Here is a 230,686-nt window from a genome sequence, read left to right as displayed (position 1 = left end):
ATTTTTCAACTTGGCCTATCTGGAACGATGAAGTTTAAAAAGATGATTGAGGCACTACGTGATGCCAACTACCCCGAAGCAATTAAACAAGCGAAAGATAGTTTATGGTATCGTCAGACACCAAATAGAGTTAATGCGATGATCGCACAATTAACCAACAAATAAGAAAAAGGGATAGTACCGTAATTGATACTATCCCTTTTTTTTGTTACTGCTTTGATTGTTCAAGAATAGTAATAATCCTTTCAAGTTTGATATCCAATTCGTGAATTTGAATTTCAAGATTTCGCAAGGTTTCTTTCATCTTGTCTTGTTCGTCGCTTAGACGTGTAATGTTACTATCTTGTACCGCAATGGTAGTTTCAATATCAGATACACGACTTAGTAAGTCATTAGTATCTTTTGTATTGTCACGGAAAATAGTATATATCAGCACTAAACCACTAATAACCAAAGCAAGAATTGTTCCCATACCCATTTAGTACTTCCCTATTTTATATTTTGGTAATAGTATTTATTACGCATTATATAAAGGCTGATCACCAGCACGATATAAGAATGATGACCAGTTAGCAGGAACATTAAGTGAAGCAATACCACTACGTGAAGTTGTACACATCACATAGATATAATTCCAGTTTCCACGACCTACAGGCGGAACATATATAGAATTCAATCTGAAAGATGTAGAACTACCACCGTTACCAGCATCATAATAATAGAGATTAGTTAAACCGATTCCATCACCACCCATACGAATATAGAAGTATTGACGTTCATATGAGGTTAAACCAATTGATAAATCACTATCAAAATAACGTGGAAAATCTTCACCACGTATACGCAATGCTATATAGTGTTGGTTAGCTACTGGATTTAATGCGGCCTGCCCACCTGATACAGTCTTAGAGCCAAAGATAAACGGTACAGGGTTGATACCAGTTGATTGTGGACGGCAAATATCACCAACGATACGTGCGGCACTTAGAGTACCAAGAATGTTACAGTTTTCATGATAGTAACGTTATTCAGTACACCAGATGTTGCCTGTATATTTCCACGTACAGATACGTTACCAAACCAGGCATTACCATTTTTATTGATAGCCCAACCATTCACACCATCCCAATTACTGGATTGTATCTGCTGGCTAATCTTCGCTGAGTCGATCACGCCGTCCATAATGTGGGCGTTACGGATTGCGGCATTGGCGATTTTCGTATTGTCTATTGCGGCATCCTGAATTTTCGCACGGGAAACGGAAAGGTTATTTATCATAGCCTCATTGATGCTCGCTGATGCTATCACCGCTGAGTTGATATAAGTCTTACCACCCTGAACCACAAACGGATATACCCTGTCTGATAGCTTGGCACTGTCTGTACTGATGATGCTAAAGCGATCCGCCATGACGGTAAACACCGATGTTTTTTCATCTGCTGCTAAGGCAATGCCCGTTACGTTACCGTTGTTTGATACCTGTAGCTGCCAGCGTGAACCAAGTTCGTCTACGATCTGTTTCTCAACAATGCCAGTAGCCGTATCACTGTTAAGTAGGCTATCAATAACGTCTTCGTTCAATTTACTGTACGGTACTTTCGTGTTTTGGTTAAAACCGATAGTAGGCGTCCATACCAATTCATCCTGTCCGAACACGTCATAGGCTGCCACACGTGCGAACCATGAGCCATCTTCAATACCAAACGATGCTGAATAGCGGTTAGCACTGCTAAAGTACTTAGAACCTGAGCTAAAGCCCTCATCAAGTGCGATTTGAAGAACTACCCCCGCATAATCAGGTACGTTTGATTCTGTCCAGTCAATGAACACGGAATCATAACCACTCTTCAAATTGATACCAAACAACTGTGGATGCTGTGGGTTACTAACTTCAATCTGAACTTCTTCACTATAGATACCAGTACCCCAACCATGAGCGATGATCCCAAACACACGGTAACGGCTTAGGCCATCACTGGTATTCATTGAATATGAGTACGTCCAATTGCTTGTAGTGGTGTAATATGACGTGATGTAATTACGATAGCGGTCATATACACGGATTTCATAGTATTTGAAGAAATCGGCAAAGGTTTTACCATTTACGGCTAAGTTAGCCTGATCATCCCAACGGAAAATAAAATCTTGAGCATAAGTCTGGTTTAAACCCACATCATCATTCACCATATCAAGGTTAGTAATCTTCGGCAATGCGAAAATAACTTGTGGTGTTTGATTATAGATAGCTACTAAATCTGATGAATAACCTAATGTGTTATAAGCCTCAATAGCAAAATCGTACTGTACACCATATAGAAGATTTAATATCTCAAAACTCGTAGAGTACTGCCCTACGTTACCAATGCTGATCCAAACACTGGAATCACTGCGTTTATAACGAATCTTATAACCACGTACAGTTGTATCCTGTGATAAATCCCATGTTAACAGTACTGTATTACCTGATGCGGTTGCCCCTAAGCGTTGAGCCTGTAGATTCGTTGGCGGTTGTACATATGTTGGGTTAGGTAGATTGGTCAATCCATCCTGTGGGAATTGCCCCGGATCTTTTCCTTGATAGATACCATCATCATACGAAATTGCTGTAATCTGAATAATACCCGCTTTATCAACAGTCATTGGTACAGTACGTTGAATTACGCGATATTTGTTATTACTAAAACCTGCTTCAGAAAAATCAATTGTAAACACATCATATACTTTCAAATCTGTTACATAGGTATTGAAAGTAATCGTGTTCGTAATGTACTTAGATTTAAGCAATTCAATGTTACTAAGAATAGCAAGCTGATCTTTATCCTGTACCCATAGATAGTTTAAATCTTTCTTGATAATATAACCATCTTTAGCAATGGATGCGTTACTAATAGCATCACTTGGATAACGGATAATATCTTGTGAATAGTCATTACCTGGGTTTGTATAAGTACTGTCCATTGTATTAAAATAATCAGACTTAGAACCCGTTGTGATATTCACACTACCAAGAATATTCGTTTCATCAAAATGTACACTTGGAATATCTGGAGCATCTACCGTTAGATAGTACATACCATTTGATTCATATAGTACACCACCAAATGTCTGTAGAATATTTTCAATGTTTTCCTTAAATGATTTATCGTACTGAATATTTCCATTTGAATAAAAATGGTTATTAGCACAATAGTTAGCCATATTACGGAAACTTGTCATATCAATATCATTCGGATTCAAACCAAAACCAAATTCTGTATTAGTTATAAAGTCATATAATTGGCTTGGTGGATTACTTGAAGGTTTACGCACATTATCAGTTAAGTCATAGATCATACGTCCACGCATTTCTACCGATAGTGTATAGTTCTGGTTCGTTAGAATCCCATCAATCAATGAGTCGTTGGTTTTCTTGATTACAGTACAGATCTGTACAAGACCATCACCACGCATATTATCATTCCATTGACTGCCGCCATATTGACGGGCAAGCGTCATAGAACCACCGTATGACGGTTTACCAAAACGTACTTCAATCTGTAGGTATTTGCGGTACTTCTCTATCATCATTGATGTAGGTACTTGGCCTTCTGTGGTGATATACGCACCATCAAGCAGTACCGGAGCATTATCAAAATAGATTTGCTTAATTACGCCTTGTGATTGTTCTCCTGGAACCTGACCAATTTCACCAATACTAATAGCGTGAATAGTACATAACTGATTTGATGTACCATTGTAAACATTCTGCCAAACCACAATAGAACCTAATTTGTTATAGGCTACTTCTGTTGCGTTACGGTTAGAACCACCGTATGAAATTGGAATACCAGTACTTGGTGATGTTGATCGGGCATTGTTACTACCCGTACTCGGATACGTTACCCCCATTTGGCCTACATTCATCATCTGTGATGAACTAATGTAAGATAGTGCTGCTGTACCAATACCTATAGCTACTACTGCTGCTAAAGCTAAACCTGCTGCGTATGCTGCTGCCGCCGCTGATGCCCCTGCGATAATAGCTACGGCAACTGCTGCTACTGCCATAGTTATTCCCCTTTAAATCTGTATATTTTGTCTTTTTCATTTGGGATATATTGAGAAACGATATAGTTAGATTTATCTTCTGATAAAATTACTACTTTCCCACGCCAATAAACTGTACTGTGACCTGACGAAATGATGATATCCCCATCAAGTGGTTCAGTTACTAATTCGCCGTTTTCTTTACACAATAGATGTAGAGTAGAATAACTACAGTTTGCTTTTGCGTATTTTCTACCTGCTGTTGGTGTTGTGTATTTCTGGTAGATTTCATCACGGTAATTACTACCTGTGATCATATCTATTACTGTTAGCACCATGATATGACAATCATTAGTACCGTACACTAAAGGTTCACCAACTAAACCACTTAGGTACTCTGTTATAAATCCGTTTTTCATTATTTCTTGCTACTCTTCCAGAATTGCTCTGAACTATTTAGTATTCCGATTAGGTCAAAAAACTTATCACCAGTGTGTAATGATTGGTGTACTGATGTACTGGATAACAGGCGTTGTGTTTGGTCTAACTTCTTCCACAATGAATTTAGATTTACTGTTGTTTCATTTGTGGTATTACCTGCTGTGTTGTTAAAGTCAGAACTAAAGTAATCAATGTAACCACTAAACATACGATAGGCATATAGAATACCCCCTGTAGCTGGGTTAACAATTCCCATCCAGATATTAACTTTGGCATCATTCCACAATCCACGTAACGCCATAGATAGATAATCCTGGCTTACATTACTTACTTTCAAAGAAGTACCGTTATTATTAATTTGGTTCTTTTCTACATAGTTAGAAAAAGATGAATCAAGAAAATCAGGTACGGACTTATAACTAATTCCATTATAGTTCTGATCGGCTATAGCATCAGTTAGATATATGTTACTTCCAGTTGCTGGAAGAATATCAATCAACTTAACCATAACCCCACATTGATAGAGTTCTTTTTCTGTTAGAACGGTTTTATTATCACCACGTGTAAGATTCCAGTACGCGATAAGATCCGCATTAGTTAATACATTACTTGGAATTGACATAAATTAACCTCTGATGTTTTCGGTTGCGTTTATTGTCACTTCCATAATGTTTGTACTTGGCATCTGGTATGCTGCGTTTTGTGGTGTAAGAATAAATGAACCTTGAATATTGTCATATTTCATTACTTCCCCAAGTTGGATGTTTTTGATTAATCTAGGGAAGATAGTAATCACGTTACCTGTGTTGGCTATGATTCGATATAGTTTCTTGTGTCCGGTAAACTGAACTACAGTACCAACTTCAAGTGTATTAGCATTAACGGCAACTGATGTTGCCCCTGCTGCCCTTGCTGCGGTTGCCTGTACTTGTGATGCCTGAGTACCGTTATAATCTGACCACCAACCAAGAGATATATCAAACGGTCTACCTTGACCATAAAGAGCATAGAAGTTAGCAAGTTCAGTACGGTTCATCTTGTTTAGAGTTACTTTAAAACTAAGGGTGAAGTACTGCGAACCTACAACACGTGTAATAGTTTCACCTGTCCATGTCTGGTTTTGATATTGCGGTATATTGTCCGTTAACATGAACTCACTGATAAGAGCGTTATTTAACATATTATTATTCCTTTAAAAGTTAGCCCACAATCCATGTGGGCTATATGATATTTATACGTTATTCTTCTGAGATTTACGTGTTGCCTGTACAATAGTATCGGCGTGTTTATCACACATCTTTTGAAAATCAGCATCGGAAATCTGACCATTACTATTAATAATTAACGGTGCGTCAATTTTAATATCACCAGTACCACCGCTATCTTGATTGCTTAGATACTTAGTTAGATCCTGGTTCAATGATTTACCTACTACACGTTCACCTTTTTCAAGATTGTAAGTACCAGTACTTGGTAGTGAATCCCAACCATCATGGGCTTGACCCTGAATAGTTGTACCTTTGATAGTACTGACCAGTTGAGCACCCTGTGCGGCTACCTGTAGACCTGCGGCGATCCCCATAGGCCAACCAAGTTTGATAGCCTCGGATATGCCCTGTTGGATGTTGATCACTGCCTGAGCAATGGCAATACCTTTACTTACGGCAAAAGCTGCCTTAGCCGCTGCCGAGGACTCTCCGAACACGCCAGCCATGATAGTTCCTACATCACCCGCACCAGTAGCCCACATACCTAAAGTGTTTGATAGTGCGTCTGCGGTTAATCGCCCACGTTTGATATCGGCGTTGGCCTGAATCGCTGTTAGCTGATCCTGGTACTCCTGGAATCCAATTACTTTGGCATCGTATAGAGCTTTAGCCCCATCCTGGTTCTCTTGCTGTTCAGTACTTACTTGCTGTACCTGTGTTGGATCTGGTGAGAAGTCCAACGGGTTCTTGTACCCTAATCCCTGACTTGCTGTGTCACCTGTCCACGTCTTACCCGCTGCTGCTGCTTTGGCCTTAGCCTCTGGTGTGGCATTCGGATCACTGGCAATTGCGGCAATATTTTGTGCTTGTTTTAAACGGTCTGTTTCAGCAAGCATTTCATCAACCATAGTTTTGTACTTAGTCGCACGGCTTTTATATTGCTGATCTAACATTGCTGTAATTTCAGTTTCATTCTTACCAGCTAATTTACCTGCTGTACTGATACGTTTTTCAATTTCATCTTGTTCATAGTTAAAACGAATAATACGTATCTGTGCTTCGTTAGTACCGATCTGTGATAAGGTTTGTTCTAATAGTGCTTTTGCTCTTTTAGTTTGTTCATTAATCTTATCTTGTGCGGCTTGTGCTTTCTTGGCTGCTGCTTCATCTTTCTTTGCTTTATCTTCACGTGCTTTATCTTCATCGGCTGTTAGGCTTTTTACTAACTTCTCACGGTTAGCTTTATAACCTTCATCAAGTTTAGCTAAATCGGCATTCATTGCCGCTTCATCACCTTTGTAAGCACGTGCTAAAGACTCTTTAATCGTTGCTCGTAGTTGTTGGTGAGTAGCATCAAGAGTATCAATCTGTGCTTGTGTCTTTTGCTTCGCTGATAGATAAGGTTTCAACGCTGAATCAATAACACTCTTATCTGAACCCTTGTTATATTGCTCTTGTTGTTTGGCTAAAAGATTATGTGCGGCATCAATATTTGCTAAAAGATTTTCAAAAGTCTTATTATTAGCTTCTTGTTGCTTCTGCTGTTCTTCTACCACCTGAGCACCATAGATAGACGAGTTTTTCTGAATCTGTTGTTGGTACTGTTGTTGGTATTCCTGTACTGCCTGTATCCCCTGCTTACTCGTAGCTGCTGCGGCTGCTGCCACTGGCTTACTGTTGAGTATCTTAGTCATTAGATCAAGAATATCAGCAAGACTTTTAGCAACAGGGGCAAGTGTTGAATTTCGCCACGTATCCCATGCTCTTGATAGATTATTCGTTGCCGTTCTATATTCTTCAAATTGTCGTGATTGCTCTGCCGTTAACTGAATATTTTCATTAGCAAGGCTATTTTGGTACTCTTGTTCAGTACTGAATTCTCTATATACAGTCATGCGTTTAGTAGCATCGTTAGCTACAGTTTCCATCATCTGTACAATCTGAGCCTGACTAAAGCCCATTTGTTTAGCTTGATAGTAAATCTTAGCAATAATATCTTCACCACTTTCTGCTGCTTTCTGTAACTCAAACATATTTAACTTCAATGGTTGAATTACATCGGTTAGCATAGAACCAGCGTTATTAGTGATAGCATCGCCTAACTTATCCTTAGCATCTTTCATCTGGTCGGCTACTTGATCCATAGTCAGACCTACGGACGCAAACATATTAGCTGCCTGTTGGATCTGTACTATGCCAGTTTGTGATAGTGATGCTGCCTGAAAGACTTCAAACGCCTTTTCTGATTGTTCTTGTACGTTAGCTAAAGTGGCGGCAATGGCGATACCTGCGACCCCTACCGCACCAGCGAAACCAGACATAGCTTTAGCCGTGGTTGATAGTCCGGTATTGAAACCACCAAACACCCCGCCAGCACGATCACCAAAATCACCTATATCATTTGCTGCGTTTTTTAATGATTTTTGTAATCCAGATTCATCACCTGTGATTTCAAATATCATTGATTGTTTATTATTGTTTGCCATTTGGCTTTACTCCCATCCAATTAAGCATGTTTGCTTTTTGTTGATCTGCGATCTTCTTCTCCCTTTCTGCGTGTTGTTCAGCTAAGGTTTTATTTGAAATGATGTTCAATGAATCGAGTTCATAGATACTAAATTTCGGTATATCTTCTTTCTTGATATTGCCAGTACTTAACCATATTGCCTGTAATAGTTCTGTATGCCTGATTTGTTCAATTTGTGATGAATCAGGATCAACCGATTCTTTGAAAACTAATAGGTAGAAGAAAAGCAAAACGGGCATAGTGTAGAGATCATCCACACTACACCCGCTGTTATACAATAAAGATAGTGATAGTCTGAGAATCGGATCGCGTCTTACTTTGCCTCAACATCCTCAACATTAAAGGATTTGGCAAACACTTTACCGATCTCGGCATTTAGTTTTAATTGTACTGTTAAATCAACATTCTGTTCAACTTGTTCAGGTGAATCAAAAATCTGTTTACCACTTTCATCAACCACACAATAGAAGATCGCTTTATATGGATCTGAAACTTCTGCGTGTTGGGTAATTGATGGTAGTTTGATGTATACAGTACATTCTGGTGTTAGTTCTACTGGTGTTAACTTCACACCAATAGCTGTCATAAGATTAGTAAAATCCATTTCGCTTTATCCTTGTTAGTTGGCTTGTAGTATTTAGTACTTAACGATATTAAGAACCAGTAACTTCACCAACCGCAATTGGAGCACCAGTAACAGAAACTACGAAATCACGAGTTACCACACCATCAAAATCACCGTTAACTACATCTGAACTTACATAACCGTTTACGATGCTGTAATAAGCCGCACCATCTTGATCATCAATCTTCTGGAAATAAGTTACTTTAACTTGAATTAGGGTTTGTGCTGCTGCGGCTGCGGCAAGCATTTCTTGACCTACAGCACCTGGTTTCCAGTTAACAGTTAGAGTTAGATCCGGTACTGAACGAGAACCAAGCAATTTCTTAGCGTACTGTTGACCGAAAGTGTTTACACTCACAACGTTAGATTCAGCACCTGCCGCTGATGGAAAAGCACCAACTTCTTCAACAACAGTAAAGGTAGTTGCCTGACCACCACCAGTAGGAGCAGTTGCGATTTCCACTTTGACATTATTGCCTACAAAAATAGAATTAAAAGCCATGTTTAATATTCCTTTATATATTTTGGGCATCATTCCTTGATACCCCTTCTGTTTATTTATATATGTTGGTTGTAGTACTTCATGTAAAGTGCTAAACCTCTTAGTAGTTCACCTGTATAGAATCCAAAGAACATTGAATTGTTCTGTGGTGTTGTAGGTGTTCCACTTCTGATAGCTGATGACCAGCCACCATTCATTACGTGATTAGCTGAAACTACGTTATAGTTCTGTTGAATTTCCGCGAATAGTAAATCAAGTAATTCGTGATCTGGATAACCTGCTATTGCCATCATTGAAGCACCAGCAAGCCATAAACCAGACATATGACCCGTAAAGCCATCATAGATAACTTCACCATCATCTTTAAATCGTGTTGGTGCGTGACCATCATTATTTTTCATGAACCACTTCAAGTAATTCATCCAGTTTTGACAGTACGTAATAATGTTCTGCGGAATAGCATAATCACCACGTTGATATAGTTCATGGACTACATCACAACCACCAAAGAACGCACGAGGTTCATAACCTGACCATGCTTCTTCATACCAGTGCTGCATAATAAATTGATCTGGTTGTCCATCAGGTGAATATGCTAATGCGTCCTGACGGTTCCATACATAAGCCTGAGCACATGGACCAGGTAAAGTAGGATGGAATTTATTAGTAAACCAATCTTGAGCATCACATAAGAACTTAATACTATTATTTAGTCTGGTTTGATCAATTGTAGTACCTTTGAAACACCATATAGCGGGTAGTTGATAACCTGGATATGGTAGACCACGCCAACCGGAATACAGTTGAGCATATGGATCTGTGATGTTACTAAATGGTATTAGTCCGGGTGTATATGACAAACTATCAAGCATGTAATTACGAATTACACAATCACCTAAACGTGCTGTATATCCACTACTGGTACTATCGTTGAAAGTTAGAGAAACCAGTACTGAATAATCACCTGTACCACCATCATTATAAAGTGCTGGCAAATCGTTAACACAATACCAGTCAATACGACCTGAGACACCATCAACCGGATCGGTATCAAGTAATAGTGTAAACTCTTCACGTCCTGTTAGTGTTGGTTGTCCTGGCTGTTCATCACCTTCTTCATGATCCGGTTGATAAGAACTCAATTTAAAATCCAGTACATTAAACGTTTGTGTTACCCATGCCCCGTTGCTTGCTGGTAGCATAGCCCACCAACGCCAACCGAGATCATCAATAATACGAATGTTAAAATCATCAGCATATGTTCTATATGTGAAGGTGTTTAAGTCCTGTGTTTCATCATCAAAGATCCAGAAACCAACTGTAGAACTACCGTCAGAATCCATAGTAGTAGAAATCACGTTGTCATAGTACGTTCCAGCGATACCGGAAACATATTGAAGTGAAGTTACTGTATTATCCCCATAATCGGAAACCATTCGCATATCTGCTGTTAAGTACTGTCCACCATCAGGTTTAGCAATTCTGGTAAAATGGTTCATTGGGATATCCATAGATATAATACTGTTGTCAGTATTGGTAATGGGTAAACCGCAACGGTATCTAATAGCACCATCTTCTGTTTTAGTTTTATTAACTGTCATTGCTACAGCAAGGCTTAGCGGTTTACCAGTTGTATCAACACCACTATATTCAACATGGAATGATGAACTATTATTAAACTTGAACCATATAGATTGTTGTTCAAGTGTTGTTTGTGCTGAGGCACTTTGATTAATGACAATATAGCCATCTGAATCACGTGAATATGATGCTACTTGATCACTTGGATAGAAATAATCGTATGAGATACCATCTGTAAAAGGCGTTAAAGCAATAGCACTCTTACGAAAGAACATATCAAATTTATCAATATCAGAATAACCAGTACAAGTAATTAGTGAATTCTGCCATGCTAAGTAATAGATACGTTCGCCTGTAATATCCCATAGTAATTTACATGCCTTACAGAACCACAATTCAGCATCTGAGGCGTTATCAGAAAAGTCGAGCGTACCATAGTTATCAATAGGTACGTTTACTGGCCTGTTGTGCCAACGCTCATTACGCCCCATGAGATAGCCACCCTCTGATACAGGATTCTTCGTGGCGTAGTTGAATCGGTAATTGCCGTTTATAGACGTGTCTTTAAGCTGGACTGTACCGATCTGGCTTGTTAGCCCTTCTGCCAGTACATCACCATTGCTATCTACCTTTCGGCCTGTACGGTCAACAATCCAATCAACATCATAGGTAGGGGCTTTAGTATCCCAATCAATGCTATCTTCACTGGCTAACCATGCGTAGGCAGTTGCGTTAACCTGGTTCCAACCAAGACCCGCCCTTTCTGGAAAGGCAAACCATACCGCATCGAGGTATTCACCGTAGTTAGGTGAACCATGAGGTATCTGTGTTTGTCCGTTCGTCCATGTGAACAAGACGCCCTTGAACCCGCCATGAGTTGGATACTCTGGATCTAATGGGTAATGTGCCAGTACTGGAGCTTTGCCATTACAGATCCAATTACAACGTAATGAACCATTAGGTGGATCGGGAAACGCTACCCCACGAAAGAACGCCAAATGATAGGCGTTGAAAAAGTCTTTAGCACGTTGTAGATAGTACGGTTCTTTGGTTGCCTGATACGCATAGATAGCACCAAGAATTGCTAAGGATTGTCCTTCTGTGGTTGCGTCACCGTCCGGTTGTGCCTCCCAGCCTGTTTCCGCTATAAAGTGCCTGTTGTTTGCTAAAACGTTTTGTGGGTTTAGTACAAAATGATCTGTTTTATTGTCATTAACTAAACCCGTATTACGTTCTAAAAATTTCCAATGCCCTTCAATCATCTGTTGGGCATTGCTGATATTTTGTTTTCTTATCATTCTTGTAGATCCGCCATTAGTAAGGAGCCGTACCAGGTACTCCCCCCATCGACAGTTAAGAATTGAATCACATCAATTGAGTTCTGAGTAAAGGTTAATACTGGTTCACGACCATAAGACCAAATAACATTAGAAGGCCATGAAATTTTATTTGCCCCTGTTCCCTGTGTTAAACACATAGTAATAGTTTGGCTATTTAAGTTGCTTCCACTGCCATTGATTACACTTAGTTGTGTTACTGCTGCGGTTAGTGTTGCTTTGAATACACGTTTACCATCAGACATATCAAGTTCTAAAGTATCTTCTACGTTATTTATTGTTAGAAGGTCTTGAGTGATAGTTACTTTGGTATCAATGTTCGCTTGTAGTGCGGCATCTTTAGCATCAATTTGTGCTTTTGAATACGTTCCCACATCGTTATAGTTCAAGGTTACGTTACTGTTAAGAGCATAACCGTTAATTGTAGTGATACGTAACGCAAACAATCCGTTACTTTCAGTACGGGAATATACATCACTAATATCTGCTGCTACCAATTGAATGTTAGTACCAGATAATGGCTTGTTATTGATTAAGAACGTCTTAGGCACATAAGTACTATTACTAAATGCCAATGATGCCATATCAGTAAGTTGTGTTGCCGTTAATGTAATATTAGAACTTAATGATAATCCATTAACAGTAACCGTTTTAGCAACAAAGGTATTATTAACCTGAGTCTGTGAATACACATCAAGAATATCTGCGGCTACTAAGTTCAACGCCGTTCCTGATAATGCGTGTCCGTTTAACTGGAATACTTTCGGAACTATGTTTGAATCAATGTAGGTCTTAGAGTAAACATCACTAATATCTGCTGCCACTAAAGTAATGTTGGCTGTAAGTGCTTTACCATTGACAGTACGTGTGATTGGTACGTAGTTACTGAGATCTGTAGCGGCTGCCGCACCAAGTTCTGTTAACGTTGGTTTATCGGCACTGGTGTAGACCTTGTACCATGCCCCGTTACTTGCTGTTGAGAAGTTACGAATGTTCAGTACTGGCGTACCGGTTTTGTTCATTACTAATTGGGTACCGTTAGAACCATCAAGGTTAGTGATACCCAACATATCAACACCTGTTGGTGCGTTGGCTGCTGCGATCTTAACGAATGAGTTACCATCACGGCCTTGATAGCTTGGGAACTCGTTACCGTTCGAACCAACGCCCCAATCACCACGATAAAGTTCAACTACAGATTCATCAAGAATACCTGCTGATACCTGGTTTTCTGGTGTGAATACGTATGAGCGGGTAACAACCTGATCCATATCTGACGTATCTGATACGCTGGATAAGTACCCGTTATAAAGCACATAGTTTACGGTTGTATCGTTTGAACCTTCATCAAGCATTTCTACTTTGACTTGTACTAACTGCTGAGAATCAACAGCAGAATCAAATACGGCGTTTTCACCTGGAACGTAGTTAACTTGAATAGTCATATCACCATATGAACTATCACCCGCTACTTTAGAGGTGTAAGTACTATCATATGTTTCTACAGTTGAAACAGAAGTTGATTCACTAAAACTTGGAAACGCTGAAAGGTTTTCAACTTGAACAAAAGTACGGGCATTTGGATCAACGTTGGTTGTATCGGTATTAATCCATACTGTAGTTAGATTCCCTAAAAATGTTTGAGCCATAATTATTCCCCATAGTGAATCGCCACGCGTTTAACAGACACCTCAGAGTCATTTAAGATGACTTAAAGAGAGGTGCCCATGAGCGGTAAGCGTTATCCTGAAGAGTTTAAAACTGAAGCAGTCAAACAGGTTGTTGATCGCGGTTATTCTGTTGCCAGCGTTGCAACACGTCTCGATATCACCACCCACAGCCTTTATGCCTGGATAAAGAAGTACGGTCCGGATTCTTCCACTAATAAAGAACAGTCAGATGCTCAGGCCGAGATCCGCCGTCTCCAGAAAGAGCTGAAACGGGTTACCGACGAACGGGACATATTAAAAAAAGCCGCGGCGTACTTCGCAAAGCTGTCCGACTGAGGTACGCCTTTATCCGTGACAACTCCTGTTGCTGGCCTGTTCGCCTGCTCTGTCGGGTGCTGGATGTTCATCCCAGTGGTTTTTACGCCTGGCTTCAGCAGCCGCATTCACAACGCCATCAGGCAGACCTGAGACTGACAGGACAGATTAAACAGTTCTGGCTGGAATCGGGATGCGTCTATGGTTATCGCAAAATCCATCTGGATCTGCGTGACAGCGGGCAACAGTGCGGAGTAAACAGAGTCTGGAGACTGATGAAACGTGTCGGAATAAAGGCTCAGGTCGGATACCGAAGCCCGCGGGCACGTAAAGGCGAGGCCAGTATCGTGTCACCCAACAGGCTCCAGCGACAGTTCAATCCGGATGCTCCTGATGAGCGTTGGGTAACGGACATAACCTACATCAGGACCCACGAAGGCTGGCTGTATCTTGCCGTTGTTGTTGATCTGTTCTCACGCAAAATTATCGGCTGGTCCATGCAATCCCGGATGACAAAGGACATTGTCCTGAACGCACTGCTGATGGCTGTATGGCGGCGTAATCCCGAAAAACAGGTGCTGGTTCATTCGGATCAGGGCAGTCAGTACACAAGCCATGAGTGGCAGTCGTTCCTGAAATCACACGGCCTGGAGGGTAGCATGAGCCGTCGCGGTAACTGCCATGATAATGCGGTTGCAGAAAGTTTTTTCCAGTTGTTGAAACGTGAACGGATAAAGAAAAAGATCTACGGAACGCGGGAAGAAGCCCGCAGTGATATTTTTGATTACATCGAAATGTTTTATAACAGTAAGCGTCGGCATGGTTCTAGCGAACAGATGTCACCGACAGAATATGAAAACCAGTATTATCAACGGCTCGGAAGTGTCTAGATTATCCGTGGCGATTCACAATCGCCAAACACAATAGCACCAGCGGCAACTTGAGTAGATTCAATAATACGTACTGAATCAGCTAGAATACCGTCACCCATATAGCCTTGTAGCAAGTACTTAGCAGCGGTGTTAGAACCATCTAGAGTAGTACGCAATACAGCAGCGGTAGTAGGATGTACAATAGCAACTACATTCTCAACACGGACATTAGCAGCAGCTAGAGTAGCTAGAGCACTAATAACATCGGTTTTGGTTAGAGCAGCAGTTAGGGTTACTTCTGGAGCCTTAGCAACAACATCAGCAAGAATTAGACGTTCTAGTTTTAGAGCAGCACCCTTAACCATCGCATCTTGAATATACTGTTCAGCAGTACTAGCAGATTTGATTAGAGTACGAGTTAGTTCAACAGAACCGGTAAAGATTTCTGGCTTTAGAGTGACCTTCTCAAAAGCGGCGTTATAAGATGGTGATGGAGCACCTTCAGTAACATAACCGAAGTTATCAGTGAAATCAGCAGATAGTTTAGGTAGAACTAGATTACCTTCACCTTCGAGATTTGCGAATACTTGTACAGGTAGAGTAGCAAATACTGACTGAGCACGTAGCACATCAATATAAGAATCTGCGTATACTTCTTTAACTAGAGCAGCACCGCCAACAGTAGTAGAAGTACGGACGAAATCACCCGCAGGGATTTCAGTTTTACCAGCAAAATTACCTTCACTTAGTGAACGAATTAGGCCATTTAATACGGATTTTTCCATTTTGATTTCCTTATCATGATTTGGATTTGTTTTTGTATTTAGTGTGCGTTTGAAGTCCTCAACTGAAATTCCATTTTCAATTGCTTCAGACACATCAATATTTAGAACTACGCCGATTGATTCCAATTCACGTTTACGTTCCACTTCTTCTGTAGAATCTTCTACTTCAGAATCATCAGTACTTTCTTGTACATCTTCGCGTTGTTCTTCAACGTCGGTTTTATTTATCATTTGTTCAAGCAAGTCTGGACGATTAGCCATTAGTGCTAATAGTTCTTCATCGCTCATACGTACTTCTTCAGATTCTTCTACTTCTTCTTGTTCAGTAATTTCTTCTTCAGATTCAACTTCAGTACTAACTACTTCTGATTCATCTTTGATTTCAGGTTCAGTACTTTCGATTTCGTTTTTATCTTCCATGATCATATCCTTCTGGTTGTCATCATTGTTATTTATCAATGAGCGACCAACTCCGGCGGATACATCGGCTGGCACTGTTACTAGTGATATTTCATATGGGGTAAAATGAGTTACATAGATAATGTTTCCTTCAATACGGTAATCATTAACTGTGTAACCAAAACTAATATGTGTTAATACACCTTCATTGATTTGTTCCCATTCTTTTTCCGAAGCATTGGAAATCTGTAATACAGCACGGCCTACCTTGTCTGAATCAATACGTGCCGCTAGTACTTTGCCAATCAAATGATCTCGGTCATGATTGAAAAGTACTGCCCCTGAATTGTTCAAACGCGATAGGTCTACATTTTCTGGATTACATAGAAGTACTTCGTTATATAACTTCCCTTCTATTTCACGTGCTACAGGAGTTTCAGAACAAAAAGCAACTTCAACGGTACGATTATCAGAATTAATCGCCGTTGGTAGGGTTAATTCCCTCGTCTGTTTTTTGATTTTCATCTAGAACTTCCTTGTTCATATTTTTCTCATTCTCTATTTCTTGAAGTACAACACGTGGATCACCACCCATTTCACTAATTACCTGTGTACGGGATTTCAAACCAGCATCAATAGCAGCTACTTCACATTGAATATCCTTCAATGGATCAAGTGAAATAGGTTTAGTAGGGATATAACGAGCACATACAAGATCATCGAAATCAGAAAAACTTAATTTCAACTTACTATTATTTAGCATTTCATTCTTTAACCAAGCTGTATAAATTGGCTTGAGTACTTTATTTATGAGTACATTAGTTCGAGTACTGAAAGTTGTAGCTTGTAGGCGTTCGGCAAGTTTCGCAGCACTAAATGACGCATCAGCAGTACTTCCCATTAGGGATTGCTTAGTGACATTTAAGCCCATTGAAATATTATCAAATAGTACATCTGTGAATTCTGCTATACCGTCAACACCATTACGGGGCTCAACCGATTTAACATCTTGATTAGCATTTAATTCAAAGATAGCACCAGGTTCTAAGTACTCGTTATAAATCGCTGTATCTTGTTCACCTTCATCTAGTGCTAATTCATTGTTACCGCCATTATTAGTAATGAATGTGGTTACACTGGCTGAGATTCGTTTAGCAAGTAATGCCGCTTCCTGGAAGTTCTTTAAGTCTGCTAAAACTTTAGTACTGGCAATTAGATCCGGTATACCGCGTTCCTGTGTGGCATCATCCATAACAAAGTAATGTAGGATTTCATTTGCTGGTACAACTTCATAACTAGTAGCATCATATGTATATGTTACTGGATTATATTTAGCGAAATAGTAGTTTACAGGTTGACGGTACTTGTTATATTCAATCCCATTACTGATATATCCATCTGCCAGTACTGCGTTATTCAACTGAGTCAAACGGGCAGAATCAATAATTTCAATCTTGATAGAACGGTTGAAATTATGAATACGTACAAACGCTTCACCATCGCGGCAGCGGTGTTTCTCTAGTACTTGTGCGAATAGATCAAAAGTCATTGAGCCATCAATAGAGAATTTACTAGCATCGTAAGCCCAACGATCAAATAGTTTTTCTAGTTGTTGGTTAATGGTATGTTTTGTTTCTTCATCAACATCAATATCTACTGATGGTTTTACATAGATACCATTACTGCCTACTACACCATCTACAGAAAGCATCATGTACTTACGTGCGATTGGGTTTACTAGTGTTGCGTCACGTGATTGATTACGCCATTCTGATAGATGCCATTTAATGATGTTATTAATACTTACTGAGTTAGTACCGACACCAAAGCCGAAAGCATTCACACCATTACTAGTTGTACGAATCTGGTTTAAATCACGTTGTAATGTTTTACCAACATGTTCACGGACTTCATTAGTTTTCTGTACTGGTTTTGGTTGTTCTGGTTGTTTTTTCTTAAACCACATTAGCGAGTACCCCAACGATCTGGATAGTTAGGATCTCGGAATACAGTCATACTCTTAAATGGTCTACTAGAACCAGATGTAGGTTGACCATTCATTTTAACCCATAGAGAATTAGCACGTTCAATATAACGAGCACGGATTGTTTCTAAGTTTGCTAATGACTCACTAACTAGAGTTTTATTATTAATTGTAATGCTGTAGTTAGCACCACCTTGTATTTTTGCTTCAATTACCGCTTCGATCTCTTCAATCATCTTACGAATACGTGCGTATTCTTCAGTATGTTTTGTTGGATCGATTACTTCACATTGGGAAGTACTGGCAATACCATTAGTAATAGTTGTACAGAATAGCTTTTCTGAAGCAACGTTAGTTTCAAAGGTAATAGTAAATGGTTGTTCACTATCACTATTACTGTTATCTAATGTAATTGAATTACCAGTACTGACATATGAAATAACGAAAAGTGTTTTAGCAGGAATTGTTACAAGATAATCATATGGGTTTGAAACCATATAAATCTTTTCTGGTAAAATTGCCATTGGATATCCTTATCATTTTACGTTTTTCCAAACCAGTTTGAACCCACACCAGTACGCCTAGAACGTCTGGTACTTTGGGTAGGTTGTGATTCTTCTGGTTTATTTATCTTTTGTGGTAATGATTTGGCTTTATGTTCGCGTAGTTTTCTAAACGGTTGCGTACCTAATTGTGATTGGGAATATACGATTGCGATCATTCCATAGACCAGACAATCTAGAGCCTCGTTTCTCTTCTGCCCTTTCTTTAGTCGCCATACTAATTTACCACCAGCAGGTTTTAACTCTTCGGCTGATAGTTGTTCAAAGTAATCTGATGGTAGAGTACTGGAAAAGCGTAATTGAATTGGTGCGTTCTCTGCTTCAGTACTGAGCATCAAGTTTAAAAGTTTACGAATAGTATTCTTTTGTTCATGAACATTTAGGATCTGTAGTTTATATCCGGCTTGTGTACTCTGTTTGAATAGGTCACTTGTAGTACTGCTAGAACCCTTAATAGGATGATACTTAGCCCAACGTGCGGTAAACTTCTTAACTGTATCTGTAGCGTTACCGTTCGAACTATCCACGAATACAGCAAGTGTAGGTACTATGCGACCGTCAACACTTCGGAAAGAGTCTGTACATAAATTTGTGTAATTGCCTGATTTTGATATGTTCAATCCAACATCAAAAGCAGGTTAATTTATGGACGAAAAACAGTTGCAGGCTCTGGCTAACGAACTGGCCAAAAATCTCAAAACCCCTGACGATCTCAACCAGTTCGATCGCCTGCTGAAGAAAATCAGCGTTGAGGCGGCTCTCAACGCCGAAATGTCCCACCATCTGGGCTACGATAAAAATCAGCCCAAACTGGGGGCTAATTCCCGTAACGGCTATTCCACAAAGACCGTTACCACCGGCGATGGCCCTCTGGAACTACGTACCCCACGCGATCGTGATGGCTCCTTCGAACCCCAACTGGTGAAGAAAAACCAGACCCGCATTACCGGCATGGATAACCAGATTTTATCGTTGTATGCCAAAGGGATGACCACACGCGAGATCGCCGCCGCGTTCAAAGAGTTGTATGACGCGGATGTCTCACCCGCGCTGGTCTCAAAGGTCACCGATGCGGTCATGGAGCAGGTTGTCGAATGGCAAAATCGTCCGCTGGATGCAGTCTATCCCATTGTTTATCTTGACTGTATCGTCCTGAAAGTCCGACAGGATAGTCGTGTCATCAATAAATCAGTGTTCCTGGCGCTGGGCATTAATATCGAAGGCCAGAAAGAGTTGCTGGGGATGTGGCTGGCCGAAAATGAAGGGGCGAAGTTCTGGCTGAATGTGCTGACAGAATTGAAGAATCGTGGCCTGAACGATATCCTCATTGCCTGCGTTGACGGCCTGAAAGGTTTCCCGGACGCCATCAACGCGGTGTATCCGGAGGCCCGCATCCAGCTGTGCATCGTGCATATGGTGCGCAACAGCCTGCGGTTCGTCTCCTGGAAGGACTACAAAGCCGTCACCCGCGACCTGAAAGCGATTTACCAGGCACCGACGGAAGAAGCAGGCCAGCAGGCGCTGGAAGCGTTCGCCGCAGCCTGGGACAGCCGCTATCCGCAGATAAGCCGAAGCTGGCAGGCAAACTGGGCCAACCTGGCGACGTTCTTCGCTTACCCGGCAGACATCCGCAAAGTCATCTACACCACCAACGCCATAGAATCACTGAACAGCGTGATCCGGCATGCTATCAAAAAGCGTAAGGTGTTCCCGACGGACGACGCGGTGAAAAAGGTGGTGTGGCTGGCAATCCAGGCGGCCTCACAGAAATGGACGATGCCGCTGAGGGACTGGCGTATGGCAATGAGCCGCTTTATTATCGAGTTCGGTGACCGCCTGGACGGTCACTTCTGAGAAAAGGCATTTACACAGAATCGTGTACAGGGTCTTCGGAAATCTTGACGGCAAAACTGATCTAAATCCTTCCATGCCTGTGATTCGATTTTAGTACAATCATGTCCATAGAAAAATTCATGACCAAGTACATAAATGTTCTTTTCATCAAATCCTAAAATACTGGCCTCGCACCTATCTAATTGTTGATCGACGCTTATACAAATTCCGAGTGTTGATTCTGGTATTCTATGTATATTAAATTCATCTTCACGTAATGATTCCAATCGAAGTATATCTAGTTCTTTTGCGTATTCATCTTCATAGGGTAATCCCAATTCATTATTATAAAATGTTTGAAGATTGAAATTATAAAGAGCATCGGCAAACTTACTAACCATTTCTGAAATAGTATTCAATGGGGAATACATACGCGAAATCTGATAGCCAACTACACCCGGATCACCATCAGTACTAGTAGCTATCCATCGACCGTTATCGATCATTTGGTGGCGTGTATGCTCGTCTATCTCTTCCTGACAATGAGGACAAATTAAACGGGTAGTTGTACTGTCTGGTATTGCTCTACCATTCTCAAGTTGTTTGAATTCAAATGCTACTTGCTCCCATTCAAAAGTATATTCATGACCGCAAGTGTGAGTAACAAACCAACGGCGTTTATCAGAGAGGTTATATTCACTGTTAATTAGATCATCTTTATATAATGGTGTACTTGAAATAACAACCAGAGCATCATCACCGAAAGTACTAGTACGTGCTTCTGCTAGTTTTATTGGTGAACCTTCTTCTGTAATAGAAACATTACTCACCTCATCCAATAGAACTACACGACATGTAATACCGCGTAGGTTTCCTGGTGTATTGAGGTTTAGCCAGTACACAAAAGTACCGTTTATCATTTGTGTTTGCTTCGCGTTGTTCGCGGCGTTCTTATCATTCTTGTCTGTTACTAATGGGCTTAGTACTTCACTAGTTTCAATAGCTGGTAGAAATTTACCATCCTTGAATTTCTTCACTTCAGATTCAGAAGAACTACCAAAAGCAAAATTACATGGATCATTTGCCATTAGGTTAAATGCTATGGATTGTAAAACAGTGGTTTTTAAAAGCTGACTACATGACTGTAGAATGATCTTTTTAGTACTTCTATGTTGTGCTATATCCATTGGTTCACGTTGAAAGGAAAACGGAACCCAATCAAGCCCCATATTCGGCCCGTCAACAAACTTAACTACACCATTACTGATCCATTGGCTCGTTTTCTGTATCTTCGGTGGCTGTATCGTCGGCAGTACTTTCATCAGTACTTGCGTTAATTTCTTCTTGTTCGTTTCCATCTTCTAATATTTCTTCATCCGTGGGTAACTCAAATTCCATACTTCCTAGCTGGAATAAAGTACTATCAATATGTTGTTTTAATATATCTCGTAAATCTTTCGCGTCTGTCTGTGCGAATAACTCTAGGTATGTTTTACTAGGGATAGCTCTCATTGCTGTTTTAACTTGAAATAGGTATTCAGTTAGTACTTGTTCAAGATATTCAGTGCTAACTACCGTTCCATGTTTCACCTGTAATTCAAGTTCAGATAATGCCGCTTCTGCTTTTAGTTTACGTAGGCGTTCTTGATCTATTTGTTCGCGTGTATCGGTATTACGTAATGGTAGAATTACATTCTGTACTATCCATGCTCGTGTATCAGCTTCTTCAGTACCTTGACCAATTGGCATACCCTGTGCTTTCCATTCTCGTACTGTTGATTCGTTGTACCCGTACTGCTTCGCAAGCTGATTCATGCTAATGTTCTTATTCATCTGTATAACGTTTCGCCTCTTTATTATTTTTTCACATATATTTAAAACAAAGTGCGTCGAAATCTACGCGGTGTTTTAAGGTTCAAAGAGAACCTAAATGAAAAAGGTTCTCATATTGTCGAGTTATTTTTGTTCTCTGAATTGATTGATCAATAGAGCAATTCGATAGTTATCTATAGGTCTACTGTTCAGTGATTCATCTTGTATTAATTCCTGAGTCAAGCACTGGAGATAGTCGAGGTGTACACGCTCTGAGCCTTTGTAATTTTCTATTGTGTTCCAGTCATAAACCCATCTACCGATTGTGTAGCTGTGTTGGTGATTCACTGTGATGTATTTATAGCTGAGTACTAAACGGTGTTGGTTGATGAATAGCTTGTATGATTCATCAAACGTGATATGAGCGTTAATTAGCTTATCTGAACGGGAATACTCATAACCTGTATAAGTACCGTCTATGATGCTTGTAGAGCCTTGAGGGAAGTGTAATGTGATGTTCATAGGTATACCCCATAGTTATTGTCTATAGGGTATTTACTATGGTGTTAGATAAGGTTGTTATCTTGTCGAACGGTACTGAACGGTATAGATAGCCTTGAACCGCAGTTACTCCAGCATCGCGTAGTACTGGTAGCTCTTGCCGCTGCTCTACTCCCTCTACGATTACATAGGGGCAATAGTTCATGATGTTCTTCATCAGTACGTTGAATGTTGGTTTCTGTACTTCCTCACGGTAGAACGCCCTATCGATTTTTACCGCTTCATAGCATCCAGTAGTTAACGCCGCAACGTTAGCCCGACCGGAACCAAGATCATCAAGGAACAAGCGATAGCCTACGTTTAACATTGTTCGTAACACCGGATGATCTATACCCAATTCCAACCCTTCAAAGTCTTCTGAGATCTCCAACCTGACAAACTCCAGCTTATCCAGTAAGTGAGTTATACCACTGTCATATACACATAGCCGTGCCTGTAAGGTATCAACATTAACGGTACAGAAAAGCCGGTGATCCCTGAACCATGAAGCACGTAATTCTATGGCCTGTAGTTGTCGTGTGAGTAGTTCCCTCTTCCTTTCATTATCCATAGCCATGATGAAGTACTTACTGTTCAGTACAGGCAAGTCCTGGCAATGGAAACGGGTTAACAATTCACAACCAACCAGTTGGCCTGAAGTTGTCATGATCGGCTCTGCTATAAAGCTAGTTATTATCATCACATTGATCTCTTTAATCGATTTATACTCTATTATTGATCGCTCAAATCTATTAGTATAGAAACTATTCGCCTAAAGAAAATCATTTAACTTATTGAATATGATCGTTTTTATTGAATTTTTAGCGTTTCGTCTTGTTCTTCAGTATTACACTGTATAAATTTACAGTATCTAACGGTTAGTGGAGGGCTTAGAAATGGGCAATAAGAACGGTTACGATCCATCCATACGTAGAGGTGTTCATCAGTTCTCACACGCTGGGGTTTGGTTCACGGTCTGTTATCGGGGAAGTATTCTTGAACAATTCGAGTTGGTGATCGGGTGATATTTGAAGGTTCTGTAGGTGGGGTGTTCTGGCTGGGAACGGTTGAAAGGGATTGTTTTGTACTGATTAGCGAGACACCCTTTAACAAGGTGTTGGATGCTCTAGTTTATCTACATGCTGAACGCCGAGTGGTTGAACAACATGCTGATGATTGGTCCTGTGGGCAAGAAGAACTGCCATTCTAAAAAATGCCCCTACACATTGACGGCCCCATTGAGTAGGACAGTTCATGTTATTGGGGCATATTCAATTACTTAATAAGTATTGTGTAAAATCTTCTTGTTTGTACTACTGCGACAATAAAGCACCCAATAGCAAAGCATATTTTCATACCATCTTCTATTGGGTGTACATTTAATACATTTCTAATTATAAAGTTGAACACTGAAAGCGTTACAAACCAATACAGTAGGAAATACAAAAATGAAAACAGGCGGCAAAGTATATTGCTACTTTTAATATCAAAAATCTTTGCTGTCAGTTTTGTTAATGGTGAGAAAAGCATCGCGATAAAACCAGGTATTATAGTAATTAGAAATATCGCAACAAACATCAAAGGCACTTTTACATATTCATTGCCATTTGGACCAATTATAATAATCAAACCAGTGACAGCCGTGATCAGCCCACCAGTCAATAGTTCTTTCGTTCCCTCGAACATCTCAGAGATATTTTCAACAGTAATTTTCATTTTACCACTCTTCACTATAGGCAAGTTCTGAATGATAATATCATTTACAAATTGAAAAAGCCCTGTAGATTCACATCATAAAGGGCTTAGTACTGAAATTTTCAGATTACTTCGCTACTACCTGCCAGCGTCCACCAGGCTTTGTAATCTCATACTGGTATTGATCATCACACCATACATCTATACGGCCTGAGAAGTTCGCATTGCTAAACCTAGTGACTTTATCGCATGTGTAATCACGCTGGATAAGAGCCTGAGCGAAATCCTTAGCGTCCTGTAACTCTTGATTGGTGAGCTGGGTAGACGGTTCTTCGTGCTGTGCTTCATGCTTAACATCTCCACCTGAGATTTTGAAATACAAAGCGATGAGCACCAATAAAACTACAATAATTTTCCCCATTAGTAACCCTTGTGAACTATCTGGAATACAAGAGGTTGTTTCAACATCCTCTAAGTCACAATGGGTAGTATCGGCCTTATGTAGAATTTCTTTACTTACATGTAAACTGAAGGGGGAGTAACAGTACTGAGGGCTGTTGTATGGTAGCTTCACGCCACACCCACACCTTCAACAAACCTACCCATAGTGGGGGGCGTGAGGTTATGAGTGTACTTTAGGTATGATATAGAAGTAAAGCCATATAAGATTATCGATAAGTTTTTTTAAAGTTAATCCAAAAGCTCAATGCCCTTACCAAGTAGTAAAGGCATTGAGAAAATTAATAGCTAAGCTGTTTTATCTCTGTTGGTGAGATTGGATACTGATATTCAGGAATAATCATTCTACAAAACATATCAAATCTTGTAAGATGTTCCTTAACCTGGTCGATTGGAACGCCAATATTGCGTAATGAATTGATAAGAATATCATTGTCAAAGTCGGGTCTTCCATAATACGCACATTTATTATCAATGATGTGATTATAGAACTGTAGTACATCATTATAAGTTTGAATTTCAGTATCAGTTTTATAATCAAATGATTTTATTGACATGTTTCCATCAATGCTTTCAATGCTGACTCGTAAACTATCGAAATATAAAAAAGCACTACGGAATTCACTCTGAGGCATTTCTATATTTTGGTCTGTGATATGAATGAAACTCTCCGCTCTCAGCTCAAGTAGATTAGAAAAAAGATCACCCTTATCTATTGTTACTAAACCATCAGTACGTGTATAGACGCCATCCTCAAAATGATAATAGTAATATTTTTCATTATCAACTAACTTATAAAAACCAGTAATATCATCTTTCATGCGAAAGATTACACCATCCACTAATTCTATAGCAGAATAGTCACATTTATTATAATTCATTTTTCTTCCTTAACTAGGGTACGTAGAACATAATATAGTCTATATATGAAATGTCGGGATACACCTGTGGATTCGTTAGTAAAACCTCATGTGAACTAAGGATAGTCCGGGCTAACTGAGTAAAAGAATCATCGCTGCTTTCACTCAAGCGATATATCTCATATATACCATTATCAAGGGGCAGAATTTTATAGCACATAACGATTCTAGATATTAATTTGTCAGCCTTATATAGTCATATATTAGTCATAGCGAAGTGCCAGACTTTCAATATCGATTAATTTACAAGAGTTAAACAAGTAACCTTGTACACCCCATACCTCTAAACGTCTAGCTAGTTCAAGTTGTTCATCTGTCTCTACGCCCTCAAAGACGATTTTATTACATTTATTTTTATAGAGTATCAAACCTTTGAATGGCTGTTCTTTCTTGGCTTCCCGCCAGAAGTATTCACGATCAATCTTAATCAATTCATACTGAGAAGCATCAACCATGCTTATATCACAATATCCTGCTCCCAAATCATCCAGCCATACCTTACCAAATCTAGTACATAGTGCTTCTATTAGTTTAGTACGGGTGTGTAGTTCACATGTTGCTAGACTCTCTGAAATTTCAAGCCGCACATAATTCATACCCTTTAATAGGCAATCTTCTTCAGGTGTGCGATTGATACATTCAATCATATCCCTGTTAACATTAAGACTACACAACAGATTGTTCTTTGTGAAGAAATCATTTTTTTCTTTGATAGCAGTGACTTGCTCTCTGAGTAACAAACATCTTTCTTCATTGCTCATGCTCTGAATGACAGTATCCGGCGGGTAAAACTTACCATACTGATCTTGGAAGCGAGTTAATATTTCAACCCCTCTTAACCTCATTGAAACTGGGTCTACTAATGGCTCCACTATGAAAAACTGCTTCATATCAATCACTTCCCCGTCTTGAAGTATTGTAAGTAATCTAAATGAGAATAAGTTAATAAATTTTATTAGTTAGCGAGCTATACCTATAAACATACCTGTTATCTACATGTTTTCAAGGTTTCGAATGTAAATTGTGTACTTGTCTCCAATATCCGGTTTTCAGAGGGTTTAATATTTTATTTCAATCATTTACGTAAGTATCATCTTTCCTAATGATTTCTTAATGTTAATCGGTGCTAATAAAGTCACAAATAGACCATAAAGGTTATATGGGATTATCTGGTGATTCTACCTTTAGATGATCAGATAAGATATTAATTACTCGGATTATTGTACCTAACTCTTAGTTAACTAATGATTGTTGGAAGTATACTGCCTCATCATCTGATAAGTCCATAGTTCTGGTAGTACTGTACCAGTAGTAGATTAATTAATAGTAATGGCTTAAACAGCCCGATAACCCGACAAGGGCAAAGCCCGCGTAGTTACTCCAAAAGACGGCTGACCCCAAACAGTATAGGTTTTCACTTCCTTCAGTAGTCGATAGACAAAAACAAAAGACGTGGCGTTCTTCGAGTGACTAGCGAGAAAACGCAAGTTTACGATCTTATCTTTTTGGTTTTACAGAGACTAACGAGCAAAGCGAGTTAGGCTCTATGATACTGAATAGACAAGTAAGTCATTTACTTTAAAGTGTATATTATATTAAGTTACGGGAATCAATATGTGGTATGTAACCCATTGATTTAACTACTATATGTTGTGGCATCAACCGTATTTTACTCATAATAACCGTATTTTCGACGTATACAATACGGTTATAGTTACGGTTATTATTTACATATAAATCAATTACTTATTCATTGCTACTAGTCGTTCAATTAAGGTAATAAGATCCGCACCTTCATCTTTTAGCAGTTCAACTAGTGCTACATGTTCTTCTGTTACGGTTTTCTTTGGTTTGTATTGCTTCATTCTATTAAGGGATTTCCCTTCCTTTACTAGTACTTCAAACGCCTGTGATACTAGGGTTGCTATGCGTTTGTACTTTTCACGCGATGATTTACTATCTGGATAGTTTTGATTTTTATTCTGTCTGAATAGTTTTAGATGTTCAAATACCATAACTTCACTGAATTCAGGAGCATTCTTTACTATCGCAAATACATCTTCTTCCGGTACACGGTTTTTACCTAGAAAAGTACTTTCCTGGATTATTCCACGCATTACTTCTTTTGCTTCACTAGATAGTGAATTAAAGCTAATGAAACGTAGTTCATTCTGGATCATTTGATTATTGTGTATTGTTTCTTTTCTCGCCATTATAATTCCCCCTTAATATGGGGCTGTCACTCCTACATGATAGCCCCTAAGTTATTATGCTTGTTTGATAATTCTTGTGTAACTATGTCGTGTAGTATTTCGGTTCCATAGTTGATTGAAGTAGGATGTAATCCCAATGTATGAGTACTTTCCAGTATTCCACGCATCAATAATTTGTACTTTCTCTTCTTCGGTGAATCTATTCCAGCTACGTTTATTTTTCGCTTTTGCCATATTCTCTTTTTGTGTAATCCATTGTAGGTTATCCACGTGATTGTTTAGAGGATTACCATCAATATGATCAACAACTAATTTCAATGATTCATCACGTTCAATAAAAGTTTCTGCGATTAGTCGATGAACTTCTACAGTTCTACTATCACCACCTTTGACAGATAGTGTTACTTTGTAGTACCCATTAGATTTTGAAGGGGTTAGCTTTAGTAGTGTTTCTGTCTTAGTATTGAATACATCACCTTCATTACTTACTACATAATATTCATATTTCGTTTCTTTCCATATTTTCATATATAACTTCCATATTACCCGCGTTACTTCCTGTAATCGCGTTTCTACTTATTGTGTGGTTAGTAGACAACCAATTAATTACTTACTGTTTAGTACAATGTACTGATCAATTAAGTAACCTACAGCAGAAGATAGAGTACCTTTTGATACCTTACCTTCATCAATCAATTTTTTTAGTACTTCAACCTGTGAATTAGATAAACGTGCGGTTATTACGTTATCTTTTCTATCCTTAGATTTATTATTCTTCATTTAATTAACTCATGTGATTTGTATACGTATACGTTATTTATCCCAAGCAAAAAAGATAGCCCTTTTAGGGGGCTATACTTTAGCAATATAGGAGAATTATAATGTTACCATCTATTTAGTCTCTGATGGCTGGAGAAATGGAATTATGCTTCGCAGTTCGGCTAGGTGAACATTTTCGATCACTCAGAAAGCCACATCAATATTATAGGACATTTTTTGCGTCTGTCCCAAATATTTTATAGATACCTACATTATACCGTGAAAAAATCACCCGTTCCAAAATTCTTAGGACTTTTTCTTTCGTAATTTATCAGTACTTTTATTTATGTGTTGTCTTACGTGACGTTCTACAAATGGTATCTTTAGTGGAAGTGCTAGTACTGTGAGAATCATAAACATCAATACTAGTATTGTGTAGATTGGGAAAAGAAAGATTTCAATTAATGGCTTTAGCATGTATACGCCTCCTGTATTGTATACATTTATTTATATAAAGAGGCGTAATCATGTGAGTTATTGTAATAGAAGTACTGATATGAACATACCAGGTTGGAACATTTCAATACTATAGCCCCTGAATCTTTTCAGGGGCTATAAGAAGGTAATGTACCTTCAACCGTCGGCAAACGGTAGAGGCGGCAACCTCTACCTTTCACCAACAGGAGTTTTGGCTTGATTGGTATTATATCAAATAGAAGGTTTTTTCACCAAGAAAAATCTCACATCGCCTAATATCAGTCACCCTCACGAATCACTTAACGCAAATCTTTGCTGTGACGCGTTTTGAGAGGCTCTATTACAAACCCACACCAACGCATTACCATATACGAAAAAGCCCCGCATACGAACGTACACGAGGCCAAAATTAAACTTAAAACGTAAAATCTTGTTTTTAAAATAATCAAATACTTATCGGAAAGTTAGATAGTCTGCCTTGCGATTTATGATGGCTTGACTATTCAACGTTATAAATAGTTAGCTTTACTAGTGTTGTTCAAACATAAATACACCCTGCTAATACCATCAAATACTAGCAGGGCAAAAAAATGTATCGTATTTCGCTTACGTCCCATGACAACTATCATCAAAGTACTGCTAACTACTCAACTGATACTACATTATTATTATTGTCAATTTAACTATAGACTACTTTCAAGTGCATCACTATGTACTTTGGAAGTAACGTTAGATTTATCACAAAAATACATGTAACGATTGTTAGTTACATTTTTAAAAGAGAAATACTATCATTACTCAACTTTGTATTTTTCAAAAAATCTTCACGGCTGAAGCAAGATTCTAAAATCGCATTTTTGATGGCTCTGCTGACGTTACAAGTCAATTAAGAGGTTTCTTTCGTTTTATGTTTAGGATACTCGTTACTTAGTGAATAAGAAACTCATATTGTTTCGCATCCAAACACCTACGGCATCACATCGATCTACAGCATCTACATAGTTCAGCAATAGCGAATAATCAATGATTGTAAGATCTTCTTTAGTCTGCTGAAAACGGATCTCACCATCTTTAACACTAATTACGAAAGATGGTGTGTAATAGAATTTAGCACCATCAACATTTTCAATGATCACCTCACTGATTAACTTTTGTTCTTTCTTCTTATTCTCTATAAAAAGGACATGCCTTTTCAGCTCGTTCTGCTTGTAGATAATGTCAATTGTGTAAAAATTGCCGTTACGCTTTAGACGAATATTAGAAACAATCTTGTTAAGTTCATTCTCATAACGTGTGCGTATGTCGACGTTATTCACATTATATAATTCAGTAACGTTAACATCCTGTAGTACTGGTAAATCTACTTGTACTGTAGCTAATGAAGCCTGACGTGCTAATAACTGTTCTAATTCTAACTTGGCATCATCCAATTCTTCCCGCATTTCAAAAGAGACAGCTTTACCAGCACTTTTACGCCGTTCAATACCATTTTCATAGTTAGTGATCTGATCCTTAACTTGATCAATTTGAATACGTATCACTTCAATTTCAGGATTGAATTCTTGTTCTTTAATCACAGTGTTTAGATCCATGCCTAATAAATGCTCTACTACAAAACGCTCTACTGTTTCATAGGTCATAGCTTTATTTTCGCAAAGTCCATCACGTTCATTGAGGCAACGAATGTATCTATATTCCTCGATTTTTGGATCGCCTTTCTTTGGTGTACGTTTAGCACGAACCACATTATGATACATTGGCCCGCCGCATTCAGTACAACGAGCGATACCACTAAACAAATTACTTTTAATCAGTACTTCTTCCTGTCCGTCTTTCTTCACGGTAACACGTCCAGCATTAGGACGACGAGACTTTAGCAATTCCTGTACTAATTCAAATTCTTCTTCATTAATCACTACAGGGTACACGTCCATATCGTACTTTTTCTGAGTTACTGGATTTTCAATATCATCATGGTTACGGATGATTTCTGAAATGAAAATCTTACCAGTTACACGGCGATTAGTAAGAATCTTATGAACAAGTTCACCAGTCCACGGACGATTAAATTTATATTGCTCACCTTCTTTCGTTTGAAGTTGTTTAGCAATCGTGGGGCATCCCATGCCAGTTTGATAAAGAGCAAATATCTCTTTAACTACTGCCGCTTTATGATTAAGCACATACTTATCATTTTCTACTTCGATCCATTGAGGACGTTTATTAGTTACTATAGTACCTTTGTTGAATGCTTGTTCGCGTTTCTTCGCCCACCCTTTACGAATACGATCACTTTTATACTTAGATTCATCATATGCCCGTTGAGCATTCATCATTACAAAAGGTAGATCTTTAGAATTACTACGGCTGATAACTATGTTAGCCATTACATCATGAATAGCTACGTTATGTGCCATTAGAGCATTGATGTAACCCATCACATCAAACGGGTTCTGGCGGCTAAAGCGGTCTATAGATTCCACTACCAATATAGAACTATCCCACATACCATTACGTACTTGTTCCATCCATGCCCCTAACTCACCCTCAGAGATGTTTAAACCCTTAAAGGCTGAGACACCTTGATCCGATAGTACTACTGGGGCTGGATCATCCATTTCCGCACAAATGCCAGTACGCTCTAAGTAGCCTTCTAATAGTTCAGCTTGGCGTGCGATACCTGACCCGTCGAGCTGCTGATCCGAGCTAACACGATGATACACAAATACTTTTTTCATGTTAAACCTTCTAATTTTTGTTTGTATAAGCATAACACATTTGTATGATTATCAGGCAAAAAAGGTTTTAGAATCCGACCCGCTGCCGGTTCCCCAGGCGCTGCAGCTGATCGATCTGCTGGATGAGCATGCCGTTCACGGCCTGATGTATGTGGATAACGCAATGGTCTACGAGCGCCCTACCGGCCACGTGGTGCGCACCAGCAACTGGGCGTTGTCCCTGCCTGAAGCGCAGCGTCCGGTCTTTACCCAGGTTTCCTCCCTGCGTCAGGCCGCCCAGGACGTTGAGGCAATCTGGAAATTCGCCCTGACCGATGAAGACACCACCAAACTGAATACCTTCGCAAAACACGTGGAACAAACGCTGGGTCTGGAGTGCGAATGGTCCTGGCATGACCAGGTGGACATTGCCCGCAAAGGCAACAGCAAAGGCAAGCGCCTGACGCAGTATGTAGAATCTCAGGGCGGGTCGATGCGTGACGTGATCGCCTTCGGCGACAACTACAACGACATCAGCATGCTGGAAGCCGCCGGTACCGGCGTGGCGATGGGCAATGCCGACGACGCGGTGAAAGCCCGCGCCAACGTGGTGATTGGTGACAACACCACCGACAGCATCGCACAGTACATTTACACCCACCTGCTGTAATCAGGCGGTGATCGAGACGCTCTTAATTTGCGCGTAAAGCCACAGGCCGGGTTTGATCCCTAACTCATCCCTCGCCCACGGGCTGATGCGCGCCCAGAGCGTCCTGCTGCCGACTTCAAGCTTCACTTCCACCTGCCCGTTATCATCAAAACACTCCGCGACTTTGGCGCGCAGAATATTTCGAATACTGGTTTGCAGCGGCGGCTGCAGCACCAGCGAGACGTCCGACGCCTGGATGCGAATTCTCAGCGCGGACTGTAGCGGTTTGTCGATCTTATTGACCCAAAGATGCTGGTCGCCCAGCGCCAGGGCGGTCATCGCGTAGTGCGGATGGTGTTCCAGAACGCTCACTTTAAGAATGCTGCTCTGCTGTTCCCTGGGTAACCACGGGTGCATTACGCTGCTGCCCCACACCTCTTCCAGGTTGCCGAACGCCTTCACGCTGCCCTCTTCCAGCACCAGCACCCTGTCGGCGAGATGCAGGATCTCATCCAGCGAATGACTAACGTAGAGCATCGGAATATTAATTTCCCGGGTCAGGCGCTGTAGATAAGGCAGAAGTTCCCGTTTACGCGGAATATCGAGCGAGGCCAGCGGTTCGTCGAGCAGCAGCAGCTCGGGGGCGGTCAGCAACGCGCGGCCAATGGCCACGCGCTGTTTTTCTCCGCCGGAGAGCGACGATGGCAGCCTGTCGAGCAGAGGCTCAATGCCTAAAAGCGTCACCAGCTTATCAAACTGTCCGGCCATGCTTTTCGCCATGCCGTAACGCAGGTTGCCGCGCACGCTATAGTGCGGGAATAAGCGCGCGTCCTGGAAAACATAGCCAATGCGGCGTTTATCCGGCGTGAGATAAACCTTGTTTTCCACGTCGTTTAAGACGCGGTTATTCAATACAATCCGTCCTGACTGCGGCCGCGTCAGACCACTGATAGCATTTATCAGCGACGTTTTTCCCGCTCCCGAGACGCCGAAGATGGCAGTGATACCGCTTGCCGGCAGCGTATCGTTAAGCGTCAGGGTATGGTTTCCCAGCGTCTGGGTGAAATGGAGTTCCAGCATGCTTATTTCCCCATCCGCTGACGGCTGAGCCGCGCCAGCCATTCAGACACCATTAGCGATGCCAGCGCCAGCACAATTGAAATAATACACAGCCGCGCCGCCGCGCCTTCACCGCCCGGCGTTTGAATCAGAGTATACATTGCCGACGGGATGGTTCGCGTCTCGCCGGGGATGTTCGACACAAACGTGATGGTCGCGCCAAACTCGCCCAGCGAGCGGGCGAAGGCCAGCACCGTCCCGACAATAATGCCCGGTAGCGTAAGCGGGAGCGTGATGGTGAAAAAGACGCGCCAGCGCCCTGCGCCCAGCGTGCGGGCCGCCTGTTCGAGCTTCATGTCCACGCCTTCCAGCGCGAGGCGGATCGCCCTCACCATCAGCGGGAATGACATCACCGCCGCCGCCAGTACCGCACCGTGCCAGCTAAACGCAAACGTCAGCCCAAACCAGTCGTAGAGCTTCTCGCCGATAAAACCGCGTCGCCCCATCGAAATCAGCAGCAGGTAACCGACCACCACGGGCGGCAAAACGAGCGGAAGATGCAGCACGCTGTCGAGCAGCGTTTTGCCGGGAAACTGACAGCGAACCAGTAGCCAGGCAAAGAAGATCCCAAAGGGCAAGCTCAGCGCAACCGCCAGGGAAGAGACTTTAAGGCTCAGCAGAACAGCCTGCCATTCAGGATCGGTCAATATCATCAGTGAGTCGTAAATCCATAGCGTTTAAAGATTGCGGACGCCTCCGGCCCTTTAAGGTAATCGCGGAAGGCCGTCACGGCCGCATTTTTATGTCCATCAACAATCGCAACAGGATATTCCACTTTCTTATGGGAGTCTTCCGGGAACGTTGCCACCACTTTCACACCCTTACTGGCAACGGCATCAGAGCCATACACAATGCCCAGCGGAGCTTCATTGCGCTCTACCAGCGCCAGCGCGCCGCGCACATCTTCCGCCGGGGCCAGCTTCGGTGACAATGTCTCCCATGCACCCAGCTTTTGCAGCGCTTCTTTGGCATAAATCCCGGCCGGAACGTGCTCCGGGTCGCCCACCGCCAGACGGCCACCGTTCAGCAGTCTCGTCCAGTTGGTCTGTTTGTTGATGGTGAAGTCTGCCTGCACGCTGGCTTTTGGCGCCACGACAACCAGGCTATTGCCCAGCAGCGTTTCGCGGGTTGTCGCATCAATCGCTTTTTTCTCCGCCGCGTAATCCATCCACTTCTGGTCAGCCGAGATGAACAGATCCGCCGGTGCGCCCGCTTCTATCTGGCGCGCCAGCGTAGAGGAAGAGGCAAACGAGGAGACCACCTCGACGTTTTTCTCTTTTTTATACGCCGCCGCGATGTCCTGCAGCGCGTTGGTCAGCGACGCCGCCGCAAAGACCGTAATTTTACCTTCGTCCGCCAGCGCGTGTCCGGTAAGTGAAAGCGTCAGCGTTGCCCCTGCGAAAAGGCGTACCCATGAACGTGCCATTTGTAACTCCTGTGAGTAGCGTTATATACATATTAATATAACGGTAACGTCAGGGAGATCCCAGCGTTTAATCGTACCGCTGAAGGGGTAAATCGGGGTGATGCGTTAAATAATATCGGCGTAGACGGGAAAATCTTGAGAGCAAAACGCCCGGACTCGCCGGGCGTTTTGTAGGGAATCAATGCTGCTTTTTAGCCTGGTCTTTGTGACCAATGTTCGAAAAGACGTTGAACACTTCACCCAGGCCGTAGATGGCACCGAGGATGATGGCCATCACTACTGGTACCATGATCACGGCGAATACCAGACTTTTCAACAACTCTAACATGGTTTTCTCCAGATATTGTGAATAGCTCATTCTACCTTTTCAAGTGAGAAAAACATCCCCTTTTGTGCGGTACCCTTTGCGCCCTGCACCATTTAGGCCACAATACTCTTTTTGCCAGGACACTGTTATGCAGGCCGAAATTCTTCTCACACTCCGACTTCAGCAAAAGCTTTTCGCCGATCCGCGACGTATCGCCCTGCTTAAACAAATAGAACAAACGGGCTCGATTAGCCAGGGGGCGAAAAACGCGGGCATCAGCTACAAAAGTGCCTGGGACGCCATCAACGAAATGAACACCCTGAGCGAACACCCGCTGGTGGACAGAGCCACGGGCGGCAAAGGCGGCGGCGGTGCGATCGTGACGCGCTATGGCCAGCGCCTTATTCAGCTTTACGATCTGCTGGCCCAGATCCAGCAAAAGGCGTTCGATGTGTTGAGCGACGACGATAACGTTCCGCTGGACAGTCTGCTGGCCGCCATTTCCCGCTTCTCGCTACAAACCAGCGCCCGCAACCAGTGGTTTGGAACGGTGACGGCGCGCGACAATCTCCAGGTACAGCAGCATATTGAGATCCTGCTTGCCGATGGCACCACTCGTCTGAAGGCCGCCATAACGGCGCAAAGCGCGGAACGTCTTGAGCTGGATGAAGGTAAAGAGGTGCTGGTTCTGCTGAAAGCGCCGTGGGTCAATATTACGCGCGATCCCGACGCCGCAAAGGCGGCCGATAACCAGCTCCAGGGCGCAATTAGCCATATCAAACGCGGCCAGGCGCAGTGCGAAGTGCTAATGACCCTGGCAGATGGGCAGCCGCTTTGCGCGACCATACCGCTCAGCGAGTCGGACGGTTTAGAAGAAGGTGCTGCCGTCACCGCGTATTTCAACGCGGACCGGGTGATTATCGCCACTTTGTGCTGAGCGCATTGACAATCGTACCGACAGTGCGTATCCCTGATATCTGATGCTGCAAAAACAGGGATAAACCATGTTATCATTGCATATTTCGCAAGGCACGTTTCGTCTTAGCGATACCCGAACGCTGACGATTGCTGATTTGACGATACGCGCGGGTGAAAGCTGGGCGTTTGTCGGCACTAACGGCAGCGGTAAATCCGCGCTGGCCCGCGCGCTGGCCGGCGAGCTCCCCCTCCTCAAGGGCGAATACCAGAGCGACTTTACGCGCCTGACGCGCCTGTCATTTGAACAACTGCAAAAGCTGGTAAGCGAGGAGTGGCAGCGCAATAACACTGATTTACTCAGCCCAGGCGAAGAAGATACCGGCCGTACGACGGCGGAAATTATTCAGGATGAGGTGAAAGATCCCGCCCGCTGTCAGCGCCTGGCAGAACGGTTCGGTATCACCGCCCTGCTCAACCGACGCTTCAAATACCTTTCTACCGGCGAGACGCGAAAAACGCTGCTTTGCCAGGCGCTGATGAGCGAGCCCGAGCTGCTTATCCTCGACGAACCGTTTGACGGCCTTGACGTGCAGTCCCGCGCGCAGCTGGCGTCCCTGCTGGAGTCGCTTAATCAGCAGGGATATACCCTGGTTTTGGTGCTTAACCGCTTCGATGAAATTCCGGACTTTATTCAGCACGCGGGCGTACTGGCCGACTGTAACCTGACCGAGACCGGTGAAAAAACAGCGCTGCTCAAGCAGGCGCTGATTGCCCAGCTCGCGCACAGCGAACAGCTCGACGGAATTACCCTTCCGGAACCTGACGCCCCTTCGGCCCGCCATGCGCTCGATCCCCACCAGCCGCGCATCGTACTGCGAGATGGGATTGTCTCTTATGACGATCGCCCGATCCTCAACCGTCTTAGCTGGACGGTCAATCCCGGCGAACACTGGCAGATTGTCGGCCCTAACGGCGCGGGGAAATCCACGCTGCTGAGCCTGATCACCGGCGATCACCCGCAGGGCTATAGCAACGATCTGACGCTGTTTGGTCGGCGTCGCGGCAGCGGCGAAACCATCTGGGATATAAAAAAACATATCGGCTATGTCAGCAGCAGCCTGCATCTGGATTACCGGGTCAGTACCACGGTACGCAACGTGATCCTTTCCGGATATTTTGATTCCATCGGTATTTATCAGGCGGTATCGGACAAACAGCACAAGCTGGCCCAGCAGTGGCTGGACATTCTGGGCATGGACAACCGGGTCGCTGACGCGGCGTTTCATAGTCTGTCGTGGGGGCAGCAGCGTCTGGCGCTGATCGTTCGCGCGCTGGTGAAACACCCTACGCTGCTGATCCTCGACGAACCGCTGCAGGGACTCGATCCGCTGAATCGACAGCTTATCCGCCGCTTTGTGGACGTGCTGATTAGCGAAGGTGATACGCAGCTGCTGTTCGTTTCACATCACGCCGAAGATGCCCCCTCCTGCATCACCCATCGCCTGGAGTTTGTGCCGGACGGTGAGGGTTATCGCTACCTTCTCAGCAACGTCGATTAACCGTGGAGGGCTCTGCCCTCCTCTTTTTCAGATAACTTGCATCAATACATCGCTATCTCTTTGATCTAGAATGCTCGGAGTCATTGTTAAAGCGAGTGTAAAAACGAGTGTAAACGATTCCACTATTTTATCCCATGTCACACTTTTCGCGTCTCTGTTATGCTATGGTTATTACATACCATAAGCCCAATGGAGCGAAATATGCGAGTTCTGGTAACAGGTGGTAGCGGTTACATAGGTAGTCATACCTGCGTGCAACTGCTGCAAAACGGTCACGACGTCATCATCCTCGACAACCTGTGCAACAGTAAGCGCAGCGTGCTGCCGGTGATTGAACGCCTTGGCAGTAAACAACCGACTTTCGTGGAAGGCGACATCCGCAACGAAGCGCTGATGACCGAGATCCTTCACGACCACGCCATCGAAGCGGTGATCCACTTCGCGGGTCTGAAAGCGGTCGGTGAATCCGTTGCGAAGCCGCTCGAGTATTACGACAACAACGTCAACGGTACCCTGCGTCTCATCTCCGCTATGCGCGCGGCCAACGTCAAAAACTTCATTTTTAGCTCCTCCGCCACCGTCTACGGCGATCAGCCCAAAATCCCTTACGTTGAAAGCTTCCCGACCGGTACCCCGCAAAGCCCGTACGGCAAAAGCAAGCTGATGGTGGAGCAGATCCTGACCGACCTGCAAAAAGCGCAGCCGGAGTGGAGCATCGCGCTGCTGCGCTACTTCAACCCGGTCGGCGCGCATCCGTCCGGCGACATGGGTGAAGATCCGCAGGGCATCCCGAACAACCTGATGCCGTATATCGCCCAGGTTGCCGTGGGTCGCCGCGACTCGCTGGCGATTTTTGGCAATGACTATCCGACCGAAGACGGCACCGGCGTGCGCGACTACATCCACGTGATGGATTTGGCCGACGGTCACGTTGCGGCTATGCAGCAGCTGGCCAACAAACCGGGCGTGCATATTTACAACCTCGGCGCCGGGGTCGGCAGCAGCGTGCTGGACGTGGTTAACGCCTTCAGCAAAGCCTGTGGTAAGCCGGTTAACTACCACTTCGCTCCGCGTCGTGATGGCGACCTGCCTGCTTACTGGGCCGATGCCACCAAAGCCGACAAAGAGCTCAACTGGCGTGTGACGCGCACGCTTGATGAAATGGCACAGGATACCTGGCACTGGCAGTCACGCCACCCGCAAGGCTATCCGGACTAAGGATCCGTCATGACGCAATTTAATCCCGTCGATCATCCGCATCGTCGTTTTAACCCGTTAAGCGGGCAATGGATTTTGGTCTCCCCGCATCGCGCCAAGCGCCCATGGCAGGGGGCTCAGGAGACGCCTGCAAAACAGACGCTGCCACAGCATGACCCGGACTGCTTCCTCTGTCCGGGCAACACGCGCGTCACCGGGGACAAAAACCCTGACTACAAAGGCACCTTCGTGTTCACCAACGATTTTGCCGCCCTGATGACCGACACGCCGGACGCGCCGGAAAGCCACGATCCGCTGATGCGCTGCGAAAGCGCGCGCGGAACCAGTCGCGTGATCTGCTTCTCGCCGGATCACAGCAAAACGCTGCCCGAGCTGAGCGTGGACGCGCTGAAAGAGGTCGTCAGCACCTGGCAGGCGCAAACCGCAGAGCTGGGGCAGAGCTATCCGTGGGTGCAGGTGTTCGAAAACAAAGGCGCGGCCATGGGCTGCTCAAACCCGCACCCGCACGGACAGATCTGGGCGAACAGCTTCCTGCCTAACGAAGCCGAGCGTGAAGACCGTCTGCAGAAAGCGTATTTCGCGGAAAACGGTTCGCCGATGCTGGTGGACTATACCCGGCGTGAGCTGGCCGACGGCAGCCGCACCGTGGTGGAAACCGAACACTGGCTGGCCGTCGTCCCTTACTGGGCCGCCTGGCCGTTTGAAACGCTGCTGCTGCCGAAAGCACACGTGCAGCGCATCACCGATCTCAGCGACGCGCAGCGCGACGACCTTGCCCTGGCGCTGAAAAAGCTCACCAGCCGTTACGACAACCTGTTCCAGTGCTCCTTCCCGTACTCCATGGGCTGGCACGGCGCCCCGTTTAACGGGGAAGAGAATCAACACTGGCAGCTGCACGCCCATTTCTATCCGCCGCTGCTGCGCTCTGCGACGGTACGTAAATTTATGGTGGGCTATGAAATGCTGGCGGAAACCCAGCGTGACCTGACGGCGGAACAGGCGGCAGAACGTCTGCGTGCCGTTAGCGACGTCCACTATCGCGAATCAGGAGTCTAAAAAAAATGAGTCTGAAAGATAAAACCCAATCCCTGTTTGCTGAGAAATTTGGCTACCCTGCCACCCACGTTATCCAGGCGCCAGGCCGCGTTAACCTGATCGGTGAACACACCGACTATAACGACGGTTTCGTGCTGCCGTGCGCCATCGATTACCAGACCGTTATCAGCTGCGCGAAGCGTGACGACCGCCAGGTTCGCGTGATTGCGGCGGATTACGGTAATGAGACGGACGCGTTTTCCCTCGATGCCCCGATTGTGACGCACGACAGCCAGCAGTGGTCTAACTACGTGCGCGGCGTGGTGAAACACCTTCAGAAGCGCAACAAGAACTTTGGCGGCGCCGATTTAGTTATCAGCGGCAACGTGCCGCAGGGTGCGGGCTTAAGCTCCTCTGCGTCTCTGGAAGTCGCCGTGGGCACCGTATTCCAGCAGCTTTATCATCTGCCGCTGGACGGCGCGCAAATCGCCCTGAATGGTCAGGAAGCAGAAAACCAGTTCGTGGGCTGTAACTGCGGCATTATGGACCAGCTGATCTCCGCGCTGGGCAAAAAAGAGCATGCCCTGTTAATTGATTGCCGCTCGCTGGGTACCAAAGCCGTTCCCCTGCCAAAAGGCGCGGCTGTCGTCATCATTAACAGCAACTTTAAGCGCACGCTGGTGGGCAGCGAATACAATACCCGCCGCGAGCAATGCGAAACCGGCGCCCGCTTCTTCCAGCAGCCTGCCCTGCGCGACGTGACGCTCAATGAATTTAACAAAGTGGCACACGAGCTGGATCCGGTCGTCGCCAAACGCGTTCGTCACGTGCTGACGGAAAATGCCCGTACCGTTGAAGCCGCGTCCGCGCTGGCGAAAGGCGATCTGAAACGCATGGGTGAGCTGATGGCGGAATCTCACACCTCCATGCGCGATGATTTTGAAATCACCGTGCCGCAGATCGACACCCTGGTGGACATCGTTAAAGCCACCATCGGCGACAAAGGCGGCGTGCGCATGACGGGCGGCGGTTTTGGCGGCTGCATCGTTGCGCTGGTGCCAGAAGAGCTGGTCCCTGCCGTACAGGATGCCGTGGCGAAGCAGTACGAAGCAAAAACGGGCATCAAAGAAACCTTCTATGTTTGCAAAGCATCACAAGGAGCCGGACAGTGCTAAACGAAACACCTACCCTTGCACCGGATGGTCTGCCGTATCGCCTGTTAACCCTGCGCAATCGCGCGGGGATGGTCGTTACGGTGATGGACTGGGGGGCAACCCTTCTTTCTGCCCGCGTACCGATGCCGGACGGCTGCGTGCGCGAGACTCTGCTCGGCTGCGCCTCGCCTGAGCAGTACGTCAATCAGTCCGCCTATCTGGGCGCGTCCGTTGGTCGCTATGCTAACCGCATCGCGAAAAGCCGCTTTGAACTCGACGGCGTGCAGTACACCCTGCTTCCAAGCCAGGGTGAGAACCAGCTGCACGGCGGACCGGACGGGTTTGATAAACGCCGCTGGAAGATTGTTCGTCAAAACGATGGCGAAGTGCTGTTCTCGCTGGATTCGCCTGATGGCGATCAGGGCTTTCCGGGGAACCTTGTCGCGTCCGCGCGCTTTACGCTGACCGACGACAACCGTATCGCCATCGAATACCGTGCGATGGTCGACAGGCCGTGTCCGGTCAACCTGACCAATCACGCGTATTTCAACCTGGACGGTAGCCAGTGCGACGTGCGTAACCATAAGCTGCAGATCCAGGCGGATGCGTATCTGCCGGTTGACGAGATGGGCATTCCGTATCAGGGCCTCAAAGACGTGAGCGGCACCAGCTTTGACTTCCGCAGCGCGAAGTCCATCGCCCAGGATTTCATGAGCGATGACGATCAGCGCAAGGTGAAAGGCTACGATCACGCTTTCCTGCTGCAGGCCAAAGGCGATGTGAAACAGCCTGCCGCGCAGGTCTGGTCTGCGGATGAGAAACTGCAGATGACGGTTTATACCACCGCCCCCGCCCTGCAGTTTTACTCAGGCAACTACCTCGGAGGCACGACGGCGCGCGAACACGATGAGTACAGCGACTGGCAAGGCCTGGCGCTGGAGAGCGAGTTCCTGCCGGACAGCCCGAACCATCCTGAATGGCCACAGCCGGACTGCGTGTTGCGCCCGAGTGAAGAGTACGTGAGCGTGACGGAATATCATTTTATTCCACATTAATATCCAGCCCTCCCTCCGGAGGGCTTTTTTCTGCGCGCCTTGCTGAAAATAGCGCCGATCGCAGACAAAATCATAACCCTGGATTCACAAGCATCTTACACTCAGAGACTATTTTCGCTATGGTTAGGGTTAAGCGTTGCTGGTGGCACGGCCACGGCAATATAATGAGAATTGTTATCATTCTAAAAATGCTTGAGGAGTAAGAGATGGCTATTACTAAGCTGGTTCTGGTGCGTCACGGCGAAAGCCAGTGGAACAACGAAAACCGCTTTACCGGTTGGTACGACGTTGATCTGTCTGAGAAAGGCGTAAGCGAAGCAAAAGCAGCAGGTAAACTGCTGAAGGAAGAAGGCTTCAGCTTTGATTTTGCTTACACCTCTGTGCTGAAACGTGCCATCCACACCCTGTGGAACGTGCTGGACGAACTGGATCAGGCCTGGCTGCCGGTTGAGAAGTCCTGGAAACTGAACGAACGTCACTACGGTGCGCTGCAGGGCCTGAACAAAGCGGAAACCGCTGAGAAATATGGCGACGAGCAGGTTAAACAGTGGCGTCGCGGCTTCGCAATCACCCCACCAGAGCTGACCAAAGATGACGAGCGCTACCCGGGCCACGATCCGCGTTACGCGAAGCTGACCGACGCTGAGCTGCCAACCACCGAAAGCCTGGCGCTGACCATCGACCGCGTTGTGCCTTACTGGAACGAAACCATTCTGCCACGCCTGAAAAGCGGCGAGCGCGTGATCATCGCGGCTCACGGTAACTCCCTGCGTGCGCTGGTGAAATACCTGGACAACATGGGTGAAGACGAAATCCTCGAACTGAACATCCCAACTGGCGTACCGCTGGTGTATGAGTTCGACGAAAACTTCAAGCCAATCAAACACTACTATCTGGGTAACGCAGAAGAGATCGCGGCGAAAGCAGCGGCTGTCGCGAACCAGGGTAAAGCGAAGTAATTTTCGCCAGATATAAAAAAAGCGCGGAGCCTTCCGCGCTTTTTATTTGTGACTGAGAATTCAGCCGCGACGCGCTTTTACCGCATTCGCCAGCTGACGTAGGATAGCATCGGTATCGTCCCAGCCAATGCAGGCATCGGTGACGCTTTTGCCATACACCAGCGGCTCGCTGCCTTCCAGGTTCTGGTTACCTTCAACCAGATGGCTTTCGATCATCACCCCAATCACCGCCCTCTCACCGCCGGCAATCTGCTGGCAGACGTCTGCACCCACTTCCATCTGCTTTTTAAACTGCTTGCTGGAGTTGGCATGGCTGAAATCGATCATCACCTGCGGTGGCAGCCCGGCTTTTTCCAGCCCGACCTTCACTTCTGCCACGTGTTTCGCGCTGTAGTTCGGCTCTTTGCCGCCGCGCAGAATGATATGGCAGTCGCCGTTCCCGCTGGTGTTAACGATGGCGGAATGGCCCCATTTGGTTACGGACAGGAAGCAGTGCGGCGCACCCGCTGCGTTGATGGCGTCGATAGCCACCTTAATGGTGCCGTCAGTGCCGTTTTTGAAACCCACCGGGCAAGAGAGACCGGACGCCAGCTCGCGGTGAACCTGAGATTCAGTCGTGCGCGCACCAATTGCGCCCCAGCTCATCAGGTCTGCCAGGTATTGTGGCGTAATCATGTCCAGGAATTCACCGGCAGCAGGCAGGCCGCTGTCGTTGATCTCCAGCAGCAGCTTGCGCGCAATGCGCAGACCGTCGTTGATCTGGAAGCTGTTATCCATATGCGGATCGTTAATCAGCCCTTTCCAGCCCACGGTGGTGCGCGGTTTTTCAAAATAGACGCGCATTACGATTTCAAGCTCGTCCTTCAGCTCTTCACGCAGAGTGAGCAGACGGGCTGCGTACTCTTTCGCAGCTGCAGGATCGTGAATGGAGCACGGGCCAATCACCACCAGAAGACGATCGTCATTACCTTTCAGGATCTTATGGATCGCTTTACGAGCATGAGAAACCGTGTTTGCGGCATTTTCAGTGGCGGGGAATTTCTCAAGGAGCGCTACAGGAGGTAATAACTCATTGATCTCTTTAATGCGTAAATCGTCGTTCTGATAATTCATCTTCGTTCCAGCTCTGCCATATCTTTAGTAATGAAAGCAATCCTTTCAATCTATCTTGTCGACCAGGAAGTGTAAACACGGTTTTACACTTCACGCAGATAATTCCTGGAATTCGCCTAAAAATCGCCACAAAATAGCGAAAAACGAGATCTAACCTAAGCTTTTTAACTGTAACAACCAATTTTAAACGCTTAAACGCGATTCCCTACTGACGTAAGTCCGTGAGGCGGAATCTTTCGCCTCTGAAACAGATGCACTGTTGGAGAAAGTTATCCAGCGTAACGACAAGAACAGGAGCACCATGATGAAAATGACTAAACTGGCAACCCTCTTCCTGACCGCCACACTCACTCTGGCAAGCGGCAGCGTCCTGGCCGCGGAAACGGGCACATCCGATAGCAACGGGGATGCCAATGCCGCTGCGGCAGCAGGCCAGCCCGCCCCTGATGCGAAACAGAACATCGCCCCGAATAATGTCGACAACAGCCAGATCAATACCGGTAACACCAACACCGGCGGCACTATGCTGCATCCCAACAGCAGCGGTGCCGGCACCATGAATCATGACAATATGAGTTCGGATGAGGTTCATAAGAACTCAATGTGTAAGGACGGCAAATGCCCCGATCCTAATGATAAAGTAGGGAACGACGCGAATACCAAAACCGATGGCACAACCCAGTAAGGGGTGGTAACCGGTAAGAAAAAGGAGAGCTCAGGCTCTCCTTTCTTTTTGGAGTAACCTATTAAAAACGCTACACTAAAAACAATAACACATCAGGAAAGCAGATATGGCGCACTCCCATTCCCACTCACACTCTCCCGGCAACGATAACGCTAAACGACTGATGCTGGCCTTTGGCGTCACGGCAACGTTTATGGTTATCGAGGTCATTGGCGGCCTGATTTCCGGCTCTCTGGCGCTACTGGCTGATGCCGGACACATGCTGACCGATGCCGCAGCGCTGCTCTTCGCCCTCCTGGCGGTACAGTTTGCGCGTCGTCCTCCCAATGCGCGCCATACCTTCGGCTGGCTGAGGCTGACAACCCTTGCCGCGTTTGTGAACGCTATTGCGCTGGTGGTCATCACCGTTCTTATCGTCTGGGAGGCCGTACAGCGCTTCAGACACCCGCAGCCAATCGCCGGGACAACAATGATGGTGATTGCCGTGGCGGGACTGCTCGCAAATATCCTGGCCTTCTGGATTCTGCACCGCGGCAGCGGAGAAAAGAACCTCAACGTGCGCGCTGCGGCTCTGCATGTCCTGGGTGATTTGCTCGGCTCAGTCGGGGCGATCGTCGCCGCGCTGGTGATCCTCTATACCGGCTGGACGCCTGTCGATCCGATTCTGTCCGTGCTGGTGTCATGTCTGGTCTTGCGCAGCGCCTGGCGACTGCTGAAGGAGAGCGTGAATGAACTGCTTGAAGGGGCACCGACATCTATGGATATTGAAGAGCTGAAGCGCAACCTGCGCCGTTCAGTTCCGGAAGTACGCAACGTTCATCACGTGCACGTCTGGCTGGTGGGGGAAAAACCGGTCATGACGCTGCACGTCCAGGTGATCCCGCCTCACGACCACGATGCGCTGCTTGAGCGCATCCAGCATTTTCTTGAACATCACTACGAAATTGGCCACGCCACCATCCAGATGGAATATCAGCCCTGTAACGGGCCAGACTGCCACCTTAACGAGGCGCAGTCCGGACATTCACATCAGCATCACCACTAGCTGGAAAGCGCGCGAGAACCTCGCTCACGCGCGCTGTTAATCCACATCCGGCTGCCGTTCAGCGCGATGAAGGTCAACAGCAGATATTCCAGCGACATCGCATAGACGCCCTGCAGAGCGAAGATCGCTACGCTAATAACGTTGATGATGACCCACAGCAGCCAGTTCTCAACGTATTTTCGCGTCATCAGGATCATCGCCGCAATCGACAGTACCATCATGCAGGAATCCCAGAACGGGAAGGCATCCGGCTGGAGCTCGGGCATCGTCACGTTCAGGCCGAAACCGGACATGACCGACACGGCAACGCGGGTCAGGAACGCAAACACCGGGTTGATGTAGACGGTCATTAAGCCAATGGCCACCACGCAAGCGACGAACCAGGCGATAGCTTTAGGCAGGGGCAGCCAGCGGATCTGCAGCTCTGCCTCCTGCTGGCTGTTCTGACGCGACCACGCGTACCAGCCGTAAATATTGGCCGCAAAGAAGAACAGCTGCAAAAGCAGGCTGGCGTACAGCTGGATCTGGAAGAAGATAATTGCAAACAGCGTAACGTTAATCAGCCCGAACGCGTAGTTGCTGATCTTCTCCAGGCTTGCCAGCCAGATGCAGAGTAATCCCGCCAGCGTGCCAACGGCCTCAATCCATGACAGGTCATAGCCACCTGCACCAATCGGTATATGAACCAGAATGTTCTGCGTGCTAAAAAAATCCATCTTTTCCCCGGGACGTTTTGAATTAAGTACGTAGTGTAGCCGCAAAATCCAGCATGCGGTTAAGCGGAATTAACGCACCTTCACGCAGGGCGGCATCCACATGGATTTCATGTGCCGCACCGCCTGTCTCGAGCCCTTCGGCAATGGCCTTCAGGCCGTTCATAGCCATCCACGGGCAGTGCGCACAGCTGCGACACGTTGCGCCCTCACCCGCCGTTGGCGCTTCAAGGAGCTCTTTCTCCGGCACGGCCTGCTGCATCTTATAGAAAATACCGCGATCGGTCGCCACGATGAGCTGCCTGTTAGGCAACGTCCTGGCCGCGTTGATAAGCTGGCTGGTTGAGCCCACAGCATCCGCCATGTCGACAATAGACTGCGGTGATTCAGGGTGAACAAGAATAGCGGCGTCAGGATAAAGTGCCTTCATGCGCGCCAGCGCCTGGGTTTTGAATTCGTCGTGCACAATGCAGGCACCCTGCCAGCAGAGAACGTCTGCCCCCGTCTGCTTCTGAACGTAATTTCCAAGATGGCGGTCAGGCGCCCAGATAATTTTCTCGCCAAGGCTGTCCAGATGTTCAATCAGCTCAACGGCGATGCTGGAGGTGACAACCCAGTCTGCACGCGCTTTTACCGCCGCAGAGGTGTTGGCGTAAACCACCACGGTCCGGTCAGGGTGAGCGTCGCAGAAGGCCGTGAACTCGTCAATCGGGCAGCCGAGATCCAGGGAACACTCCGCATTAAGCGTCGGCATCAGAATGGTTTTTTCAGGGCTCAGGATCTTTGCCGTTTCGCCCATAAAACGCACGCCAGCAACCAGCAGCGTGGAAGCGGGATGTTTTGCACCGAAGCGTGCCATCTCCAGTGAGTCAGAAATACAGCCCCCGGTCTCTTCCGCCAGCTGCTGAATTTCCGGGTCGGTGTAGTAATGGGCCACCATCACCGCATCTCGTTCTTTAAGAAGACGTTTGATCTTCTCACGGTAGAATTGCTTTTCGTCCTGGCTTAGCGGGACAGGCTTTGGCGGAAACGGATAGATTGCGGCTTCAGGATCAAACATCACACTCATTATGGCTTCTCGTTTTACGGGCTTAACAATATTGCCTTTCTTTTGCATGACATAGCAAAACGCATGGCAATTGTGTTTTGTATACTAAACAAGATAGCGAATATGAGAGGAAAAGTCACCGGAAATAGGTGCGGATAGCATTTGTCGGCCGGCGGCTTCGCCTTGCCCGACCTGCACAGACGGCAGATAGCAAAAAGGCGCCTTTAGGGCGCCTTTCTACACTGGTGGGTCGTGCAGGATTCGAACCTGCGACCAATTGATTAAAAGTCAACTGCTCTACCAACTGAGCTAACGACCCCTTGCGGGATGTACTTCAAATTTATTCAGGCTGGTGGGTCGTGCAGGATTCGAACCTGCGACCAATTGATTAAAAGTCAACTGCTCTACCAACTGAGCTAACGACCCTTTTGGGTGTTGCCTGAATTATCACTCGGAACCAATAAAATTGGTGGGTCGTGCAGGATGACTCGGCTTCGCCTCGCCCTTCGGGCCGTTGCTAAAGCAACGTTATCCTTCACGTTTAATATCTGAGTAAGACATTAAAATTGGTGGGTCGTGCAGGATTCGAACCTGCGACCAATTGATTAAAAGTCAACTGCTCTACCAACTGAGCTAACGACCCGAGTGGTGGGTGATGACGGGCTCGAACCGCCGACCCCCTCCGTGTAAAGGAGATGCTCTACCAACTGAGCTAATCACCCACTCTGTACTGCCGATATGCGTTAAGCGGTGGGTCGTGCAGGATGACTCGGCTTCGCCTCGCCCTACGGGCCGTTGCTGACGCAACGTTATCCTTCACGTTTTACTACTACTTCCACCTGACTTAGTGGTGGGTCGTGCAGGATTCGAACCTGCGACCAATTGATTAAAAGTCAACTGCTCTACCAACTGAGCTAACGACCCACTTTTACGCTGTTTTCACGTTGTTTGATATCCCGTGGCAACGGCGGCATATATTACTGATTTAAGAATTCAGCGCAACAAAAATTTCGATGAAGATCACTTAACTGCTTACGAATCATGCTGCACGACCAGAAATAACGCGATTTCTGGTCATGCGATAATCATCCCATCGAATTCAGACGTTTTTGCGCCTGCTTAGCACCTTCGGTACCCGGGAATTTTGAGACTACCTGCTGGTAAACCGCTTTGGCTTTCGCAGTGTCGCCTTTGTCCTGCATGATGACGCCCACTTTGTACATCGCATCAGGCGCTTTTGGCGATTTCGGGTAGTTTTTTACCACGGAGGCAAAATAAAACGCCGCATCGTCCTTTTTACCCTTGTTGTAATTCAACTGACCGAGCCAGTAATTCGCATTTGGCTGATAAGTGGAATCAGGGTATTTCTTAACAAAGTTCTGAAACGCAGCAAGCGCGTCATCCTGACGAGATTGATCCTGCACCAGGGCAATGGCCGCGTTGTAGTCCGTATTCGCGTCACCGCTCTGTACAGGCGCCCCTGTTGAAGCAGAAGCATCCGCAGCCGGAGCTGATGTCGCCGCACCGGTCTGATCGCCCGCGGCTGGCTGTGCTTGTGCTGCTGCACCACCGCTATTCAGGCTATCTATCTGCAGCAAAATCTGCTTCTGACGTTCCACAACCTGGTTCAACTGATACTGGCTTTCCTGAATCTGGCCGCGGAGAGAGTCAATATCGTTTTGGTTATCGGAAAGTTGTTGCTGGAGTTGGGTTAAAAGCTGGCTGTGAGCGTTAGAAATACGCTCGAGTTGAGTGACCCGGTCTTCTACCGAGCCTGAGCCGACACTACTGATTGGTGCCTGAGCAAAAGCGGCCCAGGGGGCCGCTATTCCAACCAGTAACGACAGACTCAACAGATGATGTCTGAAGTTACTGCTCATGCAATTCTCTTAGTAAACCAGTACGGCACGACGGTTTTTGGAGTAAGCCGCTTCGTCGTGACCCAGTACTGCAGGTTTTTCTTTACCGTAAGAAACGATGGAGATCTGGTCAGCAGAAACGCCTTTACCCTGCAGGTACATTTTAACAGCGTTAGCACGACGTTCACCCAGGGAGATGTTGTACTCTGGAGTACCACGTTCGTCCGCGTGACCTTCTACGGTGACTTTGTAAGATGGGTTGCTACGCAGGAAGTTAGCGTGAGCATCCAGCATCGCAGCGAAGTCAGAACGGATGTCGTATTTATCCAGATCGAAGTAAACGATGTTGTTCTGCTGCAGCTGCTGCATCTGAAGACGCGCCTGCTCTTCAGAAGACATGTTGCCATTGCCGTTCGCGTCCATACCGGTGCCGGCACCCATCATGCCTTCGCCGCTCTGGTCATTGCTGGCGTTCTTGTTAGAAGAACACGCTGCGATTGCCATTACAGGCAGAGCGATCATCAGCCCCTTCAGCACTTTGTTCAGTTGCATTTCTATGATTCCTTTAGTAATCAATTAATTATTATTTACAGATACGGCGACCAGGCAGGTGATTTTACCTGTCCATCAGTTGCCGGAATACGCGCTTTGAAACGCCCATCTGTAGAAACCAGATTCAGCACAGATCCCATCCCCTGAGAAGAGCTGTAGATTACCATCGTGCCGTTAGGTGCCAGACTTGGCGTTTCATCCAGGAACGTTGACGACAGAACTTGAACGCCACCCGCTACCAGATCTTGTTTGGCAATGTGCTGCTGCCCACCGTTGGAGCTCACCATTACCATAAATTTACCGTCGCTGCTCACGTCTGCGTTCTGGTTCTGCGAACCTTCCCAGGTAATACGCTGCGGAGCACCGCCGTTGATGTTGACTTTGTAAATTTGTGGACGGCCAGCCTGGTCAGAGGTAAACGCCAGGTTTTGACTGTCCGGGAACCATGAAGGTTCGGTGTTGTTGCTGCGACCGTCGGTCACCTGACGAATCTGGCCAGAGCCAATGTCCATCACGTACAGGTTCAGGCTACCGGTTTTTGACAGCGCAAACGCCAGTTTAGACCCGTCCGGAGAGAAGGAAGGCGCACCGTTGTGACGTGGGAAAGAGGCCACCTGACGAACAGCACCGTTTGCCAGCGTCTGGATAACCAGCGCTGAACGGCCGCTTTCGAAGGTTACATAGGCCAGTTTAGAACCGTCCGGAGACCAGGCTGGAGACATCAGCGGCTGTGAAGAACGTTTCACCAGGAACTGGTTGTAGCCGTCGTAGTCAGATACGCGCAGCTCATACGGGAACTGACCACCGTTGGTCTGTACCACATAAGCAATACGGGTACGGAACGCCCCTTTAATGCCGGTCAGTTTTTCAAATACCGCATCGCTGGCAGCGTGTGCCGCGTAGCGCAGGTACTGCTTAGTGACCTTGTAAGAGTTCTGTGCCAGAACGGTACCCGGTGCACCGCCGGTATCCACCAGCTGCCAGGCCACGTTGTAAGAGCCGTCCGGGTTAGGCGTAACCTGACCCACAACCACGGCATCAATACCCAGCGCAGACCATGCTGCAGGCTGTACTTCCTGCGCGCTGCCCGGCTGCTGCGGCAGACGAGAACGATCTAACGGGTTGAATTTACCGCTGTTACGCAGGTCAGCCGCCACGATGCCACCGGCATCTTCAGGTGCAGCGCCAGGACCGGCCCACTGGAACGGAACAACACCGATTGGGCGTGCCGAGTCCACCCCCTGGGTGATCTCGATACGTACTTCTGCGTGCAGTACTGCTGCCCACAGCATTAAAAAACTAAATGCTACACGTAATGCCTGCTTCATCATATCTCCCTTATCCGGGTAACCTTACCCACGATAATTTAGCAGAATGTTAACAAACTCAAATAGACAAAACTACCAGAACCCTGTGACTAAACCTGGTCTATTTTTCCCCGTTTGCACGGGGAAAATGTAACTTAAGGTTTGAAGTCCAGCGGCGCATTTTTGAAGACTTCGTAAACTGCCTGAGACGGCGGTTTAGGCATCTTCGCCTGACGCGCTGCAGCCAGGGCCGCAGTACATAAAGCCGGGTCGCCACCTTCAGACTTAATATCCAGCAGCATGCCGTCCGGAGCCAGTTTTATACGCAACGTACACGTTTTACCGGTATAGGAAGACGCATCATAGAATCGGCTTTCAATAGCGGATTTAATCTGCGCGGCATAACCGTTGATTTCAGCCCCTGTCGCACCGTTACTCTTAGTGTTACCACTTCCCGTCGGCGCTGCGTTGTTTCCTTTCGCCCCACCGCCCGTTTTCGGTGCATTCTTACCGGAGCTCAAATCGCCCAGCAGATCGTCAACCCCTGCGGCAGCAGCAGCTTTTTCAGCAGCAGCGGCCTTTTTGGCAGCCGCTTTATCAGCAGCAGCTTTCTTATCGGCAGCGGCCTTCTCAGCTGCAGCTTTCTTATCGGCGGCAGCCTTCTCAGCTGCAGCTTTTTTATCGGCGGCGGCTTTTTCAGCGGCGGCAGCTTTTTCTGCAGCCGCTTTCTCAGCCGCAGCCGCTTTCTTCGCGGCCTCGGCAGCAGCTTTCTTCTCTGCTTCCTGAGCGGCTTTTTTCGCGGCTTCCGCTTCGGCTTTCTTCTGAGCATCAGCGGCGGCTTTCTTCGCGGCTTCCGCTTCGGCTTTCTTCTGAGCATCAGCTGCGGCTTTCTTCGCGGCTTCCGCTTCAGCTTTCTTCTGAGCATCAGCAGCGGCTTTCTTCGCCGCTTCTGCCGCTAATTTTGCCTGGGCATCAGCCTGTGCTTTCGCGTCCGCTGCGGCTTTTGCTGCCGCCTCTTCCGCCTGCTTTTGCTGTTCCTGGGCTTTTTTCGCGGCCTCTTCGGCTTGCTTCTGCTGTTCCGCCTGCTCTTTCGCGGCTTCCTGCGCCTGCAAACGCTCCTTCTCAAGCTGCTTCAGACGCTCCTGCTCTGCGGCCTGCTTTTCACGCAGTTCTTCCGCCTGCTGTTGCGACTGTTTTTCACGCTGCTCTTCAGCCCGTTTGGCACTCGCCTTCTGCTGTTGTTCGCGATTATAGTTCTGTACTACCGCACCGGGATCCACCATCACGGCGTCAATGGAAGACCCTCCACCGCCGCCGGCTGATGCATCAATATGCTCGTCGAACGAACTCCAGATCAGCGCTGCAAAGAGAATCACGTGCAGCACTGCGGAGACGATTATCGCTCGCTTAAGCTTGTCGTTCTGTTCGGTTGCCTTTGACACTATCGGTTCCCAAAAACTACGCGGATGATCAAATAGGTTGGGTCATTAAGCCAACTGACTTAACACCCGCACTATGTAGCAAGTTCAGCGCTTTAATAATTTCATCGTAGGGTACGTCTTTCGCGCCACCGATTAAGAAGACCGTTTTCGGATTTGACTCGAGGCGACGCTGCGCTTCAGCAATAACCTGCTCAGGCGGCAGCTGATCCATACGATCTTTCTCTACCACGACGCTGTATTGCCCTACGCCGGAAACCTCAATGATAACCGGAGGATCGTCATTGGTGCTCACCGCCTGTGATTCTGTCGCATCTGGCAGATCCACTTCCACACTCTGGGTAATGATTGGCGCTGTCGCCATGAAGATCAGCAGCAGTACCAGCAGGACGTCCAGCAGTGGAACGATATTGATTTCGGACTTGAGCTCGCGACGACCTCGTCCACGCGATCTGGCCATGGTTTACCCCTTGTTGCTCTCGGTGCTGGTAAACGCCTGACGGTGCAGAATCGCAGTGAACTCTTCCATAAAGTTGTCGTAGTTCAGTTCCAGTTTGTTCACGCGCTGGTTCAGACGGTTGTATGCCATAACCGCAGGAATTGCCGCAAACAGACCGATAGCGGTCGCAATCAGTGCTTCAGCGATACCCGGTGCAACCATCTGCAACGTCGCCTGCTTCACCGCGCCCAGCGCGATAAAGGCGTGCATGATCCCCCACACGGTACCAAACAGGCCGATATACGGGCTGATGGAACCGACAGTGCCGAGGAATGGAATATGCGTTTCGAGATTTTCCAGCTCGCGGTTCATAGAGATGCGCATCGCACGCGAGGCACCTTCCACCACCGCTTCTGGCGCATGATTGTTTGCACGATGCAGACGAGCAAACTCTTTGAAACCGCTATAAAAAATTTGCTCGGAGCCTGTAAGGTTCTCACGGCGCCCCTGGCTTTCCTGATACAGACGAGAAAGCTCAATACCCGACCAGAACTTATCTTCAAACGCTTCAGCTTCACGGCCAGCGGCATTGAGGATACGCGTTCTCTGGATGATGATGGCCCAGGATGCGATTGAAAAACCAATCAAAATCAACATGATAAGTTTAACCAGAAGGCTTGCCTTCAGGAACAAATCAAGGATATTCATGTCAGTCACTGCTTAAACTCCGCGACAATAGACTTAGGAAGCGCACGAGGCTTCATTATGGTTGGATCAACACAAACAATCAGCACTTCAGCTGAGTTCAGTACGGTATTCTCTGCGTTGACTATCCACTGCGTGAAAACCAGTGAGGTCCCGCGCATTGATGTAATTTCAGTTTGGACTTCGAGCATATCGTCGAGTCTGGCAGGCGCAAAATACTCAAGCGTCATCTTGCGTACCACGAAGGCAACTCGCTCAGCCAACAGCACCTGTTGACTAAAGTGATGATGGCGCAGCATCTCTGTGCGTGCCCGTTCATAAAAAGCAACGTAGCTGGCGTGGTAAACCACACCACCGGCATCGGTATCTTCGTAATAGACACGAACCGGCCATCGAAACAGCGTTGTATTCACTTTACATCCCGGTAATGCAACAAAAGTTAATGCTTTTAAACTTCGCTACTATACGCGCGGGAAAGAGGGTTGGGAATGGGAGAAAGTAAACGGAGAGTAAATTTTTATGGGCTCGGGTAAGCCCATAACGTTAACGGACATTTCTTATTCAGAAGAAGAAGAAAATCAAACCGGCGAGAAGCACCAGATCGGCAATCAGAGGGCAAAAAATTCCCTGCCAGTGAATGGCTTTCGGACGAAAGCCCACGCCGTGGATCACACCTGCACACACCGCCCACATAATGAGGAAGCCGTGCCAGATTTCAAGCTCGCTGGTTTTCGCTGCAAAGCGCGAAGGGTCCCAGAAGATACAACCTGCCAGCAGTAATGCCATCACTAAAGAAAGCGCCCGTAACGGGCGCTTGTCCATTACCGCGTAAAGCGTCGCGATAATATTCATCAGTGTTTTTCTTCACCCGCTTTGGTCGCTTCGACGTGCTCAAGCGCCAGGGCAGTGATGACACCAAATGCACAGGCAAGAAGCGTCCCTAAAATCCATGCGAAATACCACATATTCAGCTCCTTACTTAGTACATAGAGTGGGTGTTGCTTTCGATATGTTCTTTAGTGATACGACCGAACATTTTCCAGTAACACCAGATGGTGTAAGCCAGAACAATCGGAACGAACACGCAAGCAACATACGTCATCAGGTTCAGCGTCATATGGCTGGACGTTGCGTCCCACATGGTCAGGCTAGCATTCAGCATGGTGCTGGATGGCATGACGAATGGGAACATCGCGATACCCGATGTCAGGATGATGCACGCCAGGGTCAGTGATGAGAACACGAACGCCAGAGCGCCTTTCTCCAGACGAGACGTCAACACGGTCAGCAGCGGCAGCAATACGCCCAGAGCCGGGATAGCCCACAGCGCAGGGGTATTGTTAAAGTTCACCAGCCATGCACCTGCCTGACGCGCCACTTCTTTGGTCAGCGGATTAGACGGCGCAGTATGGTTGATTGCAGACGTCACTACGTAGCCATCAATGCCGTACACCACCCACACACCGGCCAGTGCAAAGCAGACCAGCGTGACCAGCGCAGCGACCTGAGCCGTCGCGCGAGAACGCAGGTGCAGTTCACCAACCGTACGCATTTGCAGATAGGTTGCGCCCTGAGTGATGATCATCGCCACGCTCACCACGCCGGCCAGCAGACCAAACGGATTCAGCAGCTGGAAGAAGTTACCGGTGTAGTAAAGACGCATGTATTCGTCCAGGTGGAACGGTACGCCCTGCAGCAGGTTACCGAACGCCACGCCGATCACCAGCGGTGGAACGAAGCTACCGATGAAGATGCCCCAGTCCCACATGTTGCGCCAGCGGGTGTCTTCAATCTTGGAACGGTAGTCGAAACCGACCGGACGGAAGAATAAAGAGGCCAGCACCAGAATCATCGCCACGTAGAAGCCGGAGAACGCAGCCGCGTAGACCATCGGCCAGGCAGCGAACAGCGCGCCGCCAGCGGTGATCAGCCACACCTGGTTACCGTCCCAGTGAGGGGCGATGGAGTTGATCATGATTCGACGCTCAGTGTCATTACGACCGAGGAAACGGGTGAGCATCCCCACCCCCATGTCGAAACCATCCGTGACGGCGAAACCGATCAGCAGAACGCCGATCAACAGCCACCAGATAAAACGCAATACTTCATAATCGATCATTTGATGACTCCTGTCTTAGCGTGCCGGCTGAGTAGTCGCGGTGGACTGCTCGTAGTGATAGCGACCGGTTTTCAGGCTGCTTGGGCCAAGGCGCGCGAACTTGAACATCAGGAACAGTTCAGCCACCAGGAACAGGGTGTACAGACCACAGATCAGCAGCATGGAGAAGATCAGGTCGCCCGCTGTCAGGGACGAGTTCGCTACCGCCGTTGGCAGTACCTCACCAATCGCCCATGGCTGACGGCCGTACTCCGCAACAAACCAGCCGGATTCGATAGCGATCCACGGCAGTGGAATACCGTACAGCGCGGTACGCAGCAGCCATTTTTTCTCGCCGATGCGGTTGCGAATCACGGACCAGAAGGACGCCGCAATGATCAGCAGCATGATGATGCCGCAGCCCACCATGATACGGAATGCGAAGTACAGTGGCGCAACGCGTGGAATCGAGTCTTTGGTTGCCATCTGGATCTGCGCTTCTGTCGCATCAGAAACGTTCGGGGTATAACGCTTCAGCAGCAAACCGTAACCCAGATCTTTCTTCACGTTGTTGAACTGGTCGCGAACGGCCTGGTCGGTAGAACCGGCACGCAGCTGTTCCAGCAGCGAGTAGGCTTTCATACCGTTACGGATACGCTCTTCGTGCTGAACCATCAGCTCTTTCAGACCGGTCACCTGCTTATCAACAGAACGGGTGGCGATGATACCCAGCGCATAAGGGATCTGAATGGCGAAGCGGTTTTCCTGCGCGTCCTGATCGGGAATGCCGAACAGCGTAAAGGCAGCAGGCGCCGGTTGGGTTTCCCATTCGGCTTCGATGGCAGCCAGTTTGGTTTTCTGCACGTCACCCATTTCGTAACCGGATTCATCACCCAGAACGATAACAGAGAGGATTGCTGCCATACCGAAGCTTGCAGCGATAGCAAAGGAGCGCTTAGCAAACGCGAAGTCACGACCGCGCAGCATGTAGTAAGAGCTGATGCCCAGTACAAACATCGCACCGCACACGTAGCCAGAGGCGACGGTGTGAACGAATTTAACCTGTGCCACCGGGTTCAGGACCAGCTCGGCAAAGCTGACCATCTCCATACGCATGGTTTCGAAGTTGAAATCAGACGCGATAGGGTTCTGCATCCAGCCATTCGCCACCAGGATCCACAGCGCGGACAGGTTCGAACCTAATGCCACCAGCCAGGTTACCGCCATATGCTGGACTTTACCCAGACGGTCCCAACCGAAGAAGAACAGACCTACAAAGGTGGATTCGAGGAAGAATGCCATCAGACCTTCAATGGCCAGCGGCGCACCGAAGATATCCCCTACATAGTGGGAATAGTAAGACCAGTTAGTCCCGAACTGGAACTCCATGGTCAAACCGGTTGCCACGCCCAGCGCGAAGTTGATACCAAACAACTTGCCCCAGAACTTGGTCATATCTTTATAAATCTGTTTGCCGGAGAGAACGTATACCGTTTCCATAATGGCCAGCAGGAACGCCATACCGAGCGTCAGCGGCACAAACAGGAAGTGGTACATCGCGGTCAAGGCAAACTGTAAGCGCGACAGTTCGACTATATCTAACATCATGACTCCTTGCTCATCGCATGAAGACTCCGAGAGTGAACCCCGTCAGAGAGAGAGATCCACACGCATGCCCCAATACAAATTATTCGCATCCTTGTCGTCGTTATTACCCTGAAGGAGGATAAAAACGATGACGTGAGGTTACAAATACGTTAATAAAAAACTCAAATTGATACCGCAAATATAATACGCTGCAAAACCCTTACAATAAACAGGTTTTTATTGAATCACATTTACGTTTTTCGACGGCGATCAATTTATAGCAAAATTACCACTTTTCGGCCATTTTGATCGGGGACAATTTAGCGCTTTTCGACACCTTTTTCCAAGGATTAAACTTTGATTTAAATCAAAAACAAACCTTGATGTTAACTATGTTTAATCGTGGTAAGAATGGTAAAAACCATGTTAATGATATGTGCATGTAAAGATGTGATTGGTTATCGAAGACGAAAAAAAATATAAACAGAAGTGATTTTAATTAACGCGAAACAAAAGCCTCATTTCGATGCGCGGCAAACAATAAAGCATAGTCAGGCCGGGTTATTTTTCCATGGCATTTATGCAACCCTTCGTAATTACATTTATTTTACTTTTATCCCCCCCTAACTTAACACCGCGGAGTGACTATTAATGAAAAAGGCCGCAAACAGTGCAGCCTTTTAATGATATCAGCGGTTCTCAGGCAAGAAGAAGGCTAAAGGTTCGCGACTGTCCCGGTTTGAACGCCCCGACAATGCCTTCGTCTTCACCGTGGTCCTTCAGCCGTTCATTCATGTCCGTTTCGCAGCACCGCTTCACCCCCGGATTGACGGCTAGCGTCGCGTCACATGCTCTGGACTGCGAAGGGTTGAACAGACGAAGAATGAGCTCATCGCGATCTTCCGCTTTTTTGATCGCACTGAGTACGCATCCCGTTGGCGAAAGCGCTAACAGGCTGTAACTTTCCGGCGTGGTCAACGACGCGCGATTCAGCTTCATTGCATCCCAGGGGATCTTGTTATAACACTGCACCGGCGTTAACCACGATTGAGCCTGCTGCGCGACACCCGCGTTTTCCGGCGAGCCGCTGAAGCTGAAGAGGCTAAAGCGACAGCTTAGCGAACCACGCACCTGAGAGTCCGGGACCGGCATTTTGATACCGGATGGTCTGCCGGGGCGCAGGAGCAGATCTTCTTTGCCGAGTACCCCCACGCCGCGCAGCAAGGTCAGAGCAAATGCTTTTTGTTCATCGCCCACGACTTCAAATTCACGCAGCCCCTCGGTAAATAGCGCAAGCCCGTTTCGTTTTTCCTGCAATACGGCGTAGTTAAGTAAATTCCAGACGGGAACCGGCGCTTCTTTCCACCCCTCCTCCCGCCAGTTTTCCATCGCCGCGTCCTGCACCGGGCGAGTGATCGAGCTAAACTGCGTATCCGCTAACACTTCCTCTGTCATAAACGGCGTTGGGATCAGCACGCGAACGCGGTGGTCGTTGGCCTGATTATCCAGGCACACTGCCACGTCAATGCGTCTGCTGTTATGGCTTAGCGTAATCTCAAATTCAGCGTCGAGATAGCCGTTTCGCTGGCGCGCCGCGCGTTCGGCCAGGTTCGCCGGAACGGCTATTCGATGGCGGATAACAGCCCTGCTCTGCCAGCCTTCATGCGTAATCTCAAATTCATGCTCGCCCTGCGTGGAAGTGAGTCTCCACTCTTCCCGCGAAGGTGAGTAGTCGTATTCATCGCCATCATCCGAGCTCTCTTCGATTTCCAGCACGCGGTCATAAACAAGCCCGGTTTCTTTGTCGCGCAGGCGCAGCGTACCGTCGTCATTTAAGTCAATCTGCCAGAAGGCGTTTTCAAGTAAGGATGCGGTATTTACCCCCGGAGAGAGCACCTTCCCGGCCACGTTAGGTTCGATAAACAGCGTACGGTAGCCCATCGCCGGCAGTATCTGGCTGAGCTGAATATCAAACTCCATAAACGGTTCGTAATTGCCGTAGTGAACAATCTGCCGGTCAATGAGGCCCGGGTCTAGCTCGCGCGCGCTGCGAATGAAATACGGGATCTCATTGCCTTTGTCATCCCGCAGACGGAACTGGCTGGCGCGCAGTCGAATCGTGGTGTTCATCACCTCTTCACGCGGCCAGGGCATCAGGTTGAACATCACCAGCTTATCGGCGTCGCTTTGCGGCATGTTGTCGACAATCTTGCGCATAAAGAAACGCGCCAGGTTATCTGCCATGTCCTCAGCCAGTTCAAAGCGGGAGACAATCTCGCGATGCACCTTGTCGCTGCAGCAGCAGCCGATGCTGTCGTGAGCGTGGTTTTTGAGGATCTCTTTCCACATCTTCTCCAGCAGGCCGTGGTGGTAGTCGAAGCCCAGCGTCCAGGCAAGCGTCGCCAGCGGCTCAAGGATATTGACAATTTTGTTCTCAATACGCGCATGGGCGATTTTGATATCCATGCGCGTGGAGCCGATGGTCCGGTGAACGCGCATGTATCTCCCGTCGATAAACTCCCCTTTTAGCGTCGCCAGTTCATCGCGGTGCGCGTCGATATATTCAAAGACCTCTTCGAACCGACTCATCACGAATTGACGCTGGGGATAGATTTCACGAAGCTTATCCATCACCGCGAAAATGTTCTGCTGCAGCGGCATCTGGTCGTGGCCGTTGGGCAGCAAAATCGCTTTGGTGACGGACGCCTTTTCCAGAACCTCAAAATAGCTGTCGAGCCGTTTTCGCAGCCCCGCTTCGTCCTCCGGTAAGTACTTACCAATCGCGTAGCCCAGCGGCAGCACCTGTGCCGTGACCTCACTGCCGTCCTGGCTCTGCCAGAGAAATTCGGTTTTATCGGTCCCGTGGCGTTCAGAACAGCCGCGCCAGAACATCGTGCGGGTAATGCCAAACCCGTTATAGATATGCGGAAGCTGGCAGGACATGCCAAACGAATCCGGGAGATAACCGATTTTCATCGGCTCGCCGAAGGCCATACAATCCCGGATGCCGTACATCAGGTTGCGGACAATCGACTCGCCGCTCACAATCGTGGTATCGGTCTGGGTATACCAGGGGCCGATAATCAGTTTTCCACGTTCGACAAGCGCCTTCACGCGAGAGCGGTTTTCGGGCACAACGGCAAAATAATCCTCCAGCACCGCCGTCTGTCCATCGAGGACGTAGTATTTGTACTCATCATCCTGCTCCAGACGGGTCAGGATCTCTTCCATATTATTGACCAGAAGAATACGCGACTCTTCAGTGGTGAAGTACCACTCACGGTCCCAGTGCATATGCGGCGTGATATGAACGCGAGATACAGCTTTCATCTTCGTTTCCTGTTTTGTGAGGTTTTACGGTATGGCGTCTTCAATGACGTAGTTGCCATTTTTAACCGCCTGGCGTCGCCAGAGCAGCAGAACAAAGGTGGAGATAGCGGTCCCCACCAGCGCCGCGCCAAACCAGCCCGCCGCCGCAACTACACCGCCCAACCCGGCATCGTGAAGTAAAAAGAGAGAGAAAATCCCGGCCCCCGGCGTAGACAACCCGATTCCCATCGCACCGACAGCCGCGCCTGTCATCATGGATCCGAGTACAAATGAGCCAATAACGCGAAGCGGATCTTCTATCGCCATCGGAATCGCCCCTTCGGTAATGCCCGCGAGGCCGAGCAGCCAGGTCGATTTACCGGTTTCAATTTCAAACGACTTAAACAGCTTCGGTGCCAGCATCGTTGACGCCGTGACGGTAAAGGCTGAGACCATTTTGACGGAGGCAAAGATCGCATAGGGACCGTATACCCCGTTCGCCATCGCCCCCAGGCAGAACGCGTAAGAGGCTTTGTTGACCGGGCCACCCAAATCGAATGAGCACATAAACCCGAGGATCGCCCCCAGAAGCAGCGCATTCGCGCCGGAGAGACCGTTAAGCCAGACGGTGAGCGTGTTATTGAGCCAGGCCACCGGTTCGCCAATCACAAACAGCATCAGGCTGCCCGCGCCCAGCACGCCAATCACCGGATAGAGATAAAAAGTCAGAAAGCCGTTGTAGCGGCTACGGAGCCGGATGTGGCTTTTCACCCAGCGCATCAGATAGCCCGCGATCAGCCCGCCGACGATAGCGCCGAGAAAACCGGAGCCGATCATGTTGGCAGCAAGACCGGCCGCAAAGCCCGGCGTCAGCGCAGGTTTATCCGCCAGCGAGTAGGCGGTGTAGGCCGACAGGACAGGCACCATCAAAATGCCGAGCATGCCGCCGCCAAGCTTGCGGTACATCCAAAGCCACGAGTTTTCCTGGTCAAACAGGTGCTGCAGGCCAAGGATTTGCGCCAGCAGTACCGATACGGCCAGCACCGTACCGCCGGCGACGATCAGCGGCACCGCAAAAGAGATGCCGCTGAGAAGCGCCTGCTTGAGTTCAGTTTTAACGCGCTTTTTCGTTTCGGTATCGACCTGCGCATGGCGCGCATCGGTAGAAGGCTTTAGCGCCAGCGCGCGTTCAATCAACGCTTCAGCATGGCGCAGGGGTTCCGCAACGGGCACGGAAATGGCGGGGATCCCCTGAAAGCGCTCACTCTCTTTGATCGCCACTTCTGCGGCAAAAATACACGCTTTCGCCTCCAGCAACTGCTGGGCAGTAATGCGCCCTTCAATACCGTTCGCCCCCTGCTTTTCGACCACCACGTTGACGCCGAGCTTACGTCCCGCTTTTTCCAGGTACTCTGCGGCCATATAGGTATGCGCGATCCCCGCCGGACAGGCGGTTACACAGACGACGGTTGGTGCATTCACCCGCGTATCAGCCTCGTCTTCCTGCGAGACACCGTTCAGCGCATCAAGCAGATCCTCTGCCGTCTCTGCAGCCATAACGCGTTCCCGGAGGACATCATCGGCAAGGCGAGACGTCAGCGCCGTCAGCACCTGGATATGCGTGGATCCCGCTTCAGCTGGCGGGATGGCCAGCAGGACGATCATCTCAACCTTTTCAGGGCCGTCCACCCCCTCCCAATCCAGCGGTTCGCACAGCGTAGCAACCGCAAAAGCCGCTTCGTTCACCGCGCTCGATTTACCATGCGGGACAGCCAGCCCTTCACCCAGGGCGGTTGGCCCCTGCGATTCGCGACGGTAGACCTCCGCCAAAAATGCATCGCCATCTGTAATTTTGCCCAGCGCCACCAGCCGCATTGTAAGCTGGCGAATGGCCTCATCACGGCTGGCATAGTGCGCCTGCAAGCAGACAGCACTGGTGTGGGTCAGAGTCGTCAGGTTCATAAGATCCTCACACTTAAGTTGTTATTGTCTGGCGGCAATTGTGGCAGGTCACACAATACATTTATGTGATCATTTTCACTAACAATGCAAATTTGTATTTAAGTTGTATTATTTACAAATTTTAAGTGAGAGGCATAATTCCATGCAAAGGTATTAGAAAGGCAGATTCGATGGGTAACAAACCGATGTACCGGCAAATAGCCGATGCGCTTCGCGAAAAAATCAGCGCGGGAGAGTTAAAGCCTGGCGATGCGTTACCGACGGAATCCAGCCTTCAGGAGGCATTCAACGTGAGTCGCGTTACGGTGAGACAGGCGCTGAAGCTGCTTACGGAAGAGCAGATCGTCGAGAGCATTCAGGGCAGCGGCACCTACGTAAAAGAAGAGCGCGTCAATTACGACATTTACCAGCTCACCGGGTTTTACGAAAAACTGGCCGACCGGAACGTGGATACCCACAGTGAGGTAAGCATTTTCGAAGTGCTGAAAGCCGATGCAAAACTTGCCGAAAAGCTGAATCTCTCTCATGACGATAAGGTCTGGCACGTCAAACGCGTCCGCTTTATCAAACAAAAACCGGTAAATCTGGAAGAAACGTGGATGCCGCTGGCCATGTTCCCCGACCTCACCTGGGAAGTGATGGAGAATTCGAAATACCACTACGTTGAGCAGATCAAAAAGCTGGTTATCGATCGCAGCGAACAGGAGCTGGTGCCGATCATGCCGTCAGAGGAGGCGATCGCCGCACTGTCGCTCGATCCGGCAAAGCCGATCCTGGAAAAAGTCTCCCGCGGGTTTCTGAAGGACGGACGGGTATTTGAATACAGCCGCAACGTGTTCAATACCGACGATTACAAGTTCACGCTAGTCGCCAGACGCAGGCAATAAAAAAGGCCGCTTTACAGCGGCCAACCATGTCGAAACGGACATTTTTATACTTCAACGCCCCCCTTTCGGGGAGCAGAGAGGACTTACTTAATGATGGATTTCAGTGCTTCGCCGATATCCGCCAGGCTGCGAACGGTCTTCACGCCTGCTGCTTCCAGCGCTGCGAATTTCTCATCAGCCGTACCTTTACCGCCGGCGATGATCGCGCCCGCGTGACCCATACGCTTGCCTTTTGGCGCAGTCACACCCGCGATGTAACCGACAACTGGCTTGGTCACGTGTTCTTTGATGTAAGCAGCGGCTTCTTCTTCCGCGCTACCACCGATCTCACCGATCATCACGATCGCTTCGGTCTGTGGATCTTCCTGGAACAGCTTCAGGATGTCGATGAAGTTAGAGCCCGGGATCGGGTCACCGCCGATGCCCACGCAGGTGGACTGGCCGAAGCCGTAATCGGTGGTCTGCTTAACGGCTTCATAGGTCAGCGTACCGGAACGGGACACGATGCCCACTTTACCCGGCTTGTGAATGTGGCCCGGCATGATGCCGATTTTGCACTCGCCCGGGGTGATAACGCCAGGGCAGTTCGGGCCGATCATGCGCACGCCTGCTTCATCCAGCTTCACCTTCACGGTCAGCATATCCAGCGTCGGGATGCCTTCAGTAATAGTGATGATCAGTTTGATGCCTGCGTCGATCGCTTCCAGAATGGAGTCTTTGCAGAACGGTGCCGGAACGTAGATCACGGTCGCGGTTGCGCCCGTCGCTTCTACGGCTTCACGCACGGTGTTGAATACCGGCAGGCCCAGGTGCGTGGTACCGCCTTTACCTGGCGTTACGCCGCCAACCATCTGCGTGCCGTAGGCAATCGCCTGTTCGGAGTGGAAAGTCCCCTGGCTACCGGTGAAGCCCTGGCAGATAACCTTGGTATCTTTATTAATTAAAACTGACATTATTTCCCCTCCACTGCGGCAACAACCTGCTGAGCTGCATCCGTCAGACTTTTCGCTGCAATAATATTCAGGCCGCTGTCAGCCAGTTTTTTCGCGCCGAGTTCAGCGTTGTTACCTTCCAGACGTACAACCACCGGAACGTTAACACCCACTTCTTCTACCGCACCGATGATACCGTCGGCGATCAGGTCGCAACGAACGATGCCGCCGAAGATGTTAACCAGAACGGCCTTCACGTTGTCGTCAGAGAGAATGATTTTGAACGCTTCGGTTACGCGCTCTTTGGTTGCGCCACCGCCTACGTCGAGGAAGTTTGCTGGCTCACCGCCGTGCAGCTTAACGATGTCCATGGTGCCCATTGCCAGGCCCGCACCGTTAACCATGCAGCCGATGTTGCCGTCCAGCGCCACGTAGTTCAGCTCCCACTGTGCAGCCTGTGCTTCACGCGGATCTTCCTGAGACTGGTCGCGCATTTCGCGCAGATCCGACTGGCGGAACAGCGCGTTGCCGTCAGCGCCCAGCTTGCCGTCGAGGCAGATCAGGTCGCCCTGAGTGGTGATCACCAGCGGGTTGATCTCGATCAGCGCCAGGTCGCGCTCCAGGAAGATGTTCGCCAGACCCATGAAAATCTTGGTGAACTGCTGAACCAGCTTGCCTTCCAGGCCCAGTTTGAACGCCAGCTCGCGACCCTGATAAGGCATTGGGCCCGCCAGCGGATCGATTGCCACTTTGTGGATCAGGTGCGGGGTTTCTTCCGCCACTTTTTCGATTTCCACGCCGCCTTCGGTAGACGCCATGAACACCACGCGACGGGAGCTACGGTCAACAACCGCGCCCAGGTACAGTTCTTTTGCGATGTCGGTCGCCGCTTCAACCAGGATCTGGTTAACCGGCTGGCCGTTCGCATCTGTCTGGTACGTTACCAGACGCTTGCCGAGCCAATGTTCAGCAAACGCACGAATCTCTTCTTTGCTCTTAACAACCTTCACACCGCCCGCTTTACCACGGCCACCAGCGTGAACCTGACACTTAACTACCCAAGGGCCGGAACCGATTTTAGATGCGGCTTCTTCTGCTTCACGCGGGGTAGTACAGGCATAACCCACCGGAGCCGGTAAGCCATACCGGGCAAACAGCTGTTTGGCCTGATATTCATGTAAGTTCATGTGTTCTATCCATCCTTCAGGTAATCGTTAGGTCGTGCTTTTATTGGCCCGGCAGCCATACGCCGCCGGGCAAGACTGCAAAACTAGACGTCCAGCAGCAGACGGGTTGGATCTTCCAGCAGCTCTTTAATCGCGACCAGGAAGCCCACGGACTCGCGGCCGTCGATCAGGCGGTGATCGTAAGAGAGCGCCAGGTACATCATTGGCAGGATCTCAACTTTACCGTCTACCGCCATAGGGCGATCTTTAATGGCATGCATACCCAGGATCGCGCTCTGCGGCGGGTTAATGATCGGGGTAGACATCAGCGAGCCGAATACGCCGCCGTTGGTAATGGTGAAGTTACCGCCGGTCAGGTCGTCTACGGTCAGCTTGCCGTCGCGGCCTTTAACAGCCAGCTCTTTAATGTTTTTCTCGATGTCAGCCATACCCAGGGTATCCACATCACGCAGAACCGGCGTTACCAGGCCGCGTGGAGTAGAAACCGCCATGCTGACGTCGAAATAGTTGTGGTAAACCACGTCATCGCCGTCAATAGACGCGTTCACTTCCGGGTAGCGTTTCAGCGCTTCAACTACCGCTTTCACGTAGAAGGACATAAAGCCCAGACGGATACCGTGACGTTTTTCAAACGCGTCACCGTACTGCTTGCGCAGGTCCATGATTGGCTTCATGTTCACTTCGTTGAAGGTGGTCAGCATCGCGGTGGAGTTTTTCGCTTCCAGCAGACGCTCGGCCACGCGCTTACGCAGGCGGGTCATCGGGACGCGTTTTTCGCTGCGGGCACCCAGAGCAGGCTGTGCTGCCGGTGCTGCCGCAGGGGCTTTCGCTTCTGCCTGAGCTGGCGCTTTCGCAAGGTGTTTGTCGATGTCTTCGCGGGTCAGACGACCACCCACACCGGTGCCTTTGATGGCTGCCGGGTCGAGGCTGTGTTCAGCCAGCAGGCGACGGATCGCCGGGCTGAGGGCGTCGTTAGACTGTTCTTCCAGAGAAGCCTGCTGGCGCTGAGCCGGCGTAGAGGCTTTCTCTTCAGATTTCGCGCTGGACTCTTTGCCCGCGCTGTTGCCTTCACGCAGGCGACCCAGGATCTGACGAGAAGTTACGGTGGTACCTTCATCTTCCAGCACCGCGTCCAGAACGCCATCCGCCGAAGCCGGTACTTCCAGTACCACTTTGTCAGTTTCGATTTCTACCAGCACTTCATCGCGCTTAACGGCATCGCCTGGTTTTTTGTGCCAGGTAGCGACGGTCGCATCTGCTACGGATTCAGGCAGGTCGGGAACAAGAATATCTACGCTACTCATTTTGTATCCTTTAATTAATCGACGTTCAGCGCGTCATTGACCAGATCTTGTTGCTGCTTCTGGTGAACGGACATATACCCTACCGCCGGAGAGGCGGAGGCCGGGCGACCTGCATAACGCAGGGCTGACCCAAATGGAATCACTTCACGGAAATGATGCTGGCTGCAGTACCATGCGCCCTGGTTAAGCGGCTCTTCCTGGCACCAGACAAAATCATGTACGTGAGCATATTGTTTCAGCACTTCCTGCATCGCCTGATGCGGGAACGGATAAAGCTGTTCGATACGCACGATGGCGACATCTTTCTGATCGTTCTTGCGGCGCTGTTCCAGCAGGTCGTAATAAACCTTACCAGAACACATCACCACGCGCTTCACGCCCTGCGGATCCAGCTCGTCAATCTCACCGATGGCTGGCAGGAAGGTGCCATTCGCCAGTTCTTCCAGGCTGGACACGGCCAGCGGGTGACGCAGCAGGGATTTCGGCGACATCACCACCAGCGGACGGCGCATACCGCGCAGCGCCTGGCGACGCAGCATGTGGTAGACCTGAGCCGGGGTGGACGGCACGCAGACCTGCATGTTCTGCTCGGCGCAGAGCTGCAGATAACGTTCCAGACGCGCGGAGGAGTGCTCCGGACCCTGACCTTCATAACCGTGCGGCAGCAGCATTACCAGGCCACACATACGGCCCCACTTCTGCTCGCCGGAGGAGATGAACTGGTCGATAACAACCTGCGCACCGTTGGCAAAGTCACCGAACTGCGCTTCCCAGATGGTCAAAGTGCGTGGTTCTGCGGTGGCGTAACCGTATTCGAAGGCCAGAACCGCTTCTTCAGACAGCACGGAGTCCCAGACCTTGAACTGGCCCTGACCGTTGTGCACGTGCTGCAGCGGGGTGTAGGTTGAACCGTTGGACTGGTTGTGAACAACCGCGTGACGGTGGAAGAAGGTCCCACGGCCGGCATCTTCACCGGACAGACGAACAGGAATACCTTCGTCAACCAGCGTTGCGTAGGCCAGCGTTTCCGCGCCGCCCCAGTCGAACAGCTTCTCGCCTGCCGCCATGGACTGACGGTCAGCGTAGATTTTCGCCACGCGAGACTGCATCTCGATAGCGTCCGGTACGGTGCTGATGCGTTTAGCCAGCTCCTGCAGGCGCTTCATCTCAACCTTGTTCGGGTAGCTCTCATCCCATTCGTGGTTGAGGTACGGCGACCAGGTAAAGGAGTGCATGTTCATCGGGCGCAGCTCTTTGACCACGCATTCACCCGCATCCAGCGCGTCGCGGTAGAGGTTGACCATTTCGGTCGCATCTTCCAGCGTCGTCACTTTGTCGCTCTCCAGCTTGTCAGCATAGATTTTGCGCGGGGTCGGGTGTTTTTTGATTTTCTGATACATCAACGGCTGGGTTGCACTTGGCTCGTCCGCTTCGTTGTGGCCGTGACGGCGGTAGCAGAAGAGGTCAATGAACACATCGCGTTTAAAGGTATTACGGAAATCCAGCGCCAGACGGGTAACGAAAGCAACGGCTTCCGGGTCATCCGCGTTAACGTGGAAGATTGGCGCCTGCACCATCTTACCGATGTCGGTGCAGTACGGGGTAGAACGCGCGTCAAGCGGGTTAGAGGTGGTAAAGCCCACCTGGTTGTTAATCACGATGCGAACGGTACCGCCCACTTCGTAACCACGCGCTTTCGACATGTTCAGGGTTTCCTGAACTACGCCCTGCCCTGTTACCGCCGCATCGCCGTGGATGGTGATCGGCAGCACTTTATTGCTGCTCGGCTCGTCCAGACGATCCAGACGCGCACGCACGGAACCGATAACCACCGGGCTAACGATTTCCAGGTGTGACGGGTTAAACGCCAGCGCCAGGTGAACCAGACCGCCTTCGGTTTCGATATCTGACGAGAAGCCCATGTGGTACTTCACGTCGCCGGTGCCGAGGTGTTCTTTATGTTTGCCCGCGAACTCGTCGAACAGGTCCTGAGGTTTTTTACCCAGCACGTTGACCAGCACGTTCAGACGACCACGGTGCGCCATACCCAGAACCACTTCACGGGTGCCGCTCTTGCCTGCGTGACGAATCAGCTCTTTCAGCATCGGCACCAGCGCATCGCCGCCTTCCAGCGAGAAGCGTTTTGCGCCCGGGAATTTCGCGCCCAGATAGCGCTCAAGCCCTTCCGCTGCGGTCAGTTCGTTCAGGAAGCGTTTTTTCTCGTCAGCTGAGAAGGTCGCGTGACCCGCTACGGATTCGATGCGCTGCTGGATCCAGCGTTTCTCTTCGGTAGAGGTAATGTGCATGTATTCCGCGCCGATGGAGCCGCAGTAGGTTTGCTTGAGCGCGTCAATCAGATCGCCCAGCTTCATCGTGTCTTTGCCGATGGCAAAGGAACCTACGTTAAAGCTTTCCTGGAAATCGGCCTCGGTCAGATCGTGATATGCCGGATCGAGATCGGCCACACGGTCTTGTTTCCACAGTCCCAGCGGATCGAGATTCGCATGCTGGTGACCGCGGAAGCGATAAGCGTTGATAAGCTGCAGGACTTTAACCTGCTTCGCATTGGTGTCAGGGTCGGAAATCGCAGAAGAGTAACGTGAGGCATCCTTCGCCAGACGACGGAAATAATCACGTGTTTTGGAATGGAATTGATCCGGTTTGACCCCTGTGCCAGGCAACTGCTGGAACATGGAACGCCAGTTTGCGTCCACTGAGTCAGGATCGGTTAAGAAGTCTTCATAGAGCTGTTCAATCCAGCTCTGGTTCGCACCAGAAAGGAAAGAAGAGTCCAGCCAGGCTTTCATTGCGCCGTTCTGCATCGTGATCCCTTAAGCATTTTTATGCTTACTTTCGCCGTAGAAACTACCACGCACACCACGTGTACGTGCCGGGGTTCACCTGCGAGCTCTTTTACTTTGGCCCGCGAAGGAACCTTTAGAAACTGTCTAAGGGTCTTTACCCTCACCCCTACCCCTCCCTAAGGGAGAGGGGGAATGCCGTCGGCAGTTTTTAAAGATTTCCTGCAATCTGTCCCCTCTCCCTTAGGGAGAGGGTTAGGGTGAGGGGAACACCGCTCCCCTCTCACTACTTACGCACTGCGCTGCAGCAGCATCGACTTAATATGGCCGATGGCGCGCGTCGGGTTCAGCCCCTTCGGACACACACTGACGCAGTTCATGATGCTATGGCAGCGGAATACGCTGAAAGCGTCACTCAGTCCTTCCAGACGGCTATCGGTTTCGGTGTCGCGGCTATCGATCAGGAAGCGATAGGCAGCCAGCAAACCGGCCGGGCCGATAAACTTGTCCGGGTTCCACCAGAACGACGGGCAGGACGTTGAACAGCATGCGCAGAGAATACACTCGTACAACCCATCGAGTTTTTCACGCTGCTCAGGAGACTGTAAGTGCTCGCGAGCGGGTGGATTTTGCCCATTATTCAATAAGTAAGGCTTAATCTTCTCATATTGTGCATAGAATTGCCCCATGTCTACCACCAAATCACGCACGACCGGCAGGCCTGGCAGAGGACGGATAACAATTTTCTGACCAGGACGCTGCAGCGCTGAAATTGGCGTGATGCAGGCCAGGCCATTTTTGCCGTTCATGTTCACCCCGTCAGAACCACACACCCCTTCACGACAGGAGCGGCGGAACGACAGCGTAGGATCTTTTTCTTTCAGCTGGATTAAGGCATCCAGCAGCATCATGTCGCGACCTTCTTCCGCTTCCAGGGTGTAGTCCTGCATACGCGGAGCATCATCAACATCCGGGTTATAACGATAAACTGAGAATTCGAGTTTCATTATCCTGTCTCCGCATTAGTAAGTACGAATCTTCGGCGGGAACGCCGGACGCAGTTTCGGTTCCATGTTGACGCTACGACGCGTCATGGATTCCGACTCTGGCAGATACAGGGAATGGCACAGCCAGTTTTCGTCATCACGATCCGGGAAGTCGAAGCGGCTATGCGCGCCACGGCTTTCGGTACGGAAGTTTGCCGACATCGCCGTCGCGAACGCGGTTTCCATCAGGTTATCCAGCTCCAGGCACTCAACGCGCTGGGTGTTGAATTCGCTGGAGGTGTCGTCCAGACGGGCATTTTTCAGACGCTCGCGGATCGCTTTCAGCTGCTCAAGACCTTTGGCCATCGCGTCGCCTTCACGGAATACCGAGAAGTTGTGCTGCATGCATTCCTGCAGCGCTTTACGGATTTCCACCGGATCTTCGCCGTTGCGGTTACCGTTCCAGCGGTTGAGACGCTCAAGAGAGGCATCAATTTCGTCGTCGGTCGCGTCACGCAGCGCGCCCTGCTCGGCAATAGATTCCTGCAGATGCAGGCCCACCGCACGACCAAACACCACCAGGTCCAGCAGGGAGTTGCCGCCCAGACGGTTTGCACCGTGTACGGATACGCAGGCAATTTCGCCTACCGCGAACAGGCCAGGAATAACCACGTCTTCGCCCTGCTCGTTTACGGTCAGCGCCTGACCGGTCACTTTGGTCGGAATACCGCCCATCATGTAGTGGCAGGTTGGGATAACCGGAATCGGCTCTTTCACCGGGTCGACGTGTGCGAAGGTGCGGGACAGTTCCAGGATGCCCGGCAGACGGGACTCCAGAACTTCTTTACCCAGGTGGTCGAGCTTCAGCTTCGCGTGTGGACCCCATGGGCCGTCACAGCCGCGGCCTTCACGGATTTCGATCATGATGGAACGCGCCACCACGTCACGACCCGCCAGGTCTTTCGCATTCGGGGCATAACGCTCCATGAAGCGCTCGCCGTGTTTGTTCAGCAGGTAGCCACCTTCACCGCGGCAGCCTTCTGTTACCAGAACGCCCGCACCGGCGATACCGGTTGGGTGGAACTGCCACATTTCCATATCCTGCACCGGCACGCCCGCGCGGATAGCCATGCCGACACCGTCACCGGTGTTGATGTGGGCGTTGGTGGTGGACTGATAGATACGGCCTGCGCCGCCGGTAGCCAGCACGGTAGCGCGGGCTTTGAAGTAAACCACTTCACCGGTTTCGATGCACAGCGCGGTACAGCCGACGATTGCGCCATCGGCATTTTTCACCAGATCCAGCGCGTACCACTCGGAGAAGATGGTGGTATGATTTTTCAGGTTCTGCTGATACAGGGTGTGCAGCAGTGCGTGACCGGTACGGTCAGCCGCCGCCGCGGTGCGTGCCGCCTGCTCGCCGCCGAAGTTTTTCGACTGGCCGCCAAACGGACGCTGATAGATAGTGCCATTTTCCAGACGGGAGAACGGCAGACCCATGTGGTCCAGCTCCAGAATCGCTTCCGGGCCGGTTTTACACATATATTCGATGGCATCCTGGTCGCCGATGTAGTCGGAACCTTTTACCGTGTCGTACATGTGCCATTCCCAGTTATCTTCATGGGAGTTACCCAGCGCAACGGTGATACCGCCCTGCGCAGACACAGTGTGGGAACGGGTCGGGAAAACTTTAGAGAGCAGCGCACAGGTCTGGCCGCTCTGGGAAATTTGCAGTGCGGCACGCATACCTGCGCCACCGGCACCAATTACAACAGCATCAAATTCTCTGACTGGCAGTTTCATTACACACCCCACACCACAACGAATCCATAAATAACGTAAACCACCAGTGCAACAACAATGGCCAGCTGCAGTGGGAGGCGAATCGCCAGCGGTTTAACGTAATCGGTCAACACCTGCCACATGCCAATCCACGCATGAATAAGGATGGAGAACAGAGCCAGCAGGGTGAACACTTTGGTGAAGGCAGATCCGAAGAACCCACTCCAGATTTCCCACGTCAGCGTGCCGCTGGTCGCGAAGAAACCGATCATATAGATGATGTAAAGAGTGAGAACGATGGCGGTAGCACGGACCAGAATGAAGTCATGTACGCCGTTGCGTCCTAATGCGGAGGCGTTGCTTACCATACGAGAACTCCTGCGAGAAGTGAAAGCACGACAGTAATCACAAATGAAATGTTAGCGGAGCGTTTCCCGGCTTCGAAAGTCTCTTCCAGGTAGCCAAAGTCCATCAGCATATGGCGAACACCCACAACGACATGGTACGCCAGCGCGGTCAGAATGCCCCACATGATGAATTTCACGAAGAAGCTGTTCATGATGGCAGAGGCCTGGAGGAATCCTTCAGGGGAAGAGAGGCTGGTGCCCAGTAACCACAGCAAAATACCGACCGCCACAAACGTAATCACACCAGAAACACGGTGCAGAATGGACGCTATTGCTGTTACAGGGAACCGGATCGTTTTGAGATCCAGATTGACAGGTCTTTGTTTTTTCACATTTCTTATCATGAATAACGCCCACATGCTGTTCTTATTGTTTCCTTCCTCCGGACTGCGATGCGGGTCAAGCAGCGTTCCTTTTCTATAACTGCGCGTCATGCAAAACACTGCTTCCAGATGCTTAAACGACACGTTACAACGCTGGGTGGCTCGGGATTGCAGGGTGTTCCGGAGACCTGGCGGCAGTATAGGCCGTTCACAAAATCATTACAATTAACCTACATACAGTTTGTCGGGTTTTCTCTGGAACAGTGATCAGGGTCACGATAACAACATCTTTTTAATTTTTAATCATCTGATTTGACAAATGTTAAACAATATTGTTACAAACGTCATCAGAAAAGGCATATAATGCGCAAAAGTTATGAGGTCTCTCTTTCACCTGACAAATAGTTATGTAACAGTGTGATGGTATTGACCGAAGTTATCAGGACAGTTATTAGTGATATACAGGTTTGAATAATTCGGACTGCAAAAACGCTGATTTGCTGTGGTTTCACTGATATTTCATTCGTTTACCTGCAAGGCGCCATAGCTCTGTACCCTGGTTTGTCCTCGTGAGCTGAGCGGAAAGCCAAATAACAATCTGGTAACGGTGATTAACAGCTGAAAGCAAATCCGGTAAAGCGCAGTCTTAAGCATAAGGCGCTAAGGAGACCGTAAATGGCTGATACAAAGGCAACGCTCACCCTAAATGGTGACACTGCTATTGAACTGGATGTGCTAAAAGGCACGCTCGGTCAGGATGTTATTGATATCCGTACGCTGGGCTCTAAAGGTGTATTCACCTTTGACCCTGGATTTACCTCTACCGCATCTTGCGAATCCAAAATCACCTACATTGACGGTGACGAAGGTATCCTGCTCCATCGCGGCTTCCCCATCGATCAGTTAGCCACCGAATCCAACTATCTGGAAGTGTGCTACATCCTGCTGAACGGCGAAAAACCGACGCAGGCACAGTACGATGAATTCAAAACCACCGTGACCCGTCACACCATGATCCATGAGCAGATTACCCGTCTGTTCCATGCGTTCCGCCGTGACTCTCACCCGATGGCGGTGATGTGCGGTATCACCGGTGCGCTGGCGGCGTTCTACCACGACTCCCTTGACGTGAATAACCCGCGTCACCGTGATATCGCGGCGTTCCGCCTGCTGTCCAAAATGCCTACCATGGCGGCGATGTGCTACAAATACTCCATCGGCCAGCCGTTTGTGTATCCGCGCAACGACCTCTCCTACGCGGGTAACTTCCTGCGCATGATGTTCTCCACACCGTGCGAAGAGTACGAAGTGAACCCGGTGCTGGAACGCGCAATGGACCGTATTCTGATCCTGCACGCTGACCACGAACAAAACGCCTCTACCTCTACCGTCCGTACCGCGGGCTCTTCAGGCGCGAACCCGTTCGCCTGTATCGCTGCGGGCATCGCTTCCCTGTGGGGACCGGCGCACGGCGGCGCGAACGAAGCGGCACTGAAGATGCTGGAAGAGATCAGCACCGTTGAGCACATTCCTGAGTTCGTGCGTCGCGCGAAAGACAAGAATGACTCCTTCCGCCTGATGGGCTTCGGTCACCGTGTTTACAAAAACTACGACCCGCGCGCCACCGTCATGCGTGAGACCTGCCACGAAGTGCTGAAAGAGCTGGGTACCAAAGATGATCTGCTGGAAGTGGCGATGGAGCTGGAACACATCGCACTGAACGACCCGTACTTCATCGAGAAGAAACTCTACCCGAACGTCGATTTCTACTCTGGCATTATTCTGAAAGCGATGGGCATTCCGTCTTCCATGTTCACCGTGATCTTCGCTATGGCCCGTACCGTAGGCTGGATTGCGCACTGGAACGAAATGCACAGCGAAGGCATGAAAATCGCCCGTCCTCGTCAGCTGTATACCGGCTACGAGCAGCGTGATTTTAAGTCTGACCTGAAGCGCTAAAAGATGTTGGGTGCGGCCTGATGCCCTCACCCCGACCCTCTCCCACAGGGAGAGGGTGAAAACATTAAAAACGGTAACCCAAGGGTTACCGTTTTACTTTTATTTCTGGCAGTGCGGGCACCAGTAAAAAGGTCTGGAAGAGAGCATAATCCTGTCGATAATCCCGCCGCATCGCTCGCACTTCTTCCCCGCCCGATGAAACACCTTGAACCGGAACAGCGCCCCGTGATGCGTGTTCTCATCCGCCACGCCGCGCGTGTTGTACGAGAGCCACGGAATATCCAGCAGCGCGTGGGACAACGCCTCCAGCTGTTCATCATTCAGCTCAGACGCTTTATGCTGCGCCGCCAGCCCGACTTCCCAGAGGATCTCTACCCGCAGGTAGTTGCCCAGCCCGGCCAGAAAGGCCTGGTCGAGAAACAAACCGGAAAACTGTCGGTTACGAAATTTAGGTGATAACAGCCGGGCCTTCACGTCGCTCGCCGTCAGGCGCATGTCCAGCACGTCCGGCCCGACCCGCTGCAGAAACGGGTGCGTCAGCAGCTGCTCCGGCGTAAGCATTTCGATATCCGACGCACTATAGAGCAGGATCGCCTTATCCGCCGTTTGCAGCCTGACGCGCAGCACGCGAGTGGTTTGCGGCTGCTCGTCCGCCTCCACCACGCGCCAGACGCCGTAAAGCTGGTTATGGCTATATAACGTCAGGTTATGGGAAAAGTGCGTAAGCAAGGCTTTGCCGCGCGTTTCAATATGGGTCACCGTCTGGCCCACCAGCTGTGATTCAAACGGTTTCAGTTGAGGAAAAGCAAACCAGACATCCGTCAGGGGTTTGCCCTTTATCGCCGCCTCCAGGCTATCCGCCGCGCGGCGGATCTCCGGACCTTCAGGCATTTTTGTGTCCTTATCGTCATTATTCGGCGCTGACGAGGATACCCTCTTCAGAGAACGCTGCCCGCAAGCGGCGCGCGAACTGGAGCGCATGCTCGCCATCGCCGTGTAAACATACCGTATCGGCCTGCACGTTTGCCGGTGTTCCGTCCACGGCGATCACCCGCCCGGCGCGCACCATCTCCAGCGTCTGCGCCAGCGCTTTAGCTTCGTCGGTAATCAGCGCCCCGGCCTGCGTCCGCGGCACCAGGCTGCCGTCCGGCTGGTATCCCCGATCGGCAAACACTTCCTGACGGGTGGTCAGGCCCAGCCGTTCTCCGGCACGAATCAGCTGGCTGCCCGCAAGGCCTACCAGAATCAGCTGCGGATTACAGTCCCGCACCGCGCGGGCAATGGCGTCCGCCAGATCCGCATCTTTCGCCGCCTGGTTGTAGAGCATGCCGTGCGGCTTCACGTGGCGCATCACGCCGTTCTGGGCGCGCACCATCGCCTCCAGCGCGCCGATCTGGTAGAGCACCTGAGCGTAGACCGTCTCAGGGGGCAGATCCATCGCCGTACGGCCAAAGTTTTCCCGATCGGGAAAGCTGGGGTGAGCCCCAATCGCGACGCCGTTTTTAATGGCATTACGCACGCTCTCCAGCATGGTTTGGGCATCACCCGCGTGAAAGCCGCAGGCGATATTGACCGAGGTGACCAGGGTCATCAGTTCCGAATCAGCGCTGCTTCCCTCCCCCAGATCGGCGTTCAAATCAATCTTTACCATCAAGCCTCCACGCCAGCTGTTCAAGATAACGCTGCTGATCCTGCCGCGCCTTAAGCGCCTCCTCCAGCGAACACTGCACGAAGTGAATCGGCTGGCCGAGGGGAATTTGCGCCAGATGGTAGCGATCCGCTTCAATGATGCAGGCAATGCGCGGATAGCCGCCGGTAGTTTGCGCATCGTTCATTAATACGATGGGCTGACCGTTTCCCGGCACCTGAATAACCCCAGGCAATAAACCGTGGGAGAGCAGCTCCCGGTCCGTCGTGCGGGTCAGCGGCTGCCCCTGAAGGCGGTAGCCCATGCGGTTACTCTGCGGGCTGATCTTCCACGGCGCACGCCAGAAGGACTCTTTAGAAGCCTCGTCAAACTCATGATATTCCGGCCCCGGTAAGGCGCGGATCTGGTTTCCCCACAGCAGCTGTTTTACGCCCTGCGTGGTCGAGAAATGGCGCGCGGAGGGTTTGATTGCCAGCCGATCGCCGTCGCGCAACAAACGTCCTTCGTGACCGCCGATCCCGGCCTTCTGATCGGTACTGGATGAACCCAGCACCTCCGGCACGTCAATGCCGCCAGCCACCGCGAGATAGCTACGCACACCGTGCAGCGGACGTTTGAGCGTCAGGCGCTGCCCGGCTTTCGCCCGCAGCCGCCAGCCGGTCCACACCGCTTTGCCATCCAGCGTCGCATCACACCCTGCGCCGGTTAAGGCAAACCAGGTTTCCTGACCAAACTCAATCACACACTGACCCAGCGTAATTTCTAGCGCCGCCGTGCTGCCTTCGTTGCCCACAAGCAGGTTGGCAATCTCCAGCGAAGGACGGTCAAGCGCACCGCAGTAGCTCACGCCCGACTGGCGCAGACCAAAGCGGCCGGCATCCTGTACGGAGGTGTAAAGCCCGGCGCGAATAAGTGTTAACATACCCCCTCCTTCTGCGGAATAAAGCGAAGGGTGTCGCCGGGACGCAAGAGTATTGGCGTCTCCAGCCCGGGTTCAAATAACGGTGTCGCGGTATGCCCAATAAGCTGCCAGCCGCCGGGCGAAGTTAGCGGGTATACGCCGGTCTGCTCACCGCCGATAGCCACCGTCCCCGCCGGCACGCTCACGCGCGGCTCGGCACGGCGTGGCGTATGCAGCCGGGGAGATAATCCGCCCAGATACGGGAATCCGGGCTGAAACCCAAGGAACCAGACCACGTAGTCAACCGAACTGTGCAGCTCAACAACCTGCTTTTCTGTTAATCCGCAGTGGTCTGCCACCACGCCAAGATCTGGCCCACCCGTACCGCCATAAACGACCGGGATCTGAATGGCACGCGACTCCGGTTCCAGCGCCTCACTCTCTTCCCACCAGCGCTGCAAACGTTCAATGGCATCCAGCGCCAGGGTATGCGGGCTACGCAGCACGACGGTTATGTTATTCATACCCGGAATGGTCTCAACCACTTCAGGCATGTCGGCCAGACGCTGGGTCAGCCGCCAGATACGCTTTTGCGTGGCAAGCGTCACCGGTGGTTCAAGCTCCAGAACCACTGCGGTTTCACCCAGAAGATAACAACGCGCTCGCTGCACTTAACTACCTCTCGTCAGGCTGGGTTAGGGATATCAATAAAGGTCACATCCAGATCGGTATTTTCCGTCAGCCACTCGCTGAGGGCGCGAATGCCGCCGCGCTCGGTGGCATGATGGCCAGCGGCGTAAAAATGCAGCCCCTGTTCACGCGCCGAGTGAATGGTCTGCTCGGAAACCTCGCCGGTGATAAAGGCATCAACACCGAAACGCGCGGCGCTGTCGATAAAGCCCTGACCGCCACCGGTACACCATGCGACACGCTTCACCGTATCCGGACCGGTATCACCGCTCCACAGCGGACGACGGCCCAGGCGCGCTTCAATCCACGAGGCCAGCTCCAGCCCCGGAACCGGCATCGCCAGCTCGCCCCACGGCACCAGCGGCTCAATTTCACCCATCACGGTAATCCCCAGTAGCTGCGCCAGCTGGACGTTGTTGCCGAGCTCCGGGTGCGCATCCAGCGGCAGATGGTAGCCGTACAGGTTGATGTCATTAGCCAGCAGCGTTTTCAGGCGATTGCGCTTCATCCCACGAATAATCGGCGATTCGTTTTTCCAGAAGTAACCGTGATGAACAATCACCGCGTCGGCGTTCTGACGAACGGCCTCGTCCAGCAGCGCCTGGCTTGCCGTCACGCCGGTGATAATTTTTTGCACCGTCTCACGGCCTTCAACCTGGAGCCCGTTCGGACCGTAATCGCTGAAGGAGGTGCTGTTCAGTTTTTCGTTAATCAGGCTTTCCAGTTCGCTGTTTTTCATCATCACTCTCTTATGCTTTGCGGGCAGCTTCGTACGCCGCCAGCGTGGCGACACGCGCCTGTTTATGGTCGACAATCGGACGAGGGTAATCCAGCTTTACACGCTGTTTATCCGCCCATGCCCACGGTTCGTGGATCGCTTTAGCAGGTATACCGTTAAGTTCAGGAACCCAGCGGCGGATAAACTCGCCGTCCGCATCAAATTTTTGCCCCTGCGTGGTCGGATTGAAAATCCGGAAATAGGGTGCGGCATCGGTGCCGGTAGAGGCCGCCCACTGCCAGCCGCCGTTATTCGCCGCGAGATCGCCATCGATCAGCTGAGAGATAAAATAGCGCTCTCCGATACGCCAGTCGATAAGCAGATCCTTCACCAGAAAGCTGGCGGTAATCATCCGCAGGCGGTTGTGCATCCACCCCGTCTCATTAAGCTGACGCATGGCGGCATCGACTATCGGATAGCCCGTCTGCCCGCTTTGCCAGGCTTTCAGCTGCTTATCATTCGATTGCCACTTTACATTATCGGTCCAGCCAATGAAGGGCCGATGCTTACACAAACCAGGATGAAAGGTCATCAGATGACGATAAAACTCGCGCCAGATAAGCTCATTCAGCCAGACAGACCCTGCGCCGCCCTCCAACGCCTGCGGCTGCTCCGCCAGCAGACGATGCAAACACTGGCGCGGTGAGATCGCACCCAGCGCCAGACAGGCCGACAGGCGGCTGGTACCCTCGATGGCGGGAAAATCCCGACGCGCGTCGTAACTGGCCGCGTCCTGCTTGCAGAACTGGCGCAGTTGGGCGATGGCAGATTTCTCATCGGCGGGGAACAGCGTTTCATCAAACGGCTGCTGAGGGTAATCAAACGTCAGCTCAGGCAGCTCTTTTATGGCTTCGCCTCGCACGGCAGGCGCGGCAACGCACTCCGGCAGCGCCTCTTTCAGACGTTTGATAAAGGCATTTTTGAACGGAGTAAAAACTTTATACATCTCGTGGTTGCCGGTCATCACGCTGCCCGGAGCCAGCATCACGCTGTCATCAAACCCTTCGCAGACCACCCCTTCCAGCATCTTCTCCAGCTGACGGTCACGCTGCTGCTCGTTGAATTCGTACTGATAGTTGTAAAAAAGATGCGTGACCTTGTGCTGCTTACAGAGCTCCTGCACCGTCTGAAGCTGTGCGGCAAAATCACCCACCTCTTTATAGAGAAGCGGTATGCCTTTTCCAGCGAGCGAGTGCTGCAGATCGTTCAGATACGCCCGGAGCAAGGCCGCCTGCCGGGGGGCCATATCGTGCTGCCGCCACTGCTCGGGCGTGGCCATAAACAGTGCCAATACGTTAGCGTCTTTGGCGCGGCAGGCTGCCGCAAGGGCGATGTTGTCATGTACGCGCAGGTCCGCGCGAAACCAAACCAGATGGGTGGGCATAAAACTCCAGGCAATTATCCATTATGTCCGTAAGGGCATGCCGTAAAAGGAAAAAGCATGCATTGAACTACTTTGCCATGAAGTGTAGACGGGATGAAATAAAAAAGGCCGCCCGAGGCGGCCTTGGCGCTACTTGTCCTGCGCTATCGTGGATAAAACGACAAACCCATTCGGCTCATCGCTCTTTACAACGAGTACGCTGGCGACAATGAACGCGATGCAAAAATAGCGTTTCATTATGCGGTCCCTGCTGCTAACCGCTCCACCGTTCACCACCGGTGATAAGTCGGTGGACACAAGCCCGGGTAGGCGGGCTGCTTTACGGCTGTAAATACACCTTTCCCAGGACCGATGCCCATTTGCGAGATGGCGGAAAGGGACGCAGCATCATAATTAACATCCGCTGAGAAGGTAAGATACTCGAATAAAATTAGGAATTTATAAAGGCTTCGAGGGATTGCCATCTGCTTACAGGAGGGTATGATAAAAAACCCGGGTAGGGGCTGCAAAACCACCCAACGGACCGCGAATCCCGAGGGACAAAAAAACCGCCACATTGCTGTTGGCGGTTTTTTTATTGCTATGTGTAGTCTTCGTATCAGTAGAAATCGCAGGTCGCTTTCTCGGCCTGATCCATCCACACCGGCTTCTCGCTGGTTTTCGCCCAGACGCGGTGCAGATAGCTATAAAAACGTGCACGATCTTTCCAGAACAGCATCACCGGCAGAGCCAGCACGCCAGCCACTACGGCGAAAGCGCGGCGCAAGAACACGATATGAGCCGGATACTCTTTATAAAGATCCATATTTTTCTCCCCTATAGTTGGCCGGAAACGTCATCCGGAAAATTCAAAATCTGTGACCTGGCTAAAATAATATCGCTTTGTTTGTAATTTTACTACTCATCCGACCACTTATTTTCGTCCGTTTAGCAAAAATTTACACTCACGCCGTAATTAAGTTACAAAAAAGTTAACAGCTTACTTATCAATAGTTAAATTGTGGGCTTTGCCATTTTTATACTTTTTTTACACCCGCCCTCCCCATTTTTGCGAAATCTTTGCGCCGGAAATCCTACCGTTAGCACAACAACAAAAGTCACCCGGAGGTGGATTGTGAGTGCAGGTCTTATTGCCGGCATCGTGCTGGTGTTCCTGTTATTGGGTTATCTGGTCTATGCCCTGATTAATGCGGAGGCCTTCTGATGGCTGCTCAGGCGTTTCTGCTTATTGCCAGCTTCTTAGTGGTACTGTTCATTCTGGCAAGGCCACTGGGATCGGGACTGGCACGATTAATCAACAACGTCCCTTTGCCCGGCACGGGAAGCGTTGAAAAAGGGATCTGGCGCGTACTGGGAATAGACGATCGGGAGATGAGCTGGCGTCAGTATCTGATCGCCATTCTGCTGCTGAATATCGTTGGGCTCATTGCGCTTTTTGCCATGCTGATGTTGCAGGGCATCCTGCCGCTGAATCCGCAACAGTTACCGGGCCTGTCCTGGCATCTTGCGCTGAACACGGCGGTGAGCTTTGTCACTAACACCAACTGGCAGTCCTACGCCGGTGAAACCACGCTGAGCTATTTCAGCCAGATGGTCGGGTTAACCGTGCAAAACTTCCTCTCTGCCGCCAGCGGTATCGCGGTGATCTTCGCGCTGACGCGTGCGTTTGCGCGTCAGAAAATCAATACCCTGGGTAACGCGTGGGTGGATTTGACCCGCATTACGCTGTGGATCCTGCTGCCAATTGCGCTGCTGATCGCTCTGTTCTTCATCCAGCAGGGCAGCCTGCAAAACCTGATGCCTTACGCGTCCTATACCTCGCTGGAAGGTGCAAAACAGCTCCTGCCGATGGGGCCTGTAGCGTCACAGGAAGCCATCAAAATGCTCGGGACGAACGGAGGTGGCTTCTTCAACGCCAACTCGTCGCATCCATTTGAAAACCCTACCGCATTGACAAATTATGTGCAGATGCTGGCGATTTTCCTGATCCCCGCCGCGCTCTGCTTTGCCTTTGGTGATGTGGTTAACGATCGCCGTCAGGGCCGCACCTTGCTCTGGACCATGTCTCTGATCTTTGTGGTCTGCGTGGCGCTGGTGATGTGGGCTGAATGGAGCGGCAACAGCCATTTCATGCAGCTGGGGGCCAACAGCAATATCAACATGGAAGGTAAAGAGAGCCGCTTTGGCATTCTCGCCAGCAGCCTGTATGCGGTGGTCACCACGGCGGCCTCGTGCGGGGCAGTCAACGCCATGCATGATTCCTTTACGGCGCTGGGTGGCATGATCCCGATGTGGCTGATGCAGATTGGCGAAGTCGTCTTTGGCGGCGTAGGTTCGGGTCTGTACGGCATGCTGCTGTTCGTGCTGCTGGCGGTGTTTATTGCCGGTTTGATGATTGGCCGCACCCCGGAATACCTCGGTAAAAAAATCGACGTTCGCGAGATGAAATTAACCGCGCTGGCGATTCTGGTCACCCCGGCGCTTGTGCTGCTCGGCACCGCGCTGGCGCTGATGACCGAGGCCGGACGCAGCGGCATCTTTAACCCCGGCATTCACGGTTTTAGTGAAGTGCTGTATGCCGTCTCTTCTGCCGCCAACAACAACGGCAGCGCCTTTGCGGGGTTAAGCGCCAACTCACCGTTCTGGAACTGCCTGCTGGCGTTCTGCATGTTTGTGGGTCGCTTTGGGATCATTGTGCCGGTGTTGGCGATTGCCGGATCGCTGGTGAATAAAAAAATCCAACCGACCACCACCGGGACATTGCCGACCCACGGCGCGCTGTTTATCGGCCTGCTGACGGGTACCGTTTTACTGGTCGGCGCCCTGACCTTTATCCCCGCCCTCGCGTTAGGCCCGGTCGCGGAATACCTCTCTTTACGCTGATTTTGCGGAGAAATTGTCATGAGTCGTAAACAACTGGCCCTGTTCGAACCGTCATTAGTTCGCCAGGCGCTCATGGATGCGGTGAAAAAGCTGAGTCCGCGCGTGCAGTGGCACAACCCAGTGATGTTTATTGTCTGGGCGGGAAGCGTGCTGACCACCGCCCTGGCGATTGCCATGGGTACGGGCCACATGCCGGGAAATGCGATGTTTACCGGCGCCATCAGCCTGTGGCTGTGGTTTACCGTGCTGTTCGCCAACTTTGCGGAAGCGCTGGCGGAAGGCCGGAGTAAAGCCCAGGCCAACAGCCTGAAAGGGGTGAAGAAAACCGCCTTCGCGCGCAAGCTACGTGAACCGAAATACGGCGCGCAGATGGACCACGTTCCGGCGGATGAACTGCGCAAAGGCGATGTGGTGCTGGTGGAAGCCGGGGACATTATCCCTTGCGACGGTGAAGTCATCGAAGGGGGCGCCTCGGTGGACGAAAGCGCCATTACCGGGGAATCCGCGCCGGTTATCCGCGAATCCGGCGGCGATTTCGCCTCCGTGACGGGCGGGACGCGCATTCTCTCCGACTGGCTGGTGATCCAGTGTAGCGTTAACCCGGGGGAAACCTTCCTCGACCGGATGATCGCCATGGTGGAAGGCGCGCAGCGTCGTAAAACGCCGAACGAGATTGCCCTGACCATCCTGCTGGTGGCCCTGACCATCGTCTTCCTGCTGGCAACCGCGACGCTGTGGCCGTTTTCCGCCTATGGCGGCACCGCGGTCACCATCACGGTGCTGGTGGCGCTGCTAGTCTGCCTGATCCCCACCACCATTGGTGGCCTGCTGTCAGCCATCGGCGTAGCCGGCATGAGCCGTATGCTCGGTGCCAACGTCATCGCCACCAGCGGGCGGGCGGTGGAAGCCGCCGGTGACGTGGACGTCTTACTGCTGGATAAAACCGGGACTATTACCCTCGGTAACCGCCAGGCGTCAGATTTCCTGCCCGCCCCGGGCGTGGATGAAAAAACGCTGGCGGATGCCGCACAGCTCTCTTCGCTAGCCGATGAAACCCCGGAAGGCCGCAGTATCGTGATCCTCGCCAAGCAGCGCTTTAACCTGCGCCAGCGCGACGTTCAGAGCCTGCACGCCACTTTCGTGCCCTTCACGGCGCAAACCCGTATGAGCGGCATTAACATTCAGGATCGCATGATCCGTAAAGGCTCTGTTGACGCCATCCGTCGCCACATTGAGGCCAACAACGGCCACTTCCCATCGGAAGTGGACAGCCTGGTCGAAAGCGTGGCCCGTCAGGGGGCGACGCCGCTGGTGGTGGCCGAGGGCGCACACGTGCTGGGGGTGATAGCCCTGAAGGATATCGTCAAAGGCGGCATCAAGGAGCGCTTTGCCCAGCTGCGTAAAATGGGGATCAAAACGGTGATGATCACCGGGGATAACCGTCTTACCGCCGCGGCGATTGCCGCCGAAGCGGGCGTGGATGATTTTCTTTCCGAAGCCACACCGGAAGCGAAACTGGCGCTGATTCGTCAGTATCAGGCGGAAGGCCGTCTGGTGGCGATGACCGGCGACGGTACCAACGACGCCCCAGCCCTGGCGCAGGCCGACGTGGCGGTGGCGATGAACTCCGGTACCCAGGCCGCAAAAGAGGCGGGCAACATGGTCGACCTCGACTCAAACCCGACCAAGCTGATTGAAGTGGTGCACATTGGCAAGCAGATGCTGATGACGCGCGGCTCGCTGACCACGTTCAGTATCGCCAACGACGTGGCGAAATATTTCGCCATCATTCCGGCGGCGTTTGCTGCAACCTACCCGCAGTTAAACGCGTTGAACGTGATGCACCTGCACTCTCCGGCATCGGCCATCCTGAGCGCAGTGATCTTTAACGCTCTGATTATTGTCTTCCTGATCCCGCTCGCGCTGAAAGGCGTGAGCTATAAGCCGCTCACGGCCGCCGCCATGCTGCGCCGCAACCTGTGGATTTACGGGCTGGGCGGGCTGGTGGTGCCCTTCATCGGTATCAAGGTGATCGACCTGCTGTTGACGCTGTTCGGCCTGGTTTAAAAGGTGAATCAAATGACGATGTTACGCCCCGCTATACTTCTGTTTATTCTGCTGTCTCTCATTACCGGCGGGCTGTACCCGCTGGTGACCACCGCGCTGGGCCAGTGGTGGTTTAAGGATCGGGCCAACGGCTCGCTGATTATGCAAAACGGTGAAAACCGCGGTTCGCGCCTGATTGGTCAGAACTTTACGGATGCCCGTTACTTCCAGGGACGCCCTTCCGCCACTGCCGAAAGCCCGTATAATCCGATGGCATCCGGCGGCAGTAACCTGGCGGGCAGCAACCCCGAGCTGGAAAAAGCCGTTGCTGAGCGCGTGGCAGCCCTGCGCGCCGCTAATCCGCAGGCCAGCCGTGAGGTGCCCGTAGAGCTGGTGACCGCCTCGGCCAGCGGGCTGGACTACAGCCTGACGCCGGCAGCCGCGGCATGGCAAATCCCGCGCGTCGCCGCGGCCCGTCAGCTGACCGTCGAGCAGGTTAGCCAGCTGGTTGCAGAGCACACGCAAAAGCCGCTGGTCAGCTTTATCGGCATGCCCGTGGTGAATATTGTTGAGCTGAATCTGGCGCTGGACGCGCTAAGGAAAAACTAAATGACCGACGAGCCCATGCGCCCGGATCCGGACAGGCTGCTTGAACAGACGGCCGAAGCCCATCGCGGCAAACTGAAAATTTTCTTTGGCGCCTGCGCAGGCGTCGGGAAAACCTTCGCCATGCTGACGGAAGCCCAGCGGCTTCGGGCGCAGGGGCTCGATATATTGATAGGCGTGGTAGAAACCCACGGACGCAAAGAGACCGCATCGCTGCTGAAGGGGCTGGCCACCCAGCCGCCCCGCCGTATCAGCCACCGCGGTCGGCTAGTCACCGAATTCGATCTTGATGCCGCCCTCGCCCGCCGTCCCGCCCTTATCCTGATGGACGAACTGGCGCACAGCAATGCGCCAGGCTCGCGCCATCCAAAACGCTGGCAGGATGTTGAAGAGCTGCTTGAAGCCGGCATCGATGTTTTCACGACGGTTAACGTTCAGCATCTGGAGAGCCTGAACGACGTGGTCAGCGGCGTGACCGGGATTCAGGTGCGCGAGACGGTGCCCGACCCCTTCTTTGATTCTGCCGATGAAGTGGTACTGGTCGACCTGCCCCCCGACGATTTGCGCCAGCGCCTGCATGAAGGCAAAGTCTATATCGCCGGCCAGGCCGAGCGCGCCATCGAACATTTCTTCCGTAAAGGTAACCTGATTGCCCTGCGCGAGCTGGCCCTGCGTCGTACTGCCGATCGCGTCGACGATCAGATGCGTGCCTGGCGCGATCTGCAGGGCCAGGAGCGCGTCTGGCATACGCGAGATGCCATCCTGCTGTGCGTAGGGCACGGCAGCGGCAATGAAAAGCTTGTCCGCACCGCCGCGCGCCTGGCGGCCAAATTTGGCAGCGTCTGGCATGCGGTGTATGTCGAAACGCCGCAGCTGCACGCGCTGCCCGAGAACCAGCGCCGCGCGATATTGAGTTCGCTTAGCCTGGCGCAGGAGCTGGGTGCCGAAACCGCCACCCTTTCCGACCCTCAGGAAGATAAAGCTATTTTGCGCTATGCCCGTGAGCACAATCTGGGGAAAATCGTGATTGGCCGTCGCCAGCATCGCCGCTGGTTTAGCCGCGAATCGTTTGCCGACAAGCTGGCCCGCCGCGCACCGGATCTGGACCTGGTGATCGTGGCGCTGGATGATAAGCCCACGCCGTTACCCAGCCGCGCGCCGGACAGCCGTGCCTTCAGCGATAAATGGCGCATTCAGCTGCGCGGCTGTCTTGTCGCCGTCGTGCTCTGCGCCCTGATTACCGTGATTGCCAGCCAGTGGCTGATCGCGTTTGATGCCGCCAACCTGGTGATGATCTACCTGCTTGGCGTAGTGGTGGTGGCGCTCTTTTACGGGCGCTGGCCGTCGGTACTGGCGACGGTGATCAACGTCATCAGCTTCGATCTGTTCTTTATTGCTCCGCGAGGGACGCTCGCGGTGTCGGACGTACAGTACATTCTTACCTTCGCGGTGATGCTCACCGTCGGGCTGGTGATCGGGAATCTGACGGCGGGCGTGCGCTACCAGGCGCGTATTGCCCGCTATCGCGAGCAGCGCACGCGCCATCTCTATGAGATGTCGAAATCGCTGGCGGTGGGACGCACGCCGCTGGATATCGTGCAGACCAGCGAGCAGTTTATTCGCTCGACGTTTCATGCCAGCAACCTGATTTTGCTCCCGGACGAGCACGGCAAGCTGCGCCCGCTAACGTCAGCCTCAGGCATGACGCCCTGGGACGAAGCCATCGCGCGCTGGAGCTTTGACAAAGGGTTACCTGCGGGCGCAGGGACCGACACCCTGCCCGGCGTGCCCTATCAAATTCTGCCGCTGCGCAGCGCCGATAAAAATCAGGGGCTGGTGATTGTTGAGCCCTCAAACCTGCGCCAGCTGATGATCCCCGAACAGCAGCGGCTGCTGGAGACCTTTACGCTGCTGGTTGCCAGCGCGCTGGAGCGGCTGGCCCTCACCGCCAGCGAAGAACAGGCCCGGCTGGCGAGCGAGCGTGAAAGCATTCGTAACTCGCTGCTGGCGGCGCTGTCTCACGATCTGCGAACCCCGCTCACCGTCCTGTTTGGTCAGTCAGAAATTCTGACGCTGGACCTGGCGTCGGAAGGCTCTAAACACGCGCTTCAGGCCAGCGAGATCCGCCAGCATGTGCTGAATACCACGCGTCTGGTGAATAACCTGCTCGATATGGCGCGTATCCAGTCAGGCGGTTTTAACCTCAAAAAAGAGTGGCTCACGCTTGAAGAGGTGGTGGGCAGCGCTCTGAAAATGCTTGAACCCGGCCTGGGCGGGCGGCATATTGCGCTGAACATGCCCGAGCCCCTGACCTTAATTCACGTTGATGGTCCGCTGTTTGAACGGGTGCTGATCAACCTGCTGGAAAATGCCGGCAAATATGCTGGCGCCAGCGCGCAAATAGGCGTGGATGCGATGGTGGACGACGGCACGCTTCACCTTGACGTCTGGGATACCGGCCCCGGCATTCCCGCCGGGCAGGAGTTGGCTATTTTCGAAAAATTCGCGCGCGGCAATAAGGAGTCGGCCATTCCGGGCGTGGGGCTGGGGCTGGCGATTTGCCAGGCGATCATTGACGTCCACGGCGGGTCCATCTCCGCAGAGAATCGTCCCGAAGGCGGCGCGCGGTTTTGTGTTACACTTCCTCTTGAAACCCCGCCAGAACTTAATGAATTACCAGAGGATTTGTGATCAACGTTCTGATTGTTGAAGATGAGATCGCCATTAGCCGTTTTCTGCGCGCTGCGCTGGAAGGGGACGGTCTGCGCGTTCATGATGCGGGTACGCTTCAGCGGGGTTTAATTGAAGCCGCCACCCGCAAGCCGGACCTGGTGATCCTCGATCTTGGACTCCCGGACGGCGACGGCATCGATTTTATTCGTGAAGTCCGCCAGTGGAGCCAGATGCCGATCCTCGTGCTCTCCGCGCGTACGGAAGAGATGGATAAAATCGCGGCGCTGGATGCCGGGGCGGATGACTATCTGATTAAACCTTTTGGTATCGGCGAACTACAGGCTCGCCTTCGCGTGGCGCTGCGTCGCCACAGCGCCACCACGCCTGCTGACCCAACCTACACGTTTGGGGATATCCGGGTTGACCTGGCCGCGCGGCGTATTGTGCGCGGTGAAGAAGAAATCCATTTGACGCCAATAGAATTTCGCCTGCTCGCCGTTCTGCTCAACAACCACGGCAAGGTTCTCACCCAACGCCAGCTGCTAAGTCAGGTGTGGGGGCCCAACGCGGTGGAACATAGTCATTATTTACGCATATATATGGGACATCTTCGTCAGAAACTCGAAGTTGATCCCGCTCGCCCTCGCCATTTATTAACTGAAACCGGTATCGGTTATCGGTTTATGCTTTGAATAACTATTCATTTTATTTTTAAATAAAATCAAAATACCTCAGAAAATATTTCATAAATAACCCATGCATTATTTTTACGGGTTATTCTTGTTCATTTAAAACATTGATAACACAACCTGTTAACGTAACACCAACAAATCAGAATTTTGATCTGCGATATTCATCTAAAACGAATATTTATTTCTGATTTGATCGGTTAACGGTGATCTACCTCACGGTTAATCGCCTTTTCCTGGATAAAATGACCATGCTTTCAATTACTGAAAGGAAAATGAAACATGGAAAACAACAATCGCTTAATGCCCCATATAAGGCGGACAACACATATCATGATGTTTGCCCACCGAAGCTGCTTTGACTTTCATCTCTTTAATGCCCGGTAGTCCTTCGACTTCTGGCGCACCCGCTTACAGGTTATCCTGAAACACCTTATTTTACAGGCCATTGCCTGTGAACTCGTGCGCTCATTCATTTTAATTCAGACTCATCCGCACCGGGCGGACTGAATTTCAATCATTAAAAAAGCAATTCACTGATTTTAATCAGCGGCCACCCTTTGCTTTTTTTTCCGGTAAATTATCGATTTCTTTCTTGCAGGAAATCGAGGGACGCCTATTACCTAAAATAAAGAGAGAAAGATGAAAAGTTTAAAAATCGCAGCCAGCCGTGCATGTCCGGATTGCTTTACTACCCAGCGTGAACTGGTAGATGTCCGTGCCTCTGATTATATTGATGTTGCCGCCATTGTTCTGGCGGTCACGGATATTGCCAGCGGTATCCTGGACGAAATAGAAGCCACCGGTTTTGGCATTCCTGTTTTTGTCGCGACGCACAAAGAGGAATTCATTCCGGCAGACTATTTATCGCGCATTCACGGCGTATTTGAGTATTCAGATACCAGCAACGACTTTTATGGACGCCAGCTGGAAGCGGCAGCCCAGAAGTATGAAACCCAGCTGCGCCCGCCGTTTTTCCGCGCCCTGGTCGACTATGTGAAGCAGGGCAACAGCGCGTTTGACTGCCCGGGGCATCAGGGTGGCCAGTTCTTCCGCCGTCATCCTGCCGGTAATCAGTTTGTCGATTTCTTTGGTGAGACGCTTTTCCGCTCCGACCTGTGTAACGCCGACGTGGCGATGGGCGATTTGCTGATCCACGAAGGCGCGCCGTGCATCGCCCAGCAGCATGCGGCAAAGGTCTTTAATGCCGATAAGACCTACTTCGTGCTGAATGGAACCTCATCATCCAACAAAGTGGTGCTTAACGCCCTGCTCACCCCGGGCGACCTGGTGCTGTTTGACCGTAACAACCACAAGTCTAACCATCACGGTGCCCTCCTCCAGGCTGGCGCAACGCCGGTCTATCTGGAAACCGCGCGCAACCCGTACGGCTTTATTGGCGGCATTGACGCCCACTGTTTTGAAGAGAGCTACCTGCGCGAGCTGGTGACAGAGGTGGCGCCGGGCCGTGCACGCGATGCGCGTCCGTTCCGCCTGGCGGTGATCCAGCTGGGTACCTACGATGGCACCATCTATAACGCCCGTCAGGTGGTGGATAAGATTGGGCATCTGTGTGATTACATCCTGTTTGACTCCGCCTGGGTGGGTTACGAGCAGTTTATTCCGATGATGGCCGACTGCTCTCCGCTGCTGCTGGAGCTGAACGAAAACGATCCGGGGATCCTGGTCACCCAGTCCGTGCATAAACAGCAGGCCGGCTTCTCGCAGACCTCGCAAATCCATAAGAAAGACAGCCATATCAAAGGGCAACAGCGCTATGTCCCGCACAAGCGGCTGAACAATGCCTTTATGATGCACGCCTCCACCAGCCCGTTTTATCCGCTGTTCGCTGCGCTGGACATTAACGCCCGTATGCATGAAGGCCAGAGCGGCCGCAACATGTGGATGGACTGCGTGGTGAACGGTATCGAAGCGCGCAAGCTGATCCTGGAGAACTGCCGGTATCTGCGCCCCTTCGTGCCGGAAACGGTGGATGGCCGCCCGTGGGAAAGCTGGGACACGGCGGAAATTGCGACCGATCTGCGCTTCTTCCACTTCGTACCGGGTGAAAACTGGCACGCTTTTGAAGGCTACGCTGAGCATCAGTATTTTATCGACCCGTGCAAGCTCCTGCTGACCACACCGGGCATCAACGCCCGCACCGGGGAGTATGACGACTTCGGCGTGCCCGCCACTATCCTTGCCAACTTCCTGCGTGAAAACGGCATCGTGCCGGAAAAATGCGATCTCAACTCGATCCTGTTCCTGCTCACGCCTGCGGAAGATATGGGCAAACTGCAACAGCTGGTGGCGCAGCTGGTGCGCTTCGAAAAACTGCTCGAGAGCGATGTTCCGCTGAAAGACGTCCTGCCTTCTCTCTACAAACAACATCCGGAACGTTACGCGGATTACACCCTGCGCCAGATCTGCCAGGAGATGCATGACCTGTACGCCCGCCACAACGTGAAACAGCTGCAGAAAGAGATGTTCCGCAAGTCTCACTTCCCGCGCGTGATGATGAACCCGCAGGACGCGAACTACGCCTATCTGCGCGGTGAAGTTGAACTGGTCTCCCTGCGCGACGCGGAAGGCCGCATCGCCGCCGAAGGCGCGCTCCCTTATCCACCGGGGGTATTGTGCGTGGTTCCAGGGGAAGTCTGGGGCGGTTCCGTGCTGCGCTACTTTGCCGCGCTGGAAGAAGGCATCAACCTTCTGCCGGGCTTCGCGCCGGAGCTGCAGGGTGTGTACGTCGAGGAGTGTGAGGGTCGCAAAGAGGTTCGCTGTAACGTCATCAAACAACCCGCCGCTCAGCCCGCGCTGCTGAAAGGAGAGAAATTATGAGTAAGTCCAATAAGATGGGCGTGGTGCAGCTGACCATCCTCACCATGGTGAACATGATGGGCTCCGGGATTATCATGCTGCCCACCAAACTGGCAGAGGTGGGTACCATCTCTATCATCTCCTGGCTGGTGACGGCAGTCGGTTCAATGGCGCTGGCGTGGGCGTTCGCCAAGTGCGGGATGTTCAGCCGTAAGTCAGGCGGCATGGGCGGCTATGCCGAATATGCCTTTGGCAAGTCGGGCAACTTTATGGCCAACTACACCTACGGCGTGTCGCTGCTGATCGCCAACGTGGCGATTGCCATCTCCGCCGTGGGCTACGGTACGGAGCTGTTTGGCGCGACGCTCAGTCCTGTGCAAATTGGGCTGGCGACCATCGGAGTGCTGTGGATCTGCACCGTGGCTAACTTTGGCGGCGCGCGTATCACCGGACAGCTATCCAGCATCACCGTCTGGGGCGTGATTATCCCGGTTGTCGGCCTGTGCATCATCGGCTGGTTCTGGTTTAGCCCGACGCTCTACGCCAACTCCTGGAACCCGCACCATGTGCCGTTCTTTACCGCGGTCGGCTCTTCTATCGCCATGACGCTCTGGGCCTTCCTGGGTCTGGAATCCGCCTGCGCGAACGCGGAAGTGGTAGAGAATCCTGAAAAGAACGTGCCGATTGCGGTCCTCGGCGGCACGCTGGGCGCGGCGGTGATCTATATCGTCTCGACTAACGTGATTGCCGGGATTGTGCCAAACATGGATCTGGCAAACTCTACAGCGCCGTTTGGGCTGGCCTTCGCGCAGATGTTCACGCCGGAAGTCGGGAAGGTGATTATGGGTCTGATGGTGATGTCCTGCTGCGGTTCACTCCTCGGCTGGCAGTTCACCATCGCACAGGTGTTTAAATCCTCGGCTGATGAAGGTTACTTCCCAAAAATCTTCTCCCGCGTGACCAAAGCGGATGCGCCGGTGCAGGGCATGCTGGCGATTGTCATCTTCCAGAGCGGATTGTCGCTGATGACTATTAGCCCGTCGCTGAACAGCCAGTTCAACGTGCTGGTCAACCTGGCGGTGGTGACGAACATCATTCCGTATATTCTGTCGATGGCAGCGCTGGTGATCATCCAGAAGGTGGCGAAGGTGGATCCCCGCAAAGCGCGTGCGGCCAATATCGTGGCGCTGATTGGGGCAATCTACAGCTTCTATGCGCTCTACTCATCCGGCCAGGAAGCGATGCTCTACGGGGCAATGGTGACCTTTATGGGCTGGACGCTGTACGGTCTGGTGTCACCGCGGTTTGAATTGAAGAATAAGCATAGTTAAAAAAAGCCCAGTGGCTCTAGCGCTTACCGGGCCTTCGAGGTCAAAGCAAAACGGCAACCCATGGGTTGCCGCTTTTAGTGTTTTCTCCCTCTCCCTATGGGAGAGGGCCGGGGTGAGGGCATCAGCCCGCACCCATACCGCACTTACGCGTTTTTCAGCACTTCGCTGACAATCTCTACCGCTTCTTTCTCAATCTGCTGACGGTGCTCAGCGCCGAGGAAGCTTTCGCAATAGATTTTGTACGCATCTTCCGTACCGGACGGACGCGCGGCGAACCAGCCGTTCTCGGTCATCACTTTCAGACCACCAATGGATGCGCCGTTGCCCGGTGCCGCCGTCAGACGAGCAGTGATCGGATCGCCCGCCAGGGTGCTTGCGCTGACCATCTCAGGAGAGAGTTTGGACAGGGCCGCTTTCTGGGCTGACGTCGCGCCAGCCTGAATACGGTTATAGCTTGGTGCACCAAAGCGTGCCGCCAGGTCGTTGTAGTGTTCCTGCGGGTTCTTACCGGTGACAGCGGTGATTTCCGCCGCCAGCAGGCACATGATGATGCCGTCTTTATCGGTTGACCATGGCGTGCCGTCGAAACGCAGGAAAGATGCGCCCGCGCTCTCTTCACCGCCGAAGCCGAAGCTGCCGTCGTGCAGACCATCAACGAACCATTTGAAGCCGACCGGCACTTCCACCAGTTTGCGACCCAGCGCCTCGACCACGCGGTCGATCATCGCGGAGGAAACCAGCGTTTTACCGACGGCCACCTCTTTGCCCCACTGCGGGCGGTGCTGGAACAGATAGTTAATTGCAACAGCCAGATAGTGGTTCGGGTTCATCAGCCCGGCAGGGGTGACGATACCGTGACGGTCATAATCCGGGTCGTTAGCAAACGCCAGATCGAATTTATCACGCAGCGCCAGCAGGCCCGCCATCGCGCACTCGGAGGAGCAGTCCATACGGATCGCGCCGTCTTTGTCCAGGTGCATAAAGCGGAAGGTCTGATCGACGTGATCGTTCACGATGGTCAGATCCAGCTTGTAATGCTCGGCGATACGTTTCCAGTATTCGATACCGGAGCCGCCCAGCGGATCCACGCCCAGCTTCAGCCCGGCTTTCTGGATGGCCGCCATATCGACGATATCCGCCAGCCCTTCCACGAACGGCTGAACCAGATCCTGCTCTTTCACGTGACCGGACGCCATGGCAGCATCCAGAGAAATGCGCTTCACGCCTTTCAGACCGTCAGCCAGCAGCGCGTTCGCACGATCTTCCACCACTTTGGTGACGTTAGTATCGGCCGGGCCGCCGTTAGGCGGGTTGTATTTGATACCACCGTCTTCCGGCGGGTTGTGGGATGGCGTGATAACGATACCGTCAGCCAGCGCGCCACCTTTTTTGTTGTGCACCAGGATGGCGTTAGAGACCGCAGGGGTTGGGGTGAAGCCATTGTTCTCCTGAACAATCACGTCGACGCCGTTTGCCGCCAGCACTTCCACAACAGAGATGAACGCCGGTTCAGACAAGGCATGGGTATCTTTCCCCACGTAGCACGGACCGGTAACGCCGTTTTTAGCGCGCTCTTCCGCAATGGCCTGAGCAATGGCCAGAATGTGCGGTTCGTTAAAGCTGTGGCGCGCCGCGCTGCCGCGGTGACCGGATGTACCAAACTTCACTGCGTGTTCTGCGTTGCCCACGACCGGTTTCAGCACATAATACTGCGCGGTCAGCTGAGCGACGTTAATCAAATCGCTTTGTTGTGCAGGTTGGCCTGCACGGCTGTGATTTGCCATTACCGGGTCCTTCTGATGCAAGGGTTAAATTGTACCGCAAACCTTTTCAATCAATTCCGCCGGGAACTGCATGGACTGCATGATGTGTTCAATCATGCTGCACTTGCGGCCCGTATTGGTATTGGTGATCACCCAGTACGGGGTGCCAGGAACATGTTTGGGTTTGGTTTGATTGCCATTTTGCAGCAGCGTCTGCTCGTCGCCTGCGAAATAGACGCGAGTACGGCCGTGAAGCGACTCGGTCGCTTCAGCAAACGCTTTGTTATCCAGTGAGTAAAGTGTAGACAGCACCAGCATAAAGCGGTTAACGGCCTTTTTCTGCTCCGCGTATTCATCGGAGAGCAGCAGCTCGCGCATCGCGCGCACTTTATCTTTTGCCGGCGTCACGGCAGGTTTTGCTTGTGCAACAACGCTCGGCTGAGACACGACATCTTTGGTGACTGGGGTAGCAGGCTGTGAAGCGGCGGAAATTTTAAGCATGCGCCGTAAAATGTCGGACGCGCTCTCCCCGATATGCCGCGTCTGGCTGGCAATATACTGATAGAGTTCGTCATCAACTTCGATTGTTTTCATCTTAATCCAGTGCGATATCTTATCTGAATACAAGTCATTGGGATTATAAGGTCAAATCCCAACAGCGGATAGCGTCAAACCAGGTTGGCAGCAAAAGTCAGATTAAACTGGAACCTTGCAGCCGGGCGGCAGAATGGTCAACATGATACCCTAACCTGACATACGTAAAAAAAGAACTTTGCCATGAAATTGAATACCCGAGCGCAAACTGCACAATCGCCGAACAATAATTCTCCCATCGTACTGGTTCACGGGCTTTTTGGTAGTCTGGATAACCTGGGCGTGCTGGCGCGCGATCTGGTTACCGACCACGATATTTTACAGGTCGATATGCGCAATCATGGTCTTTCCGGGCGTTCCGACGAGATGACCTACGCGGCGATGGCGCAGGATCTGCTGGATACGCTGGATGCCCACGACCTGCAAAAGGTGACCCTCATCGGGCATTCAATGGGTGGCAAAGCGGTGATGGCCCTGACGGCACTGGCCCCGGACCGTATTAGCGGCCTGGTGGTGATTGACGTCGCGCCCGTGGATTATGACGTTCGCCGTCACGACGAGATTTTTGCCGCTATTAATGCGGTCACAGAAGCGGGTGTCGCGACGCGCCAACAGGCGGCTGCCGTAATGCGTGAGCATCTTAATGAAGAAGGCGTCGTTCAGTTTCTGCTGAAGTCGTTTGTTGACGGGCAATGGCGTTTTAACGTGCCGGTGCTCTGGGACCAGTACAATAACATCGTCGGCTGGGAAACCGTCCCCGCCTGGCCATACCCCACTCTCTTTATTCGCGGCGGCAACTCGCCTTACGTTACCGACGCGTACCGCGACACGCTGCTGGCCCAATTCCCGCAGGCTCGCGCCCACGTGATTGCCGGTGCCGGGCACTGGGTGCATGCGGAAAAACCGGATGCTGTGCTGCGCGCCATTCGCCGCTATCTCGCTGATACTGCAAATTGATTAAAAAGAAAGCGACTGGAAGGCTGCAGGCGTCCAGTCGTTGGCGTGCCGTTTTTGGTGATGTATGATGGCGCGCTTATCGCCCGGGCATTAGCAGGGCGGCGTGTTTCCCCCGAAGTCTCAGAATCATGGCCAAAGAACAAACGGACCGTACGACACTAGATCTGTTCGCGAATGAGCGTCGCCCGGGACGACCCAAGACGAATCCGCTTTCGCGCGATGAACAGCTGCGTATCAATAAACGCAACCAGCTTAAACGCGATAAAAATCGTGGGCTTAAGCGTGTCGAACTGAAGCTCAACGCCGACGCGGTCGATGCACTTAATGAGCTGGCCGAGGCCCGAAATATCAGCCGTAGCGAGCTCATTGAAGAGATGCTGATCGCCCAGCTTGAGACGTTGCGCGGCCAGGCATAAGTCTGAAAATTCCCTTAATTACCCTTTTCATGTAGCACAGAGTGCAGTCCTGCGCGATAGCTGTTTCCGCAGGGTTGCCAGTTCTGCTATTATTGCCCTTATCCGTGGCCAAATTGCGCCACCATACTATTAAGTTTCAAGAGGTTATTTTACTCATGGCAATCATCGGCATTTTCTTTGGCAGTGATACCGGCAATACCGAAAATATCGCGAAAAACATTCAAAAACAGCTCGGTAAAGACGTTGCTGATGTGCATGACATCGCCAAGAGCAGCAAAGAAGATCTCGAAGGCTATGACATTCTGCTGCTGGGCATTCCAACCTGGTACTACGGTGAAGCCCAGTGCGACTGGGATGATTTTTTCCCGACGCTGGAAGAAGTGGACTTCAACGGTAAGCTGGTCGCCCTTTTTGGCTGTGGCGATCAGGAAGACTACGCCGAATACTTCTGTGACGCGCTGGGCACCATCCGCGATATCATTGAGCCGAACGGCGCGGTTATCGTAGGTCACTGGCCGACCGCCGGTTACCACTTCGAAGCGTCTAAAGGCCTGGCCGATGACGATCATTTCGTGGGTCTGGCCATCGACGAAGACCGTCAGCCAGAGCTGACCGCAGAGCGTGTTGAGAAGTGGGTTAAGCAGATCCGCGAGGAACTGCACCTGGATGATATTCTGAACGCCTGATTTTATCGCGGCGCAACTGCGGTTGCGCCCATGCCCCAGGTCAAACCGATTAAATTAATCGCTACAATCTTTTAACTTTTTCGCCCAGACCTGTACAATGTCTCCCTGATAAAACGTGGTTTTCCATTGAGCAAGTTTGTTGGTGATACCACGTTTTTATAAGCATATTTTGCCTGAGACTTGCAGTTTTCATTTAGCCATGGCAGTTCTATAATGAGACGCATTATCCCGGGTGCATTTTCTGTCACTTCCTACAGAAGTGAATCGTTTAGCAACAGGACAGATTCCGCATGACTGACAACAATACCGCATTAAAGAAGGCTGGCCTGAAAGTTACGCTTCCTCGGTTAAAAATCCTTGAAGTGCTTCAGGGTCCAGACAATCACCATGTCAGTGCGGAAGACCTCTATAAACGTCTTATCGACATGGGTGAAGAGATCGGGCTGGCTACCGTCTATCGCGTGCTGAACCAGTTTGATGACGCGGGCATTGTTACCCGTCATAATTTCGAAGGCGGTAAATCTGTTTTCGAACTGACCCAGCAGCAGCACCACGATCACCTGATCTGCCTCGATTGCGGCAAGGTCATTGAATTCAGCGATGATTCCATTGAATCACGCCAGCGTGAAATCGCGGCGCGTCATGGCATCCGCCTGACGAACCACAGCCTGTATCTTTACGGTCACTGCGCTGAAGGCGACTGCCGCGAAGACGACCACGCGCACGACGCGAAATAATCAGTATTCATACTCTGAGCCAGCCGCAAGGTTGGCTTTTTTTTTGCCTGAAAAAGCCCGGTGGCGCTGCGCTTACCGGGCCCACGGGCTATGACACCTTTGTAGGCCCGGCAAGCGCAGCGCCACCGGGCGTAAAGCACTTATTTATTGTTATTGCGTATCTCGTTCCAGATCTTATCGCAACGCTTCGCCACTTCCTGATCGTTACCGGTTTTACGCGCCTGGATACAGGCCTGGTAATCCATCACGCGGACGTTCTCCTGCGTCGCGAACTGCTCATGCGCTTTCTCTTTCTTCAGCACGTTCAGCACGCTCTGACAGGCTTGAATTTTCTCCGGCGATCCTTCCGCAGTATTTATGCAGGCGCTATACGCCTCCTTCAGACGGGAGTCCTCTTTCGGCGCCTGATTCTGAGCACACGCCACCAGCCCTGATGCCAGCAACGCGACGATTACGATTTTTTTCATCATGTGCAGTCTCCATACCGGCGGGACTCAGCCCGCCGGTGCGTTCATCAGAAGATGGTGAATGGGGCAATAACCATGAATTTCACGTCACGTTCATCCTGGAAGATGTTGCCGTAACCGCCCGCATAGCTCGGGATATCGGAGTGGTTGTCATACTGAGTGAAGTGCAGTTTGAACATCGTGCCTTTCGCGCGGCCATCCTGCAGGGTATAGATAGCATCGAGGCTGTAGGAAGACTCTTTCAGGCGATAGTTAGGATCGTAGTATGCGTCCGGCGTGGCCATATCGGCAGGTTTTGCGTCCCAGGCGTAAGCGTAAGAGGCACCCACGGCCCAGCCCGGCAGATTCCAGTTTTTCAGGTCATACATTGCGCCAAAGAAGACCGCTTTCTCGCCGTCGGCGTTGAAGTCAGAGCGGTTATCCCACCAGATATCAAGACGACCGTTGGAGGAGGCGTAGGTCGGGGTCATACGCTGCAGGAAGTAGCCCTGCTGCCCTTCCGCCTTCACCCATGTGCCTTCCAGACGTAAATCAACCTGACCGACCTTGTAGCCGAAGGTTAACGCCTGCAGCCACGCGGTGCCGTCATAAATGTCGTTGACGCCACCGTTGCTGACCTTGTCGCGCGTACCGTAGAACTGGTAGCTGGTGCTCAGCGGGCTACCCGCGACATCGAATTTATAGCTGGCCTTGGCAAAATACTGATCGACATAGCCTTGTGCCTGACCGAATGCCGCTTCAAGCACCAGATCGTTTTTGAAGTCGTACTTCGCGCCCAGCGAGTGCAGGTAATCGACTTTGGTTTTTTTATCGTTCTGGTAGAACTTGTCCATTTCAATGTGCCACGGCGCTTTGTACTCGTTGGTCCACATATAGGAGAAGCTCAACGCCCCCGCGTCACCGTAGTCAAAATTCGCCCCGGCTTCCGCACCCTGATAGGTACCCGGCATAAAGCTCCAGTGCGGCGCTAACAGAGTCTGACCGGTTGGCTGAATATAACCACCGCGCGCCCAAACCGGACCGTATTTAAATTTTGCAGCGGCTTTATAAAGGCTGATACCGCTCTTATCCCCGGACCAGTCTTCTTTATAGGCTTTGTTGCTGGAGGAGAAGGCAATTTCGTTCGGGTGGGCGCTGTCACCGTTTTCCGCCATTTCAATCGCGGTAAACGCAGCAATATCCAGACCGAACATATCCGCGGCATAGCCTGACTGGAAGTCCAGGTTGGCGTTCCAGGTGGAGTGAGAAAGGTTAGTTTTGTATTTGTCTTCGGTGACGTCTTTACGGTCACGTTCACGCTGCCAGTAATAAATACCGCCCGTGAGGGTAGAATCGTCGATGAAGCCTGCCGCTTTCGCCTCTGGTGTCACCACCAGGCCCGACATTGCTGTCACACCGGCAATAGCCAGCGCCAGCGCACTACGTTTGCCACTGAACGTACGCATAGATTATTCCTCTTTGACGAATTAAAACGCCTGAAGCGGCGTAAATAAAAAAGACCAAATGGTCAGGGGTAGTTTTAAATACCCTCGAATTAACTACCGTCTTTAGGTTATTTTTCGCGACGCGAATTATCAATGCTTTTTAGCGGGCAAAAGTCAGGATTATGACGAAGTGCACATAATTGGTAGTGATTTGTAACATTCGCAGAGAGGCGAGCAATGGCGGGGAATTATCAGGTATTTCAGTGGCTAGACATGGATTATCTTTCCTTTTTTATCACCTTTTTGTTTTTCGTAATGACACAAACTTTTTTTAAAAAAATAAGTAGCACCTCATTGACCTGATATTTTTATCACACCTTTTTAGGCCCTGTCTTAATACCCTGATCGTTAAATAAAAAAACGCCGCATGGTGCGGCGTTTGTCTCTCATTGACCAGACCAGCAATATTATTCGCCGATCTTCGTCCAGGTATCACGCAGACCTACGGTACGGTTGAATACCGATTTTTCCGCCGTGCTGTAACGGCTGTCCAGGCAGAAGTAACCTTCACGTTCGAACTGGAACGCTTTGCCCGCTTCAGCGGCTTTCAGAGAAGGCTCCGCATAACCCTGCTTGATCACCAGAGATTCCGGGTTGATGGTCGCCAGGAAGTCTTCCGCTGCACCTGGGTTAGGCACGCTGAACAGGCGATCGTACAGGCGAATTTCTACCGGCAGCGCGTGAGAAGCGCTCACCCAGTGAATAACGCCCTTCACCTTGCGGCCGTCTGCAGGATCTTTGCTCAGCGTTTCAGCGTCATATGAACAGAAGATGGTAGTGATATTCCCTTCTGCATCTTTCTCTACGCGCTCGGCTTTGATGACGTAGGCGTTACGCAGACGCACTTCTTTGCCCAGCACCAGACGTTTGTACTGCTTGTTGGCTTCTTCGCGGAAGTCAGCGCGGTCAATCCAGATCTCGCCGCTGAACGGCACGTCACGGCTTCCCATTTCCGGTTTGTTCGGATGGTTAGGCATGGAGACCAGCTCGCTTTCACCCTGCGGATAGTTTTCGATAACCAGTTTCACCGGATCGATAACCGCCATCGCGCGCGGAGCGTTTTCGTTGAGATCTTCGCGAATGCAGGATTCCAGGGAGGCCATTTCGATGGTGTTATCCTGCTTGGTCACGCCGATACGTTTGCAGAACTCACGAATAGAGGCGGCAGTGTAACCACGACGACGCAGACCCGAGATGGTTGGCATACGCGGGTCATCCCAGCCCTCAACGTGCTTGTCGGTCACCAGCAGGTTCAGCTTACGCTTGGACATCACGGTGTATTCCAGGTTCAGACGAGAGAACTCGTACTGGCGCGGATGCACAGGAATGGTGATGTTATCCAGAACCCAGTCGTACAGACGACGGTTGTCCTGGAACTCCAGCGTACACAGAGAGTGCGTAATGCCTTCCAGCGCATCGCTGATGCAGTGGGTAAAGTCGTACATCGGATAGATGCACCACTTGTTGCCGGTCTGATGGTGTTCCGCAAACTTAATGCGGTACAGCACCGGATCGCGCATCACGATGAACGGAGACGCCATGTCGATTTTGGCACGCAGGCACGCTTTGCCTTCTTCGAAGCCGCCGGCACGCATTTTTTCAAACAGCGCCAGGTTCTCTTCCACGCTGCGATCGCGGAACGGGCTGTTTTTGCCCGGCGCGGTCAGCGTACCGCGATATTCACGGATTTCATCAGCAGACAGTTCGTCAACATACGCCAGACCCTTGTTGATCAGTTCAACCGCGTAGGCGTACAGCTGATCAAAATAGTCAGAGGAGTAGCAGATATCGCCAGACCAGTTGAAGCCCAGCCATTGCACGTCATTCTTGATGGACTCAACGTATTCGATGTCTTCTTTTACTGGGTTGGTGTCATCGAAACGCAGGTTGCACTGTCCCTGGTAGTCTTGCGCAATGCCAAAGTTCAGGCAGATGGACTTCGCATGCCCGATATGCAGGTAGCCGTTCGGCTCCGGCGGGAAGCGGGTATGAACTGTGGTGTGCTTACCACTGGCCAGATCTTCATCGATGATCTGACGAATAAAGTTACTCGGGCGGGCTTCTGCCTCACTCATCGTGGATTCCTCAAAGCGTAAACAACGTATAACGGCATATGATCTTATAAGCCGGACGTAGTGACAACCCTTAAAACGTCTCTGAAGAAAATAATGGGGGCTTTTGCTGCAAAAAAAAGCGGCGGAGGATAATCCCCCGCCGCTTAAGGCATGACTCTACTCAGGAGCGATTACTTGCCTTTAATCTCATACAGCGGCGTTTGCCCCGCAACAACCTGACCTTTCGCCTGAATGACCAGGCCACTGAAGTCGTCGATGTTGCTGCAAACGACCGGGCTTATCATGGAGCGCGCGTTGGCGTTCAGGAAGTCCAGATCCATTTCCAGAATCGGCTGCCCGGCCACCACTTCATCGCCCTCTTCCACCAGGCGAGTAAAGCCCTGACCGTTCAGCGCAACGGTATCGATACCCATGTGGACAACGATCTCCGCGCCATTTTCGGTTTCGAGGCAGAACGCGTGGTTGGTGTTGAAGATTTTCACGATGGTACCGGCCGCCGGAGACACAACGATTTTTTCCGTTGGTTTCACCGCCACACCGTCACCCACCGCTTTGCTGGCGAAGGCTTCGTCAGGCACCTGCTCAATCGCAACCACTTCACCTGTTACCGGTGAAACCAGCGCGGCTACCGTTTTAGCGTTCGGTACCGCCTGCGGTTTTGCAGCCGCTGGCGCGGCGGCAGGGGCGGCAGAAGCTTCTGCTGCGGCTACCGGACCGGTGGTTTTCATGGCGTTAGCAATTTTCTCTGCCACAAAGCCAACGATAATCTGCACGCTGGTTTTGTTCAGGCGAATAACACCGGAAGCACCCAGACGTTTAGCCAGCGCTTCGTTCACCAGGGAAGAGTCTTTGACGTTCAGACGCAGACGAGTGATACAGGCGTCGATACCGGTCAGGTTGTCAGAACCGCCGACAGCGGCGATGTACTGACGCGCCAGGCCTGAAACGTCCTGATCCTGAGCACCGCTCACGTTCACATCCTGACCATCCGCTTCGCTACCGGCCACGGCCAGTTCACGACCCGGGGTCATCAGGTTGAATTTGGTGATAGTGAAACGGAACACCATGTAGTAGATCGCGAAGAACACCAGACCTTGCGGGATCAGCATCCACCAGTGGGTCGCCAGCGGGTTACGGGACGACAGCACCATATCCACCAGACCGGCGCTGAAGCCGAAACCGGCAATCCAGTGCATGCTGGCAGCGATGAACACGGAGATACCGGTCAGCACGGCGTGGATCACATACAGAACCGGCGCCACGAACATGAAGGAGAACTCCAGCGGCTCGGTGATACCGGTGAAGAAGGCCGCGAATGCCCCCGCCATCATGATACCCAGCACTTTCGCTTTGTTCTCTGGACGCGCGCAGTGGTAGATAGCCAGCGCAGCACCCGGCAGACCAAACATCATGATCGGGAAGAAGCCCGCCTGGTAACGGCCGGTGATACCGACAACCGCTTTACCTGCTTCGATGGACTGTGCGCCACCCAGGAAGTTAGGGATATCGTTAATACCGGCAACGTCGAACCAGAATACGGAGTTCAGCGCGTGGTGCAGACCGACCGGGATCAGCAGACGGTTGAAGAACGCGTACACGCCCGCACCGACAGAACCCAGTTTCTGGATGTGCTCACCGAAGTTCACCAGACCGTCGAAGATCATCGGCCAGACGTACATCATGATGAACGCGACAACGATCATCACAAACGAGGTCAGGATAGGAACCAGGCGGCGACCGCTAAAGAAGGAGAGCGCTTTCGGCAGCTCTACGCTGCTGAAGCGGTTATACAGTTCGGCGGAGATGATACCCACAAGGATACCGACAAACTGGTTGCTGATCTTACCGAACGCCGCCGGAACCTGGTCCGCCGGAATTTTTTGGATCATGGCCACCGCTGCAGGCGAGCAGAGGGTGGTTAACACGAGGAAACCGACAAAACCGGTCAGCGCAGCGGCACCGTCTTTGTCTTTGGACATACCGTAAGCCACACCAATCGCGAACAACACGGACATGTTGTCGATAATGGCGGAACCTGACTTGATAAAGAACGCCGCCAGCGCGCTGGTATTACCCCAGCCGTTGGGGTCGATCCAGTAGCCGACACCCATCAGGATGGCTGCGGCAGGCAGCGTGGCGACCGGCACCATAAGCGCGCGGCCAACCTTTTGTAAATAACCTAGAATACTCACTTTCTTCCCCCTATGAGACCCCGTTTAAGGCATGTTCTCAGCTCTGTTTTTTATTGTGTCACGAACTATAGATACAGTTGATGCTTCACTGGCATTGTGAGTGTGTGAAAAATTAATTCGTATCGCAAATTAAACGCGTACTTTTTGTGATTTTTGTCACCAAATATCGTTATTTACCCTCCCTTATACTGGCTAACAGCGAAAACTTATTTTATCATTCAAAAAATCAAGGCGGATTGATCCGGCCTGAAAGTTTCCAGGTTACGCTTAAGTATCAGGTTCCGATAGCCATCCGCCCACTCTTCTACTTTAACTCTTGAGGTGAACAATGAGACTGATTCCCCTGGCAACTGCTGAACAAGTCGGTAAATGGGCCGCTCGCCATATCGTTAACCGCATTAACGCCTTTAAACCGACCGCCGATCGTCCTTTCGTTCTTGGACTTCCGACAGGCGGCACGCCGCTGACCGCCTATAAGGCGCTGGTTGAGATGCATAAAGCAGGCCAGGTTAGCTTCAAACATGTTGTAACCTTCAATATGGATGAATACGTTGGCTTACCGAAAGACCACCCGGAAAGCTACCATAGCTTTATGCACCGCAATTTCTTTGATCACGTTGATATTCCATCTGAAAATATTAACCTGCTGAATGGAAACGCGCCTGATATTGACGCAGAATGCCGTCAGTATGAAGAAAAAATCCGTTCTTACGGTAAGATCCACCTGTTCATGGGTGGCGTGGGCAACGATGGTCATATCGCGTTCAACGAACCGGCGTCATCTCTGGCTTCCCGCACCCGTATTAAAACGCTGACCCATGACACGCGCGTGGCAAACTCCCGCTTCTTTGACGGCGATGTTAACCAGGTTCCAAAATACGCCCTGACCGTTGGCGTAGGCACCCTGCTGGATGCCGAAGAAGTGATGATTCTGGTGCTGGGCGGCGTGAAAGCGCAAGCGCTCCAGGCTGCCGTTGAAGGCAACGTAAACCATATGTGGACCATCAGCTGCCTGCAGCTGCATCCGAAATCAGTCATCGTCTGTGACGAACCGTCCACGATGGAGCTGAAGGTTAAAACGCTGAAATACTTCAACGAGTTAGAAGCTGAGAACATCAAAGGTCTGTAATTGAATAACCGCCTCTTCACCAAGAGGCGGCCGCTTTTTTTAACCGGGGGTCGTTATGTACGCTTTAACCCACGGTCGGATTTATACCGGCCATGAAATTCTGGATGACCATGCGATTGTTATCGCTGATGGCCTGATTGAACGTGTTTGCCCGCTGGCAGAACTGCCGCCGGAGATTGAACAGCGCTCACTCAATGGAGCAGTAATCTCCCCCGGTTTCATCGACGTACAGCTCAACGGCTGCGGCGGTGTGCAATTCAATGACACCGCGGATGCGGTGACGGTCGAAACGCTGGAGATCATGCAGAAAGCCAACGAGAAATCGGGCTGCACCAGCTATCTGCCAACGCTCATCACCAGCAGTGATGACCTCATGAAGCAGGGTATCCGCGTGATGCGCGAATACCTGGCCAAACACCCTAACCAGGCGCTGGGTCTGCACCTTGAAGGGCCATGGCTGAATATGGTCAAGAAAGGAACGCATAACCCGAATTACGTGCGTAAACCTGATGCGGAACTGGTTGACTACATGTGTGCGAACGCCGATGTGATCGTCAAAGTGACGCTGGCGCCTGAAATGACGGGTACGGATGTCATCAGCAAACTGGCTGGTGCCGGGATTATCGTTTCAGCAGGTCACTCAAACGCGACGCTGAAAGAAGCGAAAGCCGGTTTCCGCGCGGGGATTACCTTCGCAACGCACCTATACAACGCCATGCCGTATATCACAGGCCGTGAACCGGGTCTGGTCGGGGCGATTCTGGATGAGCCAGACGTCTACTGCGGCATTATTGCTGACGGCATGCACGTCGATTACACCAACATCCGCAACGCTAAGCGGCTGAAAGGTGACAAGCTTTGTCTGGTGACGGATGCCACCGCACCGGCAGGTGCAAATATTGAGCAGTTCATTTTTGCCGGTAAAACAATATACTACCGCAATGGACTGTGTGTGGATGAAAACGGTACGCTGAGCGGTTCCTCTTTGACCATGATTGAAGGGGTGCGTAACCTGGTTGAACATTGCGGGATTGCGCTTGATGAAGTCCTGCGTATGGCAACCCTTTATCCGGCTCGCGCAATGGGCGTGGATAAACAGCTTGGCGGAATTGCACCAGGTATGGTTGCAAACCTGACGGCATTCACACACGATTATAAAATTATTAAGACCATCGTTAATGGTAACGAGGTCGTCACTGAGTAAGTAAAAGTATGACACCTGGCGGACAAGCTCAAATCGGTAATGTCGATCTCGTTAAACAACTTAACAGTGCGGCGGTATACCGCCTGATTGACCAGCACGGACCAATCTCGCGAATTCAGATAGCCGAACAAAGCCAGCTTGCTCCCGCCAGCGTGACAAAAATTACCCGTCAGCTCATTGAGCGCGGTCTGATCAAAGAAGTCGATCAGCAGGCCTCCACCGGGGGCCGCCGCGCCATCTCCATTATTACCGAAACCCGCAATTTTCAGGCCATTGGCGTCCGTCTGGGCCGTCATGACACCACGCTCACGCTGTACGATCTGAGCAGTAAAGCCATTGCGGAAGAGCACTACCCTCTTCCGGAGCGCACCCAGGAGACGCTGGAGCATGCGCTGCTGAATACCATCGCGCAGTTTATTGAAAGCTGTCAGCGCAAGATCCGCGAACTCATCGCCATCTCCGTGATTCTGCCCGGCCTGGTCGACCCCGAAAGCGGCGTTATCCGCTATATGCCGCACATTCAGGTTGAAAACTGGGGACTGGTCGACGCGCTGGAAAAGCGTTTTAAAGTGACCTGCTTTGTGGGCCACGACATTCGCTCGCTGGCGCTGGCAGAGCACTACTTTGGTGCGAGCCAGGACTGCGAAGACTCTATTCTGGTGCGCGTTCACCGCGGAACGGGCGCCGGTATTATCTCTAACGGCCGTATTTTTATTGGTCGCAACGGTAACGTCGGCGAGATTGGCCACATTCAGGTTGAGCCTCTCGGGGAGCGCTGCCACTGCGGCAACTTCGGCTGTCTTGAAACGATTGCCGCCAACACGGCCATCGAGCAGCGCGTTCGCCATCTCCTTGAACAGGGTTACCAAAGCCGCGTCACGCTGGACGATTGCAAAATTGGCACCATCTGCAAAGCCGCCAATAAGGGTGACGCACTGGCCTGCGAAGTGATCGAGCAGGTAGGCCGTCATCTGGGGAAAACCATCGCCATCGCCATTAACCTGTTTAACCCACAAAAAGTGGTGATCGCCGGTGAAATTGTGGAGGCGGAAAAGGTGCTGCTCCCCGCCATTGAAGGCTGTATTAACACCCAGGCGCTGAAAGCATTCCGCCAGAACCTCCCGGTGGTTCGTTCAAAGCTTGACCATCGCTCGGCGATCGGCGCGTTCGCGCTGGTCAAACGCGCCATGCTCAACGGAATTCTGCTGCAGCATTTGCTGGAAAGTTGATCGGACCTTATAGTAACGCCTTCTTTTTTTGATGTCGGACTGTCCATGACCATTAAGAATGTAATTTGTGATATCGACGGCGTGCTGATGCACGACAACGTTGCCGTGCCGGGTGCTGCGGAGTTTCTTCACCGCATCATCGACAAAGGAATGCCTCTGGTTCTGCTCACGAACTACCCTTCCCAAACCGGTCAGGATCTGGCTAACCGCTTTGCCACGGCGGGCGTCGACGTTCCGGACAGCGTGTTTTATACCTCGGCAATGGCCACGGCGGACTTTCTTAAGCGTCAGGAAGGGAAAAAAGCCTACGTGGTGGGTGAAGGTGCACTGATACACGAGCTGTACAAAGCTGGCTTTACCATCACTGACGTGAACCCGGACTTTGTGATTGTCGGCGAAACGCGCTCCTTTAACTGGGAGATGATGCATAAGGCAGCATACTTTGTCGCCAGCGGCGCGCGCTTTATCGCTACCAACCCGGATACGCACGGCCGTGGTTTTTATCCGGCCTGCGGCGCGCTGTGCGCCGGTATCGAAAAAATCTCAGGTCGTCAGCCGTTTGTGGTCGGTAAACCGAGCCCGTGGATCATTCGTGCCGCGCTCAACAAGATGCAGGCCCACTCTGAAGAAACCGTTATTGTCGGCGACAACCTGCGCACCGATATTCTGGCCGGATTTCAGGCGGGTCTGGAGACGATTCTGGTCCTCTCCGGCGTCTCTCAACTTGATGACATTGATTCGATGCCGTTCCGGCCAAGCTGGATTTACCCCTCCGTCGATGAAATCGACATCATCTGATACCGAACCACGCCGCAGGGCGTGGTTTTTCATTTATAGCCTACACAAACAGAACACCATCTAACAAAAAACACGTTTTATTGCACAATCATCAATAAAATAATCCATGACGTACTCTTTTTTCACTATTCCGCAATCACTGTTGCACTATTTCCGTTTTCACCCGTAAAACGCTTGCGCGCCCTGCCCCTTTGCGGCATTTTCATAAGCAAGCAACATTACAAAGCAACAGGGTTAACGGAGAAGGTTATGTGTTCAATTTTTGGCGTACTGGATATTAAAACTGACGCGGGCGAACTGCGTAAAAAGGCACTCGAACTGTCCCGCCTGATGCGCCACCGCGGTCCGGACTGGTCAGGCGTTTACGCCAGTGACAAAGCGATTCTGGCTCACGAACGTCTGTCTATTGTTGACGTCAACGCCGGTGCACAGCCGCTGTATAACGAGAAAAAAACGCACGCGCTGGCTGTCAACGGTGAAATCTACAACCACCAGGCGCTGCGCGCCGAATACGGCGACCGCTACGCGTTCCAGACCGGTTCTGACTGTGAAGTGATCCTGGCGCTGTATCAGGAGAAAGGGCCCGAGTTCCTGGACGACCTGCAGGGCATGTTTGCCTTCGCCCTGTACGACAGCGAAAAAGACGCTTACCTCATTGGCCGTGACCATATCGGCATTATCCCGCTGTACATGGGCCACGATGAGCACGGCAACCTCTACGTCGCCTCTGAAATGAAAGCCCTGGTGCCGGTATGCCGCACCATTAAAGAGTTCCCGGCGGGCAGCTATCTGTGGAGCAAAGACGGCGAGATCCGCTCCTATTACCAGCGCGACTGGTTCGACTATGATGCGGTGAAAGACAACGTCACGGACAAAGCCGAGCTGCGTCAGGCCCTGGAAGATTCCGTGAAAAGCCACCTGATGTCCGACGTGCCGTACGGCGTGCTCCTCTCCGGCGGTCTGGACTCCTCCGTGATCTCCGCGATCACCAAGAAATTCGCGGCCCGTCGCGTGGAAGATCAGGAGCGCTCAGAAGCCTGGTGGCCACAGCTGCACTCTTTTGCCGTTGGCCTGGAAGGCGCACCTGACCTGAAAGCCGCGCAGGAAGTGGCGAACCACCTCGGCACCGTGCACCATGAGATTCACTTCACCGTGCAGGAAGGTCTGGATGCGATCCGCGATGTGATCTATCACATTGAAACCTATGACGTAACCACTATCCGCGCCTCAACGCCGATGTACCTGATGTCGCGTAAGATCAAAGCGATGGGCATCAAGATGGTGCTCTCCGGTGAAGGGTCTGACGAAGTGTTTGGCGGCTACCTGTACTTCCACAAGGCGCCAAACGCCAAAGAGCTGCACGAAGAGACCGTGCGCAAGCTGCAGGCGCTGCACATGTTCGACTGTGCGCGTGCCAACAAAGCGATGTCGGCCTGGGGCGTGGAAGCGCGCGTGCCGTTCCTCGATAAGAAATTCCTCGACGTGGCGATGCGCATCAACCCGCAGGACAAGATGTGCGGCAACGGCAAAATGGAAAAACATATCCTGCGTGAATGTTTTGAATCCTACCTGCCGGCGAGCGTGGCATGGCGTCAGAAAGAGCAGTTCTCTGATGGCGTAGGCTATAGCTGGATCGACACCCTGAAAGAGGTCGCGGCGAAACAGGTTTCTGACCAACAGCTGGAAACCGCGAGCTTCCGCTTCCCGTACAACACGCCGGGCTCGAAAGAGGCCTATCTGTATCGTGAAATTTTTGAAGAGCTGTTCCCGGTACCGAGCGCCGCGGAGTGCGTACCGGGTGGCCCGTCCGTCGCCTGCTCTTCTGCCAAAGCGATTGAATGGGATGAATCTTTCAAATCCATGAACGATCCGTCAGGACGCGCGGTAGGCGTTCACCAGTCAGCCTACAAATAATCACTCAGATCGCAATCAGGCCCCTCAGGGGCCTGATTTTTTTGCCTCACATTTCACCGCCTAAATCTGATTAATAACCAATAATTGCCGAATATTCGGTCACGCTGTTCGCAACCTAACCAAACAGTCACATTCCGGCTATTTTCGTTGAAAAAGGTGTTGACGCTGCAAGGGTCTATACGCATAATGCGCCCCGCAACGCCGATAAGGTAACGCGAAAAAAGATGGCTACGTAGCTCAGTTGGTTAGAGCACATCACTCATAATGATGGGGTCACAGGTTCGAATCCCGTCGTAGCCACCATCTTTTTTGCGGGAGTGGCGAAATTGGTAGACGCACCAGATTTAGGTTCTGGCGCCGCAAGGTGTGCGAGTTCAAGTCTCGCCTCCCGCACCATTCCCGGGTAAGCGTTGCACGGATGGGGTATCGCCAAGCGGTAAGGCACCGGTTTTTGATACCGGCATTCCCTGGTTCGAATCCAGGTACCCCAGCCATATTTCTTCGATTTTGCGGTTCTCCGCGGTATTGGGGTATCGCCAAGCGGTAAGGCACCGGTTTTTGATACCGGCATTCCCTGGTTCGAATCCAGGTACCCCAGCCATCGAAGATTGCAGTACTGGCTACGTAGCTCAGTTGGTTAGAGCACATCACTCATAATGATGGGGTCACAGGTTCGAATCCCGTCGTAGCCACCAAATTAAGATTGTCGATTTTTCGGTAATCAACAAAAATTGTTGGGGTATCGCCAAGCGGTAAGGCACCGGATTCTGATTCCGGCATTCCGAGGTTCGAATCCTCGTACCCCAGCCAATTTAAAAAGTCGTTAAGCAGTTTGTTTAACGCAATTGGGGTGTCGCCAAGCGGTAAGGCTCTGGTTTCTGATACCAGCATTCCGGGGTTCGAATCCCTGCACCCCAGCCACTTAAGTAACAAAAAAGCCCGCTCTGCGGGCTTTTTTGTTTTTGTTGTTAGTATTGTGCGGCCTGATGCCCTCACCCTGACCCTCTCCCACGGGGAGAGGGAATGAAAACTAAAGTCCTAAGGCGTATTTCAGCGCCTGACGCTTCAAACCACCTGCACGCTCCGCTGCCATCAATCCAATATTACGCAGAATGCGCACCGGGGCTAAGTCATTGCTGAACCCGGCATAGAACAGATCCATCCCCGACTGCATAATAAAGTTATCCGCCATGCGTCGCGTCTGGTAACGCTTGAGAATCTGATGGCTGGCCCAGTTTTCCGCGTGCCCGCGGGCGCTGCTCAGCACATCCAGTAACGCATCGACATCACGGTACCCCAGATTCACGCCCTGCCCGGCCAGCGGATGAATGGTGTGCGCTGCATCGCCCACCAGCGCCAGCCCTTCACGGGCATACTGCAAAGCATGGCGCCGAGTGAGGGGAAACGCCCCGGCAGCCACCGGCGTAACGTTGCCCAGACGGCTCGGAAAATGCAGGCGAATTTCCCGCTGCAATTGTTCCATTGAAAGCCCCTGCAGCTGGCGAATGCGTGCCGGTTTGTCGTACCAGACCAGCGATGCCCAGTTATCAAACAGCGGTAAAAACGCATGCGGGCCATTCGGCGTAAAGTGCTGCCACGTGCTTTCTCCCGGCGCATTCTCGCACTCGACGGTAATCAGCATGCAGGACTGCTTATACTGCCAGGCATGAACGCCAATTCCCGCCATCTGTCGGACCTGCGAGTTAGCGCCGTCCGCTCCGACGACGAGCTTAACGGCCAGTTCATCGCCGCTGTCGAGCGTCAGCGAATACCCGCTCTCCTGAGGATGTAGAGACTTAATCGACGCCGGAACGCGCAGCGTCACCTTCGGGTGCGCATCCAGCGCCTGCCAGAGCGCCTGCTGAAGCACGTTGTTTTCCACCATATAACCCAGGCGCGGCAGCTTCAGCTCAGCGGCATCAAACGCGACGTGGGCATTTTCCCACTCCCAGGTTTCAAGACGGCTATAGGGGTGCGCGCGCATCGCCAGCACCGCCTCCCAGACGCCCAGCCCGCGCAGCAGATCGACGGACGCCGCGCTGATAGCGGAAATGCGCACATCCGGTTTGCTGGCGGGATCGAAGGCCGGCGGTGCAGCCTGTTCGATTACCGTTACCTCAAATCCCTGCTGCGCCAGCCCCAGCGCCAGCGCGCCGCCGACCATACCGCCGCCGACAACGGCAACTTCGGTGTGTAGGAGTGTCATGGTCAATTTTCCTTATTGGAGAATCCCTTAAGTTTACCGGATTTTTGCGGTCCTGAGACACATAACCTTCATACTGGTCACAACCCCACCAAAGCATTACAATACGCGGCTTGCAATCCTGAGCTGAGCAAGTCGATGACTAAAAAACTCCATATAAAAACCTGGGGCTGTCAGATGAACGAATACGATTCATCCAAGATGGCCGATCTGCTGGATTCAACCCACGGATACCAGCTGACAGAAAATGTGAAAGAAGCGGACGTGCTGCTGCTGAACACCTGTTCGATTCGTGAAAAAGCGCAGGAAAAAGTCTTTCACGTGTTAGGCCGCTGGAAGCTTCTCAAGCGAAAAAATCCGGACCTGATCATCGGCGTGGGTGGCTGCGTTGCGTCGCAGGAAGGTAAGCTGATCCGCCAGAGAGCCCCGTATGTGGATATTGTCTTTGGTCCTCAGACCCTGCACCGCCTGCCGGAGATGATCAATCAGGTTCGCGGCAGCCGCAGCCCGGTCGTTGACGTCAGCTTCCCGGAAATCGAAAAGTTTGACCGTCTGCCGGAGCCGCGCGCCGATGGCCCGACCGCCTTCGTCTCCATCATGGAAGGCTGCAACAAATACTGCACTTACTGCGTGGTGCCTTACACCCGCGGTGAAGAAGTCAGCCGTCCGGCAGACGATATTCTGTTTGAAATTGCGCAGCTTGCCGCACAGGGCGTTCGCGAAGTGAATCTGCTGGGCCAGAACGTAAACGCCTGGCGCGGGGAAAACTACGACGGCACCACCGGCAGCTTTGCCGAGCTGCTGCGTCTGGTGGCCGCGATTGACGGTATAGACCGCATTCGCTTTACCACCAGCCACCCGATGGAGTTTACCGACGACATCATTGACGTGTATCGCGATACGCCAGAGCTGGTGAGCTTCCTGCACCTGCCGATTCAGTGTGGCTCTGACCGCGTGCTGAACCTGATGGGCCGCCCGCATACGGTGCTGGAGTACAAGTCCACCATTCGTAAGCTGCGTGAAGCGCGTCCGGATATCCAGATCAGCTCCGACTTTATCGTCGGCTTCCCTGGCGAAACCGCTGATGACTTCGAGCGCACCATGAAGCTCATCGGTGAAGTGAATTTTGACGTCAGCTACAGCTTCATCTTCTCTGCGCGTCCTGGAACACCTGCGGCCGATATGGTTGACGATGTGCCGGAAGAAGAGAAAAAGCAGCGTCTGTATATTCTGCAGGAGCGTATTAACCAGCAGGCCAACGCGTGGAGCCGCCGTATGCTCGGCACCGTTCAGCGCATTCTGGTGGAAGGCACCTCCCGCAAGAGCATTATGGAACTCTCCGGTCGTACCGAAAACAACCGCGTGGTGAACTTTGAGGGCACCCCGGATATGATCGGTAAATTCGTGGACGTCGAGATTGTTGAAGTGCTGACCAACTCGCTGCGCGCGAAGCTGGTACGCACCGAGGACGAAATGGGCCTGCGTATTGCCGAGTCACCGGAATCCGTGATCTCTCGTACCCGTAAAGAAAACGATTCTGGCGTGGGGATTTACCAGCCTTAATCCTCCTGGCCTGCCTTTCCGGCAGGCCTTGTATTTCCTCTCATCGTCCCCAATATCTTCCGCAACGCTTGCGCCTTTATTCTGTGGCGTGAATAATTTCGGTAATGACCGTTTTATTACGCCCTATCGCAATGGGTCAGTTAAACAATTAAAGAGGAACAGTTTGAATATAGATACGCGTGAAATTAGCCTTGAGCCAGCAGACAACGCTCGCCTGCTGAGCCTGTGCGGGCCGTTTGATGACAACATCAAACAACTGGAACGACGTCTGGGTATCGAAATCAATCGTCGCGATAATCATTTCAAACTTACCGGACGCCCTATCTGCGTCAACGCCGCTGCGGACATTCTGCGTAGCCTGTATGTTGATACCGCCCCAATGCGCGGCGAAACGCAGGATATAGAGCCGGAACAGATCCACCTCGCCATTAAAGAGGCGCGCGTGCTTGAGCAAAGCGCGGAAAGCGTGCCGGACTACGGTAAAGCAATCAATATCAAGACCAAACGTGGCGTCATTAAGCCGCGTACGCCAAACCAGGCGCAGTACATCGCCAATATCCTCGACCACGACATCACCTTCGGCGTGGGTCCGGCGGGTACGGGTAAAACCTATCTGGCCGTTGCCGCTGCGGTAGATGCGCTGGAACGCCAGGAGATACGTCGCATCCTGCTGACCCGCCCTGCCGTCGAAGCGGGCGAAAAGCTGGGCTTCCTGCCGGGCGATCTGAGTCAAAAGGTCGACCCGTATCTGCGTCCTTTATACGATGCGCTGTTCGAGATGCTCGGCTTTGAGAAGGTCGAGAAGCTCATTGAGCGTAACGTTATCGAAGTTGCCCCGCTCGCCTACATGCGCGGTCGTACGCTGAACGATGCGTTCATCATTCTCGATGAGAGCCAGAACACCACCATCGAACAGATGAAGATGTTCCTGACGCGTATCGGCTTTAACTCGAAAGCGGTCATTACCGGAGACGTCACCCAGATCGACCTGCCGCGCAGCACCAAATCAGGCCTGCGCCACGCGATTGAGGTTCTGGCCGAGGTCGACGAAATCAGCTTTAACTTCTTCCACAGTGAAGACGTGGTACGCCACCCGGTGGTCGCGCGTATCGTTAACGCCTATGAAGCCTGGGAAGAGGCGGATCAGAAGCGTAAGGCCGAACTGGCCGCAGAACGTAAGCGCGAAGCGCAGGAGCAAGAACAGAAATGAGTCAGGTGATCCTCGATTTACAGCTGGCCTGTGAAGACAATTCCGGCATGCCAGATGAGGCACAGTTTCAGAAATGGCTGGATGCCGTTATTCCTCAGTTTCAGGAAGAATCAGAAGTTACGATTCGCCTGGTGGATGAAGCAGAAAGTCATGAGCTTAACCTGACCTATCGCGGGAAAGATAAGCCGACCAACGTGCTCTCTTTCCCGTTTGAAGCGCCTCCGGGCATTGAGATGCCGCTGCTGGGCGATCTGATCATCTGCCGTCAGGTGGTTGAACAGGAAGCGAAAGAGCAGCAAAAGCCGCTTGAGGCCCACTGGGCGCATATGGTGGTACACGGCAGCCTGCATCTGCTCGGCTACGATCACATTGAAGATGACGAAGCGGAAGAGATGGAGTCCCTCGAGACAGAGATAATGCTTGCTCTGGGCTATGAGGATCCGTACATTGCCGAGAAAGAATAGTCCGTCACCTGACTGACTCACATGCCGCCACGAAAGGATATCGCGTGGCGGTAAACGTTGAACTAACAAGAGAACCCTTAACAAACGCCATGAGCGACGACAATTCACACAGTAGCGACACGACAACCAGTAAAAAGGGATTTTTCTCCCTCATTCTGAACCAGCTTTTCCACGGCGAACCCAAAAACCGTGATGAACTGCTGGAGCTGATTCGTGATTCCGGGCAGAACGACCTTATCGACGAAGATACGCGCGAAATGCTCGAAGGGGTTATGGACATCGCCGACCAGCGCGTTCGCGATATCATGATCCCCCGCTCGCAGATGATCACCCTGAAACGTAACCAGACCCTAGACGAGTGCCTCGATGTGATCATCGAATCGGCCCACTCGCGTTTCCCGGTCATCAGCGAAGACAAAGATCACATCGAAGGGATTTTGATGGCGAAAGATCTGCTGCCGTTTATGCGCAGCGATGCCGAAGCCTTCAGCATGGAAAAAGTGTTACGCCAGGCCGTGGTTGTGCCGGAAAGTAAACGTGTGGATCGGATGCTGAAAGAATTTCGCTCTCAGCGTTACCACATGGCGATTGTTATTGATGAGTTTGGTGGCGTTTCCGGTCTGGTCACGATCGAGGATATTCTTGAGCTGATCGTGGGCGAAATCGAAGACGAGTACGACGAAGAAGAAGATATCGACTTCCGTCAGCTTAGCCGCCACACCTGGACCGTGCGCGCGCTGGCCTCGATTGAGGACTTCAACGACGCCTTCGGTACCCACTTCAGCGATGAAGAGGTCGATACCATTGGCGGGCTGGTGATGCAGGCCTTTGGCCACCTCCCGGCGCGCGGTGAGACCGTTGACATCGACGGTTACCAGTTCAAAGTGGCAATGGCCGACAGCCGACGTATTATACAGGTTCACGTCAGAACGCCGGACGACTCACCGGTGCCAAAACTGGAAGATTAATGTAAATGGCATTTGCCCCACTGCTTGAACGCCAGCGCGTCCGTTTGCTGCTGGCGCTGTTACTCGGAGCCAGCGGTACGCTGGCTTTTTCTCCTTACGATATCTGGCCTGCGGCTATTCTCTCCCTGATGGGGCTTCAGGGCCTGACCCTGAATCGTCGTCCGGTACAGGCTGCGGCCATCGGTTACTTCTGGGGACTGGGGCTGTTTGGCTCAGGCATCAACTGGGTTTATGTCAGCATCGCCCAGTTTGGCGGTATGCCTGGCCCGGTAAACGTCTTCCTGGTGGTATTGCTCGCCGCGTATCTCTCGCTCTATACCGGTCTGTTCGCCGGCATCCTTTCTCGCCTGTGGCCAAAAACCACCTGGCTGCGCGTCGCCATTGCCGCGCCGGTGGTCTGGCAAATAACCGAGTTCCTTCGCGGCTGGGTGCTGACGGGCTTCCCGTGGCTACAGTTCGGCTACAGCCAGATTGACGGCCCCCTGAAGGGGCTGGCGCCGGTAATGGGCGTTGAGGCCATCAACTTCCTGCTGATGGTGGTGAGCGGCCTGCTGGTATTAGCGCTGGTCACACGCTGCTGGAAGCCGCTGGCTGTGGCGCTGGTGCTGTTTGCCCTGCCCTTCCCGCTGCGCTATATCCAGTGGTTCACGCCCGAGCCAGAGCGCACCCTGCAGGTGTCCATGGTGCAGGGGAACATCCCGCAGTCCATGAAGTGGGACGAGAAAGAGCTGCTGAATACGCTGAAGATCTACGCCAACGCCACCGAAGAGGTGATGGGAAAATCACAGCTGATTATCTGGCCGGAGTCTGCCATTCCCGATCTGGAGCTCAACCAGCAGCCGTTCCTCAACATGATGAACGACCTGCTGCTGGCGCGCGGCAGCACCCTGATCACCGGGATTGTCGATGCGCGTCTGAATCAGCACAACCGCTACGACACCTACAACAGCATCATTACGCTCGGGAAAGATAGCGAGTACAGCTACCACTCCACTGACCGGTACAACAAGAACCACCTGGTGCCGTTTGGTGAATTTGTCCCGCTGGAGTCGATTCTGCGCCCGCTGGCCCCGTTCTTTGACCTGCCGATGTCCTCTTTCAGCCGCGGCCCTTACGTACAGCCTCAGCTGCACGCGCACGGCCTGGCCCTGACGGCGGCCATCTGCTACGAAATCATTCTCGGCGAGCAGGTACGCGATAACTTCCGCCCGGATACCGACTATCTGCTGACCATCTCCAACGATGCCTGGTTTGGTAAATCAATCGGGCCGTGGCAGCACTTCCAGATGGCACGTATGCGCTCTCTGGAGCTGGCGCGTCCGCTGCTGCGCAGCACCAACAACGGCATCACCGCTGTGATTGGTCCGCAGGGCGAGATTCAGGCGATGATCCCGCAGTTTACCCGCGAGGTACTGACCACTAAAGTCACGCCAACCACGGGGCTGACGCCATACGCGCGCACCGGCAACTGGCCGCTGTGGGTACTGACCGCGCTGTTCGGCTTTGGCGCGGTGCTGATGAGCCTGCGTCAGCGTCGTAAATAACCTTTCCTTCTGTTGCCGGGTGGCGTAGCCGCCACCCGACAATTTTCTCCAGATTCCCATTCTGGCACGCCTATTGCTTTGTTTATTCAGGTAAACGCAGTTTGGCTTAGCGTGCAACTTTGTCGCACCAGCGTAGATCATCGGCAGCACCGAAACGGTGCAACGGGAGATATTTGCCTCTGAATGGTGCGGCGCGCTTCGCAAAAATAAACAATAACGCAGCAAAATCTTTACATTAAGCCAGACTAAATGTTAACAAGCTTGCATAACACTGCACTCGCACTGCGCGAGATATAACAACATCACAATGGGTATCAATGCGTCGCTGGCGCTGATAAAAAAGGAGTTGGGTATGCAATTACGTAAACTGGCCACAGCAATGCTGGTTATGGGAATGTCTGCAGGCGTGGTTCACGCTGAAGATGCTCCGGCAGCAGGCAGCACTCTCGACAAGATTGCCAAAAACGGCGTCATCGTGGTCGGCCACCGTGAATCTTCTGTCCCGTTCTCTTACTACGACAACACGCAAAAAGTCGTGGGCTATTCACAGGATTACTCCAACGCCATCGTTGAAGCTGTGAAGAAAAAGCTGAACAAACCTGACCTGCAGGTGAAGCTGATCCCAATCACTTCACAGAACCGTATTCCACTGCTGCAAAACGGCACCTTTGACTTCGAGTGTGGCTCCACCACCAACAACCTCGAGCGTCAGAAACAGGCTGCCTTCTCTGACACCATCTTTGTCGTGGGCACCCGTCTGCTGACGAAGAAAGGCGGCGAGATCAAAGACTTCGCTGACCTGAAAGGCAAAGCGGTTGTTGTGACCTCTGGTACGACGTCAGAAGTGCTGCTGCACAAGCTGAACGACGAGAAGAAAATGGATATGCGCATCATCAGCGCGAAAGACCATGGCGACTCCTTCCGTACCCTGGAAAGCGGTCGTGCCGTCGCGTTTATGATGGATGATGCTCTGCTGGCGGGCGAACGTGCGAAAGCGAAAAAACCAGACAACTGGGATATCGTCGGTACCGCGCAGTCCAAAGAAGCCTACGGCTGTATGCTGCGTAAAGACGATCCGCAGTTCAAAAAGCTGATCGATGACACCATCGCTCAGGTGCAGACCTCCGGCGAAGCGGAGAAATGGTTCGACAAATGGTTCAAGAACCCGATTCCACCAAAAAACCTGAACATGAATTTTGAACTGTCTGACGACATGAAAGCGCTGTTCAAATCTCCAAACGACAAGGCTCTTAACTAATTAGAACTACAGGGGCGGGAACTCCTGCCCTCTCGATTGTCGGGAAGCATGGACAGACTATACGTTGAGTGGTCGTTCCCCACTCAGCGCGAAAAATGAGCTTCTCACCAATCTTCGAGGGTAGCGCTGCTACCCTTTTTTTTCTGGAGTTTATTATGTCAATAGACTGGAACTGGGGCATATTCCTGCAACAAGCCCCGTTCGGCAACACCACCTATCTTGGCTGGCTGTGGAGCGGCTTTCAGGTCACCGTGGCACTATCGATAACGGCGTGGATTATCGCGTTTCTTGTCGGTTCTCTGTTCGGTATTCTGCGCACCGTCCCTAACCGTTTTCTTTCAACGCTTGGCACCCTGTATGTGGAACTGTTCCGTAACGTTCCGCTGATCGTGCAATTCTTTACCTGGTATCTGGTCATCCCGGAACTGCTGCCGGAAAATATTGGCATGTGGTTCAAGTCGGAGCTGGATCCGAACGTGCAGTTCTTTGTCTCCTCCATGATGTGTCTGGGGCTGTTTACCGCTGCGCGCGTTTGCGAGCAGGTGCGTGCCGCCATTCAGTCATTGCCGCGTGGACAAAAAAACGCGGGCCTGGCAATGGGCCTGACACTGCCCCAAACCTACCGCTACGTGCTGCTGCCTAACGCCTACCGCGTTATCGTTCCGCCGATGACCTCCGAGATGATGAACCTGGTGAAAAACTCGGCCATCGCCTCGACTATCGGCCTGGTCGACATGGCCGCGCAGGCGGGCAAGCTGCTGGATTACTCCGCTCACGCGTGGGAATCCTTCACCGCGATTACGCTCGCGTATGTTCTGATTAACGCTTTCATCATGCTGGTGATGAACCTGGTTGAACGCAAAATCCGCCTGCCGGGTAATCTGGGGGGCAAATAATGTACGAATTTGACTGGAGTTCTATCGTTCCATCCATGCCTTACCTGCTTGATGGCCTGGTGATTACCTTAAAAATCACCGTTATTGCCATCATCATTGGTATCGTCTGGGGCACCCTGCTGGCCGTCATGCGCCTGTCGAGCTTTAAGCCGCTCGCCTGGTTTGCGACCGCCTACGTTAACGTGTTCCGTTCCATCCCGCTGGTGATGGTGCTGCTGTGGTTTTACCTGATTGTGCCCGGTTTCCTGCAGAACGTGCTGGGGCTTTCGCCGAAAACCGATATCCGTCTGATCTCCGCCATGGTGGCGTTCTCAATGTTCGAGGCCGCTTACTACTCGGAGATTATCCGAGCGGGCATTCAGAGTATCTCCCGCGGGCAATCCAGCGCCGCGCTGGCGCTGGGAATGACGCACTGGCAGTCCATGCAGCTCATTATTCTGCCGCAGGCGTTTCGCGCCATGGTTCCGCTCCTGCTGACCCAGGGCATCGTGCTGTTCCAGGATACCTCGCTGGTCTACGTTCTGAGTCTGGCAGACTTCTTCCGTACCGCGTCAACCATCGGTGAACGTGATGGTACGCAGGTCGAAATGGTGCTCTTCGCGGGTGCGGTCTATTTTGTGATTAGTTTAAGCGCGTCGCTGTTGGTCAGCTGGCTGAAGAAAAGGACGGTATAATGATTTCCCTGAAAAATGTTTCTAAATGGTATGGGCACTTTCAGGTGCTGACCGACTGCTCCACCGAAGTCAAGAAAGGCGACGTGGTGGTGGTGTGCGGGCCGTCCGGCTCCGGTAAATCGACGCTGATCAAAACCGTCAACGGACTGGAGCCGGTGCAGCAGGGTGAGATCGTCGTCAACGGCACCAAGGTCAACGACAAGAAAACCAACCTCGCTCAGCTTCGCTCTCACGTTGGCATGGTGTTCCAGCATTTTGAGCTGTTCCCTCACCTCTCCATTATTGAGAACCTGACGCTGGCGCAGGTAAAAGTGCTTAAGCGTGATAAAAAAGCGTCGCGCGAGAAAGGTCTGAAGCTGCTGGAACGCGTTGGGCTTTCGGCGCATGCCGATAAGTTCCCGGCACAGCTTTCTGGCGGCCAACAGCAGCGTGTGGCGATCGCCCGCGCGCTGTGTATGGATCCGGTGGCAATGCTGTTTGATGAGCCAACGTCGGCGCTCGATCCAGAGATGATCAACGAAGTGCTGGATGTAATGGTCGAGCTGGCTCACGAAGGGATGACCATGATGGTGGTGACCCACGAAATGGGCTTCGCCCGTAAAGTGGCCAACCGCGTGATCTTTATGGACGAAGGGAAAATTGTCGAAGACTCACCGAAAGAAGAGTTCTTCGCTAACCCGAAATCCGAGCGTGCGAAAGATTTCCTTGCGAAAATCCTGCACTAACCTTCCCGGTGCGCAATCTGCGGATTGCGCACTGCTTCACGCTTTCACTCAGTTCCTCTCGTCGGCGTCACATTGCAGCGTTAACCTTGTCACAAAATAACGCTACGTATGGAGAACGCTATGGCACAGCCTATTATTCTCGATTGCGATCCGGGTCATGACGACGCGATCGCGCTCGTCCTCGCTCTTGCCTCCCCTGAACTCGAGGTAAAAGCCGTCACCTCGTCCGCCGGAAACCAGACGCCAGACAAAACCCTGCGCAACGTGCTGCGCATGCTCACGCTGCTCAAACGCACCGATATTCCTGTCGCCGGCGGGGCCGTGAAGCCGCTGATGCGCGAGCTGATTATTGCCGACAACGTTCATGGTGAAAGCGGGCTGGACGGTCCGGCACTGCCGGAGCCGGGCTTCACGCCGCAAAACTGTACCGCCGTGGAGCTGATGGCGAAGGTTCTACGTGAGAGTGCAGAACCGGTAACGCTGGTGGCAACAGGACCGCAAACCAACGTTGCGCTGCTGCTGAACAGCCATCCTGAGCTGCATAATAAAATTGCCCGAATTGTGATTATGGGCGGGGCAATGGGGCTGGGGAACTGGACGCCTGCGGCGGAGTTCAACATCTTTGTCGACCCGGAAGCCGCGGAAATTGTCTTCCAGTCCGGCTTACCGATTGTAATGGCGGGACTGGACGTTACCCACCGCGCGCAGATTATGGCGGACGATATTGAGCGCTTCCGCTCCGTGGGTAATACGGTCGCGACAACCGTGGCCGAACTGCTCGACTTCTTTATGGAGTATCACAAAGCCGAGAAGTGGGGCTTCCACGGCGCGCCGCTGCACGACCCGTGCACCATTGCCTGGCTACTGAAGCCGGAGATGTTCACCACGGTGGACAGATGGGTTGGTGTTGAGACGCAGGGAAAATACACCCAGGGAATGACGGTGGTGGATTACTACTCGCTGACGGGGAATAAAGCGAATACCACGGTGATGGTAGATATCGATCGCGAGGCGTTTGTGGATTTGCTGGCGGAGAGACTGGCTTACTATAGTGCGGCCTGATGCCCTCACACCAGCCCTCTCCCACGGGGAGAGGGGGCAAACACTAAAAACGGCAACATAGTTGCCGTTTTGCTTTGACCTTGTGCGGCCTGATGCCCTCACACCAGCCCTCTCCCACGGGGAGAGGGGGCAAACACTAAAAACGGCAACATAGTTGCCGTTTTGCTTTTATTTAGGGCTCAAACGGCCGACGCTGGAACTGATCGTGGCCGCATTTCGGACACAGCGGCAGGACATCCGGCGTGTATACCGCAATATGGTGGTGGCAATTCTCACACACCAGATTTCCCAACCCGACCACCTCACCACTGTGATAAACACCGTGATGGTTCAAATCCTGAAAGACCTCGCGCCACTCCAGCTGCGTTTTATCCGTGATGTCGGCCAGCTCTTGCCACAGGCTCTCTTTAATCACCCGCATAAAAACGCTGTCCGTGACCTCCTCCTGACTCTCCTGGTAGCTGCGCGCGAACTCTTCCAGATCGCGACGCACGGCGCGCGTCACCTCTTCCACTTCGGTTCGCGTTAACTCACCCGTTTGCGTCACGCGGGCACGCGCCTGCTCCACCAGCGCATCGATATCTCGCTCGCCGTTACGCAGCCGTTCCGTCAGTGTCGCCACCAGTTCGCGGTAAAATTGAGCAACCTTGTTCATCATTTTGCCTCCCGGGTAAGTAACTATTTCTAATAATAGACCTTATTTCATCGCCGCTTTGTCAGGTGAAGCACAGACCCGGTAAATTCCTGCAAAGCGCATTTGTGCGAAAGGCTGTTTTGACGCGGGCGTTTGGGCTATGCTATGCGGATCTGAATTACCACATCCATTGGCTACATTTGTAGCTGTATTGAAAACAGGACCACTGGCTGCCATGCAAGAGCAATACCGCCCGGAAGAGATAGAATCAAAAGTCCAGCAACACTGGGACGAGAAGCGCACCTTTGAAGTAACCGAAGACGAGAGCAAAGAGAAGTATTACTGCCTGTCGATGCTTCCCTATCCTTCTGGTCGACTACACATGGGCCATGTGCGTAACTACACCATCGGCGATGTGATTGCACGCTACCAGCGCATGCTGGGTAAAAACGTTCTGCAGCCTATCGGCTGGGATGCGTTCGGTCTGCCTGCGGAAGGCGCGGCGGTCAAAAACAACACCGCTCCGGCGCCGTGGACGTACGACAACATCGCGTACATGAAAAACCAGCTCAAAATGCTGGGCTTTGGCTATGACTGGAGCCGCGAGCTGGCAACCTGTACCCCGGAATACTATCGTTGGGAGCAGAAGTTCTTCACCGAGCTGTACAAAAAAGGCCTGGTGTATAAGAAGACCTCTGCCGTTAACTGGTGTCCAAATGACCAGACCGTTCTCGCGAACGAACAGGTTATCGACGGCTGCTGCTGGCGCTGTGACACCAAAGTTGAGCGTAAAGAGATCCCACAGTGGTTTATCAAAATCACCGCTTACGCTGATGAGCTGCTGAACGATCTGGATAACCTGGATCACTGGCCAGATACCGTTAAGACCATGCAGCGCAACTGGATCGGCCGTTCTGAAGGCGTGGAGATTACCTTCAACGTTGAGAACTACGACCAGACTCTGACTGTCTACACCACCCGTCCGGACACCTTCATGGGCGCGACCTACCTGGCCGTAGCCGCAGGTCATCCGCTGGCGCAGAAAGCGGCGGAAAACAATCCGGAGCTGGCGTCATTCATCGATGAGTGCCGCAACACCAAAGTGGCCGAAGCCGACATGGCGACGATGGAGAAAAAAGGGGTTGATACCGGCTTTAAAGCCATTCACCCACTGACAGGCGAAGCAATCCCTGTCTGGGCCGCCAACTTCGTTCTGATGGAGTACGGCACTGGCGCCGTGATGGCTGTTCCGGGTCACGACCAGCGCGACTACGAATTTGCCACCAAATATGGCCTGACCATCAAGCCTGTCATCCTGGCGGCTGACGGTTCAGAACCAGACCTGTCTGAACACGCGCTGACTGAAAAAGGCACCCTGTTCAACTCCGGTGAATTTAGCGGTCTGAGCTTCGAAGAGGGCTTCAACGCCATCGCCGATAAGCTGGCCTCTCTGGGCGTGGGCGAACGTAAAGTTAACTTCCGTCTGCGCGACTGGGGCGTGTCCCGTCAGCGTTACTGGGGTGCGCCAATCCCGATGGTGACGCTGGAAGATGGCACCGTGATGCCAACGCCAGAAGATCAGCTCCCGGTGATCCTGCCGGAAGACGTGGTCATGGACGGTATCACCAGCCCGATTAAAGCCGATCCTGAGTGGGCAAAAACCACCGTTAACGGACAGCCTGCGCTGCGTGAAACCGACACCTTTGACACCTTTATGGAGTCATCCTGGTACTATGCGCGCTACACCTGCCCGCAGTATCAGGACGGTATGCTCGATTCCGATGCGGCAAACTACTGGCTGCCGGTTGATATCTATATCGGCGGCATCGAACACGCCATCATGCACCTGCTCTACTTCCGCTTCTTCCACAAACTGATGCGCGATGCAGGCATGGTGAACTCTGACGAACCAGCAAAACAGCTGCTGTGTCAGGGCATGGTGCTGGCAGATGCGTTCTATTATGTTGGTGCCAACGGCGAGCGTAACTGGGTTTCACCGGTTGATGCGATCGTCGAGCGTGACGAGAAGGGCCGTATCGTTAAGGCGAAAGACGCCGAAGGTCATGAACTGGTCTACACCGGCATGAGCAAGATGTCCAAGTCGAAAAACAACGGTATCGATCCGCAGGTGATGGTTGAGCGTTACGGTGCGGATACCGTGCGTCTGTTCATGATGTTTGCCTCTCCGGCGGACATGACCCTGGAATGGCAGGAGTCCGGCGTGGAAGGGGCGAACCGCTTCCTGAAACGCGTCTGGAAACTGGTTTACGAACACACTGCACTGGGCGATGCCCCGGCGCTGAACGCCGCCGCACTGACTGAAGATCAGCAGGCGCTGCGTCGCGATGTTCATAAAACGATTGCGAAAGTGACCGATGATATTGGTCGTCGTCAGACCTTCAATACCGCAATTGCGGCTATTATGGAACTGATGAACAAGCTGGCGAAGGCTCCGCAGGACGGCGAGCAGGATCGTGCCTTAATGCGTGAAGCGCTGCTTGCTGTTGTTCGCATGCTGAACCCGTTCACTCCGCACGTCAGCTTCACCCTGTGGCAGGAGCTGAAAGGCGAAGGCGATATCGACAACGCGCCGTGGCCGCAGGCTGACGAATCAGCGATGGTTGAAAACACGACGCTGGTTGTGGTCCAGGTAAACGGCAAAGTCCGCGGTAAAATTACCGTGGCGGTCGATGCAACCGAAGAACAGGTTCGCGAGCGCGCGGGCCAGGAACCTCTGGTCGCAAAATATCTTGAGGGCGTTACCGTACGTAAAGTGATCTACGTACCGGGTAAACTGCTCAATCTGGTCGTTGGCTAAGCGCGGGAGGAAACGTGCGACAACTGGCAACAATACTCTTATCACTGGCGGTGCTTGTCACCGCCGGCTGTGGCTGGCACCTGCGCAATACCACGGCGGTGCCTGCTGAGATGAAAACGATGATTTTCGACTCATCAGATCCGAATGGTCCACTCAGCCGGGCAATTCGTAATCAGCTGCGTCTGAACGGCGTTGAGCTTGTTGAGAAACAAACGCTGCGCCAGGATGTACCGTCTCTGCGCGTTACAGGAAGTGGTCTGTCGAGAGATACGGCCTCTATCTTCCAGGATGGCCGTACAGCTGAATATCAGATGGTGCTGACGGTCAACGCAGCGGTCCTGATCCCGGGTAAAGACATCTATCCGATCAGCACGAAAGTGTACCGTTCGTTCTTCGATAACCCGCAGACGGCGCTGGCAAAAGATGCCGAACAGCAGATTATCATCAACGAAATGTACGACAAGGCGGCGGAACAGCTGATCCGTAAACTGCCAGGTATTGCAGCGTCTACCAGACAAGGCTCTGACATTGTTGAAAAACCCGTTGCCGGCACGCTTCCTGCTGCTAACTCTCTGGGTAAATGATGATCAGGCTGTATCCTGAACAACTCCGCGCGCAGCTCAAAGAAGGGCTGCGCGCGGCGTATCTGCTTCTTGGAAACGATCCGTTATTACTTCAGGAAAGCCTGGATGCCGTGCGGCATGAGGCCGCCTCTCAGGGCTTCGATGAGCACCACACCGTCCAGCTGGATAACAACACCGACTGGAATGACCTCTTCTCACTCTGTCAGGCGATGAGCCTTTTTGCGTCGCGCCAGACTATTCAGATCCTGCTGCCTGAGAACGGCCCTAACGCGGCCATCAATGAACAGCTGGCCACGCTGGTCAGCCTGCTTCACAGCGATCTGCTGCTGATTGTGCGCGGCAGCAAGCTCACCAAAGCGCAGGAAAATGCGGCGTGGTTCACCCAACTCGCTGCCCACGCGGTGCAGGTGACCTGTCAGACGCCTGAACAGGCGCATCTGCCCAAATGGGTGGCAGCGAGAGCGAAGCAGAACAACCTTCAGCTGGATGATGCGGCGAACCAACTGCTCTGCTACTGCTATGAAGGTAACCTGCTGGCCCTGGCGCAGGCGCTGGACAGACTCTCCCTGCTCTGGCCGGATGGCAAGCTGACCTTGCCGCGCGTCGAGCAGGCCGTTAACGACGCGGCGCACTTCACGCCGTTCCACTGGGTGGACGCGCTGCTGTCGGCGAAAAGCAAACGCGCCCTGCATATTCTGCAACAGCTGCGTCTCGAAGGGAGCGAACCGGTTATTTTGCTGCGTACGCTGCAGCGCGAATTGCTGCTGCTGATTACGCTCAAGCGTCAGTCAGCCCATACGCCGCTGCGTTCGCTGTTTGATAAACACCGCGTGTGGCAAAATCGCCGGGCTTTGACCACCGAGGCCGTCAACCGCCTGAGTCATGAACAGCTTCGTCAGGCTGTGCAGCTTCTGATGCGCGCTGAGCTCACGTTAAAACAAGATTACGGCCAGTCGGTCTGGGCGGAGCTGGAAAGCCTTTCCCTGCTGCTCTGCCACAAAGCGCTGGCAGACGTTTTTATTGATGGATAGCATGCATTCTTTACAGGCCTTATATGGCGGCACCTTCGACCCGGTACATTACGGGCATCTGAAGCCGGTTGAAATTCTGGCGAATCTGATCGGACTTCAGCGCGTCACCATCATGCCCAACAATGTCCCGCCCCATCGTCCACAGCCCGAGGCGACTAGCGAGCAGCGAAAAGAGATGCTTGCCCTTGCCATCGCAGATAAACCGCTCTTCCGACTTGACGAGCGTGAGCTGCGTCGCGACACGCCCTCCTGGACGTCTCAGACGCTTCAGGAGTGGCGCGCCGAACAAGGACCAGACCAGCCGCTTGCCTTTATCATCGGCCAGGATTCACTGCTGAATTTCCCCACGTGGCATCAGTATGAAACCATCCTGGAGAACAGCCACCTGCTCGTCTGCCGCCGTCCTGGCTATCCGCTGACCATGCGCGAAGAGCAGTACCAGCAGTGGCTGGAGGACCATCTCACCGATACTGTTGAAGATCTTCACAACCAGCCTGCCGGGAAGATCTATCTGGCGGAAACGCCGTGGTTCGATATCTCTGCGACTCTCATTCGCGAGCGTTTACAGCAGGGTTTAGCGTGTGACGATCTGCTGCCAACCCCGGTGCTGGCCTATATCCACGCGCACGGTTTGTATCAGAAAAGCGCAGATGAATAGCCGGAGAGCATAAAAAGCGGCTTATTGTTTATCCTGCCTTGACAGGGTAAGCCATACTGTTATTCTCCGCTGCCAGACTTTCCCGCCGATCATTGCTTTACAGAAATTGTTTTACAAAAATGGCAATGCAATCTCAGGCGGAGGGTGGGATGATACCCGCCTTCAAAAGCCCGGCCGGAGACATTTGTCCCGACGCAGGCGTGAGTTCAGGTATACTGTCTGGCTACGAATTCAAAGTTTTACAATCTCATTCACCCCAGGGGGAAAACTTGCAGGGTAAAGCACTCCAGGATTTTGTTATTGACAAAATTGATGACCTGAAAGGTCAGGACATCATCGCTATCGACGTTAAGGGTAAATCCAGTATTACCGACTGCATGATCATCTGCACCGGTACATCGACGCGTCATGTTGTTTCAATTGCCGATCACGTGGTTCAGGAATCGCGTGCAGCAGGGCTGTTACCGCTGGGTGTTGAAGGTGAAGCGACGGCTGACTGGGTGGTAGTCGACCTCGGCGATGTGATTGTCCACGTCATGCAGGACGAGAGCCGTCGCCTGTATGAGCTGGAAAAACTCTGGGGTTAATGCGTGAAGTTACAGCTGGTCGCCGTCGGCACCAAAATGCCGGACTGGGTACAAACCGGTTTTACTGAATATCTGCGTCGTTTTCCAAAAGACATGCCGTTCGAGCTGGTGGAAATTCCCGCCGGTAAGCGCGGCAAGAACGCTGATATCAAACGTATTCTCGATAAAGAGGGCGAACTGATGCTGGCTGCCGCAGGCAAAAACCGCATCGTCACCCTCGATATTCCAGGTAAACCCTGGGATACGCCGCAGCTGGCGCAAGAACTGGAGCGCTGGAAGCAGGATGGTCGTGACGTCAGTCTGTTGATTGGCGGACCAGAAGGGTTATCCCCTGCCTGCAAAGCGGCGGCTGAACAAAGTTGGTCTCTCTCCGCGCTGACGCTTCCCCACCCGCTCGTTCGGGTACTGGTGGCAGAAAGCCTGTATCGCGCGTGGAGCATTACTACCAACCACCCCTATCACCGCGAGTAATGACTGACCAGGGTAGATTAAGCAGCGGATGAAACTACAGAATTCTTTTCGCGACTATACGGCTGAGTCCGCGCTGTTTGTGCGCCGGGCGCTGGTCGCCTTTACCGGGATTTTGCTGCTTACCGGCGTGCTGATCGCCAACCTCTATAATCTGCAAATTGTCCGCTTTACCGACTACCAGACGCGTTCAAACGAAAACCGCATTAAGCTGGTGCCTATCGCACCCAGCCGCGGCATTATTTACGATCGTAACGGCACACCGCTGGCGTTGAACCGCACCATCTATCAAATCGAGATGATGCCGGAAAAAGTCGATAATGTTCAGGATACGCTGGAAGCGCTGAAAAGCGTTGTCGACCTTAACGATGACGATATCGCGGCCTTCAAAAAAGAGCGCGCCCGCTCTCACCGCTTCACCTCGATTCCGGTTAAAACCAATCTTACGGAAGTCCAGGTGGCCCGCTTTGCGGTGAATCAGTACCGTTTCCCCGGCGTGGAAGTGAAGGGATATAAGCGTCGCTACTATCCCTACGGCTCCGCGCTGACGCATGTGATTGGCTACGTTTCCAAGATTAACGACAAAGACGTCGACCGCCTTGATAAAGACGGCAAGCTGGCCAACTACGCTGCTACGCACGATATCGGTAAGCTGGGGATCGAACGTTACTACGAAGACGTTCTGCACGGACAAACCGGCTATGAAGAGGTTGAAGTTAACAACCGCGGCCGCGTGATCCGCCAGCTGAAAGAAGTGCCGCCTCAGGCGGGGCATGACGTCTATCTGACGCTCGACCTCAAACTTCAGCAGTACATCGAGACCCTGCTGGCGGGTAGCCGTGCAGCCGTTGTGGTCACCGATCCTCGTACCGGCGGTATCCTGGCAATGGTCTCCATGCCTAGCTATGACCCGAACCTCTTTGTTGACGGCATTTCCAGTAAAGACTATTCCGGTCTGCTGAATGACCCGAACACGCCGCTGGTGAACCGCGCTACGCAAGGGGTTTACCCGCCGGCATCAACGGTTAAACCGTACGTGGCGGTCTCTGCGCTGAGTGCTGGCGTCATCAACCGTAATACCAGCCTGTTTGACCCGGGCTGGTGGCAGCTGCCGGGTTCAGACAAGCGCTATCGTGACTGGAAAAAATGGGGCCACGGTCATCTGAACGTCACCAAATCGCTGGAGGAGTCTGCGGATACCTTCTTCTATCAGGTGGCCTATGACATGGGTATCGACCGTCTGTCAGAGTGGATGAGCAAATTCGGCTACGGGCATTACACCGGCGTGGACCTTTCAGAAGAACGTTCTGGTAACATGCCAACGCGTGAATGGAAGCTGAAGCGCTTTAAAAAACCGTGGTATCAGGGTGATACCATTCCGGTGGGTATCGGCCAGGGTTACTGGACAGCGACGCCGATTCAGATGAACAAAGCCATGATGATCCTCATCAATGACGGCGTGGTAAAAGTGCCTCATCTGCTGCAGAGCACGGTTGAAGACGGCAAAAAAGTGCCGTGGAATCAGCCGCACGAGGCCCCGGTGGGTGACATCCATTCCGGCTTCTGGGAAATTGCTAAAGACGGTATGTACGGCGTGGCAAACCGCCCGAATGGGACCGCGCATAAGTACTTCGCCGGTACGCCGTACAAAGTGGCCGCAAAGTCCGGTACCGCGCAGGTGTTTGGTCTGAAAGCCAACGAAACCTATAACGCGCACCGCATTGCTGAACGTCTGCGTGACCATAAGCTGATGACGGCGTTTGCCCCTTATGATAACCCGCAGGTCGCGGTGGCGATGATTCTGGAGAACGGCGGTGCCGGACCAGCAGTAGGGACCATCATGCGCCAGATCCTTGACCACATTATGCTGGGTGATAACAACACCGAACTGCCGGCTGAAAACCCGGCCGCCGCTGCGGCGGAGGACCAATAATCATGACGGATAATCCAAATAAAAAATCGCTGTGGGATAAAATCCACATCGACCCAGCCATGCTGCTGATCCTGCTGGCTCTGTTGGTGTACAGCGCCCTGGTTATCTGGAGCGCCAGCGGCCAGGACATCGGCATGATGGAGCGCAAAATCGGCCAGATCGCCATGGGTCTGATCATCATGGTAGTGATGGCGCAAATCCCGCCGCGCGTCTACGAAGGCTGGGCGCCCTATCTCTACATCTTCTGTATTATTTTGCTGGTTGCGGTAGATGCGTTTGGCGCCATTTCAAAAGGGGCGCAGCGCTGGCTGGATCTGGGCGTTGTCCGCTTCCAGCCTTCGGAAATTGCCAAAATCGCCGTTCCATTGATGGTGGCACGCTTTATCAACCGTGACGTCTGTCCGCCGTCGCTGAAAAATACCGCCATCGCGCTGGTGCTGATTTTCCTGCCGACGCTGCTGGTTGCGGCACAGCCTGACCTCGGTACTTCAATCCTTATCGCCCTCTCCGGCCTGTTTGTCCTTTTCCTGTCAGGACTGAGCTGGCGCCTGATTGGTATCGCGGTGGTGCTGATTGCGGCGTTCATTCCTATCCTCTGGTTCTTCCTGATGCATGATTACCAGCGCCAGCGCGTCATGATGCTGCTCGATCCGGAAACCGATCCGCTGGGCGCGGGCTATCATATTATTCAGTCCAAGATTGCGATTGGCTCCGGCGGCCTGCGCGGTAAAGGCTGGCTGCACGGCACGCAGTCGCAGCTGGAGTTTTTACCGGAACGCCACACCGACTTTATCTTTGCGGTACTGGCGGAAGAGCTGGGGCTGGTTGGCATCTTAATATTGCTGGCGCTGTACGTCCTGCTGATCATGCGGGGATTGTGGATTGCAGCGCGTGCGCAAACCACCTTTGGTCGCGTCATGGCCGGCGGGTTGATGCTGATTTTATTCGTTTATGTCTTCGTAAATATTGGTATGGTGAGTGGTATTCTGCCGGTGGTAGGCGTACCGCTGCCGCTGGTGAGTTACGGAGGCTCGGCACTGATCGTGTTGATGGCCGGGTTTGGTATCGTGATGTCGATCCATACCCACAGAAAAATGTTGTCAAAAAGCGTATAAAAATAAGGGGATCGGAATGCGTAAGCAGTGGCTGGGGATCTGCATCGCGGCAAGTTTACTTGCGGCCTGCACAAGTGATGATGGTCAGCAACAGGCAACCGTCGCGCCGCCGCAGCCTGCGGTATGTAATGGCCCGATCGTTGAAATCAGCGGTGCCGATCCCGTTTATGAACCGCTGAATGCCAGTGCCAATCAGGATTACGAGCGCGATGGCAAAAGCTATAAAATTGTTCAGGATCCTTCCCGTTTCAGTCAGGCGGGCTTTGCCGCCATTTATGATGCCGAGCCAGGCAGTAACCTGACGGCTTCCGGGGAAGCGTTCGACCCAATGCAGCTGACGGCGGCACACCCGACGCTGCCGATCCCGAGCTACGCCCGTATCACCAACCTGGCGAATGGCCGTATGATCGTCGTGCGGATAAACGACCGTGGACCTTACGGGAATGACCGGGTGATTTCCCTGTCGCGCGCGTCTGCCGATCGCCTGAACACCTCGAACAATACCAAAGTCCGTATTGATCCGATTATCGTCGCACAGGATGGTTCGCTCTCCGGGCCGGGTACCGCGTGTACGACGGTGGCAAAACAGACCTATGCCCTTCCTGACCGCCCAAATCTTGACGGCGGAATGGGAAGCGTCTCGTCTCCGGCAGAGCCTGCTCAGCCGGGGGGAGAAATTCGCCCGATCAGCAATGACACGCTGCAAAGCGAGGATTCTACCGGCGCGCCGGTAAAGAGTAGCGGCTTTCTTGGCGCACCGACGACCTTAGCCTCGGGCGTGCTGGAAGGCAGCGAGCCGACTCCGGCCCCTGCTCCCGTTGCTGCGCCAGCGACCCAGCCGGCTCCCGTAACGGCGCCAGCGGCCACTCAAAGTGCGGCGGTGGCGGCTCCAGCAGCGGCCAGCGGCAGCTATGTGGTTCAGGTAGGCGCAGTGAGCGATCAGGCCCGGGCCAAGCAGTACCAACAGCGTCTGAGCCAGCAGTTTGGCGTACCGGGACGCGTTGAGCAGAACGGCGCGGTCTGGCGCATTCAGATGGGGCCGTTTGCCAGCAAATCGCAGGCCGCATCCCTGCAGCAGCGTCTGCAGAATGAAGCTCAACTTCAGTCATTTATCGCTGTTGCGAAATAATTAACCGGCGGTATCCGAATTGTCAGTTAGTGTAAAACACATTCACAAACTCATGCTTAAAGTCGGATGCCTGCCTGAATAGCATTTGCTATAGTAAGGCACTTTTTTTAATTCCATCACGGATGTCGTAGTTCTGACCATGAAGACCACTTTTTCTGCTCGTTTTGTGCAGCGCATGGCGCTGACCACGGCCCTTTGCGCTGCTGCGCTCTCTGCAGCTCGCGCCGATGACCTGAATATCAAGACCATGATCCCTGGCGTTCCGCAAATCGACGCGGAATCCTACATCCTGATCGATTACAACTCTGGCAAAGTGCTGGCAGAACAGAATGCCGATGCCCGCCGTGACCCGGCCAGCCTGACCAAAATGATGACCAGCTACGTTATCGGCCAGGCGATGAAGGCAGGTAAATTCAAAGAATCGGATCTGGTCACCATCGGTAACGATGCGTGGGCAACCGGGAACCCTGTTTTCAAAGGTTCCTCTCTGATGTTCCTGAAGCCGGGTATGCAGGTTCCTGTTTCCCAGCTGATTCGCGGTATCAACCTGCAGTCTGGTAACGATGCCTGCGTGGCGATGGCCGATTTCGCCGCCGGTAGCCAGGATGCCTTTGTGGGCCTGATGAACAGCTACGTTACCGCGCTGGGTCTGAAAAACAGCCATTTCCAGACCGTACACGGCCTGGACGCAGACGGTCAGTACAGCTCCGCACGTGATATGGCCCTGATTGGTCAGGCGCTGATCCGCGATGTACCTAACGAATACTCTATCTATAAAGAGAAAGAGTTCACCTTCAACGGTATTCGTCAGACCAACCGTAACGGCCTGCTGTGGGATAACAGCCTGAACGTTGACGGCATCAAAACTGGCCACACCGACAAAGCGGGCTACAACCTGGTGGCCTCTGCCACTGAAGGTCAGATGCGTCTGATCTCTGCCGTGATGGGCGGCCGCACCTTTAAAGGTCGTGAAACAGAAAGCAAGAAACTGCTGACCTGGGGCTTCCGCTTCTTCGAAACCGTGAACCCACTGAAAGCAGGCAAAGAGTTTGCGTCTGAACCCGTCTGGTTCGGCGACAACGACCGTGCTTCACTCGGCGTTGATAAAGACCTCTACCTGACCATTCCACGCGGTCGCATGAAGGATCTGAAAGCCAGCTACGTGCTGAACAGCACCGAGCTGCATGCCCCGCTGCAGAAAAACCAGGTTGTGGGCACGATCAACTTCCAGCTGGATGGAAAAACGATCGATCAGCGTCCGCTGGTTGTCCTGCAAGAAATTCCTGAAGGCAATTTCTTCGGCAAAATCATTGATTACATTAAATTGATGTTCCACCACTGGTTTGGTTAAAAATTGAACACTTGAAAGTGTGATTTTGATCCCCATATACTAAGTATCCTGATAACTCCCACCTGACGTGGGAGTTATTATTTTTTGACGTTACGCCGGAGCTGACATGAAAACCAAACTTAACGAACTGCTTGAATTCCCTACCTCATTTACCTACAAAGTAATGGGTCTGGCGAAACCTGAGCTGGTTGATCAGGTGGTTGAAGTGGTACAGCGCCATGCGCCGGGTGACTACTCTCCGTCAGTAAAACCAAGCAGCAAGGGCAACTACCACTCTGTCTCTATTACCATCACTGCGACACACATTGAGCAGGTTGAAACGCTGTACGAAGAGCTCGGCAATATCGAAATTGTTCGTATGGTGCTGTAGTCCCTTTGCGGTTACCCGGTTTGCCGGGTAACCCCTCTCCCCGCTGTGATATACTCCCCCACACCTTTTGTCCCTCGTCTTCGGAGACGCAGTTTTGTATCAGGATAAAATTCTGGTCCGTCACCTCGGCCTGCAACCTTATGAGCCTGTCTCCCAGGCTATGCATGACTTCACCGATTCACGCGATGACAGCACCCCGGATGAGATCTGGCTGGTCGAACACCTGCCAGTATTTACGCAGGGCCAGGCGGGTAAAGCAGAGCATTTGCTAATGACGGGAGATATCCCGGTTATTCAGAGCGATCGCGGCGGTCAGGTCACTTATCATGGGCCCGGACAGCAGGTGATGTACGTCCTGCTCAATCTGAAACGCAGAAAGCTTGGCGTACGTGAACTGGTTACCTTACTGGAACAAACTGTCGTCAACACGCTGGCGGAATATGGTATTGACGCGCATCCACGCGCCGATGCGCCAGGCGTTTACGTTGGGGAAATGAAGATCTGCTCTCTGGGGCTGCGTATTCGTAAAGGCTGCTCATTCCATGGCCTGGCCTTGAATATTAATATGGACCTCGCGCCTTTCCAACGCATTAACCCCTGCGGCTATGCCGGCATGGAAATGACGCAGGTACGCCAGTGGGTTGAAACCGCTACGCCAGAAACTATTCGTCCCGTGCTTTTAAAGCAGATGTTAGCGCTACTTAACAATCCCCCATACGAATATATCCCTGCTTAATACATCATACAACATGGCTCGATAATTTGGCGGGCCACTGTTTATTTACCGCTTTTGCACTTTACAATAATCCACAGATTCTATATTTTCGAAGCGCCCGAATATTACCGCTACATATTATTTAGCCTCCAGCAAGCACGGCAAACACGGCATAAGTAACGTGAGCAAAAATCACTCAACTGTTTGTTTTTGATAAACAAGTGAAACAAAACCAACACTTTACGAATCTCTACAAGCATAATAAATAAATTCAACTATCATTCATATTGTGAATGTATACGGAGTGAAAGCGTGGAGTATAATAATTTACCAGCCAAACGACTGAATGAACCCGGTGGCGAAGACAAGCCACAAATTTTTCGGACTTTACGTAATATTGATCTCAATTTACTGACTATTTTTGAGGCGGTATATGTCCATAAGGGTATCGTTAACGCTGCGAAAATTCTTAATCTCACGCCATCAGCAATAAGCCAGTCAATCCAAAAGCTTCGCGCTATATTTCCTGACCCATTATTTATCCGCAAGGGCCAGGGGGTAACGCCGACGGCTTACGCCACGCATCTCCATGAGTACATTAGTCAGGGGCTGGAGTCGATTCTGGGCGCGCTGGATTTAACCGGAAGCTATGATAAGCAGCGAACCATCACCATCGGCTGTTCTCCTTCTGTAGGGGTGCTGGTGATGCCGGCGATCTTCCAGGCCGTGAAAGAACATGCTCCGCAGCTCCTGCTTCGCAACGTGCCTCTCAATGAACCAGACATTCAGCTTGCCCAGTTCCAGACGGACCTGATTATTGAAAGCGGCAGCTTCAGTGCCAGAGCGCTGGGGCAAAATGTGCTTTATGCGGATAACCTGGTACTGGTTTGCCGCCAGCAGCATCCTGCTCTTAGCGAGCCGTTAACCATCGAAAACCTGCGCAACTACGATCACTCATCTTTCATGACCGAAGGGCAATCTAATCACGCACTTCGTCAGCGTATTGATGAAATTTTCCCGGAACGTCAGATCAGCTTCAGCAGTTACAATATGTTTACCACCGCATCCCTGATCGGCAGCAGCGACATGCTGTGCGTTATGCCATCACGCCTGTACAGCCTGCTACAAAAATGCTGGCCGCTGGAAAGCATCCCGCTCAGTCAGCTTAATGCGGAATCTATCGAGATTTCACTGCATTACAACAAGCTGAGTTTGCGCGATCCGGTCCTGGAAAACGTCATCCGCATTATCCGTCAGGCCTTCTGACAGGTTTAGCCAGTACAAGTCCCTGCAACCCGCAGGGCAAAAGGCACAAAACAACAACTATTTTACAAATTGGCGATCTGGCAGGCTGCTTTAACGACCGTTTCAATGATATACTGCCTGTCGTTCGTTCAAAAATAGTTGATAAATACAACATTCCCTTGAATTGAAACGCTTTCCTTCGATATTCGCAACTGGAACACGCACGCTATGAGTAAACCCATTGTGATGGAACGCGGTGTTAAATACCGCGATGCCGATAAAATGGCCCTTATCCCGGTTAAAAACGTGGCTACAGAGCGCGAGGCGCTGTTAAGAAAACCGGAATGGATGAAAATCAAACTTCCGGCCGACTCTTCGCGTATCCAGGGGATCAAAGCGGCGATGCGCAAGAATGGCCTTCACTCCGTCTGTGAAGAAGCCTCTTGCCCGAACCTTGCTGAATGTTTCAATCATGGTACCGCGACGTTTATGATTCTGGGTGCTATCTGTACCCGCCGCTGCCCGTTCTGCGATGTTGCTCATGGCCGTCCAGTCGCGCCTGATGCTAACGAACCCCAGAAACTGGCGCAGACCATCGCCGACATGGCGTTGCGTTATGTGGTTATCACGTCAGTTGACCGTGACGACCTCCGTGACGGTGGTGCTCAGCACTTCGCCGACTGCATTACGGCCATTCGCGAGAAAAGCCCTAACATCAAAATCGAGACGCTGGTGCCTGACTTCCGTGGTCGTATGGACCGTGCGCTGGATATCCTGACCGCAACGCCGCCAGATGTGTTTAACCACAACCTGGAGAACGTGCCGCGTCTTTACCGTCAGGTCCGTCCCGGCGCTGACTATAACTGGTCCCTGAAGCTGCTGGAGCGTTTCAAAGAAGCGCATCCGCATATTCCGACCAAGTCCGGTCTGATGGTGGGTCTGGGTGAAACCAATGATGAAATCATCGAGGTGATGCGCGATCTTCGCCGCCACGGTGTGACCATGTTGACCCTCGGACAGTATCTGCAGCCAAGCCGTCACCACCTGCCGGTACAGCGCTACGTGAGCCCGGACGAATTCGATGAAATGAAAGCCGAAGCGATGGCGATGGGCTTCACCCATGCTGCCTGCGGCCCATTCGTTCGCTCCTCATACCATGCCGATATGCAGGCTAAAGGCGAAGAAGTTAAATAATGCTGTAATATTCATTTACAGTAATACAAAAAAACCGGCCTCATGAGCCGGTTTTTTTTCGCAAGCCCTCAGGGGTTACTGTCACTCTTTGTGAGAAAGCTTGTCTGCCGGGACGTCATCCTCGGCGCTTTTCTTCGCCGCTGCATCATCATCGTTCATCGCTTTCTTAAAGCCTTTGATGGCAGCCCCCAGGTCACCACCCAGCGTGCGTAACTTCTTGGTACCAAACAGCAGGACGACCAGTGCGGCAACCACCAGCAGTTTGGTAATACTAATCTCACCCATAGATACCTTCTTTACTTAAAACAGGCTGCATTCAGCGCCAAAACCTGACTGTATTAACGGTCATTTAGCGCGTGCACACAATAGCAATCTGTAACAAGGTGAATCAAGCATTGTTGAAAAAAACATCACAATAATTGCGGTGGCGCAAACCGACGATTGCGAAGAACGGGTAATTGCTGACGCGCAAGCGCAATTCTCTCTAAGTTTATCTCCGCCACCAGCAAATGCGGGGCTTCAGCGGCGGCGGCGATCGTCACCCCCAGCGGATCAACCACCCTGCTTTGCCCGATGTTTTTCGTGCCACATTCTCCTGCGGCAACGACATAGCAGGTTGTATCCAGCGCGCGCGCCGCAAGCAGCGTTGCCCAGTGGTGCTCTTTTAACGGCCCTCTGACCCACGCGGCGGGGAGTACCAGCACGTCCGCCCCCTGCAGCGCCAGATGCAGCGCCAGCTCGGGAAAACGCAGGTCATAACACGTCATCAGCCCGATCTTAAATCCGTCAATCTCCAGCAGCGGAGGGAGCTCGTCTCCGGGGTCAACGCGACGCGACTCCTGGATGCTGAACGCATCATAGAGATGAAGCTTGGCGTAGCGTGCGACGATGGTCCCGTTACGAATCACCACCAGCGTATTGACTGCTCGACCCGGCGTGGAGGGAACATGGATCGTTAAGATCGTCGTCATCGTATTGCCCGCGCTTTGGGCGAGCAATTGCTGTAAGAATTCGCCATCCAGCGGCTGCGCGGACTTCACGGATAAATCCGGGTCATTATCGTCCCTGGCCAGCAGCGCCTCGGGGAGAACCAACAGCGACGCGCCTTTCTGCCGGGCCTGCATCATCAGTTCGACGCATGTTCTCGCATTCTCATGCCAGTCAGGCGTGACGGCAAACTGCCCTACCGCTACATACATATTTGTCCCCTCATCATAAACGGCGTTAAACTCGCTACTCTTACACATCAAATAGCAGGTATTTAGCGTGTTACAACTACTTTTAGCCGTTTTTATTGGTGGGGGAACGGGTAGCGTTGCGCGATGGTTTCTGAGTATGCGGTTTAACCCCCTGCATCAGGCGATTCCCATGGGGACGCTTGCCGCTAACCTGATTGGTGCCTTTATCATCGGCATGGGGCTGGCCTGGTTTAACCGAATGACGCACATTGACCCAATGTGGAAGGTATTGATTACCACCGGATTCTGCGGCGGTTTGACCACCTTCTCAACCTTTTCTGCGGAAACGGTTTTTCTCTTTCAGGAAGGCCGCATTGGCTGGGCGCTGATGAATATGGCGATCAATATGTTCGGCTCGTTTGCGATGACGGGGATCGCATTTTGGCTATTTTCTTCCGCAAGCGCGCATTAACAGCCGAACCGTTAATGTTGGCTTAATTTTTCTCTGTCACTCTGAATGCAATACTGAACGAGGGTGACAGAATGAAACAGAGTCTGATGAGCGCAGGAATGGTGTTGTTGAGCGTGCTAATCGTAGCCAGCTTCCTGAAAATGTATCTGCTTGGCTGATTCAAAACGAAAAAAACCCGCTCAGTGAGCGGGTTTTGAAATTCTTGCTGACGCGTCTGAATTACAGAGCGATTACGTTAGCAGCAGAAGGGCCTTTGGCACCGTTAGTGATTTCGAACTCTACACGCTGACCTTCAGCCAGAGTTTTGAAACCATTAGACTGGATTGCAGAGAAGTGTACGAACACGTCTTTGCTGCCATCTTCAGGAGTAATGAAACCGAATCCTTTGGACTCATTAAACCACTTAACGTTACCTTTAATCTTAGACATCAAAATTACCTTTACATTAAAAAACGACACAAATGCTGTGTCGGTTATCAGTACATCAATTGTGGGACCTTTTGTCCAGCGGATCTTTGATAAAAAGTGACTAAAGTCGCGTTAATTTTTACTGACAGATTTTTATCGCTTATGAATCAACAACTGCGCGTTTTATCACCAGCATGTAACGTTTTGTCAGTTAAAACTGAAAACGCATCCAGGCGAAGTAAACGTTACCGTTGTTGTACGTACCCGGGATGTAGGTCATCTGGAACGTTGCGGGACCATAGCCAATAGAGGCCAAAGGCAGTAGGACCGGGATCGGAATATAGTTCCAGTTGTCACGTGCAGTGACCCCGGCGGTATAGCCCAAACCGACGTGGAAGTTCTCGTCCGCTAGCGGACGCCAGGTTTTCTCCCAACCATACCCCCCGATCGGTTCCCATTTATTAAACGAGTCTTTGAAGGCCATCAGATAGATGCCATGCCAGTTTCCCTTTTCATCCCAGCGCGACTGGCCAAAACCCGCGCCCCACGGACGCTCGTTGTATTTATCGGTTTTCTCTTTGTCATAAGCAAAACGCGCATGCCACGTTATTGCCGGGACATAGAGATCATAATGTTCAGGTGCCGTCCATGTCTGGGAAACATTATCCGTAAAGGTTGAGAACCAGCCTTTATCCGTCGCGTTGCCTTCTGCCTGTGCAACAGAAGAAAACGTTAACTGCCCAAAAATAAACAAAAAAATAGAGAAAAATGTATTACGTACGATCACAATGCAATTACCATTCTTAGTATTCGAGGCAAAGTTTACCATAAAATAGTTGAACCAAGGCTTAACGACATCAGCGTTATTCCTAATTATTCGGGCTCTTTCCGGGAATATTCTTAAAGAAAGCGAGAGATACGTGTAAATAAGCCCACAAGGGGTGTGACTTTCACATTACTCTTCGTTAATCAGCAACATGCAAAACCATACAAAACATTAACAATTTGTTATCATTAATGGGACATGTTGCGCTATTTCTGACGGTCAAGGGCCACATGACATAAATGTACGGGCCATGGCAAAACACGGTTGTTCGGTTCTCTAGTCGTCTGTTTATTGATTTTAATCAGCAAGAACAGGCCAATTATTCGGCACATTTTCATCCTTCTTTTTTTCATTGATTTTTTGTGCTCCATAGCAGCAGAGATACAGGGGAAATCATGCTTACGTTATTCGAACTCCTTATTGGAGTCGTCGTCATTGTCGGGGTCGCACGCTACATCATTAAAGGCTACTCGGCCACGGGCGTATTATTTGTCGGCGGTCTAACGCTGCTGATTATCAGCGCAATAATGGGGCACCAGGTGTTACCTGCCAGCGCGACCAGCACCGGTTACACTGCTACAGATATTGTTGAATATATTAAAATATTGCTCATGAGCCGCGGCGGCGATCTGGGTATGATGATCATGATGCTGTGCGGTTTTGCAGCCTACATGACCCACATCGGCGCCAACGACATGGTCGTTAAGCTTGCCTCTAAACCCCTGCAATACATTAACTCGCCGTATCTGCTAATGGTCGCCGCCTATTTCCTCGCCTGCCTCATGTCGCTGGCCGTTTCGTCAGCTACCGGACTTGGGGTACTGCTCATGGCGACGCTGTTCCCGGTCATGGTGAACGTCGGTATCAGCCGTGGCGCGGCCGCGGCAATTTGCGCGTCTCCGGCAGCGATTATTCTCTCCCCGACCTCCGGCGACGTTGTGCTTGCGGCAAAGGCGGCGGAGATGTCACTCATCGACTTCGCCTTTAAAACCACGTTACCGATCTCGATCGTTGCCATCGTGGGCATGGGGATCGCACATTTCTTCTGGCAGCGCTATCTCGATAAGAAAGAAAACATCAACCATGAAATGATGGACGTGAGTGAAATCACCACGACCGCTCCCGCGTTCTATGCCATTCTGCCGTTCACCCCGATCGTCGGAGTGCTGATTTTTGACGGCAAATGGGGTCCACAGCTGCACATCATCACCATTCTGGTCATCTGTATGCTGCTGGCCGCCGTACTGGAGTTTGTGCGCGGTTTTAACACGCAAAAAGTCTTCTCGGGTCTGGAAGTGGCGTATCGCGGTATGGCGGATGCCTTCGCTGGCGTGGTGATCCTGCTGGTTGCAGCGGGCGTTTTTGCCCAGGGTCTGAGCACGATCGGCTTTATCCAGAGCCTGATTTCTATCGCCACCTCGTTCGGCTCGGCCAGTATTATCCTGATGCTGGTTCTGGTGGTGCTCACCATGCTGGCGGCGATGACCACCGGTTCCGGTAATGCGCCTTTCTACGCCTTCGTTGAGATGATCCCGAAACTGGCTCACTCTTCCGGTATTAACCCGGCCTACCTCTCCATTCCCATGCTGCAGGCGTCAAACCTCGGCCGGACCATTTCGCCGGTGTCAGGTGTGGTCGTCGCCGTTGCCGGGATGGCGAAAATCTCGCCATTCGAAGTCGTCAAACGCACTTCAGTGCCCGTTATAGTTGGTCTGATTATCGTGATTATCGCCACGGAAGTGCTGGTACCCGGCGCGGCCTAAGCTAAATTATGGATATCCAAAAAGCGCCTGCGGGCGCTTTTTGTGCTTTAATAACTTCCAGAAATAAATCGTGCTCATTCGATCAGGAAATCATATGTTCAGGAAGGATATCGTCATCCCGTCTGGCGCAATGGCGCTTTCTCTCTGTATCTTCTCCGCGCAGGCGGAACCGCTGAAGGCAACACAGTATGGCGATTTCGATCGCTATGTGCTGGCTCTGTCCTGGCAAACCGGGTTTTGCCAGAGCATGGTCGAGCGCAACCGCAATGAACCTGACGAATGTCGCCTGCAAAAAGAGCGCGATAATAAAGCCGATTTTCTGACCGTCCACGGTCTATGGCCTGGCTTGCCAAAATCTATTGCCGCACGCGGCGTGGATGAACGTCGATGGATGCGTTTTGGCTGCGCCACGCGCCCGATTCCGAACATGCCGGAAGTGAAGGCCAGCCGCAAATGCGATGCCGCCGAAACTGGACTCTCGCTTTCTGCTGCAGCAAAGCTCAACGACGTGATGCCGGGCGCGGGCGGTAATTCCTGCCTGGAACGTTACGAATATGCCAAACATGGCGTCTGCTTTGGTTTCGATCCGGATGCCTATTTCGGCACGATGGTGCGGATGAATCAGGAAGTTAAAAACAGCGCGGTCGGTAAATTCCTCGCCGATAATTACGGGAAAACCGTCAATCGCAGCGACTTTGACAGTGCCGTTGCCAAAAGCTGGGGCAAGGAGAACATCAAAGCGATCAAGCTGACCTGCAACGGCAATCCGGCGTATCTGACCGAGATGCAGATTTCGCTTAAGGCGGATACCATTAACAACCCGCTTTCTGCGGCGTCATTTGTACCGCAGCCACATCCGGGTAACTGCGGAAAACAGTTCGTGATTGATAAAGCCGGTTACTGATCCGCGCCCGGGCGCACCATATCAAACCGGTTTTCATCACTGATGCCATAATACGCCGTCGGCCCACCCGCACGCAGGATGGGCTGCGCTTTAGCCGTCTGGTATATCCCCTCTTCCAGCAGCGTTTCGGCAATATGGATACCGACCACCTCCCCCAGCACAAGCCAGGTATTGACCGGTGTGCCGTCGGCACCGGTAAGCTGAATGCACTGCGACAGGCGGCACTCAAAGTTCACCGGGCTTTCCGCGACGCGGGGCGCGTTAACCAGCTGGCTCGCCGCTGGGGTTAGCCCGGAAAAGCTAAATTCATCCCGATCGTGGGGAAGCATCGCAGAGGTTTGGTTCATCGCCTGCGCGAGATCGCGCGTCGCCAGGTTCCAGACAAATTCCTTTGTTTCGGTAATATTACGCACGCTGTCCTTCCAGCCGTTGCTGGAAAAACCGATGATCGGCGGGCGATAGTTAAAGCAGTTAAAGAAGCTGTACGGTGCGAGATTCAGCTGACCGGCCTTATCGCATGACGAGATCCAGCCGATCGGACGTGGACCAATAATGGCGTTCAGCGGATCGTGCGGCAGGCCGTGACCCTGAGACGGTTGGTAGAAGTACATAATTCTCTCTCGTTGGTGGGCAACGCCCGGGTTCAGGACACTCAGCGTAACGTATTCCGCCCGGAATGAAGACTGAATAAATTTCAGCGAAAATTCATATGGACCATGAATGTGACCTTCATCACTTCAAACTTACGCGCTCAGCCAGTATCATCGGGAGAGTTAAACCCTCGCTGCCAGACGGCGAGGGTTTTCTTTTGGATTGGTTTCTGCGTTACACGCAGCATTAACGACATGGAGTAAAAATGTCCAGACCTACAATTATCATCAACGAGCTCGACGCAGAACGTATCGACAGGCTGCTGGAAAAAGCAGAGTTTGCCTCACTTCCCGTGGCCGACGCCCTGAATGAGGAGCTCGACCGGGCGCAGATGTGCACGCCTGAGACGATGCCACATGACGTGGTCACCATGAACAGCCAGGTAAAATTCCGCAACCTGACCACCGGTGAAGAGCTGACCCGCACGCTGGTTTACCCGGCTCAGATGACCGACAGCAGCGCACAGCTTTCTGTTCTTGCGCCTGTGGGTGCCGCACTGCTGGGCCTGCGCACGGGCGATACCATCCACTGGGAATTGCCGGGCGGCGCCTCTGCCCATCTTGAAGTGCTGGCGTTGCTCTACCAGCCAGAAGCCGCGGGCGATTACCTGCGTTAACCACTTCTGAACAAGCGCCCACCCGCTTTGCACAGAGGATGCAGCCGCATCCTCTTTCCGTAAATTCACCCCATTTTCTTATATCGCGCAAAAAGCCCTTAATCCACGCTTAATCTGTTTTGGTGCCGTGGGGACGGTCATGAGTGAGATACTGGCTATCACACTTATTTTTCTGATTATTGCGGCGATTATCGTCTTGGCCGTGCTTTATCTTGAACGCCACAGCTAGGCGAGTATTCATGCAACCCCACCGGGGAAAGCATTCACCAGGCCCTTAACTTTCTGCTCTGCGGCCTCGGGCGTTTCTGCGCCAGGAACCAGAATCACCTTCCGGCACTCCTCCTCCCGTTTTTCGAACACCTTATAGGCGCGTTCCGCATCAGCAAGAGGAAGATAATGGGTCACGATCTCTTCCGGCGTAAGCAGCCCCTTTTCGATCAGCGGCAGCAGCTCGCCCAGCCAGGCATGGACGTGGGTCTGGCCCATCTTAAACGTCAGCCCCTTATCGAAGGCATCGCCAAACAGGAAGCCATGAATAAACCCGGCGTACACGCCGGGTACGCTGACCACCCCACCGCGTCGAACGGCAGCAATGCACTGCCGCAGCGCTTTGCCGCTGCTACCTTCAATTTTAAGATTGCTGAGGATCGTTTCGGTGGTGCTGCCTTTCGCTTCGAACCCTACCGCATCAATCACGGCGTCAACGCCGCGCTGGCCAGCGGTTTGCTCGATGATTTTTTCCGCTGCGTCGTTATCATCATCAAAGTTGATGGGAATTGCGCCGTAACGCGCCTCGGCAAATCGCAAACGGTACGGGTGGTGATCGATAACAAAGATCTGCTCAGCCCCTAACAGCCGCGCGCAGGCAACAGTCAGTAGCCCCACCGGCCCGGCGCCGAAAACCGCAACGCTTGAGCCTTTTTCAATCTGCGCATTTTTTGCCGCCTGCCAGGCCGTGGGCAAAATATCGGACAGGAACAGCGCCTTATCATCGGAAAGGAGTTGCGGGACCTTAAACGGCCCGACGTTGCCTTTTGGCACGCGGACATATTCCGCCTGTCCCCCCGGCACGCCGCCGTAGAGATGGCTGTAGCCAAACAGCGCGGCCGGCGCGGGAATTTGCTTTTTGTTCAGCGCGGCGCCCTGCCCGACATTGGTATTCTCACAGGCCGCGTATTGCTGCAGACGGCAGAAGAAACAGTCTCCGCAGGCAATGACAAAGGGGATCACCACGCGATCGCCTTTTTGCAAATTCTTTACCTCTGCGCCGCACTCGACGATTTCCCCCATAAACTCATGGCCAAAAATGTCGCCGTGCTGCACCTTCGGGATCTTTCCGCGATAGAGATGCAAATCGGAGCCGCAGATCGCCGTGGCCGTGACGCGCAAAATGATATCGTCGGGCTGTTCGATAATGGGATCGGGGACATTCTCAACGCGTACATGGTGCGGACCGTGATACGTAAGTGCTTTCATGCGACCTCCGAAAGGTTCCAGGTAAGTGTATAAGGGTAGCTACCCCTGAAGGTCTGCCCCGGAATACGGGCCTTTTGAGATTTATCCTGGCAACTTAAGAAAACTGACGGGGCGCTTACAGAAACCATATCTATTTTATGGTTGAATGAGTTCAGCGTTTATAAACAAGGAGAAACGGGTATGTATCAGAGAATCATTATGCCGGTTGATGTTTTTGAGATGGAGCTGAGCGACAAGGCCGTACGCCATGCGGAGTTCCTGGCGCAGCAGGACGGTGTTATCCATCTTTTACACGTACTGCCGGGCTCCGCCAGCCTGAGCCTGCACCGCTTTGCCGCCGACGTGCGTCGCTTCGAGGAGCATTTGCAGCATGAAGCGGAAACTCGTCTGCAAACCATGGTCAGCCACTTCAGCATCGACCCTTCACGGATCAAAACGCACGTCAGATTCGGCAGCGTACGCGATGCGGTAAACGAACTGGCGAACGAGCTGAAAGCAGACGTGGTGGTCATCGGTTCGCGCAACCCTTCCATTACCACGCATCTGCTGGGCTCTAACGCCTCCAGCGTGATCCGCCACACCCATATACCGGTGATGGTCGTAAGATAAAAAAAGAGGCCACCTTTCGGTGGCCTCTCGCTATTGCAGGTGTAGCCTTACTTTCTTCTGTTATGCGGTTTTGGTGCGAATCAGGTAGTCAAAGGAACTCAGAGACGCCTTCGCCCCTTCGCCCGTGGCGATAATGATCTGTTTGTACGGCACGGTGGTGCAGTCGCCCGCCGCAAACACGCCTTTCACGCTGGTTTCACATTTCGCATCGATGATGATTTCGCCCATGCGGTTGCGCTCAATCGCGCCTTCCAGCCAGGTGGTATTTGGCAGCAGACCGATCTGCACGAAGATCCCTGACAGCTGAACGCTGTGCACGTCGCCGCTCACGCGGTCGCGGTATTCCAGGCCGGTCACTTTGCTGCCGTCGCCCTTCACTTCCGTGGTCTGCGCGTTCAGTACGATGTCGACGTTTTTCAGGCTGCGAACTTTATCCTGCAGTACCTGGTCGGCCTTCATCTCCGGAGCGAACTCCAGAAGGGTAACGTGCTCAACAATCCCCGCCAGGTCGATAGCCGCTTCCACGCCCGAGTTACCGCCGCCGATCACCGCCACGCGTTTACCTTTAAACAGCGGGCCATCACAGTGCGGACAGTAGGTCACGCCTTTGGTACGGTACTGATCTTCGCCCGGAACGTTCATGTTGCGCCATTTCGCGCCGGTGGCAATGATAATGCTGCGCGCTTTCAGCACCGCGCCGGACGCGGTTTCAATCTGGTGTAAACCACCCTCGGCCGCGGCCGGAACCAGCTTGCTGGCGCTCTGGCTGTCGATCACGTCTACGTCATAGTCGCTGACGTGCGCCTTCAGCGCCCCTGCCAGCTTCTGACCTTCGGTCTTCGGCACGGAAATGTAGTTTTCGATGTCCACGGTATCGAGCACCTGGCCGCCAAAGCGTTCACCCATCAGGCCGGTACGAATACCTTTACGCGCGGAGTACACCGCTGCCGCCGCGCCCGCAGGACCGGAACCGACGATCAGCACGTCGTAAGCATCGCGTTTGTTCAGCTCTTCCGCCGCACGTTTTTCAGCACCGGTATCCACTTTGGCTACGATTTCGGTCAGCGTCATACGGCCCTGGCCGAACTCTTTGCCGTTCATGTAGACCGCCGGAACGCCCATCACGTTGCGTTCGGTGATTTCATTCTGGAAGGTACCGCCGTCAATCGCCGTGTGCTTGATGCGCGGGTTCAGGACCGACATCAGGTTCAGCGCCTGCACCACGTCCGGGCAGTTGTGGCAGGAGAGCGAGTAATAGGTTTCAAATTCGAAATCACCGTCGATATCGCGGATCTGCTCCAGCAGCGCCTGCGCTTCTTTTGACGGATGACCACCGGTCCACAGCAGCGCCAGCACCAGTGAGGTAAATTCGTGACCCAGCGGCGAGCCGGCAAAGCGCGGTCCCTGGTCGGAGCCTGGGTTGGTAATCAGGAAAGAGGGCTTACGGACCGGCAGCGCGTTCTCTTCTTTGAAGGTCACTTTCGGCGACAGCTCGGCGATTTCCGCCAGCAGTTCCTTGATCTCTGCCGATTTGGCGCTGTCGTCCAGCGTGGCAATCAGCTCAACGGGTTTGGTCAGTTTCTCAAGGTAGGCCTTGAGCTGGGTTTTCATGTTAGTGTCGAGCATTGTTCTTCCCTCTCTTAAGACGTCATCATGCAAGCTGCCTTATACGGGCGGCCTGAATGCAACTTGCATCATGGTGCTGGAATGAAATGGGCGCGGGTGCGCCCATTGATTGCCGGGTGGCACTTCGTTTACCCGGCCTACGATACTGTAGGCCTGTGCAAGCGCAGCGCCGCCAGGCTTTACAGACTTAGATCTTGCCAACCAGGTCCAGGGATGGAGCCAGCGTCGCTTCGCCTTCTTTCCATTTCGCCGGGCATACTTCGCCTGGGTGAGAAGCCACGTACTGAGCGGCTTTAACTTTACGCAGCAGGTCAGAAGCATCACGGCCGATACCTTCAGCGGTAACTTCGATAGCCTGGATAATGCCCTGCGGGTCAACAACGAAGGTGGCGCGGTCAGCCAGGCCTTCATCTTCACGCATGTTGTCGAAGTTACGGGTCAGGGCGCCAGTCGGGTCGCCGATCATCGCGTATTTGATTTTCGCGATGGTTTCAGAGCTGCTGTGCCATGCTTTGTGGGTGAAGTGGGTATCGGTAGAGACAGAGTAAACGTCTACGCCCAGCTTCTGCAGTTCGTCGTAATGGTCTGCCACGTCACCCAGTTCAGTCGGGCAAACGAAGGTAAAGTCAGCCGGATAGAAGAAGAAGACGCTCCAGCGGCCTTCGGTATCTTTCTCGGTAACTTCGATGAACTCACCGTTTTTGAACGCCTGGTTTTTGAAAGGTTTAATTTTGGTGTTAATCAAAGACATCTGTACTTCCTCCGTGTTTTCGTTGAGATGTAAGGTAACCAACTTTATTCATCGGGGCTAATGCGTATGCTTTATCAAATCAATCAGCCAAACCTTACAACGTCGGCAAGACAACAAGGTGAACCTTTTACAGGAAAGCCTAAAAGTAAAAAGGCCGCCTCAACGGGCGGCCCTGATACCTGAATTCCCCGCAGGTACATTCAGTGCCAGCCGAAACTGGCGTTGCGTTGCGCTCTACAACCCTTTATATCAAGGCGGTAACAGCCTTTTGATTACACCACCCGCGCAGGGATTGAGCAATCCATAAGAGAGGCATTCCTGCCTATGGCTGTGATAGGTTGCGTCGAACATCATTCCGGAGCGTTATAGATTTATTTTTATTATAAAACTATCGTGATATATAAATGGCAATTGTCATTTAAAATGTCACTCCCTTTTCTACAATAAAGTTATCTCAATCGCTTTCGAAGCGCTATTTCAATAATCTGCCACCGTGATATATTAAGATGTTTTAAATTTAAAACTAAGAGAATTAACCGAAAGAATTATAAATGGTTAGCCTCAAACTATTGTTACCAGTTATATGATAACCACAGCAAACGTAGCACCCTCAGGACGAAACATGGCAAACCTCTATGACCTTAAAAAATTCGATCTTAATCTGTTAGTCATTTTCGAGTGCATTTACCAGCACCTTAGTATCAGTAAAGCCGCCGAGACGCTTTATATCACACCCTCTGCCGTGAGCCAGTCACTGCAGCGTCTGAGAGGGCAACTCAACGATCCTCTGTTCATCCGTTCCGGTAAAGGGATCACGCCCACGACCGTCGGCGTCAATCTGCATCATCATCTGGAACAGAACCTGAACCAGCTGGAGCAGACTATCAATATCATGCACAGCAGCGGGTTGAAGAAGAACTTTGTCATTTATTGCCCGCATTTTATACAAATGTAGCAACATGGCTGCTAACCACTTGAATTTAAGGTTTTCTACTGCGCTACTACCATGCTTTGGGGCAGTGATGGGGCAATGTGTGAAAGCGCCTTGTTGAGCAGAGTAACCTGTTCGCCGCTCTTCTCTGACATCCACTTTCCATACACCTTGTAAACCATCTGTGCATCAGTATGCCCCATTTGAGTTGCTATAAAGTTTGGGTTCGCACCTGCTGATAATGACCAGCACGCATAGGTATGCCGTGACTGGTAAGCGTTGCGGTAACGAATGCCGGCGCGCTTGATTATCGGGGCCCAAATTTTATTAATCGAATTAACCGCGTAATGATATCCTCTTCGGGACCCACGCTTGACGCATTGAGGGCTGAAAACGAAAGTGCATGGATGTATGACTGACTGGCCATATTCACGCAAATTCACTTCAACCTCATGCTGCCGGCCAAGGCGCGTCAGTTGGGCCTGATCCCTAAGGGCATCAATAGCTGGTTGTATGAGATAAATCACCCTGTCAGTGCCTGCCTCGGTTTTTGGCAGGGTGAACTCATACGTTTGGGTAAGGTTGCGCTTAACCGTAATGGTTCCCGCGGTGAGATCGATGTCTTCCCATGCAAGACCACATAATTCCCCATGCCTCATTCCGGTATAAACGGCGACGGTCCAGAGATTTCGCATCTGCTGGTGGCCGCACGCCTGAATGAACCTGATGAACTCGTCGGTCGTGAGTGGATCTGGTTCGTCTTTTGCCTTCCTGAGCCGGTTAATTCCGCTAAACGGGTTTTCCTTTGCGTAGCCGTTATCAGCTCCAAACTGGAAGATCTCGGCCATCAGCATCATGTAATTATTCACCGTGGAAGACTTCCGGCCTTTTACCTGTGTCCGGTGATCCTTCTTCATTACATGGAAGCCCGTCAGCAACTCCTTCCTGACATACAGCAAATCTTCAGTGGTAACCGCAGAAACCATTTTATTTTCGCCGATGCGCGGAAGCATGTTTTTTATGATGGATTCGTACCTACTCATGGTATTAGAGCTGATCTCCATTCTCTTCAGCTCTGACCATCTTTCGGTAAGCTCCAGCACAGTAATTTCCTTTCTATCCTGACCGAACCGGGCAAGGTTCGGTGAGTTTGGGAATTTTTCTGCATAGTTAAAATTCCCCATCCTTATCGCAAAACAAACCGAAGAACGCAGCTCACCAGCTATCTTGCGATTTTTTGCAGTGTCAGGGACACCGAGGTTTTCCCTGACACGTTTACCTTTATAAAGAAACCAGATGCGGAGCGAACCGCCGTGGTTTTCGACGCCTGTCGGGTATGATGCATTAGCCATTGATCCCTCCTGACGTCCAGGAGCGTTGACGAGTGTACTGCTTTTCATGCTGTCTTCGCACCTGGTTGATTTTTTTTCTGCGCCTCGATCCACTGATCAACGGCTTTCCTGTTATACATGCATTCGCTCGAAGGCTTGGGATTACCATCTGGTGAAATGTGCAGGTACTCGCGGCCCAGCATCCAGGATTCTTTTCTGGCGCGGGTGATGGTTCCGGGCTTGAGCCCGGTAACCGCAATCAGAACCTTTTCGCTAACCCAGTCATTCGGCACCAGAAGAACGATTTCAGCACTGGTTTGCATGGATCTCCTCCATTTTCTCTTTAGCCAGACGCACGCAACGCGCAAAAGAGGAGGGCGTTACGATTTCGCGCAGAGCCTGAACCAGGAAGTCGTTGTGCTGCTGGTGCAGCTCCAGGTTGCGCTCTTTTTCCTCATGACGCAGAACTGCCAAACGAGCTGTGATGATTCGACGCTTCCCTTTGATCAGCCGCAGCGCGTTCTCTGCCTTTTTGCGCCATGTGCTCCAGTCACTACTGCTGTTCGATCTCGCCAGTTGCTCTTCAATACTGAGCTGCGCTTCTTCTGCGTTAACAAGCTGCTGCAGGCAATCGCTGATAGTGTTCAGGTTGTTTGTCTCCACGAAGAATTTGTGCATTCTTAACCCTCCCACCCAATCGCCTGGAACAGGCCCATTTTAGGGTGATACCAGCGGGTGCCGCGCGGTTCAGCTTCTGACATCATCTGGCGAAACGCGGCCATAAACGGCTCCAGTTCGACGATTGCCCTACGTGACAACAACCCTTCTGGAGTCATAAATTCGTGCGTGTCTGTCGGGATGCGGTAGGCATTGACCAGATTCCGGCACTTGGCATCACTCATACCGCTTTTGGCTGCCACCTGACGGTAACCGACATATCCTGCGCGCATGGTCCCACGTTTGATGTTCTCCACAGCTTCGGTGACCGTTTCGATCTGCTCTTCAACATGATTCAGGCGTTTCTGCTGGCGAACGGCGTCTGCGGCCATCGCTGCGATCATCTCAATTTCCGTCAGCGACGCGCGAGTGCGGAAATAGCTGTTAACCAGTTCGCGCTGAACCTGCCAGGCAAGATCATCGTTAAACGGCTTCGTCAGCATCAGGTAACCAGACTCGAAAAGAATGATTCCTTTGGCAGTGCGCGCGGCAAAGGCATCAGAAAGTGACTCCGTACGTATTACGTCCGCAGTCATTTCAAGAAAATCCACCCCTTCGATAAAGTGAGAACGGTTGCGGTTAAACGCAGCACGAGCGGTTCCTTCAGGTCGCTGGTGGACTTCATCAATCATCGCTAGCGTCACAACGCGCTGACCGCGATACTCGACTGCCGGCAGCTGTTTGTTGTTGATCGTTACAGTGTTCATTTTCGTCCTCCTCAGTGCATAACCGGCATGTCAGGCATACCTTCTTTCTGAATCTGTTCAATGAAGCTGTCATGCAGGAGATTAAAACCCTCCCGCCCCATTTTTGAGAGTCGAAGCCCGTTCTCAGCGTCCGTATCTAACATGTCCCGGTACATGCGCAGCGCCATCTGCTGGCCGAGTTCCTGACCGTATTTCTCAATAGCTAACCCTTCCACATGGCTTGCGAGTGCGAACCGCTCTGGCGCAGGATAAACACTGATTGAACCGTGCTGTCCGGAGTAGATAACTGCGGTGTCAAACCCTCCAGAATCGTTGGCAACCTCAACTGTGCCGTTCTTTGCCTGCTCCTCGGTAATGAAGACGGCAACAAGCATCCAGCGCCAAATGATGATTTCGCTCTCGATGCCCGGGGTAAACCAGCCGCTTTCAATCGCTTCCATGATGCAAGCCAGCAGATCTAATCCATCCGGAATTCGTTTGTCATAGTTGCCATTGTCGAGCTGGCGAACCGCGACGGAATAACCAATGACGCGGTTACCAAAACGGATGCCTGTTGATGTCGGCTCCGGAGTAAAGGCTGAATTAACCATCACTGAACTCCTTTCGGCTTGATGGCCTGCAGTGCATCAACCTCTTTAACGAATCGGTCATGCATCGCGTCCCATTTCTCACACCATTTCTCCATTTCTCGCTTGCGCGCCAAGATGCGACGCAGACGGCGAACACAACGCTGGTGTGCCATGAAATACCCGGTGGTTACGCCGCCACGCTGCCAACAATTCAGCTCTGGATTGAGTGGGTGGACTGCCTGCACATCCGGGTGCCGCTGCTCGAAGCCGGAGCGATAAAATGCTTCTGAAGTCATAAAGAACGCCAGATAGCGGATCGCCGTATCTCGCGTGAAGCATTTTTTTATACGTCCGTGGCGTACTGCTACGAACAGTGGGCCAACAGGCGTATCGTGTTGCTGTAATGCCAGGTCGATTGCGCTGGCGATGCGTTTATCAGTCATTTTCTGTCCTTCAATTTTGAATAGCGTTCGTGGCTCATTACTTCCCAGCTCTGGCCGCCGTCGCGGGAAAGCAGGCGCCAGCGGAGATTCACACTCAGGCTCAGATAGCCAGTCTTGTGCATGCGGCGGGGGTGGATCCGCCCGGCGCGGTGCTGGCGCAGCACACGCACAGCCCTTTCGTGAACCCATTCAGGGATTCGGATCGCAGTAAGTGTCATGAATGCTCCTGCGTGATGGCCGCTGTTTTCTTAGCATGTTCGACCAGCTCTGCCACAAGCTCATCAACCAGCAGCTTTCCGCTTTCAGTCAGGTATTCGCCATGACCATTCACATCAACTGCATTCCGGTACAAATCGCGGATAGCTTTATCGCCTGCCACCGGGCCATGCTCACTTCGCGCCATTTTTTCAAACCGGCACAGAAGCCCGTCGAATAAAATCTCGGTCAGCTCCATGGTCGTTATTCCGCCTTTCGGAAGAGTAATAACAATGCAGGTTGTGCCTGTTTTACGCTGGTGGCGTAATAACGCTGCCTTTAAAATTCTGCGTCGGTAAGTTTCAATTACGTTGTTTTTCACGGCGTTCAAACTCCGAATCCATCCACATTGAAACCTGAGCCGATAAATCAAGGCAGAGGCCAGACAGGGAAATTATTTGCTCGATATCCATATCAATAATATTGGAGTTGATTAACTCCATTAATTGATAAAGGTTATCTGCTGTATTTTTTGCGGTTTCTAGAGAACTGTCTCTACTGAGCATATTCAGACTCCGTAAGCTTTACGCATGAAAAGGTCAGATATATGGCGGTACTCGTCGCCATAGACCATAAAGAAAAGACATGCTGTTTTGTATGCCGCTTTATCTTTGATGAAAGTCATTTTTAACCTAACCCTGTTTTCAGGTTGCAGGAAGCCACACAAGTGAAGGCGTTAATTAAATTCTTAAGTGTTTAAAGTTTATATGTGTCGAAGTCAGAGACACTTTTATTCAATTTATCTAGTGTTTGAACTACTAGAGTAATAAGTGCGTGCTCTCGTTCTTCTTCAATACTCGTCATATTCTCAAGAAGAAGCCATAATGAACATGAGCAGCAACGCAAATCATGTGACCAGTCGAGAATTGTTCTGCTAGTTTCTTCTTTATTCAAAGTAACCATTTCATTATTCATGACTTATTCTCCGGCCAATCGTGCCCAAGATCGTTATTTAAAACTGATAGATTTTTTTTGAGCTGATTGATACAGATTTTAATGAGTGCTGCGGGTTTGTATGCTACCTCAGGATCTGACTCAGCATATTCAAGCGCGTTAATGACGCGATCAATATCCATAGCTAATTGATGAATCGTACCGTTTTCTGATTTAAGTGTTTCAGTATTCATTTTAGGCTCCGTTATTTGCCGATGAATGAATACTACAAAACGTACATGCCTGTGTCTATACGCAACGTACATTATTTTCATCTTTTTGTACAAAGTGTATGAATATTAAGAGGAAATAAATTACATCATGTAATTTTAGTAACCACTAGATAAAAAAAAGGCCGCATAATTTGCGGCCTTCAAGGGTGGGTAGGGTTAATCAAAAGTATCTTCTGGCCATTGGGCTTTTACTACTTTGCCTATGATCCTGCAGTTTTCATTACAGGGTATGCTTTGGTAGCGAGGGTTTGGGTTTAGCGGTTCCAGCCATGGTTGACCATCTTCTCGAACGAAACGCTTAAAAGTAACCTCTGAATCGTTGTGTATGCCGGCAACACAAAAATCCCCTGGTTCAACATCCTCAGATGGATCAACTAAAATCAACATACCTTCTGGGAAGCTTGGTCTTGTTCCTGGCGGGGCTGTCATTGAATGCCCGCTTACCTCAAGCCAAAACGAGTCCGGCCCAGCTTTTCTGGTTGTAGGAATCCACTGGAGAGCATCACGCTCAGTAAACGTTCCAACATCAGCAAACTGACCAGCTTGCACTGTTGTAAATAGGGGGTACTCATACTGCTGTTTAACAGGGGGTAGGGTTAGATCCTCCGAGACAGTGAAAGTCCCGTCTGGATTTATGGAAGCCCCAGATATTCCAAGGATCTGGAATATAGAGCCAACGTCTGCTAGCGATGGACTTCTTCGCCCGTTAAGCCAATGGCCCATTGCACCCTGAGTTACACCCATCTTCTCAGAGAGTTCTGCTTGGGTCATTCCAAGCGCAGCCAGTCTGGTTTTAGCCAGTTCGTTCCAGTGTTTTTTCATGGTCTAAATGATACACCTTGTGTAGTTTTCCTCAATGCACAATATGTACAATTTGTTTGATTATGTAAACTACATAATGTACATTTGATTCTCCTATGAGGAGGACCCATGAACAATCTTAGAAAATTAAGACTATCGCTTCACCTTACCCAGCGTGGTCTGGCTGAGGAAATTGGTCAGACTATTAGTTCTATTGGCCATTACGAATCAGGAAGGCGAACTCCTGATATTAAAACATGCCATCAGTTGGTAGAAGTATTGAGAAAAAACGGTAAGAACTTATCTATCGAGGATATTTTCCCCCCATCCTCAGGAGTGTGACATGTCACGGCATTATTGCGTCAGCGAGCCTTTGCTGTTTGCTGAATTCAGTAACGAAAATGTGTTGGCGGGTGTCGCATGAGCATGGAATTGATGGTTAAGGCAATGAAGGTAAGGGTAGGTAATCCACTTCGTAAGCTCGTCCTCCTGAAGTTGGCCGATAACGCAAGTGATCGCGGTGAGTGCTGGCCGAGCTATCAACACATAGCGGATCAGTGTGAAATCAGTAAGCGATCTGTGATGAATCACATTGATGCTTTGTGTGAATGCGGCTTGGTAAAAAAAGAACTTCGCCCGGGGCCAAAAGGTAACTCAAGTAATGTTTATCGCCTTGATTTTAGTAGTGCAGGAGATTCACTAGGGGGTAGTGCAAATAGTTCACTACCTGGTGCAGGAGATTCACCCCATAGTGCAGGAGATTCACTAGGGGGTAGTGCAAATAGTTCACTACCTGGTGCAGGAGATTCACCCCATAGTGCAGGAGATTCACTAGGGGGTAGTGCAAATAGTTCACTACCTGGTGCAGGAGATTCACCCCATAGTGCAGGAGATTCACTAGGGGGTAGTGCAGGAGCTGCACCCAGAATCAGTCACTCTTTTGAACCAGTCAATGAATCAGTCATAGAACCTAAATATAACGGTTCATCTGACAACGATTCTGAAAATCGCTCTTCCAAAGGAAACTATTCCAACGAGTTCGAGCAGGCATGGCAGGCATACCCAAAACGTGCTGGTGGTAATTCCAAGGCCGCTGCCTGGAAAGCCTGGAAAGCTCGAATTAAAGACGGTGTTACCACTGAGGCAATGCTGGCTGGCGTAAACCGTTATGCCGGTTATGTCCGTGCTACAGGTAGTGCTGGAACACAGTACGTGAAACAGGCGGCGACTTTCTTTGGTCCCGATCGGCATTTCGAAGAGGCATGGCAGGCACCGTCTGGCCCAACAAACGGAAGGTCTGGAGGTTTGCCGGTGTCCGGGTTCAGTGAGCAAGATTATGGCCAGTCAGACTGCAACTGGTAAGCAGGAGAAATCACAATGCTGAGTATCAAACAACGTGAAGAAAGGGAAGCTCTGGTGGCGAAACGTGAAGGGCTTAGTGAAGAACTGGCTTTCGCTGTAGAGCATAAAAAACCGTGGCAATGGGGAAGCTGGGAGTCAGGCGAAGTCAGCACCTCCACCTGCGAGAAGCATGGCGATTTTGAGCGTATTACCCTCATTGGAAAAGCGTATCGTGGCGTTGAAAATGTTAAGCACTCCCAGTGCCCGGAGTGTGTGAAAGCGGAACTTGCTGACATTGAAGCCAGTCTGCGCGCATTACGAGTAGCCGACCTGATAGACAATGCCGGGATTGCACGACGGTTCGAAGCATGTGAATTCGATAACTACCAGGCCATCAATCAGGATGCCGCCAAAAATCTCGCGGCTTGTCAGCGTTATGCCAGCAGCTGGCCTGAGCGACTTAATGCCGGTACCGGGCTTGTTATGACCGGCAATTGCGGCACCGGCAAAAACCACCTGGCAGTGGCTATGGCAAAGAGCATCATCCGCGATCACCTTGCGAATGTGGAAATCACCGATGTCATGCGCCTCACCCGAGCGGTAAAAAGCACATGGCGCCACAATGCCGAAATGACCGAGGAAGACGTCATTGAACGCTTTGCTTCACTGGATCTGCTGATTATCGACGAAGTTGGTGTTCAGTTCGGCAGCCCGACTGAAATGACCATCCTGCAGGAAATTATCAATGCTCGGTACGAAAGCATTTTGCCAACCATCCTGATCAGCAATCTCACATTTGACCAGCTGAAAGAGACTATTGGTGAGCGAATCGTGGACCGGGTTACAGATGGTGGCCGCAACCGTCTGGCATTTGGCTGGGGAAGTTTCCGTGCCATCGCGTCAGGAGTTGTAGCATGACTCCTGTCTGGAAAAATGAAGATCTGGAAGGTGCGGTGATCGGCGCAATTTTTCTGCGTGGAGCCGACCCTGAGGTACTGGATATTCTTTCCAGGGTGCCGGCCACCGCTTTCTCGGTACCGCAGTATCGGGAAATATATACTGGGATCTGCCGTCAGGCGCGTGGAGCTGGCGTTATTGACCCTGTACTGCTCTGCGAAAACATGCCAAAGCACAGCGCAATCATTATGGATTCGAGCCGTATCGCATGGGCCAAGTCGGCGCTTGTGTCATACGTTGCCACGCTTGAGCGTAATGCAGCTGTTCGTGATGCCGAAGCTGTGATTGAAAGGGCGCTGGCTGATCTCCGGAGTGCTCACAATGGTGATGCGGCTTTATCGGCATTCAGGGCTGCACAGAACAGCATTGCCGCAATTTCTCTCGAAGAAAAGACCGTTCAGCCAGTTCATATCGACGACATTCTTCCTGCTGTAGTGGATCGGGTAGATGCACGCAACCGCGGCCTCGAAGAAGCCAGAAGCCTCATGACGGGCATTGAAGAGCTTGATGCAAAGACTGGAGGCATTGAACCAACAGACCTGGTGTTTATCGCTGCGCGGCCGTCGATGGGTAAAACTGAATTGGCGCTGGATATCATCGACAAAGTTTCTGAGCAGGGCCGCGGTGTGCTGTTCTTCAGCATGGAAATGCCAAATATCCAGATCGGTGAGCGAATGGTATCTGCTGCGGGTGGTATGTCTGTTTCACGCCTGAAAAAGGCTGCTGATTTTGAGGATGAGGACTGGGCCAGGCTGACAAACGGTGTAGAACGGCTGACTGGTCGTAGCATCTGGATGGTTGATTCCACCGATCTGACAGTAGATCAGATTCAACAGATAGCTACCCGCCTGCAACTGGCGCATCCGGAAATAGCGCTGGTGGTGGTGGATTATCTGGCACTCATCAAAATCGAAAGCACTGCACGATATGACCTTGCCGTCGGCGAGGTGTCAAAAGGACTAAAACGTCTGGCTAAATCTAATAAAACGCCAGTGCTTGCCCTGAGCCAGCTTTCTCGTGGCGTTGAGTCGCGGCCCAATAAGCGACCGATGAACTCAGACCTCAAAAACTCGGGTGAGATCGAGGCAGATGCTGATCTGATCATGATGCTTTACCGCGACGAAGTTTATAACCCTGAGTCTCCAGCGAAAGGGATCGCGGAAATTAACGTGACCAAACAGCGAAACGGTGAACTAGGCACGATTTACCGTCGATTCTATAACGGGCACTTCCTGCCAATTGACCAGGAGTTAGCAAAGCAGCGTTCGGCGCCACAGCAGAAAACTCAAACCAGACGATACGCAAAAGATAGGCAATCCAGCAATGCAGACTATTAAAACCATTAAAACAGCGGGGGCAAGCGCATGAAACTGGAAGCGTCACTCAAACATTTTAGTCCTCAGGGAATGCACATCAGCGATGACGTGAAGGGAACTTCTCCGGACCGCCTTACAGGAACAGATGTAATGGCGGCGATTGGCACCACCAGCAGCCGTGCGCGCTTCGGCCTGGCGGCGTTCTTCGGTAAAGCGGGAATCAGCAAAACGGATGAACAGCTCGCAGTTCAGGCGCTGGCGCGATATGCGATGGATGCCGCACCGAAGAATGTTCGCAAAGCAGCTGGTGGGCAGTTCGGATGGTGCATGCAGATGCTGGCGCAATTTGCCTTTGCTGATTATTCACGTTCGGCGGCTACAAGCGTGACGTGTCACAGCTGCAGTGGTACCGGACGAACAACCCGCGAGCAGATTACCCGCAAGGTTTCGTACCCATGGGGTAAAGCTCCATACTGGGCCTGCCGCTCTCGAGCTGTTCGACCGTCTGACTGGGAGCAGTGGACGGAGGTAAAAGAGGTTGTACCGGCGGTCTGTGATGCTTGCGATGGCAAGGGAACGATCAGCGCCCGTTGTCGTTGCGGCGGTAAAGGCGAGGTTCTAGACCGCAAGGCCACAAGCGAGCGCGGCGCTCCGGTGTTTAAAACCTGCGAGCGCTGCAGCGGAAATGGATTTTCTGCGGTGCCCTCTACCGCAGCCTATAAAGTGATACTGAAGCGCGTTCCGGATCTGCACGTCAGAACATGGACTCGCAACTGGAAACCGTTTCTTGAGGCGCTGGTAAGCATTTGCCAGCAAGAGGAGGGGAAGGCGGCAAGGGAATTTCAGGCTGTAACCAGTAGCTGTGAAGAAAGCAGCAAAGTTTAGTTTTTTCACTACATAAAGCTTGATTTTGTCCGAAGTTGTCATGTATGCTTCTAATCATGCGAAGTAACGCCTAAAAGATTTCAACATGAAGCCCCTCTCGGGGCTTTTTCATTACTTAAGCCAACCTAAAAAGCCCATAAAGTTTTTAAGCTCGATTTCTTCTGCTGTCGAAGAGTATTTTATTTTATTTGCTATAGGTAATAGGTTCTTTTTAGTTAAGAACTTACCGGCTTGATGTTTTAGATTTTTTAGTTGTTTGATTCGTTCTTCGATTGTGGCCGCGATTCTGGCAGTTTCAGCAATCTCAGGGCTTGGTGCTGTCGATAGGTCAATGGTACGAATTTTTTTGATGTCTTCACTTATAGATAAAAATAAATTTCGAAGGTTATTTTCGGGTAGTAGCACATGGGTAAATGATACTTTCCCCATGTCGTACTCGCTTGTTGCCTCCCCAGAATCCCGCATATGCTTATTCATTGCAAAAAGAATGGTTCTTGTCTTCTTATCAGTTTCAACTTCTGAAAGAGTCACAAAGCCACTCTGATTTTTTTCTAATAGACGGATTTCTGCAGCTCCAAGCCTGCCAGAAAAATTGGAGTTTTTACTTTTTTCAATAGCAAACGACAGATAATCGATAGTGGGCTTGACGCTTCGTAGCGCTTCAATATTTTTTTTCCATGCATCACACTTATCTTTTGCGGTGCTAATAATTTCTCGGTTTGTTTCGATCTCCATGAATTTATTGAAACTGAGAACGTTTTCACCAAACTCAACTCCAAATTCGTTTTTTCCACATTTGTTGCCGATGTTGGTTTCTATACCTCTTGAGGTTTTGACGATGTAACCCATTTGGTGTGGCTGGTTGCATCCAGTTAAACCACAATGGATTTCTTCCTTAAACTTATAGTAACCAATAATCTCCTCAAACTGATGATCGCCTTTTGCTATTTTGGCAACAAAATTTGGTCTTGAAGTGATTAGCTCCCAGTCGTCAACTTTTTCGCTGCCATTTTCTGTTCGAAGAAAAATCATGAATCGCTCCATTCGATAGTGGACCGTTTATTTTATCGCCATGCAATTGAGATCACCATATCTTAGTTTCACTTTTGAAATTGATTGGTTTGGCGGCCTTACTTCCCCTCATATTGAGAGGATTCACTGCATTGAGGGGGACCGATGTCCGATCCAATTTCCGGCACTGGCTTAGCCGGTGGTGCTCTGACTGGCGCCAGTATCTATGGCCTGCTTACAGGTACCGATTATGGTGTAGTGTTTGGCGCATTTGCAGGGGCCGTATTCTACATCGCCACAGCAGCTGATCTGAGTGCAACCCGCCGACTGGCATATTTCATAGTGTCGTATATCGCCGGGATCTTATGCTCCGGGCTAGTAGGCTCAAAGCTCTCTGCCTGGACTGGATATAGTGATAAACCTCTGGACGCCATCGGTGCCGTAATCATTTCTGCATTAGCCGTCAAAATCCTGACGTTCCTGAATAACCAGGATGTCGGCTCGCTGGTGGCGCTGATAACGCGCCGGGGAGGTTCAGGTGGTACTAAATGATCCAACTGCAACATTAAACGCTCTGATCTGTGCCGGAGTGGTGGTTACTCTGATGTTTTATCGCCGGGGTGACTCCCGCCATCGCCCGTGGGTTTCCCGCTTGGCATGGCTGATTACCGTCACTTACAGCGCGGTACCGCTTGCATACCTGTGCGGGATTTATCCTCATTCTTCCTGGTCCTCCATCGGGGCCAATATCATCTTTCTTTCCGTGCTGGTGGCCGTTAAAGGCAACGTGGCGCGCCTGGTTGATCATCTGAGGCACTAATGAACCAATCACAATTTCAAAAGGCGGCTGGGTTAAGCGCCGAGTTAGCTGCGCGCTGGTTTCAGACAGTCAGTGACGCGATGAAAGAGTTCGGCATAACCAAGCCGGTAGACCAGGCGATGTTCATTGCTCAGGCAGGGCATGAATCAGCTGGTTTTACTTTGCTGGTAGAGAGCTTTAATTATCGGATTGCTGGCCTGGTTAATTTCATTCGCGCCGGACGCCTGACAGCAGAACAGGCAAATGCGCTTGGCCGCCGTCCTGAAGAACGGACATTACCTATCGAACGCCAGCGCGCCATTGCCAATCTGGTCTACAGCAAACGCAACGGCAACAATGCGCCGGGTGACGGGTGGTTATACCGTGGGCGTGGCCTTATCCAGATTACCGGCCTCAATAACTACCGTGATTGTGGGAACGGCTTGAAGGTTGATCTGGTTAAGCAGCCTGAGCTATTGGCCGAGGACGTTTATGCAGCAAGAAGCGCGGCGTGGTTCTTCGTTACAAAGGGATGTCTGAACTATTCAGATAACCTGCTGCAGGTGACGAAGATTATCAACGGTGGAACGAACGGATTGGAAGACCGTCGCACTCGATTCGGTCAGGCCAAAACGGTACTGGTGTGAGGTTGATATGGGATTAGAAACAATAATTGGCCTTGCTGCGCTGATTATGGCGGCAATCGCTGGTGCTTTTGGCATTGGTCATTCACGCGGAACCAGCAAAGCGGAAGCGAAAGCAGACCAGCAGCGCACCGAAGATAACGCCGCGGCAACGGTCGCAGTATCAGAACGCCGGTTAGAGACAACGAAAGAGGCCAGCAATGTACAGCAGACTGTTAACCATATGCCTGATGACGATGTTGATCGCGAGCTGCGTGACACGTGGAAGCGTCCCGGTGGTGATTGATACTGCCTGTGACTGGGTAAAGCCAATCTACCTGACTGATCATGACATCGACGTTATGGACCGCCAGACGAAGAAAGACATCCTGGCGCATAACAAAGCGTGGCGGAAAAATTGTAATATTCATTAAAAACATCCCCTCGGAAAGATAATAAAGTTCAGATCATACCGAGGGGGAACGTTAATTATCGTGCAAGAAACTTAACAAACTCAATGATAGCGGTGGCTACTGTTACCGTGTTGGCGCCGTTAGCTATCCAAGAACTTAAGCCGGATTTCCAAAGTTTTTGGGCAATCTTTTCTGGCTGTGGTTCTGGAGTATGACGAGTCTCTTCTATTAGTTGGCGAACTTTATTGATATCTACGCCTTCTTTAAAGAGGGGCGCTAATTCTTCTGGTATACCTGAGTCGATTAGCACTGCCTTACCGTTTCCCTGAAACAAAGTGTCGTGCGCCTCAAGTTGTACATCACCAGAAGCAACAATACCTATTCCATTATTGATGAACTGACAGCCTGTAAATGTTGCTTTCGTCATAAGCATTAACCTCTGTGATTGAGCTGTGCATAAGCCTAAGTGAGGAAAAAATCTTTCTCACCTATTTGAATTTTACCCTATCCACACCTGGAGATCCTTTCCGGAGTTTTTACAATATTGTTAAATTCACGGAGTTGAGATGAATGTCACTATAGACGGCATCCAGTATATTCCTGCCGGGTCGGTTTCATCTCGGATCGGAATTGCCATTTCCACACACCAGCGCGCGGACATTATCAAACGTGCACTCGAAAAGCATATGAAGCATCTGCCAGCAGGTGCGCTAGTGGTTGTTATTGATGATGGTTCAAAACCTGCAGCGGTAGTGCCCGACGGCGTTCAGTTGCTTCGACATGAAACATCAATCGGCATTGTTGCTTCGAAGAACGCCAGCCTAGCAGCCCTGATGGATGCGGGGTGCGAGCATCTTTTTTTGTGGGATGATGATGCCTGGCCCATAGCCGATAATTGGCACCTCCCTTACATTGAATCACCTGAGCCGCACCTGGCTTACCAGTTTCTGGATCTGGCCGGGCGCAATAAGCTGCACGACATGGCGGAGCTGTACCGTGATGATAAGCATGTTGCTTACACCGGGCAGCGTGGCGTGATGCTTTATTACCACCGCAGCGCCATCGAGAAGGTGGGCGGATTCGATCCGGTTTATGGGCGCGGCATGTACGAGCACAGCGACCTCGCCCTGCGGATTCATAACGCTGGCCTCACGACGTGGGCTTACGCTGATGTCGTCGGTTCAGAAAAGCTGATTCATTCTCTTGATGAGCATGAGGCCGTAGAGCGTTCGGTACCGAAACCAGACCGACAAGCGCTGGTGGAACGTAACGTTAAAATCCACAACGAACGGCGTGATGCCGGGTTTACCGGTTATGTGGAGTATCGGCGGCAGCGCGACGTGGTTATCACTACGTTACTAACCAGCCAGCCAGACCCGCAGCGCGGTACGAAAATGGCCGCCTCACCTGACATGCTGGCTAAATGGGCCTCATCGCTCCGGAATTGTGGCCGTATCGCGCTGGTGGATGAACTGCAGACGGCACCGGCAGACGTTGAGCTGTACCGCGTTCCTGACGTGAAGATGAATGTCTACTTCCGGCGCTGGCTGCATATCTGGCAGCACCTGCGCGATCACCCTGAATATCGGTTCGTCTGGTGTACCGATGGTACCGACGTCGAAATGCTTCGCGCGCCGTGGGAAGAAATGCAGCCCGGGACTGTTTACGTCGGTTCTGAACCGAAGACCTACGCCGACACCTGGGCGAAACAGAATCATCCTGAGCGTATCTATCAGGAATTCATTGAAGCGCACCGCAACGATGTGATGCTTAACGCTGGTCTGCTGGGTGGCAGCCGCGCTGATGTAATGGCGTTCGCTCACGGCATCATCCGTCTTTACTACCGGATCGAGAGTTATCGTTTCTGGAAGAAAGAACAGGCTGGCGCCGCGGTGGGGGATATGATCGCTTTTGGCATTGTTGCTAAATCGTTTGGCGACCGTATTGTCACCGGCCCGCGCATCCACACAGTGTTTAAGACTGATGGGCTAGGGAAAGAAGTAGCTTTCTGGCGCCATAAGTAACCTCTATTGAATTTCTTTATTCCTTTTCGTGGAAGGGTTTTCTATGCCTAAAAAAAGACCCATTGAGGAAAGATTCTGGGAAAAGGTTGATAAGCGTGGTGACGATGAGTGCTGGATTTGGCTCGGCGCAACCATTCAACCTGGTGGCGGAAGACATATCAAACCTCAGATATACGGGAAAATAGCGGGGCCGAGAACGCCAGCAGGTCGTGTTTTTTGGTCTTCTCATCGGCTTTCATGGTTTCTGAAGCATGGTGATATTCCGCCTGGAATGCTCGTGGACCATAAGTGTCATAACACTCTATGCGTTAATCCTTCCCACCTCAGACTCGTAACTCCAAAGCAAAATAGCGAAAACCGAGAGGGACCCGCTATCACACGGAATTCATCTGGGAAGCGCGGGGTAAGATGGAATCCTCAGGTTGGCAAATGGCATGCGTACTACAGCCACAACAGAAAGGCGCACTGCGTAGGCTTCTTCGATGATCTTGAGGAGGCTGCTGAAGCCGCACGACGAGCCCGTAATAAGGTGTTTACCCATAATGATGCTGACAGATATTAAGTTCTGCGTTGTTGGCCATCACTCTCGCATAGGTCATGCGCAACGACTTGCGGCGCTGCTGGATGCTCATCTGCTTATTGATGACGGTAGCCGTGGCGCAAACTGGAATCATCGGCGTGCCATTGAGTGGGCCGCTGAGCAACCATGCCGGGTAGTTATACTGGAAGATGACGCGTTGCCCGTTCCTGGATTTGCTGGGCTGGTGGTCGACTGGCTGAACCGCTTCCCTGACTACATGCTGAGCTTTTATCTCGGTACCGGCCGCCCACCTCAGTATCAAATGCAGATAGCCGAACGGCTGATTGTTGCTGATAAGACTCAGGCTGACTATATCACGCTGTCGCGACTGATACACGGTGTCTGCTACAGCGTCCCACAGCAACACATTGAACGTGTGCTGGCTCGGTGGGACAGCAGCAAGCCTGCTGATTATGCCGTGGGTGATGCCTATGGCGGCTCTGTGGTTTATCCGTGTTACTCGCTGGTGGACCATGCAGATGGTGAACCTGTTGAGCGTCACCCCGATGCGGCGCCACGCACAGAGCGCCGCAGGGCGTGGAGGTTAGCCTGATGCCTGCGTTAATACCGAGAGCATGCCGCAAGCGTGGCTGCCCTGGCACAACCACTGACCGCTCAGGCTATTGTCCCCAGCACCTTAACGAAGGCTGGCAGCAGCATCAGCGAGGACAGAGCAGGCATCAGCGAGGTTATGGCAGCAAGTGGGACAGGCTGCGTCCAATCGTTCTCGACAGAGATAAACATCTTTGTCAGGAATGCCTGCGAAATGGAAGGTATACACCCGCTGAGACGGTGGACCACATCACCGCCAAAGCAAATGGGGGGACCGATGACCTTTCCAATCTTGAAAGCCTCTGCAAGCCTTGCCACAGGGCGAAGACAGCGGTTGAAAGACTCAAATGACATCGATTCTCATTTGAATCAACCGAGGGGGAGGGCGGGTTGAAAGTTCAGGAACGACGCGCCAAAGGACCGCCGCCTAACCTCTTTTCACATCGCCGCAGGTTAGAAAACTTTTTTATGGGGCCCCCCATTCGATGATTAATAGGAGTTTTCGATTATGTCTGGACCACCGAAAACCCCGACCCATCTACGTTTGGTGAGGGGTAACCCATCAAAACGCCCGATTAATGAAAACGAACCTAAGCCAGCTGCAGGGGTACCCCCAACGCCGAAGCATTTCGACAAGCAGGGGAAGTACTGGTTTAAACGGATGGCCGACGAGCTCGATGCTATCGGTGTGATGTCTCAACTGGACGCCAGAGCCCTTGAGCTGCTGGTTGAGGCTTATACCGAATACCGGCACCACTGCGACACGCTTGAAATTGAGGGGTACACCTACCGGACCGAAACACAGAGCGGGGATGTGATGATCAAAGCTCACCCGGCAGCCATCATGAAAGCTGATGCCTGGAAACGCCTTCGCGCCATGCTCGGAGAGTTCGGGATGACACCAGCCAGCCGCTCGAAAGTGAATGCAAAAGGTCCTGATGCGGTTGACCCGCTGGCCGAGTTTATGAAAGCGAGGGATTAATGGCTAAGGTTGCAGAAGGCATCCGCTACGCCGAGAGGGTGGTGGCGGGGGAAATAATTGCCTGTGAGTATGTGCGCCTTGCCTGCCAGCGTTTTCTTGACGATCTGGCACACGGCGAAGAGCGCGGTATTTTCTTCAGTGAGCCACGCGCGCAGCACATTCTGAATTTCTATAATTTTGTTCCTCACGTAAAGGGCGCGCTGGCAGGCCAGCCTATTGAGCTGATGGACTGGCATGTTTTCATCCTGATTAATATTTTTGGTTTTGTTATCCCGCTGGTTAACGAAGAGACGGGGGAAACCGTTCTGCGTAACGACGGCAGCGGTCGGCCGGTGATGGTTCGGCGTTTCCGTACAGCAGATGTTGAGGTGGCCCGTAAAAATGCCAAATCAACACTTTGCTCCGGCGTTGGGCTCTATATGGCTGGCGCTGACGGCGAGGGTGGTGCGGAGGTTTATTCCGCTGCAACCACCCGTGACCAGGCGCGAATTGTTTTTGAAGACGCGAAAAATATGGTCAAGAAGGCGAAAGCCACTCTTGGGCGGATCTTCGAATTCAACAAGCTCGCTATCTACCAGGAGCAAACGGCCTCCAAATTCGAGCCTTTATCATCAGATGCGAACAACCTCGACGGCCTGAACATCCACTGCGCCATCGTCGACGAGCTGCATGCACATAAAACCCGTGATGTATGGGACGTTCTGGAGACGGCAACCGGCGCGCGCCTGCAGTCGTTGCTTTTCGGCATTACCACAGCGGGCTTCAACAAAGAGGGTATCTGCTACGAACTGCGTGATTACGCCATCAAGGTGCTGCGTGGACTGGTAAAAGACGATACGTTTTTTGCCATCATCTACACCTTAGATGAAGGTGACGATCCCTTTGATGAAAAAGTCTGGCAGAAGGCGAATCCGGGGCTGGGTATCTGTAAGCGCTGGGATGACCTGCGCCGCCTGGCTAAAAAGGCGAAAGAGCAGGTTTCGGCCAGGATTAACTTTTTCACCAAACACATGAATATCTGGGTAACAGCTGAGTCTGCCTGGATGGACATGATGAAATGGGAAAAATGCGAGTTTATCGCCCCGCAGCACGAACTTAAAACCTATCCCTCCTGGGTAGGCGTTGACCTTTCAAACAAAATTGATATCTGTGCAGCCGCTAAAGTCTGGCGCGCGCCAGGTGGCCACGTTCATGCGGATTTTAAATTCTGGCTGCCCGAAGGACGCCTTGAGAAATGTTCACGCCAGATGGCAGAGCTCTATCGTAAGTGGGCCGAGATGGACAAGCTGATCCTTACCGACGGGGATGTAATCGACCATGCTCAGATTAAAGAAGAGCTGCAGGTGTGGGTTGCTGGCGAGAGTCTGAAAGAAATTGGCTTCGACCCGTGGAGTGCGACGCAGTTCAGCCTTGCGCTGGCAGAAGAAGGGCTGCCGCTGGTGGAAGTACCGCAGACGGTTCGCAATTTCTCTGAGGCGATGAAAGAGGTCGAAGCACTGGTATACGGTGGCCGCTTCCATCACAGCGATCACCCGGTAATGAACTGGATGATGTCCAACGTAACCGTCAAACCTGACCGGAACGAGAACATTTTCCCGAACAAGTCCACACCAGAGGCCAAGATTGATGGCCCGGCGGCATTGTTCACAGCAATGAGCCGCGTTCTGGTTAACGGTGGTAACGACCAGCAGGATCTCTCCGGATTCTTCAATAATCCCATCATGGTAGGTTTCTGATGAAAAAAAACAAACAGCCAGGCAGGGTGAAAAGCGCTCTGCTTAACTGGCTTGGTGTGCCTATCAGCCTGACTACCGGCACGTTCTGGGAGGAATGGTTTGGCACCAGCAGCAGCGGAAAGGTGGTCACGGCCGATAAAGCCATCCAGCTATCGGCTGTGTGGGCATGCGTAAGACTGTTAAGCGAGTCTATTTCAACCCTTCCGCTGAAAATATACGTTCGACAGCCTGACGGTTCGCGCAAAGCGGCAACCGATCATCCGGCCTATTCGATACTGTGCCGCCGCCCCAATTCAGAAATGACACCATCACGCTTTATGTTGATGGTGGTCGCCAGTATTTGCCTGCGCGGGAACGCCTTCATTGAGAAGAAATTCATCGCAAACCGCCTGGTTTCGCTGGTGCCTTTACTGCCGCAGAACATGGTGGTTAAACGTCTCGTGACCGGGGCGCTGGAATACAAATACACTGAAAACGGTAACGAGCGCGTCATTCCGGTCAAAAACATCATGCACATTCGCGGGTTCGGTCTGGACGGTGTTTGCGGCATGATGCCGATGAAGACTGGCCGGGATGTGATTGGTTCAGCAATGGCCGTTGAAGAGTCCGCGGCGAAGATATTCGAGCAGGGTCTGCAGAGCTCAGGTTTTCTCTCCGCTGATAACGCGCTGACAGACGAGCAACGTGAAAGACTTCGTGGCTATATGGCATCATTCACCGGCTCCAAAAACGCCGGAAAAATTATGGTCCTGGAGGGAGGGCTTAAATATCAGGGCGTGACCATGAACCCGGAAGATGCTCAGATGCTCGAAAGCCGCGCATTTAGCATTGAGGAGATCTGCCGCTGGTTTCGCGTGCCGCCTTTCATGGTTGGCCACACCACGAAACAAAGCAGCTGGGCATCCAGCCTGGAAGGGATGAACCTGCAGTTTCTGACTCATACCCTTCGACCGCTGCTGGTGAATATTGAGCAGGAAATTGGCCGGTGCTTACTCGACAGCAATGATGACGTGTTCGCGGAATTCTCTGTTGAAGGTCTACTGCGAGCCGATAGTGCTGGTCGCGCGGCATACTATACCAGCGCCCTTCAGAACGGCTGGATGTCCCGTAATGACGTTCGTCGTCTTGAGAACATGCCGCCGATTGAAGGTGGCGACATTTACACCGTTCAGCTCAACCTGACGCAACTTAAAAATCTCGAAAGCAGTAACCCTGCAGTTCAGGCACTTGCCCTGCGAGAGCTGCATAACCACGTATTCCCCGATATTTCCTTTGAACAATCTCCGCTGAAACAGGCCGCTTAGGAGCAATTTCCTGATGAGCAAAAAACAACTTCCGGTAGCACCGGCGGGTCGCCCCTGCGCGCGCGTTACCTGTGAAACATTACCGTCCGCACTGGACCGCTGGGACGGCGGGATCAAAGCGGCGTCCACCGACGATAACAGCATTTCTGTTTTCGATGTTATCGGGCAGGACTATTGGGGCGAAGGGGTAACAGCTAAACGTATTGCCGGTGCGCTTCGGGCGATGAATGGCGCCGACGTCACGGTCAATATTAACTCCCCTGGCGGTGACATGTTCGAAGGCCTGGCAATCTACAACCTTCTGCGTGAATACGAAGGCCGTGTGACGGTGAAGGTGCTCGGTATTGCCGCCAGCGCCGCCTCGGTCATTGCGATGGCCGGGGATGATATTCAGATCGGTCGTGGTGCCTTCCTGATGATCCACAACTGCTGGGTCTACGCGATGGGTAACCGCCATGATTTTGCTGAACTGGCACAGTCACTGGAGCCCTTCGATACCGCTATGGCTGATATCTACGCGGCGCGCTCCGGCCTTGATATAGCCGCCGTTCAGAAACTGATGGACGCCGAAAGTTATATCGGTGGCAGTGATGCTGTGGCGAAGGGACTGGCAGACAGCCTGCTTTCTGCTGATGCGGTCAGCGACGGCGACGAATCGCCTGCTGCTGCGCTTCGCAAACTAGATGCATTGCTGGCCAAGACCAACACACCGCGCTCTGAGCGCAGAAAACTCATTAAAGCCTTATCCGGTGGCATGCCTGGCGCTGTCACCACCAACGACGGTACGCCGGGCGCTGCCGAAGACATCAAACCTGAAACCATCAATTCACTTGAAAGCGCCCTGGCGGCGTTAGTCAAATAAGGACCCTTTATGTCTGAAGTAAACGATATTCTGAAAAAAGTCACTGCCAGCATTGAAGAAGCAACCGGCAAGTTCAACGCGAAAGCAGAAGACGCACTCAAAGAGGCGCAGAAGTCAGGCAGGCTGTCAGAAGAAACAAAAGCTGCCGTTGATAAAATGGCTTCTGAGTTCAATGCGCTGCGTGAAGCTGAAAAAACCCTGAAGGCCGCAATGGGCGAACTGGAGCAACATGTTGCCCAGATGCCGCTGGCAAACGCGAAGCATGTTGTGGAGTCAATCGGCCAGCAGGTGATCTCTGCTGAGGCGCTGAAAACCTTTGCTGCCAGTGTTGAAGGTGGCAAACGTATCAGCATCCCGGTGAAGGCTGCCCTGACTTCGGTGGATGTGCCTGATGGTGTTGTGGAGCCACAACGCCTGCCGGGTATTGATACGGCACCGAAACAGCGCCTGTTTATCCGCGATCTGATTGCGCCTGGTCGCACTTCCTCCTCTGCTATCTTCTGGGTGCAGCAGACGGGCTTTACCAATAACGCGAAAGTGGTTCCTGAAAACACGCAGAAACCATACAGCGAAATTGAGTTCACGCCGAAAATCACTGGCGTCAGTACTATCGCCCACCTGTTCAAAGCCTCAAAGCAGATCCTGGATGACTTCGCACAGTTGCAGTCCACCGTTGATGCCGAAATGCGGTACGGGCTGAAGTATGCAGAAGAGCAGGAAATTCTCTTTGGTGATGGTACCGGCGTTCATCTGCATGGCATCGTTCCTCAGGCGTCGGCGTTTAATCCAGCGTTCACTGTCGAACAACAGAGCGGGATTGATGATCTGCGTCTGGCAATGTTGCAGGCGCAGCTGGCGCGCTTCCCGGCATCCGGTCATGTTCTTCACTTCATTGACTGGGCGCGGATCGAGCTGACAAAAGACAGCCTGGGCCGTTACATCCTGGCTAACCCGGCGGCACTGACTGGCCCGACTCTGTGGGGTCTGCCGGTTGTTGCAACGGAAGCGGCAGCCTTCCAGGGTAAATTCCTGACCGGTGCATTCAACGCTGGCGCGCAAATCTTCGACCGCGAAGATGCGAACGTGGTGATCTCCACGGAGAACGCCGACGACTTCGAGAAAAACATGATCACCATCCGTTGCGAGGAACGTCTGGCGCTGGCCGTCAAACGCCCTGAGGCATTTGTATACGGTGCATTCCGCACTGGCGCTGGTAGCTGATGAAATAGCGGCCTTCGGGCCGCTTTTACAGGTGGGAAAATGAAACTGATTGCACTTAAACCGATTTATTTCGGCGGTACCGTCGTTACTGATGGGCTTCCGCTGGAAACTCTGGAACAGCACGGTCGCGAGCTCATCAAAAAAGGCTATGCGATGCTCGATGAATCAGAAAATCCTGCAGAGCAGGAACAGCCGGAAGTGAAAGCGGACAAGAAGGCGAAAAAATAATGGTCGATCTTGATGTGGTGAAACAGCACTGCCGCATTGATAGCGACTTTACCGGTGATGACGCCCTGCTGACTTTATACACCGGTGCGGCGGCGCGTTACGTCCAGACATGGACAAGGCGAACGCTCTATGAAAACCAGAGCTCCCCTGGCTACGCAGATGATCCGGACCCGATTCTACTGAATGATGATGTTAAAGCGGCCATGTTATTGCTGATAGGTCACTGGTATGCCAACAGAGAATCAGTTTCCGTCGGTCAGACTGTTGCAGAGGTCCCGTTTGCAGTTGAAGCCTTGCTGCAGCCATACCGAATTTACGGGGTATAGGAGGACTTTATGCAGGCCGGAAGACTGAGAGACAGGTTGGTGGTTCAGAACCTCACAACATCCAGAGATCCTTCTGGCCAGCCTGTTGAAGCATGGCATGACGGCGCAGAAACCTGGGCAGAAGTAAAGGGCATTAGTGGCCGCGAGCTGGTAGCCGCTGGTGCTGAAACCGCAGTCGCCACTATCAGGGTATGGACACGATTTCGTAGCGATATAACTGCTGCGTCCAGACTCAGGGTTATGACTGGCCCGTTCAAGGGGGCCATTTTGAATATTATTGGTCCGCCTATCCCTGATTCTCGTGGTGTTCAGCTCGAAATTCTTTGCAAACAGGGGACCGAAAAATGATTGAGACGAGCCTCGATTTTTCCGGATTAAATGACATCGCAAAGGATCTGGAGGCGCTTAGCCGTGCCGAAAACAACAAGGTTATGCGTGATGCCACGCGCGCCGGTGCCGAAGTGCTTAAGGAAGAAGTGATCGCCCGCGCTCCGGTGCGTACCGGGAAACTGAAAAAAAACGTGGTGGTGGTGACCCAAAAAAGCCGTCGCCGCGGGGAAATTTCTTCCGGCGTCCATATTCGTGGTGTTAACCCGCGCACCGGGAACAGCGATAACACGATGAAGGCGAATAACCCGAGAAACGCCTTTTACTGGCGCTTTGTGGAGCTTGGCACTGCGAACATGCCTGCGCATCCTTTTGTGCGACCCGCTTACGATACGCGCGAGGAAGAGGCCGCCAGCGTCGCCATTGCCAGGATGAATCAGGCTATTGATGAGGTACTGAGCAAGTGAATGAAGATAATATCTACGCCTTGCTTTCTACCCTGGCAGATGGACGGGTATACCCCTATGTTGCGCCATTAGGTAGTGACGGGAAACCGTCTGTCTCTCCACCCTGGATTATCTTTTCCATCGTCGATGATGTTTCCGCTGACGTGATGTGTGGCCAGGCAGAGAGCAGGGTTTCCGTTCAGGTCGATGTGTATGCCACAACGATCACTGAATCACGATCTCTGAGAGATTTGGCGCTTGCTTCGCTTAAGTCGTTAAACCCTACAGAGGTGGTAAAAATCCCCGGATACGAGCCATATTATCGGCTATACCGTGCCACCCTGGATTTTAAAGTTACACCTTGATAAATCATTCACCCAACGAACCCGCTTAATGGCGGGTTTTCTTTTACCAGGAGACAGCTATGTCTGCACTTTATGAAAAATCGCAGCTGACGAAGATCCTTATTTCCTCTGCGCCAGCCACCAAAGAAACGATGGATACCGCAACCTTCCTCGATCTGAGTTGCACCATCAAAGAAATTCAGTTCACTGGTGGCCAGAAGCAGGATATCGACGTAACAACGCTTTGCTCTACCGAGCAGGAGAACATCAACGGCCTGCCTTCTCCGTCAGAAATCTCTCTATCCGGCAACTTCTACAAGAATCCGGCGCAGGACGCCTTGCGTGAGGCCTATGACAACGATACGACCTACGCTTTCCAGGTTATCTTCCCGTCCGGCAAGGGCTTTAAGTTCCTGGCTGAAATCCGCCAGCACACATGGTCTTCCGGTACCAACGGCGTAGTGGCGGCAACGTTCTCCCTGCGCCTGAAGGGTAAGCCTGAAAACATCGAATCTGGTTCATGAGGGGTTGCATGAAGAATATTAAAAACCTAGCCCTGGCTAAGATGTCGGGCTTTCGTCATAAGACGGTCTCCGTTCCTGAGTGGGAAGGCGTAAAAGTGGTTCTCCGTGAGCCGTCAGGTGAAGCCTGGCTGCGCTGGCAGGAGGTGGTGAAAGCGGGTGCTGATGATGAAAATGTGTCGGTATCGGAAAAGGCACACCGTAATCTTTGCGCTGACGTGGTGCTCTTCATTGACGTCCTGTGCGACACCGATAAGCAACCGGTATTCAGCGTAGACGAAGAAGAGCAGGTACGTGAAATCTACGGCCCCGTCCATTCACGCCTGCTCAAACAGGCGCTTGACCTGATCAACAATGCGGACGAAGCGCGGGAAAAGTCTCAACCCCCGGCGTAAAGTTTCTGATGTCGCTTGCGCTCCGGATGGGGCGCACGCTCTCAGAGCTTCGGCAGAATATGACGGCAAGCGAGCTTCTGATGTGGATTGAGTACGACAGGCAAAGTCCGGTTGGCGATATTCGTGGTGACATTCAGGCCGCCCAGCTCGTCTCTGCCATCTACGGCTCGCAGGGGGCAAAAGTACCGCTGGACGATGCGATCCTGCGCTGGGGGGGTGACGAGCAATCAGCACCAAAAGACCCGTTTGCTGGGCTTGAGGCTGCGTTAATGGCTGCATCAAATTAGGGCGGTAAACCGCCCGTAACTTAGTTTATTTGCGATAATATAAAAACTATAAAGCCTATAAGAACTATAGCCCCTATAACTTTACCTATGTTCTCTGCCACATTTTCTGTCTGCTGCGCCTGCGCATTCAATTCTGAAGTTTCATCTAAGATTGTATCAGTAATAGCGTTAAATTCTTCGGAAAGAGTATTGTAAATACAAACTTGAGCCTCTTCCGGCTCATTTTCAAAAAAATCGTTAATGACATCATTGCTCTCAAGTGTGGCTATATGAATATTCTCACCTAAAGAGGATATATAATCAAAATAATCACACTGAGTTTTTGCTAACCCTCTTATTTTTAAGCGGTTAGGTTTATAGGAAAGCGTTCCATCTTCCTTTTCCCTAACTTCGTAGTAGTCATCCGGGTTGCCGGGAACTTCAAAGTTCAAGCTCAACATATATGTCTCCATGTGCAAAAAAAAAGCTAAGCCTCTGAGGTGTTAGTCCGAGTGGCTATTCTATTTTCATTATTAAGGTACAAGAGATGGCGGCTCTACGCGAACTAATAATTAAAATCTCCGCGAACTCTCAGTCTTTCCAGAGTGAGATTGCTCGCGCCTCACGAATGGGTGCGGACTATTACCGTACCATGCAAAATGGTGGTCGTCAGGCCGCCGCGGCTGCCAGAGAGAGCGAAAGGGCATTATCTGATCTGACCGCTGGATTTGCATCAGCAGGGAAAGCCGCCGCGGCTGCTAGCGCAGCGTTTGCTACCGGGAAAATTGTTCAGATTGCTGATGAGTGGAACTCCGTAAATGCACGACTCAAGCAGGCATCATCTTCTGCTGACGATTTTGCTGCTTCTCAGCGTCAGTTAATGGAGATAAGCCAAAGGACCGGCACCGCGTTTTTAGATAACGCAAACCTTTTTTCCCGCGCAGCTGCTTCAATGCGTGAATACGGGTATAGCTCTGATGAAGTTCTGAAAATTACCGAGGCTGTTTCTACCGGCCTCAAACTTTCTGGGGCTAACACCCAGGAAGCGAGTTCTGTTATCACTCAATTCAGCCAGGCTCTGGCACAGGGCGTTCTTCGTGGTGAGGAGTTTAACGCTGTTAACGAATCCGGTGATCGCGTTATTCGCGCACTTGCCGCCGGAATGGGCGTGGCCCGCAAAGACCTTAAGAGCATGGCTGACCAGGGGCAACTTACGATTGATAAGGTTGTTCCAGCATTGGTAGGCCAGTTAGATAATTTGCAAGATGAGTTCAAAAGCTTACCACAAACGGTTTCTGGTTCCTTGCAGAAGGTTACTAACTCATTCATGCAATGGGTTGGCGGTATTGATCAGGCTACCGGCGCAACGGCAGGTTTGTCTGGCGGGCTGGATAGTTTAGCTCAAACTCTGGATGCGTTCACTTCTTCAGCTGTTAGTGGTGCCTTGAATGACGTTGCTGACAACATGTCCACAATAACAACAGTAGCAGGGGCGCTTGTTGGCGTTGGGCTGGCAAGATATCTCAGCGGAGTTGTAACCAGCGCCACGAGTGCAACAGGTGCACTAATTTCAGCAGCGAAATCAGAGGTAGCACTTGCTGTTGCGCAGGATAAAGCGGCTCAGTCTGCTGTTGCAGCTTCAAGGGCTGAAGTTTATCGAGCCCAGCAAGCTGTTCAGCGTTCACGAAGTGCAGATGTCCAAGCTGCTCAGCAAGAGAAAATTGCGGCAGCGGAAGCAAAGGTTACAGCAGCTCAAGCCAGGCTGACTACTGCTCTTGCAACTGGCACCGCTACGGAAAAAGTCAGGGCCAGGACTGCGCTTGAACGTGCACAGGCAGGGCTGGTGGCAGCTAAAAACGCTGATGCCCAGGCTGTTGCAGAAAGGCGCTTGTCCGCGACACAGGCTTCCTTAAGCCGGAACCTTGCAAACCGCGTTTCGACTCAGAGCAATCTCAATAGCGTAACATCTGTCGGTACTCGGCTGATGAGTGGTGCACTTGGTCTCATCGGTGGAGTTCCTGGTTTAGTTATGTTGGGTGCTGGAGCCTGGTATGCGATGTATCAAAACCAGGAGCAGGCACGTCGCTCTGCCCAGGAATACGCCAGTCAAATCGACGAAATACGAGAAAAAACTTCCCGCATGTCTTTGTCTGAAACAGACGACAATAGGGGGAGAACTGTTGGTGCTCTGGTAGAGCAAAATCGTTTGGTTGATGAGCAAGCCAAAAAGGTTGGTGAGCTGAAGAACCAGATCGACGATTTGAATGCATCGCGTGGAAAACCGGGCATTACCAGCGAGAACGATGCAAATATCCTGAGAGCGATAGCCATCGTCACAGATCAGCTCGCCGTTGAAGAAGGGAAGTTGAATGATATGCGGGAGAAATCTCGCAATATTCAGCAAACCCTTGAGGGTATTGAAAGGCAACGTAACGATCTGATCAAAGAGCATGCCTGGCGCCAGAACGCACTGTACCAGTCGCAATTGATGATGAATGGGCAGCATGAAAAGTTCAACAGTCTTCTTGGCTTAGGCAACCAACTCCTTATGGCGCGTCAGGGGCTGGCTAACGTCCCGCTCAGACTTCCGCAGGCCGATCTCGACAAAAAGCAAACCGATGCCCTCGAAAAGAGCCGCCGGGATCTTGAGTTGTCACGCCTGAAGGGTGAGGCCAAAGAGCGCCTGCGTCTGAGTTATGCAGCCGATGACCTGGGGTTAACCAGTGATCCGCAATTCCAGACAGGCCGTCAGGAGTTGATTAATAACGGTCTTGCTGAATGGCGGAATAATGAGGCCAACAAACCTAAGGCGAAGGGCGGTAAAACCGAAGGCGAGAAAACCGAGGATGTGTATAAGCGCCTTATCAAGCAGCAAAAAGAGCAGATTGCCCTGCAAGGCCAGAATACTGAACTGGCGAAGGTTAAATACCAGGTCAGCCAGGGCGAACTTGCTTCTCTGACAGAAGCCCAGAAAAAGACGGTATTGCAGAATGCTGCGCTGATTGACCAGGTTAAATTACGTGAGCAACTGCGAAATTACGAAGCCAACCTTGCTGACAGTAACGCAAGCGCCCGCGCAGCCAATGAAGCGCAACTGCTGGGCTACGGGCAGGGAACCAGGTTCCGTGAAAGACTTCAGGAGCAGTTCAATCTGCGTAAGGAGTTTGAGCAGAAGAATACCGATCTTCTCCGCCAGCGTCAGGCTGGTGAAATCGACGAGACGTTCTATCAGCAGGGGCTGGCACTTAATAAGCGCTACCTCGAAGAGCGCCTGCGCGACCAGGAGGGATATTACGCAGCTTCTGATGCGCAGCGTGACGACTGGATGACGGGACTGTCTGAGGGTTATGCGAACTGGGTGGACGAAGCTACTGATTATTCTTCCATGGCCGCTGACGGCATGAAGCAGGCCATGGGTGGCGCGGTCACCACGATCACCGACATGCTCAATGGTAACGTTGACAGCTGGAAGGACTGGGGCGTCAGCGTGCTGAAGATTATCCAGAACGTTCTGGTCAATATGGCTGTTGCTAACGGCGTCAGTTCAATTGGCTCCCTGTTCAGTTTTGGTGCCTCGTCTGCCGCTACCGCCAGCAGCGGTACTGCAATTCAGAACGCTGGCGCGAACTTCACCTTTAACGCGAAGGGTAATGTTTACGACTCTCCTTCCCTGAGCGCTTACAGCAATGGCGTTTTTCAGACGCCTCAGTTGTTTGCCTTTGCCAAAGGTGCGGGGGTTTTTGCCGAGGCAGGCCCGGAAGCCATTATGCCGCTCACTCGGGCAGCTGATGGTTCGCTGGGCGTTCGGGCAGTTGGTGCTCCTCAGGTTTCTGGCGGTGTGCCTTCGGTTAACTTTGGCGATATCAATATTCAGGGCGGATCACCGCAGGCGGCCAGTCAGGGTACTGCCGGAGCAGCAGGCAGGCAGCTTAAGGATGCCATCACTGGTGTCATTAACGAACAGGCCAGCATGCCGGGTTCGCCTCTGTGGCGATTAATCAAGGGAGTTTAACCATGGCAGTCGAAACCTTCAGCTGGTGCCCAAAGGTTGCCTCTCAGGTTGATACAAGTTTCCGTACCCGAAAGGCGCAGTTTGGCGATGGCTATGCGCAGGTGGCCGGAGACGGTATCAACCCTGTAACACCTCAATGGAGCGTGAGCTTTACCGGCGACGAGGCTTACATTCAGGCCATTAAAAACTTTCTGAACAGGCATGCCGGGTGGAAGTCATTTATCTGGAAACCTCCGCTTGAGCCCTCAGGCTTATGGCGCGCGGAATCCTTCCAGATATCTACCCACGGCAACAAGAAATATACCCTCAGCAGTACATTCATACAGGCATACCATCCATGAGCATTTCATCTGATGTCCAGAAACTGGAACCGGGTAAGCGCGTCCGCCTGATTGAGGTTGACGGTTCAGCTTTCGGTGCCGGTATTCTTCGCTTTCACAACGAGACAATCCCGCACACCGAGGCGGAAATCATCGCCGCAGGTGGCGACGAGTCAAAACTTGAGCCGAAGTCGGTGTGGTGGCAGGGGCAGGAGTATGGCGCGTGGCCGTATGAACTGACCGGCATATCTGTCAGCAGTGACGGCCAGAGCTCACGGCCGTCACTCACTGTTGCAAACATCAGCGGTACGATTGGCTCGCTGTGCCGAAGATTTCAGGGGATGGCTAAAGCTAAGGTGATCATCCATGACACTTTCGCACACTATCTGGACGCCAGAAACTTCCCTGATGGGAACCCGACTGCGAATCCCAACGAGGAGCGCAAACAGGTTTATTACATCGACCGTAAATCAGGATCAGACGATGAAACCGTAGAGTTTGAGCTTTCCAGTCCAGCCGATCTGCGCGGGCAACTCATTCCGACCCGGCAAATTCAGCCAATGTGCACGTGGTGCATGCGGGGCTGGTACAAAACCGGGAATGGCTGCACCTACGCCGGGCAAAACGGCTGGTTCGATAAAGACGGCAACCGGGTGGATGATCCTTCACAGGATGTTTGCTCCGGACTGCTGTCAACGGGCTGTAAACCTCGCTTCGGAGAGAATGAACAGCTGGATTATGGCGGGTTCCCAGGCGCTTCACTTCTGAGAGGATAATCATGCGCGACAAAACAGTTAGCGCCATTCTGGCCCATGCCGCCGCATCCTTCCCCGAGGAGTGCTGTGGCGTGGTTATTCAGAAGGGGCGGGTGGAGAAGTACATCCCCTGCAAAAATAATGCTGAGTCGCCGACTGAGCAATTCGAACTCAATCCTGAGGATTATGCGGCCGCCGAAGAGCAGGGCACTGTGGTGGCGATCGTCCACAGCCATCCCGGCGACGGGGCAACAACTCAGCCGAGCGAGCTCGACATGCTGATGTGTGATGCCACGGAACTGCCCTGGATTATTGCATCGTGGCCGGAGGGCGACATTCGCACCGTCATGCCTCGTGGAGACCGACCCCTCACAGGGCGCCAGTTTGTACTCGGATATGCTGACTGCTGGTCTCTCATCATGGACTATTTCCGCATCGAACACGGCATTGAACTGCCCAACTACAGCGTAGATCGCCACTGGTGGGAGCAGGGTGAAAATCTCTATATGGATAACTGGCAGGAATGCGGTTTCCGTGAGTACGACGGTCCCGCTCAGACCGGTGACATGGTTATCATGCAGGTACAGTCCACCGTCCCGAACCATGCCGGGATTTTGCTTGATGGCAACATGCTACTGCATCACATGTATGGCCAGCTAAGCCAGCGTATTCCCTACGGTGGCTATTACCGTGACCGTACCATCAAAATTCTGCGTTATAAGGATTTGATGTAATGGAAAGAAAAACCGTTATCAAACTCAGCGGCTCAATGGCTCAGCGATTTGGCAGGACCCACCGCCGCGCGTTAACGTCTGCCAGTGAGGTATTCAGGGCGCTATCTAACACAATTGATGGATTTGATGCCTACCTGCGTGAGACCAGAGCGAAGGGGCTGGACTTTGTCATCTTCCGAAACCAAATAAACATAGGAAAGGAAGAGTTTGATCTTCTTGGACCTGGCGATGAACTTCGCATTATCCCTGTAATACGCGGCAGTAAAAGGGCTGGCCTCTTTCAAATTGTTACTGCCGCCGCAATTGCGGCTTTTACCTGGTGGAACCCAATAGGATGGGCAGCAGGTACACAAATGGCGCTATATGCCGCAGCTGGTTCTATGGCTGTGGGTGGTGTAGTGCAAATGCTTTCCCCTCAGGTTGCTGGTCTGAGGATGCGACAGGACCCAGATAATAAGCCTTCCTATGCGTTTGGCGGACCCGTCAATACTACGGCATCCGGTAACCCCGTTCCTTTGCTTTACGGACAGAGGGAAATAGGCGGTGCGATTATCTCAGCCGGGATTTATGCAGAAGATCAGCAATAAACCAAACTACCCATTTCAAGCCACCTGACGGTGGCTTCTTTTATGGACGCGATATGACGACGACGATCATCAAAGGCCGCGGTAAAGGTGGCAGCAATCAGACCCGAACACCCGTTGAAGCACCGGACAGCATTCAGTCCATTGCAAGGGCAAAGGTGCTGATTGCGCTTGGAGAGGGTGAGTTCGCTGGCGGGCTTGATGGTAAAAACATTTTTCTTGGTGACTCATCTTCGTACACGCCTCTTCAGAACGCCGACGGAAGTTATAACTTCAATAATGTGAAATATGAGTTCCGTTCCGGTACTCAGGACCAGGACTACATTCAGGGCTTCCCCGGCATTGAAAACGAACTTCAGGTTTCATACGAGCTGAAACAGGCTGTGCCGTACGTGCGCGCGGTATCCAACACGCAGCTCTCTGCGCTGCGAATTCGCCTGGGATGGCAAACTCTTTTACTCCAGAAAAACAACGGTGATAAAGTCGGCACCCGCGTCGAGTATGCTATCGATCTGTCGGTCGATGGCGGGCCGTATGAAACGGTGGTTAACGGTGCTGTTGATGACAAAACCACGTCGCTTTATGAGCGCAGTCACCGCGTCAATCTTCCGAAAGCCTCGGCTGGATGGCAGTTGCGGGTTCGCAGAATCACGCCGGATTCCACGAGCGTGAATATCGTCGACACCATGCGCGTTGTGGCCGTTACTGAAATTATTGACGCCAAACTTCGCTACGTTAACACAGCGCTGCTGTATGTAGAGTTTGACGCAAAGCAGTTCCCTAATGGCATTCCTCAGGTTGTGTGCAATCCGAAAGGGCGAATCATCCGTGTACCTGATACTTATGATCCCGAAACCCGCACTTATTCTGGTACATGGGAGGGCGTATTTAAATGGGCGTGGACGGATAACCCTGCCTGGATTTATTACGACATCATTCTGAACGAGCGCTTCGGGCTGGGTCAAAGAATCGATGCGACTCAGATAGACAAATGGGAACTTTATCGCATCGCCCAGTATTGCGATCAACTGGTACCAGACGGCAAGGGCGGCAGCGGGACGGAACCTCGTTTTCGTTGCAACGTTTATATCCAGGACCGTAATGACGCCTGGACCGTACTTCGTGATCTGGCGGGTATATTTCGCGGCATGACGTACTGGGGTGACAATAAGATGTATGTCCTGGCTGATATGCCCCGCGATGTGTGGCATATCTATAACCACGCCAGCGTTGTTGAGGGTAAATTTACCTTTGCGGACCCGAGTGAAACCACCCGAAACACTGCCGCGCTGGTGAACTGGTCTGACCCAGCTAACCACTACAAAGACACGCCTGAGCCTGTTTACGATAACGATCTGGCCATGCGCTTCGATTATCGTCAGCTCGAAATGACTGCGATCGGCTGCACCAGGCAGTCAGAGGCAAACCGGCGGGGGCGCTGGGCGCTGCTTACCAACGGTATCGGCGAGGTGGTGACCTTCAGCACAGGCATGGACGCCCCCCCTGTTGGTGAGGTGATCGGCGTGGCTGCTAACGAGCTGGCCGGAAGAACTATCGGCGGCAGGGTGAGTGCGGTTAACGGCCGCAACATAACCCTCGATCGCGCTGCTGATGTGAAAGCCGGTAACAGGCTGTTTTTGAATCTTCCGTCAGGCACAGCTCAGGCCAGAACCGTCCAGGCCGTTAACGGAAACACAGTCACTGTCACCACACCCTACAGCGAAACGCCGGAGGCTGAATGTAACTGGGGTGTGGACTCTGACGATCTGTTTATAGCGCTTTTCCGTGTTACGGGAACGCGGGACAATAACGACGGTACTTTCGAGGTCACCGGGACGACTTACAACCCTGATATCTATTCCGCTGTTGATACCGGCGCAAGACTGGACGAGCGGCCAGTCAGTGTTATTCCGCCAGGGGTTCAGGCTCCCCCAGGAAATATTGTCGTAGACAGTTACTCTACGGTTAACCAGAATATTGCGATTACCACTATGCGCGTTGCCTGGGATTCTGTTCAGGGTGCAGTTGCGTACGAGGCGGAATGGCGGCGTGACAGCGGCAACTGGGTAAGCGTTCCCCGAACGTCTTCTCTCGGCTTTGAAGTGCAGGGTATCTACTCGGGCCGCTATCTTGTCCGCGTCAGGGCGGTGAACGCCAGCGACGTTTCATCAGTCTGGGCGACATCATCAGAAGTAAATCTTACGGGTAAAGTGGGCAACCCGCCGAAGCCTGTGGGCTTCACCGCCTCCGAAAACGTGGTATTCGGTATCGAGCTGAATTGGGGATTCCCGGCGAACACCGACGACACGCTGAAGACCGAAATTCAGTACAGCCTCACCGGTACCGAAGACGATGCGATGCTGCTGGCCGATGTGCCTTACCCGCAGCGCAAATATCAGCAGATGGGCCTTAAAGCTGGGCAGATTTTCTGGTACCGCGCGCAGCTGGTGGACCGCAGCGGCAACGAATCAGGTTACACAGAATGGGTGCGAGGACAGGCCAGCATCGATGTATCCGACATCACCGATGTGATCCTGGAGGAGATTAAAGATTCTGAGGTATTTAAGGATCTGATTGAGAGTGCTGTAGCCAGCAGCGAGAAACTGGCCGAACTTTCTGACGCGATTAAGGAGAACGCCGATGGTCTGGCTGCCGCCGTAGGTTCGAATAAGCAGACCGCCGAAGCAATTATCGGCAATGCTCTGGCAATTGCTGATGTTGTTGTGCGGCAGACTGCGCAGCAGGGCGCAAACTCTGCGACATTCGAACAGCTCCGGGAGGTGATCGCCACTGAGACGGAGGCGCGAGTTACTGATGTTACCCGTCTTGAGGCAAAAACTGCGCAGAATGAAGCCGGTATTACTGATGTTCGCCAGGCATTAGCGACGGAAACTGAAGCGCGCGCTTCTGCGGTAAGCCAATTGACTGCTGCCACGCAGGCCGCCTCTGATAAAGCTGATTCAGCTGCTGCTGTAGGTGCTCAGAATACAGCATCAATCACTGATCTTAGCCAGGTAGTCACGGGCCTCGATTCCTCAATGGCATCACGTCTGGAAGAACTGGGTGCACAAACTGATAAGGCCAGCGGCGGTATTCAGAACAATGCTATCGCGCTGATCACCAGCACGCTCGCTCAGGTTAACCAGCGTAACCTTCTGAGCGTGCAATATGGCGATAACAAAGCCGGTATTGAGCGGGTCGATAATGTAATGGCCGATGCCAGTAAAGCTGTTGCTGAGTCGTTGCGCACCATTGACTCCAGTGCCGGTGGAAACACCGCGAATGTCACTGATCTGTCAAAGACGCTTGCTGACTTCACACAGGCTTCGGCAACTCAGATCAATTCGCTGAAGGTCACTGTAAATGGCCAGCAGGCCGCTATTGTCCAGAATGCTCAGGTATCAGCAGACATCAACAATAACCTGAATGCGATGTACAGCATTAAGGTGGCTGTTGATGCTAACGGTCGTCAGTATGCTGCTGGCATGGGTATTGGTGTTCAGAACACTCCATCCGGAATGCAGTCGCAGGTGTTGTTCCTGGCTGACCGATTTGCGGTGATGTCTCAGGCTGGAGGGGCCGTGACACTGCCGTTCGTTATCCAGAATGGGCAGACCATTATCAGGGATAGCGTTATCGGCGACGGAACCATCAGTAATGGCAAAATTGGCAACTACATCCAGTCCGCGACATGGGACGGAACCGGAAACGTCGGCTGGCACATCAACAAATCGGGTTATGCCGTTTTCAATAACGTTACTGTGCGTGGAGCGGTTTACGCCCAAAATGGTCAGTTCGGATTCACCAACTCAACAGGAGGAGTCACGATCAATAACAACGGTGTCACTGTCAATTTGTCGAATGGTGGGCGCATTGTTCTGGGAGAATTTTGATGGCCAGGGGACTCTATATCGATTTGAATGACGGGCGTCCGGCAATGACCATCACTGCCGGAATGAAATGTCCGTCGTATGGTGGGGAGGCTGTGGAGGCATGGGGCCAGCAGACCATGACTGTTCAGGGCTATGTTGCCGGAGCGACACCTTTTTTCATTCCATCAAACTCGGTTGTGAATGTGACTCGCTCGCCGAATCTGATAACAACGATTATGGTTCTCGATGGGATAACCAATAACGGAAACGGAACCCTGACACAGAGTGTCTGGTCATCAGATGGCTGGGGGAAAGATAAAACATTTCCCGGCACAGTCTGGCAGATTTTACCCGCAGGGCAGAGTGGAAACCGTGGTTTGCTTATTGAGGATTCGACAGACTTTATTGCGATCACTGATGTCAGTCGTGTTGCTTCCTGTGTTTTCAGTGGAACGGTCAATGTAAATGGTACTTACACGCTTCCGGCCAAAGGGCTCGTTTTTGCCCGCTGGAATGACAGCGCAGCTACGCTTGAATGTGATGGTAATAATATTTACTCCCGTCAGGATTACACGGGCTATGACGATATCGCCCGTTCTGTGAATGTCGATATTGCGATTTTTGCGGTTCAGGCCCCTGTACCCGGAAGAGGATTAAATTTCATCAACGCTGCTGGCCAGTGCACTTTCTCTACCACCCGCCGTCCATTTATATTCCGAAATCAGTTTTATTCACCGGGCAATAGCTGGGTCGATATTGGCAACAGCATGATTGCGCTTGGCTGCTATGGTTTCAGCTCTTCAACAGCCAGCGGGTGGTGCAACATGCGATCCAAGGGACTGGTGATGAGCGGGAACTCGGTAAAATGTGGGAATGGCCGTGTCCGTTCCCGATGGACAGACAAGTATTCTGTGACTGGCGAGAGATATACCGGAATGAGTATTCCCATCATCCCCGCAATGTATTGACACAACCCCACTAACGAGCCCCGACATGGCGGGGTTTTTTATTACCTGGAGAAAATATGATTTATACCACTGGCACTATTGCCATCAGCGGAAATACCCTAACAGGTACGGGAACAAACTTTACTGCAGCTGGCTCGTTAATTCGTAACGGTTGTACCGTCATCGCACTGACCAGCCCGCCGCAGGTATTCCAGATCACCTCCATCGGCGGGGCAACCAGTCTCACCGTGACACCAGCAGCAAATCCTGCAATCCCTGCGGGAACAAAGTATTCGATTTTGCTGAGCGACAGCCTGAGTGTGGATGGACTGGCGCAGGACATTGCTGAAACGTTCACGATGTACCAGCGTTATATGAGCGGCTTTGCTGATGTGATGAACGGCACCACAGATGTCACCATCACGATTAACGGCGCGGCCGTCACGGTACCGGGTCAGAAATCACTGGCCAGGAAAGGGGCAAACAGTGACATTACCAGCCTTTCCGGGCTGACTACAGCGCTATCTGTAGCACAGGGCGGTACCGGTTCGACAACTGCATCAGGCGCTCGCACAAACCTCGGTTTGGGAGATCTGGCAACTGAAAACAGTAGCGGTATCAGAAAGCAACTTTTCAAAGTTGACCCACAACTCGGAAGCACGGTTGAACTTAATGTGTTTAACTCTGGCGCTGGTGTGAAGAATGGCTCCGGACTGATGTTCAGGCGTCCCGCATCAGATGGTTATGTCATTATGCAGTACAACACCTCAGGCGATTATGAGGTCAGTAACGTAATCATGGGTATCGATACTGCGTCACGTAACGTTTCATGGGATTTCCAGTTATCAGGTAATGCCGTTGCGAATGTCGGTTCATGGCTGAGCAATTCCGATAAAGACATCAAGACTAATATAAAGGTCATAGAAAACCCGCTTAAGAAAATGCGAATGATGCATGGATATACCTGGGAGCGTCTGGATGATGCACCTCCCGGGCAGGGTTTTATAGCGCAGGAGCTTATGGAAGTCATGCCGACGGCAGTTTTTGAGGGCGGACGTACTGAACTTAAAGACGGAACGGTAGTTGAGAAAACCTTATCAGTCGATGTTACCGGCGCTTCAGCAGCACTTCACCATGAAGCTATTCTGGCTTTAATGGAACAGATTGAAGATTTAAAGAAACAGGTAGAGGCATTGCAGCCAGGAAGTTGATGAAACCGCCGCTCATCGTAAGCAATGATGGGCGGCGACAGATTGCCCGAACAATCTCTACAGGCCAACCTGGCGAACAGTCGGGAACTCTGAAACCAGCCACATATCGGACTCTTCAAACATTTCCTCCAGCATGCGGTTCAGCTTTTCCCGATCGCTTTTGCTTGCATCGCTATTCAGGCCGTTTGCCTGCATCGGCTTCACCTTCACTTCGGCATCAGGGAAAATCTGGTGCACCCGCTTCGTCAGCTCGGCCAGAATGATCTCTCTGGCCCCTTCGAGCCCCTCAACATTACGCTTGTCATAAACCAGTTCTACGAACATACGTGCTCCGTCATTCACTGTTTGAATATACAGTATTTTTGCTTTGGCTGTTTTGTCTGTCAAGGAATGAACCATTTGTTTTTAAATTTTGGGGAACATACTGCTGGCGTGTTTGTTATCGATTTGCCCTACAGGGCTGATGTGGTCTGGCGTTGACTAGAATTATGCGTGGGGCATGGATGGGGCAAAAGTGGTATGTGAAGTTCGTTAAAGTTCGTTAATCAAGCTTTATCTCGATCTCGCTCATCCCTTGTTTAAAGCGCTCCTGGACGATCTTTATCGATTTTAAAAACTATGAGTTCATATTATGAGTATGAAAGCAACGCTTGACCCTATAAAATTGCTGATGAAAAACCATAACTATTCAATTGAATTACATGATGTTTTTCTTTCGTCTGATTCAGCAGAAGATCTCTTAGCCTACAGAAGAGCCGACCTGATATTTTCATTTTCTTCTTCTAACAATCATTCTGTCGCCTGTAGCCTCTACCATAAACTTCCTTTCGTCCTCGTTTGTCGTGAGGGCCATCCCCGTCTCAGTGAAAATCCCACGCGTGAAGAGATCCTGAATGAAAACTTCACCGCCTACCTGAACGATGAGAACAGCTTCAAAGACTATCAGGAAAAGGCCGAAAGCCTGTTAACCAAAAGAAATATCGTCTATCGTAGCAACTCTTTTATATCCCTTCTGTCGGTGATCGGTTCGTCCGATCTCATAGGATTAGTACCCGCACCGGCCTTCGAACAATATGGCCCAGCCCTCAACCTGCGAAAAGTGGAAACTGACATTCAACTCCCCAGCATTGATATTTACATGATGTACAACCGTTCCGCGCTCAATAGGTCGGCATTCGCGAGTTTTATTGAAGAGATATCATTACCGTAGCATATCTAATTAAAATTGACTGATATAATCCTCTCATTAGCATTGACGCTACAGTCAGGTATTTATCCCTCAGGATGAGAATAAGTATGTCACTTTATAAATACTCTTTAAATCAGGATGTTCTTACCGCTGCTCGGGAGCGAATAAAATGGACGCTCGAAAACTTTCCCAAAACCTGTGTTTCTTTTTCAGGAGGTAAAGACTCCACCATTATGCTGCATCTGGTTGCCCAACAGGCGCGACTGATGAAAACCAAAATAGATGTGCTCTTTATCGACTGGGAAGCGCAGTTTTCCCATACCATTACCCATGTGGAACATATGCGCGAGTTGTACAGCGATGTCATCGACCATTTCTGGTGGGTCGCGCTTCCCCTGACAACGCAAAATTCACTGTCACAATTCCAGCCGAAATGGCAATGCTGGGAACCCGGCACCCGATGGGTCCGCCAGCCTCCTGACGATGCGATTACCGATCCCGCTTTTTTTTCCTTCTACCAGCCAGGCATGACGTTTGAAACCTTTGTCCGCAGTTTCTCCGACTGGTTCTCCTGCAATCGCCCGGCGGCAATACTGATTGGCATCCGCGCCGATGAGTCTTACAACCGTTTTCTGGCTATCGCGTCGGCGCGTAAACAGCGGTTTGCCGACGATAAACCCTGGACAACCGTCGCACCGGGAGGACATGCCTGGTATATCTACCCTCTCTACGACTGGAAAACCGCCGATATATGGACCTGGTTCGCCAAATCAGGGTGTTGCTATAACCCACTCTATGACCTGATGTTTCAGGCTGGCGTGCCGCTACGCTACATGCGTATTTGTGAACCCTTTGGTCCTGAACAGCGTCAGGGATTATGGCTCTACCACGTTGTTGAGCCCGATCGCTGGGCGGCCATGTGTGAGCGCGTGAGCGGTGCGCGCAGCGGGGGGATGTACGCCGGACACGATAACCATTTTTATGGTCACCGAAAAATTCTGAAACCCGAACACCTGTGCTGGCGCGAATATGCCATGCTGCTCCTCGACAGCATGCCGCAAAATACGGCTGAGCATTACCGCAATAAAATCGCCATTTATCTGCACTGGTATCAGAAGAGAGGCATAAAGGATATTCCCGATACGCAGGACGGTGATATCGGAGCCAAAGACATTCCCTCATGGCGCCGTATTTGCAAGGTTCTCCTGAATAACGACTACTGGTGCAGGGCGCTATCGTTCAGCCCAAACAAACCCAAACATTATCAGCGCTACAGCGACAGAGTGAAGGCAAAACGCAAAGAGTGGGGCATTTTATGCGACAAAGACTAATCACCGAAATGGAAACGTACCTGCAGTCACTTTCCGAAGAGGAGCGTATTAACGCCATAAATGCCTTTCGTGAAGCAATCCATAAACACAGTCCGTTTCGTGAACAACCTATAGACTGCGTCCTCTGGATAAGACAGGACGCTATTACCGCTAACGATTACAACCCCAATAACGTTGCGCCACCAGAAAAACGGCTGCTCAGTCAGTCACTGGAGCTCGATGGATTCACCCAACCTATCTTTGTGACAGAAAGCGAACCGCACCACTACGAAATTGTGGATGGTTTTCATCGCCATGAAATTGGTAAAAATCGGGCGGCGCTGAAGCGTCAGCTCAAGGGCTATCTCCCCATCACCTGCCTGCGTCGGGATCGGCAGGATAAACATAACCGTATGGCCGCCACGATTCGTCACAACCGGGCGCGGGGTCGACACCAGATTAACGCCATGTCGGAGATCGTTCGCGAGCTGGTGCAGCTTGGCTGGAATGACGAGAGAATAAGCAGGGAACTGGGTATGGACGGCGATGAAGTCTTGCGCCTCAAGCAAATCAACGGTCTGCTGGAGCTGTTTGCAGACCGTCGTTACTCAGAAGCCTGGACGGTGAAATAATCAGAGCGTGTTCAGACGCTCTGCCGCCGCCAGCAGCGTCGATTCCTGCTTCGCAAAGCAAAGACGGATCAGCTTATGCGGGAAGGGATCGGCGCAGAATACCGACAGCGGAATGGCGGCCACGCCCACCTCTTTCGTCAGCCACTGGCAGAAGCTCACGTCGTCCAGATCCGATATCGCGCTGTAGTCGGCGAGCAGAAAATAGGTCCCTTCTGAGGGCAAAATCTCCAGCCGGCTTTTACTTAGCGCCGCCACAAACAGATCCCGACGTTCACGATAGAAGTGCGGCAGCTCGCGATAATGCCCGGGTTCAGCGCGCAGCATATCCGCCAGCGCCAGCTGAGCCGGCGTGTTCACGGCAAAGGTCAGGTACTGGTGCACCTTGCGCAGCTCGGCGCTAATGGCGGCCGGTGCGACGCAGTAGCCCACTTTCCAGCCGGTCATATGGTAAGTCTTACCGAATGACGAGACGGCGATTGCGCGCTCGCGAAGCTGCGGATGGGCCAGCACGCTGGCGTGTCCTTCTTCTGCAAAGCAGATGTGCTCGTAGACTTCATCGCTGAGCACGTAAATTTCACGTTCTGCAATCGCCTGCCACAGCGCGGCGAAATCGGCTTTCTGCCACACCGTTGCCGACGGGTTGTGCGGGGTATTCAGGATCACCAGGCGGGTTTTGTCGCTCAGCAGCGCGGCAAACGCCTGCCAGTCAGGGCGAAAGTGCGGCGGCTGAAGCGCCACGCGTTTCACTACGCCGCCGGAGAGTTCAACCGCAGGCGCATAGCTGTCGTAGCTCGGGTCAAAGCAGATAACTTCATCGCACGCACGCACCAGCGCGGTGATGGCCGCATACAGCGCTTCGGTCGCCCCTGCCGTCACCGTAATGTCGGTGTTCGCATCGGGCTTATGGTCGTACAGCTCCGCCGTTTTATCCGCAATGGCTTCCCGCAGCGCCTGCACGCCCGTCATCGGCGCATACTGATTCGCCCCCTGCGCCACGTGGTACGCCAGACGCTCCTGCAAATAGGTAGGGCCATCGAAGTCCGGGAAGCCCTGAGAAAGGTTAATGGCGTTGTGCTGCTGCGCCAGAGCGCTCATCTGCGTAAAGATGGTAGTACCAAGATTGGGAAGTTTACTCTGCGGAATCAATGCGTTATTGCTCATTGTGTTGTGCCTGCTTGTAATACTTATGTTGCTGCCACTATAACACGATGTTAGTCTTTGGCAATCAAGACGCTTAGACGTCTAAACCATATAAATATTCCTGGCCGCGAGGGTAAAAGGAAATGACAGAAAACCTGCAACTCACACATCTTGTCGACGCCTGCCGCTGGATTGGCGCCAAAGGCTGGGCGCCAGCCACCGGCGGCAATATGTCGGTGCGTCAGGACGAACACCTCTGCTGGCTCAGCGAATCCGGCAAAGACAAAGGCAGCCTGACGACGGCGGATTTTCTGCAGGTTGAAATCGCCACCAACCGCGCGCCATCTGGCCGTAGACCGTCGGCGGAAACCGGTCTTCACACGCTGATTTATCGCCTGTTCCCGGAAGCCAACGCCGTCCTGCACGTTCATACCGTCAACGCCACGGTGCTGTCGCGTCTGGTCAAAGAAGCCGAGCTCAACATCAGCGGCTTTGAGATGCAAAAGTCCCTCTCCGGGCAGACCACGCATCTGGATACGGTGGCTATCCCTGTCTTTGATAACGACCAGGATATTGACGCCCTTGCCTCCCGAATCGCCCGTTACGCAGAGGAACGCCCGCTTAATTATGGTTTTCTTCTGCGCGGTCATGGCTTAACCTGCTGGGGACGCGACGTGGCCGAGGCCCGCCGTCATCTGGAAGGGCTAGAATTCTTATTTGAATGCGAAATGCGTTTACGACAACTGGAGAGAATATGATTCGCGCGATTGTGACGGATATTGAAGGGACCACCAGCGATATTCGTTTTGTCCATGACGTTTTGTTCCCCTACGCGCGTGAGCGGCTGGCGGCCTTCGTGACCGCGCAGCAGTACGCCGAGCCGGTCAAATCCATTCTGGACAACCTGCGTGATGAAATCGATAACCCGCACGCCAGCGTCGGCGAACTCATCGACGCGCTGTTTGCCTTTATGGACGAAGACCGCAAATCGACCGCGCTCAAAGCCCTGCAGGGGATCATCTGGCACGACGGCTACGTTAACGGCGACTTTACCGGACACCTCTACCCGGACGTGCTGCCTGCGCTGGAAAAGTGGAAAGCGCAAGGGATTGATCTCTATGTTTATTCCTCTGGCTCCGTCGCCGCGCAGAAACTGTTATTTGGCTACAGCGACGAAGGTGATATTACTCATCTGTTCAGCGGCTATTTTGACACCCACATCGGCGCCAAGCGCGAGGTGCAGTCTTATCAGAACATTGCGACGCAAACGGGCATCGCCCCGTCGCAGATCCTGTTCCTGTCCGATATTCATCAGGAGCTGGACGCGGCTGAACAGGCAGGTTTTCGCACCCTGCAGCTGATTCGCGGTGATGATGACGGCGCAAGCCATCACCATCAGGTCCACCAGTTTGACGAGATTAATCCGGAGCAGATCCCTTCATGAGCGCATTGACCATTTATTCCGATAAAGACGCCAGTCAACACCAGTGGCACAGCACCGACGCCGCCGAGATAGCCCAGCAGCTCAACGCCAAAGGCGTGCGGTTTGAACGCTGGGCTGCAGATCGCGATTTAGGACACGATCCCGCGCCCGAAGCCGTGATCGCGGCGTATCAGCATGCGATCGACAAGCTGGTGGCGGAGAAAGGCTATCAGAGCTGGGATGTAATTAGCCTGCGCGCCGACAACCCGCAGAAAGAGGCGCTGCGCGCGAAGTTCCTGAACGAACACACCCATGGCGAAGACGAAGTGCGCTTTTTCGTGGAAGGCGCGGGATTGTTCTGCCTGCACATTGATGATGAGGTGTATCAGGTGCTGTGCGAGAAAAACGACCTGATTTCCGTTCCCGCCGGCACGCCGCACTGGTTTGATATGGGCTCAGAGCCGAACTTTACGGCGATTCGTATTTTCGACAATCCGGAAGGCTGGGTGGCGCAGTTTACGGGCGATGCGATCGCGGATGCGTATCCACGCCTCGCATAGGTAAAAGCAAAACGGCAGCTATAGCTGCCGTTTTTAGCGTTTGCTCCCTCTCCCTGTGGGAGTGGGTCGGAGTGAGGGCATCAGGCCGCTCGGGCTTCAACGCTCCAGTCCTTTCACATACCCCACCAGCTGATCCAGCACAATCCCCCACCCTTCGTGGAAGCCCATCTGTTCATGCTGTTCGCGGATTTCCTTCGTCGGATGACGCGCAATCGCCGTGTAGCGGGTCTTGCCCTCGCCCACATCCTCCAGCAGCAGGATCGCCGTCATAAACGGCTTCTCGGCCGGTTTCCAGCCTTCGGTATAGCCGTCGGTAAAGACCAGCTTTTTACCGGGATCGATTTCCAGGAAGACGCCCCGGTTATCCATCCGCTGACCGTCCACCTCAAACACGGTGTTGAACCGCCCGCCCACGCGGAGGTCGAGATCGCATTCGGTCACCTTATGGGGAGCAGGAATGAAGAAGTTTTTGATGTGTTCCGGCGTAGTCCAGCAGAGCCAAAGCAGGTCGCGCGGTGCATCCACCACGCGCTCCAGTTTTAAGTCAGTTTCAGGATCGAGCGTCACGATGTTGTCCTCTTAAGGGAGCCCATTAAAGGATAGCCGGACTCAGGCAAATTTCCCTTCCGCAACCTCTTCCGGCGTGACCACGCCCGTATCCAGCACCCAGCCGCTAATCAGCGAGGCTGGCGTAACGTCAAACGCCGGGTTGTAGACCTGCGCGTTTTCCGGCGCCCACTGAACCGCGCCAAAGCTTCCGGCGACGCCCGTCACCTCGCTGGCGGCGCGCTGCTCAATCGGGATCGCGTCGCCGTTCGGGCATTCCGGGTCGAGGGTCGTTTGCGGCGCGGCCACATAGAACGGAATGCCGTGGAATTTTGCCAGCACCGCCAGGGAGTAGGTGCCGATTTTGTTCGCCACGTCGCCGTTAGCCGCAATGCGGTCTGCGCCCACCCACACGGCGTCTACCTGCCCTTTCGCCATCAGGCTGGCGGCCATGGAATCGGTAATCAGCTGGTACGGCACGCCCAGCTCGCCTAGCTCCCACGCGGTCAGTCTACCGCCCTGCAGCAGCGGACGGGTTTCATCCACCCAGACGCTGCTGACGTTACCGTCCTGATGCGCGCGGGCAATCACGCCCAATGCGGTGCCGACACCCGCCGTTGCCAGCCCGCCGGTGTTGCAGTGGGTCAGCAGACGGCTGCCGGGCTTCACCAGCGCGCTGCCGGCTTTGGCAATCGCGTCGCAAAGCCGTTTGTCTTCGTCAATCAGGCGCAGCGCCTCGGCCACCAGCGCCGGAACATACTCTTCCTGCCACAGCGCAATCTTCATGCGGTCGAGATTGTTCATCAGGTTCACCGCCGTCGGGCGGGAGGCGCGCAGGGTTTCCAGCGCCGCCGCCAGCTCGTCGCGGCTTTTGCCGTTTTCCGCCAGCAGCGCCAGCAGCAGGCTTGCAGAGAGACCAATCAGCGGCGCGCCGCGCACGCGCAGGGCGTGGATATGCCCGACCAGCGCCTCGACCGTCGAGGCATCCAGCCAGCATTTCTCCTGCGGAAGCGCCTGCTGATCGAGAATAAAGAGCTGATTATCCGCCACCCGCAGGCTGGTCGTCTGTAATGTCTGCATGTCGTTAATTCCCTGTTGCGTTGTTGTAGCACATTGTGTCAGGATGAAATCCAGATGTATAGACGTCTACATGTCTTAATTAGAAAACTCGTGAGGAGCAGGCCATGTCGCAATACCGTACCTTTACCGCTCAGGACGCCGTGGAGTATGCCAGGCAGTATGGCGGACTTGACGATCCTTCATCGCTGGTAGAGGCGCAGGAAATAGGCGACGGCAACCTCAATCTGGTCTTTAAAATTTTCGACGGCGCGGGCGTGAGCCGCATCGTCGTTAAGCAGGCGCTGCCTTACGTGCGCTGCGTCGGGGAGTCCTGGCCGCTGACGCTGGACCGCGCCCGTCTGGAGGCGCAAACGCTGGTCGCGCACTATCAGCACAGCCCGCAGCACACGGTGAAAATCCACCACTTTGACCCGGAGCTGGCAGTAATGGTGATGGAAGATCTCTCCAGCCATCGCATCTGGCGCGGGGAGCTGATCAACAACATTTACTACCCGCAGGCGGCACAGCAGCTGGGCGAATACCTCGCGCACGCGCTGTTCCACACCAGCGATTTCTACCTGCACCCGCACGAGAAGAAAGCGCAGGTGGCGAAATTCATCAACCCGGAGATGTGCGAGATCACCGAAGATCTGTTCTTCAACGATCCGTACCAGATCCATGAGCGCAACAGCTATCCGGCCGAGCTGGAAAATGACGTCGCGGCCCTGCGCGACGACGCTCAGCTTAAAATTGCCGTGGCCTCCCTGAAGCATCGCTTCTTCTCGCACGCCGAAGCGCTCCTGCACGGCGATATTCACAGCGGCTCGATTTTTGTGGCCGACGGCAGCCTGAAGGCCATCGACGCCGAGTTCGGCTACTTTGGCCCGATTGGCTTTGACGTCGGCACCGCCATCGGCAACCTGCTGCTGAACTTCTGCGGGCTGCCGGGGCACCTGGGCATTCGCGATGCCGCCGCCGCGCGCGAGCAGCGCCTGACCGATATTCAGGAGCTGTGGAACACCTTCGCGGAACGCTTCCAGGCGCTGGCAAACGAGAAAACGCGCGACGCCGCGCTCGGCGCGCCGGGCTATGCCTTCGCGTTCCTGAAAAAGGTCTGGCATGACGCCATCGGCTTCTGCGGCACCGAGCTCATTCGCCGCAGCGTCGGGCTTTCCCACGTGGCGGATATCGACACCATCCAGGACGAGGCGATGCGCCACGAGTGCCTGCGCCACGCGATAACGCTCGGTAAAGCACTGATTGTCATTGCCGACCGCATCGATAGCGCGGAAGATCTGGTGGCACGAGTGCGGCAGTACAGCTGAGTACCGGCTTTGTGCCCGGTGGCGCTGCGCTTACCGGGCCTACGATTCTGATTTTCTCCCTCTCCCTGTGGGAGAGGGTCGGGGTGAGGGCATCAAACCGCACTCATCCCAGATACTCAATCACCGACAGTCCGCCGTTATAATCCGTGCTGTAAATAATCCCCTGCGCATCCACAAACACGTCGCACGACTGGATTACCTGCGGGCGATTCGGCCGCGTGTCCATCATTCTCTCCGGCGCGGCGGGCACCAGCGCCCCCGTTTCCACCGGTCGATACGGATTGGAAATGTCATACGCGCGCACGCCCGCGTTCTGATACGTCGCAAAAATCAGCGTCGAGCTGACGAAGCTCCCCGGCCGGTTCTCGTGCAGGTTATGCGGCCCGAAATGCGCACCTTTCGCCACATAGTCGGTTTCATCCGGCTGCGGGAAGGTCGAGATGCTGACCGGGTTCGACGGCTCGCGGATATCAAACAGCCAGATCAGCTTTTCGCCGTCCTCCTGGTTATCCAGCACCGCTTCGTCCAGCACCACCAGCAAATCGCGGTCCGGCAGCGGCAGCGCGGTGTGCGTTCCGCCGCCAAACGGCGGGCTCCAGTTGCGGTGGCTAATCAGCTTCGGCCGGGTGCGGTCCTTCACGTCCAGCAGCGTCAGGCCGCCGTCGCGCCAGCTGCCGTAGGCGGTATCGCCCGCGATAATCGCGTGGTGCAGCGCGTAGCGTTTCCCTTCCGGCCAGTTCGGCTTCTCCCCTTCCGCCTGGTTCATCCCCGGCAGCCACCAGCGCCCCGCCACTTCAGGCTTGCGCGGGTCCGCCAGGTCGATGGTCAGAAAGATGTAGTCGGTAAAGCCGTCAATGAGTGCTGAAACGTAGGCCCAGCGTCCGCCGACGTACCAGATGCGGTGAATGCCGATGCCGCTCAGCGACAGAAAGCCGATTTCGCGCGGCCTGTCGGGCTTGGAGATATCAAATACGCGCAGCCCGGCGCTCCAGCCTTTGTCCTGCACGTCGCTGACGGTCTCCCCTACCTGGCGGGTGTAGTAGACCTTCTCATCGGCAAAACGCGCATCGGCAAAAAGATCCCGCGCGTTGATGACCAGCAGGAGATCGTCATGCGCCTGCAGGTGCACGTTCCAGGTGCCGGGCGGCGCGGGCACGTAGCCCGCCGCTTTCGGGTTCTTCGGGTCGCGCACGTCGACAATCGAAAAGCCCTGCGACACCATATGGCCGATCCAGGCGAAACCGCGATGCACCATCAGCTGTACGCCGTCCGGACGACCGCCCTGATCGCTATGGCCAATCAGCCGCATATTGCGGCTGTATTCGGGTGGGGGTAGTTGAGACACCTTGAACTCCTTTCGCCCGTTGGCGCTACGCTTACCGGGCCTACGGGTACTGTTGGTTTTCCCCCTCTCCGTGCGGGAGAGGGCCGGGGTGAGGGCATCAGGCCGCACCTGACGCCACCCGGCCTGGTTTTATTTATTCTTCGCTTCCAGCGTCGCAAACCATGGCGCGATAAAATCTTCCGTCTGGCCCCAGCCCGGAATGATTTTCCCCAGCGACGCCACGTTCACCGGGCCCGGCTGGGCGGTCAGCAGCGCCTGAGGAATGGCCGCCGCTTTGAAATCGTAGGTCGCAGGCGTGGCTTCCCCGGCAATCTTGTTCGCCACCAGACGCACGTTAGTCGCGCCAATCAGCTTCGGATCCACCGCCACGCTCACCTTCCACGCGCTGCCCGGCTCGCGCATCAGCTGCAGGTCCTGGTTGGAGATGTCGATGCTGTAGAGCTTGATTTCGGTGCGGCCGTTCTCTTTCAGCGCCTTATACGCGCCCTGGCTGAAGGCGTCCCACGTGCCCCAGATGGCGTCGATTTTGCCTTTCGGATATTTCGCGAGGATTGCACCCACCTTGTTGGCGGTATCGCCCTGCACGTCAGAGGAAACGGCGCCGATAGACTCCAGCTCTTTGATGTCCGGATACTGCTTTTGCAGCTCTTTATAGGCCGCCTGACGACGCTCCATCGGCGGGAAGCCCGCCACCCACAGCTTGACGATATTGGCCTTGCCGTTGAAATCTTTCGCCAGCTGGCCGAAGGAGAGGTTCGTCAGGGAGGCATCGTCCTGCTGGGTGACGGTTACGCCCGGGATCTCGCCGTTAACCGCCGTATCAAAGACTGAAACTTTGATCCCGGCATCCACCGCTTTCTTTACCAGCGCGGTGGAGTACGGATCGCGCCCCTGAGAGAGAATAATCCCGTCATATTTCTGGCTGATGGCCTGGTTCACGAAGTCCTGGAATTTGGCGTCGTCCCCGTTGCTTAAAAAGGTGCTGACCTTAAAGCCGAGCTTTTTCCCTTCCTGAATTGCCCCGGCAATAAACTGCGTGGTGTTGTCGTCTGAGCCGAGGTTACGGATCACCGCGATGCGGATCGGGCCGTCATGGTTCGCAATGGCAGCCGGAAGCGGCGCGGGCGTAGCCGCGAAGCCTGGCAGAGCAGTGAGCAACCCAAGTGCCACCAAAGAGAGTGCAATCTTTTTCATTTTTTATCCCGTTGTGTTGTCAGCGTTTTTGTATGTAGGTAATCGCCAGCGCTACTGCGAGCACCAGCCCTTTTATAATGTCCATGGCGTAGTACGGCACGGATAGCATCACCAGCCCGTTCGACAGCACGCCGAGAATGACCGCTCCGACCAGGGTTCCCAGCGCGTTCGGCTTGCCGGAGCCTGCCAGGGAGAAGCCAATCCACGCCGCCGCCACCGCATCCATCAGGTATCCGCCGCCCGCATTTACCTGCGACGAACCGATGCGCGAAGCCAGCAAAATCCCGCCCAGTCCCGCCAGCAGAGAGGCAATCACGTAGGCCGCCACCTTGTAGCGCGTGGTACGAATGCCGGAGAGACGCGCGGCTTCGGGGTTGCCGCCGATGGCGTACATCCGGCGCCCGTGCGTGGTCAACGAGAGGCCCAGCTGCGCCAGAACGGTCACCACCAGCATGACGATCACGATGGTCGGCACCTGCCCCAGCAGGCTGAACGCCGCCGGAATGGTCCCTTCCGCCATGTCGCCGCTCGGCAGCACCATATTCTCGGTAATCGACCCGCCGTAGCTGTAGGTCATCGCCACGCCCTGAATGACGAACAGGCTGGCAAGCGTCGCGAGCATGTCCGGAATACGCAGGATGACGATCAGAAAAGCGTTAAACAGCCCCACCAGGGTGCAGAGCGCGAGGGTGATCAGAATCGACTCGGTGGTACCCAAGCCGTGCCAGACGAAAAGTGAAACCACCAGCGCGTTCGCCAGCGAGGCGGTGGATCCGACGGAGAGATCGAACCCGCCGATGGTCAACGAGATCGACACGCCAATGGCAATCACCGTCACGATGGCAATTGAGCGCAGAATGTTGATGATGTTGTTCGGATCGAGGAAGCTGTCCGACGCCAGGCCAAAGACGGCCACCAGCGCGACGACGGTCAACAGCATGCCCCACCTGTAGAGAAAATCGAAAATCTGCTGGCGGCCAGACGCCGCCGCGTTCACTGAAAGGGCCTTGCTCACGACGCCGTTCCTCCGGTTGAATAATAAAGTAGTGTCTCTTCGCGGGCCTCGGCCCCGGCGATTTCCGCCACGATGCGCCCGTCCCACAGCACGCAGATGCGGTCGCACAGCCCGACCAGTTCGGCAAATTCGCCCGAAGCGTAAATTACCCCTTTGCCCTCGCGCGCCAGGCCGTCAATCAGCTGGAACAGATCGGTTTTGGCCTTCACGTCCACGCCTTTGGTCGGCTCGTCGAATATCAGCACGCTGGCGTCATTGCGCAGCCATTTACCGATGGCAACCTTCTGCTGGTTGCCGCCGGAGAGACGGCGCAGCACCTGCCCCGGCCCACGCGCGCGCACGCCGACGCGGGCTATCACCTCTTCCGCCCAGCGCCACGCCTGACGATGGCCAAAAAGGCTCCAGCGCGAAAAGCTGTTATCTGCGCACACGGCAAGGTTCATGCTCACCGGTTCGTCGATAAAAATGCCCTCTTTGCGCCGCTCCTCCGGCACCAGCGCCAGACCGCGCAGCACGGAGTCGGCCGGGTCGCACGGCTGCCAGGATTGATGATTCAGCTCACCGCGCGCCACGCGGCTTTTGGTGGCGCCAAACAGCGCCTTGCAGAGTTCAGTTTTTCCCGCGCCCGCCAGCCCGGCAATCCCGAGAATTTCGCCTTTGCGCAGGTGCAGGGAGATATCTTTCAGCAGCGCGTCGTCATGCAGACCTTCCACCCGCAGCAGCGTCTCTTCGCCGTGCGGCGGCCTCGCGGGCGGATAGATATCGCTCAGCACGTGGCCGAGCATCTTCTCGACGATCGCTTCGCCGCTAAGATCGGCCATCGGGCCGGACTCGATCAGCTTGCCGTCGCGCAACACCGTCAGGGTGTCGCAGATGGCCTTCAGCTCGTGAATGCGGTGAGAGATAAACACCACGCCGATGCCCTGCTGCTTTAAGCGTCTCACCACCCCAAACAGGCGCTCGCTCTCATGCGCGTCCAGCGGCGCGGTGGGCTCATCAAGAATCAAAAAACGGCAGTGGTGGGACAGCGCCCGCGCCAGCAAAATCTGCTGCTTTTCGGCCAGCGAACAGCCGTCGATGGAACGGCGAACGTCCAGCGTCACGTCGAGCTGCGCCAGCGCCTGTCTCGCCTGCTGGCGGATCGCGCGCCAGCTGAAGCGATGCCCTGGCTGCGCCAGCTGGTCGAGCATGATGTTTTCGGCAATGCTTAACCCCGGGATCAGCGCCACGTCCACCTCCTGCTGAACGAGGTGGATCCCCAGCCGTTTGGCGTCAAGCGGTTCGCGGATGCTCACCGGCTGGTTGTTGATGCTGATCTCGCCCTCATAGTGGTCGTGCGTGCCGCACAGCACCGCCATCAGCGTCGATTTCCCCGCGCCGTTGGCGCCGGTCAGGGCGTGTACGGATCCGCCGGTTAAGGTAAAGTCCACGCGCGACAGCGCCTGAAAGCCGGAAAAGGCCAGGCTGATACCGCGCATCTCAAGGCGACTGGAAACCATCCGCGTAAATCCTTCATTACTCTTCTGATTTATCGAATTTTTCACAGCTCCGGTTGACTGACAACGACGGAAAAGGCATAAGTTAAAGCGAAATATTATTAGCCATCCGGATGTCCAGACATAACATCGGGTTAGCGCTTCCGCAAAAAGGACACCATCATGAGCAACACCGATATCCGCGTCGTGCCTGGCCCGGCGAACTACTTCTCTCATCCAGGAAGCCTTGCGCGGCTGGATAACTTCTTTACCCCGGAACAGCTTTCCCGCGCGGTGTGGATTTACGGCGAGCGCGCTATCGAAGGCGCGCGCCCTTTCCTGCCGGAGAGCTTTAACGCGCCAGGGGCGAAACGCCTGCTGTTTAAAGGCCACTGCAGCGAGCGCGACGTCACCCATCTGGTGAATGAATCCGGCAGCGATGCCAGCGTGGTGATTGGCGTCGGCGGCGGCGCGGTGATGGATACCGTCAAGGCCGTGGCGCGCCGCTTAGGGGTGACGTTCGTGGGCATCCCCACCATTGCCGCCACCTGCGCGGCGTGGACCCCGCTCTCCGTCTGGTACAACGATGCCGGTCAGGCGCTGCATTTTGAGATCTTCGACGACGCCAACTTCCTGGTGCTGGTGGAGCCGCAGATCGTCCTTAACGCCCCGGCGGAGTATCTGCTGGCGGGCATCGGCGATACGCTGGCGAAGTGGTACGAAGCGGTGGTATTGGCACCTGAGCCGGAGAACCTGCCGCTGACCGTGCGGCTGGGCATCAACGGCGCGCTGGCGATCCGCGACGTGCTGCTGACGCGCAGCGAAGAGGCGCTGGCCGACCAGCAGCGCGGCGAACAGACGCAGGCGTTTCGGGACGTGGTCGATGCAATCATCGCCGGCGGCGGAATGGTTGGCGGCCTGGGCGAGCGCTATACCCGCGTGGCGGCGGCGCATGCGGTACACAACGGCTTAACCGTGCTGCCGCAGACGGAAAAATACCTGCACGGCACCAAGGTAGCCTACGGGATTCTGGTGCAGAGCGCCCTGCTCGGCCAGGACGACGTGCTGGCGCAACTGGTCGCGGCGTACCAGCGTTTTAACCTGCCGACCACGCTGTGCGAGCTGGACGTCGACATCAATAACCGCGACGAGCTGGATCGGGTCATCGCCCACACCCTGCGCCCGGTGGAGTCGATTCACTATTTACCTGTTACGTTAACGCCTGACGTTCTGCGCGCCGCGTTTGAGAAAGTGGAATCCTTCAGCCGTTAATCGCCCCGACAGGCTATACCTAATGATGATTCTTACCACTCTCGTAACGAGGTCATCATGCAGATCGATTTAACAGGTAAAAAGGCGCTGGTTACCGGTGCCAGCCGCGGGCTGGGTCGTGCGATTGCCCTGTCGCTGGCGCGCGCCGGTGCGGATGTGATTATTACGTATGAAAAATCTGCCGATAAAGCCCAGGCGGTCGCCGATGAGATTAAGGCGCTGGGGCGCCACAGCGAAGCCGTGCAGGCCGACAGCGCCAGCGCGCAGGCGATTCAGGATGCCGTCACCCATGCGGCGCGTTCTCTTGGCGGGCTGGACATTCTGGTCAACAACGCCGGGATCGCGCGCGGCGGCCCGCTGGAGTCCATGACGCTGGCGGACATTGACGCCCTTATCAACGTCAATATTCGCGGCGTGGTGATCGCCATTCAGGAAGCGCTGGTGCACATGTCCGACGGCGGGCGCATTATCAATATCGGAAGCTGTCTGGCAAACCGCGTGGCGCAGCCGGGCATTGCCGTTTACTCGATGACCAAATCGGCGCTGAATTCCCTCACCCGCGGGCTGGCTCGTGATTTAGGGCCGCGCGGTATTACCGTTAACCTGGTGCACCCCGGCCCCACCAACAGCGATATGAACCCGGAAGACGGGGAACAGGCTGACTCTCAGCGTCAGCTTATTGCTTTGGGTCATTACGGTCAGCCGGAAGACGTCGCGGCGGCGGTCACGTTTCTTGCCAGCCCGGCGGCCGGGCAGATCTCCGGTACCGGCCTGGACGTGGACGGCGGTTTGAACGCCTGATCGCAATCTCCCTGCAAGCCTCTGTCGCCCGGCAGAGGCGTTTCCGAGCGCCCTCGACGGTTCGCGTTTTGCCGCTTTCTCCGGTTATTTCACCGCTCTACAGTATCCCATTAGAAATTCGGAATTTATCTAATAGCCTTATTATTTCCTTATACTTTGTGTGGGCGTACAGTGGAGGTACGGATGAAGATTGTCTGGTCAAATGGTGCAAAAAAGGCATTTTCCAGAATTGACGAGCGATATCAGCGTCGAATTGAGGTAAAGCTCCCCGAGCTGGATGACAGCTCGGCTCCCCGGCCCGATATCAAAAAAATATCGACGGCAGAAAATCATTTCCGGCTTCGCGTAGGCGATTACCGCATCGTCTATACGCTTCGGGACGCTCCCGATGACCATTGTTATGTTTTGGCCGTCAAGCGCAGAACTTCAACGACTTACCTGCATGAGGAGAGTGCCAACTATGGCTGTACAGCTAATCAAGGACGATAATGGGAAAACGCAGTACGTCGTTATTCCCTATCACGAATATTTTCGTATGCTCTTACAGATGGCAGAAATTGACGACGAAACCGATGACGATCTGGAGGATATTGAAGTCGAACACGATAATCTGGATGACGTGGAATTGCCGGGAGAAGTATGCAGCATCATGACCTGGCAGAACGTCAGCCTGCAGGCCGCGTGGCGTATCCTGCGCGGCATGTCCCAGCAGGAGGTGGCGGAAAAACTCGGCATCACCCAGTCCGCCGTGTCGCAGCTGGAAGCGCTCGACTCCCGTCCGCAAAAGCGCACCCGTGAAAAGCTGGCGGCGATCTACGGCTGCAAGCAGGAACAGATCAGCCTCTATTTACCGAAAGAGGGTTAACAGCACTTCGCCCCGCCCTTGCCGCCGTAGCGGGCATCCTGGCGGTCGCGGAAAAATTCTTCGTAGGTCATGGGCGTCTGGTCCGGATGGTTAACGCGCATATGCTCGACGTAATTGTCGTAGTCCGGCACGCCAATCATCATTTTGGCGGCCTGGCCCAGGTACTTACCTGCTTTGGAAAGGGTGTCGAACATAATCAGTGTCTCGTTTGTTTCCGGCCCTCTCCCGAAGGGAAAGGCCGGAGAAGAAATGTGTGCCGGGTAAGGCGAAGCCGCCACCCGGCACACAGGTTAGTGCGCCCCTTTCGCCTGGGTCACAATCTCTTCCAGGTTTTCAGGCATCGGCTCGTACGGCGTCTCTTTCGCCGTTGGCTTATCGTTTTTCAACGCCGCCAGCGCGGTTTTCAGAGAATACAACGCCAGCACCACGACCACCACCATAAAGAAGATGGTCAGCCCGGCGTCCAGACGATTGTTAAACACCAGCTGAGACAGCTGGGACTCGGTGTACTGCGCCGGGATCTTACCGCTGTCGATCATCGCCTGGAACTTGTTGGCGATCGCCAGGAAGCCCACCTTATTGTCCGGGCTGAAGGCCTTCTGCCAGCCCGCCGTCAGGGTACAGATCAGCAGCCACGCGGTTGGCACCAGTGCCACCCACGCGTAACGCTGGCGCTTCATCTTGAACAGCACCACCGCGCAGAGCATCAGCGCCATGCCCGCCAGCATCTGGTTGGCGATACCAAACAGCGGCCACAGGGTGTTAATCCCGCCCAGCGGATCGACCACGCCCTGGTGCAGGAAGTATCCCCACGCCAGCACGCACAGCGCCGTCGCCAGCAGGTTAGCCGGGAGCGAATCGGTACGCTTCAGGTTCGGGGAGATCACCCCCAGCAGGTCCTGCAGCATAAAGCGCGCCGCACGGGTACCCGCATCTACCGCCGTCAGGATAAACAGCGCCTCGAACAGGATGGCGAAGTGATACCAGAACGACACGTCCATCAGCCCGCCCAGCGCGCCGTGAAGAATATACGCCATGCCGACCGCCAGCGTCGGCGCCCCGCCCGCACGGGAGATAATCGACTGCTCGCCCACTTCACTGGCGATGCTCGTCAACGTATCAGGGGTAATCGCAAAGCCCCAGCCGCTCACTACCTGCGCGGCGGACGCCACCACGTCAACGGTACCAGCCGGTGCCAGTACCGCCATCGGGCTGTTCATCGCGAAATACACGCCCGGGTCGATGATGCAGGCAGAGACCAGCGCCATGATGGCGACAAAGGATTCCATCAGCATGCCGCCGTAGCCGATCAGGCAGGCCTGATTTTCATTCGCCAGCATCTTCGGCGTGGTGCCGGAAGCGATCAGCGCGTGGAAGCCCGACACCGCGCCGCAGGCGATGGTGATAAACAGGAACGGGAAGAGGTTACCGGTCCAGACCGGGCCGGTACCGTCAATGAATTTGGTTAACGCAGGCATGGTCAGGGTCGGACGCATAATCAGAATGCCGATCGCCAGCCCGACGATGGTGCCGATTTTCAGGAACGTAGAGAGATAGTCACGCGGAGCCAGCAGCAGCCATACCGGCAGCACCGCCGCCACAAAGCCATAGCCCACCAGCATCCAGGTCAGCTGGACGCCGGTAAAGTCGAAGAACGGCGCCCAGGTCGGGCTTTCCGCCACCCAGCCGCCGGAGATAATGGCGAACACCAGGAATACCAGGCCAATTACCGACACCTCACCAATGCGGCCCGGGCGCAGGTAGCGAATATAGATCCCCATAAACAGCGCCAGCGGAATGGTGAAGGCAACGGTATAGGTCCCCCACGGGCTGTGGGTCAGCGCTTTCACCACGATCATCGCCAGCACCGCGAGGATGATCACCATGATCATAAAGGTCGCCACCAGCGCAATTACCCCGGCGGTTGCCCCCATCTCCTCTTTCACCAGCTCACCCAGCGAACGCCCGTCGCGGCGGGTGGAGACGAACAGCACCATAAAGTCCTGCACCGCGCCCGCCAGCACCACGCCCGCGAGGATCCAGATCATACCCGGCAGGTAGCCCATCTGCGCCGCCAGCACCGGCCCTACCAGCGGGCCCGCTCCGGCAATCGCCGCAAAATGGTGACCGAACAGCACTTTTTTGTCGGTCGGCACGTAGTCCAGCCCGTCGTTATGGCGGACGGCAGGCGTCATGCGCGTAGCGTCAACGGCCAGAACGTTCTTGGCGATATAGCGGCCATAAAAACGGTACGCGATCAGATAAATGCAGACGGAGGCGACGACGATCCAGAGCGCATTGATCTGTTCCCCCCGGTTGAGGGCGATATAGCCCAGGGCAAAGGCTCCCACAACGGAGAGCCCTGCCCATATAAGGTATTTCCCTGAGTTGTTCATAGTTGTTGTCCGTTGTTGTGAAACAGTGAGATGTTACATTTTGTTTCTAGAACAACCGGAAAAATTTAACAACTTTGAAACGCAATAATGCGTGGTCAAACCAGAGATTTACACCACAGTGTTAAGCCGATCACTTTGATCTGCCTGGCTTAGCCCAACACCATCGTGCTCAGCCGACAGGTGCAGCACCGCCGCCCCTGCTCGTCGAATACCACAATCTCCCAGCTCTGGCTCGAACGCCCCAGATGCAGCGGCTGGCAAACGCCGCGCACTTTGCCGTGAGAGACCGCACGATGGTGCGTGGCGTTAAGCTCCGTCCCCACCACGCTCTGCCCGTCGCGGGTCATCAGAAAACCGGCCATCGACCCCAGCGTTTCCGCCAGCGCCGCCGACGCGCCGCCGTGCAGCAGGCCAAACGGCTGATGGGTGCGCGCATCCACCGGCATCTCCGCTTCCAGCGTGTCGTCACCGATACGGGTATAGACAATGCCGAGATGCGCCACCAGCGTATTCAGGCTGGTCGCGTTCAGCTCCTCGAGCGGTAAATGACGTTTCCAGATCATCTTACGCTCCCAGCGTGGAGCCGCCGTCCACCACGATATCCTGCAGGGTGATATGGCTGGCGGCATCGGATGCAAGGAACAGCACCGTGCTGGCAATCTCCTCCGGACGAGCTATTTTGCCCAGCGGAATGCCAAGCTTGAACTGCTCGCCAAAGCCGCGAATACGCTGCTGCTTCGCGTCGTCGCTTTTCCACAGGGTGCGCTGCATATCGGTGTCCGTTGAGCCCGGCGACACCAGGTTACAGCGCACGCCGCTGCCCGCCAGCTCCAGCCCGACGGTCATAGCCAGGCTTTTCAGCGCCGCCTTCGACGCGCCGTAGGCGCTCATGCCGATGCGCGGCGTGTGCGCCGCGTCGGACGCCACGGTGACTATCGCCCCGCCCTGCTGACGGCGGAACTGGCCCATCGTCAGCTGGAACAGGTTGAACGCGCCGCCGACGTTAACCGCGAAGGTCTGCTGCCAGTCCTCCTGCGAAAGCTGGTCCGTCGCCCCCATGCGCAGAATGCCCGCCGCGTTGACCAGCACGTCCAGCCGTTCAAGCGACGCCAGCGCACGCCCGCACACCTCATGCACCTGCGCGGCATCCGCCACGTCAAGGTTTTCAGTGGCGAACGGATAATCGCCCAGCGGAAACGCCAGATCGAAGCCGGTCACCCGTGCGCCCGCCTCCACAAACGCCAGCGCCGTCGCGTAGCCAATCCCCTTACCCGCGCCCGTCACCCAGACGGTTTTACCGGTGAAATCCAGCCCCATCACTTCACCTCGCGGGAGAGCAGCGCCCACCAGGCGTCGATTGTGGGATTTTTTGCCAGCATCACGAAGTCGATATCGCCGTGCACTTTGCGCCAGCGGGCGGCCAGCGCCATCATGCGCACCGAGTCCAGGCCGTAGTCGATCAGGTTTTCGTCATCCATCGGCTCGTCGGACTCGTCCAGCAGCTGCAGGATCAGCTCGCGCAGCGCGGCTTTGGTCGCCGGAACGGAAGGCAGCAGCTCGTTGGTCATGACCACGCGACCCGAACGTCCGGCCACGTATTTCAGCGACATCAGATGCTCGTCGCGGGTGAAATCCGCCAGCGCGTCGGCAATAAAGAACGGCTTGATGTCGCGCATAAAGGCGTCGGTGGCGGTGGTCATGCAGCCGATGTGGGCGTAGACGCCGGTAATCAGCAGCTGGTTGCGGCCCGTCTCTTTCAGCATCTGCTCCAGCGGCGAGCGGTGAAACGCGCTGTAGCGCCACTTCACCAGCACCGTGTCCGCTTCGTCCGGGGTCAGTTCACTTACAATGCGCTGCTGCTCCGGTGAGCGGGTCAGGCCCGGCCCCCACATGTCGTTCAGCAGGGCGCGGTCTTCGTCGCTCTGCTCTTTCGGCTGGGCGGTGTAGTAGACGGGAATATTGTGCGCTTTGCAGTAAGCGCGCAGTCTGGCGATATTCGCCACCACCTGCTGCATCATCGCGCTGTTTTCGCCCCAGAAGTTCAGGAAATACTCCTGCATATCGTGGATTAGCAGCGCGGCGCACTCAGGCTCGAACGCCCAGTTCACCTTGTTGGTCGGCAGATCTGCGGCGGTCGGCAGCGCGTAAGCGGTTAATTTTGGAATGGCCATACTCTGTTCCTCAGCCCCGGGCGCGTTCAGCAAGCCACAGGCGCAACTGTTTCTTATCGACTTTACCGACCGGCGTTAGCGGGAGCGCATCCACGCTCTCCACGCGGTCCGGCAGCTTGAATTCGGCAACGCCCTGCTCGCGCAGGAAGCGGCGCACCTCGACCGCGCGCAGGGGCTGTTTCACCACCAGATACGCGCAGCTTTTTTCGCCCAGCAGGCTGTCCTCCATGCTCACCAGCGCGGCGTGGATCACCGACTCGTGGCGCAGCAGCAGGTTTTCAATCTCTTCGGCGGCGATCTTCTCGCCGCCGCGGTTGATCTGATCTTTCTCGCGCCCCTGCACGGTGATGTAGCCCTGCTCGTCAATGGCAATCAGATCGCCGGAGCAGTAAAAGCCGTCGGCGTCAAAGGCGCTGGCGTTGTGTTCCGGGCTGTTGAAATAGCCGCGGAAGGTATACGGCCCGCGCGTCATCAGACGCCCAACCTCACCGCGCGGCAGCGGGTTTCCGTTCTCGTCCGCCACCCAAACTTCGTCGTCCGGGCACATCGGGCGGCCCTGGGTGTTGATGATGCGTTCCGGCGCGTCGTCGAGCGCGGTGTAGTTCACCAGCCCTTCCGCCATGCCGAACACCTGTTGAAGCTGGCAGCCGATTTCCGCCGGAATGCGCGCCGCGAGCGTGGCGGAGAGACGTGCGCCCCCCACCTGCAGCAGCCTGAGGGATTTAAGCTGCGCGCTTCCCGCGCCGTCGGCAATCGCCTGCAGCCAGAGGCTCACCGCCGGAGGAACCAGCGAGGTGACGTTAATCTGATGCCGTTCAATCAGCGGGAAGCAGAGCGTGGCGCTCGGATCGTTCGCCAGCACTACGCAGCCGCCCGCGGTGAAGACGCCTAACGATCCCGGCGAACTCATGGCGTAGTTATGCGCTGCGGGCAGCGCGTTCAGGTAACGCGTATCGGCGGTGATGCCGCAAATCTCGTTGCTGCGGCGAATGCTGTAGTCGTAATCGTTGTGCGTGCGCGGGATCAGCTTCGGCGTGCCGGTGCTACCGCCGGAAAGCTGGAAAAACGCCACTTCGTCGGCGGGCGTTGGGTTCGGGATGAAATTGTCCGCCGGACGCGCAATCGCCGCTTCCAGGGCGTGTTCGTCCTTATCGCCGCGCAGCAGCACGACGCGAACCGAGCGGTGCGCATCCACAAAGGTGTTAAGAAAATCATCGCCCGCAAACAGCCCGTGGTCGCGATCGGCAATCAGCGCGGCGGGTTTGATCTGCTCCGCGTAAGCGTTCAGCTCGCTGCGCTGATGGCTAAAGAGCGCGTTCACCGGCGCGACGCCGATTTGCAGCAGCGCGAAGAAAGTGATGTAGAACTCGGCCACGTTTCCGAGCTGCACCAGCGCCGTCTCGCCGCGCTGCAGCCCGCGCGCCTGAAGAGCGGACGCCAGATTGTTTACCGCCTGATTAAACGCGCGGTAGGTGATGTGCCGCTCGCCGTCGATAATCGCCACCGCATCGCTGTCCGCACGGTCCGTCAGGATGTGGGTCAGCGACAGATCCTGCCAGTAGCCTTTTTCACGGTAGCGGCGGGCGAATTCCTCAGGCCAGCGGGTAAAGGGAATAGTCATGAGCGTTCCTTAGTGCAGGCCAAACACGTTAAGCATGGTGGAGAGCTTCACGCCCGTCTCGCGCCACTCGCCCACCGGCGAGGAGGCCGGCACAATGCCCGCGCCGGCAAACAGGCGAACGGTGTTTTTATGCAGACGCGCGCAGCGGATGGTCACCACCCACTCGCCGTTGCCTTCGCTGTCGCACCAGCCGACGATGCCGCCGAACAGCTCGCGGTCGAACGGCTCCAGCTCGGCAATCAGCTCTTTTGCCGCCTGATGCGGGAAGCCGCTCAGGGCCGGGGTCGGGTGCAGCAGGCAGGCCAGCGTCAGGGCGTTTTCATTTTCACGCGCGTCACCTTCAACCGGCGTCGCCAGATGCCACAGCGTCGGCGTGGTGATGAGCTGCGGGGAAGACGGCATGCTCAGGTGGTGGCTGCGCGGTGCCAGAATGGCCTTCATCGCCTGGGTTACGAGATCGTGCTCGTGACGGTCTTTTTCGGAGGCGAGCAGCTTATTGCCCGCTTCGCGATCCAATACGTCGTCCGGCTGGCGGCGCGCAGAGCCTGCCAGCGGCAGCGAGCTAAAGTGCGCGCCCTCTTTACGCAGCAGCAGTTCGGGGCTGGCGCCGAGCAGCACGCCGCCGTCCTCCAGCGGCACGTGGAAGTTAAAGCTCGCCGGGTTCTGGGCGAGCAGCCGCTCCATCAGCGCACCGCTATCCATGTTTTTATCGGTGGCGATATCAATCAGGCGCGACAGCACTACCTTATTCACCTGCGGCGTGGCGGTGAGCGACGCGGCGCGCGCGACCATCTCTTCGAACACGGGCTGAGCGGGGATCTCGGTGCGCTGTTCCACCTTCAGCGCCTGCGCGCCGGAGAAATAGCGTGCGGACTGCTGACGCGCGGGACGGGAAAAGGTCTGCCAGCGCTGCGGAATAAACAGAGAAGATGGCTTGCGAGTATCGAACGGAATAGCCCCTACCATCACCGGGTGAGCGATGCCGCTGGCTTTCGCATTCCGGAAGGCCTGGGCTAATTTTTGCTGGAAGTGCCCCGCCGGATCGTCGCCGCAGACGGCGGGTTCAGAGAAGCGGGCAAAACAGCCTGAGGTTGTAAAACTGCGGTAAGGCGACATAAAGAAAAAGCTGTCTGATTGCAGCGTGGTCGCGGTGTGCTGAACTTCCTCAGCCAGGGACGTGTCCATATCATCCTCCTCAAAATGATAAAAGAAGCAATAATGATTATCATTTATATTTTCGTCGGCTAACCTAATCCCACATCGCTTCGCTGTCAACCGTCGGACAAATAACTTATGCGACAAAAGCTTGCATCCCTTCGCGGCAACCATGAAAATGAGAAGCATTATCTTCAAAAAAAACAGGATGTCGCGCTGTGAAATTCCCTGCCCTATTCCGTAATACCCTGCTTTTATCTGCACTTTTTGTTTTAGGACTTGCCTCAGCCGCTGCCGCCGACTGGCCGCGTCAGGTGACCGACAGCCGAGGCGTTCACACGCTTGAGAGCAAACCGACGCGCATTGTCTCCACCAGCGTGACCTTAACCGGCTCCCTGCTGGCGATTGACGCCCCGGTCGTCGCCAGCGGCGCCACCACGCCGAACAACCGCGTGGCGGATGCGCAGGGCTTTTTGCGCCAGTGGGGTGATATTGCGAAACAGCGCAAGGTTGCACGGCTGTACATCGGCGAGCCGAGCGCCGAAGCGGTCGCCGCGCAAATGCCGGATCTGATTTTGATCAGCGCTACCGGCGGGGATTCCGCGCTGGCGCTGTACGATCAGCTCTCCGCCATCGCCCCAACGCTTATCATCAACTACGACGACAAGAGCTGGCAGGAACTGCTGACCCAGCTGGGCACTATTACCGGGCAGGAAAAACAGGCCGCAGAGCGCATTGCCGCGTTTGATAAACAGCTCGCGCAGGTTAAAGAGCAGATGAAGCTGCCACCGCAGCCTGTCAACGCCATCGTCTATACCGCCGCCGCGCACAGCGCCAACCTGTGGACTGCGGAATCGGCGCAGGGCAAGCTGCTGCACCAGCTGGGCTTTACGCTGGCGGAGCTGCCCGCCGGACTGCACACCTCAAAAAGCCAGGGCAAACGCCACGACATCATTCAACTGGGCGGTGAAAATCTGGCGACGGGGCTGAACGGCAAAGGGCTGTTTGTGTTTGCCGGCGACCAGAAAGACGTGGATGCGATTTACGCCAACCCGCTGCTGGCGCATTTGCCGTCGGTGAAAAACAAACGGGTCTGGGCATTGGGAACGGAGACGTTCCGCCTGGATTATTACAGCGCGATGTTGGTGTTAGACAGATTGAATGCATTGTTTAAGTAGGCATTTCCCCTCCCTCTCCCTGTGGGAGAGGGCCGGGGTGAGGGCATCAGGCCGCCCCGTCGTTCAACACAACCTCCTGCCTGAACCGCCGCAACTCCACCAGCGCCACTAACAAAATCCCGCCAACCATCGCTAACGCAAACCCGCCGCAGCTCGCCGAGGCCGCCGGAGTCATCATCGCGCCCAGCCCGCCGAGGATCGCCGCGCCAATCGCATCACCCGTCACGTTCTGCGCCGTCCACAGGCCGTTAATGCGCCCGAGCATCCCTTCCGGCGTCTGGGTCTGGATCAGGGTGTACTGCAGCAGCGAGCTGATGGCGCTCAGCCAGCCGAAAATCACCAGACACAGCACCCCGAGAGCCCACACCGGCATCAGGCTGAAGAAGCCGATGGCGATAAACGAGGCCAGCGTGGCAAGCAGCATAATCAACCCCGGACGCGCGCTCTGCGCCAGGTTGCCGCTGGTCAGCGCCCCGCACGCCGCGCCGAGCGGAATGGCGGCGTACAGTAGACCAATCTCCGAGGCGCTCATCTGCCACGCTCCCGCTAATGCCGGGTAGAGCACGCGCACGGCGCTCGCCATGGTCAGCAGGCCGCCGAGCAGCGCAATCCCGCCAATCAGCGGGTTGCTGAACAGGAAACGAATCGCGACCATCAGCGATTTCAGCGGATGCTCGCGCGGCTGCGGCGGAGGCGGCAGCAGCGGCAGACGCAGCAGCGTCAGCGTGGTGATAAAGGTTCCCGCCGCCGCCAGCCCGTAGTTCCACGCCACGTTGCCGGTCGCCAGCAGCAGGCCGCCCACCATCGGCGAAATCACCGAGCCCAGACGCACGGTGAGCATGGTAATCGCCCCCGCCTGCATCAGGTTCTCGCGCCCGACCAGCGCGGGCGTTGCCGCCAGCAGCGCCGTCACGCCCAGCGAAGCGAAGAAACCGTCCCACAGCCCCAGCGCGTAAATGGCGATCAGCGACGGCTCCGGCAGCATCGCGTTCAGACACAGCCCGATAAAGCCCACGCCGCAGGTGCCGCGCGCCAGCAGGATCAGCTTTTTACGCTCGTAGCGGTCCGCCAGCACGCCGCCGACCATCAGGCCGATGAACATCGCCCCGCCGGTTAAGGTGACGGATAACCCCACCAGCCAGCTGGAGTGCGTCAGGGTCTGGATCTGTACCGGCACGGCCACGCCAAGCAGCCCGAGGGACAAAATGGAGATAAAGCGAGCGATAAAAACGGCGCGATACGCCGGGTGCGTTTTCAGCAGGCTGAGGTTGAGCAGCCAGGATTTTTGATTCATGACAAAGCCTTGAGTCTATTTCTACCCTTTCCATGGGCGCACATGCTAACATAGCCAAATAAGATAGATAACGATAATCACTATCATTATCAAATCATGGATGTTGCTATGTCGTTTTCCTCTTCTGCGGTGCGCGCCGTTGCCGTGCCCGCTTTACTGCTGCTCCTGAGCCTTGCGGCTGCACTCAGCCTGCTGGTCGGCGCGAAGCCGCTGCCCGCGTCCGTTATCGTTGATGCGCTCTCCGGCACCTGCCAGAGCGCCGACTGCGTCATCGTGCTCGACGCCCGACTGCCCCGCACGCTTGCCGGACTGCTGGCGGGTGGCGCGCTCGGCCTTGCCGGTGCCCTGATGCAAACCCTCACCCGTAACCCGCTGGCGGACCCCGGCATTCTCGGCGTTAACTCCGGCGCCAGCTTTGCCATCGTGCTCGGCGCGGCGCTGTTCGGGTTGACCTCACCCTCTGAACAGCTGGTGATGGCCTTCTGCGGCGCGCTGGCCGCCTCGCTGGTGGTCGCCTTTACCGGCAGCCAGGGCGGCGGGCAGCTGAGTCCGGTACGCCTGACCCTTGCGGGCGTGGCGCTCGCGGCGGTGCTGGAGGGCTTGTCCAACGGCATCGCCCTGCTCAACCCGGACGTCTACGACCAACTGCGCTTCTGGCAGGCCGGCTCGCTGGATATCCGCACCCTCGACACGCTTAAAGTGGTGGCGATCCCGGTCATTGTCGCTGCCGCCGTGGCGCTGTTTTTAAGCCGGTCGCTCAACAGCCTGAGCCTCGGCAGCGACACCGCGACCGCCCTCGGCAACCGCGTGGCGCGCACGCAGCTGATTGGTCTGTTCGCCATCACCGTACTGTGCGGCAGCGCGACCGCCGTGGTCGGCCCGATCGCCTTTATCGGCCTGATGATGCCGCACATGGCGCGCTGGCTGGTGGGGGCGGATCACCGCTGGTCGCTGCCGGTGACGCTGCTGGCGACCCCTGCCCTGCTGCTGTTTGCCGACGTGCTGGGCCGCCTGCTGGTGCCCGGCGAGCTGCGCGTCTCGGTGGTCAGCGCCTTTATCGGCGCGCCGGTGCTGATCTTCCTGGTTCGTCGTAAACGCGGAGGTGGCGCATGATGGCCCCGTCCCGTCGTTTACTGACCAGCGTCTCGCTGCTGCTTATCGCCATTCTGCTGCTGGCGGTCTGGAGCCTGCGCAGCGGCGCGGTGACGCTCGACTTTACTCAGGTCTTCAACGCCCTGCTCGGCAGCGCGCCGCGTAACATCACCATGGTGGTGACGGAGTGGCGACTGCCGCGCGTGGCGATGGCGATTCTGGTCGGTGCGGCGCTCGGCGTGAGCGGCGCAATATTCCAGTCGCTGATGCGCAACCCGCTGGGCAGCCCGGACGTGATGGGCCTCAACACCGGCGCCTGGAGCGGCGTGCTGGTGGCGATGGTGCTGTTCGGGCAACATCTGACGGCCATTACCTTTACGGCGATGGCGGGCGGCATTCTGACCTCGCTGCTTATCTGGGCCCTGGCCTGGCGCAACGGCATTGACACCTTCCGGCTGATCATTATCGGGATCGGCATCCGCGCGATGCTGATGGCGTTTAACACCTGGCTTTTACTGCAGGCCTCGCTGGAAACCGCGCTCTCCGCCGGGCTGTGGTACGCCGGTTCGCTCAACGGCCTGACGTGGGGCAAAATCTGGCCCGCCGCGCCGCTGATTTTGCTGATGTTTATCGGCGCGCTGCTGCTGGTGCGCCGTATGCGTCTGCTGGAGATGGGCGACGATAGCGCCTGCGCGCTGGGCGTGGGCGTCGAACGCTCGCGCCTGATGCTGATGCTGGTCGCCGTACTGCTGACCGCCGCCTCCACCGCGATTGCCGGGCCAATCTCGTTTATCGCCCTCGTGGCACCGCACATCGCCCGGCGACTTAGCGGCACGGCGCGCTGGGGATTAACCCAGGCGGCGCTGTGCGGCGCGCTGCTGCTATTGGCCGCCGATCTCTGCGCCCAGCGGCTGTTTATGCCTTATCAACTGCCGGTGGGCGTGGTGACCGTCAGCCTCGGCGGAATTTACCTCATCGTCTTGCTCGTTCAGGAGTCACGCAGGAAATGACAGATACCACCACCCGCTTGCGCGGCGAAAACCTCACCCTCGGCTACGGCAAAAAAATCATTGCCCGTGACTTATCCGTTGCCATTCCGGACGGCCACTTCACGGCCATTATCGGCCCGAACGGCTGCGGAAAATCGACCCTGCTGCGCACGCTGAGCCGCCTGATGACGCCGGCTGAAGGCAGCGTGTTTCTTGACGGGGAGCAGATCCAGCGCTTCGCCAGCAAGGAGGTGGCCAGACGCATCGGTCTGCTGGCGCAAAACGCCACCACGCCGGGAGACATCACGGTGCAGGAGCTGGTCTCGCGCGGACGCTATCCCCACCAGCCGCTATTTACCCGCTGGCGTAAAGAGGATGACGAGGCGGTGAACCGCGCGATGCAGGCGACGGGTATTACCGGGCTCGCCCAGCAGAGCGTGGACACCCTCTCCGGCGGACAGCGTCAGCGCGCGTGGATCGCGATGGTGCTGGCGCAGGAAACGTCGATCATGCTGCTGGACGAGCCGACGACCTGGCTCGACATCAGCCATCAGATTGACCTGCTGGAGCTGCTGAGCGAGCTGAACCGCGCGCGGGGGTACACCCTGGCGGCGGTGCTGCACGATTTAAACCAGGCGTGCCGCTACGCCACGCATCTGATTGCCTTGCGAGACGGTGAGATAGTGGCGCAGGGGGCGCCGAAAGAGATTGTGACGCCGGATCTGATTGAGCGGATCTACGGCATGCGCTGCATGATTATTGACGATCCGGTGGCGGGTATGCCGCTGGTGGTGCCGCTTGGAAAGCGTTCGGTCTGATGCCCTCACCCCGGTCCTCTCCCACAGGGAGAGGGAGCAAACCCAACAAACATCAACAACGGTTCCGTAGGCCGGGTAAGGCGCAGCCGCCACCCGGCGCTTTTGACGTTATCCCAGTATTTCCCTCAACACCGGCCCTATCTTCTCAAACGCCTGCCGTGAAATGATATCCACGTGGGCGCAGTCCTGGCTGTACACCTCAAGCTCCGCCACCCACGGCGCCCAGGCGACCTGCGGATCCATCGTTCGCGTCCGCTCGGCGACAAACAGCGTCGCTTTGCCGTCAAAGCGCGCGCTGTGCGCAGTGGTGAGCAGCCGCACCGCGTCGGCGTAGTTGCCCTCTATAGCGTTAAACAGCTCGCTGGAGCCCTGTCCCTGCTGGGCAGCAATAAACGCCTGACGCTCGCGCTCGATCTCCGCCAGCACTTCCGGGTCAAGGCCGTTGGCCTCTTTCTCCGACCAGTTCTGGGTTTCCGGCGGCCAGGTGTCCAGCAGGCCGAGGAAGGCCACCGCTTCTCCCTGCTCGCGCAGACGGGCCGCAATGCCCTGCGCCAGCGTGCCGCCGAGGGAATAGCCGAACAGATAATACGGCCCCTGCGGCTGCTGGTTACGCAGCGTAGCCAGGTGATGCTCAATGACCCCATCCAGATCAGCGCACTGCTGCATCGGACCGTCCGGACGCGGCGACTGAATACCGACAATAGACCAGCGCGGGCTGAGATAACGCGCCAGCACGCTAAACTGCCAGGCAAAGCCGGACGCCGGATGGAAGCAGAACAGCGTCGGCCCGTCGCTTTCGCGCAGCGGCAGAAGGGTTTCATACCCCAGTCGCTGCGCCTGCTCGTCGCTCATCTGCGAGTCCAGCAGCGCGCTGAGCTTGCTCACCGTGGAGGCGACCATAATCTGCCCCGGCGTAACCTTGCGCTCGAACGCGCGGCTAAGCTGCGCCGCCAGGCGCCGAGTGTCCGCCGAGGGAAAAGAAGTCGGCCTCAATGTCGTTGACCTCGCAGCCCAGCAGGGCAGAAAACGCCTGCGCGACAGCGATTTCGGATTCGCTTTCCGGCACGCGTCCGGAGGTTTTAGTCGTCAGCAGCGGCAGCGGCAGCGCCTTGCGGTCCAGCTTGCCGTTCGCGCTGAGCGGCAGCGCGCTGATTTGCAGCAGCACCACCGGCACCATATGCGGCGGCAGCTGCGCTTTGAGCGACGCCAGCAGCGCGTCGCGGTCCAGCGGTAAGCCGGATGCAGAAACCACGTACCCCACCAGCTGGCGGGCATCGCCGCCCGTTGCCGCCGCCTGATTGAACACGCAGGCGTGCGCCACGGCCTGGGCGACGTCCGGCAGCGACAGCATCGCCCGGTCGATTTCGCCCAGCTCGATGCGCTGGCCACGAATTTTTAGCTGGTCATCGCTGCGGCCGAGATATTCCACAGCGCCGTTGTCCAGCCAGCGGGCAACGTCGCCGGTGCGGTACATGCGCTCGCCGGGAGCGAACGGGTCGGCAATAAAGCGGCTGGCGGTGAGGTCCGGACGGCCCAAATACCCCTGCGCCAGCTGAATGCCGGTGAGATAAAGATCCCCCGCCACGCCGAACGGCACCGGGCGCATCATCGCGTCCAGAATGCGCAGTCCCGTATTCCACACCGGGAAGCCGATCGGCACGCTGTTGCCCTCAACCGCCGCCAGCTCGGGGCCATACGCCGGATACCAGCTGACGTCCACCGCCGCTTCGGTTGGGCCATACAGGTTGTGCAGCGGCGCATGGGTGAGCTGCTCCCACTCGCGGCACAGCTCGGTCGGCAGCGCTTCGCCGCTGCAGAACACCTGCTTTAGGGTTTTGCAGCACGCCACGTTTTCCGGCGTCAGCGACGCGACAAACGCCGCCAGCATCGACGGCACGAAGTGGGTGGTGGTCACGCCGTACCGGGCGAAGAAGCTCTGCATCGCCTGCGGATCGCGGTGCGCGTCCGGCTCTGCCATCACCAGCTTCGCCCCGGCGATAAAGGGCCACCAGAACTCCCATACCGACACGTCAAAGCTGCACGGCGTTTTCTGCGCCACCACGTCCGTCGCGTCCAGCGGGTAGTGGTCCTGCATCCACTTCAGGCGGTTAACGATGGCGGTATGGCCGACCATGACCCCTTTTGGACGCCCGGTCGAGCCGGAGGTAAAGATGATGTAGGCCGTCTGCTCCGGCTTGGCCAGCCGCAGCGGTTCAGCACCCGCGGCCGGTAACAGTGTGTTGTAACTAAACGTCTCGTCGGACAGATCGCTAAATCGCGGAAGCTGTTCGTCAGTGGTAATAAGCAGGGACGGCTTCGCGTCCTCGAGCATCATCCGCAGACGATCGTCCGGGTAGCCGGTATCCAGTGGCAGCCACGCGGCACCAGCCTCGACGATGCCGTGCAGCGCCAGCGTCAGGAACACCGAGCGCGGCAGGGCCACCGCCACGCTGTCGCCCGGCTTCACGCCGCGCGCGCGCAGCAGGTTTGCCAGCGCGACCACCTGCTCGCGCATCTCACGATAGCTGAGCTCAATATGCGCGTCCGCCAGCGCGGGGGCGTCCGGCGTTCTGCTCGCCTGCTCCGCGACCAGATCCGCGAGCGTGGTGGACGGCAGCGCCAGCCCGGTATCGTTGATGCGCGCGAGCTTTGCGTATTCCTGCTCTGAAACGGTTTCCACCTCGCCGCAGCGCAGGTCCGGATTGGCCGCAAACTGCACCAGCATCGCGTTCAGGCGCGCGACGTGACGCGTCAGCGTCGCCTCGTCGTAGCGCTGCTTATTGGCGAGGATCTCAATGCTCAGCCCACCCTGCTCGTCCGGGAACAGCGCCAGCTCAAGATCGTTTACCGGGCCGGTCGCCAGCGTGTGGGTGATGGCCTCCACGCCGTCGATATCCAGCTGATAATCAAACACCTTCACGTTCAGCACCGGGCCAAACAACGCTTCGTCGCCTGCGGCACGCCCGCTGTCGCGCACGATCTGCTCGGCGTCGTAGCGCTGGTGGCGGCGCATTTTTTTCAGCTGGTTGGCCAGGCGCAGCGCCAGCTCCGGCAGGCTCTCCTGCGGGTTGATATTCACCGCCTGCGGAAGCACATTGAGCACCGGCCCGGTCGCGGTGAGCGCGGCGGAGCCCATGCGGCGCATAAAGATAAACCCGGCGGCGTAGTCCAGCCGTCCGGTGAGGCGGCCCAGCCACAGCGCCACCAGCGCAAGGGCCAGATCGGTACGCTGCGCCTGTCCTGCCGCCTGCGCAAGCTGGCTGAAGGCGCGACCGTCGGCAGCGATTTTCAGGCGCAGGATATCGGTTGTGGCGGCGCGTCCCGGCAGCGGTGCGGAAGAGAGCGAGACCGGAGAAGGAAGCTGCCTGCGCTGCTCCGCCCAGAAGGCGCCGTCGCGCTGATACGCCTCGCTGCCGCGATAGCGCTGATACTCCTCCACCACTTCGGCAAATGGCGTAAACGGAGATGCGGGCGTCGGTTCACCCTCTTTCCACGCGGCGTAAATCGCGGCGATCTGGCGGGTAATGGCCGGGAAGCTGAAGCCATCCACCACCAGATGGTGATAGCGCTGATACCAGTACCAGTGGCTTTCCCCCACCTGAATCAGCTGGTGAAACGCCAGCGGCTGACCGCTGTCGACGCGCAGGTTCTGGTTAAGATCAGCCTCCATCAGCGCCACGGCGGCGGCGTGGTCGGCAACGCGAACGATGGACGGCTCCGGCAGAATGAGGGTGTCATCCACCCACTGCCACACCTCGCCGTTATCCTCGGCAAAACGCATTCGCAGGGTATCGGCCTGCATCATGCCCTCAGCGATGGCTTTTGCCAGCAATGGCGCGTCGATATCGCCTTTCAGTTCGGTGTAGTGCGCCACGCTCCAGGCGTTTGGCAGGGAGGACAGCTGTTCCGCCATCCAGATACCCGGCTGGGCGGCGACGAGAGGAAGACGTTTCATGCGCTCCCCTCCGCAAAATGGGACGGTTCAAGCGTGCGCCAGTTCCCGGCGAGCCACTGCTGGCACGCCTCCTGAGACTGCGCTTCGCACACCACGCGCCACCCCGCCGGCAGTTCGCACTGCTGCGGCCACAGGCTGTACTGCCCCTGGTCGTTTTGCAAAATGGCGAACTGTCCCTGCGGATTATCGAAAGGATTGCTGAATTCCATACAGACTCCGTTATTGAATAAGCGGCTGCCAGAGGGTCATTAGCCCCTGCGTCAGCCCACCGCGCCAGCAAAGCGCGTCGTGTCCGCCGTCAACCTGACGCCAGGTAACCTGCTGCGCGTGTAGTTCGGCATAAATCGCCTGATTGGCATTGAAAATCAGCGGTTCGTTGCGTCCGGCCTCGAGGACGATACGCAGCCCGCTCGCGGTTAGTTCATCTGCTCTGAGCTGTTCGATGAGGCGCCCTTCCTGCTGCCCGCCGCGGTGCGGCCACCAGTACGAGCCAGACTGGCTCAGCACGCAGCCAAACCGCTGCGGCCAGTTGAGGCCAGCATAAAGTGAAGAGAGTCCTCCAAAGCTCTGGCCCGCGACCACGGTACGGTCGGCGCGGTCGCTGAAGGGCGCGAGCTGTTTTACATGAGGGAGAAGTTCTTCCTGCACCGCCAGCCAGAAATCGCGGTTACAGGGCAATTCGCGGCTGCGATGTTCCATGTCGATCGCATCAATTAATACGTAGACCGCAGGCGGCAGTTTGCGCTCGGTGGTAAGCGACGCCAGCGCGGGCCAGACGGGCATACTTTCGGCCCAGAACTGCCCGTCGAGCAGCACCGCCAGCGGACGTTCCGGGCCGTCATCCCCGGTGGTGAAAATCCACACGCGGCGACGGTTGTTGAGACGCTCGCTGTTCCACTCAATGCAGACCGGCTGGTGATACTGCGTATCGGGACGGTCCCAGCCGGGCTGAACGGGCGCGTCCGGCATCTCAAGCGCCGAGACGGCATGACCGCGCCCGCCGCGCCAGCTCTGCGGATTCAGCGGGTCGGAAACCGCGTGCGGCAGCAGCCTGCGCCAGCCTTCGCGCAGCGCCATGCGGTCCGGCTGCTGGCCTTCAAACACGGTATCGGCAAAATCGTTTTCATTTACGGAGGGGATAAAACAGTAGCTGCCGCGCCATTCCGGGCTGAATTCGCCCTGCCACTGCCAGACGTCGGTATCCGGAATGCGTTCAAGAGATTGCGGGCGGGCATTCTGATGATGGTCGGTCACGCCGGTAACGTAGAGCCAGACGCGTTTGACCGATGAGGTTTTCTGCGTGCCTGCCGGATCCCGCCACCAGAAGGTGACGCGACAGTTCTCCTTCAGACGTTCCCATTCAGGTCCGTTTTTCGACTGCCACCACGCTTCACTTCCGGCTGTTAACGTCGTCACCCTTATAACCCCATGTTTAACAGACTTTTTTGTTTCAGAGCAAATTTTATTGATAATATTATTGATAACTATTTGCATTTGCAATAGCGTAATGCCCGCGCTGTGGGAAGCGCGCTCATTAAATAACCATAAAAGCGGGACGTACAATGAATAAGAAGATTCACTCTCTGGCCTTGCTGGTCAATTTAGGGATTTATGGTGTCGCGCTGCCCGCCGTGGCAGACGACAACACCGCCTCTGCGCAGCACGAAGACACTATGGTGATCACCGCCGCCGAGCAGAATTTACAGGCGCCGGGCGTGTCGACCATCACCGCCGACGAGATCCGCAAAAACCCGCCCGCGCGCGACGTGGCGGAAATCATCCGCACCATGCCGGGCGTTAACCTCACCGGGAACTCCACCAGCGGCCAGCGTGGAAACAACCGTCAGATTGACATTCGCGGCATGGGGCCGGAAAACACCCTGATCCTGATCGACGGCAAGCCGGTCACCAGCCGCAACTCTATTCGTCTGGGCTGGCGCGGCGAGCGTGACACCCGCGGCGATACCGGCTGGGTGCCGCCGGAGATGATCGAGCGCATCGAAGTGATCCGCGGTCCGGCCGCCGCGCGCTACGGCAACGGCGCGGCTGGCGGCGTGGTAAACATCATCACCAAAAAATTCGACGACCAGTGGCACGGCTCCTGGAACACCTACCTGAACGCGCCAGAGCACAAGGACGAAGGTTCCACCAAACGCACCAACTTCAGCCTGAGCGGCCCGCTGGGCGGCGATTTCAGCTTCCGCATGTTCGGTAACCTGGACAAAACCCAGGCCGACGCGTGGGACATCAACCAGGGCCACCAGTCCGATCGTACCGGTGCCTACGCCAACACCCTGCCGGCCGGCCGTGAGGGCGTGGAAAACAAAGACATCAACGGCGTGGTGCGCTGGGACTTCGCGCCCATGCAGTCCCTGGAGTTCGAAGCGGGCTACAGCCGCCAGAACAACCTCTACGCGGGCGACACGCAGAACACCAACAACGACAGCGCGCTGGTGAAGAAGAACTACGGTAAAGAAACTAACCGGATCTACCGCCAGAACTTCGCGGTGACCTGGAACGGCGGCTGGGATAACGGCATCACCACCAGCAGCTGGGCGCAGTACGAACACACCCGCAACTCCCGCCTGGGCGAAGGTCTGGCGGGCGGTACGGAAGGCTTGTTCAACAGCAATAAATTCACCGACACCGACCTGGCCGACGTGATGCTGCACAGCGAAATCAACCTGCCGATTGATTTCCTCGTCAACCAGAACCTGACGCTGGGCACCGAGTGGAACCAGCAGCGCATGAAGGACTCGACTTCGTTCACGCAAACCCTGCAGGGCGGCACTATTCCGGGCATGACAAACGACCGCAGCCCGTACACCTCGGCGGAGATTTTCTCCCTGTTCGCCGAAAACAACATGGAGCTGACCGACAGCACCATGCTGACCCCTGCCCTGCGCTTCGACCATCACACCATAGTCGGCAACAACTGGAGCCCGTCCCTGAACCTGTCGCAAGGTCTGGGGGATGACTTCACGCTGAAGATGGGTATCGCGCGCGCCTACAAAGCGCCGAGCCTGTACCAGACCAACCCGAACTACCTGCTCTACAGCAAAGGCCAGGGCTGCTACGCCAGCTCGGACGGCGTGGGCTGCTACATGATGGGCAACGATGACCTGAAAGCCGAAACCAGCATCAACAAAGAGATTGGTCTGGAGTGGAAGCGCGACGGCTGGCTGGCGGGCGTGACCTGGTTCCGAAACGACTATCGCGACAAGATTGAAGCGGGCTACGCGCCGATCGGTCATACCTCTTCCGGCAAAGTGCAGACGGATATCTACCAGTGGGAAAACGTACCGAAGGCGGTGGTCGAAGGGCTGGAAGGCTCCCTGAACGTGCCGGTCAGCGACACCATTAACTGGACCAACAATATTACATACATGCTGCAGAGCAAGAACAAGGAGACCGGCGATCGTCTGTCGATTATTCCGGAGTACACGCTGAACTCGACCCTGAGCTGGCAGGTTCATCAGGACGTGTCGCTCCAGTCGACCTTTACCTGGTACGGCAAGCAGCAGCCGAAGAAGTACAACTACAAAGGTCAGCCGGTGACCGGATCTGAGAAAGACGAAGTCAGCCCGTACAGCATCGTTGGCCTGAGCGCGACCTGGGATATGACCAAAAACGTTAGTCTGACCGGCGGCGTTGATAACGTCTTCGACAAACGCCAGTGGCGCGCGGGTAATGCCCAGACGACCGGAAATGCCACCACCGGTGCGTATATGTACGGTGCGGGAGCGTATACGTATAATGAGCCGGGCCGTACCTGGTACATGAGCGTGAATACGCGCTTCTAAGGTAAAAACAAAACGGCAACCCAGTTGCCGTTTTTAGTGTTTGCCCCCTCTCCCCATGGGAGAGGGCCGGGGTGAGGGCATCAGGCCGCACAATTCTGAAGGGAAAAACATGCACACAACCCACACCACGTTCATTCTTGCCGGCCACACCGTCCACCACGTCACCTTCGCCCCCACCACCTTCACCGATGCCGATCTCCTCTGGCTCCCCCACCACGCAGAGCTTTCAAACGCCGGAAGCAAACGCAAAGCCGAGCATCTGGCAGGCCGCATCGCCGCCGCGCATGCGCTCGGTGCGATACATGAACGCGCGATCCCCGGCATCGGCCCCAGCGGCGAACCGCTCTGGCCGAAAGGGTTGTCGGGGAGCATTACCCACAGCGGCACGCAGGCGATGGCGGTTGTCGTCCCTCATCCAGATGCGCTCGTAGGTATTGATTGCGAAGCCATTCTTCCAGACCACGAAGCCCGCGAAATCCAGGACGGCATCATTGATGCGCAGGAGGCGATATGCCTGACTCACTCGGGCTACCCTTTTGCGCTGGCGCTGACGCTCGCTTTTAGCGCCAAAGAGAGTTTGTTTAAAGCCCTCTTCCCGAAGGTAAAAATTTACATGGGGTTTGAGTGGGCGAGAGTCACTGAGTTATCGGAAAAAACAATCACGCTGGCGCTTTCGCACCCTGCTGGAGACTATCCTGAAGGTAAACGCTTCACCCTCGTCTGGCAGCATAATGATGGGAACGTGTGGACGCTGCTAAAAGTCTGATGGCGCTGCGCTTATCAGGCCTACGGTAAACCGATTTTGTAGGCCGGGTAAGGCATCGCCGCCACCCGGCTTGAGGGCGACGGCGATGCGTTTATAGGTTATTCAGCTCAAATCTCAAACATCCGGGAACATCACGCTATTCCCCGGCGCCTCCCTGTGCAGATGGATAAAGTTCAGGTGCCGTTCATACTGGTCCAGAATGTCCGTAATCACCTGCTCCTTGCTGTAGTCCATTAAATCATTCCCCTGGCTCCCTTCCAGCAGGAAGGTCTCCAGCCGGTAGTAGGTCGATTTCCCGCTGCGCGCCCGGTAGGTAAACCCGGGTACTGAATACTGCTGCGGCCAGATCTGATAAACAAAGTTCTGCTCGTCGCCCATGTGCACCAGCAGATCCAGGTGCCCCAGGGTCTCTCCCTCCTCCGGCGGCAGGTTTTTCAGCTCCACGTAGGCCCCACGCAGCTTCAGCTCCTGCGCGACTTCTTCCATCGCCGGGAAGCAGACCGTCTCCATCATCTGTTTGGTGTAGCGCGTGCCCGGGTAGTTCATCAGGCGCGAAAGGCGTTTCTTCCAGCTCAGCCTGTCCTGCGCGCCCATCGGACGCGGCGCGGTGTCGCGGCTGGCGCTGACGCGGCGGTAGTCTTCCACCTTGAGCGATTTATACAGCCCGGCCATCACGAAGAAGATGACGAAGCTGAACGGCAGGCCCATGATCACCGTGGTGTTCTGCAACGCCGAAATGCCGTTGGTCATCAGCATGCCGAGCGTCAGCAGGCCGATGGCGACGGACCAGAAGATGCGCAGCCAGTTCGGCGCGTCGCTGTTGATGTCTTTGAGCTTCGAGGTGAAGTTGCCCAGCACCAGCGCGCCGGAATCCGCCGAGGTGACGTAAAACAGCAGGCCGGTGATGGTCGCCACGGAGGCGCTAAAGGTAAACGCCGGGTACTGCGCCAGCAGGCTGTAGAAGCCGCGCTCCGGGTGCGCCATCGCTTCCTGCGCGAAGGTTGCATTGCCGTGGATGATCTCGTGCAGCGCGCTGTTGCCGAAAATCGACAGCCACAGCAGGGTAAAGGTGAACGGGATAATCAGCGTGCCCATCACGAACTGGCGGATGGTGCGGCCACGCGAAATACGCGCCAGGAACAGGCCGACAAACGGCGACCACGCCACCCACCACGCCCAGAAGAACAGCGTCCAGTTGTTCATCCACTCCACCGGACGGTCGAAGGCGAAGCTGTTCAGCGTCATGCCCATAAAGCGGTTTACGTAGTCGCCCACGTTGAGCACTAAGGCATTGAGCAGGAACGAGGTATCGCCCATAAACAGCACGAACAGGATCAGGCCCAGCGCCAGCGCCACGTTCAGCTCGGAGAGCACGCGGATGCCTTTATCGACGCCCGACGTCACCGAGATGGTGGCGATAATGACGGAGAGCGCAATCAGTGCCGCTTTGGCCGCCATCGAATCCGGGATATCAAACAGCACGCTCAGCCCGTAGTTGAGCTGCACCACGCCAATCCCGAGGGTCGTCGCGATCCCAAAGATGGTGCCGATCACCGCCGCAATATCGACGCTGTGGCCAATCGGGCCGTTAATCTTTTTACCGAAGATCGGGTACAGCGCGG

At 53.1% G+C, this 230,686-nt stretch carries 223 protein-coding genes, 12 tRNA genes and 4 pseudogenes (2 of these 239 cut by a window edge); 122 read left to right on the top strand and 117 right to left on the bottom strand.

Annotated elements, in window-relative coordinates:
- On the top strand, positions 1-165 hold the 3' portion of the coding sequence (locus tag WM95_RS07640; RefSeq protein WP_032668324.1) for a glycoside hydrolase family protein. It extends 282 nt beyond the left edge of the window; the window shows 165 of its 447 coding nt (coding positions 283-447); its start codon lies off the left edge, out of view; its stop codon occupies positions 163-165.
- Between the two features lie 43 nt (positions 166-208).
- On the opposite strand, the gene WM95_RS07635 is transcribed toward WM95_RS07640, so the two are convergent.
- From WM95_RS07635 to WM95_RS07590, 11 genes are all read right to left on the bottom strand, one after another.
- Entirely contained in the window at positions 209-478 is a 270-nt protein-coding gene (locus WM95_RS07635) for a hypothetical protein (protein ID WP_023292983.1), read from the bottom strand.
- A gap of 506 nt (positions 479-984) precedes the next feature.
- The gene (locus WM95_RS07630) at positions 985-4,047 is read right to left on the bottom strand and encodes a phage tail tip fiber protein (protein WP_088544714.1); all 3,063 of its coding nucleotides are present in this window, start codon (positions 4,045-4,047) and stop codon (positions 985-987) included.
- Positions 4,048-4,049: 2 nt separating this feature from the next.
- A complete protein-coding gene (locus WM95_RS27150) occupies positions 4,050-4,445 on the bottom strand; it encodes a DUF6950 family protein (RefSeq protein WP_125387053.1) in 396 nt (131 codons plus the stop codon).
- Positions 4,445-5,089 (bottom strand): hypothetical protein, encoded by a 645-nt coding sequence (locus WM95_RS07625; protein WP_023310834.1) that lies wholly within the window; start codon positions 5,087-5,089, stop codon positions 4,445-4,447. Before WM95_RS07625 ends, WM95_RS27150 begins: the two co-directional genes overlap by 1 nt.
- A 3-nt stretch (positions 5,090-5,092) precedes the next feature.
- Complete coding sequence (locus tag WM95_RS07620; RefSeq protein WP_023310833.1) at positions 5,093-5,647, bottom strand: hypothetical protein; 555 nt, start codon at positions 5,645-5,647, stop codon at positions 5,093-5,095.
- Between the two features lie 51 nt (positions 5,648-5,698).
- Positions 5,699-8,161, bottom strand: a complete 2,463-nt coding sequence (locus WM95_RS07615; protein WP_063615820.1) for a hypothetical protein — start codon at positions 8,159-8,161, stop codon at positions 5,699-5,701.
- Positions 8,148-8,459, bottom strand: a complete 312-nt coding sequence (locus tag WM95_RS07610; protein WP_032656295.1) for a hypothetical protein — start codon at positions 8,457-8,459, stop codon at positions 8,148-8,150. Before WM95_RS07610 ends, WM95_RS07615 begins: the two co-directional genes overlap by 14 nt.
- A gap of 56 nt (positions 8,460-8,515) precedes the next feature.
- Positions 8,516-8,806 carry a hypothetical protein gene (locus WM95_RS07605; protein WP_023310829.1) on the bottom strand — a complete coding sequence of 97 codons (291 nt, stop codon included), beginning with the start codon at positions 8,804-8,806 and terminating at the stop codon, positions 8,516-8,518.
- Between the two features lie 49 nt (positions 8,807-8,855).
- Positions 8,856-9,329 carry a hypothetical protein gene (locus WM95_RS07600; protein ID WP_032668321.1) on the bottom strand — a complete coding sequence of 158 codons (474 nt, stop codon included), beginning with the start codon at positions 9,327-9,329 and terminating at the stop codon, positions 8,856-8,858.
- Between the two features lie 56 nt (positions 9,330-9,385).
- Positions 9,386-12,208 carry a hypothetical protein gene (locus tag WM95_RS07595; RefSeq protein ID WP_088544712.1) on the bottom strand — a complete coding sequence of 941 codons (2,823 nt, stop codon included), beginning with the start codon at positions 12,206-12,208 and terminating at the stop codon, positions 9,386-9,388.
- Positions 12,205-13,896, bottom strand: a complete 1,692-nt coding sequence (locus tag WM95_RS07590) for a hypothetical protein (RefSeq protein WP_131631917.1) — start codon at positions 13,894-13,896, stop codon at positions 12,205-12,207. Before WM95_RS07590 ends, WM95_RS07595 begins: the two co-directional genes overlap by 4 nt.
- A 78-nt stretch (positions 13,897-13,974) precedes the next feature.
- On the opposite strand from WM95_RS07590, the gene WM95_RS07585 reads away from it, so the two are divergent.
- Positions 13,975-15,122 (top strand): IS3 family transposase gene (locus WM95_RS07585; protein ID WP_085949497.1). Its coding sequence is split into 2 segments (ribosomal slippage): positions 13,975-14,212 and positions 14,212-15,122, totalling 1,149 coding nucleotides; the frame shifts between segments, so codons are not numbered across the junction.
- Here WM95_RS07585 and WM95_RS07580 read toward each other — a convergent pair.
- Genes WM95_RS07580 through WM95_RS07570 form a run of 4 tightly spaced genes read right to left on the bottom strand, consistent with a single transcriptional unit; the run spans position 15,119 to position 19,455 of the window.
- Positions 15,119-16,813, bottom strand: coding sequence for a phage major capsid family protein (locus WM95_RS07580; protein WP_088544711.1), 1,695 nt, complete (start codon positions 16,811-16,813; stop codon positions 15,119-15,121). The genes WM95_RS07585 and WM95_RS07580 overlap by 4 nt on opposite strands.
- Positions 16,764-18,254, bottom strand: a complete 1,491-nt coding sequence (locus WM95_RS07575; RefSeq protein WP_023310823.1) for a phage portal protein — start codon at positions 18,252-18,254, stop codon at positions 16,764-16,766. The genes WM95_RS07580 and WM95_RS07575 overlap by 50 nt, the downstream gene beginning before the upstream one ends.
- Positions 18,254-18,796 carry a hypothetical protein gene (locus WM95_RS27145; protein ID WP_023310822.1) on the bottom strand — a complete coding sequence of 181 codons (543 nt, stop codon included), beginning with the start codon at positions 18,794-18,796 and terminating at the stop codon, positions 18,254-18,256. The genes WM95_RS07575 and WM95_RS27145 overlap by 1 nt, the downstream gene beginning before the upstream one ends.
- 17 nt (positions 18,797-18,813) lie before the next feature.
- On the bottom strand, positions 18,814-19,455 hold the full coding sequence (locus WM95_RS07570) for a terminase gpA endonuclease subunit (RefSeq protein ID WP_088544710.1): 642 nt from the start codon (positions 19,453-19,455) through the stop codon (positions 18,814-18,816).
- 25 nt (positions 19,456-19,480) lie between these two features.
- Between WM95_RS07570 and WM95_RS07565 the strand changes: the two genes are divergently transcribed.
- The gene (locus tag WM95_RS07565; RefSeq protein ID WP_015386429.1) at positions 19,481-20,689 is read left to right on the top strand and encodes an IS256 family transposase; all 1,209 of its coding nucleotides are present in this window, start codon (positions 19,481-19,483) and stop codon (positions 20,687-20,689) included.
- On the opposite strand, the gene WM95_RS07560 is transcribed toward WM95_RS07565, so the two are convergent.
- The 12 genes from WM95_RS07560 to WM95_RS27140 form a co-directional block, all read right to left on the bottom strand.
- A complete protein-coding gene (locus WM95_RS07560; protein ID WP_236901071.1) occupies positions 20,680-21,990 on the bottom strand; it encodes a terminase gpA endonuclease subunit in 1,311 nt (436 codons plus the stop codon). The two genes, WM95_RS07565 and WM95_RS07560, sit on opposite strands and share 10 nt — an antisense overlap.
- Complete coding sequence (locus WM95_RS07555; protein WP_233422270.1) at positions 21,929-22,483, bottom strand: terminase small subunit; 555 nt, start codon at positions 22,481-22,483, stop codon at positions 21,929-21,931. The genes WM95_RS07560 and WM95_RS07555 overlap by 62 nt, the downstream gene beginning before the upstream one ends.
- 141 nt (positions 22,484-22,624) lie before the next feature.
- A complete protein-coding gene (locus tag WM95_RS07550; RefSeq protein WP_032668108.1) occupies positions 22,625-23,002 on the bottom strand; it encodes a hypothetical protein in 378 nt (125 codons plus the stop codon).
- 22 nt (positions 23,003-23,024) lie between these two features.
- A complete protein-coding gene (locus WM95_RS07545) occupies positions 23,025-23,720 on the bottom strand; it encodes an EAL domain-containing protein (protein WP_023292990.1) in 696 nt (231 codons plus the stop codon).
- 575 nt (positions 23,721-24,295) lie between these two features.
- Positions 24,296-24,736 carry a hypothetical protein gene (locus tag WM95_RS07535; protein ID WP_032676819.1) on the bottom strand — a complete coding sequence of 147 codons (441 nt, stop codon included), beginning with the start codon at positions 24,734-24,736 and terminating at the stop codon, positions 24,296-24,298.
- 106 nt (positions 24,737-24,842) lie between these two features.
- Positions 24,843-25,136 carry a hypothetical protein gene (locus WM95_RS07530; RefSeq protein ID WP_023292988.1) on the bottom strand — a complete coding sequence of 98 codons (294 nt, stop codon included), beginning with the start codon at positions 25,134-25,136 and terminating at the stop codon, positions 24,843-24,845.
- 319 nt (positions 25,137-25,455) lie between these two features.
- The gene (locus tag WM95_RS07525; RefSeq protein ID WP_023292987.1) at positions 25,456-26,055 is read right to left on the bottom strand and encodes a hypothetical protein; all 600 of its coding nucleotides are present in this window, start codon (positions 26,053-26,055) and stop codon (positions 25,456-25,458) included.
- Between the two features lie 242 nt (positions 26,056-26,297).
- Complete coding sequence (locus tag WM95_RS07520) at positions 26,298-26,984, bottom strand: EAL domain-containing protein (RefSeq protein WP_023310818.1); 687 nt, start codon at positions 26,982-26,984, stop codon at positions 26,298-26,300.
- Positions 26,985-27,836: 852 nt separating this feature from the next.
- Positions 27,837-28,307 (bottom strand): hypothetical protein, encoded by a 471-nt coding sequence (locus tag WM95_RS07515; protein WP_023310817.1) that lies wholly within the window; start codon positions 28,305-28,307, stop codon positions 27,837-27,839.
- Between the two features lie 54 nt (positions 28,308-28,361).
- Positions 28,362-28,835 carry an HNH endonuclease signature motif containing protein gene (locus WM95_RS07510; RefSeq protein WP_048619581.1) on the bottom strand — a complete coding sequence of 158 codons (474 nt, stop codon included), beginning with the start codon at positions 28,833-28,835 and terminating at the stop codon, positions 28,362-28,364.
- Positions 28,836-28,913: 78 nt separating this feature from the next.
- Positions 28,914-29,087, bottom strand: a complete 174-nt coding sequence (locus tag WM95_RS27390) for a hypothetical protein (protein ID WP_164085561.1) — start codon at positions 29,085-29,087, stop codon at positions 28,914-28,916.
- 1,379 nt (positions 29,088-30,466) lie between these two features.
- The gene (locus WM95_RS27140) at positions 30,467-32,281 is read right to left on the bottom strand and encodes a recombinase family protein (RefSeq protein ID WP_045357791.1); all 1,815 of its coding nucleotides are present in this window, start codon (positions 32,279-32,281) and stop codon (positions 30,467-30,469) included.
- Between the two features lie 31 nt (positions 32,282-32,312).
- On the opposite strand from WM95_RS27140, the pseudogene WM95_RS07490 reads away from it, so the two are divergent.
- Positions 32,313-32,930: pseudogene (locus tag WM95_RS07490) on the top strand (pyridoxal phosphatase); the annotation flags it as partial.
- On the opposite strand, the gene modC reads toward WM95_RS07490, so the two are convergent.
- The 4 genes from modC to WM95_RS07470 all read right to left on the bottom strand — a co-directional run bounded on the left by modC (position 32,931) and on the right by WM95_RS07470 (position 35,782).
- On the bottom strand, positions 32,931-33,989 hold the full coding sequence (modC, locus tag WM95_RS07485; protein WP_063408987.1) for a molybdenum ABC transporter ATP-binding protein ModC: 1,059 nt from the start codon (positions 33,987-33,989) through the stop codon (positions 32,931-32,933).
- A 2-nt stretch (positions 33,990-33,991) separates the two neighbouring features.
- Positions 33,992-34,681 carry a molybdate ABC transporter permease subunit gene (gene modB, locus WM95_RS07480; protein ID WP_063408986.1) on the bottom strand — a complete coding sequence of 230 codons (690 nt, stop codon included), beginning with the start codon at positions 34,679-34,681 and terminating at the stop codon, positions 33,992-33,994.
- Positions 34,681-35,454 carry a molybdate ABC transporter substrate-binding protein gene (modA, locus tag WM95_RS07475; RefSeq protein ID WP_023310812.1) on the bottom strand — a complete coding sequence of 258 codons (774 nt, stop codon included), beginning with the start codon at positions 35,452-35,454 and terminating at the stop codon, positions 34,681-34,683. Before modA ends, modB begins: the two co-directional genes overlap by 1 nt.
- 178 nt (positions 35,455-35,632) lie before the next feature.
- Complete coding sequence (locus tag WM95_RS07470) at positions 35,633-35,782, bottom strand: AcrZ family multidrug efflux pump-associated protein (protein ID WP_023310811.1); 150 nt, start codon at positions 35,780-35,782, stop codon at positions 35,633-35,635.
- A gap of 127 nt (positions 35,783-35,909) precedes the next feature.
- Here WM95_RS07470 and modE point away from each other — a divergent pair, with 127 nt between their 5' ends.
- From modE to gpmA, 7 genes are all read left to right on the top strand, one after another.
- Entirely contained in the window at positions 35,910-36,698 is a 789-nt protein-coding gene (gene modE, locus WM95_RS07465; protein ID WP_063408985.1) for a molybdenum-dependent transcriptional regulator, read from the top strand.
- 67 nt (positions 36,699-36,765) lie between these two features.
- Complete coding sequence (gene modF / locus WM95_RS07460) at positions 36,766-38,238, top strand: molybdate ABC transporter ATP-binding protein ModF (RefSeq protein WP_063408984.1); 1,473 nt, start codon at positions 36,766-36,768, stop codon at positions 38,236-38,238.
- A gap of 201 nt (positions 38,239-38,439) precedes the next feature.
- On the top strand, positions 38,440-39,456 hold the full coding sequence (gene galE / locus WM95_RS07455; RefSeq protein ID WP_063408983.1) for a UDP-glucose 4-epimerase GalE: 1,017 nt from the start codon (positions 38,440-38,442) through the stop codon (positions 39,454-39,456).
- Positions 39,457-39,465: 9 nt separating this feature from the next.
- Positions 39,466-40,512, top strand: a complete 1,047-nt coding sequence (gene galT, locus WM95_RS07450) for a galactose-1-phosphate uridylyltransferase (RefSeq protein ID WP_045357773.1) — start codon at positions 39,466-39,468, stop codon at positions 40,510-40,512.
- A gap of 5 nt (positions 40,513-40,517) precedes the next feature.
- A complete protein-coding gene (gene galK, locus WM95_RS07445) occupies positions 40,518-41,666 on the top strand; it encodes a galactokinase (RefSeq protein ID WP_063408982.1) in 1,149 nt (382 codons plus the stop codon).
- Complete coding sequence (galM, locus tag WM95_RS07440; protein WP_063408981.1) at positions 41,660-42,700, top strand: galactose-1-epimerase; 1,041 nt, start codon at positions 41,660-41,662, stop codon at positions 42,698-42,700. The genes galK and galM overlap by 7 nt, the downstream gene beginning before the upstream one ends.
- A 206-nt stretch (positions 42,701-42,906) precedes the next feature.
- Positions 42,907-43,659 (top strand): 2,3-diphosphoglycerate-dependent phosphoglycerate mutase, encoded by a 753-nt coding sequence (gene gpmA, locus WM95_RS07435; protein WP_023310804.1) that lies wholly within the window; start codon positions 42,907-42,909, stop codon positions 43,657-43,659.
- A 60-nt stretch (positions 43,660-43,719) separates the two neighbouring features.
- Here gpmA and aroG read toward each other — a convergent pair whose 3' ends face one another.
- Positions 43,720-44,772: a 3-deoxy-7-phosphoheptulonate synthase AroG gene (gene aroG / locus WM95_RS07430; RefSeq protein ID WP_047173434.1), complete on the bottom strand. Its 1,053-nt coding sequence runs from the start codon at positions 44,770-44,772 to the stop codon at positions 43,720-43,722.
- A 304-nt stretch (positions 44,773-45,076) separates the two neighbouring features.
- Here aroG and WM95_RS07425 point away from each other — a divergent pair, with 304 nt between their 5' ends.
- Together WM95_RS07425 and zitB are read left to right on the top strand one after the other, a co-directional pair.
- The gene (locus WM95_RS07425) at positions 45,077-45,457 is read left to right on the top strand and encodes a protein YbgS (RefSeq protein WP_045357765.1); all 381 of its coding nucleotides are present in this window, start codon (positions 45,077-45,079) and stop codon (positions 45,455-45,457) included.
- 106 nt (positions 45,458-45,563) lie between these two features.
- Positions 45,564-46,502 (top strand): CDF family zinc transporter ZitB, encoded by a 939-nt coding sequence (gene zitB / locus WM95_RS07420; protein ID WP_023310802.1) that lies wholly within the window; start codon positions 45,564-45,566, stop codon positions 46,500-46,502.
- On the opposite strand, the gene pnuC is transcribed toward zitB, so the two are convergent.
- The 20 genes from pnuC to mngA form a co-directional block, all read right to left on the bottom strand.
- Positions 46,499-47,218 carry a nicotinamide riboside transporter PnuC gene (pnuC, locus tag WM95_RS07415; protein WP_045357760.1) on the bottom strand — a complete coding sequence of 240 codons (720 nt, stop codon included), beginning with the start codon at positions 47,216-47,218 and terminating at the stop codon, positions 46,499-46,501. The two genes, zitB and pnuC, sit on opposite strands and share 4 nt — an antisense overlap.
- A gap of 22 nt (positions 47,219-47,240) precedes the next feature.
- On the bottom strand, positions 47,241-48,284 hold the full coding sequence (nadA, locus tag WM95_RS07410; RefSeq protein ID WP_039261329.1) for a quinolinate synthase NadA: 1,044 nt from the start codon (positions 48,282-48,284) through the stop codon (positions 47,241-47,243).
- A gap of 222 nt (positions 48,285-48,506) precedes the next feature.
- A tRNA-Lys gene (locus WM95_RS07405) sits at positions 48,507-48,582 on the bottom strand.
- Between the two features lie 31 nt (positions 48,583-48,613).
- A tRNA-Lys gene (locus tag WM95_RS07400) sits at positions 48,614-48,689 on the bottom strand.
- A 141-nt stretch (positions 48,690-48,830) separates the two neighbouring features.
- A tRNA-Lys gene (locus tag WM95_RS07395) sits at positions 48,831-48,906 on the bottom strand.
- 3 nt (positions 48,907-48,909) lie between these two features.
- Positions 48,910-48,985 (bottom strand) — tRNA-Val (locus WM95_RS07390).
- A gap of 126 nt (positions 48,986-49,111) precedes the next feature.
- A tRNA-Lys gene (locus WM95_RS07385) sits at positions 49,112-49,187 on the bottom strand.
- A 161-nt stretch (positions 49,188-49,348) separates the two neighbouring features.
- Complete coding sequence (gene cpoB / locus WM95_RS07380; RefSeq protein WP_047742479.1) at positions 49,349-50,143, bottom strand: cell division protein CpoB; 795 nt, start codon at positions 50,141-50,143, stop codon at positions 49,349-49,351.
- Positions 50,144-50,152: 9 nt separating this feature from the next.
- Positions 50,153-50,674, bottom strand: a complete 522-nt coding sequence (gene pal / locus WM95_RS07375) for a peptidoglycan-associated lipoprotein Pal (RefSeq protein ID WP_003858578.1) — start codon at positions 50,672-50,674, stop codon at positions 50,153-50,155.
- Positions 50,675-50,709: 35 nt separating this feature from the next.
- Entirely contained in the window at positions 50,710-52,002 is a 1,293-nt protein-coding gene (gene tolB, locus WM95_RS07370; RefSeq protein WP_013097529.1) for a Tol-Pal system beta propeller repeat protein TolB, read from the bottom strand.
- Positions 52,003-52,136: 134 nt separating this feature from the next.
- Positions 52,137-53,423 (bottom strand): cell envelope integrity protein TolA, encoded by a 1,287-nt coding sequence (gene tolA / locus WM95_RS07365; RefSeq protein WP_029740419.1) that lies wholly within the window; start codon positions 53,421-53,423, stop codon positions 52,137-52,139.
- Between the two features lie 28 nt (positions 53,424-53,451).
- Positions 53,452-53,880: a colicin uptake protein TolR gene (gene tolR / locus WM95_RS07360; protein WP_003858589.1), complete on the bottom strand. Its 429-nt coding sequence runs from the start codon at positions 53,878-53,880 to the stop codon at positions 53,452-53,454.
- Between the two features lie 3 nt (positions 53,881-53,883).
- On the bottom strand, positions 53,884-54,576 hold the full coding sequence (tolQ, locus tag WM95_RS07355) for a Tol-Pal system protein TolQ (protein WP_008501101.1): 693 nt from the start codon (positions 54,574-54,576) through the stop codon (positions 53,884-53,886).
- The gene (gene ybgC, locus WM95_RS07350) at positions 54,573-54,977 is read right to left on the bottom strand and encodes a tol-pal system-associated acyl-CoA thioesterase (RefSeq protein ID WP_088544709.1); all 405 of its coding nucleotides are present in this window, start codon (positions 54,975-54,977) and stop codon (positions 54,573-54,575) included. Before ybgC ends, tolQ begins: the two co-directional genes overlap by 4 nt.
- Positions 54,978-55,125: 148 nt before the next feature.
- On the bottom strand, positions 55,126-55,416 hold the full coding sequence (gene ybgE, locus WM95_RS07345; protein ID WP_014831116.1) for a cyd operon protein YbgE: 291 nt from the start codon (positions 55,414-55,416) through the stop codon (positions 55,126-55,128).
- Positions 55,416-55,529, bottom strand: coding sequence for a cytochrome bd-I oxidase subunit CydX (gene cydX / locus WM95_RS07340; protein ID WP_003858598.1), 114 nt, complete (start codon positions 55,527-55,529; stop codon positions 55,416-55,418). The genes ybgE and cydX overlap by 1 nt, the downstream gene beginning before the upstream one ends.
- A gap of 14 nt (positions 55,530-55,543) precedes the next feature.
- Positions 55,544-56,683, bottom strand: coding sequence for a cytochrome d ubiquinol oxidase subunit II (cydB, locus tag WM95_RS07335; RefSeq protein ID WP_023334940.1), 1,140 nt, complete (start codon positions 56,681-56,683; stop codon positions 55,544-55,546).
- Between the two features lie 15 nt (positions 56,684-56,698).
- Positions 56,699-58,267 carry a cytochrome ubiquinol oxidase subunit I gene (gene cydA, locus WM95_RS07330; protein WP_023310795.1) on the bottom strand — a complete coding sequence of 523 codons (1,569 nt, stop codon included), beginning with the start codon at positions 58,265-58,267 and terminating at the stop codon, positions 56,699-56,701.
- A 681-nt stretch (positions 58,268-58,948) separates the two neighbouring features.
- Positions 58,949-61,579, bottom strand: a complete 2,631-nt coding sequence (gene mngB, locus WM95_RS07325; RefSeq protein WP_063408980.1) for a mannosylglycerate hydrolase — start codon at positions 61,577-61,579, stop codon at positions 58,949-58,951.
- Between the two features lie 24 nt (positions 61,580-61,603).
- Positions 61,604-63,520, bottom strand: coding sequence for a PTS 2-O-a-mannosyl-D-glycerate transporter subunit IIABC (gene mngA, locus WM95_RS07320; RefSeq protein WP_063408979.1), 1,917 nt, complete (start codon positions 63,518-63,520; stop codon positions 61,604-61,606).
- A 170-nt stretch (positions 63,521-63,690) separates the two neighbouring features.
- Between mngA and WM95_RS07315 the strand changes: the two genes are divergently transcribed.
- Entirely contained in the window at positions 63,691-64,407 is a 717-nt protein-coding gene (locus WM95_RS07315; RefSeq protein ID WP_032663941.1) for a GntR family transcriptional regulator, read from the top strand.
- 83 nt (positions 64,408-64,490) lie between these two features.
- On the opposite strand, the gene sucD is transcribed toward WM95_RS07315, so the two are convergent.
- From sucD to sdhC, 8 genes are all read right to left on the bottom strand, one after another.
- On the bottom strand, positions 64,491-65,360 hold the full coding sequence (gene sucD / locus WM95_RS07310; RefSeq protein WP_008501094.1) for a succinate--CoA ligase subunit alpha: 870 nt from the start codon (positions 65,358-65,360) through the stop codon (positions 64,491-64,493).
- Positions 65,360-66,526, bottom strand: coding sequence for an ADP-forming succinate--CoA ligase subunit beta (gene sucC, locus WM95_RS07305; RefSeq protein WP_023310791.1), 1,167 nt, complete (start codon positions 66,524-66,526; stop codon positions 65,360-65,362). Before sucC ends, sucD begins: the two co-directional genes overlap by 1 nt.
- A gap of 83 nt (positions 66,527-66,609) precedes the next feature.
- A complete protein-coding gene (gene odhB, locus WM95_RS07300; RefSeq protein ID WP_008501093.1) occupies positions 66,610-67,830 on the bottom strand; it encodes a 2-oxoglutarate dehydrogenase complex dihydrolipoyllysine-residue succinyltransferase in 1,221 nt (406 codons plus the stop codon).
- A gap of 14 nt (positions 67,831-67,844) precedes the next feature.
- Complete coding sequence (gene sucA / locus WM95_RS07295; protein ID WP_023334931.1) at positions 67,845-70,652, bottom strand: 2-oxoglutarate dehydrogenase E1 component; 2,808 nt, start codon at positions 70,650-70,652, stop codon at positions 67,845-67,847.
- 269 nt (positions 70,653-70,921) lie between these two features.
- Complete coding sequence (gene sdhB / locus WM95_RS07290) at positions 70,922-71,638, bottom strand: succinate dehydrogenase iron-sulfur subunit SdhB (RefSeq protein ID WP_008501090.1); 717 nt, start codon at positions 71,636-71,638, stop codon at positions 70,922-70,924.
- Positions 71,639-71,653: 15 nt separating this feature from the next.
- The gene (sdhA, locus tag WM95_RS07285; protein WP_023310789.1) at positions 71,654-73,420 is read right to left on the bottom strand and encodes a succinate dehydrogenase flavoprotein subunit; all 1,767 of its coding nucleotides are present in this window, start codon (positions 73,418-73,420) and stop codon (positions 71,654-71,656) included.
- Positions 73,420-73,767, bottom strand: a complete 348-nt coding sequence (gene sdhD, locus WM95_RS07280; protein WP_008501088.1) for a succinate dehydrogenase membrane anchor subunit — start codon at positions 73,765-73,767, stop codon at positions 73,420-73,422. The genes sdhA and sdhD overlap by 1 nt, the downstream gene beginning before the upstream one ends.
- Positions 73,761-74,165, bottom strand: a complete 405-nt coding sequence (sdhC, locus tag WM95_RS07275) for a succinate dehydrogenase cytochrome b556 subunit (protein WP_020684965.1) — start codon at positions 74,163-74,165, stop codon at positions 73,761-73,763. Before sdhC ends, sdhD begins: the two co-directional genes overlap by 7 nt.
- Positions 74,166-74,804: 639 nt before the next feature.
- Between sdhC and WM95_RS07265 the strand changes: the two genes are divergently transcribed.
- Positions 74,805-76,088, top strand: coding sequence for a citrate synthase (locus WM95_RS07265; RefSeq protein ID WP_023310788.1), 1,284 nt, complete (start codon positions 74,805-74,807; stop codon positions 76,086-76,088).
- Between the two features lie 99 nt (positions 76,089-76,187).
- On the opposite strand, the gene nei is transcribed toward WM95_RS07265, so the two are convergent.
- The 7 genes from nei to WM95_RS07230 all read right to left on the bottom strand — a co-directional run bounded on the left by nei (position 76,188) and on the right by WM95_RS07230 (position 82,294).
- Entirely contained in the window at positions 76,188-76,979 is a 792-nt protein-coding gene (nei, locus tag WM95_RS07260) for an endonuclease VIII (RefSeq protein WP_063408978.1), read from the bottom strand.
- Between the two features lie 19 nt (positions 76,980-76,998).
- Complete coding sequence (gene pxpA, locus WM95_RS07255) at positions 76,999-77,739, bottom strand: 5-oxoprolinase subunit PxpA (protein ID WP_063408977.1); 741 nt, start codon at positions 77,737-77,739, stop codon at positions 76,999-77,001.
- Positions 77,726-78,658 (bottom strand): 5-oxoprolinase subunit PxpC, encoded by a 933-nt coding sequence (gene pxpC / locus WM95_RS07250; protein WP_023310785.1) that lies wholly within the window; start codon positions 78,656-78,658, stop codon positions 77,726-77,728. The genes pxpA and pxpC overlap by 14 nt, the downstream gene beginning before the upstream one ends.
- Complete coding sequence (gene pxpB, locus WM95_RS07245; protein WP_023310784.1) at positions 78,652-79,308, bottom strand: 5-oxoprolinase subunit PxpB; 657 nt, start codon at positions 79,306-79,308, stop codon at positions 78,652-78,654. Before pxpB ends, pxpC begins: the two co-directional genes overlap by 7 nt.
- A 14-nt stretch (positions 79,309-79,322) precedes the next feature.
- Entirely contained in the window at positions 79,323-80,066 is a 744-nt protein-coding gene (locus WM95_RS07240) for a type 2 GTP cyclohydrolase I (RefSeq protein ID WP_023310783.1), read from the bottom strand.
- Between the two features lie 10 nt (positions 80,067-80,076).
- Positions 80,077-81,489, bottom strand: a complete 1,413-nt coding sequence (gene phrB / locus WM95_RS07235) for a deoxyribodipyrimidine photo-lyase (RefSeq protein ID WP_088544708.1) — start codon at positions 81,487-81,489, stop codon at positions 80,077-80,079.
- Positions 81,490-82,087: 598 nt separating this feature from the next.
- Entirely contained in the window at positions 82,088-82,294 is a 207-nt protein-coding gene (locus WM95_RS07230) for a YbfA family protein (RefSeq protein WP_023310781.1), read from the bottom strand.
- A 309-nt stretch (positions 82,295-82,603) separates the two neighbouring features.
- Here WM95_RS07230 and kdpF point away from each other — a divergent pair, with 309 nt between their 5' ends.
- The 9 genes from kdpF to potE all read left to right on the top strand — a co-directional run bounded on the left by kdpF (position 82,604) and on the right by potE (position 94,537).
- Positions 82,604-82,693 carry a K(+)-transporting ATPase subunit F gene (gene kdpF / locus WM95_RS07225; protein ID WP_014069365.1) on the top strand — a complete coding sequence of 30 codons (90 nt, stop codon included), beginning with the start codon at positions 82,604-82,606 and terminating at the stop codon, positions 82,691-82,693.
- Positions 82,693-84,372, top strand: coding sequence for a potassium-transporting ATPase subunit KdpA (gene kdpA / locus WM95_RS07220; protein ID WP_088544707.1), 1,680 nt, complete (start codon positions 82,693-82,695; stop codon positions 84,370-84,372). Before kdpF ends, kdpA begins: the two co-directional genes overlap by 1 nt.
- Before the next feature lie 18 nt (positions 84,373-84,390).
- Entirely contained in the window at positions 84,391-86,439 is a 2,049-nt protein-coding gene (gene kdpB, locus WM95_RS07215; RefSeq protein ID WP_063409254.1) for a potassium-transporting ATPase subunit KdpB, read from the top strand.
- 12 nt (positions 86,440-86,451) lie between these two features.
- Positions 86,452-87,027: a potassium-transporting ATPase subunit KdpC gene (gene kdpC, locus WM95_RS07210; RefSeq protein WP_063409255.1), complete on the top strand. Its 576-nt coding sequence runs from the start codon at positions 86,452-86,454 to the stop codon at positions 87,025-87,027.
- A complete protein-coding gene (kdpD, locus tag WM95_RS07205) occupies positions 87,028-89,715 on the top strand; it encodes a two-component system sensor histidine kinase KdpD (RefSeq protein ID WP_063409256.1) in 2,688 nt (895 codons plus the stop codon).
- Positions 89,712-90,389, top strand: a complete 678-nt coding sequence (gene kdpE, locus WM95_RS07200) for a two-component system response regulator KdpE (protein ID WP_059446423.1) — start codon at positions 89,712-89,714, stop codon at positions 90,387-90,389. The genes kdpD and kdpE overlap by 4 nt, the downstream gene beginning before the upstream one ends.
- 279 nt (positions 90,390-90,668) lie before the next feature.
- Positions 90,669-90,773, top strand: a complete 105-nt coding sequence (gene speFL, locus WM95_RS27135) for a leader peptide SpeFL (RefSeq protein ID WP_145956709.1) — start codon at positions 90,669-90,671, stop codon at positions 90,771-90,773.
- A 255-nt stretch (positions 90,774-91,028) separates the two neighbouring features.
- Complete coding sequence (gene speF / locus WM95_RS07195) at positions 91,029-93,227, top strand: ornithine decarboxylase SpeF (RefSeq protein WP_063409257.1); 2,199 nt, start codon at positions 91,029-91,031, stop codon at positions 93,225-93,227.
- On the top strand, positions 93,224-94,537 hold the full coding sequence (potE, locus tag WM95_RS07190) for a putrescine-ornithine antiporter (RefSeq protein ID WP_014831099.1): 1,314 nt from the start codon (positions 93,224-93,226) through the stop codon (positions 94,535-94,537). The genes speF and potE overlap by 4 nt, the downstream gene beginning before the upstream one ends.
- A 143-nt stretch (positions 94,538-94,680) precedes the next feature.
- Here the strand turns inward: potE and pgm are convergent, their stop codons facing one another.
- On the bottom strand, positions 94,681-96,321 hold the full coding sequence (gene pgm / locus WM95_RS07185; RefSeq protein ID WP_045356603.1) for a phosphoglucomutase (alpha-D-glucose-1,6-bisphosphate-dependent): 1,641 nt from the start codon (positions 96,319-96,321) through the stop codon (positions 94,681-94,683).
- Positions 96,322-96,345: 24 nt separating this feature from the next.
- Positions 96,346-96,894, bottom strand: coding sequence for a replication initiation negative regulator SeqA (gene seqA, locus WM95_RS07180; RefSeq protein WP_008501070.1), 549 nt, complete (start codon positions 96,892-96,894; stop codon positions 96,346-96,348).
- Between the two features lie 183 nt (positions 96,895-97,077).
- Here seqA and ybfF point away from each other — a divergent pair, with 183 nt between their 5' ends.
- The 4 genes from ybfF (at position 97,078) to fur (ending at position 99,690) form a co-directional block, all read left to right on the top strand.
- Entirely contained in the window at positions 97,078-97,851 is a 774-nt protein-coding gene (gene ybfF, locus WM95_RS07175) for an esterase (RefSeq protein ID WP_047173424.1), read from the top strand.
- 128 nt (positions 97,852-97,979) lie between these two features.
- Positions 97,980-98,267 carry a LexA regulated protein gene (gene ybfE / locus WM95_RS07170; RefSeq protein WP_023310772.1) on the top strand — a complete coding sequence of 96 codons (288 nt, stop codon included), beginning with the start codon at positions 97,980-97,982 and terminating at the stop codon, positions 98,265-98,267.
- A gap of 155 nt (positions 98,268-98,422) precedes the next feature.
- Entirely contained in the window at positions 98,423-98,953 is a 531-nt protein-coding gene (fldA, locus tag WM95_RS07165) for a flavodoxin FldA (RefSeq protein ID WP_008501067.1), read from the top strand.
- 290 nt (positions 98,954-99,243) lie between these two features.
- On the top strand, positions 99,244-99,690 hold the full coding sequence (fur, locus tag WM95_RS07160; protein WP_023310771.1) for a ferric iron uptake transcriptional regulator: 447 nt from the start codon (positions 99,244-99,246) through the stop codon (positions 99,688-99,690).
- 140 nt (positions 99,691-99,830) lie between these two features.
- Here fur and chiQ read toward each other — a convergent pair whose 3' ends face one another.
- The 4 genes from chiQ to nagE form a co-directional block, all read right to left on the bottom strand.
- Positions 99,831-100,157, bottom strand: a complete 327-nt coding sequence (gene chiQ / locus WM95_RS07155; RefSeq protein ID WP_032668313.1) for a ChiQ/YbfN family lipoprotein — start codon at positions 100,155-100,157, stop codon at positions 99,831-99,833.
- A gap of 47 nt (positions 100,158-100,204) precedes the next feature.
- Complete coding sequence (chiP, locus tag WM95_RS07150) at positions 100,205-101,602, bottom strand: chitoporin ChiP (RefSeq protein ID WP_023310769.1); 1,398 nt, start codon at positions 101,600-101,602, stop codon at positions 100,205-100,207.
- A 446-nt stretch (positions 101,603-102,048) separates the two neighbouring features.
- Positions 102,049-103,716, bottom strand: a complete 1,668-nt coding sequence (gene glnS, locus WM95_RS07145) for a glutamine--tRNA ligase (RefSeq protein WP_063409259.1) — start codon at positions 103,714-103,716, stop codon at positions 102,049-102,051.
- 170 nt (positions 103,717-103,886) lie between these two features.
- On the bottom strand, positions 103,887-105,908 hold the full coding sequence (gene nagE, locus WM95_RS07140) for an N-acetylglucosamine-specific PTS transporter subunit IIBC (protein WP_074166152.1): 2,022 nt from the start codon (positions 105,906-105,908) through the stop codon (positions 103,887-103,889).
- Between the two features lie 328 nt (positions 105,909-106,236).
- Here nagE and nagB point away from each other — a divergent pair, with 328 nt between their 5' ends.
- The 12 genes from nagB (at position 106,237) to WM95_RS07080 (ending at position 113,103) form a co-directional block, all read left to right on the top strand.
- Entirely contained in the window at positions 106,237-107,037 is an 801-nt protein-coding gene (nagB, locus tag WM95_RS07135; RefSeq protein WP_023310765.1) for a glucosamine-6-phosphate deaminase, read from the top strand.
- A 55-nt stretch (positions 107,038-107,092) separates the two neighbouring features.
- On the top strand, positions 107,093-108,241 hold the full coding sequence (nagA, locus tag WM95_RS07130; RefSeq protein WP_023310764.1) for an N-acetylglucosamine-6-phosphate deacetylase: 1,149 nt from the start codon (positions 107,093-107,095) through the stop codon (positions 108,239-108,241).
- A gap of 8 nt (positions 108,242-108,249) precedes the next feature.
- Positions 108,250-109,470 carry a DNA-binding transcriptional regulator NagC gene (gene nagC, locus WM95_RS07125; RefSeq protein ID WP_021242995.1) on the top strand — a complete coding sequence of 407 codons (1,221 nt, stop codon included), beginning with the start codon at positions 108,250-108,252 and terminating at the stop codon, positions 109,468-109,470.
- 45 nt (positions 109,471-109,515) lie between these two features.
- Positions 109,516-110,268 carry a ribonucleotide monophosphatase NagD gene (gene nagD / locus WM95_RS07120; protein ID WP_023310763.1) on the top strand — a complete coding sequence of 251 codons (753 nt, stop codon included), beginning with the start codon at positions 109,516-109,518 and terminating at the stop codon, positions 110,266-110,268.
- Positions 110,269-110,517: 249 nt separating this feature from the next.
- Positions 110,518-112,182, top strand: coding sequence for an asparagine synthase B (gene asnB, locus WM95_RS07115; RefSeq protein WP_063409261.1), 1,665 nt, complete (start codon positions 110,518-110,520; stop codon positions 112,180-112,182).
- Between the two features lie 226 nt (positions 112,183-112,408).
- Positions 112,409-112,485, top strand: a tRNA-Met gene (locus WM95_RS07110).
- 8 nt (positions 112,486-112,493) lie between these two features.
- Positions 112,494-112,578, top strand: a tRNA-Leu gene (locus tag WM95_RS07105).
- 23 nt (positions 112,579-112,601) lie between these two features.
- A tRNA-Gln gene (locus WM95_RS07100) sits at positions 112,602-112,676 on the top strand.
- Positions 112,677-112,708: 32 nt separating this feature from the next.
- A tRNA-Gln gene (locus WM95_RS07095) sits at positions 112,709-112,783 on the top strand.
- A 17-nt stretch (positions 112,784-112,800) separates the two neighbouring features.
- A tRNA-Met gene (locus WM95_RS07090) sits at positions 112,801-112,877 on the top strand.
- Positions 112,878-112,917: 40 nt separating this feature from the next.
- A tRNA-Gln gene (locus WM95_RS07085) sits at positions 112,918-112,992 on the top strand.
- A 36-nt stretch (positions 112,993-113,028) separates the two neighbouring features.
- A tRNA-Gln gene (locus WM95_RS07080) sits at positions 113,029-113,103 on the top strand.
- 109 nt (positions 113,104-113,212) lie between these two features.
- Here WM95_RS07080 and ubiF read toward each other — a convergent pair.
- Positions 113,213-114,388 carry a 3-demethoxyubiquinol 3-hydroxylase gene (ubiF, locus tag WM95_RS07075; protein WP_063409262.1) on the bottom strand — a complete coding sequence of 392 codons (1,176 nt, stop codon included), beginning with the start codon at positions 114,386-114,388 and terminating at the stop codon, positions 113,213-113,215.
- Between the two features lie 135 nt (positions 114,389-114,523).
- Here ubiF and miaB point away from each other — a divergent pair, with 135 nt between their 5' ends.
- The 10 genes from miaB to rihA all read left to right on the top strand — a co-directional run bounded on the left by miaB (position 114,524) and on the right by rihA (position 124,749).
- On the top strand, positions 114,524-115,948 hold the full coding sequence (miaB, locus tag WM95_RS07070) for a tRNA (N6-isopentenyl adenosine(37)-C2)-methylthiotransferase MiaB (RefSeq protein WP_023310760.1): 1,425 nt from the start codon (positions 114,524-114,526) through the stop codon (positions 115,946-115,948).
- Positions 115,949-116,111: 163 nt separating this feature from the next.
- Complete coding sequence (locus WM95_RS07065; protein WP_023310759.1) at positions 116,112-117,158, top strand: PhoH family protein; 1,047 nt, start codon at positions 116,112-116,114, stop codon at positions 117,156-117,158.
- Entirely contained in the window at positions 117,155-117,622 is a 468-nt protein-coding gene (gene ybeY / locus WM95_RS07060) for an rRNA maturation RNase YbeY (protein WP_008501052.1), read from the top strand. Before WM95_RS07065 ends, ybeY begins: the two co-directional genes overlap by 4 nt.
- A gap of 89 nt (positions 117,623-117,711) precedes the next feature.
- Positions 117,712-118,590 (top strand): CNNM family magnesium/cobalt transport protein CorC, encoded by an 879-nt coding sequence (gene corC, locus WM95_RS07055; protein ID WP_021242574.1) that lies wholly within the window; start codon positions 117,712-117,714, stop codon positions 118,588-118,590.
- 5 nt (positions 118,591-118,595) lie between these two features.
- On the top strand, positions 118,596-120,134 hold the full coding sequence (gene lnt / locus WM95_RS07050; protein ID WP_059446431.1) for an apolipoprotein N-acyltransferase: 1,539 nt from the start codon (positions 118,596-118,598) through the stop codon (positions 120,132-120,134).
- A gap of 352 nt (positions 120,135-120,486) precedes the next feature.
- A complete protein-coding gene (locus WM95_RS07045) occupies positions 120,487-121,392 on the top strand; it encodes an amino acid ABC transporter substrate-binding protein (protein ID WP_008501049.1) in 906 nt (301 codons plus the stop codon).
- Between the two features lie 155 nt (positions 121,393-121,547).
- Positions 121,548-122,288, top strand: coding sequence for an amino acid ABC transporter permease (locus WM95_RS07040; protein ID WP_023310756.1), 741 nt, complete (start codon positions 121,548-121,550; stop codon positions 122,286-122,288).
- Positions 122,288-122,962 carry a glutamate/aspartate ABC transporter permease GltK gene (gene gltK / locus WM95_RS07035; protein ID WP_014883002.1) on the top strand — a complete coding sequence of 225 codons (675 nt, stop codon included), beginning with the start codon at positions 122,288-122,290 and terminating at the stop codon, positions 122,960-122,962. The genes WM95_RS07040 and gltK overlap by 1 nt, the downstream gene beginning before the upstream one ends.
- On the top strand, positions 122,962-123,687 hold the full coding sequence (locus WM95_RS07030) for an amino acid ABC transporter ATP-binding protein (protein WP_014883001.1): 726 nt from the start codon (positions 122,962-122,964) through the stop codon (positions 123,685-123,687). Before gltK ends, WM95_RS07030 begins: the two co-directional genes overlap by 1 nt.
- Positions 123,688-123,807: 120 nt before the next feature.
- The gene (gene rihA / locus WM95_RS07025; protein ID WP_045356589.1) at positions 123,808-124,749 is read left to right on the top strand and encodes a pyrimidine-specific ribonucleoside hydrolase RihA; all 942 of its coding nucleotides are present in this window, start codon (positions 123,808-123,810) and stop codon (positions 124,747-124,749) included.
- Between the two features lie 172 nt (positions 124,750-124,921).
- On the opposite strand, the gene WM95_RS07020 is transcribed toward rihA, so the two are convergent.
- Positions 124,922-125,404 (bottom strand): zinc ribbon-containing protein, encoded by a 483-nt coding sequence (locus tag WM95_RS07020; protein WP_032661386.1) that lies wholly within the window; start codon positions 125,402-125,404, stop codon positions 124,922-124,924.
- A 214-nt stretch (positions 125,405-125,618) separates the two neighbouring features.
- Here WM95_RS07020 and leuS point away from each other — a divergent pair, with 214 nt between their 5' ends.
- The 14 genes from leuS (at position 125,619) to lipA (ending at position 140,581) form a co-directional block, all read left to right on the top strand.
- Positions 125,619-128,201, top strand: coding sequence for a leucine--tRNA ligase (gene leuS / locus WM95_RS07015; protein ID WP_045402152.1), 2,583 nt, complete (start codon positions 125,619-125,621; stop codon positions 128,199-128,201).
- Positions 128,202-128,215: 14 nt separating this feature from the next.
- Entirely contained in the window at positions 128,216-128,785 is a 570-nt protein-coding gene (gene lptE / locus WM95_RS07010) for an LPS assembly lipoprotein LptE (protein ID WP_023310752.1), read from the top strand.
- Complete coding sequence (holA, locus tag WM95_RS07005; protein ID WP_088544706.1) at positions 128,785-129,816, top strand: DNA polymerase III subunit delta; 1,032 nt, start codon at positions 128,785-128,787, stop codon at positions 129,814-129,816. Before lptE ends, holA begins: the two co-directional genes overlap by 1 nt.
- Positions 129,809-130,474, top strand: coding sequence for a nicotinate-nucleotide adenylyltransferase (gene nadD, locus WM95_RS07000; protein ID WP_032668099.1), 666 nt, complete (start codon positions 129,809-129,811; stop codon positions 130,472-130,474). Before holA ends, nadD begins: the two co-directional genes overlap by 8 nt.
- Before the next feature lie 269 nt (positions 130,475-130,743).
- Positions 130,744-131,061 (top strand): ribosome silencing factor, encoded by a 318-nt coding sequence (rsfS, locus tag WM95_RS06995; protein WP_023334893.1) that lies wholly within the window; start codon positions 130,744-130,746, stop codon positions 131,059-131,061.
- A 3-nt stretch (positions 131,062-131,064) separates the two neighbouring features.
- Positions 131,065-131,532, top strand: a complete 468-nt coding sequence (rlmH, locus tag WM95_RS06990; RefSeq protein ID WP_023310748.1) for a 23S rRNA (pseudouridine(1915)-N(3))-methyltransferase RlmH — start codon at positions 131,065-131,067, stop codon at positions 131,530-131,532.
- Between the two features lie 28 nt (positions 131,533-131,560).
- Positions 131,561-133,462, top strand: coding sequence for a peptidoglycan DD-transpeptidase MrdA (gene mrdA / locus WM95_RS06985; protein WP_023310747.1), 1,902 nt, complete (start codon positions 131,561-131,563; stop codon positions 133,460-133,462).
- Positions 133,463-133,464: 2 nt separating this feature from the next.
- Positions 133,465-134,577 carry a peptidoglycan glycosyltransferase MrdB gene (gene mrdB / locus WM95_RS06980; protein WP_023310746.1) on the top strand — a complete coding sequence of 371 codons (1,113 nt, stop codon included), beginning with the start codon at positions 133,465-133,467 and terminating at the stop codon, positions 134,575-134,577.
- A 16-nt stretch (positions 134,578-134,593) separates the two neighbouring features.
- Positions 134,594-135,706: an endolytic peptidoglycan transglycosylase RlpA gene (rlpA, locus tag WM95_RS06975; protein WP_023310745.1), complete on the top strand. Its 1,113-nt coding sequence runs from the start codon at positions 134,594-134,596 to the stop codon at positions 135,704-135,706.
- 139 nt (positions 135,707-135,845) lie between these two features.
- A complete protein-coding gene (gene dacA, locus WM95_RS06970) occupies positions 135,846-137,057 on the top strand; it encodes a D-alanyl-D-alanine carboxypeptidase DacA (protein ID WP_063408656.1) in 1,212 nt (403 codons plus the stop codon).
- 106 nt (positions 137,058-137,163) lie between these two features.
- Positions 137,164-137,427 (top strand): DUF493 family protein YbeD, encoded by a 264-nt coding sequence (gene ybeD / locus WM95_RS06965; protein ID WP_006177135.1) that lies wholly within the window; start codon positions 137,164-137,166, stop codon positions 137,425-137,427.
- 94 nt (positions 137,428-137,521) lie between these two features.
- The gene (gene lipB / locus WM95_RS06960) at positions 137,522-138,163 is read left to right on the top strand and encodes a lipoyl(octanoyl) transferase LipB (RefSeq protein ID WP_045402138.1); all 642 of its coding nucleotides are present in this window, start codon (positions 137,522-137,524) and stop codon (positions 138,161-138,163) included.
- Between the two features lie 291 nt (positions 138,164-138,454).
- Positions 138,455-139,408, top strand: a complete 954-nt coding sequence (locus tag WM95_RS06955) for a YbeF family transcriptional regulator (protein ID WP_032665064.1) — start codon at positions 138,455-138,457, stop codon at positions 139,406-139,408.
- A gap of 207 nt (positions 139,409-139,615) precedes the next feature.
- Positions 139,616-140,581, top strand: a complete 966-nt coding sequence (gene lipA, locus WM95_RS06950; RefSeq protein WP_013097595.1) for a lipoyl synthase — start codon at positions 139,616-139,618, stop codon at positions 140,579-140,581.
- An 81-nt stretch (positions 140,582-140,662) separates the two neighbouring features.
- On the opposite strand, the gene tatE is transcribed toward lipA, so the two are convergent.
- Positions 140,663-140,866 (bottom strand): twin-arginine translocase subunit TatE, encoded by a 204-nt coding sequence (gene tatE, locus WM95_RS06945; RefSeq protein ID WP_023310742.1) that lies wholly within the window; start codon positions 140,864-140,866, stop codon positions 140,663-140,665.
- Between the two features lie 125 nt (positions 140,867-140,991).
- On the bottom strand, positions 140,992-141,780 hold the full coding sequence (locus WM95_RS06940) for a deaminated glutathione amidase (protein ID WP_063408655.1): 789 nt from the start codon (positions 141,778-141,780) through the stop codon (positions 140,992-140,994).
- Positions 141,781-141,847: 67 nt separating this feature from the next.
- On the opposite strand from WM95_RS06940, the gene crcB reads away from it, so the two are divergent.
- Entirely contained in the window at positions 141,848-142,231 is a 384-nt protein-coding gene (gene crcB / locus WM95_RS06935; RefSeq protein WP_023310740.1) for a fluoride efflux transporter CrcB, read from the top strand.
- A 219-nt stretch (positions 142,232-142,450) separates the two neighbouring features.
- Here crcB and cspE read toward each other — a convergent pair whose 3' ends face one another.
- Both cspE and pagP read right to left on the bottom strand, forming a co-directional pair.
- The gene (cspE, locus tag WM95_RS06930; RefSeq protein ID WP_002439184.1) at positions 142,451-142,660 is read right to left on the bottom strand and encodes a transcription antiterminator/RNA stability regulator CspE; all 210 of its coding nucleotides are present in this window, start codon (positions 142,658-142,660) and stop codon (positions 142,451-142,453) included.
- A gap of 190 nt (positions 142,661-142,850) precedes the next feature.
- Positions 142,851-143,468, bottom strand: coding sequence for a lipid IV(A) palmitoyltransferase PagP (pagP, locus tag WM95_RS06925; RefSeq protein ID WP_023310739.1), 618 nt, complete (start codon positions 143,466-143,468; stop codon positions 142,851-142,853).
- A 392-nt stretch (positions 143,469-143,860) separates the two neighbouring features.
- Between pagP and dcuC the strand changes: the two genes are divergently transcribed.
- Together dcuC and rna are read left to right on the top strand one after the other, a co-directional pair.
- Positions 143,861-145,228 (top strand): anaerobic C4-dicarboxylate transporter DcuC, encoded by a 1,368-nt coding sequence (dcuC, locus tag WM95_RS06920; protein WP_045402125.1) that lies wholly within the window; start codon positions 143,861-143,863, stop codon positions 145,226-145,228.
- 94 nt (positions 145,229-145,322) lie between these two features.
- Entirely contained in the window at positions 145,323-146,132 is an 810-nt protein-coding gene (gene rna / locus WM95_RS06915) for a ribonuclease I (protein WP_063408654.1), read from the top strand.
- Here the strand turns inward: rna and WM95_RS06910 are convergent.
- The gene (locus WM95_RS06910; RefSeq protein WP_063408653.1) at positions 146,126-146,743 is read right to left on the bottom strand and encodes a flavin reductase family protein; all 618 of its coding nucleotides are present in this window, start codon (positions 146,741-146,743) and stop codon (positions 146,126-146,128) included. The two genes, rna and WM95_RS06910, sit on opposite strands and share 7 nt — an antisense overlap.
- A 245-nt stretch (positions 146,744-146,988) precedes the next feature.
- Between WM95_RS06910 and rnk the strand changes: the two genes are divergently transcribed.
- Both rnk and yldA read left to right on the top strand, forming a co-directional pair.
- Positions 146,989-147,399 carry a nucleoside diphosphate kinase regulator gene (gene rnk, locus WM95_RS06905; RefSeq protein WP_023310734.1) on the top strand — a complete coding sequence of 137 codons (411 nt, stop codon included), beginning with the start codon at positions 146,989-146,991 and terminating at the stop codon, positions 147,397-147,399.
- Between the two features lie 139 nt (positions 147,400-147,538).
- Positions 147,539-147,628: a small membrane protein YldA gene (gene yldA / locus WM95_RS27830; RefSeq protein WP_023310733.1), complete on the top strand. Its 90-nt coding sequence runs from the start codon at positions 147,539-147,541 to the stop codon at positions 147,626-147,628.
- Between the two features lie 8 nt (positions 147,629-147,636).
- Here the strand turns inward: yldA and WM95_RS06900 are convergent, their stop codons facing one another.
- Entirely contained in the window at positions 147,637-148,875 is a 1,239-nt protein-coding gene (locus tag WM95_RS06900) for a zinc-dependent alcohol dehydrogenase (RefSeq protein ID WP_063408652.1), read from the bottom strand.
- A 180-nt stretch (positions 148,876-149,055) separates the two neighbouring features.
- Between WM95_RS06900 and uspG the strand changes: the two genes are divergently transcribed.
- Positions 149,056-149,484, top strand: a complete 429-nt coding sequence (gene uspG, locus WM95_RS06895) for a universal stress protein UspG (protein ID WP_023310731.1) — start codon at positions 149,056-149,058, stop codon at positions 149,482-149,484.
- Positions 149,485-149,544: 60 nt separating this feature from the next.
- On the opposite strand, the gene ahpF is transcribed toward uspG, so the two are convergent.
- Entirely contained in the window at positions 149,545-151,110 is a 1,566-nt protein-coding gene (gene ahpF, locus WM95_RS06890) for an alkyl hydroperoxide reductase subunit F (protein WP_063408651.1), read from the bottom strand.
- 187 nt (positions 151,111-151,297) lie between these two features.
- Entirely contained in the window at positions 151,298-151,861 is a 564-nt protein-coding gene (gene ahpC / locus WM95_RS06885) for an alkyl hydroperoxide reductase subunit C (protein WP_008501015.1), read from the bottom strand.
- A gap of 622 nt (positions 151,862-152,483) precedes the next feature.
- Between ahpC and WM95_RS06880 the strand changes: the two are divergent.
- A pseudogene (locus WM95_RS06880) lies at positions 152,484-152,807 on the top strand (LysR family transcriptional regulator); the annotation flags it as partial.
- Between the two features lie 44 nt (positions 152,808-152,851).
- On the opposite strand, the gene WM95_RS06875 reads toward WM95_RS06880, so the two are convergent.
- The 11 genes from WM95_RS06875 to WM95_RS06825 form a co-directional block, all read right to left on the bottom strand.
- On the bottom strand, positions 152,852-154,144 hold the full coding sequence (locus WM95_RS06875) for a tyrosine-type recombinase/integrase (RefSeq protein WP_063408033.1): 1,293 nt from the start codon (positions 154,142-154,144) through the stop codon (positions 152,852-152,854).
- 44 nt (positions 154,145-154,188) lie between these two features.
- Entirely contained in the window at positions 154,189-154,446 is a 258-nt protein-coding gene (locus WM95_RS06870; RefSeq protein ID WP_013097283.1) for an excisionase family protein, read from the bottom strand.
- Positions 154,430-154,801 carry a hypothetical protein gene (locus tag WM95_RS06865; protein ID WP_044158718.1) on the bottom strand — a complete coding sequence of 124 codons (372 nt, stop codon included), beginning with the start codon at positions 154,799-154,801 and terminating at the stop codon, positions 154,430-154,432. The genes WM95_RS06870 and WM95_RS06865 overlap by 17 nt, the downstream gene beginning before the upstream one ends.
- A 2-nt stretch (positions 154,802-154,803) precedes the next feature.
- A complete protein-coding gene (locus WM95_RS06860; RefSeq protein WP_063408032.1) occupies positions 154,804-155,547 on the bottom strand; it encodes an ORF6N domain-containing protein in 744 nt (247 codons plus the stop codon).
- Between the two features lie 11 nt (positions 155,548-155,558).
- The gene (locus tag WM95_RS06855) at positions 155,559-156,137 is read right to left on the bottom strand and encodes a hypothetical protein (RefSeq protein WP_045285664.1); all 579 of its coding nucleotides are present in this window, start codon (positions 156,135-156,137) and stop codon (positions 155,559-155,561) included.
- Entirely contained in the window at positions 156,137-156,559 is a 423-nt protein-coding gene (locus WM95_RS06850; protein WP_063408031.1) for a hypothetical protein, read from the bottom strand. Before WM95_RS06850 ends, WM95_RS06855 begins: the two co-directional genes overlap by 1 nt.
- Positions 156,556-156,777, bottom strand: a complete 222-nt coding sequence (locus tag WM95_RS06845; RefSeq protein ID WP_000176247.1) for a ParE family toxin-like protein — start codon at positions 156,775-156,777, stop codon at positions 156,556-156,558. Before WM95_RS06845 ends, WM95_RS06850 begins: the two co-directional genes overlap by 4 nt.
- Positions 156,774-157,136 (bottom strand): hypothetical protein, encoded by a 363-nt coding sequence (locus WM95_RS06840; protein ID WP_000795057.1) that lies wholly within the window; start codon positions 157,134-157,136, stop codon positions 156,774-156,776. The genes WM95_RS06845 and WM95_RS06840 overlap by 4 nt, the downstream gene beginning before the upstream one ends.
- Complete coding sequence (locus WM95_RS06835; protein WP_000952328.1) at positions 157,117-157,320, bottom strand: hypothetical protein; 204 nt, start codon at positions 157,318-157,320, stop codon at positions 157,117-157,119. Before WM95_RS06835 ends, WM95_RS06840 begins: the two co-directional genes overlap by 20 nt.
- Before the next feature lie 405 nt (positions 157,321-157,725).
- On the bottom strand, positions 157,726-157,941 hold the full coding sequence (locus WM95_RS06830) for a hypothetical protein (protein WP_059585447.1): 216 nt from the start codon (positions 157,939-157,941) through the stop codon (positions 157,726-157,728).
- Between the two features lie 195 nt (positions 157,942-158,136).
- Positions 158,137-158,802 carry a LexA family protein gene (locus WM95_RS06825; RefSeq protein ID WP_059585446.1) on the bottom strand — a complete coding sequence of 222 codons (666 nt, stop codon included), beginning with the start codon at positions 158,800-158,802 and terminating at the stop codon, positions 158,137-158,139.
- A 108-nt stretch (positions 158,803-158,910) separates the two neighbouring features.
- On the opposite strand from WM95_RS06825, the gene WM95_RS06820 reads away from it, so the two are divergent.
- The 5 genes from WM95_RS06820 (at position 158,911) to WM95_RS06800 (ending at position 163,280) form a co-directional block, all read left to right on the top strand.
- On the top strand, positions 158,911-159,123 hold the full coding sequence (locus WM95_RS06820; protein WP_072258339.1) for a helix-turn-helix transcriptional regulator: 213 nt from the start codon (positions 158,911-158,913) through the stop codon (positions 159,121-159,123).
- Positions 159,124-159,201: 78 nt separating this feature from the next.
- A complete protein-coding gene (locus WM95_RS06815; protein WP_088544704.1) occupies positions 159,202-160,143 on the top strand; it encodes a helix-turn-helix domain-containing protein in 942 nt (313 codons plus the stop codon).
- Positions 160,144-160,158: 15 nt separating this feature from the next.
- Complete coding sequence (locus WM95_RS06810; protein ID WP_060578651.1) at positions 160,159-161,040, top strand: ATP-binding protein; 882 nt, start codon at positions 160,159-160,161, stop codon at positions 161,038-161,040.
- Entirely contained in the window at positions 161,037-162,416 is a 1,380-nt protein-coding gene (locus WM95_RS06805; protein WP_050861630.1) for a replicative DNA helicase, read from the top strand. Before WM95_RS06810 ends, WM95_RS06805 begins: the two co-directional genes overlap by 4 nt.
- A 27-nt stretch (positions 162,417-162,443) precedes the next feature.
- Positions 162,444-163,280 (top strand): antitermination protein, encoded by an 837-nt coding sequence (locus WM95_RS06800; RefSeq protein WP_063153630.1) that lies wholly within the window; start codon positions 162,444-162,446, stop codon positions 163,278-163,280.
- 111 nt (positions 163,281-163,391) lie between these two features.
- Here the strand turns inward: WM95_RS06800 and WM95_RS06795 are convergent, their stop codons facing one another.
- Complete coding sequence (locus WM95_RS06795; protein WP_058683968.1) at positions 163,392-164,312, bottom strand: hypothetical protein; 921 nt, start codon at positions 164,310-164,312, stop codon at positions 163,392-163,394.
- 144 nt (positions 164,313-164,456) lie between these two features.
- Here WM95_RS06795 and WM95_RS06790 point away from each other — a divergent pair, with 144 nt between their 5' ends.
- Genes WM95_RS06790 through WM95_RS06775 form a run of 4 tightly spaced genes read left to right on the top strand, consistent with a single transcriptional unit; the run spans position 164,457 to position 166,020 of the window.
- On the top strand, positions 164,457-164,843 hold the full coding sequence (locus tag WM95_RS06790) for a phage holin family protein (protein ID WP_001283165.1): 387 nt from the start codon (positions 164,457-164,459) through the stop codon (positions 164,841-164,843).
- Positions 164,830-165,111, top strand: a complete 282-nt coding sequence (locus tag WM95_RS06785; protein WP_000243812.1) for a phage holin family protein — start codon at positions 164,830-164,832, stop codon at positions 165,109-165,111. Before WM95_RS06790 ends, WM95_RS06785 begins: the two co-directional genes overlap by 14 nt.
- Positions 165,111-165,737: a glycoside hydrolase family 19 protein gene (locus WM95_RS06780; protein ID WP_063408030.1), complete on the top strand. Its 627-nt coding sequence runs from the start codon at positions 165,111-165,113 to the stop codon at positions 165,735-165,737. Before WM95_RS06785 ends, WM95_RS06780 begins: the two co-directional genes overlap by 1 nt.
- A 7-nt stretch (positions 165,738-165,744) precedes the next feature.
- Complete coding sequence (locus WM95_RS06775; protein ID WP_063408029.1) at positions 165,745-166,020, top strand: hypothetical protein; 276 nt, start codon at positions 165,745-165,747, stop codon at positions 166,018-166,020.
- Between the two features lie 182 nt (positions 166,021-166,202).
- On the opposite strand, the gene WM95_RS06765 is transcribed toward WM95_RS06775, so the two are convergent.
- The gene (locus tag WM95_RS06765) at positions 166,203-166,553 is read right to left on the bottom strand and encodes a hypothetical protein (protein WP_045349455.1); all 351 of its coding nucleotides are present in this window, start codon (positions 166,551-166,553) and stop codon (positions 166,203-166,205) included.
- A gap of 139 nt (positions 166,554-166,692) precedes the next feature.
- Between WM95_RS06765 and WM95_RS06760 the strand changes: the two genes are divergently transcribed.
- From WM95_RS06760 to WM95_RS06680, 17 genes and pseudogenes are all read left to right on the top strand, one after another.
- Positions 166,693-168,150 (top strand): glycosyltransferase family 2 protein, encoded by a 1,458-nt coding sequence (locus tag WM95_RS06760; RefSeq protein WP_063408028.1) that lies wholly within the window; start codon positions 166,693-166,695, stop codon positions 168,148-168,150.
- Between the two features lie 43 nt (positions 168,151-168,193).
- Positions 168,194-168,712: an HNH endonuclease gene (locus tag WM95_RS27825; protein ID WP_072205167.1), complete on the top strand. Its 519-nt coding sequence runs from the start codon at positions 168,194-168,196 to the stop codon at positions 168,710-168,712.
- The gene (locus tag WM95_RS06750; protein ID WP_074166044.1) at positions 168,693-169,283 is read left to right on the top strand and encodes a hypothetical protein; all 591 of its coding nucleotides are present in this window, start codon (positions 168,693-168,695) and stop codon (positions 169,281-169,283) included. Before WM95_RS27825 ends, WM95_RS06750 begins: the two co-directional genes overlap by 20 nt.
- Positions 169,283-169,633, top strand: a complete 351-nt coding sequence (locus WM95_RS06745) for an HNH endonuclease (RefSeq protein ID WP_044703918.1) — start codon at positions 169,283-169,285, stop codon at positions 169,631-169,633. The genes WM95_RS06750 and WM95_RS06745 overlap by 1 nt, the downstream gene beginning before the upstream one ends.
- Before the next feature lie 157 nt (positions 169,634-169,790).
- Complete coding sequence (locus WM95_RS06740; RefSeq protein ID WP_032636952.1) at positions 169,791-170,264, top strand: phage terminase small subunit P27 family; 474 nt, start codon at positions 169,791-169,793, stop codon at positions 170,262-170,264.
- Complete coding sequence (locus tag WM95_RS06735) at positions 170,264-172,000, top strand: terminase large subunit (protein ID WP_042889604.1); 1,737 nt, start codon at positions 170,264-170,266, stop codon at positions 171,998-172,000. The genes WM95_RS06740 and WM95_RS06735 overlap by 1 nt, the downstream gene beginning before the upstream one ends.
- On the top strand, positions 172,000-173,304 hold the full coding sequence (locus tag WM95_RS06730) for a phage portal protein (protein WP_063408026.1): 1,305 nt from the start codon (positions 172,000-172,002) through the stop codon (positions 173,302-173,304). The genes WM95_RS06735 and WM95_RS06730 overlap by 1 nt, the downstream gene beginning before the upstream one ends.
- Before the next feature lie 13 nt (positions 173,305-173,317).
- Entirely contained in the window at positions 173,318-174,166 is an 849-nt protein-coding gene (locus WM95_RS06725) for a head maturation protease, ClpP-related (RefSeq protein ID WP_063408025.1), read from the top strand.
- Between the two features lie 9 nt (positions 174,167-174,175).
- Entirely contained in the window at positions 174,176-175,387 is a 1,212-nt protein-coding gene (locus WM95_RS06720) for a phage major capsid protein (RefSeq protein ID WP_048703110.1), read from the top strand.
- Between the two features lie 39 nt (positions 175,388-175,426).
- Entirely contained in the window at positions 175,427-175,615 is a 189-nt protein-coding gene (locus WM95_RS06715; RefSeq protein WP_048703108.1) for a DUF7210 family protein, read from the top strand.
- A complete protein-coding gene (locus tag WM95_RS06710; protein ID WP_048703104.1) occupies positions 175,615-175,941 on the top strand; it encodes a head-tail connector protein in 327 nt (108 codons plus the stop codon). The genes WM95_RS06715 and WM95_RS06710 overlap by 1 nt, the downstream gene beginning before the upstream one ends.
- 9 nt (positions 175,942-175,950) lie before the next feature.
- Entirely contained in the window at positions 175,951-176,289 is a 339-nt protein-coding gene (locus WM95_RS06705) for a phage head closure protein (RefSeq protein WP_048703101.1), read from the top strand.
- Positions 176,286-176,735 carry an HK97-gp10 family putative phage morphogenesis protein gene (locus WM95_RS06700; protein ID WP_048703098.1) on the top strand — a complete coding sequence of 150 codons (450 nt, stop codon included), beginning with the start codon at positions 176,286-176,288 and terminating at the stop codon, positions 176,733-176,735. Before WM95_RS06705 ends, WM95_RS06700 begins: the two co-directional genes overlap by 4 nt.
- A complete protein-coding gene (gene gp17, locus WM95_RS06695) occupies positions 176,732-177,079 on the top strand; it encodes a tail completion protein gp17 (protein WP_074166043.1) in 348 nt (115 codons plus the stop codon). Before WM95_RS06700 ends, gp17 begins: the two co-directional genes overlap by 4 nt.
- A gap of 59 nt (positions 177,080-177,138) precedes the next feature.
- Positions 177,139-177,558 (top strand): annotated as a pseudogene (locus WM95_RS06690) (phage tail tube protein); the annotation flags it as partial.
- A 32-nt stretch (positions 177,559-177,590) separates the two neighbouring features.
- Positions 177,591-177,974 (top strand): phage tail assembly chaperone, encoded by a 384-nt coding sequence (locus WM95_RS06685; protein ID WP_045338900.1) that lies wholly within the window; start codon positions 177,591-177,593, stop codon positions 177,972-177,974.
- 8 nt (positions 177,975-177,982) lie between these two features.
- Positions 177,983-178,261: a phage tail assembly protein T gene (locus WM95_RS06680; protein ID WP_063408024.1), complete on the top strand. Its 279-nt coding sequence runs from the start codon at positions 177,983-177,985 to the stop codon at positions 178,259-178,261.
- A gap of 20 nt (positions 178,262-178,281) precedes the next feature.
- Here the strand turns inward: WM95_RS06680 and WM95_RS06675 are convergent, their stop codons facing one another.
- A complete protein-coding gene (locus WM95_RS06675) occupies positions 178,282-178,701 on the bottom strand; it encodes a hypothetical protein (protein WP_022650855.1) in 420 nt (139 codons plus the stop codon).
- An 86-nt stretch (positions 178,702-178,787) separates the two neighbouring features.
- Between WM95_RS06675 and WM95_RS06670 the strand changes: the two genes are divergently transcribed.
- Genes WM95_RS06670 through WM95_RS27125 form a run of 8 tightly spaced genes read left to right on the top strand, consistent with a single transcriptional unit; the run spans position 178,788 to position 190,675 of the window.
- The gene (locus WM95_RS06670) at positions 178,788-182,252 is read left to right on the top strand and encodes a phage tail tape measure protein (RefSeq protein ID WP_063408023.1); all 3,465 of its coding nucleotides are present in this window, start codon (positions 178,788-178,790) and stop codon (positions 182,250-182,252) included.
- A 2-nt stretch (positions 182,253-182,254) separates the two neighbouring features.
- Complete coding sequence (locus tag WM95_RS06665; protein WP_058680182.1) at positions 182,255-182,593, top strand: phage tail protein; 339 nt, start codon at positions 182,255-182,257, stop codon at positions 182,591-182,593.
- Positions 182,590-183,348, top strand: coding sequence for a phage minor tail protein L (locus WM95_RS06660; protein WP_058685175.1), 759 nt, complete (start codon positions 182,590-182,592; stop codon positions 183,346-183,348). The genes WM95_RS06665 and WM95_RS06660 overlap by 4 nt, the downstream gene beginning before the upstream one ends.
- Before the next feature lie 2 nt (positions 183,349-183,350).
- On the top strand, positions 183,351-184,061 hold the full coding sequence (locus tag WM95_RS06655) for a C40 family peptidase (protein WP_058691910.1): 711 nt from the start codon (positions 183,351-183,353) through the stop codon (positions 184,059-184,061).
- Positions 184,061-184,648, top strand: coding sequence for a tail assembly protein (locus tag WM95_RS06650; RefSeq protein WP_001549121.1), 588 nt, complete (start codon positions 184,061-184,063; stop codon positions 184,646-184,648). The genes WM95_RS06655 and WM95_RS06650 overlap by 1 nt, the downstream gene beginning before the upstream one ends.
- A 53-nt stretch (positions 184,649-184,701) precedes the next feature.
- Positions 184,702-188,538, top strand: a complete 3,837-nt coding sequence (locus tag WM95_RS06645) for a phage tail protein (RefSeq protein WP_063408022.1) — start codon at positions 184,702-184,704, stop codon at positions 188,536-188,538.
- Positions 188,538-189,485, top strand: a complete 948-nt coding sequence (locus tag WM95_RS06640) for a DUF6453 family protein (protein WP_063408021.1) — start codon at positions 188,538-188,540, stop codon at positions 189,483-189,485. The genes WM95_RS06645 and WM95_RS06640 overlap by 1 nt, the downstream gene beginning before the upstream one ends.
- A 56-nt stretch (positions 189,486-189,541) precedes the next feature.
- A complete protein-coding gene (locus tag WM95_RS27125; protein ID WP_145956708.1) occupies positions 189,542-190,675 on the top strand; it encodes a tail fiber domain-containing protein in 1,134 nt (377 codons plus the stop codon).
- A gap of 57 nt (positions 190,676-190,732) precedes the next feature.
- Here the strand turns inward: WM95_RS27125 and WM95_RS06625 are convergent, their stop codons facing one another.
- Positions 190,733-190,999 carry a DinI family protein gene (locus WM95_RS06625; RefSeq protein ID WP_023292714.1) on the bottom strand — a complete coding sequence of 89 codons (267 nt, stop codon included), beginning with the start codon at positions 190,997-190,999 and terminating at the stop codon, positions 190,733-190,735.
- 307 nt (positions 191,000-191,306) lie between these two features.
- Here WM95_RS06625 and WM95_RS06620 point away from each other — a divergent pair, with 307 nt between their 5' ends.
- The 3 genes from WM95_RS06620 to WM95_RS06610 all read left to right on the top strand — a co-directional run bounded on the left by WM95_RS06620 (position 191,307) and on the right by WM95_RS06610 (position 193,806).
- A complete protein-coding gene (locus tag WM95_RS06620) occupies positions 191,307-191,885 on the top strand; it encodes a LysR substrate-binding domain-containing protein (protein WP_088544703.1) in 579 nt (192 codons plus the stop codon).
- A gap of 86 nt (positions 191,886-191,971) precedes the next feature.
- On the top strand, positions 191,972-193,195 hold the full coding sequence (locus WM95_RS06615) for a phosphoadenosine phosphosulfate reductase (RefSeq protein WP_088544702.1): 1,224 nt from the start codon (positions 191,972-191,974) through the stop codon (positions 193,193-193,195).
- Positions 193,180-193,806, top strand: a complete 627-nt coding sequence (locus WM95_RS06610) for an IbrB-like domain-containing protein (protein WP_063408648.1) — start codon at positions 193,180-193,182, stop codon at positions 193,804-193,806. Before WM95_RS06615 ends, WM95_RS06610 begins: the two co-directional genes overlap by 16 nt.
- Here WM95_RS06610 and WM95_RS06605 read toward each other — a convergent pair whose 3' ends face one another.
- A complete protein-coding gene (locus WM95_RS06605) occupies positions 193,807-194,967 on the bottom strand; it encodes a pyridoxal phosphate-dependent aminotransferase (protein ID WP_063408647.1) in 1,161 nt (386 codons plus the stop codon).
- A gap of 122 nt (positions 194,968-195,089) precedes the next feature.
- Here WM95_RS06605 and WM95_RS06600 point away from each other — a divergent pair, with 122 nt between their 5' ends.
- From WM95_RS06600 to WM95_RS06590, 3 genes are read left to right on the top strand one after another with little or no spacing between them, the layout of a single operon-like run.
- Entirely contained in the window at positions 195,090-195,704 is a 615-nt protein-coding gene (locus WM95_RS06600; RefSeq protein ID WP_063408646.1) for a methylthioribulose 1-phosphate dehydratase, read from the top strand.
- Entirely contained in the window at positions 195,701-196,390 is a 690-nt protein-coding gene (gene mtnC / locus WM95_RS06595) for an acireductone synthase (protein WP_047173406.1), read from the top strand. Before WM95_RS06600 ends, mtnC begins: the two co-directional genes overlap by 4 nt.
- Positions 196,387-196,929, top strand: a complete 543-nt coding sequence (locus WM95_RS06590; RefSeq protein WP_023310723.1) for a 1,2-dihydroxy-3-keto-5-methylthiopentene dioxygenase — start codon at positions 196,387-196,389, stop codon at positions 196,927-196,929. The genes mtnC and WM95_RS06590 overlap by 4 nt, the downstream gene beginning before the upstream one ends.
- A gap of 96 nt (positions 196,930-197,025) precedes the next feature.
- On the opposite strand, the gene WM95_RS06585 is transcribed toward WM95_RS06590, so the two are convergent.
- Together WM95_RS06585 and mtnA are read right to left on the bottom strand one after the other, a co-directional pair.
- The gene (locus WM95_RS06585; RefSeq protein WP_032641748.1) at positions 197,026-197,496 is read right to left on the bottom strand and encodes an SRPBCC family protein; all 471 of its coding nucleotides are present in this window, start codon (positions 197,494-197,496) and stop codon (positions 197,026-197,028) included.
- Positions 197,497-197,538: 42 nt separating this feature from the next.
- The gene (gene mtnA, locus WM95_RS06580) at positions 197,539-198,555 is read right to left on the bottom strand and encodes an S-methyl-5-thioribose-1-phosphate isomerase (protein ID WP_063408645.1); all 1,017 of its coding nucleotides are present in this window, start codon (positions 198,553-198,555) and stop codon (positions 197,539-197,541) included.
- Between the two features lie 104 nt (positions 198,556-198,659).
- On the opposite strand from mtnA, the gene mtnK reads away from it, so the two are divergent.
- Positions 198,660-199,859, top strand: a complete 1,200-nt coding sequence (gene mtnK, locus WM95_RS06575) for an S-methyl-5-thioribose kinase (RefSeq protein ID WP_063408644.1) — start codon at positions 198,660-198,662, stop codon at positions 199,857-199,859.
- Positions 199,860-199,962: 103 nt separating this feature from the next.
- Here mtnK and WM95_RS06570 read toward each other — a convergent pair whose 3' ends face one another.
- The 4 genes from WM95_RS06570 to WM95_RS06555 form a co-directional block, all read right to left on the bottom strand.
- Positions 199,963-201,204 carry an LVIVD repeat-containing protein gene (locus WM95_RS06570; protein ID WP_176600590.1) on the bottom strand — a complete coding sequence of 414 codons (1,242 nt, stop codon included), beginning with the start codon at positions 201,202-201,204 and terminating at the stop codon, positions 199,963-199,965.
- Between the two features lie 129 nt (positions 201,205-201,333).
- A complete protein-coding gene (locus tag WM95_RS06565; RefSeq protein ID WP_023310718.1) occupies positions 201,334-202,398 on the bottom strand; it encodes a sugar ABC transporter substrate-binding protein in 1,065 nt (354 codons plus the stop codon).
- A 19-nt stretch (positions 202,399-202,417) separates the two neighbouring features.
- Positions 202,418-203,413, bottom strand: a complete 996-nt coding sequence (locus WM95_RS06560) for an ABC transporter permease (RefSeq protein ID WP_045402078.1) — start codon at positions 203,411-203,413, stop codon at positions 202,418-202,420.
- Entirely contained in the window at positions 203,410-204,912 is a 1,503-nt protein-coding gene (locus WM95_RS06555) for a sugar ABC transporter ATP-binding protein (protein WP_063408642.1), read from the bottom strand. Before WM95_RS06555 ends, WM95_RS06560 begins: the two co-directional genes overlap by 4 nt.
- Before the next feature lie 159 nt (positions 204,913-205,071).
- Between WM95_RS06555 and WM95_RS06550 the strand changes: the two genes are divergently transcribed.
- The 4 genes from WM95_RS06550 (at position 205,072) to WM95_RS06535 (ending at position 207,826) form a co-directional block, all read left to right on the top strand.
- Positions 205,072-206,160, top strand: coding sequence for an oxidoreductase (locus WM95_RS06550; RefSeq protein ID WP_063408641.1), 1,089 nt, complete (start codon positions 205,072-205,074; stop codon positions 206,158-206,160).
- Between the two features lie 57 nt (positions 206,161-206,217).
- Positions 206,218-206,961 (top strand): SDR family NAD(P)-dependent oxidoreductase, encoded by a 744-nt coding sequence (locus WM95_RS06545; RefSeq protein WP_032661029.1) that lies wholly within the window; start codon positions 206,218-206,220, stop codon positions 206,959-206,961.
- 183 nt (positions 206,962-207,144) lie between these two features.
- Positions 207,145-207,450, top strand: a complete 306-nt coding sequence (locus WM95_RS06540) for a type II toxin-antitoxin system RelE family toxin (RefSeq protein ID WP_063408640.1) — start codon at positions 207,145-207,147, stop codon at positions 207,448-207,450.
- Positions 207,422-207,826: a helix-turn-helix domain-containing protein gene (locus tag WM95_RS06535; RefSeq protein ID WP_023310712.1), complete on the top strand. Its 405-nt coding sequence runs from the start codon at positions 207,422-207,424 to the stop codon at positions 207,824-207,826. The genes WM95_RS06540 and WM95_RS06535 overlap by 29 nt, the downstream gene beginning before the upstream one ends.
- On the opposite strand, the gene WM95_RS06530 is transcribed toward WM95_RS06535, so the two are convergent.
- The 7 genes from WM95_RS06530 to entC form a co-directional block, all read right to left on the bottom strand.
- Positions 207,823-208,020 (bottom strand): YbdD/YjiX family protein, encoded by a 198-nt coding sequence (locus WM95_RS06530; RefSeq protein WP_006809671.1) that lies wholly within the window; start codon positions 208,018-208,020, stop codon positions 207,823-207,825. The two genes, WM95_RS06535 and WM95_RS06530, sit on opposite strands and share 4 nt — an antisense overlap.
- A gap of 96 nt (positions 208,021-208,116) precedes the next feature.
- Positions 208,117-210,222 (bottom strand): pyruvate/proton symporter CstA, encoded by a 2,106-nt coding sequence (gene cstA, locus WM95_RS06525; protein ID WP_023310711.1) that lies wholly within the window; start codon positions 210,220-210,222, stop codon positions 208,117-208,119.
- Between the two features lie 149 nt (positions 210,223-210,371).
- Positions 210,372-210,785 (bottom strand): proofreading thioesterase EntH, encoded by a 414-nt coding sequence (entH, locus tag WM95_RS06520; protein WP_029740111.1) that lies wholly within the window; start codon positions 210,783-210,785, stop codon positions 210,372-210,374.
- A gap of 1 nt (position 210,786) precedes the next feature.
- Positions 210,787-211,542, bottom strand: a complete 756-nt coding sequence (entA, locus tag WM95_RS06515) for a 2,3-dihydro-2,3-dihydroxybenzoate dehydrogenase EntA (protein ID WP_088544700.1) — start codon at positions 211,540-211,542, stop codon at positions 210,787-210,789.
- Entirely contained in the window at positions 211,539-212,393 is an 855-nt protein-coding gene (locus WM95_RS06510; RefSeq protein ID WP_088544699.1) for an isochorismatase, read from the bottom strand. The genes entA and WM95_RS06510 overlap by 4 nt, the downstream gene beginning before the upstream one ends.
- A 10-nt stretch (positions 212,394-212,403) precedes the next feature.
- Positions 212,404-214,014: a (2,3-dihydroxybenzoyl)adenylate synthase EntE gene (gene entE, locus WM95_RS06505; protein WP_063408637.1), complete on the bottom strand. Its 1,611-nt coding sequence runs from the start codon at positions 214,012-214,014 to the stop codon at positions 212,404-212,406.
- Positions 214,015-214,023: 9 nt separating this feature from the next.
- Positions 214,024-215,199, bottom strand: a complete 1,176-nt coding sequence (gene entC / locus WM95_RS06500; RefSeq protein ID WP_063408636.1) for an isochorismate synthase EntC — start codon at positions 215,197-215,199, stop codon at positions 214,024-214,026.
- A gap of 188 nt (positions 215,200-215,387) precedes the next feature.
- Here entC and fepB point away from each other — a divergent pair, with 188 nt between their 5' ends.
- A complete protein-coding gene (fepB, locus tag WM95_RS06495) occupies positions 215,388-216,347 on the top strand; it encodes a Fe2+-enterobactin ABC transporter substrate-binding protein (protein ID WP_063408635.1) in 960 nt (319 codons plus the stop codon).
- 46 nt (positions 216,348-216,393) lie between these two features.
- On the opposite strand, the gene entS is transcribed toward fepB, so the two are convergent.
- Positions 216,394-217,641, bottom strand: a complete 1,248-nt coding sequence (gene entS / locus WM95_RS06490; RefSeq protein ID WP_063408634.1) for an enterobactin transporter EntS — start codon at positions 217,639-217,641, stop codon at positions 216,394-216,396.
- Between the two features lie 108 nt (positions 217,642-217,749).
- On the opposite strand from entS, the gene fepD reads away from it, so the two are divergent.
- From fepD to fepC, 3 genes are read left to right on the top strand one after another with little or no spacing between them, the layout of a single operon-like run.
- Positions 217,750-218,754, top strand: a complete 1,005-nt coding sequence (gene fepD, locus WM95_RS06485) for a Fe(3+)-siderophore ABC transporter permease (RefSeq protein WP_063408633.1) — start codon at positions 217,750-217,752, stop codon at positions 218,752-218,754.
- Positions 218,754-219,743 carry an iron-enterobactin ABC transporter permease gene (gene fepG / locus WM95_RS06480; protein ID WP_072263169.1) on the top strand — a complete coding sequence of 330 codons (990 nt, stop codon included), beginning with the start codon at positions 218,754-218,756 and terminating at the stop codon, positions 219,741-219,743. Before fepD ends, fepG begins: the two co-directional genes overlap by 1 nt.
- The gene (gene fepC, locus WM95_RS06475; protein WP_088544698.1) at positions 219,740-220,540 is read left to right on the top strand and encodes an iron-enterobactin ABC transporter ATP-binding protein; all 801 of its coding nucleotides are present in this window, start codon (positions 219,740-219,742) and stop codon (positions 220,538-220,540) included. Before fepG ends, fepC begins: the two co-directional genes overlap by 4 nt.
- A 108-nt stretch (positions 220,541-220,648) precedes the next feature.
- Here fepC and entF read toward each other — a convergent pair.
- From entF to fes, 3 genes and pseudogenes are all read right to left on the bottom strand, one after another.
- Positions 220,649-224,495: pseudogene (entF, locus tag WM95_RS06470) on the bottom strand (enterobactin non-ribosomal peptide synthetase EntF).
- Entirely contained in the window at positions 224,492-224,704 is a 213-nt protein-coding gene (locus WM95_RS06465) for an MbtH family protein (protein WP_023310699.1), read from the bottom strand. Before WM95_RS06465 ends, entF begins: the two are co-directional and overlap by 4 nt.
- Before the next feature lie 10 nt (positions 224,705-224,714).
- A complete protein-coding gene (gene fes, locus WM95_RS06460; protein WP_063408923.1) occupies positions 224,715-225,911 on the bottom strand; it encodes an enterochelin esterase in 1,197 nt (398 codons plus the stop codon).
- A 146-nt stretch (positions 225,912-226,057) separates the two neighbouring features.
- On the opposite strand from fes, the gene WM95_RS06455 reads away from it, so the two are divergent.
- On the top strand, positions 226,058-228,298 hold the full coding sequence (locus WM95_RS06455) for a TonB-dependent siderophore receptor (protein WP_063408924.1): 2,241 nt from the start codon (positions 226,058-226,060) through the stop codon (positions 228,296-228,298).
- A gap of 109 nt (positions 228,299-228,407) precedes the next feature.
- Positions 228,408-229,064 carry an enterobactin synthase subunit EntD gene (entD, locus tag WM95_RS06450; protein ID WP_063408925.1) on the top strand — a complete coding sequence of 219 codons (657 nt, stop codon included), beginning with the start codon at positions 228,408-228,410 and terminating at the stop codon, positions 229,062-229,064.
- Positions 229,065-229,178: 114 nt separating this feature from the next.
- Here the strand turns inward: entD and betT are convergent, their stop codons facing one another.
- On the bottom strand, positions 229,179-230,686 hold the 3' portion of the coding sequence (gene betT / locus WM95_RS06445) for a choline BCCT transporter BetT (RefSeq protein WP_029741651.1). Its footprint extends 526 nt past the window's final position; the window shows 1,508 of its 2,034 coding nt (coding positions 527-2,034); its start codon lies beyond the right edge, outside the window; it ends in the stop codon at positions 229,179-229,181.

This window comes from Enterobacter cloacae complex sp. ECNIH7 (assembly GCF_002208095.1).
GTDB lineage: Bacteria > Pseudomonadota > Gammaproteobacteria > Enterobacterales > Enterobacteriaceae > Enterobacter > Enterobacter cloacae_M.
Note: the sequence above shows the minus strand (reverse complement) of the source record. Positions and strands in the feature narration are given on the sequence as shown.

What these genes read in the sequence shown, in the direction of transcription:
- miaB (WP_023310760.1), top strand. Translation starts at nt 114,524, where the DNA reads ATGACTAAAAAACTCCATATAAAAACCTGGGGCTGTCAGATGAACGAA.
- WM95_RS06510 (WP_088544699.1), bottom strand. Translation starts at nt 212,393, where the DNA reads ATGGCCATTCCAAAATTAACCGCTTACGCGCTGCCGACCGCCGCAGAT.
- WM95_RS07620 (WP_023310833.1), bottom strand. Translation starts at nt 5,647, where the DNA reads ATGTTAAATAACGCTCTTATCAGTGAGTTCATGTTAACGGACAATATA.
- WM95_RS07040 (WP_023310756.1), top strand. Translation starts at nt 121,548, where the DNA reads ATGTCAATAGACTGGAACTGGGGCATATTCCTGCAACAAGCCCCGTTC.
- pal (WP_003858578.1), bottom strand. Translation starts at nt 50,674, where the DNA reads ATGCAACTGAACAAAGTGCTGAAGGGGCTGATGATCGCTCTGCCTGTA.
- WM95_RS07595 (WP_088544712.1), bottom strand. Translation starts at nt 12,208, where the DNA reads ATGATAAGAAAACAAAATATCAGCAATGCCCAACAGATGATTGAAGGG.
- WM95_RS06775 (WP_063408029.1), top strand. Translation starts at nt 165,745, where the DNA reads ATGGGATTAGAAACAATAATTGGCCTTGCTGCGCTGATTATGGCGGCA.
- WM95_RS06615 (WP_088544702.1), top strand. Translation starts at nt 191,972, where the DNA reads ATGTCACTTTATAAATACTCTTTAAATCAGGATGTTCTTACCGCTGCT.
- tolR (WP_003858589.1), bottom strand. Translation starts at nt 53,880, where the DNA reads ATGGCCAGATCGCGTGGACGAGGTCGTCGCGAGCTCAAGTCCGAAATC.
- WM95_RS06860 (WP_063408032.1), bottom strand. Translation starts at nt 155,547, where the DNA reads ATGAACACTGTAACGATCAACAACAAACAGCTGCCGGCAGTCGAGTAT.
- WM95_RS06870 (WP_013097283.1), bottom strand. Translation starts at nt 154,446, where the DNA reads ATGCAAACCAGTGCTGAAATCGTTCTTCTGGTGCCGAATGACTGGGTT.
- fepD (WP_063408633.1), top strand. Translation starts at nt 217,750, where the DNA reads ATGTCGTTTTCCTCTTCTGCGGTGCGCGCCGTTGCCGTGCCCGCTTTA.
- entD (WP_063408925.1), top strand. Translation starts at nt 228,408, where the DNA reads ATGCACACAACCCACACCACGTTCATTCTTGCCGGCCACACCGTCCAC.
- WM95_RS06810 (WP_060578651.1), top strand. Translation starts at nt 160,159, where the DNA reads ATGCTGAGTATCAAACAACGTGAAGAAAGGGAAGCTCTGGTGGCGAAA.
- mtnK (WP_063408644.1), top strand. Translation starts at nt 198,660, where the DNA reads ATGTCGCAATACCGTACCTTTACCGCTCAGGACGCCGTGGAGTATGCC.
- WM95_RS06610 (WP_063408648.1), top strand. Translation starts at nt 193,180, where the DNA reads ATGCGACAAAGACTAATCACCGAAATGGAAACGTACCTGCAGTCACTT.
- WM95_RS06700 (WP_048703098.1), top strand. Translation starts at nt 176,286, where the DNA reads ATGATTGAGACGAGCCTCGATTTTTCCGGATTAAATGACATCGCAAAG.
- ybfE (WP_023310772.1), top strand. Translation starts at nt 97,980, where the DNA reads ATGGCCAAAGAACAAACGGACCGTACGACACTAGATCTGTTCGCGAAT.
- WM95_RS07575 (WP_023310823.1), bottom strand. Translation starts at nt 18,254, where the DNA reads ATGTGGTTTAAGAAAAAACAACCAGAACAACCAAAACCAGTACAGAAA.
- WM95_RS07545 (WP_023292990.1), bottom strand. Translation starts at nt 23,720, where the DNA reads ATGATAATAACTAGCTTTATAGCAGAGCCGATCATGACAACTTCAGGC.
- rihA (WP_045356589.1), top strand. Translation starts at nt 123,808, where the DNA reads ATGGCACAGCCTATTATTCTCGATTGCGATCCGGGTCATGACGACGCG.
- sdhA (WP_023310789.1), bottom strand. Translation starts at nt 73,420, where the DNA reads ATGAAACTGCCAGTCAGAGAATTTGATGCTGTTGTAATTGGTGCCGGT.
- WM95_RS07565 (WP_015386429.1), top strand. Translation starts at nt 19,481, where the DNA reads ATGGACGAAAAACAGTTGCAGGCTCTGGCTAACGAACTGGCCAAAAAT.
- tolB (WP_013097529.1), bottom strand. Translation starts at nt 52,002, where the DNA reads ATGAAGCAGGCATTACGTGTAGCATTTAGTTTTTTAATGCTGTGGGCA.
- WM95_RS06675 (WP_022650855.1), bottom strand. Translation starts at nt 178,701, where the DNA reads ATGTTGAGCTTGAACTTTGAAGTTCCCGGCAACCCGGATGACTACTAC.
- modB (WP_063408986.1), bottom strand. Translation starts at nt 34,681, where the DNA reads ATGATATTGACCGATCCTGAATGGCAGGCTGTTCTGCTGAGCCTTAAA.
- gltK (WP_014883002.1), top strand. Translation starts at nt 122,288, where the DNA reads ATGTACGAATTTGACTGGAGTTCTATCGTTCCATCCATGCCTTACCTG.
- WM95_RS06465 (WP_023310699.1), bottom strand. Translation starts at nt 224,704, where the DNA reads ATGGAATTCAGCAATCCTTTCGATAATCCGCAGGGACAGTTCGCCATT.
- mrdA (WP_023310747.1), top strand. Translation starts at nt 131,561, where the DNA reads ATGAAACTACAGAATTCTTTTCGCGACTATACGGCTGAGTCCGCGCTG.
- WM95_RS06780 (WP_063408030.1), top strand. Translation starts at nt 165,111, where the DNA reads ATGAACCAATCACAATTTCAAAAGGCGGCTGGGTTAAGCGCCGAGTTA.
- entS (WP_063408634.1), bottom strand. Translation starts at nt 217,641, where the DNA reads ATGAATCAAAAATCCTGGCTGCTCAACCTCAGCCTGCTGAAAACGCAC.
- WM95_RS06710 (WP_048703104.1), top strand. Translation starts at nt 175,615, where the DNA reads ATGGTCGATCTTGATGTGGTGAAACAGCACTGCCGCATTGATAGCGAC.
- WM95_RS06835 (WP_000952328.1), bottom strand. Translation starts at nt 157,320, where the DNA reads ATGCTCAGTAGAGACAGTTCTCTAGAAACCGCAAAAAATACAGCAGAT.
- WM95_RS06745 (WP_044703918.1), top strand. Translation starts at nt 169,283, where the DNA reads ATGCCTGCGTTAATACCGAGAGCATGCCGCAAGCGTGGCTGCCCTGGC.
- sucC (WP_023310791.1), bottom strand. Translation starts at nt 66,526, where the DNA reads ATGAACTTACATGAATATCAGGCCAAACAGCTGTTTGCCCGGTATGGC.
- WM95_RS06805 (WP_050861630.1), top strand. Translation starts at nt 161,037, where the DNA reads ATGACTCCTGTCTGGAAAAATGAAGATCTGGAAGGTGCGGTGATCGGC.
- pagP (WP_023310739.1), bottom strand. Translation starts at nt 143,468, where the DNA reads ATGGTAAACTTTGCCTCGAATACTAAGAATGGTAATTGCATTGTGATC.
- cydB (WP_023334940.1), bottom strand. Translation starts at nt 56,683, where the DNA reads ATGATCGATTATGAAGTATTGCGTTTTATCTGGTGGCTGTTGATCGGC.
- WM95_RS27145 (WP_023310822.1), bottom strand. Translation starts at nt 18,796, where the DNA reads ATGGCAATTTTACCAGAAAAGATTTATATGGTTTCAAACCCATATGAT.
- ybeY (WP_008501052.1), top strand. Translation starts at nt 117,155, where the DNA reads ATGAGTCAGGTGATCCTCGATTTACAGCTGGCCTGTGAAGACAATTCC.
- cpoB (WP_047742479.1), bottom strand. Translation starts at nt 50,143, where the DNA reads ATGAGCAGTAACTTCAGACATCATCTGTTGAGTCTGTCGTTACTGGTT.
- WM95_RS06825 (WP_059585446.1), bottom strand. Translation starts at nt 158,802, where the DNA reads ATGAAAAAACACTGGAACGAACTGGCTAAAACCAGACTGGCTGCGCTT.
- WM95_RS06940 (WP_063408655.1), bottom strand. Translation starts at nt 141,780, where the DNA reads ATGTATGTAGCGGTAGGGCAGTTTGCCGTCACGCCTGACTGGCATGAG.
- nagB (WP_023310765.1), top strand. Translation starts at nt 106,237, where the DNA reads ATGAGACTGATTCCCCTGGCAACTGCTGAACAAGTCGGTAAATGGGCC.
- seqA (WP_008501070.1), bottom strand. Translation starts at nt 96,894, where the DNA reads ATGAAAACAATCGAAGTTGATGACGAACTCTATCAGTATATTGCCAGC.
- WM95_RS06795 (WP_058683968.1), bottom strand. Translation starts at nt 164,312, where the DNA reads ATGATTTTTCTTCGAACAGAAAATGGCAGCGAAAAAGTTGACGACTGG.
- pxpC (WP_023310785.1), bottom strand. Translation starts at nt 78,658, where the DNA reads ATGTTAACACTTATTCGCGCCGGGCTTTACACCTCCGTACAGGATGCC.
- rnk (WP_023310734.1), top strand. Translation starts at nt 146,989, where the DNA reads ATGTCCAGACCTACAATTATCATCAACGAGCTCGACGCAGAACGTATC.
- WM95_RS06605 (WP_063408647.1), bottom strand. Translation starts at nt 194,967, where the DNA reads ATGAGCAATAACGCATTGATTCCGCAGAGTAAACTTCCCAATCTTGGT.
- lipA (WP_013097595.1), top strand. Translation starts at nt 139,616, where the DNA reads ATGAGTAAACCCATTGTGATGGAACGCGGTGTTAAATACCGCGATGCC.
- kdpB (WP_063409254.1), top strand. Translation starts at nt 84,391, where the DNA reads ATGAGTCGTAAACAACTGGCCCTGTTCGAACCGTCATTAGTTCGCCAG.
- mrdB (WP_023310746.1), top strand. Translation starts at nt 133,465, where the DNA reads ATGACGGATAATCCAAATAAAAAATCGCTGTGGGATAAAATCCACATC.
- pgm (WP_045356603.1), bottom strand. Translation starts at nt 96,321, where the DNA reads ATGGCAAATCACAGCCGTGCAGGCCAACCTGCACAACAAAGCGATTTG.
- WM95_RS07030 (WP_014883001.1), top strand. Translation starts at nt 122,962, where the DNA reads ATGATTTCCCTGAAAAATGTTTCTAAATGGTATGGGCACTTTCAGGTG.
- chiP (WP_023310769.1), bottom strand. Translation starts at nt 101,602, where the DNA reads ATGCGTACGTTCAGTGGCAAACGTAGTGCGCTGGCGCTGGCTATTGCC.
- WM95_RS06555 (WP_063408642.1), bottom strand. Translation starts at nt 204,912, where the DNA reads ATGGTTTCCAGTCGCCTTGAGATGCGCGGTATCAGCCTGGCCTTTTCC.
- WM95_RS06565 (WP_023310718.1), bottom strand. Translation starts at nt 202,398, where the DNA reads ATGAAAAAGATTGCACTCTCTTTGGTGGCACTTGGGTTGCTCACTGCT.
- zitB (WP_023310802.1), top strand. Translation starts at nt 45,564, where the DNA reads ATGGCGCACTCCCATTCCCACTCACACTCTCCCGGCAACGATAACGCT.
- rna (WP_063408654.1), top strand. Translation starts at nt 145,323, where the DNA reads ATGTTCAGGAAGGATATCGTCATCCCGTCTGGCGCAATGGCGCTTTCT.
- WM95_RS07530 (WP_023292988.1), bottom strand. Translation starts at nt 25,136, where the DNA reads ATGGGGAAAATTATTGTAGTTTTATTGGTGCTCATCGCTTTGTATTTC.
- WM95_RS06900 (WP_063408652.1), bottom strand. Translation starts at nt 148,875, where the DNA reads ATGAAAGCACTTACGTATCACGGTCCGCACCATGTACGCGTTGAGAAT.
- WM95_RS06600 (WP_063408646.1), top strand. Translation starts at nt 195,090, where the DNA reads ATGACAGAAAACCTGCAACTCACACATCTTGTCGACGCCTGCCGCTGG.
- WM95_RS07020 (WP_032661386.1), bottom strand. Translation starts at nt 125,404, where the DNA reads ATGAACAAGGTTGCTCAATTTTACCGCGAACTGGTGGCGACACTGACG.
- odhB (WP_008501093.1), bottom strand. Translation starts at nt 67,830, where the DNA reads ATGAGTAGCGTAGATATTCTTGTTCCCGACCTGCCTGAATCCGTAGCA.
- WM95_RS06715 (WP_048703108.1), top strand. Translation starts at nt 175,427, where the DNA reads ATGAAACTGATTGCACTTAAACCGATTTATTTCGGCGGTACCGTCGTT.
- leuS (WP_045402152.1), top strand. Translation starts at nt 125,619, where the DNA reads ATGCAAGAGCAATACCGCCCGGAAGAGATAGAATCAAAAGTCCAGCAA.
- WM95_RS06530 (WP_006809671.1), bottom strand. Translation starts at nt 208,020, where the DNA reads ATGTTCGACACCCTTTCCAAAGCAGGTAAGTACCTGGGCCAGGCCGCC.
- rlpA (WP_023310745.1), top strand. Translation starts at nt 134,594, where the DNA reads ATGCGTAAGCAGTGGCTGGGGATCTGCATCGCGGCAAGTTTACTTGCG.
- entC (WP_063408636.1), bottom strand. Translation starts at nt 215,199, where the DNA reads ATGGACACGTCCCTGGCTGAGGAAGTTCAGCACACCGCGACCACGCTG.
- WM95_RS06660 (WP_058685175.1), top strand. Translation starts at nt 182,590, where the DNA reads ATGAGCATTTCATCTGATGTCCAGAAACTGGAACCGGGTAAGCGCGTC.
- mtnC (WP_047173406.1), top strand. Translation starts at nt 195,701, where the DNA reads ATGATTCGCGCGATTGTGACGGATATTGAAGGGACCACCAGCGATATT.
- potE (WP_014831099.1), top strand. Translation starts at nt 93,224, where the DNA reads ATGAGTAAGTCCAATAAGATGGGCGTGGTGCAGCTGACCATCCTCACC.
- WM95_RS07550 (WP_032668108.1), bottom strand. Translation starts at nt 23,002, where the DNA reads ATGAACATCACATTACACTTCCCTCAAGGCTCTACAAGCATCATAGAC.
- WM95_RS06655 (WP_058691910.1), top strand. Translation starts at nt 183,351, where the DNA reads ATGCGCGACAAAACAGTTAGCGCCATTCTGGCCCATGCCGCCGCATCC.
- kdpD (WP_063409256.1), top strand. Translation starts at nt 87,028, where the DNA reads ATGACCGACGAGCCCATGCGCCCGGATCCGGACAGGCTGCTTGAACAG.
- WM95_RS07535 (WP_032676819.1), bottom strand. Translation starts at nt 24,736, where the DNA reads ATGAAAATTACTGTTGAAAATATCTCTGAGATGTTCGAGGGAACGAAA.
- WM95_RS07240 (WP_023310783.1), bottom strand. Translation starts at nt 80,066, where the DNA reads ATGAAAAACAGCGAACTGGAAAGCCTGATTAACGAAAAACTGAACAGC.
- sdhC (WP_020684965.1), bottom strand. Translation starts at nt 74,165, where the DNA reads ATGTGGGCGTTATTCATGATAAGAAATGTGAAAAAACAAAGACCTGTC.
- fldA (WP_008501067.1), top strand. Translation starts at nt 98,423, where the DNA reads ATGGCAATCATCGGCATTTTCTTTGGCAGTGATACCGGCAATACCGAA.
- WM95_RS07515 (WP_023310817.1), bottom strand. Translation starts at nt 28,307, where the DNA reads ATGGCGAGAAAAGAAACAATACACAATAATCAAATGATCCAGAATGAA.
- WM95_RS07615 (WP_063615820.1), bottom strand. Translation starts at nt 8,161, where the DNA reads ATGGCAAACAATAATAAACAATCAATGATATTTGAAATCACAGGTGAT.
- asnB (WP_063409261.1), top strand. Translation starts at nt 110,518, where the DNA reads ATGTGTTCAATTTTTGGCGTACTGGATATTAAAACTGACGCGGGCGAA.
- glnS (WP_063409259.1), bottom strand. Translation starts at nt 103,716, where the DNA reads ATGAGTGAGGCAGAAGCCCGCCCGAGTAACTTTATTCGTCAGATCATC.
- WM95_RS06590 (WP_023310723.1), top strand. Translation starts at nt 196,387, where the DNA reads ATGAGCGCATTGACCATTTATTCCGATAAAGACGCCAGTCAACACCAG.
- WM95_RS06760 (WP_063408028.1), top strand. Translation starts at nt 166,693, where the DNA reads ATGAATGTCACTATAGACGGCATCCAGTATATTCCTGCCGGGTCGGTT.
- entH (WP_029740111.1), bottom strand. Translation starts at nt 210,785, where the DNA reads ATGATCTGGAAACGTCATTTACCGCTCGAGGAGCTGAACGCGACCAGC.
- WM95_RS07580 (WP_088544711.1), bottom strand. Translation starts at nt 16,813, where the DNA reads ATGAAAATCAAAAAACAGACGAGGGAATTAACCCTACCAACGGCGATT.
- WM95_RS06765 (WP_045349455.1), bottom strand. Translation starts at nt 166,553, where the DNA reads ATGACGAAAGCAACATTTACAGGCTGTCAGTTCATCAATAATGGAATA.
- speFL (WP_145956709.1), top strand. Translation starts at nt 90,669, where the DNA reads ATGGAAAACAACAATCGCTTAATGCCCCATATAAGGCGGACAACACAT.
- corC (WP_021242574.1), top strand. Translation starts at nt 117,712, where the DNA reads ATGAGCGACGACAATTCACACAGTAGCGACACGACAACCAGTAAAAAG.
- cstA (WP_023310711.1), bottom strand. Translation starts at nt 210,222, where the DNA reads ATGAACAACTCAGGGAAATACCTTATATGGGCAGGGCTCTCCGTTGTG.
- WM95_RS06535 (WP_023310712.1), top strand. Translation starts at nt 207,422, where the DNA reads ATGGCTGTACAGCTAATCAAGGACGATAATGGGAAAACGCAGTACGTC.
- WM95_RS06850 (WP_063408031.1), bottom strand. Translation starts at nt 156,559, where the DNA reads ATGACTGATAAACGCATCGCCAGCGCAATCGACCTGGCATTACAGCAA.
- dacA (WP_063408656.1), top strand. Translation starts at nt 135,846, where the DNA reads ATGAAGACCACTTTTTCTGCTCGTTTTGTGCAGCGCATGGCGCTGACC.
- WM95_RS06820 (WP_072258339.1), top strand. Translation starts at nt 158,911, where the DNA reads ATGAACAATCTTAGAAAATTAAGACTATCGCTTCACCTTACCCAGCGT.
- entE (WP_063408637.1), bottom strand. Translation starts at nt 214,014, where the DNA reads ATGACTATTCCCTTTACCCGCTGGCCTGAGGAATTCGCCCGCCGCTAC.
- WM95_RS27150 (WP_125387053.1), bottom strand. Translation starts at nt 4,445, where the DNA reads ATGAAAAACGGATTTATAACAGAGTACCTAAGTGGTTTAGTTGGTGAA.
- WM95_RS06730 (WP_063408026.1), top strand. Translation starts at nt 172,000, where the DNA reads ATGAAAAAAAACAAACAGCCAGGCAGGGTGAAAAGCGCTCTGCTTAAC.
- fepG (WP_072263169.1), top strand. Translation starts at nt 218,754, where the DNA reads ATGGCCCCGTCCCGTCGTTTACTGACCAGCGTCTCGCTGCTGCTTATC.
- WM95_RS06725 (WP_063408025.1), top strand. Translation starts at nt 173,318, where the DNA reads ATGAGCAAAAAACAACTTCCGGTAGCACCGGCGGGTCGCCCCTGCGCG.
- galE (WP_063408983.1), top strand. Translation starts at nt 38,440, where the DNA reads ATGCGAGTTCTGGTAACAGGTGGTAGCGGTTACATAGGTAGTCATACC.
- WM95_RS07265 (WP_023310788.1), top strand. Translation starts at nt 74,805, where the DNA reads ATGGCTGATACAAAGGCAACGCTCACCCTAAATGGTGACACTGCTATT.
- WM95_RS06540 (WP_063408640.1), top strand. Translation starts at nt 207,145, where the DNA reads ATGAAGATTGTCTGGTCAAATGGTGCAAAAAAGGCATTTTCCAGAATT.
- WM95_RS06625 (WP_023292714.1), bottom strand. Translation starts at nt 190,999, where the DNA reads ATGTTCGTAGAACTGGTTTATGACAAGCGTAATGTTGAGGGGCTCGAA.
- WM95_RS27825 (WP_072205167.1), top strand. Translation starts at nt 168,194, where the DNA reads ATGCCTAAAAAAAGACCCATTGAGGAAAGATTCTGGGAAAAGGTTGAT.
- ybeD (WP_006177135.1), top strand. Translation starts at nt 137,164, where the DNA reads ATGAAAACCAAACTTAACGAACTGCTTGAATTCCCTACCTCATTTACC.
- ybfF (WP_047173424.1), top strand. Translation starts at nt 97,078, where the DNA reads ATGAAATTGAATACCCGAGCGCAAACTGCACAATCGCCGAACAATAAT.
- fur (WP_023310771.1), top strand. Translation starts at nt 99,244, where the DNA reads ATGACTGACAACAATACCGCATTAAAGAAGGCTGGCCTGAAAGTTACG.
- sucA (WP_023334931.1), bottom strand. Translation starts at nt 70,652, where the DNA reads ATGCAGAACGGCGCAATGAAAGCCTGGCTGGACTCTTCTTTCCTTTCT.
- lnt (WP_059446431.1), top strand. Translation starts at nt 118,596, where the DNA reads ATGGCATTTGCCCCACTGCTTGAACGCCAGCGCGTCCGTTTGCTGCTG.
- speF (WP_063409257.1), top strand. Translation starts at nt 91,029, where the DNA reads ATGAAAAGTTTAAAAATCGCAGCCAGCCGTGCATGTCCGGATTGCTTT.
- WM95_RS27140 (WP_045357791.1), bottom strand. Translation starts at nt 32,281, where the DNA reads ATGAAAAAAGTATTTGTGTATCATCGTGTTAGCTCGGATCAGCAGCTC.
- sucD (WP_008501094.1), bottom strand. Translation starts at nt 65,360, where the DNA reads ATGTCAGTTTTAATTAATAAAGATACCAAGGTTATCTGCCAGGGCTTC.
- WM95_RS06545 (WP_032661029.1), top strand. Translation starts at nt 206,218, where the DNA reads ATGCAGATCGATTTAACAGGTAAAAAGGCGCTGGTTACCGGTGCCAGC.
- WM95_RS06550 (WP_063408641.1), top strand. Translation starts at nt 205,072, where the DNA reads ATGAGCAACACCGATATCCGCGTCGTGCCTGGCCCGGCGAACTACTTC.
- phrB (WP_088544708.1), bottom strand. Translation starts at nt 81,489, where the DNA reads ATGCCCACCCATCTGGTTTGGTTTCGCGCGGACCTGCGCGTACATGAC.
- nadD (WP_032668099.1), top strand. Translation starts at nt 129,809, where the DNA reads ATGGATAGCATGCATTCTTTACAGGCCTTATATGGCGGCACCTTCGAC.
- kdpA (WP_088544707.1), top strand. Translation starts at nt 82,693, where the DNA reads ATGGCTGCTCAGGCGTTTCTGCTTATTGCCAGCTTCTTAGTGGTACTG.
- WM95_RS07635 (WP_023292983.1), bottom strand. Translation starts at nt 478, where the DNA reads ATGGGTATGGGAACAATTCTTGCTTTGGTTATTAGTGGTTTAGTGCTG.
- sdhB (WP_008501090.1), bottom strand. Translation starts at nt 71,638, where the DNA reads ATGAAACTCGAATTCTCAGTTTATCGTTATAACCCGGATGTTGATGAT.
- WM95_RS07630 (WP_088544714.1), bottom strand. Translation starts at nt 4,047, where the DNA reads ATGGCAGTAGCAGCAGTTGCCGTAGCTATTATCGCAGGGGCATCAGCG.
- tatE (WP_023310742.1), bottom strand. Translation starts at nt 140,866, where the DNA reads ATGGGTGAGATTAGTATTACCAAACTGCTGGTGGTTGCCGCACTGGTC.
- WM95_RS07555 (WP_233422270.1), bottom strand. Translation starts at nt 22,483, where the DNA reads ATGAATCAGCTTGCGAAGCAGTACGGGTACAACGAATCAACAGTACGA.
- WM95_RS06815 (WP_088544704.1), top strand. Translation starts at nt 159,202, where the DNA reads ATGAGCATGGAATTGATGGTTAAGGCAATGAAGGTAAGGGTAGGTAAT.
- WM95_RS07560 (WP_236901071.1), bottom strand. Translation starts at nt 21,990, where the DNA reads ATGAAAGTACTGCCGACGATACAGCCACCGAAGATACAGAAAACGAGC.
- WM95_RS06740 (WP_032636952.1), top strand. Translation starts at nt 169,791, where the DNA reads ATGTCTGGACCACCGAAAACCCCGACCCATCTACGTTTGGTGAGGGGT.
- mngB (WP_063408980.1), bottom strand. Translation starts at nt 61,579, where the DNA reads ATGAAAGCTGTATCTCGCGTTCATATCACGCCGCATATGCACTGGGAC.
- sdhD (WP_008501088.1), bottom strand. Translation starts at nt 73,767, where the DNA reads ATGGTAAGCAACGCCTCCGCATTAGGACGCAACGGCGTACATGACTTC.
- modA (WP_023310812.1), bottom strand. Translation starts at nt 35,454, where the DNA reads ATGGCACGTTCATGGGTACGCCTTTTCGCAGGGGCAACGCTGACGCTT.
- WM95_RS06640 (WP_063408021.1), top strand. Translation starts at nt 188,538, where the DNA reads ATGGCCAGGGGACTCTATATCGATTTGAATGACGGGCGTCCGGCAATG.
- ahpC (WP_008501015.1), bottom strand. Translation starts at nt 151,861, where the DNA reads ATGTCTTTGATTAACACCAAAATTAAACCTTTCAAAAACCAGGCGTTC.
- galT (WP_045357773.1), top strand. Translation starts at nt 39,466, where the DNA reads ATGACGCAATTTAATCCCGTCGATCATCCGCATCGTCGTTTTAACCCG.
- WM95_RS06455 (WP_063408924.1), top strand. Translation starts at nt 226,058, where the DNA reads ATGAATAAGAAGATTCACTCTCTGGCCTTGCTGGTCAATTTAGGGATT.
- gpmA (WP_023310804.1), top strand. Translation starts at nt 42,907, where the DNA reads ATGGCTATTACTAAGCTGGTTCTGGTGCGTCACGGCGAAAGCCAGTGG.
- WM95_RS06875 (WP_063408033.1), bottom strand. Translation starts at nt 154,144, where the DNA reads ATGGCTAATGCATCATACCCGACAGGCGTCGAAAACCACGGCGGTTCG.
- WM95_RS07425 (WP_045357765.1), top strand. Translation starts at nt 45,077, where the DNA reads ATGAAAATGACTAAACTGGCAACCCTCTTCCTGACCGCCACACTCACT.
- modC (WP_063408987.1), bottom strand. Translation starts at nt 33,989, where the DNA reads ATGCTGGAACTCCATTTCACCCAGACGCTGGGAAACCATACCCTGACG.
- mngA (WP_063408979.1), bottom strand. Translation starts at nt 63,520, where the DNA reads ATGAACCTGACGACTCTGACCCACACCAGTGCTGTCTGCTTGCAGGCG.
- modF (WP_063408984.1), top strand. Translation starts at nt 36,766, where the DNA reads ATGTTATCATTGCATATTTCGCAAGGCACGTTTCGTCTTAGCGATACC.
- WM95_RS07470 (WP_023310811.1), bottom strand. Translation starts at nt 35,782, where the DNA reads ATGTTAGAGTTGTTGAAAAGTCTGGTATTCGCCGTGATCATGGTACCA.
- WM95_RS06680 (WP_063408024.1), top strand. Translation starts at nt 177,983, where the DNA reads ATGTCGCTTGCGCTCCGGATGGGGCGCACGCTCTCAGAGCTTCGGCAG.
- WM95_RS07600 (WP_032668321.1), bottom strand. Translation starts at nt 9,329, where the DNA reads ATGGCTTTTAATTCTATTTTTGTAGGCAATAATGTCAAAGTGGAAATC.
- WM95_RS06865 (WP_044158718.1), bottom strand. Translation starts at nt 154,801, where the DNA reads ATGCACAAATTCTTCGTGGAGACAAACAACCTGAACACTATCAGCGAT.
- nagA (WP_023310764.1), top strand. Translation starts at nt 107,093, where the DNA reads ATGTACGCTTTAACCCACGGTCGGATTTATACCGGCCATGAAATTCTG.
- fepC (WP_088544698.1), top strand. Translation starts at nt 219,740, where the DNA reads ATGACAGATACCACCACCCGCTTGCGCGGCGAAAACCTCACCCTCGGC.
- WM95_RS27390 (WP_164085561.1), bottom strand. Translation starts at nt 29,087, where the DNA reads ATGAAGAATAATAAATCTAAGGATAGAAAAGATAACGTAATAACCGCA.
- cydX (WP_003858598.1), bottom strand. Translation starts at nt 55,529, where the DNA reads ATGTGGTATTTCGCATGGATTTTAGGGACGCTTCTTGCCTGTGCATTT.
- mtnA (WP_063408645.1), bottom strand. Translation starts at nt 198,555, where the DNA reads ATGCAGACATTACAGACGACCAGCCTGCGGGTGGCGGATAATCAGCTC.
- ubiF (WP_063409262.1), bottom strand. Translation starts at nt 114,388, where the DNA reads ATGACACTCCTACACACCGAAGTTGCCGTTGTCGGCGGCGGTATGGTC.
- WM95_RS06650 (WP_001549121.1), top strand. Translation starts at nt 184,061, where the DNA reads ATGGAAAGAAAAACCGTTATCAAACTCAGCGGCTCAATGGCTCAGCGA.
- WM95_RS06665 (WP_058680182.1), top strand. Translation starts at nt 182,255, where the DNA reads ATGGCAGTCGAAACCTTCAGCTGGTGCCCAAAGGTTGCCTCTCAGGTT.
- uspG (WP_023310731.1), top strand. Translation starts at nt 149,056, where the DNA reads ATGTATCAGAGAATCATTATGCCGGTTGATGTTTTTGAGATGGAGCTG.
- nagC (WP_021242995.1), top strand. Translation starts at nt 108,250, where the DNA reads ATGACACCTGGCGGACAAGCTCAAATCGGTAATGTCGATCTCGTTAAA.
- WM95_RS06845 (WP_000176247.1), bottom strand. Translation starts at nt 156,777, where the DNA reads ATGACACTTACTGCGATCCGAATCCCTGAATGGGTTCACGAAAGGGCT.
- WM95_RS06800 (WP_063153630.1), top strand. Translation starts at nt 162,444, where the DNA reads ATGAAACTGGAAGCGTCACTCAAACATTTTAGTCCTCAGGGAATGCAC.
- WM95_RS07315 (WP_032663941.1), top strand. Translation starts at nt 63,691, where the DNA reads ATGGGTAACAAACCGATGTACCGGCAAATAGCCGATGCGCTTCGCGAA.
- WM95_RS06645 (WP_063408022.1), top strand. Translation starts at nt 184,702, where the DNA reads ATGACGACGACGATCATCAAAGGCCGCGGTAAAGGTGGCAGCAATCAG.
- WM95_RS07510 (WP_048619581.1), bottom strand. Translation starts at nt 28,835, where the DNA reads ATGAAAATATGGAAAGAAACGAAATATGAATATTATGTAGTAAGTAAT.
- WM95_RS06910 (WP_063408653.1), bottom strand. Translation starts at nt 146,743, where the DNA reads ATGTACTTCTACCAACCGTCTCAGGGTCACGGCCTGCCGCACGATCCG.
- cydA (WP_023310795.1), bottom strand. Translation starts at nt 58,267, where the DNA reads ATGTTAGATATAGTCGAACTGTCGCGCTTACAGTTTGCCTTGACCGCG.
- WM95_RS06735 (WP_042889604.1), top strand. Translation starts at nt 170,264, where the DNA reads ATGGCTAAGGTTGCAGAAGGCATCCGCTACGCCGAGAGGGTGGTGGCG.
- galK (WP_063408982.1), top strand. Translation starts at nt 40,518, where the DNA reads ATGAGTCTGAAAGATAAAACCCAATCCCTGTTTGCTGAGAAATTTGGC.
- WM95_RS07625 (WP_023310834.1), bottom strand. Translation starts at nt 5,089, where the DNA reads ATGTCAATTCCAAGTAATGTATTAACTAATGCGGATCTTATCGCGTAC.
- holA (WP_088544706.1), top strand. Translation starts at nt 128,785, where the DNA reads ATGATCAGGCTGTATCCTGAACAACTCCGCGCGCAGCTCAAAGAAGGG.
- aroG (WP_047173434.1), bottom strand. Translation starts at nt 44,772, where the DNA reads ATGAATTATCAGAACGACGATTTACGCATTAAAGAGATCAATGAGTTA.
- yldA (WP_023310733.1), top strand. Translation starts at nt 147,539, where the DNA reads ATGAGTGAGATACTGGCTATCACACTTATTTTTCTGATTATTGCGGCG.
- modE (WP_063408985.1), top strand. Translation starts at nt 35,910, where the DNA reads ATGCAGGCCGAAATTCTTCTCACACTCCGACTTCAGCAAAAGCTTTTC.
- dcuC (WP_045402125.1), top strand. Translation starts at nt 143,861, where the DNA reads ATGCTTACGTTATTCGAACTCCTTATTGGAGTCGTCGTCATTGTCGGG.
- WM95_RS06705 (WP_048703101.1), top strand. Translation starts at nt 175,951, where the DNA reads ATGCAGGCCGGAAGACTGAGAGACAGGTTGGTGGTTCAGAACCTCACA.
- WM95_RS07590 (WP_131631917.1), bottom strand. Translation starts at nt 13,896, where the DNA reads ATGGCTCAAACATTTTTAGGGAATCTAACTACAGTATGGATTAATACC.
- cspE (WP_002439184.1), bottom strand. Translation starts at nt 142,660, where the DNA reads ATGTCTAAGATTAAAGGTAACGTTAAGTGGTTTAATGAGTCCAAAGGA.
- chiQ (WP_032668313.1), bottom strand. Translation starts at nt 100,157, where the DNA reads ATGAAAAAAATCGTAATCGTCGCGTTGCTGGCATCAGGGCTGGTGGCG.
- WM95_RS06750 (WP_074166044.1), top strand. Translation starts at nt 168,693, where the DNA reads ATGATGCTGACAGATATTAAGTTCTGCGTTGTTGGCCATCACTCTCGC.
- kdpC (WP_063409255.1), top strand. Translation starts at nt 86,452, where the DNA reads ATGACGATGTTACGCCCCGCTATACTTCTGTTTATTCTGCTGTCTCTC.
- WM95_RS06685 (WP_045338900.1), top strand. Translation starts at nt 177,591, where the DNA reads ATGAAGAATATTAAAAACCTAGCCCTGGCTAAGATGTCGGGCTTTCGT.
- WM95_RS07525 (WP_023292987.1), bottom strand. Translation starts at nt 26,055, where the DNA reads ATGAATTATAATAAATGTGACTATTCTGCTATAGAATTAGTGGATGGT.
- WM95_RS27125 (WP_145956708.1), top strand. Translation starts at nt 189,542, where the DNA reads ATGATTTATACCACTGGCACTATTGCCATCAGCGGAAATACCCTAACA.
- WM95_RS06830 (WP_059585447.1), bottom strand. Translation starts at nt 157,941, where the DNA reads ATGAATACTGAAACACTTAAATCAGAAAACGGTACGATTCATCAATTA.
- WM95_RS07045 (WP_008501049.1), top strand. Translation starts at nt 120,487, where the DNA reads ATGCAATTACGTAAACTGGCCACAGCAATGCTGGTTATGGGAATGTCT.
- WM95_RS06720 (WP_048703110.1), top strand. Translation starts at nt 174,176, where the DNA reads ATGTCTGAAGTAAACGATATTCTGAAAAAAGTCACTGCCAGCATTGAA.
- WM95_RS06670 (WP_063408023.1), top strand. Translation starts at nt 178,788, where the DNA reads ATGGCGGCTCTACGCGAACTAATAATTAAAATCTCCGCGAACTCTCAG.
- nagD (WP_023310763.1), top strand. Translation starts at nt 109,516, where the DNA reads ATGACCATTAAGAATGTAATTTGTGATATCGACGGCGTGCTGATGCAC.
- WM95_RS06855 (WP_045285664.1), bottom strand. Translation starts at nt 156,137, where the DNA reads ATGGTTAATTCAGCCTTTACTCCGGAGCCGACATCAACAGGCATCCGT.
- nadA (WP_039261329.1), bottom strand. Translation starts at nt 48,284, where the DNA reads ATGAGTGTGATGTTTGATCCTGAAGCCGCAATCTATCCGTTTCCGCCA.
- WM95_RS07230 (WP_023310781.1), bottom strand. Translation starts at nt 82,294, where the DNA reads ATGGATCTTTATAAAGAGTATCCGGCTCATATCGTGTTCTTGCGCCGC.
- WM95_RS06620 (WP_088544703.1), top strand. Translation starts at nt 191,307, where the DNA reads ATGAGTATGAAAGCAACGCTTGACCCTATAAAATTGCTGATGAAAAAC.
- pxpA (WP_063408977.1), bottom strand. Translation starts at nt 77,739, where the DNA reads ATGGTAAAGATTGATTTGAACGCCGATCTGGGGGAGGGAAGCAGCGCT.
- WM95_RS07520 (WP_023310818.1), bottom strand. Translation starts at nt 26,984, where the DNA reads ATGAAGCAGTTTTTCATAGTGGAGCCATTAGTAGACCCAGTTTCAATG.
- nei (WP_063408978.1), bottom strand. Translation starts at nt 76,979, where the DNA reads ATGCCTGAAGGTCCGGAGATCCGCCGCGCGGCGGATAGCCTGGAGGCG.
- WM95_RS07605 (WP_023310829.1), bottom strand. Translation starts at nt 8,806, where the DNA reads ATGGATTTTACTAATCTTATGACAGCTATTGGTGTGAAGTTAACACCA.
- ybgE (WP_014831116.1), bottom strand. Translation starts at nt 55,416, where the DNA reads ATGAATATTATCGCGACGCTTTACGCGGTAATGGACAAGCGCCCGTTA.
- pnuC (WP_045357760.1), bottom strand. Translation starts at nt 47,218, where the DNA reads ATGGATTTTTTTAGCACGCAGAACATTCTGGTTCATATACCGATTGGT.
- ahpF (WP_063408651.1), bottom strand. Translation starts at nt 151,110, where the DNA reads ATGCTCGACACTAACATGAAAACCCAGCTCAAGGCCTACCTTGAGAAA.
- WM95_RS06790 (WP_001283165.1), top strand. Translation starts at nt 164,457, where the DNA reads ATGTCCGATCCAATTTCCGGCACTGGCTTAGCCGGTGGTGCTCTGACT.